General features: G+C 54.8%; 217 protein-coding genes, 10 tRNA genes and 1 riboswitch (1 of these 228 only partly in view). Of the genes, 97 read left to right on the forward strand and 130 right to left on the reverse strand.

The genetic code is table 11. The features are described 5' to 3' along the window. The first annotated feature begins 307 nt into the window (after positions 1-307). Complete coding sequence (purH, locus tag SK50_RS00005; RefSeq protein ID WP_017384075.1) at positions 308-1,897, forward strand: bifunctional phosphoribosylaminoimidazolecarboxamide formyltransferase/IMP cyclohydrolase; 1,590 nt, start codon at positions 308-310, stop codon at positions 1,895-1,897. Between the two features lie 15 nt (positions 1,898-1,912). Next, complete coding sequence (purD, locus tag SK50_RS00010) at positions 1,913-3,205, forward strand: phosphoribosylamine--glycine ligase (protein WP_045328870.1); 1,293 nt, start codon at positions 1,913-1,915, stop codon at positions 3,203-3,205. A gap of 48 nt (positions 3,206-3,253) precedes the next feature. On the opposite strand, the gene SK50_RS00015 is transcribed toward purD, so the two are convergent. The 6 genes from SK50_RS00015 to nudC form a co-directional block, all read right to left on the reverse strand. After that, positions 3,254-3,946: a DUF1481 domain-containing protein gene (locus SK50_RS00015; RefSeq protein WP_017384076.1), complete on the reverse strand. Its 693-nt coding sequence runs from the start codon at positions 3,944-3,946 to the stop codon at positions 3,254-3,256. An 11-nt stretch (positions 3,947-3,957) separates the two neighbouring features. Continuing rightward, positions 3,958-4,230, reverse strand: a complete 273-nt coding sequence (gene hupA / locus SK50_RS00020) for a nucleoid-associated protein HU-alpha (protein ID WP_002445246.1) — start codon at positions 4,228-4,230, stop codon at positions 3,958-3,960. 186 nt (positions 4,231-4,416) lie between these two features. Beyond that, complete coding sequence (locus tag SK50_RS00025; RefSeq protein WP_003862310.1) at positions 4,417-5,007, reverse strand: YjaG family protein; 591 nt, start codon at positions 5,005-5,007, stop codon at positions 4,417-4,419. A 41-nt stretch (positions 5,008-5,048) separates the two neighbouring features. Further along, positions 5,049-5,720, reverse strand: a complete 672-nt coding sequence (gene nfi / locus SK50_RS00030) for a deoxyribonuclease V (protein WP_003862312.1) — start codon at positions 5,718-5,720, stop codon at positions 5,049-5,051. 9 nt (positions 5,721-5,729) lie between these two features. Next, positions 5,730-6,794, reverse strand: coding sequence for a uroporphyrinogen decarboxylase (gene hemE, locus SK50_RS00035; protein ID WP_045328868.1), 1,065 nt, complete (start codon positions 6,792-6,794; stop codon positions 5,730-5,732). 38 nt (positions 6,795-6,832) lie between these two features. Then, positions 6,833-7,606: an NAD(+) diphosphatase gene (gene nudC / locus SK50_RS00040; protein ID WP_045328866.1), complete on the reverse strand. Its 774-nt coding sequence runs from the start codon at positions 7,604-7,606 to the stop codon at positions 6,833-6,835. A gap of 95 nt (positions 7,607-7,701) precedes the next feature. Between nudC and SK50_RS00045 the strand changes: the two genes are divergently transcribed. The 10 genes from SK50_RS00045 to SK50_RS00090 all read left to right on the forward strand — a co-directional run bounded on the left by SK50_RS00045 (position 7,702) and on the right by SK50_RS00090 (position 16,487). Then, positions 7,702-8,199: an Rsd/AlgQ family anti-sigma factor gene (locus tag SK50_RS00045; protein ID WP_017384077.1), complete on the forward strand. Its 498-nt coding sequence runs from the start codon at positions 7,702-7,704 to the stop codon at positions 8,197-8,199. Between the two features lie 54 nt (positions 8,200-8,253). Then, positions 8,254-8,363, forward strand: a riboswitch (TPP riboswitch). Positions 8,364-8,442: 79 nt separating this feature from the next. Further along, complete coding sequence (thiC, locus tag SK50_RS00050; protein WP_048228946.1) at positions 8,443-10,338, forward strand: phosphomethylpyrimidine synthase ThiC; 1,896 nt, start codon at positions 8,443-8,445, stop codon at positions 10,336-10,338. Then, entirely contained in the window at positions 10,338-10,979 is a 642-nt protein-coding gene (gene thiE, locus SK50_RS00055; protein ID WP_048228949.1) for a thiamine phosphate synthase, read from the forward strand. The genes thiC and thiE overlap by 1 nt, the downstream gene beginning before the upstream one ends. After that, positions 10,966-11,721 (forward strand): thiazole biosynthesis adenylyltransferase ThiF, encoded by a 756-nt coding sequence (gene thiF, locus SK50_RS00060; RefSeq protein WP_048228951.1) that lies wholly within the window; start codon positions 10,966-10,968, stop codon positions 11,719-11,721. Before thiE ends, thiF begins: the two co-directional genes overlap by 14 nt. Further along, positions 11,705-11,905, forward strand: a complete 201-nt coding sequence (gene thiS / locus SK50_RS00065) for a sulfur carrier protein ThiS (RefSeq protein WP_003862324.1) — start codon at positions 11,705-11,707, stop codon at positions 11,903-11,905. The genes thiF and thiS overlap by 17 nt, the downstream gene beginning before the upstream one ends. A gap of 1 nt (position 11,906) precedes the next feature. Next, a complete protein-coding gene (gene thiG / locus SK50_RS00070; protein ID WP_015569972.1) occupies positions 11,907-12,674 on the forward strand; it encodes a thiazole synthase in 768 nt (255 codons plus the stop codon). Further along, positions 12,674-13,801: a 2-iminoacetate synthase ThiH gene (gene thiH / locus SK50_RS00075; RefSeq protein WP_015569973.1), complete on the forward strand. Its 1,128-nt coding sequence runs from the start codon at positions 12,674-12,676 to the stop codon at positions 13,799-13,801. Before thiG ends, thiH begins: the two co-directional genes overlap by 1 nt. Positions 13,802-14,139: 338 nt before the next feature. After that, positions 14,140-15,681 carry a sensor domain-containing diguanylate cyclase gene (locus tag SK50_RS00080; protein ID WP_023302916.1) on the forward strand — a complete coding sequence of 514 codons (1,542 nt, stop codon included), beginning with the start codon at positions 14,140-14,142 and terminating at the stop codon, positions 15,679-15,681. 180 nt (positions 15,682-15,861) lie between these two features. Then, on the forward strand, positions 15,862-16,170 hold the full coding sequence (locus tag SK50_RS00085; RefSeq protein ID WP_010425948.1) for a PTS sugar transporter subunit IIB: 309 nt from the start codon (positions 15,862-15,864) through the stop codon (positions 16,168-16,170). Continuing rightward, positions 16,170-16,487 (forward strand): PTS lactose/cellobiose transporter subunit IIA, encoded by a 318-nt coding sequence (locus SK50_RS00090; protein WP_003862327.1) that lies wholly within the window; start codon positions 16,170-16,172, stop codon positions 16,485-16,487. Before SK50_RS00085 ends, SK50_RS00090 begins: the two co-directional genes overlap by 1 nt. A gap of 115 nt (positions 16,488-16,602) precedes the next feature. Here the strand turns inward: SK50_RS00090 and rpoC are convergent, their stop codons facing one another. From rpoC to SK50_RS00155, 13 genes are all read right to left on the reverse strand, one after another. Then, on the reverse strand, positions 16,603-20,826 hold the full coding sequence (gene rpoC, locus SK50_RS00095; RefSeq protein ID WP_017384083.1) for a DNA-directed RNA polymerase subunit beta': 4,224 nt from the start codon (positions 20,824-20,826) through the stop codon (positions 16,603-16,605). A gap of 76 nt (positions 20,827-20,902) precedes the next feature. Further along, the gene (gene rpoB, locus SK50_RS00100; protein ID WP_015569976.1) at positions 20,903-24,931 is read right to left on the reverse strand and encodes a DNA-directed RNA polymerase subunit beta; all 4,029 of its coding nucleotides are present in this window, start codon (positions 24,929-24,931) and stop codon (positions 20,903-20,905) included. Between the two features lie 319 nt (positions 24,932-25,250). Continuing rightward, complete coding sequence (gene rplL / locus SK50_RS00105) at positions 25,251-25,616, reverse strand: 50S ribosomal protein L7/L12 (protein WP_002445276.1); 366 nt, start codon at positions 25,614-25,616, stop codon at positions 25,251-25,253. 66 nt (positions 25,617-25,682) lie between these two features. Then, positions 25,683-26,180, reverse strand: coding sequence for a 50S ribosomal protein L10 (gene rplJ / locus SK50_RS00110; protein WP_003862338.1), 498 nt, complete (start codon positions 26,178-26,180; stop codon positions 25,683-25,685). A 289-nt stretch (positions 26,181-26,469) separates the two neighbouring features. After that, positions 26,470-27,174: a 50S ribosomal protein L1 gene (gene rplA / locus SK50_RS00115; RefSeq protein WP_006810530.1), complete on the reverse strand. Its 705-nt coding sequence runs from the start codon at positions 27,172-27,174 to the stop codon at positions 26,470-26,472. Positions 27,175-27,177: 3 nt separating this feature from the next. After that, positions 27,178-27,606, reverse strand: coding sequence for a 50S ribosomal protein L11 (gene rplK, locus SK50_RS00120; protein WP_003862340.1), 429 nt, complete (start codon positions 27,604-27,606; stop codon positions 27,178-27,180). Positions 27,607-27,762: 156 nt separating this feature from the next. After that, the gene (gene nusG, locus SK50_RS00125; RefSeq protein ID WP_003862341.1) at positions 27,763-28,308 is read right to left on the reverse strand and encodes a transcription termination/antitermination protein NusG; all 546 of its coding nucleotides are present in this window, start codon (positions 28,306-28,308) and stop codon (positions 27,763-27,765) included. Position 28,309: 1 nt separating this feature from the next. Next, positions 28,310-28,693 (reverse strand): preprotein translocase subunit SecE, encoded by a 384-nt coding sequence (secE, locus tag SK50_RS00130; RefSeq protein ID WP_003862342.1) that lies wholly within the window; start codon positions 28,691-28,693, stop codon positions 28,310-28,312. Between the two features lie 227 nt (positions 28,694-28,920). Then, positions 28,921-30,105 (reverse strand): elongation factor Tu, encoded by a 1,185-nt coding sequence (gene tuf / locus SK50_RS00135; RefSeq protein WP_022651945.1) that lies wholly within the window; start codon positions 30,103-30,105, stop codon positions 28,921-28,923. Positions 30,106-30,223: 118 nt separating this feature from the next. Beyond that, positions 30,224-30,299: transfer RNA gene (locus tag SK50_RS00140), tRNA-Thr, on the reverse strand. A 6-nt stretch (positions 30,300-30,305) separates the two neighbouring features. Further along, positions 30,306-30,380 (reverse strand) — tRNA-Gly (locus tag SK50_RS00145). A gap of 116 nt (positions 30,381-30,496) precedes the next feature. Further along, positions 30,497-30,581: transfer RNA gene (locus tag SK50_RS00150), tRNA-Tyr, on the reverse strand. Positions 30,582-30,589: 8 nt separating this feature from the next. Beyond that, positions 30,590-30,665 (reverse strand) — tRNA-Thr (locus SK50_RS00155). Between the two features lie 317 nt (positions 30,666-30,982). Between SK50_RS00155 and coaA the strand changes: the two genes are divergently transcribed. Continuing rightward, a complete protein-coding gene (gene coaA, locus SK50_RS00160; RefSeq protein WP_015569977.1) occupies positions 30,983-31,933 on the forward strand; it encodes a type I pantothenate kinase in 951 nt (316 codons plus the stop codon). A gap of 43 nt (positions 31,934-31,976) precedes the next feature. Here the strand turns inward: coaA and dppF are convergent, their stop codons facing one another. From dppF to SK50_RS00205, 9 genes are all read right to left on the reverse strand, one after another. Continuing rightward, on the reverse strand, positions 31,977-32,990 hold the full coding sequence (gene dppF / locus SK50_RS00165) for a dipeptide ABC transporter ATP-binding subunit DppF (RefSeq protein ID WP_017383568.1): 1,014 nt from the start codon (positions 32,988-32,990) through the stop codon (positions 31,977-31,979). Then, positions 32,987-33,970 (reverse strand): dipeptide ABC transporter ATP-binding protein, encoded by a 984-nt coding sequence (gene dppD, locus SK50_RS00170; protein WP_045333501.1) that lies wholly within the window; start codon positions 33,968-33,970, stop codon positions 32,987-32,989. The genes dppF and dppD overlap by 4 nt, the downstream gene beginning before the upstream one ends. Before the next feature lie 10 nt (positions 33,971-33,980). Then, a complete protein-coding gene (gene dppC / locus SK50_RS00175; protein WP_045338310.1) occupies positions 33,981-34,883 on the reverse strand; it encodes a dipeptide ABC transporter permease DppC in 903 nt (300 codons plus the stop codon). A gap of 9 nt (positions 34,884-34,892) precedes the next feature. Further along, entirely contained in the window at positions 34,893-35,912 is a 1,020-nt protein-coding gene (dppB, locus tag SK50_RS00180; protein ID WP_006810536.1) for a dipeptide ABC transporter permease DppB, read from the reverse strand. 161 nt (positions 35,913-36,073) lie between these two features. Further along, a complete protein-coding gene (dppA, locus tag SK50_RS00185; protein ID WP_048228954.1) occupies positions 36,074-37,681 on the reverse strand; it encodes a dipeptide ABC transporter periplasmic-binding protein DppA in 1,608 nt (535 codons plus the stop codon). Between the two features lie 621 nt (positions 37,682-38,302). Beyond that, positions 38,303-38,379, reverse strand: a tRNA-Pro gene (locus SK50_RS00190). Positions 38,380-38,470: 91 nt separating this feature from the next. Further along, positions 38,471-40,165 (reverse strand): kdo(2)-lipid A phosphoethanolamine 7''-transferase, encoded by a 1,695-nt coding sequence (gene eptB, locus SK50_RS00195; RefSeq protein ID WP_017383570.1) that lies wholly within the window; start codon positions 40,163-40,165, stop codon positions 38,471-38,473. A 238-nt stretch (positions 40,166-40,403) separates the two neighbouring features. Then, a complete protein-coding gene (locus tag SK50_RS00200) occupies positions 40,404-41,606 on the reverse strand; it encodes an L-lactate MFS transporter (protein WP_045329429.1) in 1,203 nt (400 codons plus the stop codon). A 238-nt stretch (positions 41,607-41,844) separates the two neighbouring features. Then, on the reverse strand, positions 41,845-42,387 hold the full coding sequence (locus tag SK50_RS00205) for a hypothetical protein (protein WP_015569983.1): 543 nt from the start codon (positions 42,385-42,387) through the stop codon (positions 41,845-41,847). 160 nt (positions 42,388-42,547) lie between these two features. Between SK50_RS00205 and tag the strand changes: the two genes are divergently transcribed. Both tag and SK50_RS00215 read left to right on the forward strand, forming a co-directional pair. Beyond that, positions 42,548-43,129: a DNA-3-methyladenine glycosylase I gene (gene tag / locus SK50_RS00210; protein ID WP_045343854.1), complete on the forward strand. Its 582-nt coding sequence runs from the start codon at positions 42,548-42,550 to the stop codon at positions 43,127-43,129. Continuing rightward, complete coding sequence (locus SK50_RS00215) at positions 43,107-43,547, forward strand: N-acetyltransferase (RefSeq protein WP_015569985.1); 441 nt, start codon at positions 43,107-43,109, stop codon at positions 43,545-43,547. The genes tag and SK50_RS00215 overlap by 23 nt, the downstream gene beginning before the upstream one ends. Here SK50_RS00215 and SK50_RS00220 read toward each other — a convergent pair. Further along, positions 43,516-45,885 (reverse strand): molybdopterin guanine dinucleotide-containing S/N-oxide reductase, encoded by a 2,370-nt coding sequence (locus SK50_RS00220; RefSeq protein ID WP_044488942.1) that lies wholly within the window; start codon positions 45,883-45,885, stop codon positions 43,516-43,518. The genes SK50_RS00215 and SK50_RS00220 overlap by 32 nt on opposite strands. A 122-nt stretch (positions 45,886-46,007) precedes the next feature. Between SK50_RS00220 and SK50_RS00225 the strand changes: the two genes are divergently transcribed. The 6 genes from SK50_RS00225 (at position 46,008) to ghrB (ending at position 52,060) form a co-directional block, all read left to right on the forward strand. Beyond that, a complete protein-coding gene (locus SK50_RS00225) occupies positions 46,008-46,670 on the forward strand; it encodes an OmpA family lipoprotein (protein ID WP_015569987.1) in 663 nt (220 codons plus the stop codon). A 179-nt stretch (positions 46,671-46,849) separates the two neighbouring features. Beyond that, positions 46,850-47,866 (forward strand): LacI family DNA-binding transcriptional regulator, encoded by a 1,017-nt coding sequence (locus tag SK50_RS00230; protein ID WP_015569988.1) that lies wholly within the window; start codon positions 46,850-46,852, stop codon positions 47,864-47,866. 102 nt (positions 47,867-47,968) lie between these two features. After that, positions 47,969-48,718, forward strand: a complete 750-nt coding sequence (locus tag SK50_RS00235; RefSeq protein WP_033486944.1) for a sugar phosphate isomerase/epimerase family protein — start codon at positions 47,969-47,971, stop codon at positions 48,716-48,718. A 3-nt stretch (positions 48,719-48,721) separates the two neighbouring features. Further along, the gene (locus SK50_RS00240) at positions 48,722-49,660 is read left to right on the forward strand and encodes a sugar kinase (protein ID WP_023315195.1); all 939 of its coding nucleotides are present in this window, start codon (positions 48,722-48,724) and stop codon (positions 49,658-49,660) included. A 117-nt stretch (positions 49,661-49,777) separates the two neighbouring features. Continuing rightward, positions 49,778-51,058: an MFS transporter gene (locus tag SK50_RS00245; RefSeq protein WP_017694735.1), complete on the forward strand. Its 1,281-nt coding sequence runs from the start codon at positions 49,778-49,780 to the stop codon at positions 51,056-51,058. A 27-nt stretch (positions 51,059-51,085) separates the two neighbouring features. Further along, entirely contained in the window at positions 51,086-52,060 is a 975-nt protein-coding gene (ghrB, locus tag SK50_RS00250) for a glyoxylate/hydroxypyruvate reductase GhrB (RefSeq protein WP_045343856.1), read from the forward strand. 58 nt (positions 52,061-52,118) lie between these two features. Here ghrB and cspA read toward each other — a convergent pair whose 3' ends face one another. Further along, positions 52,119-52,331: a transcription antiterminator/RNA stability regulator CspE gene (gene cspA, locus SK50_RS00255; protein WP_003860775.1), complete on the reverse strand. Its 213-nt coding sequence runs from the start codon at positions 52,329-52,331 to the stop codon at positions 52,119-52,121. Positions 52,332-52,575: 244 nt separating this feature from the next. Continuing rightward, positions 52,576-53,286: a DUF3053 domain-containing protein gene (locus SK50_RS00260; protein WP_017383576.1), complete on the reverse strand. Its 711-nt coding sequence runs from the start codon at positions 53,284-53,286 to the stop codon at positions 52,576-52,578. Positions 53,287-53,616: 330 nt separating this feature from the next. Between SK50_RS00260 and SK50_RS00270 the strand changes: the two genes are divergently transcribed. Beyond that, entirely contained in the window at positions 53,617-53,904 is a 288-nt protein-coding gene (locus SK50_RS00270) for an HTH-type transcriptional regulator (RefSeq protein WP_003860776.1), read from the forward strand. A gap of 38 nt (positions 53,905-53,942) precedes the next feature. Here SK50_RS00270 and SK50_RS00275 read toward each other — a convergent pair whose 3' ends face one another. The 3 genes from SK50_RS00275 to ubiD all read right to left on the reverse strand — a co-directional run bounded on the left by SK50_RS00275 (position 53,943) and on the right by ubiD (position 58,016). Next, positions 53,943-55,562 carry an ABC-F family ATP-binding cassette domain-containing protein gene (locus SK50_RS00275; protein WP_045343857.1) on the reverse strand — a complete coding sequence of 540 codons (1,620 nt, stop codon included), beginning with the start codon at positions 55,560-55,562 and terminating at the stop codon, positions 53,943-53,945. Positions 55,563-55,778: 216 nt separating this feature from the next. Further along, positions 55,779-56,480: an NAD(P)H-flavin reductase gene (fre, locus tag SK50_RS00280; protein WP_003860778.1), complete on the reverse strand. Its 702-nt coding sequence runs from the start codon at positions 56,478-56,480 to the stop codon at positions 55,779-55,781. 39 nt (positions 56,481-56,519) lie between these two features. After that, a complete protein-coding gene (gene ubiD, locus SK50_RS00285; RefSeq protein WP_033486949.1) occupies positions 56,520-58,016 on the reverse strand; it encodes a 4-hydroxy-3-polyprenylbenzoate decarboxylase in 1,497 nt (498 codons plus the stop codon). Between the two features lie 169 nt (positions 58,017-58,185). Between ubiD and rfaH the strand changes: the two genes are divergently transcribed. Continuing rightward, a complete protein-coding gene (rfaH, locus tag SK50_RS00290; RefSeq protein WP_003860779.1) occupies positions 58,186-58,677 on the forward strand; it encodes a transcription/translation regulatory transformer protein RfaH in 492 nt (163 codons plus the stop codon). Here the strand turns inward: rfaH and tatD are convergent. The 9 genes from tatD to udp form a co-directional block, all read right to left on the reverse strand. Then, the gene (gene tatD, locus SK50_RS00295) at positions 58,674-59,456 is read right to left on the reverse strand and encodes a 3'-5' ssDNA/RNA exonuclease TatD (RefSeq protein ID WP_017694739.1); all 783 of its coding nucleotides are present in this window, start codon (positions 59,454-59,456) and stop codon (positions 58,674-58,676) included. The genes rfaH and tatD overlap by 4 nt on opposite strands. 41 nt (positions 59,457-59,497) lie before the next feature. Further along, a complete protein-coding gene (gene tatC, locus SK50_RS00300; protein WP_015569997.1) occupies positions 59,498-60,268 on the reverse strand; it encodes a Sec-independent protein translocase subunit TatC in 771 nt (256 codons plus the stop codon). 2 nt (positions 60,269-60,270) lie between these two features. After that, positions 60,271-60,813: a Sec-independent protein translocase protein TatB gene (gene tatB / locus SK50_RS00305; protein ID WP_003860783.1), complete on the reverse strand. Its 543-nt coding sequence runs from the start codon at positions 60,811-60,813 to the stop codon at positions 60,271-60,273. A 3-nt stretch (positions 60,814-60,816) separates the two neighbouring features. Continuing rightward, a complete protein-coding gene (gene tatA / locus SK50_RS00310) occupies positions 60,817-61,071 on the reverse strand; it encodes a Sec-independent protein translocase subunit TatA (RefSeq protein WP_003860787.1) in 255 nt (84 codons plus the stop codon). Positions 61,072-61,147: 76 nt separating this feature from the next. Beyond that, positions 61,148-62,788, reverse strand: a complete 1,641-nt coding sequence (gene ubiB, locus SK50_RS00315; protein WP_015569998.1) for a ubiquinone biosynthesis regulatory protein kinase UbiB — start codon at positions 62,786-62,788, stop codon at positions 61,148-61,150. Further along, positions 62,785-63,390: a ubiquinone biosynthesis protein UbiJ gene (locus SK50_RS00320; RefSeq protein ID WP_048228957.1), complete on the reverse strand. Its 606-nt coding sequence runs from the start codon at positions 63,388-63,390 to the stop codon at positions 62,785-62,787. Before SK50_RS00320 ends, ubiB begins: the two co-directional genes overlap by 4 nt. A 13-nt stretch (positions 63,391-63,403) precedes the next feature. After that, positions 63,404-64,159 (reverse strand): bifunctional demethylmenaquinone methyltransferase/2-methoxy-6-polyprenyl-1,4-benzoquinol methylase UbiE, encoded by a 756-nt coding sequence (gene ubiE / locus SK50_RS00325; protein ID WP_003860790.1) that lies wholly within the window; start codon positions 64,157-64,159, stop codon positions 63,404-63,406. A 66-nt stretch (positions 64,160-64,225) separates the two neighbouring features. Continuing rightward, complete coding sequence (rmuC, locus tag SK50_RS00330) at positions 64,226-65,683, reverse strand: DNA recombination protein RmuC (RefSeq protein ID WP_048228959.1); 1,458 nt, start codon at positions 65,681-65,683, stop codon at positions 64,226-64,228. Between the two features lie 138 nt (positions 65,684-65,821). Further along, on the reverse strand, positions 65,822-66,583 hold the full coding sequence (gene udp / locus SK50_RS00335) for a uridine phosphorylase (protein WP_003860792.1): 762 nt from the start codon (positions 66,581-66,583) through the stop codon (positions 65,822-65,824). A gap of 259 nt (positions 66,584-66,842) precedes the next feature. Between udp and SK50_RS00340 the strand changes: the two genes are divergently transcribed. Further along, positions 66,843-67,649, forward strand: coding sequence for a dienelactone hydrolase family protein (locus SK50_RS00340; RefSeq protein ID WP_023302906.1), 807 nt, complete (start codon positions 66,843-66,845; stop codon positions 67,647-67,649). Positions 67,650-67,696: 47 nt separating this feature from the next. Here SK50_RS00340 and metE read toward each other — a convergent pair whose 3' ends face one another. Continuing rightward, positions 67,697-69,958 carry a 5-methyltetrahydropteroyltriglutamate--homocysteine S-methyltransferase gene (metE, locus tag SK50_RS00345; RefSeq protein WP_023302905.1) on the reverse strand — a complete coding sequence of 754 codons (2,262 nt, stop codon included), beginning with the start codon at positions 69,956-69,958 and terminating at the stop codon, positions 67,697-67,699. 116 nt (positions 69,959-70,074) lie between these two features. Between metE and metR the strand changes: the two genes are divergently transcribed. After that, complete coding sequence (gene metR / locus SK50_RS00350) at positions 70,075-71,028, forward strand: HTH-type transcriptional regulator MetR (RefSeq protein WP_015570000.1); 954 nt, start codon at positions 70,075-70,077, stop codon at positions 71,026-71,028. On the opposite strand, the gene SK50_RS00355 is transcribed toward metR, so the two are convergent. From SK50_RS00355 to pldB, 3 genes are all read right to left on the reverse strand, one after another. Then, on the reverse strand, positions 70,916-71,815 hold the full coding sequence (locus SK50_RS00355) for a carboxylate/amino acid/amine transporter (protein WP_023295736.1): 900 nt from the start codon (positions 71,813-71,815) through the stop codon (positions 70,916-70,918). The genes metR and SK50_RS00355 overlap by 113 nt on opposite strands. A gap of 82 nt (positions 71,816-71,897) precedes the next feature. After that, entirely contained in the window at positions 71,898-72,698 is an 801-nt protein-coding gene (yigL, locus tag SK50_RS00360) for a sugar/pyridoxal phosphate phosphatase YigL (RefSeq protein WP_015570001.1), read from the reverse strand. Between the two features lie 31 nt (positions 72,699-72,729). Continuing rightward, the gene (gene pldB / locus SK50_RS00365) at positions 72,730-73,722 is read right to left on the reverse strand and encodes a lysophospholipase L2 (RefSeq protein WP_045343862.1); all 993 of its coding nucleotides are present in this window, start codon (positions 73,720-73,722) and stop codon (positions 72,730-72,732) included. 111 nt (positions 73,723-73,833) lie between these two features. On the opposite strand from pldB, the gene rhtB reads away from it, so the two are divergent. After that, positions 73,834-74,454 carry a homoserine/homoserine lactone efflux protein gene (rhtB, locus tag SK50_RS00370; protein ID WP_006812363.1) on the forward strand — a complete coding sequence of 207 codons (621 nt, stop codon included), beginning with the start codon at positions 73,834-73,836 and terminating at the stop codon, positions 74,452-74,454. Here the strand turns inward: rhtB and rhtC are convergent. The 3 genes from rhtC to pldA all read right to left on the reverse strand — a co-directional run bounded on the left by rhtC (position 74,451) and on the right by pldA (position 77,922). Further along, a complete protein-coding gene (gene rhtC, locus SK50_RS00375; RefSeq protein WP_006179256.1) occupies positions 74,451-75,071 on the reverse strand; it encodes a threonine export protein RhtC in 621 nt (206 codons plus the stop codon). The two genes, rhtB and rhtC, sit on opposite strands and share 4 nt — an antisense overlap. Positions 75,072-75,132: 61 nt before the next feature. Next, the gene (recQ, locus tag SK50_RS00380) at positions 75,133-76,962 is read right to left on the reverse strand and encodes an ATP-dependent DNA helicase RecQ (RefSeq protein WP_017694743.1); all 1,830 of its coding nucleotides are present in this window, start codon (positions 76,960-76,962) and stop codon (positions 75,133-75,135) included. Between the two features lie 90 nt (positions 76,963-77,052). Beyond that, entirely contained in the window at positions 77,053-77,922 is an 870-nt protein-coding gene (gene pldA / locus SK50_RS00385; protein WP_048228961.1) for a phospholipase A, read from the reverse strand. 160 nt (positions 77,923-78,082) lie between these two features. Between pldA and yigI the strand changes: the two genes are divergently transcribed. Both yigI and rarD read left to right on the forward strand, forming a co-directional pair. After that, positions 78,083-78,550, forward strand: coding sequence for an acyl-CoA thioesterase YigI (gene yigI / locus SK50_RS00390; protein WP_006812366.1), 468 nt, complete (start codon positions 78,083-78,085; stop codon positions 78,548-78,550). A 51-nt stretch (positions 78,551-78,601) separates the two neighbouring features. Then, positions 78,602-79,498: an EamA family transporter RarD gene (rarD, locus tag SK50_RS00395; RefSeq protein ID WP_017694744.1), complete on the forward strand. Its 897-nt coding sequence runs from the start codon at positions 78,602-78,604 to the stop codon at positions 79,496-79,498. 83 nt (positions 79,499-79,581) lie between these two features. Here the strand turns inward: rarD and corA are convergent, their stop codons facing one another. The 8 genes from corA to SK50_RS00430 form a co-directional block, all read right to left on the reverse strand. Continuing rightward, complete coding sequence (gene corA / locus SK50_RS00400) at positions 79,582-80,532, reverse strand: magnesium/cobalt transporter CorA (protein WP_003860807.1); 951 nt, start codon at positions 80,530-80,532, stop codon at positions 79,582-79,584. Positions 80,533-80,682: 150 nt separating this feature from the next. Next, positions 80,683-80,739: a YsgD/CorL family protein gene (gene ysgD / locus SK50_RS24070; protein WP_212743980.1), complete on the reverse strand. Its 57-nt coding sequence runs from the start codon at positions 80,737-80,739 to the stop codon at positions 80,683-80,685. A 149-nt stretch (positions 80,740-80,888) separates the two neighbouring features. Further along, entirely contained in the window at positions 80,889-83,051 is a 2,163-nt protein-coding gene (uvrD, locus tag SK50_RS00405) for a DNA helicase II (RefSeq protein ID WP_017383586.1), read from the reverse strand. Positions 83,052-83,130: 79 nt separating this feature from the next. Then, a complete protein-coding gene (gene yigB / locus SK50_RS00410; RefSeq protein ID WP_015570005.1) occupies positions 83,131-83,847 on the reverse strand; it encodes a 5-amino-6-(5-phospho-D-ribitylamino)uracil phosphatase YigB in 717 nt (238 codons plus the stop codon). Then, positions 83,847-84,749: a tyrosine recombinase XerC gene (xerC, locus tag SK50_RS00415; RefSeq protein WP_015570006.1), complete on the reverse strand. Its 903-nt coding sequence runs from the start codon at positions 84,747-84,749 to the stop codon at positions 83,847-83,849. Before xerC ends, yigB begins: the two co-directional genes overlap by 1 nt. After that, on the reverse strand, positions 84,746-85,453 hold the full coding sequence (locus tag SK50_RS00420) for a DUF484 domain-containing protein (protein WP_045343864.1): 708 nt from the start codon (positions 85,451-85,453) through the stop codon (positions 84,746-84,748). Before SK50_RS00420 ends, xerC begins: the two co-directional genes overlap by 4 nt. Beyond that, the gene (gene dapF, locus SK50_RS00425) at positions 85,450-86,274 is read right to left on the reverse strand and encodes a diaminopimelate epimerase (protein WP_017383590.1); all 825 of its coding nucleotides are present in this window, start codon (positions 86,272-86,274) and stop codon (positions 85,450-85,452) included. The genes SK50_RS00420 and dapF overlap by 4 nt, the downstream gene beginning before the upstream one ends. Positions 86,275-86,309: 35 nt before the next feature. Next, complete coding sequence (locus SK50_RS00430; protein ID WP_003860815.1) at positions 86,310-86,513, reverse strand: LPS translocon maturation chaperone LptM; 204 nt, start codon at positions 86,511-86,513, stop codon at positions 86,310-86,312. 135 nt (positions 86,514-86,648) lie between these two features. Between SK50_RS00430 and cyaY the strand changes: the two genes are divergently transcribed. After that, positions 86,649-86,969 carry an iron donor protein CyaY gene (gene cyaY / locus SK50_RS00435; protein WP_017694788.1) on the forward strand — a complete coding sequence of 107 codons (321 nt, stop codon included), beginning with the start codon at positions 86,649-86,651 and terminating at the stop codon, positions 86,967-86,969. A gap of 232 nt (positions 86,970-87,201) precedes the next feature. Here cyaY and cyaA read toward each other — a convergent pair whose 3' ends face one another. Beyond that, positions 87,202-89,745: a class I adenylate cyclase gene (cyaA, locus tag SK50_RS00440; RefSeq protein ID WP_017383591.1), complete on the reverse strand. Its 2,544-nt coding sequence runs from the start codon at positions 89,743-89,745 to the stop codon at positions 87,202-87,204. Between the two features lie 350 nt (positions 89,746-90,095). Here cyaA and hemC point away from each other — a divergent pair, with 350 nt between their 5' ends. The 4 genes from hemC to hemY are packed head-to-tail and all read left to right on the forward strand — an operon-like array spanning position 90,096 to position 94,190. Beyond that, positions 90,096-91,037, forward strand: a complete 942-nt coding sequence (gene hemC, locus SK50_RS00445; protein WP_048228966.1) for a hydroxymethylbilane synthase — start codon at positions 90,096-90,098, stop codon at positions 91,035-91,037. Further along, positions 91,034-91,774 (forward strand): uroporphyrinogen-III synthase, encoded by a 741-nt coding sequence (hemD, locus tag SK50_RS00450; RefSeq protein ID WP_048228967.1) that lies wholly within the window; start codon positions 91,034-91,036, stop codon positions 91,772-91,774. The genes hemC and hemD overlap by 4 nt, the downstream gene beginning before the upstream one ends. A 20-nt stretch (positions 91,775-91,794) precedes the next feature. Continuing rightward, positions 91,795-92,988, forward strand: a complete 1,194-nt coding sequence (gene hemX / locus SK50_RS00455; protein ID WP_015570012.1) for a uroporphyrinogen-III C-methyltransferase — start codon at positions 91,795-91,797, stop codon at positions 92,986-92,988. A gap of 2 nt (positions 92,989-92,990) precedes the next feature. Further along, the gene (gene hemY, locus SK50_RS00460) at positions 92,991-94,190 is read left to right on the forward strand and encodes a protoheme IX biogenesis protein HemY (protein ID WP_026080629.1); all 1,200 of its coding nucleotides are present in this window, start codon (positions 92,991-92,993) and stop codon (positions 94,188-94,190) included. Positions 94,191-94,727: 537 nt separating this feature from the next. Here the strand turns inward: hemY and SK50_RS00465 are convergent. The 17 genes from SK50_RS00465 to trxA form a co-directional block, all read right to left on the reverse strand. Further along, positions 94,728-94,804: transfer RNA gene (locus tag SK50_RS00465), tRNA-Pro, on the reverse strand. A 44-nt stretch (positions 94,805-94,848) separates the two neighbouring features. After that, positions 94,849-94,935: transfer RNA gene (locus SK50_RS00470), tRNA-Leu, on the reverse strand. A 21-nt stretch (positions 94,936-94,956) separates the two neighbouring features. Further along, positions 94,957-95,032: transfer RNA gene (locus tag SK50_RS00475), tRNA-His, on the reverse strand. Between the two features lie 67 nt (positions 95,033-95,099). Continuing rightward, positions 95,100-95,176, reverse strand: a tRNA-Arg gene (locus SK50_RS00480). Positions 95,177-95,278: 102 nt separating this feature from the next. Continuing rightward, the gene (locus SK50_RS00485; RefSeq protein WP_017693946.1) at positions 95,279-96,664 is read right to left on the reverse strand and encodes a bifunctional threonine/serine APC transporter ThrP; all 1,386 of its coding nucleotides are present in this window, start codon (positions 96,662-96,664) and stop codon (positions 95,279-95,281) included. Positions 96,665-96,861: 197 nt separating this feature from the next. Continuing rightward, positions 96,862-97,602 (reverse strand): lipopolysaccharide N-acetylmannosaminouronosyltransferase, encoded by a 741-nt coding sequence (gene wecG, locus SK50_RS00490; RefSeq protein WP_015570015.1) that lies wholly within the window; start codon positions 97,600-97,602, stop codon positions 96,862-96,864. A gap of 12 nt (positions 97,603-97,614) precedes the next feature. Next, complete coding sequence (wzyE, locus tag SK50_RS00495) at positions 97,615-98,967, reverse strand: ECA oligosaccharide polymerase (RefSeq protein ID WP_017693948.1); 1,353 nt, start codon at positions 98,965-98,967, stop codon at positions 97,615-97,617. Continuing rightward, complete coding sequence (locus tag SK50_RS00500; protein ID WP_017383596.1) at positions 98,964-100,043, reverse strand: TDP-N-acetylfucosamine:lipid II N-acetylfucosaminyltransferase; 1,080 nt, start codon at positions 100,041-100,043, stop codon at positions 98,964-98,966. The genes wzyE and SK50_RS00500 overlap by 4 nt, the downstream gene beginning before the upstream one ends. Beyond that, complete coding sequence (gene wzxE, locus SK50_RS00505; RefSeq protein ID WP_017383597.1) at positions 100,040-101,290, reverse strand: lipid III flippase WzxE; 1,251 nt, start codon at positions 101,288-101,290, stop codon at positions 100,040-100,042. The genes SK50_RS00500 and wzxE overlap by 4 nt, the downstream gene beginning before the upstream one ends. A gap of 1 nt (position 101,291) precedes the next feature. Further along, positions 101,292-102,422 (reverse strand): dTDP-4-amino-4,6-dideoxygalactose transaminase, encoded by a 1,131-nt coding sequence (gene rffA / locus SK50_RS00510; RefSeq protein ID WP_015570019.1) that lies wholly within the window; start codon positions 102,420-102,422, stop codon positions 101,292-101,294. A gap of 4 nt (positions 102,423-102,426) precedes the next feature. After that, positions 102,427-103,104, reverse strand: a complete 678-nt coding sequence (gene rffC / locus SK50_RS00515) for a dTDP-4-amino-4,6-dideoxy-D-galactose acyltransferase (RefSeq protein ID WP_032620667.1) — start codon at positions 103,102-103,104, stop codon at positions 102,427-102,429. Then, positions 103,101-104,363: a UDP-N-acetyl-D-mannosamine dehydrogenase gene (wecC, locus tag SK50_RS00520; protein ID WP_015570020.1), complete on the reverse strand. Its 1,263-nt coding sequence runs from the start codon at positions 104,361-104,363 to the stop codon at positions 103,101-103,103. The genes rffC and wecC overlap by 4 nt, the downstream gene beginning before the upstream one ends. After that, a complete protein-coding gene (gene wecB, locus SK50_RS00525; protein ID WP_045343866.1) occupies positions 104,360-105,490 on the reverse strand; it encodes a non-hydrolyzing UDP-N-acetylglucosamine 2-epimerase in 1,131 nt (376 codons plus the stop codon). Before wecB ends, wecC begins: the two co-directional genes overlap by 4 nt. 56 nt (positions 105,491-105,546) lie before the next feature. Then, entirely contained in the window at positions 105,547-106,593 is a 1,047-nt protein-coding gene (gene wzzE, locus SK50_RS00530) for an ECA polysaccharide chain length modulation protein (protein WP_017693953.1), read from the reverse strand. 13 nt (positions 106,594-106,606) lie between these two features. Continuing rightward, on the reverse strand, positions 106,607-107,710 hold the full coding sequence (gene wecA, locus SK50_RS00535; RefSeq protein ID WP_048228971.1) for a UDP-N-acetylglucosamine--undecaprenyl-phosphate N-acetylglucosaminephosphotransferase: 1,104 nt from the start codon (positions 107,708-107,710) through the stop codon (positions 106,607-106,609). A gap of 242 nt (positions 107,711-107,952) precedes the next feature. Continuing rightward, entirely contained in the window at positions 107,953-109,212 is a 1,260-nt protein-coding gene (rho, locus tag SK50_RS00540; RefSeq protein WP_001054528.1) for a transcription termination factor Rho, read from the reverse strand. Between the two features lie 341 nt (positions 109,213-109,553). Beyond that, positions 109,554-109,883, reverse strand: a complete 330-nt coding sequence (gene trxA / locus SK50_RS00545) for a thioredoxin TrxA (RefSeq protein ID WP_006812392.1) — start codon at positions 109,881-109,883, stop codon at positions 109,554-109,556. Between the two features lie 144 nt (positions 109,884-110,027). On the opposite strand from trxA, the gene rhlB reads away from it, so the two are divergent. Further along, on the forward strand, positions 110,028-111,296 hold the full coding sequence (gene rhlB / locus SK50_RS00550; RefSeq protein ID WP_006812393.1) for an ATP-dependent RNA helicase RhlB: 1,269 nt from the start codon (positions 110,028-110,030) through the stop codon (positions 111,294-111,296). Between the two features lie 5 nt (positions 111,297-111,301). After that, positions 111,302-112,786 (forward strand): guanosine-5'-triphosphate,3'-diphosphate diphosphatase, encoded by a 1,485-nt coding sequence (gene gppA, locus SK50_RS00555; protein WP_017383602.1) that lies wholly within the window; start codon positions 111,302-111,304, stop codon positions 112,784-112,786. Positions 112,787-112,837: 51 nt separating this feature from the next. On the opposite strand, the gene rep is transcribed toward gppA, so the two are convergent. Then, entirely contained in the window at positions 112,838-114,862 is a 2,025-nt protein-coding gene (gene rep, locus SK50_RS00560; protein ID WP_015570023.1) for a DNA helicase Rep, read from the reverse strand. A gap of 85 nt (positions 114,863-114,947) precedes the next feature. Here rep and ppiC point away from each other — a divergent pair, with 85 nt between their 5' ends. Next, on the forward strand, positions 114,948-115,229 hold the full coding sequence (ppiC, locus tag SK50_RS00565) for a peptidylprolyl isomerase PpiC (RefSeq protein WP_006812396.1): 282 nt from the start codon (positions 114,948-114,950) through the stop codon (positions 115,227-115,229). Between the two features lie 54 nt (positions 115,230-115,283). On the opposite strand, the gene cysE is transcribed toward ppiC, so the two are convergent. From cysE to SK50_RS00590, 5 genes are all read right to left on the reverse strand, one after another. After that, complete coding sequence (cysE, locus tag SK50_RS00570; protein WP_022646641.1) at positions 115,284-116,105, reverse strand: serine O-acetyltransferase; 822 nt, start codon at positions 116,103-116,105, stop codon at positions 115,284-115,286. 75 nt (positions 116,106-116,180) lie between these two features. Continuing rightward, on the reverse strand, positions 116,181-117,200 hold the full coding sequence (gene gpsA / locus SK50_RS00575) for an NAD(P)H-dependent glycerol-3-phosphate dehydrogenase (protein WP_006812398.1): 1,020 nt from the start codon (positions 117,198-117,200) through the stop codon (positions 116,181-116,183). Then, positions 117,200-117,667 carry a protein-export chaperone SecB gene (gene secB / locus SK50_RS00580; RefSeq protein WP_014168079.1) on the reverse strand — a complete coding sequence of 156 codons (468 nt, stop codon included), beginning with the start codon at positions 117,665-117,667 and terminating at the stop codon, positions 117,200-117,202. Before secB ends, gpsA begins: the two co-directional genes overlap by 1 nt. Positions 117,668-117,698: 31 nt before the next feature. After that, positions 117,699-117,950 carry a glutaredoxin 3 gene (gene grxC / locus SK50_RS00585; protein ID WP_003860837.1) on the reverse strand — a complete coding sequence of 84 codons (252 nt, stop codon included), beginning with the start codon at positions 117,948-117,950 and terminating at the stop codon, positions 117,699-117,701. Between the two features lie 11 nt (positions 117,951-117,961). Next, entirely contained in the window at positions 117,962-118,393 is a 432-nt protein-coding gene (locus SK50_RS00590) for a rhodanese-like domain-containing protein (RefSeq protein ID WP_017383604.1), read from the reverse strand. Positions 118,394-118,641: 248 nt separating this feature from the next. On the opposite strand from SK50_RS00590, the gene gpmM reads away from it, so the two are divergent. Genes gpmM through SK50_RS00605 form a run of 3 tightly spaced genes read left to right on the forward strand, consistent with a single transcriptional unit; the run spans position 118,642 to position 122,415 of the window. Next, entirely contained in the window at positions 118,642-120,186 is a 1,545-nt protein-coding gene (gene gpmM, locus SK50_RS00595; protein ID WP_040117060.1) for a 2,3-bisphosphoglycerate-independent phosphoglycerate mutase, read from the forward strand. Between the two features lie 33 nt (positions 120,187-120,219). Continuing rightward, positions 120,220-121,479, forward strand: a complete 1,260-nt coding sequence (gene envC, locus SK50_RS00600; RefSeq protein WP_026094345.1) for a murein hydrolase activator EnvC — start codon at positions 120,220-120,222, stop codon at positions 121,477-121,479. Positions 121,480-121,482: 3 nt separating this feature from the next. Then, positions 121,483-122,415, forward strand: a complete 933-nt coding sequence (locus SK50_RS00605; protein ID WP_017693955.1) for a divergent polysaccharide deacetylase family protein — start codon at positions 121,483-121,485, stop codon at positions 122,413-122,415. Between the two features lie 11 nt (positions 122,416-122,426). Here the strand turns inward: SK50_RS00605 and SK50_RS00610 are convergent, their stop codons facing one another. After that, entirely contained in the window at positions 122,427-123,227 is an 801-nt protein-coding gene (locus SK50_RS00610) for a glycosyltransferase family 2 protein (RefSeq protein ID WP_023295721.1), read from the reverse strand. A gap of 206 nt (positions 123,228-123,433) precedes the next feature. Between SK50_RS00610 and SK50_RS00615 the strand changes: the two genes are divergently transcribed. Together SK50_RS00615 and SK50_RS00620 are read left to right on the forward strand one after the other, a co-directional pair. Then, a complete protein-coding gene (locus SK50_RS00615) occupies positions 123,434-124,639 on the forward strand; it encodes a glycosyltransferase (RefSeq protein WP_017693957.1) in 1,206 nt (401 codons plus the stop codon). A gap of 15 nt (positions 124,640-124,654) precedes the next feature. Then, entirely contained in the window at positions 124,655-125,569 is a 915-nt protein-coding gene (locus tag SK50_RS00620) for a hypothetical protein (RefSeq protein WP_015570028.1), read from the forward strand. A 28-nt stretch (positions 125,570-125,597) separates the two neighbouring features. Here SK50_RS00620 and tdh read toward each other — a convergent pair whose 3' ends face one another. Together tdh and kbl are read right to left on the reverse strand one after the other, a co-directional pair. After that, positions 125,598-126,626: an L-threonine 3-dehydrogenase gene (tdh, locus tag SK50_RS00625; protein ID WP_017383610.1), complete on the reverse strand. Its 1,029-nt coding sequence runs from the start codon at positions 126,624-126,626 to the stop codon at positions 125,598-125,600. Positions 126,627-126,635: 9 nt separating this feature from the next. After that, entirely contained in the window at positions 126,636-127,832 is a 1,197-nt protein-coding gene (gene kbl, locus SK50_RS00630; RefSeq protein WP_015570030.1) for a glycine C-acetyltransferase, read from the reverse strand. 213 nt (positions 127,833-128,045) lie between these two features. Between kbl and rfaD the strand changes: the two genes are divergently transcribed. The 6 genes from rfaD to SK50_RS00660 are packed head-to-tail and all read left to right on the forward strand — an operon-like array spanning position 128,046 to position 134,231. Next, positions 128,046-128,978, forward strand: coding sequence for an ADP-glyceromanno-heptose 6-epimerase (gene rfaD / locus SK50_RS00635; RefSeq protein WP_003860858.1), 933 nt, complete (start codon positions 128,046-128,048; stop codon positions 128,976-128,978). A 2-nt stretch (positions 128,979-128,980) separates the two neighbouring features. After that, on the forward strand, positions 128,981-130,027 hold the full coding sequence (rfaF, locus tag SK50_RS00640; protein ID WP_015570031.1) for an ADP-heptose--LPS heptosyltransferase RfaF: 1,047 nt from the start codon (positions 128,981-128,983) through the stop codon (positions 130,025-130,027). A gap of 3 nt (positions 130,028-130,030) precedes the next feature. Then, entirely contained in the window at positions 130,031-131,014 is a 984-nt protein-coding gene (gene rfaC / locus SK50_RS00645) for a lipopolysaccharide heptosyltransferase RfaC (RefSeq protein WP_017383611.1), read from the forward strand. A gap of 3 nt (positions 131,015-131,017) precedes the next feature. Further along, on the forward strand, positions 131,018-132,127 hold the full coding sequence (locus SK50_RS00650) for a glycosyltransferase family 9 protein (protein ID WP_017693958.1): 1,110 nt from the start codon (positions 131,018-131,020) through the stop codon (positions 132,125-132,127). 5 nt (positions 132,128-132,132) lie between these two features. Next, positions 132,133-133,032 (forward strand): glycosyltransferase family 2 protein, encoded by a 900-nt coding sequence (locus SK50_RS00655; protein ID WP_045343869.1) that lies wholly within the window; start codon positions 132,133-132,135, stop codon positions 133,030-133,032. Next, on the forward strand, positions 133,020-134,231 hold the full coding sequence (locus SK50_RS00660; RefSeq protein ID WP_015570034.1) for an O-antigen ligase family protein: 1,212 nt from the start codon (positions 133,020-133,022) through the stop codon (positions 134,229-134,231). Before SK50_RS00655 ends, SK50_RS00660 begins: the two co-directional genes overlap by 13 nt. Positions 134,232-134,257: 26 nt before the next feature. Here SK50_RS00660 and SK50_RS00665 read toward each other — a convergent pair whose 3' ends face one another. Then, positions 134,258-135,211, reverse strand: a complete 954-nt coding sequence (locus tag SK50_RS00665; protein WP_017693960.1) for a polysaccharide deacetylase family protein — start codon at positions 135,209-135,211, stop codon at positions 134,258-134,260. 150 nt (positions 135,212-135,361) lie between these two features. On the opposite strand from SK50_RS00665, the gene rfaQ reads away from it, so the two are divergent. The 7 genes from rfaQ (at position 135,362) to coaD (ending at position 142,254) form a co-directional block, all read left to right on the forward strand. Continuing rightward, complete coding sequence (rfaQ, locus tag SK50_RS00670; protein WP_017693961.1) at positions 135,362-136,432, forward strand: putative lipopolysaccharide heptosyltransferase III; 1,071 nt, start codon at positions 135,362-135,364, stop codon at positions 136,430-136,432. Further along, entirely contained in the window at positions 136,429-137,556 is a 1,128-nt protein-coding gene (locus SK50_RS00675; RefSeq protein ID WP_015570036.1) for a glycosyltransferase family 4 protein, read from the forward strand. Before rfaQ ends, SK50_RS00675 begins: the two co-directional genes overlap by 4 nt. Before the next feature lie 2 nt (positions 137,557-137,558). Continuing rightward, positions 137,559-138,659 (forward strand): glycosyltransferase, encoded by a 1,101-nt coding sequence (locus SK50_RS00680; RefSeq protein WP_048228974.1) that lies wholly within the window; start codon positions 137,559-137,561, stop codon positions 138,657-138,659. Between the two features lie 11 nt (positions 138,660-138,670). Further along, positions 138,671-139,660: a glycosyltransferase gene (locus SK50_RS00685; RefSeq protein WP_017693964.1), complete on the forward strand. Its 990-nt coding sequence runs from the start codon at positions 138,671-138,673 to the stop codon at positions 139,658-139,660. Positions 139,661-139,726: 66 nt separating this feature from the next. Further along, positions 139,727-141,001 (forward strand): lipid IV(A) 3-deoxy-D-manno-octulosonic acid transferase, encoded by a 1,275-nt coding sequence (gene waaA, locus SK50_RS00690; RefSeq protein WP_003860874.1) that lies wholly within the window; start codon positions 139,727-139,729, stop codon positions 140,999-141,001. Then, positions 141,001-141,771: a glycosyltransferase family 2 protein gene (locus SK50_RS00695; RefSeq protein WP_017693965.1), complete on the forward strand. Its 771-nt coding sequence runs from the start codon at positions 141,001-141,003 to the stop codon at positions 141,769-141,771. The genes waaA and SK50_RS00695 overlap by 1 nt, the downstream gene beginning before the upstream one ends. Positions 141,772-141,774: 3 nt before the next feature. Next, complete coding sequence (gene coaD / locus SK50_RS00700; protein WP_015570040.1) at positions 141,775-142,254, forward strand: pantetheine-phosphate adenylyltransferase; 480 nt, start codon at positions 141,775-141,777, stop codon at positions 142,252-142,254. A 2-nt stretch (positions 142,255-142,256) separates the two neighbouring features. Here the strand turns inward: coaD and mutM are convergent, their stop codons facing one another. From mutM to radC, 4 genes are all read right to left on the reverse strand, one after another. Then, the gene (mutM, locus tag SK50_RS00705) at positions 142,257-143,066 is read right to left on the reverse strand and encodes a bifunctional DNA-formamidopyrimidine glycosylase/DNA-(apurinic or apyrimidinic site) lyase (RefSeq protein ID WP_003860879.1); all 810 of its coding nucleotides are present in this window, start codon (positions 143,064-143,066) and stop codon (positions 142,257-142,259) included. 72 nt (positions 143,067-143,138) lie between these two features. Further along, complete coding sequence (gene rpmG, locus SK50_RS00710) at positions 143,139-143,306, reverse strand: 50S ribosomal protein L33 (protein ID WP_003024094.1); 168 nt, start codon at positions 143,304-143,306, stop codon at positions 143,139-143,141. A gap of 22 nt (positions 143,307-143,328) precedes the next feature. Continuing rightward, complete coding sequence (gene rpmB, locus SK50_RS00715; RefSeq protein WP_002436699.1) at positions 143,329-143,565, reverse strand: 50S ribosomal protein L28; 237 nt, start codon at positions 143,563-143,565, stop codon at positions 143,329-143,331. 217 nt (positions 143,566-143,782) lie between these two features. Then, entirely contained in the window at positions 143,783-144,448 is a 666-nt protein-coding gene (gene radC / locus SK50_RS00720) for a RadC family protein (protein ID WP_006812419.1), read from the reverse strand. A gap of 173 nt (positions 144,449-144,621) precedes the next feature. Between radC and coaBC the strand changes: the two genes are divergently transcribed. From coaBC to slmA, 3 genes are all read left to right on the forward strand, one after another. Beyond that, the gene (coaBC, locus tag SK50_RS00725; protein ID WP_026094347.1) at positions 144,622-145,833 is read left to right on the forward strand and encodes a bifunctional phosphopantothenoylcysteine decarboxylase/phosphopantothenate--cysteine ligase CoaBC; all 1,212 of its coding nucleotides are present in this window, start codon (positions 144,622-144,624) and stop codon (positions 145,831-145,833) included. Beyond that, on the forward strand, positions 145,811-146,269 hold the full coding sequence (gene dut, locus SK50_RS00730; RefSeq protein WP_015570042.1) for a dUTP diphosphatase: 459 nt from the start codon (positions 145,811-145,813) through the stop codon (positions 146,267-146,269). The genes coaBC and dut overlap by 23 nt, the downstream gene beginning before the upstream one ends. A 121-nt stretch (positions 146,270-146,390) precedes the next feature. Continuing rightward, positions 146,391-146,987 carry a nucleoid occlusion factor SlmA gene (slmA, locus tag SK50_RS00735; RefSeq protein WP_003860901.1) on the forward strand — a complete coding sequence of 199 codons (597 nt, stop codon included), beginning with the start codon at positions 146,391-146,393 and terminating at the stop codon, positions 146,985-146,987. An 82-nt stretch (positions 146,988-147,069) separates the two neighbouring features. Here slmA and pyrE read toward each other — a convergent pair whose 3' ends face one another. Together pyrE and rph are read right to left on the reverse strand one after the other, a co-directional pair. Continuing rightward, positions 147,070-147,711 carry an orotate phosphoribosyltransferase gene (pyrE, locus tag SK50_RS00740; RefSeq protein ID WP_015570043.1) on the reverse strand — a complete coding sequence of 214 codons (642 nt, stop codon included), beginning with the start codon at positions 147,709-147,711 and terminating at the stop codon, positions 147,070-147,072. 66 nt (positions 147,712-147,777) lie between these two features. After that, positions 147,778-148,494, reverse strand: a complete 717-nt coding sequence (gene rph, locus SK50_RS00745; RefSeq protein ID WP_015570044.1) for a ribonuclease PH — start codon at positions 148,492-148,494, stop codon at positions 147,778-147,780. A gap of 125 nt (positions 148,495-148,619) precedes the next feature. On the opposite strand from rph, the gene SK50_RS00750 reads away from it, so the two are divergent. Both SK50_RS00750 and SK50_RS00755 read left to right on the forward strand, forming a co-directional pair. Continuing rightward, the gene (locus tag SK50_RS00750; protein ID WP_003860907.1) at positions 148,620-149,483 is read left to right on the forward strand and encodes a YicC/YloC family endoribonuclease; all 864 of its coding nucleotides are present in this window, start codon (positions 148,620-148,622) and stop codon (positions 149,481-149,483) included. A 208-nt stretch (positions 149,484-149,691) separates the two neighbouring features. Beyond that, the gene (locus SK50_RS00755; protein ID WP_015570045.1) at positions 149,692-150,309 is read left to right on the forward strand and encodes a trimeric intracellular cation channel family protein; all 618 of its coding nucleotides are present in this window, start codon (positions 149,692-149,694) and stop codon (positions 150,307-150,309) included. A 26-nt stretch (positions 150,310-150,335) separates the two neighbouring features. Here SK50_RS00755 and etk read toward each other — a convergent pair whose 3' ends face one another. From etk to ligB, 8 genes are all read right to left on the reverse strand, one after another. Continuing rightward, a complete protein-coding gene (etk, locus tag SK50_RS00760) occupies positions 150,336-152,513 on the reverse strand; it encodes a tyrosine-protein kinase (RefSeq protein WP_048228982.1) in 2,178 nt (725 codons plus the stop codon). A gap of 22 nt (positions 152,514-152,535) precedes the next feature. Beyond that, on the reverse strand, positions 152,536-152,979 hold the full coding sequence (locus SK50_RS00765) for an arsenate reductase/protein-tyrosine-phosphatase family protein (protein ID WP_045343871.1): 444 nt from the start codon (positions 152,977-152,979) through the stop codon (positions 152,536-152,538). Further along, positions 152,967-154,100 carry a polysaccharide export protein gene (locus SK50_RS00770; RefSeq protein ID WP_032646765.1) on the reverse strand — a complete coding sequence of 378 codons (1,134 nt, stop codon included), beginning with the start codon at positions 154,098-154,100 and terminating at the stop codon, positions 152,967-152,969. The genes SK50_RS00765 and SK50_RS00770 overlap by 13 nt, the downstream gene beginning before the upstream one ends. 43 nt (positions 154,101-154,143) lie before the next feature. Continuing rightward, positions 154,144-156,237, reverse strand: coding sequence for a YjbH domain-containing protein (locus SK50_RS00775; RefSeq protein WP_074172743.1), 2,094 nt, complete (start codon positions 156,235-156,237; stop codon positions 154,144-154,146). Further along, complete coding sequence (locus SK50_RS00780) at positions 156,237-156,980, reverse strand: capsule biosynthesis GfcC family protein (RefSeq protein WP_048228984.1); 744 nt, start codon at positions 156,978-156,980, stop codon at positions 156,237-156,239. The genes SK50_RS00775 and SK50_RS00780 overlap by 1 nt, the downstream gene beginning before the upstream one ends. Next, the gene (locus tag SK50_RS00785; RefSeq protein ID WP_017383627.1) at positions 156,977-157,621 is read right to left on the reverse strand and encodes a YjbF family lipoprotein; all 645 of its coding nucleotides are present in this window, start codon (positions 157,619-157,621) and stop codon (positions 156,977-156,979) included. Before SK50_RS00785 ends, SK50_RS00780 begins: the two co-directional genes overlap by 4 nt. A 115-nt stretch (positions 157,622-157,736) precedes the next feature. Next, positions 157,737-158,033: a hypothetical protein gene (locus tag SK50_RS00790; protein ID WP_017693971.1), complete on the reverse strand. Its 297-nt coding sequence runs from the start codon at positions 158,031-158,033 to the stop codon at positions 157,737-157,739. A gap of 703 nt (positions 158,034-158,736) precedes the next feature. After that, positions 158,737-160,407 (reverse strand): NAD-dependent DNA ligase LigB, encoded by a 1,671-nt coding sequence (gene ligB / locus SK50_RS00795; protein WP_048228987.1) that lies wholly within the window; start codon positions 160,405-160,407, stop codon positions 158,737-158,739. A gap of 250 nt (positions 160,408-160,657) precedes the next feature. Here ligB and gmk point away from each other — a divergent pair, with 250 nt between their 5' ends. From gmk to recG, 5 genes are read left to right on the forward strand one after another with little or no spacing between them, the layout of a single operon-like run. After that, positions 160,658-161,281 (forward strand): guanylate kinase, encoded by a 624-nt coding sequence (gene gmk / locus SK50_RS00800; protein WP_006177710.1) that lies wholly within the window; start codon positions 160,658-160,660, stop codon positions 161,279-161,281. 54 nt (positions 161,282-161,335) lie between these two features. After that, positions 161,336-161,611, forward strand: coding sequence for a DNA-directed RNA polymerase subunit omega (rpoZ, locus tag SK50_RS00805; protein WP_000135058.1), 276 nt, complete (start codon positions 161,336-161,338; stop codon positions 161,609-161,611). 19 nt (positions 161,612-161,630) lie between these two features. Continuing rightward, positions 161,631-163,745 (forward strand): bifunctional GTP diphosphokinase/guanosine-3',5'-bis pyrophosphate 3'-pyrophosphohydrolase, encoded by a 2,115-nt coding sequence (spoT, locus tag SK50_RS00810; protein ID WP_048228990.1) that lies wholly within the window; start codon positions 161,631-161,633, stop codon positions 163,743-163,745. Between the two features lie 4 nt (positions 163,746-163,749). Beyond that, positions 163,750-164,439 (forward strand): tRNA (guanosine(18)-2'-O)-methyltransferase TrmH, encoded by a 690-nt coding sequence (gene trmH / locus SK50_RS00815; RefSeq protein ID WP_003860922.1) that lies wholly within the window; start codon positions 163,750-163,752, stop codon positions 164,437-164,439. A gap of 3 nt (positions 164,440-164,442) precedes the next feature. After that, positions 164,443-166,524: an ATP-dependent DNA helicase RecG gene (gene recG / locus SK50_RS00820; RefSeq protein ID WP_015570052.1), complete on the forward strand. Its 2,082-nt coding sequence runs from the start codon at positions 164,443-164,445 to the stop codon at positions 166,522-166,524. A 3-nt stretch (positions 166,525-166,527) separates the two neighbouring features. Here recG and gltS read toward each other — a convergent pair whose 3' ends face one another. After that, positions 166,528-167,730 carry a sodium/glutamate symporter gene (gene gltS / locus SK50_RS00825; protein ID WP_006812438.1) on the reverse strand — a complete coding sequence of 401 codons (1,203 nt, stop codon included), beginning with the start codon at positions 167,728-167,730 and terminating at the stop codon, positions 166,528-166,530. A 225-nt stretch (positions 167,731-167,955) separates the two neighbouring features. On the opposite strand from gltS, the gene xanP reads away from it, so the two are divergent. Together xanP and SK50_RS00835 are read left to right on the forward strand one after the other, a co-directional pair. Next, positions 167,956-169,347, forward strand: a complete 1,392-nt coding sequence (gene xanP, locus SK50_RS00830; RefSeq protein ID WP_015570053.1) for a xanthine/proton symporter XanP — start codon at positions 167,956-167,958, stop codon at positions 169,345-169,347. Positions 169,348-169,465: 118 nt separating this feature from the next. After that, on the forward strand, positions 169,466-171,160 hold the full coding sequence (locus tag SK50_RS00835; RefSeq protein ID WP_045343878.1) for an AsmA family protein: 1,695 nt from the start codon (positions 169,466-169,468) through the stop codon (positions 171,158-171,160). 128 nt (positions 171,161-171,288) lie between these two features. Here the strand turns inward: SK50_RS00835 and yicI are convergent, their stop codons facing one another. Together yicI and SK50_RS00845 are read right to left on the reverse strand one after the other, a co-directional pair. Then, positions 171,289-173,607, reverse strand: coding sequence for an alpha-xylosidase (gene yicI, locus SK50_RS00840; RefSeq protein WP_045338674.1), 2,319 nt, complete (start codon positions 173,605-173,607; stop codon positions 171,289-171,291). 12 nt (positions 173,608-173,619) lie between these two features. After that, on the reverse strand, positions 173,620-175,011 hold the full coding sequence (locus tag SK50_RS00845; RefSeq protein ID WP_032646751.1) for a glycoside-pentoside-hexuronide family transporter: 1,392 nt from the start codon (positions 175,009-175,011) through the stop codon (positions 173,620-173,622). Positions 175,012-175,298: 287 nt separating this feature from the next. On the opposite strand from SK50_RS00845, the gene SK50_RS00850 reads away from it, so the two are divergent. From SK50_RS00850 to SK50_RS00860, 3 genes are all read left to right on the forward strand, one after another. Further along, positions 175,299-175,393, forward strand: a tRNA-Sec gene (locus SK50_RS00850). Positions 175,394-175,554: 161 nt separating this feature from the next. Continuing rightward, positions 175,555-176,730, forward strand: a complete 1,176-nt coding sequence (locus SK50_RS00855; protein ID WP_015570056.1) for a tyrosine-type recombinase/integrase — start codon at positions 175,555-175,557, stop codon at positions 176,728-176,730. Between the two features lie 5 nt (positions 176,731-176,735). Further along, on the forward strand, positions 176,736-178,112 hold the full coding sequence (locus SK50_RS00860) for a HEPN domain-containing protein (RefSeq protein WP_048228993.1): 1,377 nt from the start codon (positions 176,736-176,738) through the stop codon (positions 178,110-178,112). 212 nt (positions 178,113-178,324) lie between these two features. Here SK50_RS00860 and SK50_RS00865 read toward each other — a convergent pair whose 3' ends face one another. Genes SK50_RS00865 through SK50_RS00875 form a run of 3 tightly spaced genes read right to left on the reverse strand, consistent with a single transcriptional unit; the run spans position 178,325 to position 179,881 of the window. Next, positions 178,325-178,888, reverse strand: a complete 564-nt coding sequence (locus tag SK50_RS00865; RefSeq protein WP_048228996.1) for a phage polarity suppression protein — start codon at positions 178,886-178,888, stop codon at positions 178,325-178,327. A gap of 28 nt (positions 178,889-178,916) precedes the next feature. After that, positions 178,917-179,135, reverse strand: coding sequence for an ogr/Delta-like zinc finger family protein (locus SK50_RS00870; protein ID WP_015570058.1), 219 nt, complete (start codon positions 179,133-179,135; stop codon positions 178,917-178,919). A gap of 2 nt (positions 179,136-179,137) precedes the next feature. After that, positions 179,138-179,881 carry a hypothetical protein gene (locus SK50_RS00875; RefSeq protein ID WP_015570059.1) on the reverse strand — a complete coding sequence of 248 codons (744 nt, stop codon included), beginning with the start codon at positions 179,879-179,881 and terminating at the stop codon, positions 179,138-179,140. A gap of 537 nt (positions 179,882-180,418) precedes the next feature. On the opposite strand from SK50_RS00875, the gene SK50_RS00885 reads away from it, so the two are divergent. The 6 genes from SK50_RS00885 to SK50_RS00910 all read left to right on the forward strand — a co-directional run bounded on the left by SK50_RS00885 (position 180,419) and on the right by SK50_RS00910 (position 185,313). Beyond that, on the forward strand, positions 180,419-180,685 hold the full coding sequence (locus SK50_RS00885; RefSeq protein WP_023323954.1) for a helix-turn-helix transcriptional regulator: 267 nt from the start codon (positions 180,419-180,421) through the stop codon (positions 180,683-180,685). Then, complete coding sequence (locus SK50_RS00890) at positions 180,682-181,233, forward strand: host cell division inhibitor Icd-like protein (protein WP_048228998.1); 552 nt, start codon at positions 180,682-180,684, stop codon at positions 181,231-181,233. Before SK50_RS00885 ends, SK50_RS00890 begins: the two co-directional genes overlap by 4 nt. Further along, entirely contained in the window at positions 181,230-181,457 is a 228-nt protein-coding gene (locus SK50_RS00895) for a hypothetical protein (RefSeq protein ID WP_017692848.1), read from the forward strand. Before SK50_RS00890 ends, SK50_RS00895 begins: the two co-directional genes overlap by 4 nt. Beyond that, positions 181,454-181,774 carry a DUF5375 domain-containing protein gene (locus SK50_RS00900; protein ID WP_047721534.1) on the forward strand — a complete coding sequence of 107 codons (321 nt, stop codon included), beginning with the start codon at positions 181,454-181,456 and terminating at the stop codon, positions 181,772-181,774. Before SK50_RS00895 ends, SK50_RS00900 begins: the two co-directional genes overlap by 4 nt. A gap of 14 nt (positions 181,775-181,788) precedes the next feature. Next, the gene (locus SK50_RS00905) at positions 181,789-184,122 is read left to right on the forward strand and encodes a primase-helicase zinc-binding domain-containing protein (protein WP_048229000.1); all 2,334 of its coding nucleotides are present in this window, start codon (positions 181,789-181,791) and stop codon (positions 184,120-184,122) included. A 507-nt stretch (positions 184,123-184,629) separates the two neighbouring features. Beyond that, positions 184,630-185,313, forward strand: coding sequence for an HAD family hydrolase (locus tag SK50_RS00910; protein WP_048229002.1), 684 nt, complete (start codon positions 184,630-184,632; stop codon positions 185,311-185,313). On the opposite strand, the gene SK50_RS00915 is transcribed toward SK50_RS00910, so the two are convergent. After that, positions 185,281-186,117: a dCTP deaminase/dUTPase family protein gene (locus tag SK50_RS00915; protein ID WP_032634227.1), complete on the reverse strand. Its 837-nt coding sequence runs from the start codon at positions 186,115-186,117 to the stop codon at positions 185,281-185,283. The two genes, SK50_RS00910 and SK50_RS00915, sit on opposite strands and share 33 nt — an antisense overlap. 324 nt (positions 186,118-186,441) lie before the next feature. Here SK50_RS00915 and SK50_RS00920 point away from each other — a divergent pair, with 324 nt between their 5' ends. Further along, positions 186,442-187,581, forward strand: coding sequence for a hypothetical protein (locus tag SK50_RS00920; RefSeq protein WP_053070540.1), 1,140 nt, complete (start codon positions 186,442-186,444; stop codon positions 187,579-187,581). 266 nt (positions 187,582-187,847) lie between these two features. Here SK50_RS00920 and SK50_RS00925 read toward each other — a convergent pair whose 3' ends face one another. Beyond that, positions 187,848-188,039, reverse strand: coding sequence for a toxin-antitoxin system HicB family antitoxin (locus tag SK50_RS00925; protein WP_032610148.1), 192 nt, complete (start codon positions 188,037-188,039; stop codon positions 187,848-187,850). 125 nt (positions 188,040-188,164) lie between these two features. Here SK50_RS00925 and SK50_RS00930 point away from each other — a divergent pair, with 125 nt between their 5' ends. The 5 genes from SK50_RS00930 (at position 188,165) to SK50_RS00945 (ending at position 191,302) form a co-directional block, all read left to right on the forward strand. Further along, positions 188,165-188,506, forward strand: a complete 342-nt coding sequence (locus tag SK50_RS00930) for a SymE family type I addiction module toxin (RefSeq protein WP_045343881.1) — start codon at positions 188,165-188,167, stop codon at positions 188,504-188,506. Between the two features lie 50 nt (positions 188,507-188,556). After that, a complete protein-coding gene (locus SK50_RS00935; protein ID WP_045343882.1) occupies positions 188,557-189,594 on the forward strand; it encodes a virulence RhuM family protein in 1,038 nt (345 codons plus the stop codon). Between the two features lie 263 nt (positions 189,595-189,857). Further along, the gene (gene tssD / locus SK50_RS00940; RefSeq protein ID WP_045343883.1) at positions 189,858-190,343 is read left to right on the forward strand and encodes a type VI secretion system tube protein TssD; all 486 of its coding nucleotides are present in this window, start codon (positions 189,858-189,860) and stop codon (positions 190,341-190,343) included. A 9-nt stretch (positions 190,344-190,352) separates the two neighbouring features. Continuing rightward, a complete protein-coding gene (locus SK50_RS22940) occupies positions 190,353-190,718 on the forward strand; it encodes a tlde1 domain-containing protein (protein WP_071591749.1) in 366 nt (121 codons plus the stop codon). After that, positions 190,715-191,302 carry a hypothetical protein gene (locus tag SK50_RS00945; RefSeq protein ID WP_023295690.1) on the forward strand — a complete coding sequence of 196 codons (588 nt, stop codon included), beginning with the start codon at positions 190,715-190,717 and terminating at the stop codon, positions 191,300-191,302. The genes SK50_RS22940 and SK50_RS00945 overlap by 4 nt, the downstream gene beginning before the upstream one ends. 32 nt (positions 191,303-191,334) lie before the next feature. Here SK50_RS00945 and SK50_RS00950 read toward each other — a convergent pair whose 3' ends face one another. The 4 genes from SK50_RS00950 to SK50_RS00965 all read right to left on the reverse strand — a co-directional run bounded on the left by SK50_RS00950 (position 191,335) and on the right by SK50_RS00965 (position 194,220). Next, on the reverse strand, positions 191,335-191,778 hold the full coding sequence (locus tag SK50_RS00950; protein ID WP_017383639.1) for a GNAT family N-acetyltransferase: 444 nt from the start codon (positions 191,776-191,778) through the stop codon (positions 191,335-191,337). A gap of 48 nt (positions 191,779-191,826) precedes the next feature. After that, entirely contained in the window at positions 191,827-192,597 is a 771-nt protein-coding gene (locus tag SK50_RS00955) for a GlxA family transcriptional regulator (RefSeq protein WP_223230145.1), read from the reverse strand. Positions 192,598-192,950: 353 nt separating this feature from the next. Next, a complete protein-coding gene (locus SK50_RS00960) occupies positions 192,951-193,430 on the reverse strand; it encodes a hypothetical protein (RefSeq protein WP_045343884.1) in 480 nt (159 codons plus the stop codon). A 1-nt stretch (position 193,431) separates the two neighbouring features. Further along, positions 193,432-194,220, reverse strand: a complete 789-nt coding sequence (locus tag SK50_RS00965; protein ID WP_023295687.1) for a winged helix-turn-helix domain-containing protein — start codon at positions 194,218-194,220, stop codon at positions 193,432-193,434. An 834-nt stretch (positions 194,221-195,054) separates the two neighbouring features. On the opposite strand from SK50_RS00965, the gene SK50_RS00970 reads away from it, so the two are divergent. From SK50_RS00970 to SK50_RS00995, 6 genes are read left to right on the forward strand one after another with little or no spacing between them, the layout of a single operon-like run. Then, complete coding sequence (locus SK50_RS00970; protein ID WP_015570068.1) at positions 195,055-195,657, forward strand: helix-turn-helix domain-containing protein; 603 nt, start codon at positions 195,055-195,057, stop codon at positions 195,655-195,657. A 52-nt stretch (positions 195,658-195,709) separates the two neighbouring features. After that, on the forward strand, positions 195,710-196,294 hold the full coding sequence (locus SK50_RS00975) for a fimbrial protein (RefSeq protein ID WP_015570069.1): 585 nt from the start codon (positions 195,710-195,712) through the stop codon (positions 196,292-196,294). 53 nt (positions 196,295-196,347) lie between these two features. Beyond that, positions 196,348-197,025 (forward strand): fimbrial biogenesis chaperone, encoded by a 678-nt coding sequence (locus SK50_RS00980; protein WP_045343885.1) that lies wholly within the window; start codon positions 196,348-196,350, stop codon positions 197,023-197,025. A 23-nt stretch (positions 197,026-197,048) separates the two neighbouring features. Beyond that, positions 197,049-199,574: a fimbria/pilus outer membrane usher protein gene (locus SK50_RS00985; protein WP_045343886.1), complete on the forward strand. Its 2,526-nt coding sequence runs from the start codon at positions 197,049-197,051 to the stop codon at positions 199,572-199,574. After that, the gene (locus tag SK50_RS00990; RefSeq protein WP_015570071.1) at positions 199,565-200,083 is read left to right on the forward strand and encodes a fimbrial protein; all 519 of its coding nucleotides are present in this window, start codon (positions 199,565-199,567) and stop codon (positions 200,081-200,083) included. Before SK50_RS00985 ends, SK50_RS00990 begins: the two co-directional genes overlap by 10 nt. After that, positions 200,083-201,090, forward strand: coding sequence for a fimbrial protein (locus tag SK50_RS00995; RefSeq protein ID WP_017383645.1), 1,008 nt, complete (start codon positions 200,083-200,085; stop codon positions 201,088-201,090). The genes SK50_RS00990 and SK50_RS00995 overlap by 1 nt, the downstream gene beginning before the upstream one ends. A 1-nt stretch (position 201,091) precedes the next feature. Here the strand turns inward: SK50_RS00995 and SK50_RS01000 are convergent, their stop codons facing one another. After that, entirely contained in the window at positions 201,092-201,616 is a 525-nt protein-coding gene (locus tag SK50_RS01000; protein ID WP_015570073.1) for a lipocalin family protein, read from the reverse strand. 117 nt (positions 201,617-201,733) lie between these two features. Between SK50_RS01000 and SK50_RS01005 the strand changes: the two genes are divergently transcribed. The 4 genes from SK50_RS01005 to SK50_RS01020 all read left to right on the forward strand — a co-directional run bounded on the left by SK50_RS01005 (position 201,734) and on the right by SK50_RS01020 (position 205,266). Then, a complete protein-coding gene (locus SK50_RS01005) occupies positions 201,734-202,459 on the forward strand; it encodes a MerR family transcriptional regulator (protein WP_015570074.1) in 726 nt (241 codons plus the stop codon). A gap of 99 nt (positions 202,460-202,558) precedes the next feature. Continuing rightward, positions 202,559-202,969: a hydroxyisourate hydrolase gene (gene uraH, locus SK50_RS01010; RefSeq protein ID WP_017383647.1), complete on the forward strand. Its 411-nt coding sequence runs from the start codon at positions 202,559-202,561 to the stop codon at positions 202,967-202,969. 102 nt (positions 202,970-203,071) lie between these two features. Then, positions 203,072-204,031: a YbgA family protein gene (locus SK50_RS01015; protein ID WP_045343888.1), complete on the forward strand. Its 960-nt coding sequence runs from the start codon at positions 203,072-203,074 to the stop codon at positions 204,029-204,031. Positions 204,032-204,177: 146 nt separating this feature from the next. Further along, a complete protein-coding gene (locus tag SK50_RS01020) occupies positions 204,178-205,266 on the forward strand; it encodes an AAA family ATPase (RefSeq protein ID WP_045343890.1) in 1,089 nt (362 codons plus the stop codon). 28 nt (positions 205,267-205,294) lie between these two features. Here the strand turns inward: SK50_RS01020 and SK50_RS01025 are convergent, their stop codons facing one another. The 14 genes from SK50_RS01025 to SK50_RS01090 form a co-directional block, all read right to left on the reverse strand. After that, complete coding sequence (locus SK50_RS01025; protein ID WP_017383650.1) at positions 205,295-206,248, reverse strand: GlxA family transcriptional regulator; 954 nt, start codon at positions 206,246-206,248, stop codon at positions 205,295-205,297. Between the two features lie 25 nt (positions 206,249-206,273). Continuing rightward, on the reverse strand, positions 206,274-207,053 hold the full coding sequence (locus tag SK50_RS01030) for an MBL fold metallo-hydrolase (protein WP_017693987.1): 780 nt from the start codon (positions 207,051-207,053) through the stop codon (positions 206,274-206,276). An 89-nt stretch (positions 207,054-207,142) separates the two neighbouring features. Beyond that, positions 207,143-208,393 carry an HlyD family secretion protein gene (locus SK50_RS01035; RefSeq protein WP_017693988.1) on the reverse strand — a complete coding sequence of 417 codons (1,251 nt, stop codon included), beginning with the start codon at positions 208,391-208,393 and terminating at the stop codon, positions 207,143-207,145. 6 nt (positions 208,394-208,399) lie between these two features. Then, positions 208,400-209,149, reverse strand: coding sequence for a hypothetical protein (locus SK50_RS01040; protein WP_017383653.1), 750 nt, complete (start codon positions 209,147-209,149; stop codon positions 208,400-208,402). Further along, positions 209,146-211,242, reverse strand: coding sequence for a peptidase domain-containing ABC transporter (locus tag SK50_RS01045; RefSeq protein ID WP_017383654.1), 2,097 nt, complete (start codon positions 211,240-211,242; stop codon positions 209,146-209,148). The genes SK50_RS01040 and SK50_RS01045 overlap by 4 nt, the downstream gene beginning before the upstream one ends. Positions 211,243-211,309: 67 nt before the next feature. Next, the gene (locus SK50_RS01050; protein WP_001196016.1) at positions 211,310-211,495 is read right to left on the reverse strand and encodes a hypothetical protein; all 186 of its coding nucleotides are present in this window, start codon (positions 211,493-211,495) and stop codon (positions 211,310-211,312) included. A gap of 23 nt (positions 211,496-211,518) precedes the next feature. Further along, positions 211,519-211,713 (reverse strand): hypothetical protein, encoded by a 195-nt coding sequence (locus SK50_RS01055; protein ID WP_013094846.1) that lies wholly within the window; start codon positions 211,711-211,713, stop codon positions 211,519-211,521. A gap of 73 nt (positions 211,714-211,786) precedes the next feature. Continuing rightward, on the reverse strand, positions 211,787-212,440 hold the full coding sequence (locus SK50_RS01060) for a hypothetical protein (RefSeq protein WP_006812468.1): 654 nt from the start codon (positions 212,438-212,440) through the stop codon (positions 211,787-211,789). 6 nt (positions 212,441-212,446) lie between these two features. After that, on the reverse strand, positions 212,447-214,045 hold the full coding sequence (locus SK50_RS01065) for a hypothetical protein (RefSeq protein ID WP_023302845.1): 1,599 nt from the start codon (positions 214,043-214,045) through the stop codon (positions 212,447-212,449). Then, the gene (locus SK50_RS01070) at positions 214,023-216,617 is read right to left on the reverse strand and encodes a CS1-pili formation C-terminal domain-containing protein (protein WP_048229008.1); all 2,595 of its coding nucleotides are present in this window, start codon (positions 216,615-216,617) and stop codon (positions 214,023-214,025) included. Before SK50_RS01070 ends, SK50_RS01065 begins: the two co-directional genes overlap by 23 nt. Before the next feature lie 6 nt (positions 216,618-216,623). After that, positions 216,624-217,301, reverse strand: coding sequence for an EcpB family pilus assembly chaperone (locus tag SK50_RS01075; protein WP_015570085.1), 678 nt, complete (start codon positions 217,299-217,301; stop codon positions 216,624-216,626). A 45-nt stretch (positions 217,302-217,346) separates the two neighbouring features. Further along, positions 217,347-217,970 carry a common pilus major fimbrillin subunit EcpA gene (locus SK50_RS01080; protein ID WP_003860995.1) on the reverse strand — a complete coding sequence of 208 codons (624 nt, stop codon included), beginning with the start codon at positions 217,968-217,970 and terminating at the stop codon, positions 217,347-217,349. A gap of 227 nt (positions 217,971-218,197) precedes the next feature. Then, the gene (locus SK50_RS01085) at positions 218,198-218,668 is read right to left on the reverse strand and encodes a hypothetical protein (protein WP_017383656.1); all 471 of its coding nucleotides are present in this window, start codon (positions 218,666-218,668) and stop codon (positions 218,198-218,200) included. An 18-nt stretch (positions 218,669-218,686) separates the two neighbouring features. After that, the gene (locus tag SK50_RS01090) at positions 218,687-219,499 is read right to left on the reverse strand and encodes a winged helix-turn-helix domain-containing protein (protein ID WP_015570087.1); all 813 of its coding nucleotides are present in this window, start codon (positions 219,497-219,499) and stop codon (positions 218,687-218,689) included. Between the two features lie 374 nt (positions 219,500-219,873). Between SK50_RS01090 and SK50_RS01095 the strand changes: the two genes are divergently transcribed. From SK50_RS01095 to SK50_RS01110, 4 genes are read left to right on the forward strand one after another with little or no spacing between them, the layout of a single operon-like run. After that, positions 219,874-220,458 carry a fimbrial protein gene (locus SK50_RS01095; protein ID WP_017383657.1) on the forward strand — a complete coding sequence of 195 codons (585 nt, stop codon included), beginning with the start codon at positions 219,874-219,876 and terminating at the stop codon, positions 220,456-220,458. A 52-nt stretch (positions 220,459-220,510) separates the two neighbouring features. Continuing rightward, positions 220,511-221,203: a fimbrial biogenesis chaperone gene (locus tag SK50_RS01100; RefSeq protein WP_015570089.1), complete on the forward strand. Its 693-nt coding sequence runs from the start codon at positions 220,511-220,513 to the stop codon at positions 221,201-221,203. Between the two features lie 15 nt (positions 221,204-221,218). Further along, on the forward strand, positions 221,219-223,711 hold the full coding sequence (locus tag SK50_RS01105; RefSeq protein ID WP_032103779.1) for a fimbria/pilus outer membrane usher protein: 2,493 nt from the start codon (positions 221,219-221,221) through the stop codon (positions 223,709-223,711). Positions 223,712-223,726: 15 nt separating this feature from the next. Next, positions 223,727-224,791, forward strand: coding sequence for a fimbrial protein (locus SK50_RS01110; RefSeq protein ID WP_048229009.1), 1,065 nt, complete (start codon positions 223,727-223,729; stop codon positions 224,789-224,791). Positions 224,792-224,797: 6 nt separating this feature from the next. On the opposite strand, the gene SK50_RS01115 is transcribed toward SK50_RS01110, so the two are convergent. Beyond that, positions 224,798-225,433: a LuxR C-terminal-related transcriptional regulator gene (locus tag SK50_RS01115; protein WP_015570092.1), complete on the reverse strand. Its 636-nt coding sequence runs from the start codon at positions 225,431-225,433 to the stop codon at positions 224,798-224,800. A gap of 569 nt (positions 225,434-226,002) precedes the next feature. On the opposite strand from SK50_RS01115, the gene SK50_RS01120 reads away from it, so the two are divergent. Together SK50_RS01120 and SK50_RS01125 are read left to right on the forward strand one after the other, a co-directional pair. Continuing rightward, positions 226,003-226,623 carry a LuxR C-terminal-related transcriptional regulator gene (locus tag SK50_RS01120; RefSeq protein WP_015570093.1) on the forward strand — a complete coding sequence of 207 codons (621 nt, stop codon included), beginning with the start codon at positions 226,003-226,005 and terminating at the stop codon, positions 226,621-226,623. Positions 226,624-226,698: 75 nt separating this feature from the next. Beyond that, positions 226,699-227,379, forward strand: a complete 681-nt coding sequence (locus SK50_RS01125) for an EAL domain-containing protein (protein ID WP_015570094.1) — start codon at positions 226,699-226,701, stop codon at positions 227,377-227,379. A gap of 33 nt (positions 227,380-227,412) precedes the next feature. On the opposite strand, the gene nlpA is transcribed toward SK50_RS01125, so the two are convergent. Both nlpA and SK50_RS01135 read right to left on the reverse strand, forming a co-directional pair. Beyond that, positions 227,413-228,213, reverse strand: coding sequence for a lipoprotein NlpA (gene nlpA, locus SK50_RS01130; RefSeq protein WP_045343903.1), 801 nt, complete (start codon positions 228,211-228,213; stop codon positions 227,413-227,415). A gap of 229 nt (positions 228,214-228,442) precedes the next feature. After that, positions 228,443-229,311 carry the 3' portion of an MDR family MFS transporter gene (locus tag SK50_RS01135; protein WP_015570095.1) on the reverse strand. The gene runs 631 nt beyond the window's last position, so 869 of the gene's 1,500 nt are visible here — the last part of the coding sequence; the start codon falls outside the window, past its right edge; it ends in the stop codon at positions 228,443-228,445.

Consider the following 229,311-nt stretch of genomic DNA (forward strand, 5'->3'; position numbering starts at 1 on the left):
TGTGAAGTGATTCACATCCGCCGTGTCGATGGAGGCGCATTATAGGGAGTTCTCCGCAGGCCGCAACCGCTAAATGACAGAAAAATGACTGACTGCTGCATTCCACAGCAAAACCCCGCCTTATACCTTTTTACGCACAGACTTATCCACAATGATACGAAAAAGTAAAAATATGCGAGCGTTGCGCAAACGTTTTCGTTAAAATGCTCGCGCTTCACAAGGATGCCTCGTCAGGTGTGTTAGATGAGTTTTTCGCTGGAAAATTCATCTAACGCTCTCTGTAATCGTGAAATCCAGGGGATTTACCATGCAACAACGTCGTCCAGTCCGCCGCGCTCTGCTCAGTGTTTCTGATAAAGCCGGTATCGTCGAATTCGCTCAGGCACTTTCCGCACGCGGTGTGGAGCTGCTTTCTACAGGTGGCACCGCGCGCCTGTTAGCAGAGAAAGGTCTGCCGGTAACCGAAGTGTCCGATTACACCGGTTTCCCGGAAATGATGGATGGACGCGTCAAAACCCTGCATCCGAAAGTGCACGGCGGTATTCTGGGCCGTCGCGGTCAGGACGACAGCATTATGGAGCAGCACAATATTGCCCCCATCGACATGGTGGTCGTTAACCTCTACCCGTTCGCCCAGACCGTTGCCCGCGAAGGCTGTTCTCTGGAAGACGCTGTTGAGAATATCGACATCGGCGGCCCGACCATGGTGCGCTCCGCAGCCAAGAACCATAAAGATGTGGCCATCGTGGTAAAGAGTAGTGACTACAACGCCATTATTAATGAGATGGATGCCAACGAAGGGTCCCTGACGCTTGAAACGCGTTTCGATCTCGCCATCAAAGCCTTCGAGCATACCGCCGCCTACGACAGCATGATCGCCAACTACTTCGGTAGCCTGGTACCTGCCTACCACGGTGAAAGCAAAGATCCTTCTGGCCGCTTCCCGCGCACCCTGAATCTGAACTTCATTAAGAAGCAGGATATGCGTTACGGCGAGAACAGCCACCAGCAGGCTGCCTTCTATATAGAAGAAGAGGTAAAAGAAGCCTCTGTAGCGACTGCCCAGCAGGTACAGGGCAAAGCCCTCTCCTATAACAACATTGCCGATACCGACGCCGCGCTGGAATGCGTGAAAGAGTTCAGCGAGCCAGCCTGCGTTATCGTCAAGCACGCCAACCCATGCGGCGTTGCGGTAAGTGCGTCTATTCTGGAAGCTTACGATCGCGCCTACAAAACCGACCCGACCTCCGCGTTCGGCGGCATTATCGCCTTCAACCGCGAGCTGGATGCGGAAACCGCGCAGGCCATCATCTCCCGTCAGTTTGTCGAAGTGATCATCGCGCCATCAGCATCCGAAGAGGCGCTGAAAATCACCGCGGCGAAACAGAACGTGCGCGTACTGGTTTGCGGCCAGTGGGCAGAACGCGTCCCGGGCCTGGACTTCAAGCGCGTGAACGGCGGGCTGCTGGTTCAGGACCGCGATCTGGGTATGGTGGGCGAAGCCGATCTGCGTGTCGTCACCAAACGTCAGCCAACCGAGCAGGAACTGCGTGACGCGCTGTTCTGCTGGAAAGTGGCGAAGTTTGTGAAATCCAACGCCATCGTCTACGCCAAAGAGAACATGACCATCGGAATAGGCGCAGGCCAGATGAGCCGCGTTTACTCTGCGAAAATCGCGGGTATTAAAGCAGGTGACGAAGGTCTGGAAGTCAAAGGTTCCGCCATGGCCTCTGACGCCTTCTTCCCGTTCCGCGACGGTATCGATGCGGCCGCTGCTGTGGGCATCACCTGTGTGATCCAGCCTGGCGGTTCAATCCGTGATGACGAAGTGATTGCCGCTGCCGACGAGCATGGCATCGCAATGATCTTCACCGACATGCGCCACTTCCGCCATTAATTCCCGGAGCAGAAAATGAAAGTATTAGTGATTGGTAACGGCGGGCGCGAGCACGCCCTGGCGTGGAAAGCAGCGCAGTCTCCGCAGGTTGAAACCGTCTTTGTGGCACCGGGTAACGCCGGGACCGCGCTGGAGCCCGCGCTACAGAACGTCGCCATCGGCGTAACCGACATCCCGGCGCTGCTGAGCTTTGCCCAAAACGAGAATATCGATCTGACGATTGTTGGCCCGGAAGCACCGCTGGTGATCGGCGTTGTAGATGCCTTCCGCGCCGCGGGCCTGAAAATTTTCGGCCCAACGGAAGGGGCTGCGCAGCTGGAAGGCTCAAAAGCCTTCACCAAAGATTTTCTCGCGCGTCATAACATCCCGACGGCGGAATATCAGAACTTCACCGAGGTAGAGCCTGCTCTGGCTTACCTGCGTGAAAAAGGCGCGCCGATTGTGATCAAAGCCGACGGCCTGGCTGCCGGGAAAGGCGTTATCGTGGCGATGACCCTCGAAGAAGCGGAAGCCGCCGTGCAGGATATGCTGGCGGGTAACGCCTTTGGCGACGCGGGCCACCGCATCGTGATTGAAGAGTTCCTCGACGGCGAAGAAGCGAGTTTTATCGTGATGGTTGACGGCGAGCACGTTCTGCCGATGGCGACCAGCCAGGATCACAAGCGCGTAGGCAATGCCGACACGGGGCCAAACACCGGCGGGATGGGAGCTTACTCCCCTGCTCCGGTGGTCACTGACGAAGTACACCAGCGCACCATGGACCGCATCATCTGGCCAACCGTGAAGGGGATGGCTGCGGAAGGCAATACCTACACCGGTTTCCTTTACGCAGGCCTGATGATCGACAAGGAGGGTAACCCGAAGGTGATTGAATTCAACTGCCGCTTCGGCGATCCGGAAACCCAGCCGATCATGCTGCGCATGAAGTCCGATCTGGTTGATCTGTGTCTGGCGGCGTGCGAAGGCAAGCTGGACGAGAAAACTTCCGAGTGGGACGAGCGAGCCTCTTTAGGTGTGGTGATTGCTGCGGGTGGCTATCCGGGTAGCTACAACACCGGAGATGAGATCCACGGCCTGCCGCTGGAAGAGATTGACGGTGCGAAGGTGTTCCACGCCGGTACAAAGCTCTCTGACGACGACCGCGTGCTCACCAACGGCGGTCGCGTGCTGTGTGCGACCGCGCTGGGCCAGACCGTGGCAGAGGCGCAGAAGCGCGCCTATGCGCTGATGGCGGATATTCACTGGAATGGCAGCTTCAGCCGCCAGGATATCGGCTATCGTGCCATTGCGCGGGAGCAGGGAGAGTAATTTCACACCCTCACCCTAACCCTCTCCCACAGGGAGAGGGGATTTACGTCAGAAACTCTTCTCTGTCGGCTGCCAGGTGCAGAAATCTTCATTCGCCACCAGCAACAGCTGAGAGCCTTCCGGCGCTTCCAGCCATGCCACACTCACCTCCACAGATGAATGCCGCTGACGACGCTGAATGTGTTCGGTTGCCCAGGATTCAAGCTCAGGCTTCACTGTCTGCCCTTCGCAGGTGGTCACCGTGCCGTCGGCATGCCAGCGCCCCTGGCGCAGCACCACGCGGCCCTGACGCAGCGCATCGCTGGTCTGGCGGAGTTGTTCAGCACGGTAGCGGTAGAGAGCGACCTGATCGCTGGAAAGCTGCTGTTTCAGTCCACTGACCTCATGCTGCATAAAGCTCAGCTCGCCGTGGTCGTCGAAACGCACCTTCACGTGTTCGGGAGTCTTACTGTAGATATTCAGTTCAATGAGCGACAGCGCATCGCCCTGCCAGCGGTATTCTGCGGTCGAGGTGTTGCCGTTATGCCACGGGCTGAATGCGGTGAGCATATGGACTTCATCGCTGGAATCTTTGCGCCAGATCCTGACCGCACCCTGGTTGTCAGCATAGCCGCTGGCGGTAAACGGGGGGAGTGAGGAATCATGGCTACAGGCAGACAGCAACAGTACGCCTGCCAGCGCGAGCGTTCCACGCCAGAATGACAAAAGGGGCGTTGCCGCCCCTTCGTTAAAACTGTTCACTGCCACGCGTCTTACTTAACTGCGTCTTTCAGTGCTTTACCAGAAACAAATGCCGGCACGTTAGCTGCGGCGATTTTGATTTCTTTACCGGTCTGCGGGTTGCGGCCAGTACGCTCAGCGCGGTGGTTCACTTTGAAGGTACCGAAACCAACCAGTTGTACAGCATCGCCTTCTTTCAGAGACTCAGTAATAGCAGCCAGGGTAGATTCCAGAGCAGCTTTAGCCTGCACTTTAGACAGATCAGCCTTGTCCGCAATTACATCAATCAGTTGAGTCTTGTTCATAAGTTATCCTTTCAATGTGTTTATCGCTTGCTAAGCATCGAGTGCGACGAAAATGCCAAAAAAGCACTCTCCTGCATACACGCACCGATAGCCACTTTTTTTCGCCCCCCAAATGTAGACCAGACGGGGGGCGAAAGGGAAGAGTCGAGGAGTGACAAAACAGGCGTTAAATCACGTTTTGTTGTCTCATTGGTTAAAAATTATACCAATATTGCTCTCGCCGGCCTCGCGAAGGTCCGCGCGAAGCCCTTTGATCAGCTCAATATCACGTTCTTCACACTCCGCCAGCAGACGGAAAATTTCCCACTGAATATCCCATTCCTGTTCAACCGCCGGGTTAGCACGCAGCTCCTCGTCGGTCATTTCACGGCCTTCCTGGGTCATTTCCAGCATCGCAACGGTGGTAATGGATGCCTTACTGACTTCAATGGCGTGTTCCAGGGTTTCACCGCTCAGACGGGAGTGGATCAGCTCGCTCAACGCCACACAGGCATCAATGGCCGGGTAGACGCCATACAGGTCGAAATCATCCGCAGCCGGAATAGCCTCTTCCAGCTTTTCGAGCTGAGAGTCAAAATTTACCTTCGCATCTTTGACCGTCAGCGTCTCCCAGATTAAATCCAGGATACGACGATAAATCTGGCCTTCGCCAAACGCCGTCTGCTTGCAGAACGCGGCATAGTTGGGATACATGCGCTCGCATAGGCAAGCCATAAACGTCACGTGCTGCCAGCTTTCCAGCTTCTCAAGGCGCAGATGAATCGGGTTTTGTAACATGATGATGTCTCGAATCGAAAATTAGCCGCAGTTTACCTGAATCACGGCTGAATTTCCTGCCAACGAATGAATGCCGGACGTGAAGAGGCCACGGCGTCGGCCCAGCGGGTTGGCTCCGGTAAACGGTAGCCCTTCATACAGCGTTGCACCCACGCCAGGGCGCTATCCATGCTGACCCGATGCCCGGTGGCGATAAACAACGGGTTGCAGCGCGCTTTACTGCGCCAGACCCACGCCAGCTGCTCGCCTTTATGGATAAGCGGCGCCAGCGCGCCCGGTTCGGCAGAGAGCGGCTCAAACGCGCCGCACAGGCGTTTTTTCGCTACGCCGATGGTCGGCACGTCCACCAGCAGACCAAAGTGGCTGGCGACGCCTAAGCGACGCGGATGGGAGATACCATGCCCATCAACAAACAGTAGATCGGGTTTTTGCGAGAGTTGCTCCCACGCGGCCAGCAGCGCGGGATATTCGCGGAAGGAGAGAAAGCCGGGGATATAGGGCATGGTGGTGGCGATACGCGCCACCTTGTACTCCACCAGCTCCAGCGAAGGGTATTTCAGCACCACCATCGCCGCTCGCGTCACTTCACCGCCCTGCTCAAACCCGACGTCCGCCCCGCCAATGTACCGCGGAGGGTCCGTATCCAGACGATCCTCGCGGATCACTGATGAAGCCAGTTCGATTTGCTGAGCGCGTAGCGACGCGAGATCCATAACCACTCCTTACTTATGATACTGGGCAGAAAGCCGATGCACCGCCTCCACAAATACGCCAGCGTGTTCTGGCGGTACATCCTGATGAATACCGTGACCGAGGTTGAAGACGTGGCCTTCGCCCTGGCCGAAACCAGACAGTATAGTCGACACTTCTTCTTCAATGCGGGCAGGCTGCGCATAGAGCATGGACGGATCCATGTTGCCCTGGAGCGCCACTTTGTCCCCCACGCGACGGCGAGCATCGGCAATATCGGTGGTCCAGTCGAGGCCCAGCGCGTCGCAGCCGGTGGCCGCCATCGCTTCCAGCCACTGACCGCCGCCTTTGGTAAACAGCGTCACCGGCACGCGACGGCCTTCGTTTTCACGCAGCAGGCCATCGACAATTTTGTGCATGTAGTACAGGGAGAACTGCTGATAATCACGTCCGGTCAGCACGCCGCCCCAGGTGTCGAAAATCATCACCGACTGCACGCCCGCTTTAATCTGCGCGTTGAGATAGAGCGTGACGCTCTTCGCCAGCTTGTCGAGCAGGGCATGCAGGGCCAGCGGCTCGGCGTACATCATCTTTTTGATGACGGTAAAGGCTTTGCTGCTGCCGCCTTCCACCATGTAGGTGGCCAGCGTCCACGGACTACCGGAGAAGCCTATCAGCGGCACGTCGCCTTTCAGTTCGCGGCGAATGGTGCGCACGGCGTTCATCACATAGCCCAGCTCGCCTTCAGGATCGGGGATCGGCAGCTTATCAACGTCAGCTTTGCTTTTGATCGGAGAGGTAAAACGCGGGCCTTCTCCGGTTTCGAAATAGAGCCCAAGGCCCATCGCATCCGGAATGGTGAGAATGTCCGAAAAAAGAATGGCGGCATCGAGCGGGAAGCGGCGCAGCGGCTGGAGCGTCACTTCACAGGCCAGCTCGGCGTTTTTGCACAGCGACATAAAATCGCCTGCCTGCGCGCGCGTGGCTTTGTACTCTGGCAGATAGCGTCCCGCCTGGCGCATCATCCACACCGGGGTGACATCAACGGGCTGGCGCAGCAGCGCACGCAGATAACGATCGTTCTTCAGTTCGGTCATTTTGCAGTTCCTTATTGCGTCAGTCCGTCAGTGTAACACTACTCATACTCGGCCCGACACATTGCCACGGTATCTTCTATCAGGCGACGCGCCACCGTTCCCGGCGGGGGCAGCAGCGGTAAATCGTCGTAGCGATACCAGTTCGCCTCCAGCAGCTCTTTCTGATCGATAACAATCTCGCCGCTGTCGTATTCCGCCATAAACGCGGTCATCAGGGACATCGGGAACGGCCACGGCTGCGACGTCACATAGCGCAGGTTTTTCACCTTAATGCCGCTCTCCTCCATCACCTCGCGCGCCACCGCCTGTTCCAGCGTTTCGCCGACTTCCACGAACCCGGCGAGGACGGTGTGAATGCCGTTGCGATGGCGGGTATGCTGCGCCAGCAGGATGGAATCATCACGGCGGATGGCGACAATGATGCACGGTGCGATTTGCGGGTAGTAGCGTTCACGGCAGTGGCCGCAGAGCATTGCCCACTCGGTTTTGCTCGGGTGCATGGTGTGGCCGCAGTAGCCGCAGTATTTGTGCGAGCGGTAAAACTCCGCCAGCTGCACGCCGCGCCCCGCCAGCTGGAACAGGCCGACATCCCGATCCAACACCTGACGAACGGATCCCATATCCTGACGACGAGCCAGTTGGATCAACCATACCGGATCGCCCTGCCACTCGCCGATCCGCAGCGCCGGTTGGCCGACGAGATCGAAGATGTCTGCCGCACCGTAGGGTATCTCCCCACCGGGCAGCCATAATTTTTGTTCGTGACTGACGATCCACCAACCCAGATCTGATTTTTCAATAATACGATCCATATCTATTGCACTACCTTCGCTTCACTGACATGTTGTTAGCATTATGGTTACATTTTGGATAAGCAGATCCCATTCTAAACCTTATGGAGTCGACCATGTTAAACCAGCTGGAAAGCCTGACTGAGCGCGTTGGAGGAAGTAACACCCTGGTGGATCGCTGGCTACATGTGCGCAAGCATCTACTCGTGGCGTATTACAATCTGGTTGGTCTTAAGCCTGGCAAAGAATCCTTTATGCGGCTGAATGAAAAAGCGCTGGACGACTTCTGTCAGAGCCTGGTCGACTACCTTTCCGACGGCCATTTCAACCTTTATGAACGCATTATCCGCGAAATGGAAGGGACAACGCCGTATTTAGCGGCCAGCAAACTCTGTCCGCTGCTGGAAGCCAACACCCAGCAGATCATGGACTACTACGATTCCACGCTAGAGAACGCTATCGATCACGATAACTATCTTGAGTTTCAGCAGGCGCTTTCCGATCTTGGCGAAGCGCTGGAAGAGCGATTCACGCTGGAAGACAAGCTCATCGCCCTCGTGCTGGACAACAACCTGAATATCAGCACCAGCGATAACGTTGCGCGCCCTGCTTGAGTTCTTAATCGTTAACGAGTAATTTACAACCATTCGCCCCTCTCACGAGGGGGATTTTTCTTGTCGGAGTGCCCAGTGTGAAAGCACGGGCTGAGACCGTTAATTCGGGATCCGCGGAACCTGATCAGGTTAATACCTGCGAAGGGAACAAGAGTCACACTGCTGTTGTATCGCCCCTGAGGCGATCTTCTCTTGCTTCATCCGTCGTCTGACAAGCCATGTCCTTCACATCTGGAATGAGCTATGTCTACAACAAAACTGACCCGCCGCGAACAGCGCGAACACGCACAACGCTTCATCGACACCCTGGAAGGCACCGCTTTCCCGAACTCAACGCGCATCTACATCACCGGTTCACAGGCTGATATCCGCGTGCCGATGCGCGAAATCCAGCTCAGCCCGACGCTTATCGGCGGCAGCAAAGAAAACCCGCAGTTTGAAGACAACGAAGCCGTGCCGGTGTATGACACCTCCGGCCCGTACGGCGACCCTTCTGTTGCTATCAACGTACAGCAGGGTCTGGCAAAACTGCGCCAGCCGTGGATTGACGCCCGTAACGACTGCGAAGAACTGAGCGTGCGCAGCTCGGCGTATACCAACGCGCGCCTGGCCGACGACGGTCTGGACGCGCTGCGCTTTACCGGCCTGCTGACGCCGAAACGCGCTAAAGCGGGCAAATGCGTCACCCAGCTGCACTACGCGCGCCAGGGTATCGTCACGCCGGAGATGGAGTTCATCGCCATCCGCGAAAACATGGGCCGCGAGCGCATCCGCAGCGAAGTGCTGCGCCACCAGCATCCTGGTGAAGGGTTTGGCGCTCGCCTGCCGGAAAACATCACGCCGGAATTTGTGCGTGACGAAGTGGCCGCCGGGCGCGCCATTATCCCCGCCAACATCAACCACCCGGAATCCGAGCCGATGATTATCGGCCGCAACTTCCTGGTGAAGGTCAACGCCAACATCGGCAACTCAGCGGTGACGTCATCCATCGAAGAAGAGGTGGAAAAGCTGGTCTGGTCGACGCGCTGGGGCGCGGACACGGTGATGGACCTTTCCACTGGCCGCTATATTCATGAGACCCGCGAGTGGATCCTGCGTAACAGCCCGGTGCCGATTGGCACCGTCCCGATTTATCAGGCGCTGGAGAAGGTCAACGGCATCGCCGAAAACCTCACCTGGGAAGCGTTCCGCGACACGCTGCTGGAGCAGGCCGAGCAGGGCGTGGACTACTTCACCATCCACGCGGGCGTGCTGCTGCGCTACGTGCCGATGACGGCGAAACGTCTGACCGGTATCGTCTCACGCGGCGGTTCGATTATGGCGAAATGGTGCCTTTCCCATCATCAGGAAAACTTCCTCTACGAACACTTCCGCGAAATCTGCGAAATTTGCGCCGCGTACGACGTCTCCCTGTCGCTGGGCGACGGCCTGCGTCCTGGCTCCATCCGCGATGCTAACGACGAGGCGCAGTTTGCCGAGCTGCACACGCTGGGCGAGCTGACCAAAATCGCCTGGGAGTACGACGTGCAGGTGATGACTGAAGGCCCGGGCCATGTGCCGATGCAGATGATCCGTCGCAACATGACCGAGGAGCTGGAGCACTGCCACGAAGCACCGTTCTACACCCTGGGGCCGTTGACCACCGATATTGCGCCGGGCTACGACCACTTCACGTCAGGCATTGGCGCGGCGATGATCGGCTGGTTCGGCTGCGCCATGCTCTGCTACGTGACGCCGAAAGAGCACCTCGGGCTGCCAAACAAAGAGGACGTGAAGCAGGGGCTGATCACCTACAAGATTGCCGCCCACGCGGCGGATCTGGCGAAAGGCCATCCGGGCGCGCAAATTCGCGACAACGCCATGTCCAAAGCGCGCTTTGAATTCCGCTGGGAAGACCAGTTTAACCTGGCCCTCGATCCGTTCACCGCCCGCGCCTATCACGACGAAACCCTGCCGCAGGAATCGGGCAAAGTTGCGCACTTCTGCTCCATGTGCGGACCTAAATTCTGCTCGATGAAAATCAGCCAGGAAGTACGCGATTACGCCGCCGCGCAGACCATTGAAGTCGGCATGGCGGACATGTCGGAAACCTTCCGCGCGAAAGGCGGCGAAATCTACCTCAAAAAGGAGGAGGCGTAATGTACCAGCCCGATTTCCCCTCCGTGCCCTTCCGCTTAGGGATTTACCCGGTGGTGGACAGCGTGGCGTGGATCGCTCGCCTACTGGAGGCAGGCGTTCGCACGATCCAGCTACGCATCAAGGATAAACGCGATGAAGAGGTGGAGGCCGACGTGATCGCCGCTATCGCGCTGGGACGTCGCTACCACGCCCGCCTGTTTATCAACGACTACTGGCGGCTGGCGGTTAAACACCAGGCGTACGGCGTGCATCTGGGACAGGAAGATCTGGAAACGACCGATCTCAACGCGATCCGTGACGCCGGTCTGCGGCTGGGCGTCTCCACCCACGACGATATGGAGATCGACGTGGCGCTGGCGGCCCGCCCCTCTTACATCGCGCTCGGGCACGTTTTCCCAACGCAAACCAAACAGATGCCGTCCGCTCCACAGGGTTTGACGCAGCTGGCGGCCCACGTTAAGCGCCTTGCCGATTACCCCACCGTTGCCATCGGCGGGATCAGCCTTGAACGTGCGCCCGCGGTGCTGGAGACCGGCGTCGGCAGTATCGCCGTCGTCAGCGCTATCACCCAGGCGGCAGACTGGCAGGCCGCCACCGCGCAGCTTTTACAACTGGCAGGAGCAGGTGATGAAAGATCGTGATTTTATGCGTTACAGCCGCCAGATCCTGCTGGAGGATATCGCCATCGAGGGGCAGCAAAAGCTGCTCGCCAGCCGGGTACTGATTGTCGGTCTGGGCGGATTAGGCACCCCCGCCGCGCTGTATCTGGCCGGCGCGGGCGTGGGCACGCTGGTGCTGGCCGATGACGACGAGGTACATCTCAGCAATCTGCAACGGCAAATTCTCTTTACGACAGAAGATATCAACCAGCCTAAAGCGCACGTTACGCGCCAGCGGCTGAACCAGCTTAACCCCGATATCGAACTGGTCGCACTCCAGACGCGGCTGAGCGGGGAAGATCTGCAACGCGAAGTGGCCCTTGCCGACGTGGTGCTGGACTGTACGGACAATATGGCGACACGTCAGGCCATCAACGCGGCCTGTGTTGCGCAGAACACGCCGCTGATCACCGCCAGCGCGGTCGGTTTCGGTGGGCAAATAATGGTGCTTACGCCGCCTTGGGCACAGGGCTGCTACCGCTGCCTGTGGCCTGACGAGGCTGAACCGGAGCGTAACTGCCGCACGGCAGGCATTCTGGGCCCGGTGGTGGGCGTGATGGGTTCTCTTCAGGCGCTGGAGGCCATCAAGTTACTCAGCGGCATGGAGACAGAACGCAACACGCTTCGGCTGTTCGATGCCCGCTCCAGCGGCTGGCGTCATCTGGCGTTAAACCGCGCCAGCCACTGCCCGGTATGCGGAGGCCGCAATGCGCATTCTGTTTAACGATGAGCCGATGACGTGCGACGACGATCTCACCGTTGCCGCCCTGCTCGACACGCTGCGCCAACTGAAGCCGGGAACGGCGCTGGCGCTCAATCAACAGATCCTGCCGCGCGAGCGGTGGGAACATCAGCAGGTCAATGAGGGCGACCAGATCCTGCTGTTTCAGGTTATCGCAGGGGGATGAGATGTTACGTATTGCCGACAAAGTCTTTGATTCACATCTGTTTACCGGAACCGGCAAATTCGCCTCCCCGCAACTGATGGTGGATGCCATTCGTGAAAGCGGCAGCCAGCTGGTGACGCTGGCGATGAAGCGCGTGGATTTGCGTCAGCACAACGATGCCATACTTGCGCCGTTACTGGAGGCAGGCGTGACGCTCTTACCGAATACCTCCGGTGCAAAAACGGCCGAGGAAGCAATTTTCGCTGCGCAACTGGCGCGAGAAGCGCTCGGCACCCGCTGGCTGAAGCTGGAAATTCATCCGGACGCCCGCTGGCTGTTGCCCGATCCGATCGAAACCCTGAAAGCGGCAGAGAAGCTGGTGCAGCAGGGATTCACCGTTCTGCCCTACTGTGGTGCCGACCCCGTTTTGTGCAAGCGTCTGGAAGAGGTCGGCTGCGCGGCCGTAATGCCGCTGGGCGCCCCCATTGGCTCCAACCAGGGGCTGGAGACCCGCGCGATGCTGGAAATCATTATTGAGCAGGCGACCGTGCCGGTGGTGGTGGATGCGGGCATCGGCGTACCCAGTCACGCCGCGCAGGCGCTGGAGATAGGGGCCGATGCGGTGCTGGTCAATACCGCGATTGCGGTGGCCGACGACCCGGTGATGATGGCGCGTGCGTTCCGCCTTGCCGTGGAGTCCGGTCTGCTGGCTCGGCAGTCCGGCCCCGGCTCGCGCAGTGTTCAGGCGCAGGCCACCAGCCCGCTGACCGATTTTCTGGAGGCGCTCTGATGGCTACCTTTACCGATCGCTGGCGTCAGCTTAACTGGGACGATATTGCCTTACGCATCAACAGTAAAACCTCTGCGGACGTAGAGCGGGCATTAACAGCCAAACATTTGACGCGCGAGGATTTGATGGCCCTGCTTTCTCCGGCAGCCAGCGCGTACCTTGAACCGATGGCCCAGCGCGCGCAACGCCTCACCCGCCAGCGTTTTGGCAACACGGTGAGCTTTTACGTGCCGCTCTATCTTTCTAATCTGTGCGCCAATGACTGCACCTACTGTGGTTTCTCCATGAGCAACCGTATTAAGCGTAAAACGCTGGATGAGCATGAGATCGCCCGCGAGTGTGCGGCTATTCGTGAGATGGGTTTTGAACATCTCCTGCTGGTGACGGGTGAACATCAGGGCAAAGTGGGGATGGACTATTTTCGCCAGCATCTTCCGGCCATCCGCCGCGAATTTGCCTCGTTGCAAATGGAAGTGCAGCCTCTGTCGCAGGAGGAATATGCGGAGCTGAAAACCCTCGGGCTGGACGGCGTAATGGTTTATCAGGAAACCTACCATGAGGCGACCTATGCCCGGCATCACCTGAAAGGGAAGAAGCAGGATTTCATCTTCCGGCTGGAAACGCCGGACAGGCTGGGGCGCGCCGGTATCGATAAAATTGGGCTGGGCGCGCTTATCGGTCTGTCCGACAGCTGGCGGGTGGACTGCTATATGGTGGCGGAGCATCTGCTGTGGCTACAGCAGCAGTACTGGCAAAGCCGCTATTCCATCTCTTTCCCGCGGCTGCGTCCCTGTACGGGAGGCGTTGAACCCGCCTCGCTGATGGATGAGCGCCAGCTGGTGCAAACCCTGTGTGCATTTCGCCTGTTCGCGCCGGAAGTGGAATTGTCGCTCTCCACGCGTGAATCCCCCGCGTTTCGCGATCGCGCGATCCCGCTGGCGATCAATAACGTCAGCGCCTTTTCCAAAACGCAGCCGGGCGGTTACGCGGACGATCACCCGGAACTGGAACAGTTTGCACCGCACGACGGCCGACGGCCCGAAGCGGTGGCGGAAGCCCTGACTGCGCAGGGGCTACAGCCGGTGTGGAAAGACTGGGATAGCTGGCTGGGAAGAGCCTCGCATTAGCGCTGAAACTGTCTGCAAAAATGCGAAAAGGTTACGAGGCGGCTCGTAAGATCATAACCGGGCGATTGAGGCGATCTGCCCGGTTTTCTTATGCTTAACCACGTCAGCAACGGACGCTGACCAGGGTGAAAATGCTTCTTCCTCGTTTCGCCCTGCCCTCCGCCTCTTAAACAAAATTCAATTGATACAATAAATACGTCGTTTCTTATCTACGCTTAAGATAAATCATCTCGTCGGTAATCGCCTTCTGTATAATTTACTACCAGCAACCGGACAGCGACTATGCTGAGGGTATCGACAGACGCAACGCGTCTACCATCTGGATTGATGTACAACTCATGGCACTCCACAGTAAAAAGCTCTCTTTTACCCGGCCAATTATGGTCAGCTTCGCGGGGATCCTGTTCAGTTTCGCGCTGATCGCCATCCTGGTCATCCTTTCACAGAGAAAGGATTTTCTTGAGGATTATCATAAAATTAATGGTAATTTCACCCATAATCTGGCGGTGAACTATACCGAATCCATCCTGCGAGAAAATGACTATATTCTTGGTCGCGCTGCGATGTACTTCGCCCGTAACGACAGAGTAAATCAGACAATAAATATCGATCCGACACACGGTTTGCAGATGTTGATGCATTTGCAGAACCTGATGCCGACGGTGTCGTCTATCTCTCTGGCGGACACAGAAGGGCGCCATCTGCGCGCGCCGGAAGTGCTGCCAACGGAGAAAAGTAAGTCGTTCGACGCCAGAACCCGCCCATGGTTTGTCGGGCAAGCGGAAGCCAGCAACTTTCCTCACTACACCCGCCCCTATCTGGACTATTTCACCCAACATCCTACTGTCACCCTCTATAAGCCGGTCATTTCACCGGAAGGCCGTCTGAAGGGCACGCTCGCTTTCCATCTTGATTTAACGTCCATGGGGTATACCCTGCGCCAGATGGTGGCGCCGGTTCAGGGTGAGTTTTTTGTCGTGGAGCGTGACGGCGCCGTTGTGCTGCATCCGGACACGGGGGCGCTCTTTAAGCAGTACGTAAGCGAAGCGCTGATGGACAAAATGACCAGCGGCGAAGGCCATCTTTTCGACCCCAAAAGTAAAACCTGGTATTACTACTACTCTTTCACCAATCCGGACTGGTTTGTGATTTATCGGGTCTCCGATGCCACGCTTAACGTCATCACCCGGCATGAAACCACCGTCGTCGGCTGGGGATTTGCGCTGGCGGCAATCATCATCATTTTGTTCGGGCTTTACCTTCGTCATGCCTCGCGTTCTGTGCTGATGAACATTATCAACGCCATCAAAACCGGCGACGTCAACCAGGCGCCACGCCTTGAGGCGATGCTCAGCCATACCATTCGAACCAATAAAGAACGCGAGCTGGCCTATGTCCGTCAGGCCACCCATGATGCGCTGACAGGCTGCAAAAATCGCCGTGCGTTCGATAACGATGTGGATGAGCTGCTGACCGCTCATCAACCCTTCGTTCTGGCGCTGATCGACATCGATAACTTCAAATCCATTAACGACACCTGGGGCCACCTGAGCGGGGATATTGTGCTGCGCAACGTGGCGCGGGAAGGTATTCAGATCATGCAGCCGCACCACGTTTCCGTTTACCGCTACGGTGGAGAAGAGTTCGGCGTGATATTCCCGGCCGAGCTGATGAACTCCGCGCACGCGCTACTGGAAGCCTGGCGCACCGCCGTTGAAAAGCGGACCTGGCGGGAAGAGAACCTGCGAGTGACCTTCAGCGCCGGGATGGGAGAGTGGCACTTCGAACCGCTGGAACAATTTATCGGTAGCGTAGATGAAGCGCTGTATACCGCTAAACAACAGGGTAAAAACCGCATCGTAAGCACGGCCTGCCGATAATACCCTTCCTCAAATTCTGCCCGATCTGACGGGCAGAATGCTCTCCGCTGTAAAATTGTAACCGGTTTCAGAAAAATGCCGATTTCTTTGTGATGCCTGACACACAATCGCGGTAAAGCGGTTGTTGAAGCGGTCTGCACGGGATAATTATCAATAAACACATGTAGATCGAGGCTGACTATGAAGAACATCGTTTTATGCTGTGCAGCGGGAATGTCAACCAGCATGCTGGTTCAACGTATGAAAGATGCCGCGCAGAAAAAAGGAGTCGAAGTAACCATTAAAGCCGTTCCGGTCGCGGAGTTTAAAGATAACATCGCGACGGCTGATATCGTATTACTGGGGCCACAGGTTAAATACGAACAGGCAAAACTCCAGGCGCAGGCCGATCCGCTCGGAAAAAAGGTTGCGGTCATCGACATGATGGATTACGGCATGATGAAAGGTGATGCCGTACTGGAAAAAGCGCTCAAACTTCTGGAGTCATAATGGAAGACTTAGAAACCACGATTATGGAACTGCTTGTCAACGCAGGCGCAGCGCGCAGCGCGGCCCTGACGGCGTTGCAGATGGCGCGAAAAGGCGACTTTGATGAAGCCGAGAAAGCGATGGAAGAATCGCGTGAATATGTGAAACATGCGCATACGATCCAGACGCAGCTTATCGGTCTTGATGAAGGGACCGGGAAACTTCCGGTTAACCTGATCACCGTTCACTCTCAGGATCACCTGATGAACGCGATGGTTATTCAGGATCTGGCGGGCGATATGATTGAGCTTTATCGACGTATCCCGTTAGTGAACTGAAGACATACAGATGTAAAAAAACCCGCCGAGGCGGGTTTTTTATTGTCGGGTGGCGCTACGCTTACCCGACCTGTGATTCATATGCCCGGTAATTTTACCTACCGGGCATCAACGATTACTCGTTGTCGGAACCGCCCAGACCTGCGTTCAGCAGTTCTGCAAGGCTCGCGGATGCATCTTCGGCAGTCACCTGCGGTGCAGCTGGCAGTTCGCCCGCTGCGCGACGACGCATACGATCCTGGTGGTACGCATAACCGGTACCGGCCGGGATCAGACGACCCACGATAACGTTCTCTTTCAGACCGCGCAGTTCATCACGTTTACCTGCAACAGCCGCTTCGGTCAGGACACGAGTGGTTTCCTGGAACGATGCAGCAGAGATGAAGGACTCGGTTGCCAGAGACGCTTTGGTGATACCCAGCAGATCGCGTGCGAAGGTCGCACCGATTTTGCCGTTCGCTTCCAGATCGCGGTTAGCGATCTTAACGCGTGAGTATTCAACCTGCTCGCCTTCCAGGAAGTCGGAGCTGCCCGCGTTTTCGATGGTTGCTTTACGCAGCATCTGACGAACGATAACTTCAATGTGTTTATCGTTAATCTTAACGCCTTGCAGACGGTATACGTCCTGTACTTCGTTAACAATGTAACGGGTAACAGCATGCACACCACGCAGACGCAGGATGTCGTGCGGCGCTTCTGGACCATCGGAAACCACGTCACCACGTTCTACGCGTTCACCTTCGAACACGTTGAGCTGACGCCACTTAGGAATCATCTCTTCGTACGGCTCGCTGCCATCTACTGGCGTAATAACCAGGCGGCGCTTACCTTTGGTCTCTTTACCGAAGGAGATGATACCGCTGATTTCAGCCAGGATCGCAGGCTCTTTCGGACGACGTGCTTCGAACAGGTCCGCAACGCGTGGCAGACCACCGGTGATGTCCTTGGTACCGCCGGATTCCTGAGGAATACGCGCCAGGGTGTCACCAGAGCTGATCTGTACGCCATCTTCCAGCTGTACAATCGCTTTACCCGGCAGGAAGTACTGCGCAGGCATATCGGTACCAGGGATCAGAACGTCGTTGCCCTGAGCATCAACGATTTTCAGTGCAGGACGCAGATCTTTACCGCCGGTAGTACGTTCAGCAGAATCCAGAACCACCAGAGAAGACAGACCGGTCAGCTCGTCGGTCTGACGAGTAATGGTCTGGCCGTCGATCATGTCAGTGAAGCGGATGAAACCACTTACTTCGGTGATAACCGGCATGGTGTGTGGATCCCAGTTTGCAACGGTTTCACCGCCAGCAACCTGCTCGCCATCACCTTTCGCCATAACCGCACCGTAAGGCACTTTATAGCTCTCTTTGGTACGACCGAATTCGTCGATCAGCTTCAGCTCGGTGTTACGGGAAGTGATAACCAGTTTACCGCTGGAGTTCACAACCGACTTCGCGTTGCTGAGCTTGATGCTACCTTTGTTTTTCACCTGGATGCTGGATTCAGCAGCCGCACGAGATGCCGCACCACCGATGTGGAACGTACGCATCGTCAGCTGTGTACCCGGCTCACCGATGGACTGTGCCGCGATAACGCCGATAGCCTCACCTTTGTTGATGATGTGGCCACGCGCCAGGTCACGACCGTAGCAGTGCGCACACACACCAAAGTCGGTGTCACAGGATACAACGGAACGCACTTTCACGGAGTCAACAGAGTTCGCTTCCAGCAGGTCACACCACTGTTCGTGCAGCAGGGTGTTGCGTGGAACCAGAATGTCTGCGGTGCCCGGCTTCAGAATGTCTTCCGCGGTCACACGACCCAGTACGCGATCGCGCAGCGGCTCTTTAACATCACCACCCTCGATAACCGGGGTCATGGTGATACCTTCGAGGGTGCCACAATCGTCTTCGGTGACGACCAGATCCTGCGCAACGTCAACCAGACGACGCGTCAGATAACCGGAGTTCGCCGTTTTCAGTGCGGTATCCGCCAGACCTTTACGCGCACCGTGCGTGGAGATGAAGTACTGGAGTACGTTCAGACCTTCACGGAAGTTCGCGGTGATTGGCGTTTCGATGATGGAGCCATCTGGCTTCGCCATCAGACCACGCATACCTGCCAGCTGACGAATCTGTGCCGCAGAACCACGCGCACCGGAGTCGGCCATCATGTAGATGCTGTTGAAGGAGACCTGCTGCTCTTCTACGCCGTCACGGTTAATCACGGTTTCGGTTTGCAGGTTATCCATCATCGCTTTAGATACACGATCGTTCGCCGCAGCCCAGATATCGATAACTTTGTTGTAACGTTCGCCTGCGGTTACCAGACCAGACTGGAACTGCTCCTGGATCTCAGCAACTTCAGCTTCCGCTTCAGAGATGATCTCGTGTTTCTTCTCTGGGATGACCATGTCATCGATACCAACAGATGCACCTGAACGCGCTGCATAAGCAAAGCCGGTGTACATTGTCTGGTCAGCGAAGATAACGGTCGGCTTCAGACCCAGAATGCGGTAACAGGTGTTCAGCATTTTGGAGATCGCTTTCTTGCCCAGCGCCTGGTTGACGATGGAGAAAGGCAGACCTTTCGGTACGATCATCCACAGAATGGCACGGCCAACGGTCGTGTCTTTCAGGCTGGTGTGCGCAACGAACTCGCCGTTTTCATCTTTTTCGTATTCGGTGATACGCACTTTAACGCGCGCATGCAGAGAGGCCAGGCCAGCGCGATAAATACGCTCAGCTTCTTTCGGGCCAGTCAGCACCATGCCTTCGCCTTTGGCGTTAACACAGTCACGGGTCATGTAGTACAGACCCAGTACAACGTCCTGAGAAGGAACGATGATAGGTTCACCGTTCGCTGGAGACAGGATGTTGTTGGTAGACATCATCAGCGCACGCGCTTCGAGCTGGGCTTCCAGCGTCAGCGGTACGTGAACAGCCATCTGGTCACCATCGAAGTCGGCGTTATAGGCCGCACAAACCAGCGGGTGCAGCTGGATCGCTTTACCTTCGATCAGGACTGGCTCAAAGGCCTGGATACCCAGACGGTGCAGAGTTGGTGCACGGTTCAGCAGTACCGGGTGTTCGCGGATCACTTCGTCCAGGATATCCCAAACGACAGCTTCTTCACGCTCAACCATTTTCTTCGCGGCTTTGATGGTGGTGGCGAGGCCACGCAGTTCCAGCTTGCCGTAGATGAACGGTTTGAACAGCTCCAGTGCCATTTTCTTCGGCAGACCGCACTGATGCAGACGCAGGTATGGACCTACGGTGATTACAGAACGACCGGAGTAGTCAACACGCTTACCGAGCAGGTTCTGACGGAAACGACCCTGCTTACCTTTGATCATGTCGGCCAAAGATTTCAGAGGACGTTTGTTAGAACCGGTGATCGCACGACCACGACGACCGTTATCCAACAGGGCATCGACTGCTTCCTGAAGCATACGTTTTTCGTTGCGTACGATGATGTCCGGCGCAGCCAGATCCAGCAGACGTTTCAGACGGTTGTTACGGTTGATCACGCGACGGTACAGATCGTTCAGATCCGACGTTGCGAAACGACCGCCATCCAGCGGAACCAGCGGACGCAGATCTGGCGGCAGAACCGGCAGAACGGTCAGGATCATCCACTCTGGTTTGTTACCAGACTGAACGAACGCTTCCAGCAGTTTGATACGCTTGGTCAGCTTTTTACGCTTGGTTTCGGAGTTGGTTTCGTTCAGCTCTTCGCGCAGAGTTTCACACTCTTGCTCCAGATCCATGCTCTTCAGCAGGGCCTGGATAGCTTCCGCACCCATCTTCGCGTCGAATTCGTCACCGAACTCTTCCAGCGCGTCCAGATACTGTTCTTCGGTCAGGATCTGGTTACGTTCCAGATTGGTCATCCCGCCTTCGATAACCACATAAGATTCGAAGTACAGAACACGTTCGATATCGCGCAGCGGCATATCCAGCAGCAGACCGATACGGGACGGCAGAGATTTCAGGAACCAGATGTGAGCGGTCGGAGACGCCAGCTCGATGTGGCCCATACGCTCACGGCGTACTTTGGTCTGGGTCACTTCAACGCCGCACTTCTCACAGATCACACCACGGTGTTTCAGGCGCTTGTACTTACCGCACAGGCACTCGTAATCTTTTACTGGCCCGAAAATACGCGCACAGAAAAGGCCGTCACGCTCAGGTTTGAACGTACGGTAGTTAATGGTTTCCGGCTTTTTAACTTCACCGAAAGACCATGAACGGATCATGTCTGGCGAAGCCAGAGCAATTTTGATCGCATCAAACTCTTCGGTTTTAGTTTGCGCTTTCAGAAACTTTAATAAGTCTTTCACGGATTTGCTCCCGTCGGAGTTAGCACACTCTGCTGTCGGGCGTTAACCCGACAGCAGTGACCTGTTTGAGCGAGAATTACTCGTCTTCCAGTTCGATGTTGATACCCAGCGAACGAATCTCTTTCAACAGTACGTTGAAGGATTCTGGCATGCCCGGTTCCATCTGATGGTTGCCGTCTACGATGTTCTTATACATCTTAGTACGACCGTTCACGTCATCAGACTTAACGGTGAGCATTTCCTGCAAGGTGTATGCTGCGCCGTATGCTTCCAGCGCCCACACTTCCATCTCCCCGAAGCGCTGACCACCGAACTGAGCCTTACCACCCAGCGGCTGCTGAGTAACCAGGCTGTAAGAACCGGTAGAACGAGCGTGCATCTTGTCGTCGACCAGGTGGTTCAGTTTCAGCATGTACATGTAACCTACGGTTACCGGACGCTCGAACTGTTCACCGGTACGGCCGTCAAACAGCGTAATCTGGCCAGACGTTGGCAGACCACCCAGTTGCAGCAGCTCTTTAATTTCAGCTTCTTTTGCACCGTCGAATACCGGCGTTGCAATTGGCATACCTTTGCGCAGGTTCTCTGCCAGACGCAGCACTTCTTCATCGCTGAAGGTGTTCAGGTCGACTTTCTGACGAACGTCGGTACCCAGATCGTAGGCACGCTGGATGAACTCGCGCAGTTTCGCGACTTCCTGCTGCTGTTTCAGCATGGCGTTGATCTTATCGCCGATACCTTTCGCAGCCATACCCAGGTGGGTTTCCAGAATCTGACCGATGTTCATACGAGACGGTACGCCCAGTGGGTTCAGTACGATATCTACCGGCGTACCGTTAGCATCGTGCGGCATATCTTCGATCGGGTTGATCTTAGAGATAACACCCTTGTTACCGTGACGACCTGCCATCTTATCACCAGGCTGGATCTGACGTTTAACAGCCAGATACACCTTAACAATCTTCAGCACGCCTGGTGCCAGATCGTCGCCCTGAGTGATTTTGCGGCGTTTCGCTTCGAGTTTTTTCTCGAACTCGTGTTTCAGTTCGTCATACTGCTCAGCCAGCTGTTCCAGCTGATTCTGTTTCTCTTCGTCGGTCAGGCCCAGTTCCAGCCAGCGATCGCGTGGCAGTTTGTCGAGCTTCTCAGCTTCAACGCCACCGGCAACCAGCACCGCATAGATACGGCTGAACAGACCTGCTTCGAGGATTTGCAGTTCTTCAGACAGGTCTTTCTTAGCCTGTTTGAGCTGCATCTCTTCGATTTCCAGCGCACGCTTATCTTTCTCAACGCCGTCACGGGTGAAGACCTGAACGTCGATAACCGTACCGGAAACACCGTTTGGTACGCGCAGAGAAGAGTCTTTAACGTCAGACGCTTTCTCACCGAAGATAGCACGCAGCAGTTTCTCTTCTGGCGTCAGCTGGGTTTCGCCTTTCGGCGTGACCTTACCAACCAGAATGTCACCGCCGGTCACTTCCGCGCCGATGTAAACAATACCGGATTCATCCAGTTTAGAGAGCGCAGCTTCACCCACGTTCGGGATGTCAGCGGTGATCTCTTCTGGCCCCAGCTTGGTGTCACGGGACACACATGCCAGTTCCTGAATGTGGATGGTGGTGAAACGATCTTCCTGAACCACACGCTCGGAGACGAGGATGGAGTCTTCGAAGTTGTAACCGTTCCACGGCATGAACGCTACGCGCATGTTCTGACCGAGCGCCAGTTCACCGAGATCGGTGGACGGACCGTCTGCCAGCACGTCGCCGCGCTCAACTGGCTCACCCAGAGATACACATGGCATCTGGTTGATACAGGTGTTCTGGTTAGAACGGGTGTATTTGGTCAGGTTGTAGATGTCGATACCCGCTTCGCCCGGATACATCTCGTCTTCGTTAACTTTGATAACGATACGGGATGCGTCAACGTACTGAACGGTACCGCCACGCTTAGCAACTGCTGTAACACCAGAGTCAACGGCAACAGCACGTTCCATACCGGTACCAACCAGCGGCTTATCAGCACGCAGAGTTGGAACGGCCTGACGTTGCATGTTCGCACCCATCAATGCACGGTTGGCGTCATCGTGTTCCAGGAACGGGATCAGGGACGCACCGACGGATACCACCTGCTGGGTGGATACGTCCATGTAGTCAACCTGGTCGCGGCTGAACAAGCTGGATTCGCCTTTGCTACGGCAGGTAACCAGATCTTCTACAAAGTGGCCTTCGTCATCCAGGTTGGAGTTCGCCTGAGCAATAACGTAGTTGCCTTCTTCGATAGCAGACAGGTAATGAATTTCGTCAGTAACAACACCGTCGGTCACTTTACGATACGGGGTCTCGAGGAAACCGTATTCGTTCGTCTGTGCGTACACGGACAGGGAGTTGATCAGACCGATGTTTGGACCTTCAGGCGTTTCGATTGGACATACGCGACCGTAGTGAGTCGGGTGTACGTCTCGAACTTCAAAGCCTGCGCGTTCACGGGTCAGACCGCCTGGGCCGAGTGCGGAGATACGACGTTTGTGCGTGATCTCAGACAGCGGGTTGTTCTGGTCCATGAACTGAGACAGCTGGCTGGAACCGAAGAACTCTTTCACTGCCGCAGAAATCGGCTTCGCGTTAATCATATCCTGAGGCATCAGGGTATCCAGATCGCCCAGAGACAGACGCTCTTTCACCGCACGCTCTACACGTACCAGGCCAACGCGGAACTGGTTTTCCGCCATTTCGCCTACGGAACGGATACGACGGTTGCCGAGGTGGTCGATATCGTCCACTTCGCCTTTACCGTTACGGATATCGATGAGCTTCTTCATCACTTCAATGATGTCGTCTTTGCTCAGGATACCGGAACCTTCGATCTCGTCGCGCAGCAGAGAACGGTTGAACTTCATACGACCAACCGCGGACAGATCGTAGCGGTCTTCGGAGAAGAACAGGTTCTCGAACAGGCTTTCAGCCGCTTCGCGAGTTGGTGGCTCACCAGGACGCATCATGCGGTAGATTTCGACCAGCGCGCTCAGACGATCGTTGGTTGGGTCGACGCGTACAGTCTCAGAGATGTACGGACCGTGGTCCAGATCGTTGGTGAACAGCGTTTCGATACGTTTGTGGCCAGACTGGCTCAGCTTAGCCAGCAGATCCAGGCTCAGCTCCATGTTCGCCGGGCAGATCAGCTCGCCAGTTGATTCATCAACGTAATCTTTCGCGGCTACTTTTCCTGCAATGTATTCAACCGGAACTTCGATGTGTTTGATATCATCTTTTTCCAGCTGGCGGATGTGGCGCGCGGTGATACGGCGACCTTTTTCCACATACACTTTGCCGTCGGCTTCGATGTCGAACGACGCGGTCTCACCACGCAGACGTTCCGGCACCAACTCCATCTGCAACTTGTTGTCGCGGATTTCAAAGATCACTTTCTCAAAGAACAGGTCCAGGATCTGCTCAGTGGTATAGTTCAGTGCACGCAGAATGATGGTTGCAGGCAGCTTACGACGACGGTCGATACGGACAAACAGGTTGTCTTTTGGATCGAATTCGAAGTCCAGCCATGAACCACGGTAAGGAATGATGCGTGCGTTATACAGTACTTTACCGGAAGAGTGCGTTTTACCTTTATCGCTGTCGAAGAAGACGCCCGGGCTACGGTGCAGCTGGGAAACGATAACACGCTCAGTACCGTTGATAACGAAAGTACCGTTGTCCGTCATGAGTGGAATTTCACCCATGTAGACTTCTTGTTCTTTAATGTCTTTTACGGTGCCTTCCGGCGCTTCGCGCTCGTAGATCACCAGACGCAGTTTTACGCGCAGCGGTGCGGAATAGGTCACGCCACGGATCTGACATTCCTGAACGTCAAACACCGGTTCGCCAAGGCGGTAGCTGACGTACTGCAGCTCGGAATTACCGCTGTAGCTCTGAATCGGGAACACGGAACGGAAGGCTGCTTCCAGGCCGTACTGCCCTTCAGGATCTTGCTCGATAAACTTCTGGAACGAGTCAAGCTGGATAGAAAGGAGATATGGAATGTCCAGAACTTGTGGACGTTTACCAAAATCCTTACGAATACGTTTTTTCTCGGTATAGGAGTAAACCATAGGGTTCCTCAGCTCGCTGACAAGTCGACCCATCTGCCCGACGAAGGGACAGTTTGTGCAACACCATTTTGTGGACCGGAAAATTGAATACTTTCCGCAATACCTGTTGCTATCACGCTTAAACCATTTCATTGCGATTTACACAGAGCGAGCACCCTGTCGCAGTATATTAAGTCGTCGATAGAAACAAGCATTGTCAGGACAACCAGCAGTCAAACAGTGTGAAATGCTGCTGATGCCTTACAGCGCAAAAAGGCTGGTGACTAAAAAGTCACCAGCCATCAGCCTAATTGCTTAGGCTGCAACCAGAAAAGTTGGCTTATTTAACTTCAACTTCAGCGCCAGCTTCTTCCAGAGATTTTTTCAGTGCTTCTGCGTCGTCTTTGCTCACGCCTTCTTTCAGCGCAGCTGGAGCAGATTCTACCAGGTCTTTAGCTTCTTTCAGACCCAGGCCAGTTGCGCCACGTACTGCTTTGATTACAGCAACTTTGTTCGCGCCAGCAGCTTTCAGAATTACGTCGAATTCAGTTTTTTCTTCAGCAGCTTCAGCCGGGCCCGCAGCTACAGCTACAGCAGCAGCAGCAGAAACACCGAATTTTTCTTCCATTGCAGAAACCAGCTCTACAACGTCCATTACGGACATAGCTGCTACTGCTTCAATGATTTGATCTTTAGTGATAGACATTTAAATTGTTCCTGAAAATCAGAATAAGTTTATACGTAAGCAAATGCTTTATAAAGATAACTGCGATTAAGCAGCTTCTTTCGCATCGCGTACAGCAGCCAGAGTGCGAACCAGTTTGCCAGCCGCAGCTTCTTTCATGGTTGCCATCAGGCGTGCAATTGCTTCTTCGTAGGTCGGCAGGGTTGCCAGGCGATCGATTTGCGATGCCGGGATCAACTCACCTTCAAAGGCTGCAGCTTTGACCTCAAATTTTGCATTCGCTTTCGCGAACTCTTTGAACAGACGAGCAGCAGCGCCCGGGTGTTCCATAGAGTATGCAATCAGGGTCGGACCAACAAACGTGTCTTTCAGGCACTCGAACTGAGTACCTTCAACTACGCGACGCAGCAGGGTGTTACGAACAACACGCATGTATACGCCAGCTTCACGACCTGCTTTACGCAGTTCAGTCATTTTGTCTACAGTAACGCCACGGGAATCCGCAACTACTGCAGACAGCGCGCCTTTGGCTACTTCGCTGACTTCAGCAACAATCGCTTGTTTGTCTTGAAGATTTAAAGCCATTAGCTTTGCTCCTGGATGTTTGCCGGAACTCATGTTCCGGAACTCACTTCACTCGACCCAACGGGAAGAGCGTCTTAATACGGTGAGCAGAAACAAGCCAGAGTATTTAAAATAATCTTAGCGTTCTGTCACCGTCTACGCAGGGGATTAAGTTTCTTGCGAAACACCTGCGGTCTTCGACGGAGGCCTGGATAGGCCAGGCTCCAACGAACAATTCTTTTAGCCGCTAACTTTTGTTAGCAAACGTGGGGGTAAGATTGTAGACAAAATCACCGCCCACGTAAAGGCATTAGTTTGCAGCAGCGCTCAGGCCAGCCTGGTCAACTGCAACACCTGCACCCATGGTGGTGGAGATGCTAACTTTCTTGATGTACACGCCTTTCGCCTGAGTTGGTTTTGCTTTTTTCAGCGCAACCAGCAGAGCTTCCAGGTTTTCTTTCAGTTTGTCAGCGTCAAAGTCCACTTTACCGATGGTGGTGTGGATGATGCCGTTTTTGTCGTTACGGTAACGAACCTGACCTGCTTTAGCGTTCTTAACCGCTTCAGCAACGTTAGGCGTTACAGTACCCACTTTCGGGTTTGGCATCAGGCCGCGTGGACCCAGAACCTGGCCCAGCTGGCCAACAACGCGCATTGCATCTGGAGAAGCAATAACAACGTCAAAGTTCATTTCGCCTTTCTTGATCTGATCAGCCAGATCTTCCATACCTACCAGTTCAGCGCCGGCAGCTTTAGCAGCTTCAGCGTTTGCACCCTGAGCAAATACAGCTACGCGTACGGAACGGCCAGTACCGTGTGGCAGTACAGTTGCGCCACGAACGTTCTGATCGGATTTACGAGCGTCGATGCCCAGGTTAACGGCAACGTCAACGCTTTCAACGAACTTAGCAGTTGCCAGTTCTTTCAGCAGAGCGATAGCTTCGTTGATGTCGTACTGTTTGGTCGCATCAACTTTGTCACGGATCACGGACATGCGCTTGGTCAGTTTAGCCATTTCTTAGTCCTCCACTACCAGGCCCATGGAACGTGCAGTACCTTCGATGGAGCGAGTCATCGCTTCAATGTCGGAACCAGTCATGTCGGCAGCTTTGGTCTGCGCGATTTCCTGCAACTGAGCGCGGGAAATTTTACCCACTTTGTCTTTGTTCGGCTTACCGGAACCAGACTTGATGCCCGCTGCTTTCTTCAGCAGAACTGCTGCTGGAGGGGTTTTGGTAACGAAAGTGAAAGAACGGTCAGCGTAAACAGTGATTACAACTGGGATTGGCAGACCTTTTTCCATGGATTCAGTTTTGGCGTTGAACGCTTTACAGAATTCCATGATGTTCACACCCTGCTGACCCAGAGCTGGACCAACTGGTGGACTTGGGTTCGCCATACCTGCTGCAACCTGCAGCTTGACGTAGGCTTGTACTTTCTTAGCCATTCTAAAATCCTCTGATTGGGTAATAACGCCTCGGAGAGGCTCCCCGTGAATAAAATTCGTTTTACGGGCCGGGGCCCATAAAAACAAAAGGCGCGAAATTGTATTCCAATCTCGCGCCCTGTGCAACGATTAAATCGTCGCTTTTTTGATCGCTGCTTAGGCTTTTTCTACCTGAGCAAAGTCCAGCTCTACCGGGGTCGCACGACCAAAGATAGAAACGGAAACTTTCAGGCGGGACTTCTCGTAGTCCACTTCTTCGACGACGCCATTGAAGTCAGCAAACGGACCGTCGTTAACACGAACCATCTCACCCGGTTCAAACAGCGTTTTCGGACGCGGTTTATCACCAACCTGCTGGAGGCGGTTCATAATCGCATCAACTTCTTTGTCGCTGATTGGCGCCGGACGGTCAGATGTGCCGCCGATAAAGCCCATCACGCGTGGTACGCTGCGCACCAGGTGCCAGCTCGCGTCGTTCATCACCATCTGAACCAGCACGTAACCCGGGAAGAATTTACGCTCGCTTTTGCGACGTTGGCCGCCACGGATCTCAACCACTTCTTCGGTCGGAACCATAACTTCGCCAAATAACTCTTCCATATTGTGTAATTTGATATGCTCACGCAGCGACGTAGCTACGCGGCCTTCAAAACCGGAAAACGCCTGAACGACGTACCAGCGCTTTTTAGGGGCTTCAGACATCTCAGAACCTCAGGCCAGTGATAAAGGATACCAGGCGAACCAGAATACCATCCAGTCCCCACAGGATCAGTGACATTACAGCGGTTACCGCCGCTACAATCAGCGTGGTGTGCAATGTTTCCTGGCGAGTCGGCCAAATGACCTTGCGGACTTCGGTACGCGCTTCGCGGGCAAACGCAACGGTCGCTTTGCCTTTCGTCGTCAACAGCGCGACACCACCCGCCGCAGCAATCAGAATTACCACTGCAAGCGCGCGTAGCGGCAGCATCATGTCACGATAAAGATAGTTGCCGACAATCGCCACAATCAGCAGCACGGCTACAACTACCCATTTCATCGCTTCCAGGCCGCGCCCGCTCCCTTGAGCTTCGGTATTCGCACTCATAAACCAACCTGTCAGAAGTATTCTACAAACATTTTCACCCCGCGTGTGCGAGGCAAACCAATCGAAATGCTATTCGCTTTTCGTATTATACGCTCTCCGCAGAGCCTGTCTCAGCAATGATTATGACAAAATTAATCACTGATGAGCCAGGTTCTGATGTGAAAGCGTGCAAAAAGGGCATCAAATGATGCCCTTTTATTGCGCATTGCGTCAAATGTTATCAGCGATTAGCCGAGAACTTTAGCAACAACGCCCGCGCCAACGGTACGGCCGCCTTCACGGATTGCGAAACGCAGACCGTCGTCCATCGCGATTGGGTGGATCAGCGTCACAACCATCTTGATGTTGTCGCCTGGCATTACCATCTCTACGCCTTCTGGCAGTTCGATGGTACCGGTCACGTCAGTTGTACGGAAGTAGAACTGTGGACGGTAGCCTTTGAAGAACGGAGTATGACGGCCGCCTTCGTCTTTGGACAGAATGTACACTTCAGATTCGAACTTGGTGTGTGGCTTGATTGAGCCTGGCTTCGCCAGAACCTGACCACGTTCGATTTCTTCACGTTTGATACCACGCAGCAGAACACCAACGTTCTCACCAGCACGGCCTTCGTCCAGCAGTTTGCGGAACATTTCAACGCCAGTACAGGTAGACTTCGCAGTCTCTTTGATACCAACGATTTCAACTTCTTCACCAACTTTGATGATACCGCGCTCTACACGACCGGTAACAACGGTACCACGACCGGAGATGGAGAATACGTCTTCGATTGGCAGCAGGAATGGCTTGTCAATCGCACGCTCTGGTTCTGGGATGTAAGAATCCAGGTAGCCAGCCAGTTCGATGATTTTCTCTTCCCACTCTGCTTCGCCTTCCAGCGCTTTCAGCGCGGAACCACGAACGATTGGAGTGTCGTCGCCTGGGAAATCGTACTGAGACAGCAGTTCACGAACTTCCATCTCTACCAGTTCCAGCAGCTCTTCGTCATCAACCATGTCGCATTTGTTCAGGAACACGATGATGTAAGGAACGCCTACCTGACGACCCAGCAGGATGTGCTCACGGGTCTGAGGCATAGGGCCGTCAGTCGCAGCAACAACCAGGATCGCGCCGTCCATCTGCGCAGCACCGGTGATCATGTTTTTAACATAGTCGGCGTGGCCTGGGCAGTCTACGTGTGCGTAGTGGCGAGTCGGGGTGTCATACTCAACGTGAGAGGTGTTGATGGTGATACCACGAGCTTTTTCTTCTGGTGCGTTATCGATCTGGTCGAAAGCACGAGCAGCACCGCCGTAGGTTTTAGCCAGTACGGTAGTGATTGCAGCGGTCAGCGTTGTTTTACCATGGTCAACGTGGCCGATAGTACCGACGTTAACGTGCGGTTTTGTACGTTCAAACTTTTCTTTAGACATCGATTGTCCCTCTAAGACACGGATAAATCGGTGATATCACCACATCAACCAGGCGAAAATGCCTGAACTGTTGAATACATTTACATTGAAACAGAGAGAAAGGGAGGGAGAAGTGAAGTGGTGCTGATACCCAGAGTCGAACTGGGGACCTCACCCTTACCAAGGGTGCGCTCTACCAACTGAGCCATATCAGCACGTATTGGAGCGGGCAGCGGGAATCGAACCCGCATCATCAGCTTGGAAGGCTGAGGTAATAGCCATTATACGATGCCCGCATCCTGAAACTCGGCTACCCAGTTCTTTCTGTAACAAAAAAAGAGATTTCTCTCTTTTCTGTTCGAGCTGGTCAATTTTTCCAACCAGCTCCGGCGGCGTTGTCGCTGCCAGAAAGTGGTGGTGGGGGAAGGATTCGAACCTTCGAAGTCTGTGACGGCAGATTTACAGTCTGCTCCCTTTGGCCGCTCGGGAACCCCACCGGACTTGATGGTGCCGACTACCGGAATCGAACTGGTGACCTACTGATTACAAGTCAGTTGCTCTACCTACTGAGCTAAGTCGGCATCAAGTAGCGCGCATTCTATGGAGACCTGCGCAGTCATGCAACTAAAAAATTGCATAAAACGTTCTTTCGCTCACATTTTATTCGAAACCAGGGCTAACCGCTGTAAATTCATCCGCTCACGGTTAAAAATTCAACATGAACGCCTGATTTCGGCACGCTATAGCCCCAGGTGATGCCTGCCCGGTTAAGCATCGCTTTCCCATATTTTTTCTTATTATTCCTCTCATCTGGTGTTAACCTCCTGCCCATTGTCCAAAATTAACTATGTGATGAGCCCGCACCCGCCGTTTCGTGATGGTTCACAGAAGCATGCTTATGAGCAAAAAAGAGCAAACGTTAATGACGCCCTATCTTCAGTTTAACCGTAGCCAGTGGGCAGCCCTGCGTGACTCCGTCCCTATGACACTGACGGAAGGTGAAATCGCACGGCTAAAAGGGATAAACGAAGATCTCTCCCTGGAAGAGGTGGCAGAAATCTATCTCCCCCTTTCTCGCTTGCTTAACTTCTATATCAGCTCCAATTTGCGCCGTCAGGCCGTACTGGAACAGTTCCTCGGCACGAACGGTCAACGTATTCCTTATATCATCAGTATTGCGGGCAGCGTGGCAGTGGGTAAAAGTACCACCGCGCGCGTGCTACAGGCGCTGCTGAGCCGCTGGCCGGAACACCGCAGCGTGGAGCTGATCACCACCGACGGCTTCCTGCATCCCAACGAGGTGTTGAAAGAACGCGGCCTGATGAAAAAGAAGGGCTTCCCGCTCTCTTATGATATGCACCGCCTGGTAAAGTTTGTTTCAGATCTAAAATCGGGTGTACCTCACGTTACCGCGCCGGTTTACTCGCATCTGATCTACGACCGCATCCCGGATGGCGACAAAACGGTTGTGCAGCCCGACATCCTGATTCTGGAAGGCTTAAACGTCCTGCAAAGCGGGATGGATTATCCTCACGATCCGCATCATGTGTTTGTCTCTGACTTTGTCGATTTCTCAATTTATGTCGATGCGCCGGAAGATTTGCTGCAACGCTGGTATATCAACCGCTTCCTGAAGTTCCGCGAAGGCGCGTTCACCGACCCGGATTCCTACTTCCACAACTACGCCCAGCTCTCTGAAGAAGAGGCTATCAGCGTGGCGACCGGGCTGTGGAATGAGATCAACTACGTCAACCTCAAAGAGAACATCCTGCCGACGCGCGAACGCGCAAGCCTGATCCTCACCAAGAGTGAGAAACACGCCGTCGACCAGATTCGTTTACGGAAGTAGACCTCAGACGTAAAAAAAACCGGCTTAACGCCGGTTTTTTTATTTATGCCTGCGGCTTTTCGCCGTTTTCATCCTGATCGACCGCGAAGCAGGCCACCAGCTGTCCGCCATAATCCTTCAGCTGTGGCTGCAACTGCGTGCACGGGCCGAAGCGGCGACGGCAACGGGCGTTGAACGCACATCCCGGCGGTGGGTTCAGCGGGCTTGGCAACTCGCCGGTCAGCTTAATGCGCTCCCGGCGGTCATCCGGGTTCAGTCTCGGCGTTGCAGACAGCAGCGCCTGGGTATACGGATGACGCGGGTTAGTAAAGATCTGATCTTTCGTCCCCTTCTCCACGCAGCGTCCCAGATACATCACCATCACCTCATCGGCAATGTGCTCAACCACGGACAGGTCATGGGAGATGAAGACGTACGACAGCCCAAGATCCTGCTGTAAATCCATCATCAGGTTAAGCACCTGCGCACGAACGGACACGTCAAGCGCTGAGACCGGCTCATCGGCAATCACCACGTCCGGGTCAAGCATCAGCCCACGGGCGATGGCAATACGCTGACGCTGACCGCCAGAGAACATATGCGGATAGCGATCGTAATGCTCGGTTTTAAGCCCCACCTTCGCCATCATCGCCAGCGCTTTTTCACGACGCTGCTCTTTGCTCAGATTGCTGTTAATCAGCAGCGGCTCTTCCAGAATTTGCCCAACTTTCTTCCGCGGATTCAGAGAGCCGTACGGGTTCTGGAATACGATCTGGATTTTCTGGCGGCGCAGCTTCTGCGCCTGCGGATCGTGCTTGAGCAGATCCTGGCCCTGATAGTAAAGCTCGCCGCCGGTTGGCGTTTCAATCATCGTCAGCAGACGGCCCAGCGTGGATTTTCCACAGCCCGACTCCCCGACGACCGCCAGCGTTTTACCGCGTTCAAGACTGAAGGAGACGCCGTCCAGCGCTTTTACCAGGCGCTCGGGGGCAAAAATCCCTTTCTTCACCGGGTAATGTTTTTTCAGGTCGATAGCCTGCAACAGCGGCTGTTGCGTGGTGGCCTCGTGCGTACTCATAGTGTTGGCCTCCCGGCATCATCGAGTGGGTAGTGGCATTTTGACTGCCGACCATCGGCCAGCAGATTCAGCTCTGGCTCCTCGGCGCGGCATTTGTCCGTCGCATACGGGCAGCGCGGATTCAGCAGGCAGCCCTGCGGACGGTCATATTTACCCGGAACCACACCCGGCAGTGACGCCAGACGCGCTTTGTCCTGGGCAAACTCCGGCAGCGCGCGCAGTAACGCCTGCGTATACGGGTGACGCGGCGCGCGGAAGATATCGTGCGAACTTCCGGTCTCCACCACCTGACCCGCGTACATCACGATGATTTTGTGTGCCGCTTCCGCCACCAGCGCCAGGTCGTGCGTAATCAGCACCAGCGCCATATTCTCTTTCTGCTGCAACTCCAGCAGCAGCTCGATGATTTGCGCCTGGATGGTCACGTCCAGCGCGGTAGTTGGTTCATCCGCAATCAGCAGTTTTGGTCGACAGGCAATCGCCATGGCGATCATCACGCGCTGGCTCATCCCGCCGGAAAGCTGGTGCGGGTAAACGTCCAGACGCGATGCCGGGTCAGGTATCCCCACCTGGTTCAGCAGATCGATAGCACGCTGGCGACGGGTTTTCTTATTCCCGCCCTGATGCACCTTAATGGCTTCCATAATCTGGAAACCGACGGTGTAGCATGGGTTCAGGCTGGTCATGGGGTCCTGGAAGATCATCGCCACTTCCGCGCCCACCAGCTGGCGGCGCTGTTTTTCGGAAATGCGCTTCAGATCCTGACCGTTGAACTCCAGATTTTCCGCCATCACGCGGCCGGGGTAGTCAATCAGCCCCATAATCGCCAGCGAACTCACTGACTTACCGGAGCCCGACTCTCCTACAATCCCGACCACTTCGCCCTGATTAACGCTGTAGCTGATGCGGTCCACGGCGCGAAACGGTGTGCCTTCGTCGCCAAAGTGCACGGATAATTTATCTACATTTAATAACGCCATCTCGTGCCTCTTACTGCTTCAGTTTGGGATCAAGTGCATCACGCAGACCGTCACCCATCAGGTTAAATGCCAGCACCGTCAGCAGAATCGCCAGACCCGGGAAGGTGACGACCCACCAGGCGCTTTGCGCGAACTGCAACACGTCGGAGAGCATGGTGCCCCACTCCGGTGTTGGCGGCTGCGCACCCATGCCAAGGAAGCCAAGAGCGGCCATATCAAGAATGGCGTTAGAGAAACCGAGCGACGCCTGAACAATCAGCGGCGCAAGGCAGTTTGGGAAGATATTGATAAACATCTGACGCATAGCACCGGCACCCGCCACGCGAGAGGCGGTAACGTAGTCGCGGTTCACTTCCACCAGCACCGCCGCACGGGTCAGACGCACGTAATGCGGTAGCGCAACAAACGTCAGCGCAAGCGCGGCGTTACCAATCGACGGACCAAAGATCGCCACCAGCACCAGCGCCAGCAGCAGGCTTGGCAATGCCAGCATAATGTCGACGACGCGCATGATGATGTTATCAACAATGCCGCCGAAGTAGCCCGCCACGAGGCCGAGTACGATCCCCATGATCAGCGACAGTACGACAACGAGGCAGCCAACCAGCAGCGACAGGCGTGCGCCGTACATCAGGCGCGACAGCACATCGCGGCCCACGTCGTCGGTGCCCAGCAGGTGCGCCAGGCTTCCGCCGTCCTGCCATGCGGGAGGTGCCAGCAGCGCATCGCGGAACTGATCAGCCGGGTTATACGGCGCAAGGAAGTTCGCAAACACCGCAATCAGGATCATGATGGAAACATACACCAGCCCGACGACCGCGCCTTTGTTGCGCTTGAAGTAGTGCCAGAACTCCTGCATCGGCGTCATTGGCACCGGTGCGGTGACCACTTTATTTTGAGTAACTTGTGACATGATGGCCCCTTACTTCTTATGACGAATACGCGGGTTCACCACGCCGTACAGCAAATCGACCAGCAGGTTGACGAGGATAATCATCGTCGCGACCAGCAGTACACCGCCCTGCACAACCGGATAGTCACGGCGTTGCAGCGCATCAATCAGCCAGCGTCCAAGACCCGGCCAGGAGAAGATGGTTTCGGTCAGGATCGCCCCCGCCAGCAGCGTACCGACCTGCAAACCGATAACGGTTACCACCGGCAGCATAGCGTTACGCAGGGCATGAATGATGATGACGCGCATACGGGTCAGGCCTTTAGCGCGGGCAGTACGAATATAATCCTCGCCCAGCACTTCCAGCATGGAGGAACGGGTCATACGCACGATCACCGCCAGAGGGATGGTGCCCAGCACCATTGCAGGCAGGATCATGTGCGCAACCGCATCAATGAAGTTGCCCTCTTCGCCCCAGATCGCCGTATCAATCAGCATAAAGCCGGTTAACGGGTTGGTGTCGTCAAGGAAAACCATGTCGCTGACGCGTCCGGAGACCGGCGTCAGGTTCCACTGCACCGAGACCAGCATGATCAGCATCATGCCCCACCAGAAGATAGGCATGGAGTAGCCGGTCAGTGCCAGGCCAACAGCGGTGTGGTCGAAAATAGAGCCACGCTTAACGGCAGCCAGTACGCCAACGGGGATCCCTACCGCGGTCGCGAAGATCATGGCGCAGATACCGAGTTCCAGCGTCGCTTTAAAGCGCGGCACGAACTCGTCCCACACCGGAAGACGGCTTTTCAGTGAAATCCCTAAATCGCCGTGCAACACGCCCCAGATATAGTGGAGATACTGCTGCCACATCGGCTTATCAAGGCCGAGTTCAGCCAGCAGTTGCGCATGACGTTCAGGGGAGATACCACGCTCGCCCGCCATAATCATTACCGGGTCACCCGGGATCATATGGACGAAGGCAAAAGTGAGAAGGGTGATACCGATAAACGTCGGGATAACCAGTCCCAGACGTCGGAGGATGAACTGCAACATAACCCGGATTCTCTCTGATGACGCACGCCCAGTGGCGTGACGTCTGTATTGCTCACAAATGTAAATTCCCTCTCCCTGTGGGAGAGGGTTAGGATGAGGGGATGCATGCACGCCCCTCACCCCTGCCCTCTCCCACAGGGAGAGGGAGAACACCCTACTTATTATTCAACAGATACGTTTTCGAAGTGGTGTTTGCCCAGTGGATCAACCACGTAGCCCTTCACTTCTTTACGCACTGGCTCGTACACGGTGGAGTGAGCAACAATCAGCGCCGGGGCCTGATCGTGCATAACAACCTGCGCTTGCTTGTACAGTTCAATACGTTTGTTGTGATCGTCGGTCGCACGCGCCGGCTGGATCAGGTCTTCAAACGGCTTGTAGCACCAGCGAGAGTAGTTAGAACCGTCTTTCGCTGCCGCACAGCTGAACAGGGTCGCGAAGAAGTTGTCCGGATCCCCGTTGTCGCCGGTCCAGCCCATCATGACCGCCTGGTGTTCGCCCGCTTTGGCGCGCTTCAGGTACTCGCCCCACTCGTAGGTCACAATCTTGGCCTGTACGCCAATCTTCGCCCAGTCAGCCTGAACCATTTCCGCCATACGACGTGCGTTCGGGTTGTAAGGACGCTGTACCGGCATCGCCCACAGCTCGACGGTGAAGCCTTTGTCCTGGCCCGCTTCTTTCAGCAGCGCTTTCGCTTTCTCAGGATCGTAGGTGTAGTCCTTAATGTCGTCGTTATAGCCCCACATGGTTGGTGGGATCAGGTTCTTGGCCGCAACGCCCGCGCCCTGGTAAACGGCTTTGATGATCGCTTCTTTGTTCACCGCGTAAGTCAGCGCCTGGCGCACTTTCACGTCATCGAACGGTTTCTTCTCGGTGTTGAAGGAGAGATAACCCACGTTCAGGCCCGCCTGCTCCAGCAGGTTGATATTTTTGTCCTGCTTCATGCGCGCGATGTCAGCCGGGTTTGGATACGGCATCACCTGACATTCGTTTTTCTGCAATTTTGCGTAACGCACGGATGCGTCAGGCGTGATGGAGAAGACCAGACGGTCGATCTGCGGCTTGGCGCCCCAGTAGCCCGGGAAGGCTTTATACAGAATACGGGAATCTTTCTGGTACTGAAGCAGCTGGAACGGGCCGGTACCGATTGGGTTCAGGTCCACTTTTTCCGGCGTGCCGGCTTTCAGCATGTTGTCCGCGTACTCTTTAGAGAGAATCGAGGCGAAGTCCATCGCCAGGTCAGCCAGGAATGGCGCTTCCGGACGCGTCAGCACAAACTGAACGGTTTTATCGTCCACTTTTTTCACTTCAGCGATCAGGTCTGGCAGACCCATCCCTTCGAAGTATTCATAGCTGCCGCCAGACACTTTATGGTACGGGTTCTGGGCATTTTTCTGACGGTCGAAGGAGAACACAACGTCGTCGGCGTTAAAGTCGCGCGTAGGTTTAAATTCTTTGCTGTCCTGCCACTTCACGCCCTGGCGCAGGTGGAAGGTATAGGTTTTACCGTCTTCGCTGACATCCCACTTTTCAGCCAGGCCAGGAATTACTTCCGTGGTGCCGGTTTTAAATTCAACCAGACGGTTATAGATCGGTACAGAGCTTGCGTCGTAAGTCGTACCAGAGGTAAAGAGCTGTGGGTTAAAGCCTTCCGGAGAGCCTTCAGAACAGTAAACCAGGGTTTTTGCCTGTACGCTTGCTGCAACGGTCATGGCCACCAGGCTCAGACCAAGCTTCAGCATCCCTGACTTCTTCAAGGAAATACTCATTATTGTGCTCCAATGTGATGTTTTGCTTTGTTGTGTTACGCCGCCTGACCTTTATTTATTTTTTACCCGGTCCGGTCGGTGATGCCCGAAGGCGTTAAAAGGGATAGAGAATCCTTTCAGAAGAGCGTTTGAGTTGCAGCGCAGATCCTCCCTGAAATGCCCCTCGTGCCCTACAATCTGTCAACAGAATGTGAAAACGTCAATACAGGTGGCGGGGATTTACGTGGAGTGTGAGAAACCGCAAACAAAGATTAAAAAAACCCTGACTGTGAGTTTTCAGCAGAGAAATTTATGCTACTCGCCATGATGCAGCACAATTATCTTCATATTTCGCAACACTCAGTGATTAAGTTTTATTCAGAATGGGTAAATTTTCTTACAGAATGATGATTATCTGAGCACTAAATACCGCGAACGTTAAAACGCACAGCGAAAAATGCTGAGGTTATCCATAAGCAACGCGAAAAAAGATCAAACTATATATAAAAAAATACAATGGATTATGTCACAAAACCGCAAGCAGGCAGGGGGAAGCAGGGCTAAGGGGTATTTTGAGGACTCGTGCGGGGTAACGCGTTAATGCAAAAAGGGCTAACCTTGCGGTTAGCCCTTTTTAGAATGTGGTCGGCGAGAGAGGATTCGAACCTCCGACCCACTGGTCCCAAACCAGTTGCGCTACCAAGCTGCGCTACTCGCCGAATGCGGAGCGCATCTTACTGCTGAGGTGCGCCCCCGTCAATCCCTTATTTTCAAAAAGCCATTCAACTGGCGATATTCTCGCCAGACCAGCTACTGCGCGGCTTTTGTGGTGTTATCAGGGAGTTTACACCAGTTGTTGTTTTCGTTAATCCCACCGTTCGGTGAGGTATAGCCGAGACAACCCATAATGGTGTCGTACAGCTCAACGTGACGGCGCGGTACCTTGATCTCTGCCTGCTGTTTCAGATGGGCAAACATTTTGGCTTTGTCCGGGTTTTCCAGGTACTTATCCGACATCCACATGATCATCGGCACGCGGAACTGCTCAGGCGGGGCCAGCTTACGCGGCGTGCCGTGTAAATGCTCTTTCTCGTTGATGGACTCGCCGTGGTCGGCCGCGTAAATCACAATCGCTTTCTTATCGCGAAGCTGGTCGATCACCCGGCTGAGGAAGGTATCCACATACAGAATCGAGTTATCATAGGCATTGATCAGCTCCTGCTTGCTACAGTTCTTGTTAATGCCGACGCACTCAGGCGTCCATTTGGCGAAATCGCGCGTGTAACGCTGATAGTAGCTGTAGTGTGAACCTTTGGTATGCAGAACAATAAGGTGCTTACCCTGCGGATGGTTTTTCAGCGACTGTTCCATCTCAGAGAGCAGCAGCATATCATCAACGTTCTTTCCGCGGTTACGCGGCTCGGCGCCAATCTGCTCGCGGTAGGCGATGTTATCCGCCATGGTGTTGGTGTAGAACCACATCTCACTTTGCATGGCGAACAGATCGGAGCTAAATCCAAGCTGCTTCAGAACAGCAAACACGTTTTGCTCTTTGAGAGTGCGCTGAGGATTATCACTCGCACCGCCCTCACGAACAAACATACAGCGCAACGAAAGCTTCGTGGCGGTATCGCAGGAGTAGCCGCGGTATGCCACCAGGTTCTTTTCCTGCGCCAGTTTCGGGGTGGTATCGCGGTCATAACCGAGAATACCCATATGATCCCAGCGCGTCGTTTCTCCGATAACGAAGACCACGTAAGTATCATCCAGTCCGTCAGCCGGAGCCTGGTAGGTGAACTTTTTGGTCGGGTTAATCAGCGATTTCACATCGCTGGATTCGTCCGCCTGAGCCCAGGCATAGAGACCTAACGCCGACAGCCAGTTAGACGGCAGATACGAATTAGCCACCACGCCGCCGTAGCTTGGCATATCTACGCCTGTCGCTTTTTCGATCCGCTTTTGCTGTTTTTCCATCAGGCGAATAGGCGCCCATACCAGCAGACCCGCCAGAAGAACGACGGCGACGTTGCGGATGCGTTGCCCACGGGTACGCAGCTGGCGTAACAGGGTATAGCGACAGGTATTACTCCAGATAAAGAAGAGCGGGATCAGGCAGGTCAAAATCGTCCACATGATGAACCCTTGCCCCACCACCTCTTTCGAGAGGTCGATGTCCGTGGTCATCACCGAGGCCACAATACCGTAGCCAATGACCACATTCATGAATGTCATGTAATAGCTTGCGGCGGCAGAGATAATCACCACCAGCGAGGCCAGAACCTGCCATGTACGTCTGCCAAAAAGCGAGAGCAGACGTAGCAGGAAGAAGGTTGCCAGAATTGAGCCAAACACTTCAATCGCGGCGAAAATCCCGTTTCTTACGGTGAGGTGTTCAAAATAACCTTCCACTCTTCTGAACAGCACCGCGCCATTCAGAAACAAACCGATATAGACAGCCAGCATCAGACACAATCTTTGCTGGGTAAGAGACCTGATATATTTCATGCAAACAACCCTGGGGGAAGGGGTATAAAGACCCGCCGAATCTCATTGAGAAAGCAGACAGAGTAAGTAGATGCGAGATAAACCGTTATCAGAAACGTCTACAAGCGCGATAAGTAGACCACAGCGAGGAAGAAAAGTGGCAGCAGAGAATGTGAATCGATGAAAATTTTTACAAAATAACAAGTCCGGAAGTGATATTGCGATAAAAAAAGAGGCCCTGCGGCCCCTTTTTATCGAATCATGCATGCGCTTCTTTATAGACCTCGCGCTGCGGCTGACGAATCGTGGTGGACAGCGCCAGTGAAATAATCAGCAAGGCAAATATCACGCAGAATGTCACGTAGAAGCCACCAAACAGCGAGGCAATCAGCGATCCGCAAATACTGCCGATACCGAAGCCGAGATAAATCACACCGTAGTTTTTCGCCAGATTGTTCAGCCCGAAGAACTCGCTCACCAGCGACGGGAAGACGGTAATGGTACCGCCAAAGTTAAAGGCTACGCAGGCTATCGCCGCAAAGAATGTCGCTTCGTTCAGCGGTGCAAACAGCAGCGCCGCCATGCCCACCAGAGAGATGACCTGCCCCAGCGTAATCACGCGGATGCGGGCGATTTTGTCAGACAGGATACCCAGTACCAGACGACCCGAGAGGTTAGCGATGGAGATGACCGTTACCGCGTTCGCCGCCGTCGCCGCGTCCAGTTTCACCATTCCCTGCGCGATATCTTTCGCCACGCCGATGACATACAGACCGCTCATGCAGGCCGTCAGGAACATCACCGCCAGCATCCAGTACTGCGGTTTACGCATGGACTGTGCAAGGGTGAAATCATTCTCCACCACACCGTTAACGGTTTTCACTTCCTGCTGCGGCGCGTCTTTCATCAGCGTTGCGCCGAAGAGGATCATCACCAGCACAATCACGCCCCAGATCATAAAGGTTTTCTCAAGCCCCACCGAGGTCAGCAGATGCGCATCGATGAATTTGAAGCCAAGGCTGCCCAGGCCATATGAACCAATGGCAAACGCGGAGATAAGCCCTTTACGCTCCGGGAACCACTTCACGCAGTTAGACAGCGTCAGCAGGTAACCTGCGCCGTCCGCCAGCCCCACCAGCACCCCGGCGCTCAGCCACAGCATCATCAGGTTGTCGGAATATGCCGTCAGGAAGAAGCCCACGCCCAGCAAGATCCCGGAGGCCATGGTTACACGCTTCACGCCGAAGCGCTCCTGAAGTTTGCCCGCCACGGAAGAGGAAATTGCTAACCCAAGACTCAGCAAGCCGAAGGAGAACGCCACCTGGCTTATCGGCGCGCCGATCTTATCAGACAGGGCGCTGTTAAACAGGCTCCAGGTATAGACCGATCCCAGTGCGAACTGGGTAACGATGGTGCCGAATAGCGTCAGCCAACGCGTGCGGTTATAAGTTGATGTGTTCATGGCAGTGTCCTGCAAGATAAATTAAGGAAATTCGCTGAGGACACGATAAACAAAACCCCATAACACCAGGGGTAAAACGGCATGAAATGCAGGAGAAACGGAATGAAATGCCTGGAAGCGGGAATGAATGACCTTGCCGGAGAAGAAAAAGCTCAAAGGTGAGCGATCACTATCGCTACAGTCCCTGCCGTTATTGTATTAAATATGTTACCGCAGCGTTTAAAAAAGTGACAACCCTTTAAAATTTGGCGCTCAATCCCAGCGTATATAAATATTCTTCTTCAGTTTGCTGGTTATAGCTGATCTTCGCCCAGGGGTGTAAATCACCATACTGCGTATCGACACGCCACCCCAATGAGTTCACGCTGGCATGCCAGAGTGGATCGGTAAGCGACTGCGTGGTGGTTGTATCCTCAAACGCATTCACTGGTGCGGAGGGAGCGCCATCAGTGCGCCACGCCATTACGGGCCCGGTGGTGAAATGTCCCGCCACGGGAAAATTCCAGCCAACGCTCAGAACGGTTTCCGCATCTGAACCGGATGGGTCGTTCAGGGTAAACCCCGCAGCATTCTGCGTGCGGTTAATACGCTCCGCGAGAATATCTTCATAACGAGGTTGGTGATCGGCGTCCCATGTATAGCGTTCCATCGTATTACTTTGAGCATCTGAAACGATATATTCCTGTTGCCACGCAAAAGCGGTGTTACAAAAAAGCAGGCAGACTGAAACACCCACCAGGCCAGAAGCAGCATGGCGACCACTGATTTTTTTTATCATCATCAAAGCGACTCCAGAAAGAGCCGAGTTCGGCGATATATGTCATTGTTCGAAGAGGTATTAGGGCGTATAGCCCTGTATTAACTATTGTCTCTTTAGCAGACACGTCAAGCCGGGCAGATTGAAATTTTTGCGTTTACCGTATCAGGAAGGGAGATGACCTATGCAACGTTGCGGCTGGGTAAGCCAGGATCAGCTTTATATCGATTATCACGACAAGGAATGGGGCGTACCGGAAACCGACGGTAAAAAACTGTTTGAAATGATTTGCCTTGAAGGCCAGCAGGCCGGACTGTCGTGGATCACCGTTCTGAAAAAGCGTGAGAACTATCGCAAAGCCTTCCACCAGTTCGATCCGGCTGCGGTTGCCGCCATGACCGACGACGACGTGGAAAGGCTGGTTCTGGATACCGGTATCATCCGCCATCGCGGTAAAATTCAGGCCATTATTGGTAACGCGCGTGCTTATCTGGCGATGGAGCAAAACGGCGAACCCTTCTCAGCATTCGTCTGGTCGTTTGTGGATAACGAGCCGAAGGTGACGCAGGCCGCCACGCTTGCAGAGATCCCAACGTCGACCCCCGCCTCAGATGCCCTGTCGAAAGCGCTGAAAAAACGCGGCTTTAAGTTTGTGGGCACCACCATCTGTTACTCCTTTATGCAGGCCTGCGGGCTGATCAATGACCACATTACGGGCTGCTTCTGCCATCCGGAGGGCCACCATGATCCGCAAATGGCAAAGTGAGGACACTGCTCCGCTTTTGAGTCTGTGGCTGGAGAGCACCACCGAGGCGCATCCGTTTATCGACGCAAGTTACTGGCAAGCGAATGAAGCGGTAGTGCGGGATGAATACCTTCCCGCCGCCGAGACCTGGGTCTGGGAAGAAAACGGTACCCTGTGCGGTTTTATCAGCGTCATGCAGTTCCAGTTCGTGGGGGCGTTGTTTATCGCCCCGGCGTTCATCGGAAAGGGGATCGGGCGTGCGCTGCTGAACCACGTTCAGCAGCACTATCCGTATTTAACTCTGGAGGTGTATCAGAAAAACGTGCGGGCGGTGAATTTCTATCATGCTCAGGGTTTTCGCATCGAAGACAGCGCCTGGCAGGATGATACCCAACACCCGACGTGGATCATGAGCTGGCAGGCGGATCAAACGCCGTAAGGGTAAGCGCCGGCCCCTCATATTTCTCCACCCATGCCAGCGCCGTATTCCCCGCGCAGCCATTCCCCAGCTTCGAGCTGGGGAGATCTTTGGTCAGCACGTTTACGGCGCCGTTCTTACAAATACCGCCCTCGTCCAGCGCCAGATCCGGCCATGCGCCCTGATGAATGCAGAAAACGCCAGGGCGGATCCCGTCACTCACCACGGCGCCTGCCAGCACCTGCCCGCGCGCGTTCCAGACCCGAACGAGGTCGCCGTGGTTAATCCCCCGCGCCTTTGCGTCATCGCTGTTCAGCGCAATCGGCTCACGACCCGCCACCGCATACTGCTCGCGCAAAGCCGAATAGTTGAGCTGGCTGTGCAGACGATGGGCGGGATGGGCAGACAGCAGCTGAAGCTGCCCCGGCTGCGCATTGCCATGCCATTCGTCCGGCTCCAGCCACGCCGGATGTGGCGGACAGTCCGCGTAGCCAAAGCTGGCGATGCGTTCGCTGTAGATCACAATCTTCCCGCTTTCGGTTTTTAGCGGGTGATTCTCCGGATCGCGACGGAAGTCAGCAAAGCGCACAAACCGCGCGTTCTGCTCGCTTTCCGGCATTTCGAAGAGTTGATTCGCCTCCCAGAACTCAGCGAATGGCGGCAGCGTCACGCCCTGCGCAGCCCCGCGCTGGCTGGCAATCTGGTAAAACGTTTCCAGCCATTGCAGATCGGTTTTGCCCTCGGTGAAACGCTCCCGACCGCCTGCTTCCCACATTTCACTCAGGTCGGCAAAGACATCAAAATCATCCCGCGCTTCATCCCGGGGAGCCACGACGCGCTTCATCGGCACCATATGCTGATTACTGTAATCCCCCGTCATGGTGAGATCGTTACGCTCGAACGAGGTCGTGGCGGGCAAAACGATATCGGCATGTTTCGCTGACGCGGTCCAGAAGCACTCCGAGATCACCACCAGCTCCGGTTTCTGCCAGGCGCGGATCAGGCGGTTAGTATCCTGGTGATGGGTGAAGTTGGCCCCACCCGCCCACCAGACAAACTTAATATCCGGGAAATGCCGATCCTGGCCGTTGTGCTGATAAAACCCGCCTGGGTTCTCCAGGGCTTCAACAATGCGTGCCACCGGAATTTTATCTACCGCGTCCACGCCACCCTGCACTGAGCCCTGCATGGAGGCCAGCACCGCGGCTTTTCGCGTCGGGTTGCCGCCGTTAGCAAAGTGATAGGAAAGCCCAAAACCGCCGCCGGGTGTGCCAATCTGCCCGAGCATCGCGGCGAGCGTCACCAGCATCCAGTGCTTCTGCTCGCCAAACTGCTGGCGCTGCATCCCCCAGCCGGACATGAGCATCGTGACACGGCTATGGAATAACGTCGCCAGTTCGCGGATTTTAACGGCATCAACGCCACAAATCGCCGCAGCCCACTCTGCGGTTTTGGCGATACCGTCGGTTTGTCCCGTCAGGTAGTCGGCAAATTTATCGAAGCCCGTGGTGCAGCGCGCCAGAAATTCCGTATCGTGCCAGCCGTTCTCCACCAGGGTGTGGGCGATGCCCAGCATCATCGCCACGTCGGTGCCCATATGCGGCGCGATCCACTCGGCGCTGTCGCCGAAGAAATCCAGCGTTTCAGAACGCATCGGATCGATACAGATGATGCGCTTGCCGCTTTTGCGCAGCGCATCAAAGTAGGAAACGCCCTGCTCGTCGGACGCATTCCAGGCAATTTTCAGGGTATTGAGCGGGTTGGCGCTCCAGAGCACCACCACCTCCGCATGCTCCAGCACCAGCGGCCAGCTGGTCTGCTGCTGATAAACCTCATTCCCGCCCACGACATACGGCATGATTGCCTGCGCCGCGCCGGTCGAGTAATCGCCCAGATGGCCGGTGTATCCTCCGGCCAGGCTCATATAGCGTTGCAGCAGGGTTGCGGCCTTATGCAGCACGCCGTTCGAGCGCCAGCCATAGGAGCCGGCAAAAATGGACGACGGGCCATAGCTGTCGCGAATGCGTTTATGCTGGGTATGGATCAGCGCCAGCGCGTCGTCCCAGCTCACGCGTACGAACTCATCCTGCCCACGAATACCCTGCGGCTTATCCGGTGACGCCAGAAAGCCTTTACGCACCATCGGCCAGCGGACGCGGGTTTTACTGTGTACCTGATCGCGAACGACGGTCTGTAAAGAGTTGAGATGGCGCGAAGGCAAAGCCCCGCGAGACGACAGCACAGTGTCGCCATCGGTTTCGACCAGCATCGGCCCCCAGTGGGCGGCGGTCAGAATGGTTTTTGTTGAGGTGCTCAAAGCGTGCGCTCCTGGTTGCGTGCAGGTGTTTCGGCCTTTCATTGAGGCAGTTTATCGTTTGTGACAAATTTCAGAGTTATACACTGAATTTTCTCCGTATCCGGACGTCATAATCCACTGCCACGTCCATCGTGGCAAAGAATAAAAAGGATTAAGGAAATAAGATGAAAAAACGCGTACTCGTTATTGCCGCTCTGGTGAGCGGCGCACTGGCTGTTTCTGGCTGCACAACCAACCCTTACACCGGTGAACGCGAAGCGGGCAAATCCGGCATTGGCGCGGGTATTGGTTCCCTGGTGGGCGCTGGCGTTGGCGCACTCTCCTCCTCCAAGAAAGATCGCGGCAAAGGTGCGCTGATTGGCGCAGCGGCAGGCGCAGCCCTGGGCGGCGGCGTGGGTTATTACATGGACGTGCAGGAAGCAAAACTGCGTGACAAAATGAAAGGTACGGGCGTGAGCGTGACGCGCAGCGGTGACAACATCATCCTGAACATGCCAAACAACGTGACCTTTGACAGCAGCAGCGCGACGCTGAAACCCGCAGGCGCAAACACCCTGACCGGCGTGGCCGCAGTGCTGAAAGAGTACAATAAAACTGCCGTGAACGTGATTGGCTACACCGACAGCACCGGCAGCCAGGATCTGAACATGCGTCTGTCCCAGCAGCGCGCCGATTCCGTGGCCAGCTCGCTGATCGCCCAGGGCGTAGAAGCGAACCGCATCCGCACCAGCGGCATGGGTCCGGCTAACCCGATCGCCAGCAACAGCACGGCGGAAGGCAAAGCGCAGAACCGCCGCGTTGAGATTACGTTAAGCCCGGTGCAGTAGTTAAAAGCAAAACGGCAACCCCGTTGCCGTTTTTAGTGTTTGCGCCCTCTCCCGTGGGAGAGGGTTGGGGTGAGGACATCAGACCGCAACCTCCGGTAAGCGCAGCGCCACCCGGTAAATTGCTTGATTCGCCAGATTTTCCCGCTAAGGTATTCTCACTAAATTCAGGGAAATCAGCGATGATCAAACCAACCCGGGCCACCATCAGCGACGTGGCGAAAGCCGCCAAAACCGGTAAAACCAGCATTTCACGCTACCTCAACGGCGAGAAACACCTGCTTTCCGATGCGCTGCTGGCACGAATCGAACAGGCCATTGCCGATCTCGACTACCGTCCCAGCCTGATGGCGCGCGGCCTCAAGCGGGGCCGCACCCGTCTGATTGGCCTCATCATCGCCGATATCACCAACCCCTACTCCGTAAACGTCCTCAGCGGCATCGAAGCGGCGTGCCGTGAGAAAGGCTTTACCCCGCTGGTCTGTAACACCAATAACGAGGTTGATCAGGAGCTGCATTACCTCGATCTGCTGCGCAGCTATCAGGTGGAAGGGATTGTGGTGAATGCCGTCGGGATGCGAGAAGAGGGGCTAAATCGTCTGCAACAATCGTCTCTGCCAATGGTGCTTATTGACCGAAAAATCCCGGAATTTGCCTGCGATGTAGTCGGGCTGGATAACACCCAGGCGGCTACCACCGCCACTGAGCACCTGATTGAACAGGGCTTCGAAGCCATTTTATTCCTGAGCGAACCGCTGGGCATGGTTAACACCCGCCGCGACCGCCTGGCTGCATTTCGTGCCACACTGGCGCGATATCCCGGCGTGATCGCCGAGAATGCCGAAATCCCCCTGCATGAAGCCGGGCAGCTGGATAATACCCTGCGCCAGTTCCATACCCGCCATCGGGGTATGCGCAAGGCGGTGATCTCCGCGAACGGGGCGCTGACGCTTCAGGTTGCCCGCTCGCTTAAACGCATTGGCCTGCACTGGGGCAGCGACATCGGCTTACTTGGCTTTGATGAACTGGAGTGGGCAGAACTGGCTGGCGTAGGCATCACCACCCTCAAACAACCCACCTGGCAGATCGGCTATGCCGCGGTTGAACAAGTGGTTCGCCGCATTGAAGGCACCCGCGACGCCGTACGCGAGCAGGTTTTTTCCGGCGAACTGATCGTTCGCGGCTCTACTGCCCGTTAATTTCCCCTTCGTGACAGCGATCATAAATTCAGCATCCCGATCTTTTCTTTGGAACCGGTTCCATCTAGCGTAATACTATCGATTACGCTCTGGAGTCAGGAAATGAGCAGGAAAATTATGGTGGTCACCGCCGCGTATGGTGCGGATCAGGTGCGACAGGCAGGCGGTCAACGGGCAATGCTTCCCGTTATTGCCGGCGCAGGAGCTGATGGCGTTGAAATCCGCCGCGAGCTCTTCAGCAACGACGAGTTAATGGCCCTGCCTGCGCTCGGCGAGTCCATTGAACTGCTGGGTTTACTGGCGTGCTACTCCGCCCCGGCCCCCCTGTTTATGCCCGATGGCACCCTCAACACGGATCTCCCGCGCTACCTTAGCGAAGCCAGCGCCCTGAACGCGCTGTGGCTTAAAGTCTCGCTGGGTCATTTCAGCGACAAACAGCCGCTTGAAGCCCTGCGCGCACTGCTGGATGAAAGCGGCATGACGCTGGTGGTGGAAAACGACCAGACCGACTGCGGGCAGCTCGCGCCGATGCAGCGCTTCAAAGCCGCCTGCCGGGTAATGGCGCTGCCGGTCACGCTGACGTTCGATATGGGCAACTGGCTGTGGGTTGGCGACTCCCCGGAAGAGGCTGCACGTCAACTGGCTCCCGCCGTGAGCTATATTCATGTGAAGTCCGCAGTCCCGCATAAGGCGCAGTTCCGCGCCGTCGCGCCGGATCAGACCGATTCTCGCTGGCGGGATCTGCTTAATCAGCTCCCTGCCGATGCGCCACGCGGTATCGAATTTCCGCTGGAAGGGACGGATCTCACCGCCGTCACCCGCCATTACGTCAACCTGCTGCGCGAGGAGTAAACCATGCACAAGACGCTGGATGTCATCACCATTGGCGAGGCCATGGCGATGTTTGTCGCCACCGAAACGGGCGAGCTGAGCGCAGTGGAGCACTTCATTAAACGCGTGGCAGGTGCCGAGCTGAATGTTGCTACCGGCCTTGCGCGGCTGGGGCTGAATGTCGGCTGGGTAAGCCGCGTGGGAAATGACAGCTTTGGCCATTTTGTTCTCGACTCGCTGAAAAAAGAGGGCATTGATGCCGCAGGCGTGACCCTCGACGGACGCTTCCCGACGGGCTTTCAGCTGAAATCTAAAGTTGAAAATGGAACCGATCCCATCGTGGAGTATTTCCGCAAAGGCTCAGCGGCAAGCCATCTCTCCGTGGATGATTATCACGCCGCGTATTTCTCCTCCGCGCGCCACCTGCACCTGAGCGGCGTGGCGGCGGCGCTCTCGGCCAGCTCGTACGATTTACTGGATCACGCGGCTTCGGCAATGAAAGCACAGGGCAAAACGATCTCTTTCGATCCTAACCTGCGCCCGGTGCTGTGGAAAAGCGAAGCGGAGATGGCTGAGAAACTAAACCGACTGGCGTTTCAGGCGGACTGGGTTCTGCCTGGCATAAAAGAGGGAATGATCCTCACTGGCGAAAGCACGCCCGAAGGCATTGCTGATTTTTACCTCAACAGAGGGGTAAAAGCCGTGGTGCTGAAAACCGGTGCCGACGGCGCATGGTTCAAAACTGCCGACGGTGAGCAAGGCGCTGTCGCTGCGGTAAAAGTCGACAACGTGGTCGATACCGTGGGCGCGGGCGATGGGTTTGCCGTCGGAGTCATCAGCGCCCTGCTGGAGGGCAAACCACTGTCGCAGGCCGTGGCGCGAGGCAACAAAATTGGTTCGCTGGCGATTCAGGTGCAGGGCGACAGCGAAGGATTACCAACACGAGCAGAGCTCGGCGTCTAAATTCCCTCTCCCTGTGGGAGAGGACCAGGGTGAGGGCAGCAATCCGCACCAGATAATTAAGCCACCGTGTACCCTACAGACAACGGCGGCAACAACCTCAACAACAGAGGCAAGCCTATGAACAGTTCGACCAATGCAGTAAAACGCTGGTGGTACATCATGCCAATCGTGTTTATCACGTACAGCCTGGCGTACCTGGATCGTGCCAACTTCAGTTTCGCATCCGCCGCCGGGATCAACGAAGACCTCGGGATCACCAAAGGGGTCTCCTCCCTGCTGGGTGCCCTCTTCTTCCTGGGTTATTTCTTCTTCCAGATCCCCGGCGCGATTTACGCTGAACGCCGCAGCGTGCGAAAGCTCATTTTCATCTGCCTGATCTTATGGGGTGCCTGTGCGTCGCTTACTGGCGTGGTGAATAACATTCCTGCTCTGGCGGCTATTCGCTTTATTCTCGGCGTGGTTGAGGCGGCCGTCATGCCAGCAATGCTGATTTATATCAGCAACTGGTTCACAAAATCTGAGCGTTCACGTGCCAATACGTTCCTGATACTCGGTAACCCGGTCACCGTGCTGTGGATGTCGGTGGTTTCCGGCTACCTGATCCAGTCCTTCGGCTGGCGCGAGATGTTCATCATCGAAGGGGTTCCCGCGATTATCTGGGCCTTCTGCTGGTGGGTGCTGGTGAAAGATAAGCCAGCCCAGGCAAAATGGCTTTCTGAGGACGAAAAAGCCGCACTCCAGGCGCAGCTGGATAAAGAGCAGCAGGGGCTGAAAGCGGTGCGTAACTACGGCGAAGCCTTCCGCTCCCGGAACGTTATTCTGCTGTGCGCACAGTATTTTACCTGGAGTATTGGCGTGTACGGCTTTGTGCTGTGGCTGCCGTCGATTATCCGCAGCGGCGGTGAAAACCTTGGCATGGTGGAAGTGGGCTGGCTGTCATCCGTGCCTTACCTGGCTGCGACCATCGCGATGATTATCGTCTCCTGGGCATCGGACAAGCTGCAAAACCGTAAGCTGTTCGTCTGGCCGCTGCTGCTGATCGCTGCTTTTGCCTTCATTGGCTCCTGGGCCGTAGGCGCAAACCACTTCTGGGTCTCGTACACTCTGCTGGTGATTGCGGGTGCGGCCATGTATGCCCCGTATGGTCCGTTCTTTGCCATCATCCCGGAAATGCTGCCGCGTAACGTCGCAGGGGGCGCGATGGCGTTGATCAACAGTATGGGTGCGCTGGGTTCGTTCTTTGGCTCGTGGTTTGTGGGCTATCTGAACGGCGCCACCGGCAGCCCGTCGGCCTCTTACATCTTTATGGGGGTGGCGCTTTTTGCCTCGGTATGGCTTACTCTGATTGTTAAGCCTGCTAATAATCAACAGCTACCCGTCGGCGCACGCCACGCCTGAATCCTTTTAAAATCAACGGAGATTAGCATGAAGCCGTCCGTCATTTTGTACAAAGCACTGCCTGAAGACCTGCAAAAACGCCTGGAGGAACACTTTACCGTTACCCGGGTAAAGAACCTCAGCCCGGAAACCGTGGCACAGCACGCCGACGCGTTTGCCAGCGCCGAGGGCCTGCTGGGTTCGAGCGAAAAGGTGGATGCAGCGCTGCTGGAGAAAATGCCGAAGCTTCGTGCTACCTCAACCGTTTCGGTGGGATACGACAATTTCGACGTGGATGCGCTAAACGCGCGCAACATCCTGCTGATGCACACGCCGCATGCCCTGACGGAAACCGTCGCCGACACGCTGATGGCGCTGGTGCTCAGCACCGCCCGTCGCGTGGTGGAAGTGGCCGAGCGCGTGAAAGCGGGCGAATGGACGAAAAGCATTGGCCCGGACTGGTTCGGCGTGGACGTTCATGGCAAAACGCTGGGGATTGTTGGGATGGGCCGTATCGGACTGGCGCTGGCACAGCGCGCGCATTTTGGCTTCAACATGCCCATCCTGTATAACGCACGCCGTCACCACAGTGAAGCTGAAGAACGTTTCAATGCCCGCTACTGCGAGCTTGATACGCTGTTGCGGGAAGCCGACTTTGTCTGCCTGATTCTGCCGCTGACGGATGAAACGCGTCATCTCATCGGCAAATCGGCGTTTGAAAAGATGAAGAAATCGGCCATTTTCATCAACGCGGGTCGTGGTCCGGTGGTCGATGAGAAGGCGCTGATTGAGGCACTGCAAAACGGTGAGATCCACGCAGCCGGTCTGGACGTGTTTGAACAGGAGCCGCTGCCGGTGGATTCTCCGCTACTGACCATGCCGAACGTCGTCGCCCTGCCCCACATCGGCTCTGCCACTCATGAAACACGCTACAATATGGCGGCGACCGCCGTGGATAATCTGATTGCCGCGCTCGGCGGTAAAGTGGATAAGAACTGCGTTAACCCACAGATACAACAGTAGAAACGAAAAAACCCGCCAGAAGGCGGGTTTTTGAATTTTGTGCTACTGGGCTGGAAGCTTACAGGCTTACAACGTTACCAGCTGCTGGGCCTTTAGCGCCGCTTTCGATGGTGAAGGAAACTTTCTGACCTTCATCCAGAGATTTGTAGCCATCGTTCTGGATAGCAGAGAAGTGTACGAACACGTCTTTAGAGCCATCGTCAGGAGTGATGAAGCCGAAACCTTTATCAGCGTTGAACCATTTTACCAGACCAGTCATTTTAGCAGACATAGAAATTACCTTATTAACAAATATATTGTGCCTTCCGGCTTGATGGATTGCGTTACAGATTTTTAAGCGATGAAGGAAGGGTCACTACGAAGGGTATCTATGGATAACAATCTGGACTGCTTTACTAAACTGCTTTAGGTCTGTGTAACAAACCGACGAACATAGTTATACCGATGTGGTAGATGAATGACAAGCGTTATTTTCATCAAGCATAAAAAAAACCCCGCCGAAGCGGGGGTTTTTCTTATTCCGTAGCAGCGACCGCTGCGCTCCAGGCCTGGCTAAAGGCCTGATGCTGGGACGCGAGCGGCCCGATCAGCGCGTTGTACTGGCTCGCCTGCTGGGAGGTCGGGAACTGGATACCGTTAGAGACGAAGCTCACCTGCGTACCTTGTTCACTAATAAAGTCACCCACCTGAACCAGCTGCTGAGTAAAGACCTGCGCCGCCGGTATCAGCGGTTGCAAGGCGTTTGACGGCTTGGTCACGACTTTCTCATACACCTGGTCATAGACCGGTTTGAGATCCTCGCCCTGCTTCAACGCGGAACGCGACGCATCAGCCTGCATTTTGGCATTTTGCAGCTGCTGGCTCAGTACCCCAAGCGCGCCATTTGACTGGCGCAGCGGTTCGCGCTGGGTCATATAATCCTGTGGAACGCGGATGGCATTCACGCTATCCACTACCGGGCGAATACCGGAATCCATCGCCTGGCTTACCTGCTGTGAATAGCCATACAGAATGGCGTAATCCGACACGAATGGACCAAACTGTTTTTTCTGATCCGCAGTCAGCGTTGGTAAACGCTCGCCGCTACGCATCACTGTATTCTGTAGAAAATCGATAAACGCTTTGCGCTGATCGCCTTCTTTATCGAAACACCCACTCAGGCTAACAACCATCAACAACGCCGCAATAGGCGCAAACCAGCGAGAGCAGGACTTTCCTGTCGCCATTTTATTACTCCTTTCACCTAAAAAGCGCACACCGGCACACGCGTGCCCAACGCTGACAAGGATAGTCCAGGTCAGCCTTGCAAGATAGAGTTTTCATGCAAAACGGGTATTCCCGTTTTTGTACTGACTATTTACAAAAAAATACCTGTGCATCCCTACATATGACTAATCAGGTAATTAGCATAACTATCCATATAGCTGAAACGCGTAAAGCGATCGTTATCGCACAATTAATCACAGCCGTGACGATCCTGTGTCTGGTTTAGGGACTATTCTTAACAGGCTCTCTGATGTTCATGATCCCGATGTGTGATTTATGAGGAGTTCTCAATGGAATTAAAAGATCCTGAGTTTGAGCTGCTGAGCAGCCTGGAACAGATTATTTTTAAAGATGTACCGCCGACGGTTACCCTGAATCAAAAGTCCAATCCTTTTAGTGAATTTGAGCGTTTACGCAAAGGATCGGGCCTGAAAACAGATGAATTCGCAAGAGCGATGGGTGTCAGCGTAGCGATGGTGCTGGAGTGGGAGTCAAAACGTGAAAAACCTACCCCAGCCGAGCTAAAGCTGATGCGCCTGATCCAGGCAAACCCTGACCTTCGCAAGCAGTTAGCCTGATAAAGTTTGTTTGCCCCCGCCCTTGCGGGGGCTTGTGTTTACAGACTTTCACATCGCCATCCCGTCTCTTCCCACACCAGTTCATGCGTCAGCTTCAGCCCTGCCAGAAAGGCTTCATCATGCGACACCACCAGCAGCGCGCCGGGGTAATCGGCTAAGGCCGCTTCTATGGCCTGAACAGAGGCCAGATCAAGATGGTTGGTCGGCTCATCCAGAAGCAGCAGTTGCGTTGCCGCTTCACGCCACAATACGCAGGCCAGCGCGGCCTTCAGGCGCTCGCCGCCACTCAGTTCGGCCAGTGGAAGGGTCACTTTCTCTGCGCCCAGCTGAAGCTGCGCTAAACGGGTACGCAGCGCCCCCTCTTCGAGCGGCGTATTGCCCAGGCTAAGGTGTGTCATCACCGACTGCGACAGATCCAGCCGGGACAGATGCTGATCGAGATACGCACACCTGACGGAGACCTTACAGGTTCCCGTAACAGGGGCGGTTTCGCCCAACATCACTTTCAACAGCGTGGATTTTCCACAGCCGTTCGGCCCGCGTAGCGCCACGCGCATCGGGCCATCCATTCGCCAGTTTATCGGGGAGACAGGCACGTACGGAACCACCAGTTCTTCCAGCACCAGCACCTGTTTTCCTTCCGGGATTTCACTGCCCGGCAGGGTAAACATCACCGCGTTATCCTCTTCAACCCGCTCGCGTGCCTGGTTGACCGCAGCGTTCAGAGCATGATTTTGATCGCTATGCTGTTTTTTCCAGGAACCAATACGCTCTTTCGCCGCCCCTTTGTATTTGACCCGTTCAAACGAGGCGATGTTAAGGCTGTCGACCGTGCGAAGCGTTTTGGCTGAACGCCGCAGGCTGTCGTCATGCTCTTTATGCATACGGGCGCGGGTACGCTTGCGTTCGGTGGCAGCATGCTCCAGCGCGGCGCGGGCAGCCAGCTGCTCAGCATCACGCTGGGTTCGATAGCCAGCATAATTCCCACCGTAGCTGCGCAAGCCCAATGCGCTCAGTTCAAGGATACGCGATACCAGGGCCAGCAACTCACGGTCGTGGGAGGCCACCAGCACCCCGCCCTGATACCGGGAAAGCTGCTCGTAGAACCACACGCGGCCTTGCCTGTCGAGGTGGTTGGTCGGTTCGTCCAGCAGCAGGTAATCAGCATCTGCGGTGAATGCGCTGCACAGCAAAGCACGAATGCGCTCGCCGCCGCTCAGTTCTGCCGCGCGTTTATTCGGGTCAAAAGGGGGAAGTTTTGCAGCGATAAAAGCCTGGCTCAGCCGTTCAGCCAGATCCCAGTAACCGTCGAGCGTGTCGAGATCGTCGGGTTCATAATGACCGCTGTCGATGCGCGTGCGCGCCGCAAAGATCGCGTCGTAACCAAGCAGTCCGGCAAGCGTGGTATCCGCAGAAATATCCTGCTGTTGCGCCACATAGACGTGTGTACCAAAGCGCTCAATATGACCGCTGGCGGGTTCATCAACCCCTGCCAGCAGCCGCAGCAGCCGTGTTTTGCCGCTGCCGTTGCGGCCAACCAGCGCGCACACTGACGCATCCAGAGAAAGATTCAGCGGACCAAAAAGGATATCGCCCGTCGCAAACTGACAGGTGACCTGATGCAAAATAAAAGAGGGGGACTGCGCAAAATGAGCCATAAGCACTCCTGAATGAAATCAAAACATCCCCTGCCGACGCGGTGCGTTGAGCAAGGATCGAAATTCATCAGTCGTGTTTGTTCATTTTTGGGGGGGGCTCCTGAGGGCGAAATTTAACGGGAACAAGAATAACGGCAATGCGCCGCCCATTTCAAGGTTAAATTTTCACCAGGCTAATGCCCGAGCGTAAAAAACCCGCCGAAGCGGGTCTCTCAATCAGATAAACGCAAACGCATCGCCAAACAGACGATCTTCCCGCGCGTCACGCTCGTTGCAGAACAGGTCGCGGGCAATTTTTGCCATTTCAAAGCGACCGGCAATATAGATATCGTGCCCGGCCAGCGTCCCATGATCCTGCAATACCGCAGTCAGCACCGTACCGCTGCGCCCGCGCCAGCCCTCTTCAGGCTGCTCGACAACCGGCTCGATGCGCAGGTTTGGATGATTTACGCTCAGCGCTTCCAGCTCAGACAGATCGTAAAGATGCTTCTCTTCACGGCCGCCCCAGTAGATGGTGATATCGCGATTCGGGTTGCGCGCCAGCGCGGTCAGCAGAATAGAGCGGACATAAGAGAAGCCCGTGCCACCGGCAATCAGGATCAGCGGACGGTCTTCGTCTTCACGCAGCCAGGCCTCGCCATGAGGAATATCGACCACGATTTCACGCTCTTTCAGGATGCGGTCCATCACGGCCATCGCGTACAGGTTAAGCTCAGACGCACCAATATGCAGCTCAATAAATTCCTTCTCTGCTGGCGTTGAGGCCATAGAGAAAGGACGCTTATCACGCTCGTCCATCACGACCATCAGGTACTGACCGGCACGGAATGAGAAGGCCGCTTCAGGAACCAAACGGACGCGATATACGGTGTCGGTAATAGCATCTACCGACGTCACTTTACAGCTTAAGGTTGTCATTCGCTCTCTCTGTCGGGAAGTCTATAGGGCTAAACGGTCTTATTCTGCCTTACCGTTATTCATTATGGCCAGCTCGTCCCAGATCGCGTCAATTCGCGCGGTCACGGCAGGATCTTTTTTGATCGGGCGACCCCATTCACGGTCGGTTTCGCCAGGCCATTTGTTCGTGGCATCCAGTCCCATTTTTGAGCCAAGGCCGGAAACCGGCGAGGCAAAGTCCAGGTAATCAATCGGCGTGTTTTCCACTAACACCGTATCACGCGCCGGATCCATACGCGTGGTGATGGCCCAGATGACGTCATTCCAGTCGCGGGCATTGACGTCATCATCGCAGACAATCACAAACTTGGTATACATAAACTGGCGCAGGAAAGACCATACGCCCATCATCACGCGCTTAGCGTGACCGGCATACTGCTTCTTCATCGTCACCACCGCCAGGCGATACGAACACCCTTCCGGCGGCAGATAAAAATCAACGATTTCCGGGAACTGCTTTTGCAGGATCGGCACAAACACTTCGTTCAGCGCCACGCCAAGCACCGCCGGTTCGTCGGGTGGACGGCCGGTATAGGTGGAGTGATAGATGGCATCTTCACGCTGGGTAATGTGGGTGACGGTGAACACCGGGAAGTTATCCACTTCGTTGTAATAGCCGGTGTGGTCGCCGTACGGCCCTTCGGGCGCCAGCTCGCCCTGTTCAATGTAACCTTCCAGCACAATCTCTGCGCTGGCCGGTACTTCCAGGTCACTGGAGATGCACTTCACCACTTCGGTTTTGGTGCCGCGCAGCAGCCCTGCAAAGGCATATTCAGACAGCGTATCAGGAACAGGCGTCACCGCGCCCAGAATGGTTGCCGGATCGGCACCCAGCGCGACTGAAACCGGGAAGCGTTCGCCCGGATGGGCCGCGCACCACTCCTGGAAATCCAGCGCCCCGCCGCGATGGGACAACCAGCGCATGATGAGCTTGTTTTTGCCAATCAGCTGCTGGCGGTAAATGCCGAGGTTTTGACGCTCTTTATGCGGCCCACGCGTCACGGTGAGGCCCCAGGTGATCAGCGGTGCGGCATCGTCAGGCCAGCACTGCATGATGGGAATTTTGGTCAGATCCACCGCATCGCCTTCCAGCACTTTTTGCTGGCACGGCGCACCGCGCAGGCGTTTGGTGGGCATGTTCAGCACCTGCTTAAACTGCGGCAGCTTGTCGAACAGGTCGCGGAACCCTTTTGGCGGCTCCGGCTCTTTAAGAAAGGCCAGCAGTTTGCCCACTTCACGTAACGCCGTGACATCTTCCTGCCCCATCCCCAGCGCCACGCGGCGAGGTGTGCCAAACAGATTGCACAGCACCGGCATGGCGTAGCCTTTTGGGTTTTCAAACAGCAACGCCGGGCCGCCCGCGCGCAGGGTGCGGTCAGCGATTTCTGTCATTTCCAGATACGGATCAACAGGAAGCGTAATGCGTTTGAGTTCGCCCTGCTTTTCCAGCAGCGCCAGGAAGTCGCGTAGATCGTGGTATTTCATGCAGTTAATCATGGCCTCTCTGTAAGCGCTTCATTATACGGCGTAAGACCGCGTGATGCTGTAATTTTGTTAAATTAGCGTGAACTTCCACGACTTACTCTCTTTTTCGCCATTATAATCACCTTAGCGATCCCGCCAGGGTTTTGGTATGCTTGCGCCCCGAACAATGGGAAGAGTGATTATGCAGGCCTGGTATTTACTGTATTGCAAACGCGGGCAACTTCAGCGCGCGCAGGAACATCTTGAACGTCAGTCTGTTAACTGCCTGACACCCGTGATCACGCTTGAAAAAATGCAGCGTGGAAGACGCACGACCGTCAGTGAGCCTCTGTTCCCGAACTATCTGTTCGTCGAGTTCGACCCCGAAGTGATCCACACCACGACGATCAGCGCCACGCGCGGCGTCAGCCATTTTGTGCGTTTTGGCGCCCATCCGGCAAGAGTACCGTCATCGGTTATTCATCAGCTTTCTGTCTACCAGCAGCCTGAAGATATTACCGATCCGGAAACCCCTTATGCCGGCGACAGCGTGGTGATCACCGAAGGCGCCTTTGAAGGGTTACAGGCCATCTTCGCTGAGCCGGACGGTGAAGCGCGCTCCATGCTGCTGCTCAACCTGCTGAACAAAGAGGTGTTGCAGAGCGTTAAAAACACCGATTTCCGCAAAGTTTAGAACTGCACGCCGAACAGACGACGCACGTTATCATCGGTTTGTGCTGCCAGCCACTGGGCATCTTCTCCGCGCCAGTGCGCCACTCGCTCAGCAATATGCCCCAGGTAGGCCGGTTCATTACGTCGTGATGGCGGTTTGGGCTGCATATCCCGGGGCAACAGATACGGCGCATCCGTTTCCAGCAGCAAACGATCGGCCGGGATAACGGGTAACAGCTCACGCAGTTCCAGCCCACGACGCTCATCGCAGACCCAGCCAGTGATACCCAAATACAGCCCGCGGTTCAGGCAATCCAGCGCTTCCTGACGGGAGCCCGTAAAGCAGTGCAACACCGCGCCCGGCAGTTTCTCCAGCCAGGGTTCCAGTAGCGCCATAAAACGTTCATGCGCATCGCGACAGTGCATAAACACCGGCATCTCCAGCTCTGCTGCCAGCGCGAGCTGGGCGGTAAATGCCTTCTCCTGCTCTTCAGGCGTCGAGAAGTTACGGTTGAAATCAAGCCCGCATTCGCCAATGGCAACCACTTCTGGCGTTTGTGCCAGACGATGAAGCGCCTCAGCGCTTTCATGCGTCCACTGGCTGCTGTCATGAGGATGCACGCCTGCGGTGGACCAGCAGTGTTGATAGCGTTGCGCCAGCTGCCGTGCCTGCTCACTCTCATGCAGATTCGTTCCCGTCAGTAGCAGCCCACCCACGCCGGCGGCAAAGGCGCGCGCCACCACCTCATCGTGGTCTTTCGCAAACTGGGCGCTGGTGAGGTTAAGCCCGATATCAAACATACGTATCCCCATATGACAACCGCCCTGACGGGCGGTTGGTTTTATTCTTTAGTAGTCTCTTCAGACGGCTCGTCTTCTTCGTCCCGGGTACGCCCCTTTCCGACGTAGAAACGAGCGAAGAACACGCCGACTTCAAACAGGCAGTACATAGGTATCGCCAGTAAGGTTTGCGAGAAGACGTCCGGTGGCGTTAACAGCATACCTACGACAAATGCCCCCACCAGGATGTACGGGCGCTTCTTACGCAGATCGTCAGGCGTGGTCACCCCCACCCAGCAGAGCAGGACAATTGCTACGGGCACCTCGAAGGCGACACCAAAGGCCATAAACAGCGCCATCACGAAGCTGAGGTAGCTGGCGATGTCCGTCGACACCTGTACCCCTTCCGGTGCGGTATGCGTCAGGAAGCCGAAGGCCAGCGGGAAGACAACGAAGTAGGCGAACGCCATGCCGATATAAAACAGCAGCGAACTGGACACCAGCAGCGGAATAACCAGCTTGCGTTCATGCTTGTACAGCGCGGGCGCCACAAATGCCCAGACCTGATACAGAATGACCGGCGCAGAGGCAATCAACGACACCCAGAAGGTCAGTTTGATCGGGGTAAAGAACGGTGAAGCAACGTCTGTTGCAATCATCGTCGCGCCCAGAGGCATCTGTTTAATCAGCGGCGCGGAAACCACCTGATAGATATCGTTGGCAAAATAGACCAGACATAAAAAAATGAGGAAAACCGCAATAATGCAGTTTAACAGGCGCTTACGCAGCTCAATGAGGTGCGTAATAAGCGGTTGAGTATCATCTACTGCCATGTTTACGCTTTATCACTCGACGAGGGGGATGATTCGGAAACGGGCGCGGCGGGTTTTACCTCAGCCGTTTTGACCACGGGCTCTTCCGGCGGCACCTGCTTTTTCACTTCGGGCTCCTGCGGCGATTGCTCTGGCGAAGCAGCCTGATGCTCCGCGCTGGAAGGCGTTACACCCTCGCGCTGCTCTTCGCTACCCTTCACCACCGGATTGTGGATGGTGTTTGCTTCATCGCTCGCCTTCTCAGGATCGTTAATACTGTAAGAACGCTTCATGGATTCCGCCGCTTCGCGCAACTCATCCATTGATGCTTTCAGCTCCGGCGTCAGGTTGTCCATACTCGCCTTTTCAACCTTTTTCAGGCTGTCCTGAAATTCCTGAAGCTTCAGCTCCTGCGCCAGTTCGTTCTGCACGGTAGTTGCCAGCGAGCGAAGCGCCCGCACCCAGCCCACGACGGTTTTCACCGCAACGGGTAAACGCTGCGGCCCCAACACAATCAGACCAATCACAAAGACCAGCAGTAACTCACCAAAACCAATGTCGAACACGAATTACACCTGCTCTTTATCGTGACGTTTAGCCTCTTCCTTTTTGGCTTCGTCCTGCTTATCGGCGATGGATTTAGCGGTAAAATCAGCATCCTGACTGGTTTTTTCCTGCTTATTCTCATCATCGCTCATGGCTTTCTTGAAACCTTTGATTGACGCGCCCAGGTCGGAACCAATCGATCCGAGTTTTTTCGTGCCAAACAGCAGCACAACGATGACGGCAATGATCACTAACTGCCAGATACTGATACCACCCATGCGTGTTCCCCAGTGATAGATGATTAATTAGTCAGATCGCATTATACGTATGCAATCTCTCGATAGCGACGCTAATTCAGCGCGTTTTTCGCCAGCCAGCAAGCCAGACAACCACACCGGCAGCCATAATCCAGGCTGGCATCATTTCCCAGTCCGGACGATTGATCAACAGCAACGTGCCGCTTATCAGCAGCGTCGCGCCAATTCCGAAGAGATAGCGGGACTGCCCCTGACGCACGCGACTGGATTGAAGCTCGTGCGCGATTTTATCCATGCTGTGCTGAAGGTTCTTGCTCTGACGCAAACTGTCGTAAACCAGTTCAGGAATTTCAGGCATTTTTTCAATCCAGAACGGGCCTTTCTCTTTAAGCGAGCGAACCAGGGCTGGAATACCGACCTGATCCTTAATCCAGGATTCGAGGAACGGTTTCGCGGTTTTCCACAAGTCTAACTGAGGATAGAGCTGGCGGCCTACGCCCTCAACGTAAAGTAATGTTTTCTGAAGTAAAACTAATTGTGGCTGCACTTCCATATTGAAACGGCGTGCGGTGTTGAACAGGTTGAGCAGGACGTGTCCGAAAGAGATCTCCGAGAGCGGCTTTTCAAAAATCGGCTCACAGACGGTGCGGATCGCAAATTCAAACTCTTCCACGTTGGTATCTGGCGGAACCCAGCCTGAATCCACGTGCAGCTCGGCCACCTTACGGTAGTCGCGATTGAAGAAAGCGATAAAGTTCTCTGCGAGGTAGCGCTTATCCTCTTTATTCAGCGAGCCGACAATACCGCAGTCGATGCCGATGTATTTCGGATCTTCCGGGTGCTCATAGCTGACGAAAATGTTGCCCGGATGCATGTCTGCATGGAAGAAGCTGTCGCGGAAAACCTGAGTAAAGAAGACCTGCACGCCACGCTCGGCCAGCAGCTTCATGTTGGTGCCCTGCTTTTCCAGCGCAACAACATCCGAGACCGGAATACCGTAGATACGTTCCATCACCATCATGTTCTGACTGCAATAGTCAGAATAGACTTCAGGAACATACAGCATCGGGCTGTCTTCAAAGTTTCGACGCAGCTGAATGGCGTTCGCCGATTCACGCAGCAGGTTAAGCTCGTCAATCAGCGTTTTTTCGTATTCCCGAACCACTTCCAGCGGACGCAGACGGCGACCATCCGGCAACAGACGCGGCACCCAGCGAGCCAGGCGATAAATCAGCTTCATGTCTGCTTTGATAACCGGCAGGATATCCGGACGAATCACTTTGATGACCACCTCTTTGCCATTTTCCTTCAGGCGCGCGGTGTGAACCTGCGCAATAGAGGCAGAGGCCAGGGGCTGAATATCGAAATCATCAAACCAGGTCTCGATGGGGATATTGCCCATCGCTTCTTCGATTTGTTTCTTCGCTCTCTCTCCGTCAAACGGAGCAACGCGGTCCTGCAATAGCGCGAGCTGATCGGCAATCTGCGGTGGGAAAAGGTCGCGACGTGTTGAGAGCATCTGCCCAAACTTGATCCAGACCGGGCCCAGCTCCTGTAACGCAAGACGCAGGCGTGCGCCCAGCTCCTGATCCTTATGGCGATTCGGCATCCAGAATAGCGTGCGACGCCAAAGCCGAAGCGGCAGGGTGATACGCATTCTGGGGATAAGCTCGTCGAGCCCGTAGCTCAAAAAGGTGCGAACGATAAAATAGAGGCGCCGAATTTCACCAGGCGTCATTTGCCCTCCAGTTTTTCCAGCCGTTTGGTTAACGCATCAACTGCGCGCTCAACTGCCGCGGTCTCTTCTGCAAACCAGGCGACTTCTAAAGGCCCCGGCGCCATACGCCACTCTTCGGTCAGCACCTCGGCAGCGTAGCGCTGTTGACGGAGCAGACCTTTACGCAGGAAAGCGGAACCCGTGCGCAGCGTTTTGCTTATACCTTCAGCCGCGATGTCGCCGATATAGGGCGCCAGCAGTTCCGCCGGGTCGAATTCAGCCTGATCGCTGAATGCAACGAAGTTCTGTACCACCTGAATATCGCCTTCGACCTCCAGCTCACCGCTGCGAATAAGCGCCGTCATCTGCTGACGGTCACGCAGTTTTGGCAATACGCTCATGTGCGTAATCACCGAGCAGTCAGCCTCGCCTTCCCACTCACCCAGAACGTCAAGCTGGCGTTCGCTGAAGACCAACACAAGCGGCGTCGAGAACTCCTTTAAAACGATGCGCAGCACCTTTCCGTTAAGCCGCTGACGTGCGGTTTTCAGCGCCGGAGCGCGATACAGAAAGGCATTCAGCACATTCTCGATGCCAGCGGTGACTAAGGGTTTAATGGGCACGGGAAACCTCCACTCAGAACTTGTAACCACGATGCAGCGCGACGACACCCGCCGTCATATTGAAGTATTCCACGTTTTCAAACTCCGCATCCTGCATCATCGCTTTCAGCGTGTCCTGATCCGGGTGCATTCGGATGGACTCGGCCAGATAACGGTAACTTTCTGCATCGTTTGCCACCAGCTCGCCGATGCGCGGCAGAACGTGGAAGGAATAGGCATCATAAGCTTTGCTCAGCGGGTCGATAATCGGTTTAGAAAACTCGAGAACCAGCAGTCGGCCGCCCGGCTTCAGCACGCGGTACATGGAGCGCAGCGCTTTATCTTTATCGGTCACGTTACGCAGACCGAAAGAGATGGTGATACAGTCGAACGTATTATCCGGGAACGGCAGCGCTTCGGCGTTGGCCTGAACATATTCAACGTTGCCTACCACGCCGATGTTACGCAACTTTTCGCGTCCCATTTTCAGCATGGAGTCGTTGATATCCGCCAGCACCACGCGGCCGGTTTCGCCAACCAGACGGGAGAATTTAGCGGTCAGATCCCCTGTGCCTCCGGCTAAATCCAGCACCGTTTGTCCACGGCGCACGCCGCTGCAATCAATAGTGAAGCGCTTCCACAAGCGATGAATGCCAAATGACATCAAATCATTCATCACATCGTACTTCGCCGCCACGGAATGAAATACGTGGGCCACCATGTCAGCTTTCTGCGCTTTGGCGACAGTCTGAAAGCCAAAGTGCGTTGTGTCTTGTGAATCGTCAACCATCTCAGAGCCTGCTAATCAGTCAAATGTTCGTGAAGTGTAACAGATTGGGCGCATTTGCCCTACGTTTCAACCACCGTGAAAGAAACGCGCCGGCTGTGCTTCGGGGGATAAATTTGCCGCTAAATCGTTGTCTTCATTGCGGCTATTTTGCTCACCGTCGCCTTCACGCAGACGAAACTCTTCGTCCTGAGCCGTAGCCTGCTCCACCAGTTCCGGATTAATCTCGCGTTTAACTTCCACCCCCAGGCTGCGAAACGCCTCCGCCTGCGCCAGCAAATTGCCACGCCCGGAGGAGAGTTTTTTCATCGCCTGGCGGTAGTTATCCTGCGCGCGATCGAGGCTTTGCCCCACCGAGGACATATCGTCCACAAACAGCCGCATTTTGTCGTACAGCTTGCTGGCGCGATCGGCAATCTGCTGCGCGTTACGGCTTTGGTGCTCATAGCGCCACAGGTTGGCAATGGTACGTAACGCCACCAGCAGCGTGGTGGGGCTGACCAGCATAATGTTATTTTTCAGCGCTTCGGTGATCAGTTCGGGCTGTCTGTCGAGCGCCAGCAGGAAGGCAGGCTCGACCGGAATGAACATCAGCACATAATCCAGCGATCGCAGCCCCGGCAACTGCTGATAATCTTTTCTGCCAAGCAGACGGATATGGTTACGCACGGAGGCGATGTGCTCCTGCAACGCTGTTTCGCGGGTGTAGTCATCTTCCGCGTTGAAGTAGCGCTCATAGGCCACCAGCGTCATTTTGGCGTCGATAACCACATCTTTGCCCTGAGGCAGACGAACAATGACATCCGGCTGCATCCGCGATCGCGCATCGTTCTCAATGCTGACCTGCGTTTCGTATTCGTATCCTTCGCGCAGGCCAGAGGCCTCCAGCACGCGCGTCATGACCACTTCGCCCCAGTTTCCCTGCGCTTTGTTATCACCTTTCAGTGCGCGCGTCAGGTTAACCGCCTCCTGCGCCATCTGCGCATTCAGCTGCTGGAGATTACGAATTTCATGCGCCAGCGTGTGGCGTTCGCGGGCTTCCTGACCAAAGCTGTCCTGTACCTGACGGCGAAAGCCGTCCAGCTGTTCACGCAGCGGCGTCAGCAGGCTGTTCAGGCTCTGGCGGTTCTGCTCATCCACGCGGCGATTGCTGTGCTCAAAAATGCGGTTCGCGAGGTTCTCAAACTGCTCGCTAAGACGCTGCTCGCTGTTGATCATCTGACGGATTTTGTCTTCGGCGTGCAGTTGGGTGGACTCAAGACGGGTGGTCACTTCACGGAGATCGGCCTCCAGCGAGGTATTGATATCACGCAGATTGCGCAGTTCGTTATTGAGCAGTTCGCATTCGTCGCGCCAGTAGTCACTCAGCGCAAGCTGTTGTTTCGTCGCGCTAAGTTCAGCGACGATCTCCTCGCGCTCTGCCAGCTGTTCGGCTTTCTGCTGCGCATGCTGGTAGCCGGAAATGAGCCAGCCAATTCCCACGCTCACCAGCGCAATCACTGCATAAATCAGGATTGAGATATCCACAATGCCCCCTGCATCAACGTATTACCGCACAAAATAGAATTGTGCTGTATGAACGTCCAGTTTGAAAGGGTTTTCCTGCGAGGCGTTACGCAAAAAGAAAAGGCCGAGCATGTCGGCCTTTCAGCACTGAAGAGAGAATTAGATCAGGCGGCGCGCCGCTTCAACCACGATTTTCACCGCATGGCTTTCAGTCTGCTTCATGGTTTCAGCGTTCGGGATCTCCTGCTGAGTACGGTTGACGATAACGCCCGCCACCATACCGGCACGCAGACCCTGGCTTGCGCACATGGTCAGCAGCGTCGCAGATTCCATTTCGTAGTTCATGACGCCCATCGACTGCCACTCTTCCATGGAGCCTTTGAAACGGCTCACCACGCGACCAGAGAAGGTGTCGTAACGCTCCTGGCCCGGGTAGAAGGTATCGGAAGAGGCAGTTACGCCCACGTGGGTGGTGGCGCCCACGGACTTCGCGGCTTCAACCAGCGCGGTGGTGCATTCGAAATCGGCCACTGCCGGGAATTCCATCGGTGCAAAGTGCAGGCTTGCCCCGTCCAGACGCACGGATGCGGTGGTAACCAGCACGTCGCCCACGTTGATGTGCGGCTGAATGGCGCCTGTGGTGCCGATGCGCAGGAAAGTACGAATGCCCAGCTGCGCCAGCTCTTCAACGGCGATAGAGGTAGACGGGCCACCAATACCGGTAGAGCACACGATCACCGCTTTACCGTCCAGCTCTGCGCGCCAGGTGGTGAATTCGCGATGCGCTGCCAGCTTAACCGGCTTATCCATCAGCGCGGCGATCTTTTCCACACGCTCAGGATCGCCAGGGACGATAGCAAGCGTAGCCCCTTGTAAATCGTTTTTAGTGAGGCCGAGATGAAAAACATCAGACTTAGACATAGGTGACTCCTCTGTGGGTCGGTTTGTCAGAAGAAGTAAAACGGTACTTTACAGAAGCAATGTGCATTATTTCGTGATACACCTCACCATGAATGAAAATGATTGCAGTTAATTTCCATAAAATAGTGATTCACATCACATTAACAAGTTATATCGCCGGGTGCTGCACAAAAGATAGACGCTATAAGGCACTGTGGATTGTTAACCTGGTGTCTATATTTATCTTTGCGCTAATCCATTCATTGGTACGGAGAATGCCATGACTGAAAAAATCGGTTTTGCACCTGCTGCGGCCCCGCATGCTTCAACCATCGTCTCAACCCCTGAAGAGGCCATTACCGCAGGCGAGACCTCCATTCCCTCCCAGGGAGAGAACATGCCAGCGTACCACGCGCGGCCAAAATCCGCCGATGGCCCGCTGCCCATCGTGATCGTGGTGCAGGAAATATTTGGCGTTCATGAACATATTCGCGACCTCTGCCGCCGTCTGGCGCTGGAAGGTTACCTGGCCGTTGCGCCGGAACTCTATTTCCGTCAGGGCGATCCGAATGATTACAGCGACATCCCGACGCTGTTCAGCAACCTGGTCAGCAAAGTGCCGGACGCGCAGGTGCTGGCCGATCTCGACCACGTTGCCAGCTGGGCGGCGCGCAACGGTGGCGACCCGCACCGTCTGATGGTGACCGGCTTTTGCTGGGGCGGACGCATTAGCTGGCTGTATGCCGCGCACAATCCGCAGCTGAAAGCCGCTGTGGCCTGGTACGGTAAACTGGTGGGTGAAAAGACCCTGAACTCGCCGAAACATCCGGTTGATATCGCCACCGATTTAAATGCCCCGGTGCTAGGGCTGTATGGCGGCCAGGATACCGGCATTCCGCTTGATACCGTCGAGACCATGCGCCACGCGCTGCGGGCGGCAAACGCGAAGGCCGAAATCGTGGTGTACCCGGATGCGGGACACGCGTTTAATGCCGATTATCGTCCGAGCTATCACGCAGAATCGGCGAAAGATGGCTGGCAGAGAATGCTGGCGTGGTTCAGCCAGTACGGCGGGAAGAAAGCGTAATACAAAAAGCCCGGTGGCGGCTGCGCCAACCGGGCAATCCAGCCCCACTACGCCTGACGCAAATTCTGCGCCGCCTGCACCATGTTCGCCAGCGCCGCGCGGGTTTCAGGCCAGCCGCGAGTTTTCAGGCCGCAGTCCGGGTTTACCCACAGGCGTTCCGCCGGAATGCGCCGGGCGGCTTTTTGCAGCAGCGTTTCAATCCACTCCACGCTCGGCACGTTAGGGGAGTGAATGTCATACACACCCGGCCCGATTTCGTTCGGGTAGTCGAACTCTTCGAACGACTCCAGCAGCTCCATGTCTGAACGCGAGGTCTCGATGGTGATCACATCGGCGTCGAGCGCGGCAATGGAGTCCATGATGTCGTTAAATTCGCAGTAACACATGTGGGTGTGGATCTGCGTGTCGTCCTTCGCGACGGCCGCGTTGAGGCGGAACGCCTCCACGCCCCACGTCAGATAAGCATCCCAGTCGCTGCGACGCAGCGGCAAGCCTTCACGCAGCGCCGGTTCGTCGATCTGAATGATGCCAATCCCCGCCGCTTCCAGATCCGCCACTTCATCACGCAGCGCCAGGGCGATCTGTTTGGCGATGGTTTCCCGGGATACATCTTCACGCGGGAACGACCAGCAGAGAATGGTCACCGGCCCCGTAAGCATGCCTTTTACCGGTTTGTCGGTCAGAGACTGGGCATACTTCGCCCACTCCACGGTGATCGCTTCCGGGCGGCTGACGTCACCGATCACCACCGGCGGCTTCACGCAGCGGGAGCCGTAGCTTTGCACCCAGCCGTTCTGGGTAAAGACAAAGCCGTCCAGGTGTTCACCGAAGTATTCCACCATATCGTTACGCTCGGCCTCGCCGTGCACCAGCACGTCCAGACCCAGACGTTCCTGCTCGACGATCGCCTGTTTGATGTGCTCCGCAATGCCGGTGCGGTAGTGATTCGCATCCAGATTGCCCTTTTTGAAGTCCAGGCGCAGGCCGCGGATCTCGGTAGTCTGCGGGAAGGAGCCGATGGTTGTGGTCGGCCATGCGGGCAGGTTAAAGCGCGCACGCTGGGCTTCGGCGCGCACTTCATACGGGCTCTGGCGCTGGCTGTCCCGGGCAGTGATGGCCGCCAGACGTTTTTCCACCGCCGGGTTATGCACGCGCGTCGAGTGACGGCGCGCCTGGATCGGGGCGCTCCAGTCGGTAATCGCTGCCGTGTCGCCGCTGTTCAACGCGTCGCGCAGCAGAGCCAGCTCCTCACACTTTTGCAGGGCAAAGGCAAACCAGCTTTTCACCTCAGGGTCGAGTCGGGTCTCCACGCTCAGGTCGATCGGGCTGTGCAGCAGGGAACAGGAAGAGGCTACCCACAATTCACGTTTACCGACAATGTCCTTGATTTGTGCATATTTCCCGGTGAGATCGGCACGCCAGACGTTACGACCATTCACCAGACCGGCAGAGAGCAGCCACTCCGCAGGCAGACGCTTGTGCAACTCTGCCACATCGTCTTTGCCGTGAACGAGATCAACGTGCAGACCCTGAACCGGCAGCGCGGTAATGGTGTCGAGGTTCGGCGTTACGCCCTCGAAATAGGTGGTCAGCAGCAGCTTCACCTGGCCCGTGAGCGCGTCATACGCCGGTTTGAAGGCATCCAGCCACGCCTGTGGCAGCTCAAGCACCAGCGCCGGTTCATCGATTTGCACCCACTGAATACCGCGCTTACCCAGCTCAATCAGCACCTGCTTATAAACCGGCAGAATATCGTTCAGCAGGCTGAGGCGGTCGAACTGCTCGCCTTTCACTTTGCCCAGCCACAGGTAGGTGACCGGCCCCAGCAGCACGGGTTTCACCTGGTGACCCAGCGCCAGCGCTTCGTCCACTTCATCCAGAAGCTGGGTCCAGGTCAGTTTGAACTGCTGGCCCTTAACGAACTCCGGCACCATATAGTGATAGTTAGTGTTAAACCACTTGGTCATTTCCGCCGCTGCCGCTGGCTCACCCGTTGGCGCGCGGCCACGGCCGATGCGGAACAGGGTATCGATATCCACCGATCCATCGTTGTTCTGATGACGAGCCGGCACGTTGCCAAGCAGCAGGCTGGTGGTCAGAACATGGTCGTACCAGGCGAAATCGCCCACCGGCAGCAGGTCTACGCCCGCCTGTTTTTGCTGATCCCAGTGACGCGCGCGCAGCTCGCGCCCCACCGCCAGCAGTTCTTCGCGGGTGGCGTTACCCGCCCAGTAGCTTTCTTGCGCTTTTTTCAGCTCGCGACGCAGACCAACGCGAGGGAAACCGAGAGTGTGAGTGCGGATTGTCATGGCATACCCCTTGTAGAAATTCGTTATTTAGACGTCCAGATGTTTACACTTCTATAATTGGCAGGTACTGTATATTCCTCAAGCGCAAAATGTTCATGGCGAAGTGAAGGACTTTCATGATCGAGATTAAACACCTGAAAACGCTACAAGCGTTGCGGAACTGCGGTTCTCTTGCGGCGGCAGCGGCCACGCTGCACCAGACTCAGTCTGCCCTTTCTCACCAGTTCAGCGATCTGGAACAACGCCTCGGCTTCCGTCTTTTTGTGCGCAAGAGCCAGCCTTTGCGCTTTACGCCGCAGGGCGAAATTTTGCTTCAGCTGGCGAACCAGGTGCTGCCGCAGATTGCCAGCGCGTTGCAGTCCTGCAACGAGCCGCAGCAGACCACCCTGCGCATCGCCATTGAGTGTCACAGCTGTATTCAGTGGCTGACCCCCGCGCTTGAGAACTTCCGCCAGAAGTGGCCGCAGGTGGAGATGGACTTCAAATCCGGCGTCACGTTTGATCCGCAGCCGTCGCTTCAGCAGGGTGAGCTGGATCTGGTGATGACCTCAGATATTCTGCCGCGCAGCGGTCTGCACTATTCGCCAATGTTTGATTTTGAGGTGCGTCTGGTGCTGGCCCCGGACCATCCGCTGGCCGCTAAAACGCGTATCACGCCGGAAGATCTGGCAACGGAGACGCTGCTGATTTACCCGGTACAGCGCAGTCGTCTGGATATCTGGCGCCATTTCCTGCAACCCGCGGGCATCAGCCCACAGCTGAAAAGCGTGGATAACACGCTGCTGTTAATTCAGATGGTGGCGGCCAGAATGGGGATTGCGGCGCTGCCGCACTGGGTGGTCGAGACGGTTGAACGCCAGGGTCTGGTGGTCACCAAAACCCTGGGTGAAGGACTGTGGAGCCGGCTGTACGCCGCCGTGCGCGACGGCGAGCAGCGTCAGCCGATTACGGAAGCGTTTATTCGCTCAGCGCGGAACCACGCGTGCGACCATCTTCCGTTTGTGCGGAGCGCGGAGCGACCCAGCGGCGATGTACCCACAGCGAAGCCAGGATCACCGTTCCCCCAATAAGGAAACTCGGCCAGTGCGGCTGCTCCTGCCAGATGGCGAGGTTCACCAGTAGCCCCGCCGGCACGTGCACGTTGTTCATGATCCCCAGCGTTCCGGCGTCTACCTGCGTAGCGCCGTAGTTCCACATAAAATAGCCCAGCCCCGACGCCACCACGCCCAGCCAGACCAGAACGCTCCACTGCACGGAGGTGGTCGGCAGCTTTTGCGGATTGCCGAGCAGAAACCACGCCGCTACCGCGACAATCGCCGCGCCCATATAGAACCACGCAAACGCGTTATGCTGCGGCATAGGGCGGGTCTCCATCAGGCGTTTGTAGCCCACCATGCCGATGGCGAAACTAATGTTGGCGAGCTGGACGAACATCAGCCCGGTCCAGAAGTGATCGCTTACCTTGTCATAGCGAATAATCGCCGCGCCAATGACTGCCAGCGCAGCGCTCAGCAGATATCCCCAGCGCAAACGGCGCCTGCTGAGCAAGTCATAAATCAGCGTGATGTAGAGCGGCGTCAGCACGGTGAAGAGCAGAAATTCCGAGACGGACAGGTAAACGTAGGCCCGGAAGCTGAACAGGTACATGATGCCGAGCTGCATCGCGCCTACCAGCATGTACAGCAGTATCGTTTTTAGCGACTGCCCGCGGGTACGCAGGAACGGCAGGAACACCAGCGCCGCCAGCCCCACGCGCATCAGTACCGAGAAGTAGCTGTCGACCGATCCGGCAAGGTATTCGCCAATCAGACTAAAGGAGAAGGCCCACAGGATAGTGGTGATAATGAGTAGCGCCACAATGCTTGTCTCTCAGAAAGAAGGAGAGGCATTGTAGCGAACTCTTTAGTTGACATCTGAACAATAAACAATCAATTGAAGATTATTCAAGGAACAGTTTGCGCAGATACTTAGGCACAGCGTTATCGCCGTTGGTGCCGATCACTTCCAGCTCCGGGTGCAGATCTTTCAGGCGCTGGTGCGCGTTCTGCATGATGCAGCCTTTACCCGCCATGGAGAGCATCTCGGCATCGTTCATGCCATCGCCAAAGGCGATACAGTCTTTCAGATCAAAGCCCAGCCGTTTCGCTACCGCTTCCAGCGCGTGACCTTTGGACACCCCGCCCGCCATCACTTCCAGACAGGTCAGCGTGGAGAAGCTCACGTTCACGCGGTCGCCCCAGCGGGCGTTGATCGCCTGCTCCAGCGGCAGCAACTCCTCATGATTTACACAGGTGAAGAATACCTTGCTGATCCCTTCCGGCTCCAGCAGACCCGGCTCGTACAGTGAGTACTGGAATACGGCTTCCTTGAAAAAGCGCATCTCTTCCGGGCGGTGGCGGTTCATAAACCACTCGTCGTCGCGGTAAACGTTAGTGACGATATCCGGGTTGTTATGCACAATGCCGAACAAATCGGTGGCGATGTCGCGATCGAGATTGTGGGTAAAAATCAGGTTGCCGTCCGTGTCATGTACGCGCGCACCGTTGGAGGTGATCATGTACGACTTGATCTCCAGGTTATCGCGGATCTGCCCCACGTCCACGTGGTGGCGGCCAGTGGCGAAGACAAAGTTCACGCCACGGGCAGTCAGGAGTTTTAAGGTCTCTTTCGCATAAGGCGACAGGGTGTGGTCGGGGGAAAGCAGCGTGCCATCTAAATCAGATGCAACAACCTGGTACATAGGGATTTCAACCTCTGGTGGAAAACAATAATCAGTTATGCCTGTTGAAAAATTCAACAATGGCGTTGAGCGCGACTGAGCGCATAGCGTCCTTTTCAAAAAGGATCTCATGGTACGCACCGTTGATGACCAGCGGTTTACCCCCTTCACAGGGATGGCCCGCAGCGGCGCGAAGTTCACAATAGCGGTCATGCATGCGGTTATCCACCACACGCTCTTCTTCCGCCTGGATCAGGAGCGTCGGCGTGTCATCATCGCCTACGCCCGCCAGCACCTGCTCACCGGCATGAATACCTTCCCGCACCCAGTGCCAGGTAGGGCCGCCGACCCGCAGACGCGGTTCATCGGCATAAAAACGCAGGTTGCGGCGATAACGCTGCCGACTATGGGTTAAGACGTTGATGGCAAACGGCAATGCCCGCCAGCGTCCTGTTCCGATGGCATAGCCTTCTCGAATGCGCTGATGGCCCTCAGCCCAGTCGAGAAGATGGCGCACCATCCAGTCAGGAAAACGTATCACAATGCCGTACATCGGCGCGGTCAGCGCAATGGCGTCACACTGGTGCTTATGGCGCTGCAAAAACAACGTCGAGATCGCGCCCCCCATGGAGTGGGCAAGAATATAACGCTTGCGCCACGGTCCGGGCTCCACTTCCTGCTGCCAGAACGCGGCCAGATCGTCGACGTAATCGCTGAAGTTATCCACGTGGCCGCGATGGGTATCCGGCAACATCCGGCCGGAAAGCCCCTGCCCGCGATGGTCGATAATTAACACATCAAAGCCCAGATGGAACAGGTCATACGCCAGCTCGGCATATTTGATATAGCTTTCGATGCGCCCGGGGCAGACCACAATCACCCGGTCATTTTTTTCATCACGGAAACGAACGAAGCGTACCGGGATTTCCCCGACGCCCATAAACTCATCTTCCTCACGCTGGCGCCAGAAATCGGTCAGCGGCCCCATGGAGAAAGCAGCAAATGCGTTTTCTCGTGTTTCCCAGTCCTTTTTCTGCTGAAACATTGGGTTTCCACCCCCCGTAATTCAGGGAATATCGTTTTTTTCGTCACCGGTCACAAAATGACTCAACAATAGCGTATTGTGGCATAAAAACAGACGATCCGGGAGTTTCAAATGACCTTCGAATGGTGGTTCGCCTACCTGCTGACATCCATCATCCTCAGCCTTTCACCTGGCTCGGGCGCAATCAACACCATGACCACTTCCATTAATCACGGCTATCGCGGCGCGGCGGCGTCAATCGCCGGTTTACAGACCGGGCTTGGCATTCATATTGTGCTGGTGGGGATTGGTCTGGGCACGCTGTTCTCCCGTTCGGTGCTGGCCTTCGAGGTGCTGAAATGGGCTGGCGCAGCGTATCTTATCTGGCTGGGTATTCAGCAGTGGCGCGCCGCAGGCTCGATTGATCTGCATACGCTCTCCCGGACGCAAACACGCGGCCACCTGTTTAAACGCGCGGTGTTCGTTAACCTGACCAACCCGAAAAGCATCGTGTTCCTCGCCGCCCTGTTCCCGCAGTTTATCGTGCCGCATCAGCCACAGGTGATGCAGTACGTGGTGCTGGGCGCGACCACCATTATTGTCGATATCATTGTGATGATTGGTTACGCGACGCTGGCGCAGCGAATTGCGGCGTGGATCAAAGGGCCTAAACAGATGAAGGCCCTGAACAAAGTCTTTGGTTCGCTGTTTATGCTGGTTGGCGCGCTGCTTGCGTCAGCGCGTCATGCTTAGCGAGAAATGATGAGATGAATGCCGAAGCCGGCGAACAGCGCGCCGGCAAAGCCGTCGATCCACTTCGCGATGCGCTGGTAGCCGCGACGCATCGCCGGTAAGGCAAACAGGCTTGCCACAACGGTAAACCAGGCGAACGTCTCAACAACGATCAGCAGGAAGATCCCCCAGCGCGCGCCCGCGCCGACGTTATCCCCTACAAACAGCGAGAACACAGAGCCGAAGTAGATAATCGCTTTCGGGTTCGCCAGGTTGGTCAGCAGCCCTTTCACAAAGCTACGGCCGCCCGTTGCCAGCTCAACCTTTGGCTCTTCCGGCTTTTTCTCTTCTTTCTTCAGCGCCCCGCGCAGCATCTGGTAGCCCATCCAGCACAGGTACAGACCGCCGCCGACCATGATGATGTTATGCAGCCACGCCATTTTCGCCAGGATCAGGTTCAGACCGAGCAGCGCAACCGCCGCCCAGACCATGACGCCCATGGTAATACCGAGCACACCCATCATTGCCTCTTTGCGGGAGCGGCTGACGGCCGTTTGTGACACGAAGAAAAAGTCAGGGCCAGGGCTCATCAGCGCCACGATGTGCACTAACGCCACGGTGAGAAATAGCATTAACATAATTAGCTCGCGGGGAAATAATGTAGTGAGTCACCATCCTGGCACTTTTTCGCCCGGCTGACTACTCCTCATCATCACCATCAGCGTGGGAACGGATGAGCGCCATAAACTCTTTACCGAAGCGCTCCAGCTTACGCGTGCCAACGCCGTTGACGCTGAGCATCTCGCTGGCGCTGAGCGGCATTTGCTCGGCCATCTCGATAAGCGTCGCGTCGTTGAACACCACGTATGGCGGGATGTTCTCTTCATCCGCAATGGCTTTACGCAGCTTACGCAGCTTGGCGAACAGCTTGCGATCGTAGTTACCGCCGTAGGATTTCTGCATCACGCGCGGCTTCAGGGCGACGACGCGCGGAACGGCGAGCTTCAGTTCAACCTCGCCACGCAGGACCGGTCGCGCCGCTTCGGTCAGCTGAAGCGCAGAGTGCTGGGCAATGTTCTGCGTGGCAAAGCCGAGATGGATCAGCTGGCGGATGATACTCACCCAGTGCTCATGGCTCTGGTCTTTCCCGATGCCGTAAACCGGCAGCTTGTCGTGACCCATATCGCGGATACGCTGGTTGTTAGCCCCGCGCAGCACTTCAACGACGTAGCCCATCCCAAAGCGCTGGTTCACGCGTCCGATAGTCGAGAGCGCCTTACGCGCGTCCATCAGGCCATCGTACTGCTTCGGCGGGTCGAGGCAGATATCGCAGTTGCCGCACGGCGCCTGACGCCCTTCACCAAAGTAGTTGAGCAGCACCAGACGGCGGCAGGTTTGCGCTTCGGCGAAGGCCCCCATCGCGTTAAGCTTGTGGCGTTCGATATCCTGCAACTGCCCCTGCGGTTTCTCCTCGAGACAGCGGCGCAGCCACGCCATATCCGCCGGATCGTAAAACAGCATCGCTTCCGCAGGCAGGCCGTCACGCCCGGCGCGGCCGGTTTCCTGATAGTAGGATTCGATATTGCGCGGAATGTCGAAATGCACCACAAAGCGCACGTTGGGCTTGTTGATCCCCATCCCGAACGCCACCGTTGCGACCACGATTTGCAGGTCGTCGCGCTGGAATTTCTCCTGCACGTCGGCGCGGATATGGTTCTCCAGCCCGGCGTGATAGGCCGCGGCGCTAAAGCCACGGTTTTGCAGACGGGCGGCGGTGTCTTCCACCTTCGCACGGCTGTTGCAGTAGATGATGCCGGACTTACCGCGCTGCTCCTGCACGTAGCGTAAGAGCTGATCCAGCGGCTTGAACTTCTCCATCAGCATATAGCGGATGTTGGGGCGGTCGAAGCTGCTGACCTGAATATACGGGTCGTTTAGCCCCAGCAGGCGAACGATGTCCTGACGCGTGGTGTCGTCCGCCGTGGCGGTAAGCGCCATAAACGGCAGCTCGGGGAAGCGCTGACGAAGCTGGCCAAGAGCGGCGTATTCCGGGCGGAAATCGTGCCCCCACTGGGAGATACAGTGCGCTTCATCCACCGCCAGCAGCACCGGATTCCAGTGCGCCAGATGATCGAGGAAGTTGTCCAGCATCAGGCGTTCTGGCGCGATATACAGCAGGCGGATCTGCCCGGTGCGGCACCCGGTCATTACCTCTTGCTGTTGCTCGCGGGTCTGCGTCGAGTTCAGGCAGGCCGCCGCCACGCCGTTGGCAATCAGCTGGTCGACCTGGTCTTTCATCAGGGAAATAAGGGGCGATACCACGACCGTCAGGCCATTAAGCACCAGCGCGGGCACCTGATAGCAGAGCGATTTTCCGCCGCCGGTCGGCATGACCACCAGGCAATCGCGGCCTTCCAGCACGGTTTCAATGATGGTTTCCTGGCCAGGGCGGAACTGCTGGTAGCCAAAGGTTTCCTGCAAAACCTGTTTAGCCAGCGATTCCTGATTCAATACTTCCGCCTGCGCCACGTTAACCCCATATGCCAGAAATGAAACAGGCGCTATTTTCAGCGCCTGAGAGAGAAACTTCAACGTTTAACGCAAAAACATTCGAGCAGCTTAGAAAATATCGTTCAGCATGACACCCACACCGACGCGGGTCTGATTGAAATTGTAGTCGATCAGCGATTCGCCATACCCGCTATACACCTGAGTATAAAGACGAACGTGTTTCGTTACCGGGTAACTCAGGCCCAGCTCTGCACCGCCGTAGCCGGTATTCCAGTTGTACTGGCCTTTGGCGCTCAGCACCGCGTCACCCAGCTGATAGCCCACTTTAAGCTGATAGTAGCCCATATATTTGGTGATATCCGGGTTGTCATCGGTGCTGCCCACCACGTACCACGGCTTCACTTCCACCATGAAATTGCCGTTCTGCGCCATCAGACGCGTATAGATGCGGTTCCAGCTGCGTGAGGTTGGGTCGGAACGACCGTTGGAATCGTGGTTATAGCCCACCTCCACGTCTCGCAGCGTCCAGCCTGCAAACTCATAATCGGTGGCGAAACCGAGGAACAGCTGCGGTTCATAGTTGGTTTCGCGGAACGGTGAAGATTCCCCGCTGTTGGAGAGCTGCCACCATGACTTCTGCGTGTAAGACGCGCCAAGCACCGAGTTCGGCCCCAGGATGCCGCGCCAGAACGGGAAGGCGAGGCTGAGCTGGAACTTCACCTCATCTTTACGCGCATTATCAGACCAGTTATTGGAGCTTATCGCCTCTTTGTTGAGATCGCTGGTCTGGGTGTAGATCACGTAGTTTGTATCATAAGGGTACAGCGTGAACGGATTGTCATGCTCCTGAAGCATATTGGCGATGATGCTGCCCTTAACGGCAGGTTTATCATGCACCTCTTTGATCGTCGCTTCCTGCGCATATGCTGTGAGGGGCAGCGCAACCGCCGCCAGTAACCAACCCAGATACGTCCGCATCGGTGGTGTTCTCCTGAAATGGTGACATTTAATGAATAGTTTTGTCCGGGCATTCTACAGACTTCTGCGATAACTTCCGCTTCCTCGTTTCTTAAAGTGGCATTCCTTTATCCTGAAGCATAAAATCAACATTTTGTTAACAACAAGGATGCCACGTCAGATGTCAGCCACACTCACCGCCGAAGAAACCTTAAAGCTCGTGGGCGAGATTTTTGTGTACCACATGCCGTTCAACCGTGCACTGGGTCTTGAGCTGGAGCGATACGAAAAAGACTTCGCTCAGCTGAGTTTCAATAATCAGCCAATGATGGTCGGTAACTGGGCGCAAAGCATTTTGCACGGCGGGGTCATTGCCTCCGCGCTGGACGTGGCGGCCGGTCTGGTGTGCGTGGGTAGCACGCTGACGCGCCATGACACCATCAACGAAGATGAGTTACGCCAGCGCCTGTCGCGCATGGGCACCATCGATTTACGCGTCGACTATCTGCGGCCGGGACGCGGAAACCGCTTCACCTGCACCAGCAGCCTGCTGCGCGCCGGGAATAAAGTTGCTGTCGCCCGCGTTGAGCTGCATAACGAAGAACAGGTTTATATCGCCAGCGCAACCGCCACTTATATGGTGGGTTGAGACGGCAAATTCGGGTAAAATTACTTCACTTTTTTGTAACGGATTTTCCCGATGGATGCTAAACAGACGCGGCAGGGCGTTTTACTCGCCCTTGCCGCTTATTTTATTTGGGGTATCGCACCGGCGTACTTCAAACTTATCGCCTATGTCCCGGCGGACGAGATCCTCACTCACCGCGTCATCTGGTCCTTTTTCTTCATGATTGCGCTGATGAGTATCAGCCGTCAGTGGTCAGGCGTCAAAACGCTGCTGAAAACCCCGAAGAAGGTCTTCCTGCTCGCTCTCTCTGCGGTGCTGATTGGCGGAAACTGGCTGCTGTTTATCTGGGCGGTGAATAACCATCACATGCTCGAAGCCAGCCTGGGCTACTTTATTAACCCGCTGGTCAATATTTTGCTGGGGATGATTTTCCTTGGTGAGCGCTTTCGCCGGATGCAGTGGGTGGCGGTGATTCTGGCCTTCTGCGGCGTGCTGGTACAGCTGTGGACCTTCGGCTCACTGCCGGTTATCGCCCTGGGGCTGGCGTTCAGCTTTGCGTTTTACGGCCTGGTGCGTAAGAAGATTGCGGTGGAAGCGCAGACGGGAATGCTATTTGAAACCCTGTGGCTGCTGCCTGTCGCCGCGATCTACCTGTTCGGTATTGCCGACAGCGCTACCAGCCACATGGGCAGCAACCCATGGTCGCTGAACCTGATGCTGATGGCCGCGGGCGTGGTCACGACGATCCCCCTGCTGTGCTTTACCGGCGCGGCAACGCGTCTGCGCCTCTCCACGCTGGGCTTCTTCCAGTACATTGGCCCCACGCTGATGTTCCTGCTGGCGGTGGTGTTTTACGGCGAGGTGCCGGGTGCGGATAAGATGGTGACGTTCGCCTTTATCTGGGTGGCGCTGGCCATCTTTGTTGCGGATGCGATTTATACCCAGCGCAGGGTGCGCAAAGGGCTGTGATGTTGCCCTCACCCTAACCCTCTCCCTTTGGGAGAGGGAATTCGATCGTAGGGCGAGTAAGCGCAGCGCCACCCGCCAGATTTTTACAGCCAGTTCTTCCGCTTGAAGTACAGATACGGCGCCAGCCCGGCGAGGATCATAAAGATAATCGCCCCCGGGTAGCCAAAGCTCCACTTCAGCTCCGGCATAAACTCGAAGTTCATCCCGTAGCTGGACGCCACCAGCGTCGGCGGCAGGAACACCACGGACACCACCGAAAAGATCTTGATGATGCGGTTCTGCTCGATGTTGATAAAGCCCATCGCCGCCTGCATCAGGAAGTTGACTTTCTGGAACAGGGATTCGTTGTGCGGCAGCAGGGATTCGATATCGCGTAAGATCTCACGCGCCTGCTCCAGCTGACCGCCCGGCAGACGCGCCTTGCGCACCAGGAAGTTCAGCGCGCGCTGGGTATCCATCAGACACAAACGCACCTTCCAGCCGATATCTTCCAGCTCAGCCAGCGTGGACAACGCTTCGTCGTACTCATCGCCCTGATGGCCTTCCATGATCACGCGGCTCAGCTTTTCCAGGTCGCTGTAGATGTTTTCGATTTCATCCGCCAGCTGTTCGATTTTGGTTTCGAACAGATCCAGCAGCAGCTCATAAGCGTTGCCGTCCATCATCGCCTGGCTGCGGGCACGCATACGGTAGAGACGAAACGCAGGCAGTTCGCGCTCGCGCAGGGTGAACAGGCGGCCATCGCGGATGGTAAACGCCACGGTGGAGTTCCCCGCGTGGTCTTCGGCATCTTCGAAAAAGAAGAAGGAGTGAATGTGCAGGCCGTCTTCGTCTTCAAAAAAACGGGCGGATGCTTCGATGTCTTCCAGTTCCGGGCGTGTCGCCAGGCTTTGCCCCAGTTCAGATTGTACGCGAAGGCGCTCATCGTCGTCCGGCTCGACCAGATCCACCCATACGGCATCAATGAGGGGCTGTGACTCTTCGGCTTCAAGCCGAGTCAGTCGGTTATTTTCGAGTTGAAATGCGCTCAACATGACCGGGACTCCCAATGCAAAAAATATCGGACAGTTCGGTGGGCACACAGAAACAAATTGGGTTTCAGACCATTAAACAGCCTGACTCAGCGCGACGGAAATGATGCAGTCGCTGACAACCACTAAGGCCATCAGCAAGAGGAGATAGCCTTAGGAGTTGTTCCTGGATGACAGGGAATTGAGCCAGTATCTACTGGGTGTGTCCAAGGCGAATGTCCTCTTAGCGTAATCGTGCGCGCATGTTACGCCAGCAATAACTGTGGCGTCAACACGCAACGGAACGCTGAAGGGCATTAATTGACCTTCAACGTATAAGGCTAGCAGATTATTACAAAATAGTGATATTTTTCTGAAAGTTACACACTTTCCAGCTTGGCATAGGCTGCCACCAGCCATTTGATCCCCTGCCCCTGGAACGCTACCTGCAAACGGCTGTGCTCGCCGCTGCCTTCCAGGTTGACGATGGTGCCTTCGCCAAACTTCGAGTGGCGCACGCGCTGGCCCAGCTTGTAACCGGTGTCGGTTTCAGAGATCGGCGAGCCCATACGCTGATGGCTGACCGGACGGCTGATGCTGGCGCGCAGGCGCACCTCTTCCACACACTCTTCCGGCAGTTCGCCGATAAAGCGCGACGGACGGTGATACACCTCTTTCCCGTACAGGCGGCGGGTTTCCGCGTAGGTCAGGGTCAGTTTCTGCATCGCACGGGTCACGCCCACGTAGGCCAGACGACGCTCCTCTTCCAGACGCCCGCCTTCATCCAGCGACATCTGGCTCGGGAACATCCCCTCTTCCATCCCGACGATGAACACCTGCGGGAACTCCAGACCTTTTGCGGAGTGCAGGGTCATCAGCTGAACCGCATCCTGCCAGGTATCGGCCTGCCCTTCACCCGCCTCCAGCGCGGCGTGAGAGAGGAATGCCTGCAACGGCATCAGGTCTTCGTCTTCTTCGTTGTAGCTGAACTGGCGCGTTGCCGTCACCAGTTCCTCTAAGTTCTCAATACGGGTCTGGCCCTTCTCGCCTTTTTCCTGCTCGTACATGGTGCGCAAGCCGGAATCTTTGATCACCCGGTCGGTCTGGACGTGCAGCGGCATGTCGGCCGTTTCCTGCGCCAGCGCGTCGATTAACTCCAGGAAGCGCTGCAATGCGCTGGCGGCGCGCCCGGCAAGGGCTTTTTCCTGTAACAGCTCGCGGCACGCCTGCCACAATGTGAGCTGACGATCGCGCGAGGCCTGACGCACCACGTCCAGCGTACGATCGCCGATGCCGCGCGTCGGCGTGTTCACCACGCGCTCAAACGCCGCATCGTCGTTACGGTTGGCAATCAGACGCAAATACGAGAGCGCATCTTTGATCTCCTGACGTTCGAAGAAGCGCATACCGCCATAAATGCGGTACGGCATGCTCACCTGCAACAGCGCCTCTTCCAGCACGCGCGACTGGGCGTTGCTGCGATAGAGAATGGCACACTGCTCCAGCGCGCCGCCGTTCTCCTGCCAGGTTTTAATGCGGTTCACCACGAAGCGGGCTTCGTCGAGCTCGTTGAAGGCGCAGTAAATCGAAATCGGTTCGCCGTCGACGCCATCGGTCCACAGCTTTTTACCCAGGCGCCCGTTGTTGTTCTCAATCAGGGCGTTGGCCGCGCTCAGAATGTTGCTGGTAGAACGGTAGTTCTGCTCCAGACGGATGGTTTGCGCGCCGGGGAAATCGTTGAGGAAGCGCTGGATGTTCTCCACCTGCGCGCCGCGCCAGCCGTAGATAGACTGATCGTCATCGCCTACGATCATCACCTTGCCGGTATCCCCGGCCAGCAGGCGGATCCAGGCGTACTGGATGTTGTTGGTATCCTGGAATTCGTCCACCAGGATGTTGGTAAAGCGTTCACGGTAGTGTTGCAGGATATGCGGTTTGTTCAGCCACAGCTCGTGGGCGCGCAGCAGCAGCTCGGCGAAATCCACCAGACCGGCGCGATCGCACGCTTCCTGATAGGCCTTGTATACGTTCTGCCAGGTCTGCTCGACCGGGTTACCGAAGCTCTGAATATGATGCGGACGCAGCCCTTCGTCTTTCTGACCGTTGATGTACCACATCGCCTGACGCGGCGGCCACTGCTTCTCGTCGAGGTTCATCGCCTTGATCAGGCGTTTCAGCAAGCGCAGCTGATCTTCGCTGTCGAGGATCTGGAAATCCTGCGGCAGGTTAGCGTCCATATGGTGCGCGCGCAGCAGACGGTGCGCCAGGCCGTGGAAGGTGCCAACCCACATGCCGCCCTGGCTGGTGCCCATCAGCTGCGCGATACGGTGGCGCATCTCCGCCGCCGCCTTGTTGGTGAACGTCACGGCCATAATCGAGTACGGCGAACAGTTCTCCACGCTCTGTAGCCAGGCGATACGGTGAACCAGCACGCGCGTCTTACCACTGCCCGCTCCAGCCAGTACCAGCAGGTTTGTACGCGAGGCGGCAACCGCGTCACGCTGTTTATCATTAAGGCTGTCGAGCAGGTAAGAAACGTCCATTGGCACCGTCACGTCATGTCGGGCAGGCAAATGTTTCCATTCGCCAAAACCCTGTTAATTTATACAGAACAATTTATGATTATATCAGCGTCGTGAGGGATGCCAACCGTGAAATTTCCACGTGCGGCAGAAGACGGCTATCCGGGGTAGTCATCAGATCGGCATTTTCCGGCTTGATCCAGCAGGCCTGCATGCCGCAGCGGATCGCCCCGGCGACGTCCGTGGTCAGGTCGTCGCCCACGTGCAGGATCTCACCGAGCGGCAAATCCAGTTTTTCCGCTGCCAGATGATACATATCGTTGAACGGCTTCGAGCGTCCGTGCGGGCCCGCGCGCAGCACGAACTGAAAATAGTTCCCCAGACCAAACAGTTCAGGCTGAGCGTTGCCGTTGGTGATGGCCACCAGCGGCCACTTTTCGGCGAGCTTCGCCAGCGTGTCGTGGGTCTCCTGCGGCACGTCGATCCGACTGCGCCATTTGGCGAAGTTTTCCATGGCCGCTTCGGCCCCCGTGGCCGCATCCTGCGCGCTCAGGCCGGCGTTGAGCATCGCCTGCTCAACCGCACGGCGGCGCCATTCGGTCACGTCGTGGTAAATCTCCGGTTCGGTTTCCCGCAGGGACTGACGCAGCTTCTGGAAGTCTTTGTTCTGCATCGCTTTCAGCGCAGGATGGTAGTTCTGCACAAACGCCAGCGACTCCTGCTCAGTACGCAGGATCACCGGACGATTGTCGTAAAGGGTGTCATCAAGATCAAACGTCAGGGCTGAGATCTGACCGAGTGGGCGGTAAAAACGCATTATTTCCCCCGTTTGGCGCGTGGATGCGCCGCGTCATACACCGAGGCAAGGTGTTGGAAGTCTAAGTGGGTATAGATTTGGGTGGTCGACAGATTCGCGTGACCAAGCAGCTCCTGTACGCCGCGCAGGTCGCCGCTTGATTCCAGCATGTGCGTCGCAAAGGAGTGGCGCAGCTTGTGGGGGTGAACGTGGCTGTTCAGCCCCTGCTTAATGCCCCACTCCGCAAAGCGCTTCTGCACGTTACGCGCCGAGATCCGCTTGCCGAGTTTCGACAGGAACAGCGCATCTTCGTCGGCGCCAAACAGCCCGCGAAGGTCCAGCCAGTGCTCAATCCAGGAGACCGCATTGCGGCCGATCGGCAGGCGGCGCTCTTTGCTGCCCTTGCCCATTACCCACACCTCGCCGGACTCCAGATCGAGGTGCTTTAAGTCGAGGTTCACCAGCTCAGAGAGACGCAGGCCCGCGCCGTACATCACCTCCAGCATCGCGCGGTCGCGCACGGCCAGCGGATCGTTAAGATCGATATCCAGCAGGCGGTTTACGTCGTCGACGTCGATATTTTTCGGCAGATGACGCGGGGCTTTCGGCGTGGCGATCCCTTTTGCCGGGTTGGCTTTCAGACCGCCCTGACTGACCAGCCAGTCGAAGAAACTGCGCAGGGCAGAGAGCCGGAGCGCCAGGCTCGCCGGGCTGAGATTTTTTTTACGGCTACGCACGACGAACCCGCGTACCGTGGCGGCGTCACATTGTTGCCAGCTTTTCAGGCCGATTTCATCGGCAATCTGCATGATGGCATCAAGCTGACGCTGATAGTTGAGCAGCGTAATAGGGCTGAGCTGGCGTTCTACGCCCAGATAGCGCAGAAAGCGGTTGACGTCAGTGGCGAGCAATCCGTCCGTCATACGCGCTCAATCCAGCGCTCCAGCAGCTCAGGCAGCATCAGGGCGATCTCCTGCAACAGTTGCGTGCCCTGCCCCTGTTCATAATGATGCGCGTCGCGGCTGGTAAATAACATCACGCCCAGGTCACCATCGCGCCCCATCAGCGACATCGCCACCGAGCCGATAGCTTTGGCTTCCGGCAGCACCACCAGCAGTTCTGGCCCGTTCAGCGGCCCCAGATAGTGGTGCTCATGGCCCAGACGCTGAATGCGCAGCGGCTCAAACGCCTGGCGGCTCAGCGCCAGATGGGTAAACCCGGACGGCGCGCCAATGCGCCAGCGGTCAGGGAAGAGACGGATCGTCGCGCCTGCCAGCCCCAGATCGCGCGCCCAGCGGTGGAAGCGGTTGAGGAACTCTTCGAGACTGTGCGCGGAAGCCAGACGCGCCTGAAGGTGCAGAAGACGGTAGAACAGGCTTTCGTTATTGCTGGCCTGCTCCATCAGCAGCGTCATGTTCTCTTCGAGCTGATTGATGTGGTTGCGCGAGCGCGCCATGTGCCATTCAACCAGCGACACGGTCTCGCGAACCGGATGCGGCACGCGCATCTGTTCGACGACGCGTGCATTGCGGATAAAAAACTCAGGATTGTGCAGCAGGTAATCCACAACAGCGCTGTCGTCCAGCTCCGTTACAGGTTCCCGCAGTTCTTCCCCTGGTTGCTTCATAGATGGATAAACCCGTCATAAACATGTGTCGCCGGGCCAGTCATGTACAGTGGATGACCCGCTCCTTTCCAGGCGATATCAAGACGTCCGCCCGGTAATTCCACGCGAACCTCTTCTGCCAGTAACCCCTGTGAGATACCGACGGCCACCGCCGCACAGGCACCGCTTCCGCAGGCCTGGGTTTCGCCCGCGCCGCGCTCGTAAACCCGCAGGCGAATGTGTTCACGCTTCACCACCTGCATGAAACCGATGTTCGCCCGCTCCGGGAAGCGCTCGTGGCTTTCCAGCACCGGGCCGAGCGTTTCAACCGCCGCGGTTTGCACATCATCCACCTGAATCACGCAGTGCGGGTTACCCATTGAGACGACGCCGCACAATACTGTCTGCTCGGCGGCACGCATAATATAGGTCTTTTCCGCTTTGTTGGCGCGAAACGGCACGGCAGAGGGGTCGAAGTTCGGCTCGCCCATGTTCACGCGCACCAGTTCGTCGTCGGTGACGCTGAGCACCATCCGGCCGTTGGCGGTGCTGACGCGGATATCGCGCTTGTTGGTCAGCCCTTTCAGCCGAACAAAGCGGGCAAAACAGCGCGCGCCGTTGCCGCACTGGGAAACTTCGCTGCCGTCGGCGTTAAAAATGCGGTAGTGAAAATCCAGGTCAGGATCGTAAGGCGGCTCCACCACCAGCAGCTGGTCAAACCCCACGCCCACGTGTCGATCCGCCAGGCGACGGATCAATTCCGGGGAGAAAAAGACATTCTGCGTTACCGCGTCGACGACCATAAAGTCGTTGCCAAGGCCATGCATTTTAGAGAACTGCATCATTTGCTCCATTGCGCGGGTACAGAACGTAATTGTCAGAGATTGACCTGAGTCGGGCCGCCGTTATTGCCGCGATCGTTGGTATCCGGCGTAGATGACTCGATACCACTTTGCACCGGTTTTGTCGGCGGTGGTGCGTTTTTATCCTCTGGCGGGAAGTACAGTGGTCCCTTCAGTCCACAGCCGGTCAGGCTAAACAGAGTGACAAGAACGACAAGCGTTCGGAAGACGTTTTTCATGTAGAGGTTGCCCGTAAGTTCAAATCTGTTTCTATCATCGCAGGAGAAGACACAAAAGCAAGAGTTTGCCGCTTTCCTGCAACGGGAATTATTTAGCGTTATACTGCCGCCATCACGAAAAACAGGAATAAAACCATGAACGACAGTGAATTTCATCGCCTTGCCGATACCCTGTGGATGACCATCGAAGAGCGTATCGACGACTGGGACGGCGACAGCGATATCGATTGTGAAATCAACGGCGGGATCCTGACCTTAAGCTTCGAAAACGGCAGCAAGATTATTATTAACCGTCAGGAGCCGCTTCACCAGGTGTGGCTGGCGGCGAAACAGGGCGGCTATCACTTTGATCTGAAAGGTGACGAGTGGGTCTGCGATCGCAGCGGCGAAACGTTCTGGGATAGGCTGGAGCAGGCGGCGACGGCGCAGGCAGGCGAGGCAGTGAGTTTCAGGTAGTTGCGTTGCCCGGTGACGGCTACGCCTTACCGGGCCTACAACGACTCGAACCGTAGGCCGGGTAAGCGTCAGCGCCACCCGGCAACAGCGGCTCGGACCGTAGGCCGGGTAAGCGTCAGCGCCACCCGGCAACAGCGGCTCAAACCGTAGGCCGGATAAGCGTTAGCGCCACCCGGCAACAGCGGCTCGGACCGTAGGCCGGGTAAGCGTTAGCGCCACCCGGCGAAAAGCCTCAGGAAAAATACTGCTGCAACAGCGGCGCAGTTTCCTGGTTAGCGGGCGCCGCCGGGGTAATCGCCTGCGTACGGAACGGGATCACCTGCGCTCGCCCATCCACATTCACAATCTGGTAGAACTGCGGCAGGTTGAAGTTGATAAAGCTTGAGCCGTAGGTAAAGCGATCGTGCGAGGACGAATAGAAGCGGCTGACGTCGCGCACCAGCTCCTCTTTGCTGCCTTCGCAGTGGTGATACACCTCGGCACGGTTGGTTTCATCCAGAATGTAGATGTTAAACCCGGCGTTATCGCCCGACTCTTCGAAGAAGAACTGAATAATCCCTTCACTCGCAAAGCCATCCACCACCTGCGGCAGCTTAACGTGATTGGTTTCCACCTGGACCGACAGGCCATGCAGTTTGTTGTGTGAAATCGCGCCGTAGAATTCAATGGCGTTTTCCAGCTTCTGCACCGACACGTTCAGGCGCTCAAAGAACAGCCCCCAGGTCTGGCCGGAGACGCGCAAGGCTTTAAAGCGCCCGGTTTCCTGTCGGGTGCTGGAGAGACGCAGTTCGATGCACTCAGACACCAGCTGCTGAACGCGGGTACGAATCAGGCCGCGCAGGTGCTGGCTGTAGCAGAACACCTCCACGCTGTCCGGCGGCGCGGCGTCCTGGTGCATCTTGCCGAGGATCGTTTTCAGCGCCTCGATCATCGCCTGCTCGCCGTTAAAGTGCAGGGTACGCACTTCGTTCCACGAGTTGCGGTACAGCAGATCCACGCTGCCCACCAGGCAGTTTTGCTGCTCGCCAAAGCTAAAGACGTCCAGCTTGCGGAAGTCAAAGTGAACCACCTGATTGCGGAAGGCCGCCGTCGGGTCGTATTCCAGGTTGACGATGATCGCCAGATGGCGAATCTCACACGGGCTGTAGAGCGCTTTTGGCGTCGGCGCAGGCAGACGCAGCGGGAAGTGGTGCGAGACATCCGCCACCATCTCCTGCAACTTGGCTAAATCGACCACCTCGTTGCCTTTGATAAACAACCGGGTACGTGAAGTGAGAAGGCCGTTAAACCAGGCCCAGGCCACCAGCTTGTTCAGGTAGCGGTTATACTCCAGCGGCTGATGGCTGATGATCGAATCCATGCTTGGCGCACGGTTGTACAGATACCACCCGGTGCGGTTCGCGCGGCCCGGCGGTACGTAGATAAAGGTCAGATTCGGTTCAGACAGGTCAGGCGAAATCTGTGGGTTAACCAGCGTTACCTTGCCCGGCAACGCTTCAAACGCGGCGTACAGTTTGCGGGTCAGCACCCCGATATCCTGTGGGCTGGCAGAAACGCTAAGGTTGTTACGGCGGGCAAAGCGGATCAGGTTGCGGTAGCTCTGCATCATCGCATCAAGCAGTTCGTTGTGCGCCTCACGCACCTGATCGATCTTCCAGTTGGCGCGGTTGTCGAGCATGGCGAGACGCTCTTCGTCCCATCCCCACTCTTTGACTAACTGGCTGACGACTTCACGACGCCAGCCCACGCAGGCGCGTTCGCGGCTCAGTTTTTCACAGACTTTGAGATAGAAACATCGACGCACCAGGTCAAGACGCGTGGCGTCCTCAATGGCTGTCAGGTATTCGGTGACGCGTTCCAGCATCATGCAGTAGGCATCAAGCCCGTAGGAGACGATCTCCCCGTCGTGCAGACGCTGTTTAATATCTTTCGCCAGCAGGCGCGGCGTGGGGTACTCCCAGGAGTAGGCTTCCAGCAGCAGGGTTTTCAGCACCGCTTTGTACGGTGAATCAATGCTCTTATAAAGCTGCCAGAGGCTTGCGCCAAAGTACTCTTCGGCGGACAGGGAGCTCAGGCCGCCCAGATCCAGCCACTCGTTTGGCGTCAGAACGCCCTGCGAGTAAAGCGACATGACGTAGTCGTCATAATTCTCTTCTTCATCGCACGGCACCATATTCCACAGAATACGTTTCCCGGCCAGGCGAACGGCAGTACGGTAAAACTCATCCAGCAACAGGATGTGCTGAGTCGAGCCGCAGTCTTCACCACCCAGACTGCCGCTTTCGTTATGGCGGAAACGATTTTCATCAATCAGGAAGAAGCTCACTTCCACGCCGAGCGACGCCGCCCAGCTCTCCAGCAGGCTGCATTTACGCTGCAACAGCTGGCGCTCTTCATTGTCGAGCCAGGACTGATGGCAGACCCAGATATCCAGGTCAGAAGAGCAACTTTGCCCAACCGATGACGTGCTGCCCATGGAGTAAACCCCGGTAATCGGCAGCTCGCCTTTCGGCGAATCCTGCGGCGGCATACCACGGTAGAGTTCAAGTTCAGTCAGGTAATGCTGTTGGGTTTCATCAGGCGTGAAGAGGCAAATGCCCTGGGGAACGTTACCATCAAGGTAACCCGGCATCAGCGGATGGTGATAGTGCAACAATGTTGGCAGTAGACTGTATACCTGCTGGAAAGCAGGGCCCATGGCAGCAAGCGCGCGATCCACACGCAATTGATTGATGGCATCCAGTCTCTGTTTCAGAGTCTCAATATAGAGGTACAAGACGTATCGCCTGATGTTTCCGGGTGTCGCACGCCAGTCAGAACACAAAAAGCAGCGGACCCGCAGTATTTCAAAAAATAACCGTTACCCTTTTTTCGCCTTTTGCTTTTCTGGTGGTACAGACGAAAAAATGGTCTAAAACGTGATCAATTTAACACCTTGCCGGTTGACCGTAAAGAAAGATGCGCTACATACAAGTGTAGCACCGTTCTTGACGTGTAAATTCCTGAATACGGCGATGGCTGACGAGTACGCCGCCCTGTCCCTCTCACTCTTCATCAACCGTAAAACTGCCATCCGAGTGTCAACAATGTTAGGATGGTTAGCGATTGATAATGACGGTAACAAGCATGTTAGACAATGTTTTGAGAATTGCCACACGCCAAAGTCCTCTTGCACTCTGGCAGGCACATTATGTTAAGCAGCGCCTTGAAGCCTGCCACACCGGGTTACGCGTTGAGCTGGTGCCAATGGTCACACGTGGCGATGTCATTCTGGATACGCCGCTGGCCAAAGTGGGCGGAAAAGGTCTGTTTGTCAAAGAGCTGGAGCTGGCATTGCTTGAGAACCGCGCCGATATCGCCGTGCATTCGATGAAGGATGTGCCCGTTGAGTTCCCGGAAGGGCTGGGGCTGGTGACCATCTGCGAGCGCGAGGATCCGCGCGATGCGTTTGTCTCTAATCGCTATGACTCGCTCGATGCGTTGCCGGCAGGCAGCGTGGTCGGCACGTCAAGTTTACGCCGCCAGTGTCAGCTGGCTGAACGTCGCCCGGATCTGGTGATCCGTTCGCTGCGCGGGAACGTCGGCACACGCCTTGGCAAGCTGGATAACGGCGACTACGATGCCATTATTCTTGCGGTTGCGGGCCTGAAACGCCTGGGGCTGGAAGAACGCATTCGCGTCGCGTTGCCGCCGGAGCTGTCGCTGCCCGCCGTCGGCCAGGGTGCCGTCGGCATTGAGTGTCGTCTGGTTGATGCGCGCACTCAGGCACTGCTCGCGCCGCTGAATGATGACGATACCGCCGTTCGCGTAAAAGCCGAGCGCGCGATGAATACTCGCCTCGAAGGAGGCTGTCAGGTGCCAATTGGCAGCTATGCTGAATTAACTGACGGTGAGCTGTGGTTGCGTGCGCTGGTTGGCGCGCCGGACGGCTCACAGATGGTTCGCGGTGAACGTCGCGGCAAGCCGCAAGATGCCGAGGCACTTGGCGTATCGCTGGCGGAAGAGCTGCTGAATAACGGCGCGCGTGAAATTCTGGCTGAGGTCTATAACGGAGAGCCCCCTGCATGAGCATACTTGTCACCCGCCCTTCTCCCGCAGGAGAGCAGTTAGTGAGCCGTCTGCGCGCACTGGGGCAGGTGGCCTGGAGTTTTCCGCTGATTGAATTCTCCCCCGGTCGCGAGCTGCCTGAGCTCGCTGACCAGATGCGTCTCTTGCAGGAAGGCGATCTGCTCTTTGCGCTGTCGCAGCATGCCGTGGAGTTTGCCCATGCGCAGCTGCAACAGCATGCCGTTAGCTGGCCTCACGCCCCCCGCTATTTCGCCATCGGGCGCACCACGGCGCTGGCCTTTCATACCGCGAGCGGAATCGATGTTCGTTACCCGTTAGATCGGGAAATCAGCGAAGTCTTGCTACAATTACCTGAATTACAAACCATTGCCGGAAAGCGCGCGCTCATTTTGCGCGGCAACGGTGGCCGCGAACTGCTGGGCGAAACGCTGCGCGAACGCGGCGCAGACGTGACGTTTGTGGAGTGCTATCAGCGCTGTGCGAAACACTATGATGGCGCGGAAGAAGCAATGCGCTGGCACGCCCGCGGTATTAATACGCTGGTGGTCACCAGCGGTGAAATGTTACAACAGCTTTGGTCGCTGATTCCGCTTTGGTATCGCGAAAACTGGTTACTCCGCTGTCGGCTTCTGGTCGTCAGTGAGCGTCTGGCGAACCACGCCCGGGAACTGGGCTGGCAGGATATTCGGATCGCTGAAAACGCCGACAACGATGCGCTGCTGCGCGCATTACAATAACTCTCAAATGGGAAGCCATAATGACGGAACACGAAAAATCCTCCGCCGTGGTTGAAGAGACCAGGGAGACTGTGGACACCACGTCACAGCCAGAGACGACAGACACAACCGTTGAGAAGAAAAACGGCAGCAACAAAACCAGCCTCACGCTGAGCGTGATTGCCATCGCGATTGCGCTGGCCGCAGGCGTGGGACTCTACGGACTGGTGAAGAAACAAGGCACCAACCAGACGGCCACCAGCGACGCGCTGGTTAACCAAATCACTGCCCTACAGAAAGCGCAGGAGACGCAAAAAGCTGAGCTGGAAGGCGTGATCAAACAGCAGGCTGCCGCCCTCGCCGACGCGAACAGCAAACGTGAAGAGTTGACCAAACAGCTGAGCGAAGTGCAGGAAAAAGTCGCCACAATTTCGGGAACCGATGCCAAAACCTGGCTACTTTCACAGGCCGATTTTCTGGTGAAACTGGCCGGGCGCAAGCTCTGGAGCGATCAGGATGTCACCACCGCCGCCGCGCTGCTGAAAAGCGCCGACGCAAGCCTGGCGGACATGAACGATCCGAGCCTCATCAACGCTCGCCGCGCTATTACGGAAGATATCGCCAGCCTGTCCGCGGTTTCTCAGGTCGATTACGACGGTATCATCCTTAAGGTAAATCAGCTCTCCAACCAGATTGATAACCTTCAGCTGGCCGATAACAACGACGATGACTCCCCGATGGATTCTGACGGCACCGAGCTGTCCAGCTCCCTGAGCGAATGGCGTATCAACCTGCAAAAGAGCTGGCAGAACTTTATGGACAGCTTTATTACCATTCGCCGCCGCGATGAAACTGCCGTGCCGCTGCTGGCGCCGAACCAGGACGTCTATCTGCGCGAAAACATTCGTTCCCGCCTGCTGGTGGCTGCCCAGGCCGTACCGCGTCACCAGGAAGAGACCTACAAACAGGCGCTGGATAACGTTTCAACCTGGGTACGTGCTTACTACGATACCAATGACGCAACCACGACCGCGTTCCTTGAGGATATCGACAAGCTGAGCCAGCAAAACATCACCATGAACGTGCCGGACAAGCTGGAAAGCCAGCCGATTCTGGAGAAGCTCATGCAGACGCGCGTGCGTAACCTGCTGGCCCAGCCGGGCGTTCCGGCAGAACGTCCGGCTGAAGCACCTGCCGCCGCGCCAGCGCCTGAAAGCGCGCCGCAAGGAGAGTAATGATGCTAAAAGTCTTCTTACTCTTCATCCTGCTGATCGCCGGGATTGTACTGGGGCCGATGCTCGCGGGTCACCAGGGTTATGTATTGATCCAGACCGATAACTACAATATCGAAACCAGCGTAACAGGGCTGGTAATTATTCTGATCCTGGGTGTGGTCGTTCTGCTGGCAGTGGAGTGGCTCCTGCGTCGTATTTTCCGTACCGGCGTACATACGCGCGGCTGGTTCGTTGGCCGTAAGCGCCGTCGCGCCCGCAAGCAGACCGAGCAAGCGTTGCTGAAGCTGGCCGAAGGCGACTATCAGCAGGTTGAAAAGCTGATGTCGAAAAATGCCGACCATGCAGAACAGCCGGTTGTTAACTATCTGCTGGCCGCTGAGGCGGCGCAACAGCGAGGCGATGAGGCCCGCGCCAATCAGCATCTTGAACGCGCGTCTGAGCTCTCTACTAAAGATCCGATTCCGGTTGAGATCACCCGCGTTCGTCTGCAACTGGCGCGCAATGAAAACCATGCCGCCCGTCACGGCGTTGACCGTCTGCTGGAAATTACCCCTCGTCACCCGGAAGTGCTGCGTCTGGCTGAGCAGGCATATATTCGGACCGGTGCCTGGGGCTCGCTGCTGGACATTATCCCTTCCATGGCGAAAGCCGACGTGGGCGATGATGAACATCGTGATGAACTTCAGCGTCTGGCCTGGATTGGCCTGATGGATCAGGCGCGCGCCGATCTCGGCAGCGACGGCCTGAAAACCTGGTGGAAAAACCAGAGCCGCAAAACGCGCCAGCAGGTTCCTCTTCAGGTGGCGATGGCAGAACATCTGATTGAGTGTGACGACCATGACACCGCGCAGGAGATCCTCCTCGACGGTCTCAAGCGACAGTATGATGACCGCCTGGTGATGGTCATCCCGCGTCTGAAAACCAACAATCCGGAACAAATTGAAAAAGCACTGCGCCAGCAGATCAAAACCGTGGGCGATCGTCCGCTGCTGTGGAGTACGCTGGGCCAGTCTCTGATGAAACACGGCGAGTGGCAGGAGGCGAGTCTCGCCTTCCGCGCCGCGCTGAAGCAACGTCCGGACGCATTTGATTACGCCTGGCTTGCTGATTCGCTGGACAAGCAGCATAAGCCGGAAGAGGCCGCAGCTATGCGCCGTGATGGGCTGTTATTAACGTTGCAAAATAACGGAACGCAGCAGTAATTAACAGGAGGCCAGATGGCCTCCTTTTTTACGCCCATAAAAAAACGCCTGCTATAAAAGCAGGCGTTAAAACAGGTCTGTAAGACAACATATTTGGTGCTTCACTCAACGTTGTGTCCATGGTGTCTGATGAGGCCGAAGCGACATCTGTCAGTGGACGATAAGCACCGTAAACGGCTCTGCGTCATTCCTGAGTTTATGAGGCCTTAAGGCGAACATAAGAGATGGAATGAGCATCTACACGCATATTATTGCATGTAATGTGCCAGGTTTACACGCAGAACTTTTACATCGCGCAACATTTTAAGATAAAAGGAAATTATGCTGTTAAGAACCGCCTGAAGCCATACAACATCGCGCTGAAGGCGGCGATATGTCGTCACCAGGAGACAGGTTAAGAGGTAAAATAATAAATTCTTTAATATTAACGGGTTATATGTCGCTGAATCGCGACAAGGATATAGAGTGTTGTCGGGGAAAGGCTACAGGATAAAAAACGCAGAAAACAAAAAACCCCGCCGAAGCGGGGTTCAAAATTGGTCGGCGAGAGAGGATTCGAACCTCCGACCCACTGGTCCCAAACCAGTTGCGCTACCAAGCTGCGCTACTCGCCGATGTACTGCTTTTTTGAATTTTTAGTTCAACTCATTAAAAGTCGTGGTGCGAGGGGGGGGACTTGAACCCCCACGTCCGTAAGAACACTAACACCTGAAGCTAGCGCGTCTACCAATTCCGCCACCTTCGCAATTCACAACTCTTTCAATAATGGGGTGGCTAATGGGATTCGAACCCACGACAACTGGAATCACAATCCAGGGCTCTACCAACTGAGCTATAGCCACCACTGTATTCTTTCACGCGGTTCTGACTACTTCTCAGACCACCGCAGCTCTAGCGCCGGGACTAAAATGGCGCGCCCGACAGGATTCGAACCTGAGACCTCTGCCTCCGGAGGGCAGCGCTCTATCCAGCTGAGCTACGGGCGCTTAGCGCCGTTGCGGGGCTGGATATTACGTACCTCCGTCCCCGCTGTCTAGTGCTTTTTTGAAAAAAATGCGCGTTTGGTTATGGTTTGCACATTTTGCCGCTTATTCCTCCACTTTATGGGCGGAGCCACGGCGACCCAGGCCAAAAAGTTTATATGCAGCTGTGACGGCAGCCAGGAAGATCATCCCGACAAACAGCGACATGCGGGTATCTTCATTAAAGTACATTCCAATTAATACGCAAATCAGGAACGCCATCGTCAAATAGTTCGCATACGGGAACAGAATGGAGCGGAACGGATGGCTGGCGATCGCTTTTTTGTGCGCCTGTCGGAAACGCAGCTGGCTAATCAAAATGACAAACCACGGTACCATTCCCGGCAGCACGCTGGCGCTATAGACGTAAACAAACACGCGCTGCGGATTCGGGATGATGTAGTTCAGGCAAGAGCCAATCAGCAGAATCACAATCGACACCGCTACGCCCGCCACCGGTACACCCACGCGGGAGACTTTACCCATCACCGCCGGCAGCTGTTTGTTTTGCGAGAGCGCGTAAAGCATACGCCCGCAGCTGTACATCCCGCTGTTACAGCCGGAGAGCGCCGCCGTCAGCACCACAAAGTTGATAATGGCGGCCGCCGCCGTGATGCCAATCTTAGCGAAGGTTAAGACAAACGGGCTGCCGGTGGTGCCGATCTCGTTCCATGGGAAAATGGTCACGATAACGAAGATCGCGCCCACATAGAAAATCAGGATACGCCACAGCACCTTGCCTACCGCGCTACGCAGCGTGACCTGCGGGTTTTTCGCCTCACCTGCGGTAATGCCGATCAGCTCAACGCCCTGATAAGAGGCGACAACGATACAGAGTGCGGTCAGGAAGCCTTTCCAGCCGCCGGCAAAGAAGCCGCCGTGTCCGGTCAGGTTACCGAAACCAATCGCGTGCCCGCCGTTACCGAAACCAAAGAAGATGACACCCAGACCCACAACAATCATCACGATAATGGTGGTGACTTTGATCATCGCAAACCAGAACTCGATTTCACCGTAAAGGCGAACGGCGGCAAGGTTCGCCAGCGCCACCAGCCCTACGGCGATGAGCGCGGGTATCCACTGGGCCATCTCCGGGAACCAGAACTGCACGTAGACCCCGATGGCGGTGATCTCCGAAATCCCGACGGCCATCCACATAAACCAGTACGACCAGGCCGTGAGATAGCCAAAGAACGGGCTCATATAACGGTGGGCGTAAACGGCGAAAGAGCCCGTTACCGGCTCCAGAAACAACATTTCGCCCATTGAGCGCATGATGAAGAAGACGAACAGCCCGGCAATAATATACGCCAGCAGGACGGAAGGCCCCGCCCATTTCAGCGTGCTTGCCGAGCCCATAAACAGGCCAACGCCGATAGTGCCGCCCAGCGCGATCAATTCAATATGTCGAGCTTCCAGCCCACGCTGAAGCTCCGGTTTTTTCTCTGCCATAAATCCTCGGTTGTGTTTGCTGTTTCCCGACTTATTGCCGGGTATTGTTTTGAGGGGTACTGAAATACGGAGCGAATGGTTTCTTAAATTCTGGCAAATGGCAAACAATGCATTAAAAAAATGAATGCATTGTACAGAAATCCAGCAGTTTTACAGGGGGGGTTGCAGCGCGAACAGCAGATCGCGCTGCATATTGATTACATTTTCCCGGTGTAGTGCCAGGCGAGGTAGCGCAGCAGACGAATCTGTCGTTTGATACGCGTCGGTTGAGAGAGCAGGCGGTAGAGCCACTCCAGCCCCAGGTTTTGCCAGACTTTGGGAGCCCGCTTAACGTGGCCGGTAAAGACGTCGTAGGTGCCGCCAACGCCCATATAGAGCGCATCCGGGCTGACCAGACGGCAATCGCGCATCAGAATTTCCTGCCGCGGCGACCCCATGGCGACAGTGACAATTTTCGCCCCGCTGTCGCGCACGCGCTCATATAACGCCTGGCGATCTTCCGGCCTGAAATAGCCATCCTGGCTGCCCACGATGTTAACATTCCACTGGCTACGCAGCTTTTGTTCGGTCTGCGCCAGCACCTCTGGTTTGCCGCCAATCAAAAATACCGGCGTGCCTTCAGCGCCTGCGCGTTCCATAAGTCGCTCCCAAAGGTCAGCACCCGCCACGCGAGACACATTAGCGTCAGGAAACTTTTTACGAATTGAACGCACCACGCTAATACCGTCGGCATATTTAAACTCCGCGGCTTCAATCAGGCTTTTCACTTCCGCATTATCTTCAACCGCCAGCATTTTTTCTGCGTTGATGGCCACCAGCGTGCCCGATTTCATCTGCCCGTCCGCGAACAGGAAATCCAGCGCGTGTTGCATGTCACGCCAGCCAATAAGCTGTAGCCCACGCAGCGCATAACGCGGGGCTGAAGTTGTATCCGTCATGATAATCCCTACTCAGACTTGCGACAGCGTTGTGCTGCCCTGTGGCTCACGTCTGTGCACAAGCCCTGCACTGTCAAACAACCAGTACAGCAGTTTTGCCAGCAGCAGACAGAGACCGAAAACGACCATAAAAAACACCACGCGTGAGACGAACGAATCCAGTCCCTCGCGCGCCAGAACGATCATATTGAAAATGGCACCGAAACAGAAACTGTGCAAAACAGCGGCTTTGTAGCGGTTGGTCTCTTCATTACCCAGCGTATATAGCCAGTCGAACCATTTTATTATCAGCCCGACCGCGATCGCGCCCGGCAGGATAAACCACGTTCCGCCCATCACTACCAGCGAGCCAATCAGGGTTGGGGAAATCGCCAGGCCCGAATGGTTGTTCAGCACTTCCCAGGTAAAGTAGTTCGCCGTGTTCAGGACAATACCGGGACGGTCAGGCCACAGCCACGTCGGTATAAAGACATAGAAATCGCGAACAATCGGCGCCAGCCCCTGGAATTCGATTTTGTCGTAGTTTTGCAGCAACAATGCCAGGTTTTCCCAGGGCGAGAAGGTGTCGCGCGTCAGATACAGGAAGGTATAAAACGCTTCGTCGCCCGCCACGTTCAGTCCGTAGCGCTTCAGCGCCAGCCAGAACATCCCCACAATGCCAAAGACGCCTGCCGCCGCCAGCATCCACAGCGAGATCCAACCGCGAATAATGCCGATAAACAGGAAAATCGCGAAGGCGATAATGATGTTGGCGCGGGTGCCGCCGACGATCATGTAGGTCAGAATGCCAAATGCGACGGTGCTGACCAGGAAGAACAGCCAGGCTTTGCTGTCCTGACGCAGGAAAAAGACCACCAGCATCGCCGGAATGAAGAAATAGAAGAAACGCTTGAGCGCGACGCCGGAGACTTCGGCGGAGAAAATCTGGCTATAGGACTGCAACTTAAACAGTAAAAAGCCGTTATGCATGAAGAAAATCGCCACGCTGACGAGGGCGATGGTCATCAGCATAACCCACGTCAGATGGGTTTCTACCCGGTTCATTGTAAACAGCGGACGACGGGGTGTGGTGTCTTTCGCCGCGCGCAGGCGCGTTTTATAGGTGACGTAATACACCGCGTAGAAGCAGGTCGCAGAGAGCAGCGCCTGCAACAAAATTTCCGGCGGAGCGACGCCAACATCAAAGCGGAACACGAGGATGCTGGTCAGCGGGAAGCCAAAGAAAAAGGTCAGCAAAAACAGCAGCGAGAAGAATACGTTGAAGTTAAAACGTACGCGCCGGAATTCAAACCAGGTGAGCGTGGCGATAAACAGCGTGCTCAGCAGCCAGACCACCAGCAAGCCGCTAAATTGCAACTGGCTCATGCGTTGTCTCCTGAAGCAATACGCAGCGCGCGGTGCCACGGCGTGAGATAGTTCGGGCTGAAAAAGTCGATGCTATTTTTATCCACCAGCGTGAGCTGACGCTGCGCTTCCCGTACCACCTCGACATTAAGCGTGTCAGAGGTAAACAGCACCGGAATATGCTGTTCGGCCATGTCCTGCCAGAACGGGTTTTCGCGGTTGAGCACGCACGGTACGCCCGCCTGAATCAGCAGACACAGCGTACCAATCCCCTGCTGTCGGGCAAAGATGAAATAGCCCAGATCGCATTTTCGCAGCAGCGCGAGATAGTCATCAAATTCCAGCTTATCGCTGAGAATGTGCAGATTTTCCGCGCTAAACAGCGCAAGCCCCTGCTGGCGAACTTCATCGATGTAGGCGTCGTTATTGGCGGGATAGCCCATCGGCACCACCACGTTCACCGTATCGCCAAACTGCTGATGCACCGCCCGCAGCGCCGCGACATGCTCGTTACTGCGATCGCCGGAATTTCCCACCAGGATAGTCAGTTTGCCCTCACGAACCGCGTCATTCGCCATGGTATTCAGTGCCGGATCCATACGGGTCGGAAAATAGAGCAGTTCCCCGCGAACCTTCGGGTGCTGTTTAGCAAAATAGTTGAGGTCGCCACGGGTAGCAAAAACGCAGCCCACGCGCGCCTGCGCCAGACGACGCAGCGGATAGAAAAGACGGAACTTCCAGCCGTGGGAGACTTCGTAGAGATCCGCTCCCCAGATATGCCAGCTGAACTGGGAAGGTTTTATCCCGCCGCTTAACAGCGCCAGCCACAGCCCGGTATTGAATTGTCCGTGGAAGAAGAAACGCTGGCTTCGGTCCGCTTTGGCTTTCGCGACAACGGCTTTGGTCAGCGCCGCTTTGTCTGGCCAGAAGGTGATGTGCAATGCCGGACACGCCGCGCTCAGGCCGTTATCGCGTCCAACAACCATAAACTCGCGCGCATCGGGCGTGCCGGATGCCAGTTCATCGTTGAAGAACCGCAGAACGGTCTGGTTGTGATGCGGGATATCCGATCCCAGTATGTGTATCAGTGCAGTCATGCGCGTTTACGCCAAAGTAAAAATACGCCGCAACAGGCAGCGAAATAAACGATATAAGTTGCCATATAGGCCTGAGCCGCCCCCAGCGCACCGTGGGTGGGGATCAGCCAGTGAGAAAATGCCGTCAGCAGCGCAAACTGGCCGATCTCTGCCAGGATATACAACCGCAGCGAAGCCTTCGCAATCACCAGATAGCCGAAAACGTATGCCCCCACTTTCAGCACATCGCCGACCAGTTGCCAGGCAAACAGATCGCGCATGGCGGTAAACTTCGCCGAAAACAGCAGCCAGATGGCGAAATCACGCAGTAACCAGACGGTAAAGCTGGCGATCGCAACCGCCGGCAATACAAAACGCAGGGAGCGAAAAATCTCGCGGGTAATATCCTGCCTGGAAGTCAGGCGCGATAAGGTTGGCAGTAAATAGACGCTAAAGGAAGCCGTAATAAATTGGAGGTAAGCATCTGAAATGCTGCTCACGCCCTGCCAGATCCCCACTTCATCCCAGCTGTAATGCGCTGCCAGCAGGTTTCGCATCATCACGTAGGCAACGGGAAGCGTTACCGAAGTGATGAGCGCCATCAGGGTAAACTTTCCTAGCTGCCCCGCCAGCATCTTGTCCCACTGCGGTTTCAGGTAATTCAGCGGGACATTGCCTCTGCGCATCAGCATAAACGCTGCCGGAATGACAACGAGCGCAGGCACCAGCGCCAGCCCCAGCAGCGCGCCTTCATAGCCGCCCAGCCGATAGCAAAAGTAGTAGGCGATAACGCCGATGATGCTGCCGAGGATCAGCGCCAGCGCATTCCCGGCGGCATCACGGAAGCCTTTCATCAGCGCCAGCAGCAGGTTTGCCCAGGCGATCCCCATCTGAACGAGCGCCACCAGGCGCACCAGCCCCTGATAGTGCGTGTGTCCGAACAGTCCCTGGCTGATGGGTGCCGCCGCCAGCAAAAAGACGACGGCCAGCAACGTAGAAAAGCCCAGCACCATTGCAGAGGAGGTGCCCACCACCGTGCGGAGCTTTTCGGCATCGTCATGATGCTGCGCGACGTATTTGGTGACGCCATTGAATATCCCGGCTCCCGCCAGCACGCCAAGCACCGTGACCAGCTGGCGGAAGTTCCCTGCCAGCCCAACGCCTGACGGACCAAATGAGACGGCCAGCAGCTTGACGACCAGTAACCCGGCGCCAATTTTTACAAGCGTGGACGCTGCCGTCCACACCGACGCTTTTGCCAGAGACATATCAGGCGAAATAACTCAGAAGCGAATTGATCACCGTACGCTGGTTCACCGGCGCGAGGTTGTAGAACAGGGGCAGGCGGAGCAGACGTTCGCTCTCTTTGGTGGTGTAGCGGTCTTCACCGGCAAACATCCCGAAGGCTTCGCCAGCCGGGCTGGAGTGCAGCGGAATATAGTGGAATACCGCCATAATTTCCGCCTCTTTCAGCCAGGCAATCAGCTTGCTGCGATCGTCGTTATCGCGCAGCTTGATGTAGAACATGTGAGCGTTGTGGATGCAGTCTGCCGGAATAGTCGGCAGTTCAATACGTCCGGCTTTTGCCAGCGGCTCCAGCGCGTCGTAGTAGGTTTGCCACAGGGAGAGGCGTTGCAGATTGATTCGCTCTGCCGCTTCCAGCTGCGCCCAGAGATACGCGGCCTGCAAATCCGCCATCAGGTAGCTTGAGCCGATATCGCGCCAGGTGTACTTATCCACCTGACCGCGGAAGAACTGGCTGCGGTTGGTCCCTTTTTCACGGATCACTTCCGCACGCTCCACCAGGGCACGATCGTTAATCAGCGTCGCGCCGCCTTCGCCGCCTGCGGTGTAGTTTTTGGTTTCGTGGAAGCTAAAGCAGCCGATATGACCAATGGTGCCCAGCGCGCGCCCTTTGTAGGTGGACATCACGCCCTGCGCGGCGTCTTCCACCACAAACAGGTTGTGCTTTTTAGCGATGGCCATGATGGTGTCCATCTCACAGGCCACGCCCGCGTAATGCACCGGCACAATCGCCCGCGTTTTATCGGTGACCGCCGCTTCAATCAGCGTTTCGTCGATGTTCATAGTATCCGGACGGATATCCACAAACACGATTTTCGCCCCGCGCAGGACAAACGCGTTCGCCGTGGAGACGAAGGTGTAGCTCGGCATGATCACTTCATCGCCGGGCTGGATATCCAGCAACAGCGCCGCCATCTCAAGCGATGCGGTACAGGACGGCGTCAGCAGTACCTTGGCACTGTGAAAACGTTGCTCCATCCACTGCTGGCAGCGGCGGGTAAAACCGCCGTCACCACAGAGCTTGCCGCTGCCCATAGCAGACTGCATGTAATCAAGTTCAGTGCCCACAACGGGAGGCGCGTTAAATGGAATCATCTTGTCACCTGTATAACCAGTAGGCGGTGGCGTCGATGCTGGCACCACTCGCAATATAACGTTTAAGCGCAGCGGTGTTGCCCATCTGGGTTGCGACCCGCAGCGTCGATACCTGTTGTTGCTCCGCCCAGTGCAGCGCCGCCTGCATGAGTTTCTCGCCCATGCCGCGCCCGGCTAACAATCCGATGCGCGCCTCGTGCTCGTTGAGCCTGCGAAGCGAAACAAAACCCTGAATCTGCCCCCCGGCAGTACGGAACACCAGACAGACGTGGTCAAACGTGCCTTTGACCGCATTCTCTATCCACTGGGCATAAAAGCGGCCGCTGTCATCGGGCGCATACCAGGGCGCCCGGAAACGGCTCTGAGCGAAGGCCAGCGCCGCCATCTTACGCAGCGCGGGGATATCCTGCTCCGTTGCAATTTCCGCGCCCGGTGAGGCGTGGAGAGCCACGGTAACAGAGAGATCAACCTCACCCTCGACCAGCCGGAATCCGTGCTGCTGGAGGGCGTCCAGCAGATCGGCGCGGTCCGCCGGGATCTTAGCCTGTACGCGCTGCCAGGCGCTGAAGTCTGCTTCCTGCAACGCAGGGGCATTGTCGCGCAGACGCACTATCGCTGAGGGACGCGCAAAGAATGCGCTTTCCCACTCAAGGGCCTCCAGCACGCCGTTGAGGATACTCAACGCCACACGCCTTTGGTATCAACAACATACTGCTGACGTACGGCATCACCGGAAACCGCTTTGAACGCATTGTGATCCACCAGCAGCACCAGCACATCCGCCGTCGCCAGCGCGTCATCCAGGGCGGTAAGGGTGCAGTGACCGGCAAGTTTTGCCGGCAGCGCATGAATATTCGGCTCAACCACCAGCGTTTCACCGCTGTGCCAGGCAGCGATCATTTCGGCAATTTCCATCGCCGGGCTTTCGCGCAGATCGTCAATATTCGGTTTGAATGCCAGACCAAAGCAGGCAATTTTCAGCTCACTGGCGCGTTTGCCGCTGTCGGCCAGGCAATCCGCGACCGTGGCTTTGACCTGGTTGATAACCCAGTGCGGTTTGTGGTCGTTTACTTCGCGCGCGGTGCGAATCAGGCGTGCCTGTTCCGGGTTCTGCGCCACGATAAACCACGGATCGACCGCGATGCAGTGCCCACCCACGCCCGGCCCCGGCTGAAGGATGTTCACGCGGGGGTGACGGTTGGCAAGACGAATAAGTTCCCAGACGTTAATCCCCTGATCGGCGCAAATCAACGACAGTTCATTCGCAAACGCGATGTTAACGTCGCGGAAGCTATTTTCGGTCAGTTTGCACATCTCGGCGGTGCGGGAGTTGGTCACCACACATTCGCCTTCAAGGAAAATTTTATACAGCTCGCTGGCGCGCGCGGAGCAGACTGGCGTCATGCCGCCAATCACGCGGTCGTTTTTAATCAGTTCCACCATCACCTGGCCTGGCAGTACGCGCTCAGGGCAGTAGGCGATATTGATATCGGCCTGGTCGCCCGCCTGCTGCGGGAAGCTGAGATCGGGACGCGCCTCGGCCAGCCACTGCGCCATCTGCTCGGTAGCCCCAACAGGTGAAGTGGACTCAAGAATAACCAGCGCCCCTTTCTTCAGCACAGGCGCAATGGATTTTGCTGCCGCCTCGACGTAAACCATGTCAGGCTCATGATCGCCTTTAAAGGGCGTTGGAACCGCAATCAGGTACGCATCGGCTTCTACCGGCGTGGTGCTGGCGCGCAGGAAGCCACCGTCCACCGCCTTTTTCACCACACGATCGAGATCGGGCTCCACGATATGAATTTCGCCACGGTTGATGGTTTCCACCGCGTGCGCGTTGATATCTACGCCAACGACCTGCTTTTGACGAGAGGCAAAGGCCGCCGCAGTAGGCAGCCCGATATAGCCAAGACCAACAACAGAGATGGTAGAAAAACTCATAGCGTTACCCGATTGTGTTTAAGTGCGTGCAAAATACGACCACAAGCCTGCCCGTCACCGTACGGATTGTGGGCCCGGCTCATCGCCTGATACTCTTCATCGTCATGCAGTAAGCGCGTGACCTCTTCGACAATACGACGCGGATCCGTTCCCACCAGACGCACGGTACCGGCAGTAACCGCTTCCGGGCGTTCGGTGGTTTCACGCATCACCAGTACCGGCTTACCGAGGGAGGGCGCCTCTTCCTGAATGCCGCCAGAATCGGTCAGGATCAGCCAGGCGTGGTTCATCAGCCAGACAAATGGCAAATAGTCCTGCGGCTCGATCAGAAGCACGTTTTCCACGTGGCCCAGGATACGGTTGACCGGTTCGCTGACGTTCGGGTTGAGGTGCACCGGATAGACAATCTGCACATCATCGTTCTGCGCGGCGATTTCAGCCAGCGCGTGGCAAATTTGCTCAAAGCCACGGCCAAAGCTTTCGCGGCGGTGGCCCGTCACCAGAATCGTTTTCTTGCCGTTGTTCAGGAACGGATAGCGCGCAGCAAGTTCTGCCTGAAGCTCGCTGTTAGCCAGCACGCGGTCACGCACCCAAATCAGCGCATCAATGACCGTATTGCCGGTGACGAAGATCTTGCTGTCGCTGATATTTTCGCGCAGCAGGTTCTGACGTGAGTTCTCGGTTGGCGCAAAATGGTACATCGCCAGGTGACCGGTGAGCGTACGGTTGGCCTCTTCCGGCCACGGGGAATAGAGATTGCCGGTACGCAGACCCGCTTCAATATGACCAACGGGGATACGCTGATAGAACGCGGCCAGGCTGGTCGCCACGGTGGTGGTGGTGTCGCCGTGCACCAGCACCACATCCGGCTTGAACGACTCCAGAATAGGCTTTAATTCTTGCAGAATACGGCAGGTGATTTCCGTCAGTCCCTGTCCCGGTTTCATTATATTGAGATCGTAATCCGGGACGATAGAAAAGAGGGTTAAGACCTGATCGAGCATCTCACGGTGCTGGGCAGTCACGCACACTTTCGCTTCAATATCAGGATCTCTGGCCAGCGCATGAACCAGAGGCGCCATCTTGATGGCCTCCGGCCTGGTGCCAAATACGGTTAGTACTTTCACATCGATTCTCTTCGATTAGACGATGAAGGCCGCAGCCTTCATCGTAGACGGCGTTCTTAGTTTGTGCGGCGACGCAATAACGCTACGCCAGCGCCAGTCAGTGCGCCCACAATCCCCCACATGATCATCAGGAATGCGCGACGCGGACTATCGCGTTTTACAGGCTCTTCAGGCGTTCTTAAATAACGATAGGTCTGAAAACGCGGGTCCAGCGTTGGACCGACGTTGAGCGTATTGAGCATGGCGCGGTTTTGGTCGTAATCAAGGTCAAAGTCAGGGCCAACGGCCTGGATATTTTCCAGACGTGCCTGAAGCATTGGGCGACCAAGAAGGAACATTTCTGAATCCGGGAGTTCGTCAGCCGGAACATCCGTTTCGCTACGGGAAATATTGTGCTGTTCCGCAATCTTCAGCGCCTGCTCAATATTATGTACGCGACGGGCGAAGATAGCCTTAGCGACCTCTTCCTGACGTTTGACCTGCGCTTTCATCTGAATAGTACGCGCAGCCCAGGCGCCTTTCAGCTCGTCATTCAGATGACTGGCCGCGCGCTGGCTGGCAAAAGCAACGTACTGACGCAACAGGTTATTGGCGTCCGGCGCCGTTTCCGCAATCAGCTTCACGCTGTCGCTAACGTTACGGAGCACATCGCCAGGCATAAACTGAATGTTATTAATCAGGTCATCCAGCAGCGCGGCATCCGCTTTGCTGTTACCGACCATGCGCTGCTTGTAGTAGTCCGTCTGGGACCAGAAATCGCGACGTGTATCCCACGACGCCAGCTGCATCACAAACTCTTTGTAGGATTCATCCATCACCGAAGCCTGATCCGGGGTCGCCAGATTGGCCTTGATATCAAGATTACGCAGGAATTGCTGCTGGGAGTAGTAGCCTCCAAGCATATTCACCGTTGGTCGGTCTGTGATCGCCGTGGCGCTCCACTCTTGTTTTGCAAAGAAGGTGTAGGCAAGCGCTAACAGCGCGAACCCCAGGGCAATCCCCACAATCCACAGTTTGCCCTGCCATAACACGCGAAACAAACCACGAATATCCAGCTCGTTCTCAGTGCCCACTGATTTCGCTCCCGCCAACGGTTGAGTCATCATAGTCCCGGTTTTACTTAGTTAATGTTGTGTTTTTGCCACTGTTCCGACGCATCCTGCGTTTTAAACGTTTAATAAAACGCGCGACTTTCCATGCACGCTTGATGCAGTAACCGTACATGAAAAATGCTAGCAAGAATAATACCAACATTACCCATTCAGGAATGAAATGTGCGTATTCCGCGGCTACGCCAATCGCAGCCAGAATAGCAGCCGCAAGCGTAATCAACACAAATGCCTGACGAGACGTGAAGCCGGCGCGCATAATCAGGTGATGAATATGCTGCCGATCGGGAGAAAACGGGCTCATCCCTTTACGCAGACGGCGGTACATTATAGCGACCATGTCCATCAGCGGGATGGCGATAATCCAGAGAGCCGTTACCGGGCTGATAGGGTGCGTTTTACCCTGCGTGGTCTCCAGCAGGACCCAGATAACCGTAAAGCCAATCAGGGTACTGCCCGCATCGCCCATAAAGACTTTATAGCGACGCCCTAACACACCCAGGTTCAGGCAGATGTAAGGCAGGATGGCGGCAATCATGGCAAAGCACCACATTGACAGGCTGTACTGGCCGTCAAACCATAAGATGATGCCGATAGCGCCAAACGAAACAGAGGACAGCCCACCGAGCAGACCGTCTATACCGTCAACCATGTTAAAGGCGTTGATAGCCGCCCACACGGCAAACAGCGTCAGGAAGAAGCCGAATGGCCCAAGCACCAGCTCCCAGGGACCAAACACGTAGCCCAGGCTTCTTAGATAGAGGCCGCCTACCACCATCATAATGATGCCAATGGCCGCCTGTACCGTCGCGCGGAACTTCACGCTGATATCAAAACGATCATCAAGGGCGCCGACCAGTACCAGCACACCGGCACATGCCAGGTAGAGTGCGGCATGGGGGATATAGTAATCCGCGATCCCGAATGTGAAACAGATGCCTGCGTATACCGAAATGCCGCCCACCAGTGGAATAAGCCCCTGATGACGTTTACGGAAGTTCGGTTTGTCCACTAACCCAATTCTTTTTGCTACCTTGCACGCAATGAACAAAAAACAGGTTGTGAATAAAAAAATACTGATCAGCTCAGTTACAGCAGTGAGTAGATTCACAATGGATTGCTCTCAACAAATGTTAGTCCCGGAAGTATAACCATGAAGCCTCTGCCTCAGAAGGATTAAAGATGGCTCATCACAACTCCCTTTGTATGTTTTTCAATCAATTATTTCTTTGACTGTGCAAACCTTCTTATTGTCGCACCGACAGGTCTAAATTGGGAGTGTGTGGTAATAGCGTATAGTCCATAAATAAAAAACGCCACGTAAAAACGTGGCGTTTACTGGGATTATTTGCGTTACGAGCGTTTCATCATGTCGAAGAAATCGTCGTTCGTTTTGGTCATCGCCAGTTTATTAATGAGGAATTCCATTGCGTCGATTTCGCCCATTGGATGGATGATTTTACGCAGGATCCACATTTTCTGAAGCTCTTCCTGAGTGGTAAGCAGCTCTTCTTTACGGGTACCGGAACGGTTGTAGTCGATCGCCGGGAAGACGCGTTTTTCTGCGATTTTACGAGAAAGGTGCAGTTCCATGTTGCCTGTACCTTTGAACTCTTCGTAGATAACCTCGTCCATTTTGGAGCCGGTATCGATCAGCGCCGTCGCGATAATGGTCAGGCTACCGCCCTCTTCCACGTTACGCGCCGCACCGAAGAAACGCTTCGGACGATGCAGGGCGTTAGCATCCACACCACCGGTCAGTACTTTACCGGAAGCCGGCACCACGGTGTTGTAGGCACGCGCCAGACGGGTAATGGAGTCGAGCAGGATGATCACGTCTTTCTTGTGCTCAACCAGGCGTTTCGCCTTCTCGATGACCATTTCCGCAACCTGAACGTGGCGAGAAGCAGGCTCGTCGAAGGTAGACGCAACCACTTCCCCTTTCACCAGACGCTGCATCTCGGTCACTTCTTCCGGACGTTCGTCAATCAGCAGCACCATCAGCACACAGTCTGGATGGTTGTAAGCAATGCTCTGCGCGATGTTTTGCAGCAGCATGGTTTTACCGGCTTTTGGCGGCGCCACAATCAGACCACGCTGGCCACGACCAATTGGCGATGCCAGATCCAGCACACGAGCGGTTAAGTCTTCAGTAGACCCGTTACCACGCTCCATGCGCAGACGAGAGTTAGCGTGCAGCGGCGTTAAGTTCTCGAACAGGATCTTATTGCGGGAGTTTTCCGGTTTGTCGTAGTTAACTTCGTTAACCTTCAACAGCGCAAAGTAGCGTTCACCCTCTTTTGGAGGACGAATCTTACCTGAAATGGTGTCACCAGTGCGGAGGTTGAAACGGCGGATTTGGCTAGGGGATACGTAGATGTCGTCAGGGCCGGCGAGGTAGGAGCTGTCTGCGGAGCGGAGGAAACCAAATCCGTCTTGCAGTATCTCCAGCACACCGTCGCCAAAGATATCTTCGCCACTCTTAGCGTGCTGCTTCAGGATGGCGAAAATGATGTCCTGCTTGCGCATACGAGCCTGGTTTTCCAGTCCCATATTTTCGCCGAGAGTGATCAGCTCAGAAACCGGCGTATTCTTTAATTCGGTAAGATTCATAATGGTGTGGGTTCTTAAACTCGGGGTGATTCTCGAACTTAATGTTGTGAATGGTATGGCAGGGTCATCCATGCCTGTTTAGCGGCCATCACCTCATGTCTGTTCGCTGTCTGGTCACAGGGAAAGAACGCAGAACTGAAACGACAAGACGGATTGAGTGACAAGCCCGGAATCTAGCAACTTCACGCACTGTTTAAGTTAACAACGGGAAGTATCGGGTAAAACAAGATTCAAACAACAAGATATGTTTAAAACGTAGTCATAGCTAACTTAGCACGACTAAAGCCGGGCGTCCAGATCTCGCCGTTAATTAGGCGCTCTGGACGCTCAGCTGAGAAACCTTACGCCAGGTTAGCGTCCAGGAACTCTTTCAGTTGACCTTTGGACAGTGCGCCCACTTTGGTCGCCGCCACGTCACCGTTCTTGAACAGCAGCAGGGTCGGGATGCCACGGATACCGTATTTTGGCGCGGTGCCCGGGTTCTGGTCGATGTTCAGCTTGGCAACGGTCAGTTTGCCCTGATATTCGTCAGCGATTTCATCCAGAATCGGAGCGATCATTTTGCAAGGACCACACCATTCAGCCCAGAAATCAACGAGGATCAGCCCGTCAGCTTTAAGTACGTCCGTGTCAAAACTGTCGTCAGTCAGGTGAATAATTTTATCGCTCATATATAACTCCACAGGAATAAGCCTGGTACGTTGGTTTTGTCTCCACCAACGACGTGTTGATGTCGCATTAACCAACTAAAGGTTGACTTTATTTCACCGGATACGCTTTCGTAAAGCAATAGTAAGCTGATATTCTACCACACTATGAGCAAAACACATTTAACAGAACAGAAGTTTTCCGACTTCGCCCTGCACCCAAAGGTGATCGAAGCCCTTGAAACTAAAGGGTTTCATAACTGCACGCCCATTCAGGCTCTCGCCCTGCCGCTGACGCTGGCCGGTCGCGACGTTGCAGGGCAGGCGCAAACCGGTACTGGCAAAACGATGGCGTTTTTAACGTCAACGTTTCATTATTTACTTTCTCACCCGGCGATTGCAGACCGCAAAGTTAACCAGCCGCGCGCGCTAATTATGGCCCCGACGCGAGAACTGGCGGTACAGATCCACGCAGACGCTGAGCCCCTGGCGCAAGCCACCGGCCTGAAACTTGGCCTGGCCTATGGCGGCGACGGCTACGATAAACAGCTGAAAGTGCTGGAAAGCGGCGTCGATATCCTGATTGGGACCACCGGCCGTCTTATCGACTACGCCAAACAGAACCATATCAACCTCGGCGCAATCCAGGTCGTGGTGCTGGATGAAGCAGACCGTATGTACGATCTGGGCTTCATTAAAGACATCCGCTGGCTGTTCCGCCGTATGCCTGCGGCAAACCAGCGTCTGAACATGCTGTTCTCCGCAACCCTGTCATACCGCGTACGTGAACTCGCATTCGAGCAGATGAACAATGCGGAATATGTGGAAGTAGAACCGGAGCAGAAAACCGGGCACCGCATTAAAGAAGAGCTTTTCTATCCTTCTAATGAAGAGAAAATGCGCCTGCTGCAAACCCTGATCGAAGAAGAGTGGCCGGATCGCGCGATTATCTTCGCGAACACCAAACACCGCTGTGAAGATATCTGGGGTCACCTGGCGGCAGATGGTCACCGTGTGGGCCTGCTGACCGGCGACGTAGCGCAGAAAAAACGCCTGCGCATTCTCGACGAATTTACTCGTGGCGACCTTGATATTCTGGTCGCGACCGACGTGGCGGCCCGTGGCCTGCACATTCCAGCCGTGACGCACGTCTTTAACTATGACCTGCCAGATGACTGTGAAGACTATGTACACCGTATCGGTCGTACCGGTCGTGCCGGCGCAAGCGGTCACTCCATCAGCCTTGCGTGTGAAGAGTATGCGCTGAATCTTCCGGCCATTGAGACCTACATCGGTCACTCTATTCCACAGAGCAAATACAATCCGGACGCGCTGTTGAGCGAGCTGCCGCCACCTAAGCGCCTTACCCGTCCACGCTCCGGCAATGGTCCGCGTCGTTCCGGCGGTGCACCGCGTAATCGTCGTCGTTCAGGTTAAAAAATATGCTCAGCTCCACCTCGCTTTATGCGGCAATTGATCTCGGTTCGAATAGTTTTCATATGCTGGTTGTGCGCGAGGTGGCGGGAAGCATACAAACGCTGACGCGCATTAAGCGCAAGGTCCGCCTCGCGGCGGGCCTGAGCAGCGATAATCACCTCTCCCCGGAAGCCATGGAACGTGGCTGGCAGTGTCTGCGTCTGTTTGCAGAACGTTTGCAGGATATCCCGCTCAGTCAAATTCGCGTTGTTGCCACGGCGACCCTTCGTCTGGCGGTTAACGCTGGCGATTTCATTGCCAGAGCACAGGAAATTCTGGGCTGCCCGGTGCAGGTCATCAGCGGTGAAGAAGAAGCGCGTCTGATTTATCAGGGTGTGGCGCATACGACCGGCGGCGACGATCGTCGTCTGGTGGTCGATATCGGTGGCGCCAGTACTGAACTGGTCACGGGCACAGGCGCGCAGGCGACGTCACTGTTCAGCCTGTCGATGGGCTGTGTGACCTGGCTGGAACGATACTTTACCGATCGAAACCTTGCCAAAGAGAATTTTGACGAGGCGGAAAACGCGGCGCGTGCGGTCCTGCGCCCGGTCATGGACGAACTGCGCTATCACGGCTGGAAAGTGTGTGTCGGCGCGTCCGGAACCGTTCAGGCGTTGCAGGAAATCATGATGGCACAGGGAATGGACGAGCGGATCACGCTTGCCAAACTCCAGCAGCTTAAACAGCGCGCCATCCAGTGTGGTCGTCTGGAAGAGCTTGAAATAGAAGGGCTGACGCTCGAACGCGCGCTGGTTTTCCCCAGTGGGCTCGCCATTCTGATCGCCATTTTTACTGAACTCAATATCCAGTGTATGACCCTGGCAGGCGGTGCGCTGCGCGAAGGTCTGGTCTACGGAATGCTGCACCAGTCGGTCGATCAGGACATCCGTAGCCGTACGCTGCGTAACGTTCAGCGCCGCTTTATTGTTGATATCGACCAGGCACACAGAGTGAGTCAACTGGCGTCACTGTTTGCCGATCAGGTGAAAAAAAGCTGGGATATTGAACCGTTAAGCCGCGATCTGCTGCTAAGCGCCTGTGCGCTACATGAAATTGGTCTCAGCGTGGAGTACAAGCAGGCACCGCTGCACGCGGCCTGGCTGGTGCGTAATCTCGATTTACCGGGCTATACGCCCGCCCAGAAGAAGCTGCTGGCCACCCTGCTGCTAAATCAGACTAACGCCGTCGATCTCTCTTCCCTTCACCAGCAGAACGCTGTACCGCCGCGCGTGGCGGAGCATCTGTGTCGTCTGCTTCGCCTGGCGATCCTGTTTGCCAGTCGGCGTCGTGATGATTTGCTGCCAGCCATTACGCTGGCGGCAGACGATGAGAAACTGACGCTGACGCTACCGGAAAACTGGCTTGAGGATCATCCGCTTGGGGCGGAACTGATTGAGCAGGAGTACCAGTGGCAGAGCTATGTGCACTGGGCGCTTGATGTGAAGTGACCCTTTGAAGCGTGCCGGGTGGCGGCTTCGCCTTACCCGGCCTGCAAATAGTTATCCCTTCTCTTTGGCTTTTGCCAGCATCGCGCGAATGTTTGCCACGTTTGCCTGCCCTTTGTGCATACGCTCTTCAGCGGTAATGACTTTACGCTCCTGCTCCCAGATAAGATCGTCCTGAGGCAACTCCAGCAGAAAACGGCTCGGCTCCGGGCGCACCAGCTCACCATACTGGCGGCGCTCTTTGCACAGCGTAAACGTCAGCTCTTTCTGCGCACGTGTGATCCCCACGTAGGCCAGACGGCGCTCTTCGTCGACGTTATCTTCATCAATGCTGCTCTGGTGCGGCAATAAGCCCTCTTCCATCCCCACCAGATAGACATAGGGGAACTCCAGCCCTTTCGAGGCATGTAACGTCATTAGCTGAACCTGATCGGCCTCTTCTTCGCTTTCGCCGCGCTCCATCATATCGCGCAGCGTGAAGCGGGTGACCACCTGCGTCAGGGTCATGGGCTCGTCAATCTCAGATCCTTCAAGCATTTCGGTCATCCAGCTGAAGAGCTGGTTAACGTTTTTCATCCGCATCTCGGCTGCTTTCGGGCTGGCAGAGGTTTCATACAACCAGGATTCGTAATCAATGCCGTGGATCAGATCGCGTACTGCCGCCACAGGCTCGCGCTCTGCCAGACGCTGCACCTCACCCAGCCAGTGGGTAAAGCGGGTTAAGGCGTCATAGCCGCGCCCGGTCAGGGTCTGGCTCAGCCCCATATCGAAGCTGGCGGTGAACAGGCTTTTGTTGCGGGTCATCGCCCATTCACCCAGTTTTTGCAGCGTCGCAGAGCCAATCTCGCGTTTCGGCGTATTCACGATGCGCAGGAAAGCGCTGTCGTCATCCGGGTTGGTCAGCACGCGCAGATAGGCCAGCAGATCCTTGATTTCCGGACGCGAAAAGAACGACGTACCGCCAGAAATTTTGTAGGGAATGCGGTTCTGCATCAGCATCTTTTCAAAGACGCGCGACTGGTGGTTTCCGCGATAGAGGATCGCGTAATCCTTGTATTCAGTTTTGTTGACGAAGTGATGGGCAATCAGCTCGCCCGTTACGCGCTCCGCTTCGTGCTCTTCGTTGTTGGCGCTGAGCACTTTCAGCTCGGTGCCGTAACCCAGTTCGGAGAACAGGCGCTTCTCAAAGACGTGCGGGTTATTGGCAATCAGGATGTTCGCCGCCTTCAGGATACGCCCGGAAGAACGGTAGTTCTGCTCCAGTTTAATCACCTGCAACGCCGGGAAGTCTTTGCTCAGTAGCACCAGGTTTTGCGGACGCGCGCCGCGCCAGGAGTAAATCGACTGATCGTCATCGCCTACGACGGTAAAGCGCGCACGCTGCCCTACCAGCAGCTTCACCAGCTCGTACTGGCTGGTGTTGGTATCCTGGTATTCATCCACCAGCAGGTAACGGATTTTGTTCTGCCAGCGCTCGCGCACCTCTTCATTCCGCTGAAGCAGCAGCGTCGGCAACAGGATCAGATCGTCGAAATCCAGGACGTTACAGGCTTTCATATGCGCGTCGTACAGACCGTAGCAGTGGGCAAAGATGCGGTCGCGCTCGCCTTTGGCGCTTGCCGCTGCCTGGGCCGGCGTCATCAGATCGTTTTTCCAGTTCGAGATCGTCGAGATCAGCTGTTGCAACAGCACTTTGTCATCTTCGATCAGCCCTTCCGTCAGCTCTTTAAGCAGCGCCACCTGGTCGGTGTCATCGAAGAGAGAAAAGTTGGACTTCATGCCCAGCGCCGCGTATTCGCGCTTGATAATATCCAGACCCAGCGTGTGGAAGGTGGAGATCATCAGCCCGCGCGCCTCTTTACGGCCCAGCGTCTGGCCGACGCGCTCTTTCATCTCACGCGCCGCTTTGTTGGTAAAGGTGACCGCCGCGATATGGCGCGCCTGGTATCCACAACCCCGAATTAAGTGGGCGATTTTGTTGGTGATCACGCGTGTTTTACCGGATCCCGCTCCCGCCAGCACCAGGCAGGGTCCGGTGACGAATTCGACAGCTTGTTGTTGTCCGGGGTTTAAACGCATAAATGATCACTCAATGAAAGTCGGGAGAGGAGGAAAAACGCGTGGTAGTATACCGATCGTAAACTAGTCGACTCAAGGCACGATCATGGCAAAAACAGCAGCAGCACTGCATATCCTTGTTAAAGAAGAGAAACTGGCACAGGATCTGCTCGAACAGATTAAAAACGGCGCCGACTTCGGCAAACTGGCGAAGAAACACTCGATTTGCCCGTCAGGCAAACGCGGTGGTGACTTAGGCGAGTTCCGCCAGGGCCAGATGGTTCCGGCGTTTGATAAAGTGGTCTTCTCCTGCCCGGTGCTGGAGCCAACCGGCCCACTGCATACGCAGTTCGGCTATCACATTATCAAAGTGTTATACCGCAACTAATCAAAAGCCCGGTGCATTGACTCACCGGGCTTTTTTATTTGGCTGTTCCGGGGTTCAGATGCCGTCGCCGTATTCGAAGGTGTGATGAATACCGTTGAAGTGCTGATCCATATCCATCGACGGCTTATCGCTGTCTGGCTTACCGACGATGCGCGCCGGGACGCCAGCGGCGGTGGTGTGCGGCGGTACAGGCTGGAGCACAACCGACCCCGCGCCAATCTTCGCGCCGCGTCCGACTTCAATATTGCCGAGGATTTTAGCGCCCGCGCCAATCATCACCCCTTCACGAATTTTCGGATGGCGATCGCCGCTGGTTTTACCGGTACCGCCCAGCGTAACGGATTGCAGGATCGACACGTCATCTTCGATCACCGCCGTTTCACCAACAACAATGCCGGTGGCGTGATCGAGCATGATCCCGCGGCCAATTTTCGCCGCCGGGTGAATATCGACCTGGAAGGTCACGGAAACCTGGTTTTGCAGGAAGATGGCCAGCGCGCGGCGTCCCTCATTCCATAACCAGTGGCCGATGCGGTACGCCTGTAAGGCATGGAAGCCTTTGAGATACAGCAGCGGCGTGGAGTATTTATCCACCGCCGGGTCTCGCGTGCGCACAGCCTGGATGTCGCAGGCGGCAGAAGCAATCATCTCCGGATCTGCGGCGTAGGCCTCTTCCACCACTTCGCGAATCGCGATAGCAGGCATGATAGGGGAAGCCAATTTATTGGCGAGCATATAGCTCAGGGCGCTGCCGAGATTTTCGTGCTTAAGTAGCGTCGCGTGATAGAAACTGGCCAGCATGGGCTCACAGTCGGCCAACGCTCGGGCTTCGGCTTTAATATTATTCCAGACGATATCCAGTTCTTCACACGGCATTGCTTGCTCCAGACGATAGTTAATGACCAGCCAGTTCTGCGCTGGCTGGGTCATTCAGGTGACGATACTTCCCGGCTAATTGCTGCTGCGCTCGTCCTTGCGCGCACGACCTAATAAGGTCAATGCTGCCTCGCGCGCATTTTTTCCGCAATACAATACCTGATAAATTTCCTCGGTTATTGGCATTTCGACACCGAAACGGTGCGCCAGTTCGCGAACTTCTTTGGTATTGCGATAGCCTTCAACCACCTGACCAATCTTCTCCTGCGCGCTTTTTACATCGCTGCCCTGTCCGAGCATCATGCCAAAGCGGCGGTTACGCGACTGGTTATCGGTGCAGGTCAGCACCAGGTCGCCCAGCCCTGCCATTCCCATAAAGGTGGCCGGATCGGCACCCAGCGCTTCGCCCAGGCGGGACATTTCGGTCAGGCCACGGGTGATCAGCGCAGTACGCGCATTCGCGCCGAAACCGATGCCGTCAGACATCCCGGCCCCGATGGCAATGACGTTCTTCACCGCGCCGCCCAGCTGCACGCCGATAAAATCGGGGTTGCTGTACACGCGGAAGCTTTTGCCGCAGTGCAGCAGTTGCTGAAGATCGTCGGAAAATGCCTGGTCGGTGGACGCCAGCGAAATCGCCGTCGGCAAGCCCGCAGCCAGCTCTTTGGCAAACGTCGGCCCGGAGATCACCGCCAGCGGGATCGCTGTTCCCAGCGCTTCGCGGGCAACGTCCTGCAACAGACGTCCGGTTTCCGCTTCCAGCCCCTTCGTCGCCCACACAATACGCGCATCCGCACGCATCAGCGGCTTAATCTGACGCAGGACTTCGCCAAACACATGGCTTGGCACCACAATCAAAATATTGCGGCTGGCCGCCAGCGCGGTCGCGAGGTCGCTTTCCAGATACAGGGAGTCAGGGAACGGAACGTCCGGGAGAAACGCCACATTGCAGCGGTCGTGTTGCAACGTCGCGATATGTTTTGGATCGTGGCCCCACAGGACCACGTCGTGACCATTTCTTGCCAGGGTGATGGCAAGAGCGGTGCCGTAAGAGCCGGCACCGATCACAGTCATTGACGCATTAACAGTGCTCATCAGGCATCCTGATGTTGTTCGGTACCTTCGCCAGCCTGCTGCTGTAGATAGTTCATGAACAGCGCATCAAAGTTTACTGGCGCAAGGTTCAGTTGCGGGAATGTACCGCGAGAAACCAGGCTGGTGATGCATTCACGGGCATACGGGAACAGGATGTTCGGGCAGTATGCACCCAGGCAATGCGCCATCTGGTTGCCTTCGATGCCGCCGATGGAGAAGATACCGCCCTGCTGAACTTCGCACAGGAATGCGGTTTCTTCGCCCAGAGAGGCGGTCACGGTGACACGCAGTACGACTTCATACACATCATCCGCCAGCTGGGTGGATGCGGTATCCAGATCAAGTTTAACCTCTGGCTGCCAGTCTTTCTGGAAAACGTGCGGCGCATTTGGCGCTTCGAAAGAGACATCCTTGGTGTAGATGCGCTGGATCTGGAAAGTCATCTCGGTGTTGTTTTGTTCTGACATGGAAAAACCCTTTTTAATTGTCCTAAAGTCTCTAGCTCAGCAGCGGATCGAGTCCACCACGGGCGTCGAGCGCATACAAGTCATCACAGCCGCCAATGTGCTGCGCATCAATAAAAATCTGTGGAACCGTTGTGCGACCACTGCGTTGGATCATCTCTTCGCGTTTAATCGCGTCACCATCGATCGGCAGTTCCTTGAACGTTACGCCTTTGCTGGACAGCAGCGCTTTCGCTCGGTGGCAGAACGGGCACGTTGCTTTGGTGTAGATCTCAATATTGGCCATCACTTAACTCCTTATTTACCGCGCACTAAAGGAAGATTCTCCCCGCTCCAGCCGGAGATGCCTTCTTTCAGCACCGTTACGTTTTCAAAGCCTGCTTTATGCAGTGCGCTGGCAGATTCCTGCGCCTGCATGCCAGTGCCGTCAACAACAATAATCGGCTGGGCTTTATGCTTCTCCAGCTCACCAATGTTGTTCGCTTTAATTTCCGCGGGCAGCAGGTTGATAGCACCTGCGATGTGGCCCTTGCGGAAATCGTCGCGCTGACGCAGATCGACAACCACGGCGTCCTCTTTGTTGATCAGACGTGTCGCTTCACCGCGGGTGATCACCTTAATTTTAGACGTCAGTCCCTTAAATGTGGTGAACAGTACAGCGACCAGCAGGCCAATCCACGCGATGCTCAGAACCGGGTGGCGGCTAACGAATTGCATAATTTCTTGCATGGGGGGTAACAACTCCCGACTAAGTGATTAAAAAAACCAGGACAGGAGTATACCTGTGCGCTGTGGCAAATACAGCCAGCGACATAAAGCTAATCTATTTTCTGCGGCATGCCACGTAAAAAAAGCCTCAAAATGGCCTGAGAACAGCCTTGCCCCCGCGCTTTCTTTGATCTTCTGCGGCTATTTTATCGATTCAGCTGTAGTAAAATTACGCAAATTTTTTGTCTCTTGAGCATGAGGTTGTCGCAATGTCGGTTTCTAAAAAACCTATGGTACTGGTGATTCTGGATGGCTATGGCTACCGTGAAGATCAACAGGATAACGCCATTTTCAACGCCAAAACCCCGGTTATGGATGCGCTATGGGCAAAACGTCCCCACACCCTGATTGATGCGTCTGGCCTGGAAGTGGGTCTGCCGGATCGTCAGATGGGCAACTCTGAAGTGGGTCACGTTAACCTGGGTGCGGGCCGTATCGTTTATCAGGACCTGACGCGCCTGGACGTTGAAATCAAAGAACGTACATTCTTTGCCAACCCAACGCTCACCGGAGCGGTTGATAAAGCCGTTGCCGCAGGCAAGGCCGTTCACATTATGGGTCTGCTCTCTGCGGGCGGCGTTCACAGCCACGAAGATCACATCATGGCGATGGTAGAACTGGCCGCCGAGCGCGGTGCGGAAAAAATCTATCTGCACGCCTTCCTGGATGGTCGCGATACGCCGCCACGCAGCGCAAAAGGTTCTCTTAAAGCGTTTGAAAATAAATTTGCCGCACTGGGCAAAGGCCGCGTGGCGTCCATCGTTGGCCGTTACTATGCCATGGACCGTGACAACCGCTGGGACCGCGTTGAGCAAGCCTATGATCTGCTGACCCTGGCAAAAGGTGAGTTCCAGTTCCCGACCGCCGTTGAAGGCCTGGAAGCGGCTTACGCGCGTGATGAAAACGACGAATTTGTGAAGGCAACCGTGATCCGCGCTGAAGGCCAGGCCGATGCCGCCATGGAAGATGGCGATGCGCTGATCTTCATGAACTTCCGTGCTGACCGCGCGCGCGAAATCACCCGCGCCTTCGTCAACAGCGATTTCGACGGTTTCGCCCGTAAGAAAGTGGCGAAGATCGATTTCATCCAGTTGACTGAGTATGCAGCGGATATCAAAGCCCCATGCGCGTATCCACCCGCTTCCCTGGAAAATACCTTCGGCGAGTGGATGGCGAAAAACGATAAAACGCAGTTGCGCATCTCCGAAACTGAGAAGTATGCGCACGTGACCTTCTTCTTTAACGGCGGCGTAGAAGAGCCGTTTAAAGGCGAAGACCGCATCCTGATTAACTCGCCGAAAGTCGCCACTTACGATCTCCAGCCAGAAATGAGCTCTGCGGAGCTGACCGAAAAACTGGTGGCCGCGATCGAAAGCGGTAAATACGACACCATCATCTGTAACTATCCGAATGGCGACATGGTGGGCCACACCGGCGTGATGGAAGCAGCCGTTAAAGCTGTTGAAGCGCTGGACCACTGCGTTGAGCAGGTCGCAAAAGCGGTTGAATCCGTGGGCGGCCAGCTGCTGATCACCGCTGACCACGGTAACGCAGAACAGATGCGTGATCCGGCAACCGGTCAGGCGCATACCGCCCATACCAACCTGCCTGTTCCACTGATTTATGTAGGTGATAAATCAGTGAAAGCTGTGGAAGGCGGCAAGCTTTCCGACATCGCGCCAACCATGTTGTCGCTGATGGGTATGGAAATCCCTGAAGAGATGACTGGCAAGCCGCTGTTCATCGTGGAATAATCGCTCCCCATGAGGGGAAAGGCGATTTTTTCAATCACATGGGTCGTGAAGCCGCTTCGGTTATCAGTCAGACCTCTGCTTTGCGCCAGCGCACTCAGCGCTGGCGTATTGCTGTGCGCCGCATCCGCCCACGCGGATGACCGCGATCAGCTTAAATCCATTCAGGCCGATATCGCCGCCAAAGAGCGTGCGGTACGTCAGCAGCAACAGCAGCGCGCCACCCTGCTCGCCCAGCTTAAAAAGCAGGAAGAGGCCATTTCCGCCGCCGCGCGTAAGCTGCGTGAAACACAAAACACCCTTGCCCAGCTCAATAAGCAAATCGATGAAATGAACGCGTCGATTGCGAAACTGGAGCGTCAGCGCGATGCCCAGGAGCGGAACCTTGCTGCACAGCTTGATGCTGCTTTCCGTCAGGGTGAGCACACAGGCCTTCAGCTGATCCTCAGCGGTGAAGAGAGCCAGCGTGGTCAGCGTTTACAGGCCTATTTCGGCTATCTAAACCAGGCGCGTCAGGAGACCATTGCGCAGCTGAAACAGACGCGCGAAGAAGTCACCACGCAAAAAGCCGAGCTGGAAGAGAAGCAGAGCCAGCAGCAAACGCTGCTCTACGATCAGCAGGCGCAGCAGGAGAAGCTTGAGCAGGCGCGCAATGAGCGTAAGAAGACGCTCGCCGGGCTGGAGTCCTCTATCCAGGCAGGACAAAGCCAACTGAGCGAAATGCGCGCCAACGAATCCAGACTGCGTAACAGCATTGCCCGGGCAGAAGCCGCGGCCAAAGCGCGCGCCGAAAAAGAAGCGCGTGAAGCGCAGGCGGTGCGTAATAAGCAGCAGGAAGCCTCCCGGAAAGGCACCACCTACAAACCGACTGAAAATGAACGTTCCCTGATGTCGCGTACCGGCGGCCTCGGCTCCCCGCGTGGTCAGGCTTACTGGCCCGTTCGCGGTACGATCCTGCATCGCTATGGCGAACAGTTGCAGGGTGAGCTACGTTGGAAGGGGATCGTTATCGGTGCGTCTGAAGGTAGCGAAGTGAAAGCCATCGCCGATGGCCGCGTGATCCTGGCCGACTGGCTACAGGGTTATGGGCTCGTGGTGGTGGTTGAACACGGTAAAGGCGATATGAGTCTTTACGGCTACAACCAGAGCGCGCTGGTCAGCGTTGGCACTCAGGTGCGCGCGGGTCAACCCATTGCCCTTGTGGGCAGCAGTGGCGGTCAGGGCCGCCCGTCACTCTATTTCGAAATTCGTCGTCAGGGTCAGGCGGTCAATCCACAGCCGTGGTTGGGAAGATAGGTTTTGCTTCAATTTCGTCGAATTGTTGTTTCCGTAGTCAGCGCACTGGCGCTGGCTGCACCGGTTTATGCAGGCAAACTCGCGATTGTGATTGATGACTTCGGTTATCGACCACACTATGAAAATCAGGTGCTGGCGATGCCGCCAGCCATCTCTGTCGCCGTCCTGCCTAATGCGCCTCACGCGCATGAAATGGCGACCAAAGCGCACAATGGCGGCCATCAGGTCCTCATCCATCTGCCGATGGCCCCCCTCAGCAAGCAGCCGTTGGAAAAAGATACCCTGCGCCCGGACATGAGCAGCGACGAGATCGATCGCATCATCCGCGATGCGTACAATAAAGTGCCGTATGCCGTGGGTCTGAATAACCATATGGGCAGCGCGATGACCTCCAGCCTGTACGGTATGCTGAAAGTGATGCAGGCGCTGGAGCGTTACAATCTCTATTTCCTCGACAGCATGACCATCGGCAACAGCCAGGCGATGCGTGCCGCTCAGGGGACGGGTGTAAAAGTCATCAAGCGCAAAGTATTCCTGGACGACTCCCAGAACGAAGCGGATATCCGCGTGCAGTTCAACCGCGCGGTACAGCTGGCGCGCCGTAACGGTTCGGCGATTGCCATTGGGCATCCGCATCCGTCTACTGTTCGCGTTTTGCAGCAAATGTTGCCGGGCTTACCCGCCGATATTACGCTGGTGCGTCCGAGCGATCTGCTCAATGAACCTCAGGTGGATACTTCTCGTCCGGGTAGCGCGCAACCACCCGCAACGCAGCCGCGTAATCCATTCCGCGGCGTGAAGAACTGCACGCTGAAACAGCCGCCTGAACCGGTCTATGCAACCCGCTTCTTCTCGGTGATTGGCGAAAGCATCAGCAGCAGTACACTGGTTAAATACGTCCAGCAACAGTGGCAGGGTTGGGGAAAAAAAGCCTGATCGGCTAACGCCTATTCTGCCAGATAAGAGTCCGACTGCTCTTTTGCAACGGACTCTCTCTTTTCCCGATCCTGATACCAGGCCTTGAAATACTTCAAAAAACTGTACGCCGTGGCATAAAACCCTGTCACCACACCTACTTTGCCCTGACGCCACGCACCGCTAAACAGATACCATTTGAAAAATGCGCCAATAGCGCTGATCGCGCCGCGACCAAGAGAGGGACGTATCGTCTGATATTGAACCAGGCGAGTGGTATATCCGTTTAATTTATTAAAAAGTTCATGCAGCGAATAAAACGTATCATGTCTGACATAACCTGGAATACGTTCAGAACGGAGAAAACCTTCAACCTGATCGTCTACTGGCCGGTTATTAAATCGCGACTGCGTACGGTTAAAAAGACGCACCGGATAATCCGGTGATGAGACGGGATAAATCGTTCGGACATTTTCTCCCAAAACAAACCAGTGACGACATATCCGCCACGCCATATCCGGTTCGGGTTCATCGCCCATTTTTAATTTTAAAATAGCATCAACGGTTTCTTGATCGAGTATTTCGTCACTGTCCATGCACAGCACCCAGTCGTTGTGCGCATGGGATACGGCATGGTTCATCTGCTCGCCGTGCCAGCTATATTTTTTGAATATGGGCGACAATCCATAACTCTGGCAAATATATATCGTCGAGTCTGTACTTCCGGAATCCACTATAACGAATTCATCTGCTATTTTTAAAAGAGGAGGAATAACATCGTGCAACGTTCTTTCGGAGTTAAACGTTAATAAGCAGACCGTTATTTTAAACATATTTTCACTCTCTCAATAACAACATAAAATTTTTGCACTCATACTATCGAATTGAGAAGAGGCGATTAAAGTCTTAAATCGCACTTTTAAAATAAGCGTGTTTAAAACCTTTGCTTATAAAAAGGCAAATGAATACAAAAAATCTATTTTATTTCAGTAAATTCTTTATAATGCGGTCAGATGAAGGGTAGCATACGGATTCAGACATGCCGCAAAAACGTAAAATCCTCCTCCTGGACACGGGCAAAGAATGGGGGGGAGGTACCAACAGTATGCTTGAGCTTCTGAAGCGAATCAACCGCGACAAATTCGACATTACTTGTTGTTTTTACAGTGATTATAGTCGTGCTGAAGGTCAAACGATTGGCCAGGTGCTCAATAGCATTGGGATCCCGCTACTCGTTATCCCTCAACGTAAGCAACCGGCATGGGCAAAACTACTGAAAGAAGCGGGACGTGGTCTGCTGTTTTTCTCGCGTTCAGCGCGCAAAGCATTTACGCGGCATATCGATACCCTGTGGCGCATTCGCCCCAACGTCAGCAAGATTGAGACCATTTTCAGGGAAGGTGGATTCGATACGCTGTATATGAACAACCAGCCAGGCTCTAACGAAGAAGGGTATCTGGCGGGCGCAAACCTGCATGCGCGGATAATCCAGCACTGCCGGATTGAACCGGTGCTGACCCCGCCGCTGGTGAAGCTGGTCAATGCCCATGCCACAAAAATCATCGCCGTCTCGCACGGCGTTGAACGCGTGTTGCTTCAGCATGGCGTCCGGCCAGCGCTGTGTACCACGGTCAACAATGCTATCGACATCCACCAGCCTTTGCCCGACCGACGCGCGATGCGCCAGCGCCTGAACATTGATGACGACACGTTTGTGTTCGGCAGCATTGGCTCGCTAATCCCTCGCAAAGCCAACCACCATACGCTGGAGGCGCTGGCACAGTTCAGCCAGAGGCACCCGCAGGCAAAATGGAAGATGGTGCTGGTCGGTGAAGGGGCGGAGCGCGGCGCACTGGCGGCACAGGCTGACGCGCTGGGTATTGCTGAGCACGTCATTTTTACCGGTTTCCAGAACACGCCTTTTGACTATCTCGCCACCTTTGACGCATTTATTCTGGCCTCGAAGAGCGAAGGCCTGCCGCGCGTCGTGCTGGAGGCAATGCTGCTGAATATTCCCGTGATTGGTTCAAAGGTGACCGGCACGGCAGAATTGATCGATCATGAGTCGACCGGCCTGCTGTTTCCCTGGAGCGACGTGTCGCAACTTGCTCAACATCTGGATAATATCTGGCAGGATCCTGCTCTGCGCGCCCGGCTCGCCGCTGCCGCACACCAGAATGTCTGCAACATGTATGCCATTGAAAGCTATGTTAACGGTGTCGAGGCCGTTCTTGGCGCGCAATAACCAAACGAGAAGAACATGTTTAAATTCCTGAATGCTCGCTACCGCCACATTACCGGGCGTCATAACATTCCTTACGCTTCCCTTCCGGTCACGCGCGATCTCGTTGCGGTGGATTCCATTGTGATCCCGTGTACGGGCGCGGATTTCGTCGAAGAGGCGTTATTGTCAGCGACCTTTGCAGAGCGTTATGCCACCGACGTCAGCGAGATTGTTATCGTCAGCGATCAGCCTGAATCCGCTTTCGGCGAGCTGCCGCCAAAAACCCGCGTTGTTACCCTCACGCTTCCAAAACGTGAAGAAGGTTACCGCTATAAGCAGATCTACCTCAGTCGTCTGGTGAAGCTTAACGCTCCGTTGCAGGCGCGCGGTGAAGGTGTGCTGATGATCGACTCCGATCTCAACCTGCTTAAAATGCCAGAGATCAACATGGCGGATATGCACATCTACTCCAGCTTCCGTCAGGGCAAAATGATTGCCAAGCTGGACGGCGCGCCAGCGGAGAAAGTGCCGGCATATTACAAAGAAACGGTGCGTCCGTATCTGGTCGATCACGTTAACGGCGCGTTTCTTGCCGCCACCAAAAAGACCTGGCGCCGTATCTGCCCGCTGTGGCTGACGCTGTTCCAGGATACCTGGGAGCTGATGGACGACACGCAGCCGCCGACCGATCAGCTGCCGCTCGCTGCGCTGCTGGACATGCTGGATGTAAAAACGGTTAACCTCGGTGACTGGATGAACTGGCCGGTCTCCAAGAAGATCGGCGGTCAGGAAGCCGTTGTGCCGAAAGAGGTGATTGGCGCGCACGGTGGTTTCCCGCTTTCCGAATGGCAGAAGTATCTGGAATCTCCGGATAACAAACTGCTGTTCAAAGGCCAGGATTACACCCGCAAGGTGCGTTACCTGACGGACGAAGAGAAAAAGAATCAGTAAAAAAAAGGGGCCGCTAGCCCCTTTTTAATTACTTATCCCAGCTCAGGATCACTTTCCCTGACTGGCCGGACCGCATTGCGTCAAAGCCCTGCTGGAACTCATCGATGGAGAAACGGTGAGTGATAATCGGGGACAGATCCAGACCGGACTGGATCAGCGCGGCCATCTTGTACCAGGTTTCGAACATCTCACGGCCATAGATGCCCTTAATGAACAGCCCCTTGAAGATGACTTTGTTCCAGTCAATGGACATATCTGACGGCGGAATACCCAGCATCGCGATACGGCCACCGTGGTTCATGGTGTCGAGCATGGTGCGGAACGCCGGTGGCGCGCCGGACATCTCCAGACCCACGTCAAAGCCTTCGGTCATGCCCAGCTCTTCCATCACATCGGTCAGGCTCTCTTTCGAGACATCCACCGCGCGGGTGACGCCCATTTTGCGCGCCAGCGACAGGCGGTATTCGTTCACGTCGGTGATCACCACGTTGCGCGCACCCACATGCTTCGCCACGGCTGCCGCCATAATGCCGATGGGGCCCGCGCCGGAAACCAGCACGTCTTCACCCACCAGGTCGAAGGAGAGCGCCGTGTGTACCGCGTTGCCGAACGGGTCGAAAATGGAGGCCAGATCGTCAGAGATATTGTCCGGGATTTTGAACGCGTTAAACGCCGGGATCACCAGGTATTCCGCGAAGCAGCCCGGACGGTTCACGCCCACGCCGACGGTGTTGCGGCACAGGTGGGTACGCCCACCGCGACAGTTACGGCAGTGACCGCAGGTAATGTGGCCTTCACCGGAGACGCGATCGCCAATGTTGAAGCCTTTTACTTCCTGGCCGATACCCACCACTTCGCCGACATATTCGTGACCGACAACCATCGGTACCGGAATGGTTTTCTGCGACCACTGGTCCCAGTTGTAGATGTGAACGTCAGTACCGCAGATGGCGGTTTTACGAATTTTGATCAGCAGATCGTTATGACCGACTTCCGGCTCCGGCACGTCGGTCATCCAAATCCCTTCTTCCGCTTTCAGTTTGGATAACGCTTTCATCATACGTCCTCAGGCAATGACGCCCAGCTGTTTGCCGATGCGGGTAAAGGCTTCCACCGCACGTTCAATTTGTTCAGGCGAGTGCGCCGCAGACATCTGGGTGCGGATACGCGCCTGACCTTTTGGTACCACCGGGAAGAAGAACCCGGTCACGTAAATCCCTTCTTTCTGAAGCTCACGAGCAAATTTCTGCGCGACAACCGCGTCGCCCAGCATCACCGGAATGATCGCGTGATCGGCACCGGCCAGGGTGAATCCTGCGGCACTCATTTTTTCACGGAACAGGCGGGCGTTAGCCCACAGGCGGTCGCGCAGCTCAGCCCCGGATTCCACCATCTCCAGCACTTTAATGGAGGCAGCCACAATCGCCGGCGCCAGGGAGTTGGAGAACAAATACGGGCGGGAGCGCTGGCGCAGCCACTCGACCACCTCTTTACGCGCGGCAGTGTAGCCGCCAGACGCGCCGCCGAGCGCTTTGCCCAGCGTACCGGTGATGATATCCACGCGGCCCATTACGTCGCAGTATTCGTGGGAGCCACGACCGTTTTCGCCGACAAAACCGACCGCGTGAGAGTCATCCACCATCACCAGCGCGTCGTATTTATCCGCCAGATCGCACACGCCTTTCAGGTTGGCAATCACACCGTCCATGGAGAACACGCCGTCGGTGGCGATCAGGACGTGGCGAGCCCCTGCTTCACGGGCCTCTTTCAGGCGCGCTTCCAGCTCCACCATGTCGTTGTTGGCGTAGCGGAAACGCTTCGCTTTGCACAGGCGTACGCCGTCGATGATGGAGGCGTGGTTCAGGGCGTCGGAGATAATCGCGTCTTCTGCGCCGAGCAGGGTCTCAAACAGACCGCCGTTGGCGTCGAAGCAGGAGGAGTACAGAATCGCGTCTTCCATTCCGAGGAAGTTCGCCAGCTTTTGCTCAAGCTGCTTGTGGCTGTCCTGCGTACCGCAGATAAAGCGAACGGAGGCCATACCGAAACCGTGGGTGTCCATGCCGTTTTTCGCCGCGGCAATTAGCTCAGGGTGATTCGCAAGACCTAAATAGTTGTTCGCGCAAAAGTTGATCACATGGCTGCCGTCGGCAACGGTGATGTCCGCCTGCTGGGCAGACGTGATAATACGCTCTTCTTTGAACAACCCTTCCGCACGTGCGGTGTCGAGGTCGCTGTTTAACTGTTTGTAAAAATCACCACGCATTGCAATTCTCCAGACTCGGCAAATTTTGGCACATATTACCCAAACCAATAGTTCATGACGAGATGACGCAGTATCTCTTCTCGTTTTTGCAGCATAAATCACGCGTACCCCTGCTGCATATCGGTGAATGGCTGAAGCCTGAGCATTGTGATGATATGATAAAGAGATTAGCGTTCGGGATATTCCCCGACTCATACTTCAAAGGTTACAGTTATGATCATCGTTACTGGCGGCGCGGGCTTTATCGGCAGCAATATTGTTAAGGCCCTCAATGACAAAGGCATCACCGACATTCTGGTGGTGGACAACCTGAAAGACGGCACCAAGTTCGTTAACCTGGTGGATCTGAACATCGCTGACTACATGGATAAAGAAGACTTCCTTATCCAGATTATGGCGGGTGAAGAGTTCGGCGAGATCGAAGCCATCTTTCACGAAGGTGCTTGCTCCTCCACCACCGAGTGGGACGGCAAGTACATGATGGATAACAACTATCAGTACTCCAAAGAGCTCCTGCACTACTGCCTGGAGCGTGAAATTCCGTTCCTGTACGCCTCTTCCGCGGCAACTTACGGTGGGCGCACTTCAGATTTCATCGAATCCCGCGAATATGAGCAGCCGCTGAACGTTTACGGTTACTCCAAATTCCTGTTTGATGAGTACGTACGTCAGATCCTGCCAGAAGCGAACTCGCAGATTGTCGGCTTCCGCTACTTCAACGTCTACGGGCCGCGCGAAGGCCACAAAGGCAGCATGGCGAGCGTGGCGTTCCACCTGAACACCCAATTAAATAACGGCGAAAGCCCGAAACTGTTCGAAGGCAGCGACGGCTTCAAGCGTGACTTCGTCTACGTGGGCGATGTGGCGGCAGTAAACCTGTGGTTCCTGGAAAATGGCGTGTCCGGCATTTTCAACCTGGGCACCGGCCGCGCGGAATCCTTCCAGGCGGTGGCAGACGCGACGCTGGCGTACCATAAGAAAGGCAGCATCGAGTACATTCCGTTCCCGGATAAGCTGAAAGGCCGCTACCAGGCATTCACCCAGGCGGACCTGACTAACCTGCGCGCCGCAGGTTACGACAAGCCGTTCAAGACCGTTGCCGAGGGCGTAACGGAATATATGGCCTGGCTGAACCGCGACGCATAAGTATGAAGATTCTGGTGATCGGCCCGTCATGGGTGGGCGACATGATGATGTCGCAAAGTCTCTATCGCACGCTCAAGGCGCGTTATCCCCAGGCGATAATCGACGTGATGGCACCCGCATGGTGCCGTCCGCTGTTATCGCGTATGCCGGAAGTGAACGAGGCGATCCCGATGCCGCTCGGCCACGGGGCGCTGGAAATCGGTGAACGCCGCAAACTCGGCCACAGCCTGCGTGAGAAGCGCTATGACCGCGCGTACGTGCTGCCAAACTCTTTTAAATCCGCCCTTGTGCCCTTCTTTGCGGGCATCCCGCACCGTACCGGCTGGCGCGGTGAAATGCGCTACGGCCTGCTGAACGACGCCCGGGTGCTGGATAAAGAGGCCTGGCCGCTGATGGTGGAGCGCTACGTGGCGCTGGCCTACGACAAAGGCGTGATGCGCAGCGCGAAAGATCTGCCGCAGCCGCTGCTGTGGCCGCAGCTCCAGGTAAGCGACGGGGAGAAATCCCACACCTGCAACGCATTTGGCATTTCGTCCGAACGCCCGATGATTGGGTTCTGCCCTGGCGCAGAATTCGGTCCGGCAAAACGCTGGCCGCACTATCACTATGCAGAGCTGGCGAAACAGCTTATCGATGAAGGCTATCAGATTGTGCTGTTTGGCTCGGCGAAAGATCATGAGGCGGGCAATGAAATTCTCGCCACGCTGAGCACCGAGCAACAGGCATGGTGCCGAAACCTGGCCGGGGAAACGCAGCTCGAGCAGGCGGTTATCCTGATTGCCGCCTGTAAGGCCGTGGTCAGTAACGACTCTGGCCTGATGCACGTCGCCGCCGCGCTGGACCGCCCGCTGGTCGCGCTGTATGGCCCAAGCAGCCCGGACTTCACGCCACCGCTGTCGCACAAGGCGCGCGTGATCCGTTTGATCACCGGCTACCACAAGGTGCGTAAAGGCGATGCCGCAGAAGGCTATCATCAGAGCCTGATCGACATCACGCCGCAGCGCGTCCTTGAAGAACTCAACGCACTGCTGTTGAGCGAAGAAGGATAACGGATGCGGGTATTGATCGTTAAAACCTCCTCAATGGGTGATGTTCTGCATACGCTGCCGTCGCTGACGGACGCCATGCGGGCCATTCCCGGCATCCGTTTTGACTGGGTGGTGGAAGAAGGCTTCGCGCAGATCCCCACCTGGCATGAAGCGGTTGATCGCGTTATCCCGGTGGCCATTCGCCGCTGGCGCAAAGCGTGGTTCTCCGCACCGATTAAAGCCGAACGCAAAGCCTTCCGCGAAGCGGTGCAGGCCCGGCGTTACGACGCGATCGTCGACGCCCAGGGGCTGGTGAAAAGCGCCGCGCTGGTCACGCGTCTGGCGCACGGCGTAAAGCACGGCATGGACTGGCAAACCGCCCGCGAACCGCTGGCGAGCCTGTTCTATAACCGTCGCCACCATATTGCGAAGCAGCAGCACGCCGTGGAACGTACCCGCGAGCTGTTCGCTAAGAGTCTCGGCTATGCAAAACCCGACCTCCAGGGCGACTACGCCATCGCACAGCATTTTCTGCGCGAAACGGACAGTGATATCGCGCCGTATCTGGTCTTCCTGCATGCCACAACGCGCGATGATAAGCACTGGCCGGAAACGCACTGGAGAAGGCTGATTGAACTAATGCAACCTTGCGGTATCCATATTAAACTCCCGTGGGGCGCTGAACATGAGCGGCAGCGAGCGGAACGTCTGGCAGCAGGTTTTTCCCACGTCGAGGTGTTACCCAAACTCACGCTGGCGCAGGTTGCCGCACAGCTGGCGGGCGCTAACGCCGTCGTTTCTGTGGATACAGGGTTAAGCCATTTAACCGCCGCACTGGATCGTCCTAATATCACGATTTTCGGCCCGACCGATCCGGGGTTGATCGGGGGTTACGGTAAAAACCAGCATCAGATGGTTAGCCCTACGCAACAAACGAAGGATATTAGCGCAGATGCTATTTTTTCATTTTTACAGGGCAGCCATCGGCTTTCCAACAGGGATATTTAACCCATGAGTTATGTATTTCTGCTGATTTTACTCTTTCCGGTGAAACTCATCCGGAAGCTGTTTCGAAAGGACACGGGCAAGAACCTTGTCATTCAGACAGCCAAAATCGGTGACTTTATTAATGCGACGCCTCTTCTGGCATATCTGCAAAAAAGCGATGTGTTGATCAGTCGCAGCGTTGGCGCGCTGGCGAAGCATGATGAGACTATTGAGCAGATCTATTTTATTGAGCAGCATAAGCGCAACCTGTGGCGTAAACTGTGCTTCGCGTGCAGGATCATGAACCGCTACGACAACGTCTACCTGCTACAGCCCAACAGCGTGAACCTCTTTTTTGCCGCCGTCTGCAATGCCAAAAACAAACAATTTTTAAGCATTTACACGCGCAGGTGGTATCACGGGATTTTCTATCTCGCGGCCGACGGTACCGTTGAGCATGGCAAAAAAACGCTTTCGGTGACGAACTACCTGAAACTGGCCGACCGCTCGCTCACGTGGCAAGACTCTCCCAAGCACGCCACAAAGCCACTCTTCAAGCCGACGACCTGGCCGGCCATACTTGATAAACCTGGCGTTATCCGCATCGGCATCAGTATTGCGGCGGGCAATAAAGCCAAAACCGTCCCTCCGGTTATCTGGAAGCGGATTGTTGATCAACTTGCTGATTTACCCTGCGAGTTTTATGTCTTCGGCGCGCCAAACGAACAGTCGTGGATGGACGATATCACCCGTCTTTACGGTGACATCCCCAATTTTATCAATCTTATTGGCAAAATTTCGCTGGAAGAGCTTCCCTGGGCCATTTCTAAGATGGACTGCTATATCGCGTCTGACTCGGGGAATGTCTACATCGCAGACGCCGTCGGCGTGCCGGTGGTCCTGCTGTTTGGACCGTGTTGTCACTATGAACAGCGTCCGCTTGGCAATGTGATGCTGATCGGGAATGACGATAACATTTGTTCTTATGTGTTTGAAACGCGCTATTACTTCCCGCAAGAACGGGAAGCGCTATTCTCTGTCACTGACTCCGCGTTACACGATCTTCAGCAGTTTATCCGTACATTACCAAAAGCCCGCTCACTGGCTAGCGCTACCGACGCTCAAGGAAACTAATTTTTATGGCTTTTTTAAGCGTCATTATTGCTGCGCATAACGCTGAAGCTACGCTGCACGCCACGCTTTCAAGCCTGCTGGCAGCAACCGATCAGGATACTGAAGTCATTATTTTCAATGACAGTTCTGAGGATGCCACGCAGGCAATAATTGAAGAGTGGTCGCCGAAATTTCCTCAGATCATAACGCGCACCGTGAACTTTCGTAACGTTGGCCGGGTAAGAAACAGCGCTGTCGCGCTGGCATCGGGTGAGTATATTACGATGCTCGACAGTGATGATTGCTTAAAGCCGGGCAGCCTCAGGGACGCAATAGCCTTCCTGAAAGCGCAACGTCCGGACATGTTACTGACTCGTTTGCTTGAGATTCGCGATCCCCGGAGAATGACTTCAGACTGGCAGGGATTTAATCCTGTGCCATTGTCACAACATGAAGCAATTGCTCGTTTCTTACTTCATAAAGACTTTCAGGCACATCTCATTGGCCAGTTTATTCATCGTAGTCTTTACGAGAAAAACCCCATACCTCCGATGTTATGTTATGAGGATTTCGCTGTCTTCCCGGGAATGTTGATGCAATCGAGCAAAATAGCCTATCAACGCCAGGGGCATTATTATTACATCAAGCGTCGCGACAGTTTGTCGAGCAGTCTGGACGCCAGTAAAATTTCAACGCTTGTCGAATGCACGTTACAGATGGAAAGAACATTTCCGTCACGCTACAAACATCTCGTCAATTGCCACTGGTTTGATATTTACAGCAACCATCGGTCCTGTCTGACAGACCAACAATTGCAGCTCGTGAAACAACGCGTAAAGACCATGTATACATTGTCTTTTTTCATGTCCACCGATGTTCGTTTTAGCTACAAAAAAAGGGTTATTGAGGCGTTATGGAAAAAATAAAACCACGGCTATATCAACTGACGATCGCTTTAAGCCTCATCTCCTTGATACTGGCCTTAGTCAGTTCTGGGAAGCAAAGAGAGTTTTTCTATATCGCTATTTACGTCAGTATTATTGGCCTGGCTTTCGAATATAAAAAAATCACTTTGCGACCTTTTACTATAGCGCTGCCCATTCTGCTGATTGGGTTACTTAACCTCGGCTGGTACTTACTCTATGAGTATCATAACGAGGGCCTCAACCTTTACAGCGACTACCTCGGTGCCAGCAAAAAGTTAATTTTAGCGAGTGTCCTGATTTTCTATATCGACCGCTTTAAGTTTTATATCGATAAGGATACCTTCAGGAAATTCTTCTTCTTCGCAACGGCCCTGGGGTTTGTGCTCGCCACAGGGTATGGCTTGTGGCAGGCCTCGCAAGGTATGACTCGCGTTGAGATGGCAATTAACCGTGCCACCGTTTCAGCTTATGTTTATTCTGTCCTGTCACTGGCTTTTGTATACAGTCTTTACCTTCAACAGAACGTGAAGCTGTATGTTGTTGCGGGCTTCACTATATTAATCTCTTACTTCGTCATACTGTTGACGGGGACCCGCGCTGCGATGGGTTTATATCTGCTTCTGGCGATTGTGCTCACGCTTTATCATTTCAGAAAGATTCATCTTAAATCAGCCCTCATCTTTTTATGCATTGTTGCAGGCGTTGTAATCGTTAGCTACAAGCCATTGATTTCGCCAAAAATACAACAAACCCAACGTGAGGTTGAACGTTATCAACAAGGTTTTGACCGCACCTCACTCGGCGCACGTTTTTCGATGTGGACTATCGGGATCGAGAATGGTCTTGCCCATCCGTTAGGGCAATCGCTGGAAGAGCGTGAAGCGTGGACCCGACACTACATTAAAGACGGCCATCCTCACCTTGGCAGTGCACTCGAATACATCAAAGTCCACCTGCATAATGAATTTATTGAGAAATACTCTTTGCAGGGGATCCCCGGCGTAGCGGTAATGCTCTTTTTCTTCGTTTCGATGATTGTGTATGCCCTACGAAACAGAAATGCACTGCTGCTGACGTCGATGCTTCTTTTGCTTTTGTATGGACTGACAGATGTCATACTGCTCAGTTCAGAAGCCTTAATCTTCTTTATGATTTTGTTTGCGCTAAGTACACCTTTCTCACAAACAAAACAGCAATAACAAATATGCCCGCCTGGCGGGCATAACTATTTTTTGTACTGGTAAAACTCCGCCAGCGTCATCCCCACGGTCTTATCTGATAACCAGGTAAAGAGCTGCTCCAGATCCTGATACAGCCCCTCAATCGCGACCTCGTCTTTAAAAGTAGGGCTCCCGCCAGGCATAAATTCCGACGAATGCAGCATGAATTCCACGTAGTCATTCCCCTGAGCCAGGCACTGCTGCGCAACCTTAATCATCTCCGCCGCATTTCCTCCGGACGGACGTAACCAGTTAACTGACGGAGAACGGTATTTACCGCGCAGACGATCATAACCCTGCTTCAGGGAATTCAGCCATGCCGGGTGTTTATACTGGATGCTCATCGGCACTTCGAGGAGAGGGCTGTTTCCCGGCCGGGAAATGTCGTCTACGTCCAAAAAGTAGGCACGATCGGGAAAATGCTGGTAATTCGTTCCGCCCTTACCCTGCGGGGCACCTTTCGCGTTGCGCCAGTTCACGCGCGGCGTAACGGAACAATCTACCTGATACCCCAGCTCAATCAGCAACTGGGCGTAACGGCTGTCGAATGCCCAGCGCCCGGCGCGATGGCTGAGCATTTTTGTCTGGAAAGTCTCTTCCAGTAAGCGGGTCATGAAGAGCACTTTCTCACGCATGACCTCGTCTGAAAACTCAATCAGATAAGGCTGCCAGCGCCAGTCATCACCGGTCAGATCGTGCTCCGGAGGGCTATTCCAGGCATGGAGATGCATTCCCACCTCACCCTGGCCGCGGGCTATGACCTCTTTCGCGAACTCAATGAATACCGGTTCGACTGCCATCTCGTAGTTGGTCAGCCAGACGGGCTTAAAGCCGAAGCGTTCACAAAGCGCCTGAAACCGCGCCAAATAGCGCGCGTTTTCCGTTTTGATCACCCGGTGGTTCTGCCAGAGATTATCCCCTTCGGTATCGATCGTGATGATAAACGCTGGTTTTTTCATAATGAGCCCGCAAGACAAAATAGTTAGCGCTATGTTACGCACGCCCGAAAGCAGGAGTAAACCCTTCCAGGGAAATTCCTGACATTATGGAGAAAGAGTGCAAGTCGTTACCAGGTCTATTAGAATTGCCAATAGTACAACGCCGATAAGATGATGATGAATAACTTACCTGACACGCCTGATTTGCGCATTTTACTGATCAAACTTCGCCATCATGGTGACATGTTACTCACCACCCCCGTCATCAATTCATTACGCCAGAAATGGCCTGAAGCCCAAATCGACGTGCTTCTCTATGAAGAGACGCGAGACATGCTCGCCGCGCACCCGGCAATCGGGACGATCTATGGTATCGATCGTAAATGGAAGCAGCTGGGGACGCTGAAGCACCTGCAAAAAGAGTGGCAGTTGCTTCGTGCTTTACGCGCTCAGCATTATCATCTGGTGATCAATCTTGCCGATCAGTGGCGCAGCGCGATTGTTACCCGCTTCACCGGCGCACCGGTTCGGCTCGGGTTCGCTTTTAACAAGCGCAATAATGCCTTCTGGCGTTTTTGTCACAGTGAACTGGTCTCGGTCGCCAGCCATCAGTCGTTGCACACCGTTGAACAAAATCTCTCCATACTGTCAGCGCTGCCGGTAATGGCCAACCCTACCGTGACCATGGCTTACAGCGTGGATGACTGGCGCCATGCTCACCAAAAGCTGTCGCAAAAGGGCGTGGGAGACCGCTACATCGTTATTCAACCCACTTCACGCTGGTTCTTTAAGTGCTGGGATGAAGGCAAAATGGCGCAAACTATCGCCGCGTTGCAGCAGGACGGCCACACTATCGTCCTCACGGCGGGACCGGATAAGAAAGAGCTGGCGATGATTGACCGCATTCTTGCCGCCTCCCCGCAGACGGGTGTTGTATCGCTGGCAGGGCAGTTAACCCTGCGCCAGCTGGCCTCGCTAATCGATCACGCGATCCTGTTCATTGGCGTTGACTCCGTACCCATGCACATGGCCGCCGCTCTTCAGACGCCCTGCGTGGCGCTGTTTGGCCCGTCAAAATTGACGTTCTGGTCGCCATGGCAGGTTAACGGAGAGGTCATCTGGGCAGGTAACTACGGCCCGCTTCCCAACCCTGACGCCATTGATACAAAAACGACGGAACGTTATCTCGACGCCATCCCCGTTGATGCTGTCGTCTCCGCCGCAAGGAGATACCTGCAATGAAGCTTCATCGTCTGGCCATTGTGCGCCAAAAATATCGCCCGGATGGGGGAGCAGAACGTTTTGTCTCCAGGGCACTTACCGCGCTGAGCAATCAAAATCTTGAGCTCAACGTCATCACCCGCGAGTGGCAGGGCGAAAAGCAGGACGACTGGCATATTCATATTTGCGATCCCCGAAAGTGGGGCCGCATCAGCCGTGAGCGCGGCTTTGCACACGCCGCGCGCGCGCTGTGGCAGCAACAGCAGTTTGATATTGTCCAGAGCCACGAACGTATTCCGGGCTGCGATATTTACCGCGCCGGGGATGGTGTACATCGACGCTGGCTGCTACAGCGTACGCGTATTCTCCCCGCCTGGCGCGCGAAGCTGCTTATGCACGATCGCTATCACCGCTACGTGATGCACGCAGAACGTGAAATGTACCAGGCTCCCGAGTTGAAAGCCGTTATCTGTAATGCGGAGATGATCAAGCGCGAAATCGTCGAAGACTTTGATATTGACGCAAAAAAGATACATGTGATTTATAATTCAATAGATTCCAGCCGCTTCGTTCCGGCAGAAGAGAGGCAACGCGCTGTACTGCGTCAGCAATTTGGCTTACCCGCTGATGCCGTCATTTTCTGCTTCGTGGGTTCAGGGTTTGAACGTAAGGGGCTGGCAAGCGCTATTCGGGCTATAGCAGGAACCTCGGCGTGGCTGGTTGTGGTCGGTCAGGATAAAGCGGAAAGCCGTTATCGCGACCTCGCCCGTTCATTAGGCTGTGAGGGGCAAATCCGTTTCCTGGGGATGCAAAAAGAGACGCTGCCGTTTTATCAGCTTTCTGATGGTTTACTGCTGCCGACGCTGTATGATCCTTTCCCTAACGTCATACTTGAAGCAATGGCCTGTGGATTGCCCGTCATTACGTCAGAGAGTTGCGGTGGTTCAGAATTTATTGAGCAAGGCCAGAACGGGTTTTACTGTGATGCACTTGATATCCACACATTGAAGGAGGCCGTCATGTCCATCCCTTCACTGGAAAAAAATAACAATATGGGGCTTGCGGCGCGTGAACGCGTCAGAGAAGCAACCCCTGAAAAACTATCAAGTCAGCTTATTTCGCTTTATCAAAAATTACTGGATTAATAATGCGCATCCTAATGATTATTGATGGTTTACCCGGTGGAGGAGCCGAAAAAACGGTTCTCACCCTCTCCAGCGGACTGACAGAACTGGGGCATCAGGTCACCCTTTTCTCATTACGGAAGGTGTGCGACTACGCCATTCCGGAAGGCATCGATTTTCAGGTTGTGCAGGATACCTGTAAAAAACCCTGGCGGAAGCTGACCGAGATCCCGCGTCGCGCCCGTTTGCTGGATCGCGCCATCGAGCAGGCAGAACGCAGCGGTAAATTTGACGTCGTGTTCTCACATCTGCATAAAACCGACCGTATCGTGGCGCACAGCCGCGTGCTGGATCGGGATAAGGTCTGGTTCTGCGTACACGGGATGTTCTCCTTCTCCTATTTGCGCCATCGCAGCGGGCTTTCTCGCTGGTTTAAGCATTATAAAATTCGTCATACCTATGAAAACCGCAACGTGGTGGCGGTTTCTGGCGCCGTGCTGCACGATCTGTCTGAAGTACTCGCGATCCCCCTGCGGCGCAAAGCGGTTATCCATAACCCCTTTGATATCCCTGAAATTCAGCGTCTGGCGGAAGCGCCCTTTAAGATGCAGGGGCAGGATTACATTATCCATGTTGGCCGTTTTCATGAACACAAACGTCACGACAGGCTGCTGCGGGCGTTCGCGCTGAGCAAGATCGACGCATCGCTGGTGTTGATGGGCAAAGGTTCTGACGCGAAAATAAATCAGCTCAAACAGCTTGCCGCTAAGCTGGGAATTGAAAACAAGATCGTCTTCCGCCCGTTCGAAACCAACCCCTACCCGTGGATCAAAGGGGCACGCCTTTTAGTGTTAAGTTCCGACTGCGAAGGTTTTGGTAATGTACTGGTAGAGTCCATTATCTGTCAGACCCCACCGGTGAGTACAAACTGCCCTGGCGGCCCTGCTGAGATCCTTACTGGCCCCCTGGCGCGTGGTCTGACAGCGTTAACCGACGAATCACTGGCGAAAACACTGGCAGAACTGTATGCCTCTCCGCCGGTTGTTGATCGCGAAACGATCGCATCGTTCGGTATCAACGCCATTTGCCAGCAATACATTGCTTTGGTCGACAACCAAAAATAATCAGGTTTCATATGCAAAATTCAGCGCCTTTATTAAGCGTGGTGGTGGCCGTTTATAACGGTGAAGCTTTTCTCGATCAGTTCTTTACCTGCCTTGTAAATCAACACATCGACAGTATGGAAGTCATCATCGTGAATGACGGTTCCACTGACCGCTCGATGCAGATTGTCGAAAAATGGCGCGAAAAGCTGCCACAGATGCAGGTTATTGAACAACCTAATCAGGGCGTGTCCATCGCGCGTAATACTGGCCTGGCCGTTGCGACCGGGCAGTATCTCTCTTTCCCGGATATTGATGATGTCTTCAAACCCGGCATGTACCAGCGTCTGCTGGATATGGCCGTCACGCAGAACCTGGATGTCGCCACCTGCAATGGCAACTACGTCTGGGAAAATAACAAAAAACCGTCTCGCCCTATCTTCCCTGAAGATAAGCTCGCCTCAACGGGCGTCATGAATGGCGCGGCATGGTTAAAAAAGGCGCTGGATTCACGTAAGTTCCTGCATGTGACCTGGCTGAATATCTATCGTCACGATTTTATTCGTCAGCACGGCTTCCGTTTCGAGCCAAGCCTGCGCCATCAGGATATCCCGTGGACGACTGAGGTGCTGCTTGCCGCGGAACGCGTTCAGTACACCAGCGAACGCTTTTACGACTACTACATTCACTCCGCCTCGGTATCGCACACCCCGGATAATGACGACACGCTGATTCGCTCTGCGCGCCATTATATGAAGATCCTGAAGATGCTTGATGCCATTAACCAGCGCTACCCGGATAAAGTGAAAAATATCCCGGCCTGTTACTGGCAAATCGCTAAAGAGGGTCTGGGAATTATTCATACCTTCGACAACATGAAGGATGAGGCGAAGAAATCAATGATAATCAAAGAGTTCTTCGACACCGGGATCTGGAAGCTCATCTGGAAAAGTGCCAAAAGCCCGCGTTTGCGCTGGCGCCTGGGCCGGCGCTACTTCCGTTTAAAACGGTATCTGGCATAAGAGATAGCTTTAGCACGCTTAAATGCTTAGAATTTCCCGGCCGAAACTAAAAAAACGGATAATCGCTTGGAATTGTTGTATACCGCCCTGCTCTACATCATTCAGCCACTGGTGTGGCTGCGACTGTTGCTTCGTAGCCGTAAAGCGCCTGCGTACCGTAAACGCTGGGCCGAACGTTATGGCTACTGCCGCAATAAAGTGGCGCCGGACGGTATTCTGCTGCATTCCGTGTCAGTCGGGGAAACGCTGGCCGCCATTCCACTGGTGCGTGCCCTGCGCCACCGTTATCCGTCACTGCCCATCACCGTCACCACGATGACGCCAACCGGCTCAGAGCGCGTGATGTCTGCCTTCGGTAAAGACGTGCATCACGTCTACCTGCCGTACGATCTCCCCTGCGCCATGAACCGTTTCCTGAATACCGTGCGCCCTAAACTGGTGATCGTCATGGAAACCGAACTGTGGCCGAATATGATTTCCGCCCTGCATGCCCGTAAAATTCCTTTGGTTATCGCCAACGCGCGTCTGTCGGAACGCTCGGCGAAAGGGTACGGCAAGCTGGGTAAATTTATGCGTCGCCTGCTCAGCAAAATCACGCTGATCGCCGCGCAGAACGAAGAAGATGCCGCGCGCTTTATCGCCCTCGGCCTGAAGCGCAACCAGCTTGCGGTCACGGGTAGCCTGAAGTTCGATATTTCCGTCACCCCTGAACTCGCCGCCCGTGCGGTAACACTGCGTCGTCAGTGGGCGCCGCGTCGCCAGGTCTGGATTGCCACCAGCACCCATGATGGCGAAGAAGCCATTATTCTTCAGGCTCACCGCCAGCTGCTGGAAAAATTCCCTGATTTACTTCTGATTCTGGTTCCTCGCCATCCTGAGCGTTTTAAAGATGCCCGCGAGATGGTGCAAAAAGGCGGTTTCAGCTTCACCCTGCGCAGCAGCGGCGAAATCCCCTCTGGCAGCACGCAGGTGGTGATTGGCGATACGATGGGCGAACTGATGCTGCTGTACGGGATCGCCGATCTTGCATTCGTTGGCGGAAGCCTGGTGGAGCGCGGTGGTCATAACCCGCTGGAGCCAGCAGCCCACGCCATCCCCGTACTGATGGGGCCACACACGTTTAACTTCAAAGATATCTGCGCGAAATTGCAGCAAGCCGATGGCTTAATCACCGTGACCGACGCGGATTCGGTGGTCAAAGAGGTCTCTACCCTTCTGACTGACGAAGATTACCGCCTGTGGTACGGTCGTCACGCCGTTGAAGTCCTGCATCAGAACCAGGGCGCACTGACCCGTCTGCTGCAACTTCTGCAACCTTACCTGCCGCAGCGGAGCCACTAATGTCAACGCGTCTGTCGGTCGTGATGATCGCCAAAAACGCCGCCGACCTGCTTCCGGATTGCCTGGCCTCTGTTGCCTGGGCTGACGAAATCGTCATTCTCGACTCCGGAAGTACGGACAACACGGCGGACGTTGCCCGTGCAGCCGGGGCAAAAGTCTTTACCGACACCGACTGGCAGGGCTACGGTATTCAGCGCCAGCGTGCGCAGGGTTACGCCACGGGCGATTACGTGTTGATGATCGATACCGATGAGCGCGTCACCCCGGAACTCCGACAGGCCATTCAAACGGTGCTTGCCGCGCCACAGCCCGGCGCGGTCTACAGTATCGCGCGTCGTAACTATTTCCTGGGCCGCTTTATGCGCCACAGCGGCTGGTACCCCGACCGCGTGATGCGCCTCTATGCGCGCGAGCGTTATCAGTACAACGACAACCTGGTCCATGAATCTCTGGCCTGCGATGGCGCTCAGGTCATCCCCCTGACGGGCGATCTGCTTCATCTGACCTGCCGCGATTTCGCCAGCTTCCAGCGTAAACAGCTGAACTATGCCACCGCCTGGGCGCAGGAGCGGCATACGCGCGGCAAGAAGGCCACGCTGACCGGCATCTTCACCCACACGCTGGGCGCGTTTCTGAAAACGCTGCTGCTGCGTGGCGGCGTGCTGGACGGCAAACAGGGCTGGTTACTGGCCGTAGTGAATGCCCAGTATACTTTCAACAAATACACCGAGCTGTGGGCGCTGAACCGCGGCTACTCAGAGAAAACGTGAGCCATGAGCACAAAAGCGATTTATCCGGGTACCTTCGATCCGATCACTAACGGTCATCTTGATATCATCACCCGTGCGGCGTGTATGTTCGACAAGGTGATTCTGGCCATTGCCGCCAGCCCGAGCAAAAAGCCGATGTTCGACCTGAACGAACGCGTGCAGCTTGCCACCGATGCGATTTCGCATCTGTCGAATGTTGAGGTCGTCGGATTCAGCGACTTGATGGCAAACTTTGCCCGTGACCGGCAGGCCAATATCCTGATCCGCGGTCTTCGCGCGGTAGCAGACTTCGAATATGAGATGCAGCTGGCACACATGAACCGCCATCTGATGCCGGAGCTGGAGAGCGTATTCCTGATGCCCTCCAAAGAGTGGTCCTTCATCTCTTCCTCACTGGTGAAAGAGGTGGCGCGCCATCACGGGGACGTTACCCACTTCCTGCCGGTTAACGTCCACCAGGCGTTGATGGAAAAGCTAAAGTAACCCTACTTCTGGCACTGACGGCAGTAAAACGTGGCGCGCTGAGCGTGCTTCGTGGCAATAATCGGCGTCCCGCAGGCTCTGCACGGCTCACCCTTACGGCCATAAACCTGCAACTCCTGCGCAAAATAGCCCGGCTTCCCGTCGCTTTGCAGGAAATCCTTCAGCGTCGTCCCGCCCTGCTCAATTGAGCGCAGCAGTACCGCTTTAATTACTCTGACCAGCAGCTCGCACTCCTGCGCCGACAGCGAGGAGGCCAGCCGATCGGGATGGATCCCGGCGGCAAACAACGATTCGCTGGCATAGATATTTCCCACGCCCACCACCAGCTTGTTATCCATCAGCCAGGGTTTAATCGGGGTTTTCTTTTTCGCGCACTTCTCTTTGAGATAATCCGCGTTAAACGCCTCTGACAGCGGCTCAGGTCCGAGATGCGCCAGCACGTTGTGTCCTTCCAGCTCTTTGGTCCACAGCCATGCGCCAAAGCGACGCGGGTCGGTGTAACGCAGTACTTTGCCGTTACTCATCACCAGATCAACGTGGTCGTGCTTTTCCGCAGGCAACTCTTCGGTGAGGATGCGCAGGCTTCCCGACATGCCCAGATGGATAATGATCCAGCCGTCAGGCAGCTCCAGCAGCAGGTATTTCGCGCGGCGCTGCACGCTCAGGACGGGTTTGTCGCTTAACGCGTGGATCTCATCGGACACCGGCCAGCGCAGACGCCCGTTGCGAACGACAGCATGAAGAATAGTCGCGCCAACCAGATGGGGCTCAATGCCGCGGCGGCTGGTCTCTACCTCAGGTAATTCAGGCATGGTTCCTCCGTTGAGATGCAGAATGCAAAAAACCCCGCAGTTGCGGGGTTTTTCAATACAAGGAGACTAAAATTATTTGATTTTAGCTTCTTTGTACAGTACGTGCTGGCGTACAACTGGATCGAATTTTTTCAGTTCCAGTTTTTCCGGCTTAGTACGTTTGTTCTTCGTGGTGGTGTAGAAGTGACCTGTACCAGCAGAAGAAACCAGCTTGATTTTCTCGCGAATACCTTTAGCCATGATTTATTTCCTCTTTAAGTACTTAGTACTTTTCGCCACGGGCACGCAGTTCGGACAGAACTGTATCGATGCCTTTCTTATCGATTACACGCATACCTTTAGCAGATACGCGCAGGGTGACAAAACGCTTCTCGCTCTCAACCCAGAAACGGTGAGAGTGCAGGTTCGGCAGGAAACGGCGTTTAGTCGCGTTCAGTGCGTGGGAACGGTTGTTACCGGTCACCGGACGCTTGCCAGTAACTTGGCAGACTCGGGACATGTCTATTCTCCAAAAATCAAATTAGCTCGAGCTTCGTATGGGGTATCGGCGCCTCGTCAGGCTTTACAGCCCGGTCATCGCATAGTTCTATTGAACTCTCGATTGCCAGGCCCAAATGCCAAACCCGAGATTCTCAAAGGTGGCGTAGTATACGCTGACTCGGCGGTGTGCTCAAGTCCCGAACAGACAAAGATCCCGATGGATCGCGAGAAAAGGCCTAAATCCAGCCACGTTCGGCAAAAGAAATGTACTCTCCGCGGCCAATTATCAGATGGTCCAGCACACGAATGTCCATGAATTGACAGCATTTGATAATACGTTCGGTAATTGCTTTGTCAGCTCTGCTTGGTTCTGCACAGCCAGAGGGGTGATTATGCGCGAGGATCACGCCGGCTGCATTCACTTTTATCGCTTCCCGCACAATTTCACGCGGATGCACCTCAACGTGGCTCAATGTTCCCGAAAAAAGGCGGGTATGTTTCAGTACCCGGTTTTTGTTGTCGAGAAAGATCACCATAAAGATCTCCCGCTCCAGATCGGAGAGCTGGCTTTGCAGAAATTCGCGGGTCATGTCGGGGGTGAGGATCGGGTCTTCTTCCTCCATACGCACGTTGTAAAATCGCCGGGCCAGCTCGGCAATGCCCCGTAACTGGGCATATTTCGCCACGCCAATGCCCTCAACGTGCGTAAACGCCTCCAGCTCAGCAGTCAGCAATCCATACAGTGAACCGAAATGGTCTATCAGTTCTTTTGCCAGCGTAAATACCGTTTTCCCCGGCGTGCCTGTGCGTAAAAAGAGCGCCAGCAGCTCGTCGTCCTTTAACAACGTGACGCCATGACGCAGCATTTTTTCACGCGGTAGCAGCAGTTCAGTCTCTTCCATGCCCGGCCTCCTTCTGTTTGCCATTATGCTGCCACAGGCAAATTCGGGGTTCGACGCTGGCATTTCGTTCTTGCGTAACGCCTCGCAAAGTGAATTAAGGACATCATCACCCCGTTTTAGGGATTGTGATAAAATGCCCGCTCTCTGGTGAAACCCAACAGGAAAGAATCATGATGAGCCTGGCCGGTAAAAAAATCGTTCTTGGCGTCAGCGGCGGTATTGCTGCCTATAAAACGCCAGACCTGGTGCGCCGTTTGCGCGAGCGCGGGGCCGACGTACGGGTCGCGATCACCGAAGGCGGCAAAGCCTTTATCACCCCGCTGAGCCTGCAAGCCGTCTCGGGATACCCGGTATCCGACAGCCTGCTCGACCCGGCAGCCGAAGCCGCAATGGGCCACATTGAGCTGGGGAAATGGGCCGATCTGGTTATCCTTGCCCCCGCCACGGCAGATTTAATTGCCCGCGTGGCAGCCGGTATGGCGAACGATCTGGTAACGACCATTTGCCTCGCCACGCCTGCGCCCGTCGCGGTTGTGCCCGCAATGAACCAGCAGATGTACCGCAACGCCGCTACCCAGCATAATCTGGACACGCTGGCCTCGCGCGGCCTGCTGATTTGGGGACCGGACAGTGGCAGCCAGGCCTGCGGCGACGTTGGGCCAGGGCGTATGCTCGACCCATTGACGATTGTTGATATGGCCGCCGCCCATTTCTCGCCTGTCAACGATCTGCAACATCTCAACATCATGATTACCGCGGGCCCCACGCGCGAGCCGCTGGATCCGGTGCGTTACATCACCAACCACAGCTCAGGCAAAATGGGCTTTGCGATTGCTGCCGCGGCAGCCAAACGCGGCGCGAACGTCACGCTGGTGAGCGGCCCGGTGTCGCTTACCACCCCTGCGTTTGTGCAGCGTATTGATGTAACGACCGCGCTGGAAATGGAAGCCGCCGTACAGGCACATGCTCAACAGCAGCATATTTTTATCGGCTGTGCGGCCGTCGCTGATTACCGCGCCGAAACCATTGCCGACGCCAAAATTAAAAAGCAAGGTGATGAATTAACAATAAAAATGGTGAAGAACCCGGATATCGTTGCCGGTGTCGCCGCATTGAAAACTCATCGACCTTACGTTGTTGGGTTTGCCGCAGAAACGAATAATGTGGAAGAATATGCCCGGCAAAAACGTACCCGCAAAAACCTCGATTTGATTTGCGCGAACGACGTATCGCTGTCCACGCAAGGATTTAACAGCGACAGCAACGCATTGCACCTTTTCTGGCAGGAGGGAGATAAAGTCTTACCGCTTGAGCGCAAAGAACTCCTGGGCCAACACTTACTGGACGAGATCGTTACCCGTTATGATGAAAAAAATCGACGTTAAGATTCTGGACCCGCGCGTTGGCGAGCAATTTCCGCTGCCAACGTATGCCACCTCCGGCTCTGCCGGTCTTGACCTGCGCGCCTGTCTTGATGACGCCGTAGAACTGGCGCCGGGTGCAACGACCCTGATCCCGACCGGGCTGGCGATTCACATTGCTGACCCGTCACTGGCAGCGGTGATCCTGCCGCGCTCTGGCCTGGGCCACAAGCATGGCGTCGTGCTGGGTAATCTGGTCGGCCTGATCGATTCTGACTATCAGGGTCAGCTGATGGTATCCGTCTGGAACCGTGGCCAGGACAGCTTCACCATTGAGCCGGGCGAGCGTATCGCGCAGATGGTGTTTGTACCGGTGGTGCAGGCAGAATTTAACCTGGTGGCAGACTTCGACGCTACCGACCGTGGCGAAGGCGGCTTCGGCCATTCCGGGCGCAAATAACCGCCCGACAAACACGCATCTCACAGCGCCATAATGCAATAACAAACCGCAAACGTCAGTTTGCGGGTCGCTGTGTGGTTGCCAGCCTGACAAGTGCTTATTTTCAGGGGTATTTTGTAACATGGCAGAAAAACAAACCGCGAAAAGGAATCGTCGCGAAGAAATACTTCAATCTCTGGCTCTGATGCTTGAATCCAGCGACGGCAGTCAACGCATCACCACCGCAAAACTGGCGGCCTCTGTGGGCGTGTCAGAGGCGGCGCTGTATCGTCATTTCCCGAGCAAAACCCGGATGTTTGACAGCCTGATCGAGTTTATCGAAGACAGCCTGATCACGCGCATCAACCTGATTCTGAAGGATGAAAAAGACACCAGCACGCGTCTGCGTCTGATTGTGCTGCTGATTCTGGGCTTTGGTGAACGTAACCCGGGTCTGACCCGTATTCTGACCGGCCACGCGCTGATGTTTGAACAGGATCGTCTGCAAGGCCGTATAAACCAGCTTTTTGAGCGTATCGAAGCCCAGCTGCGTCAGGTTCTGCGCGAGAAGAAAATGCGGGAAGGCGAGGGATATAATACGGATGAGACCCTGCTGGCAAGCCAGATCCTGGCTTTTTGCGAAGGGATGCTCTCCCGGTTTGTGCGCAGCGAGTTTAAATATCGACCAACGGACGATTTTGACGCCCGCTGGCCGTTAGTGGCTGCTCAGTTACAGTAACGCCATCGCCGGATGGCGGCTTTGCCTTATCCGGCCTACGAACGGGTAGGCCCGGTAAGCGTAGCGCCACCGGGCAATTGAATTATACGCCAAACTCTTCGCGGTATTGACGCACCGCCGCCAGATGATCAGCCATCTCAGGCTTCTCTTCCAGATACGCAATCAGGTCTTTCAGCGTGATAATCGACGTGACCTTGCAGCCATAATCGCGCTCCACTTCCTGAATAGCAGAGATGTCGCCGCGCCCGCGCTCCTGACGATCGAGCGAAATCAGCACACCCGCAAGCGTTGCGCCGTTAGCCTGGATAATCTCCATCGATTCACGGATCGCGGTACCTGCGGTGATCACGTCATCCACCAGCATCACGCGCCCCTGCAACGCACTGCCTACCAGATTGCCGCCTTCACCGTGGGTTTTGGCCTCTTTACGGTTAAAGCAGTACGGTACGTCGCGGTCATGGTGCTCCGCCAGCGCTACCGCCGTGGTGGTTGCAATTGGAATGCCTTTGTACGCGGGGCCAAACAGCAGGTCAAAATCAATCCCGGAATCCACCAGCGCTTCGGCATAGAAGCGGCCTAACAGTGCCAGGTCGCGCCCGGTATTAAACAGCCCGGCGTTGAAGAAATACGGGCTTTTACGCCCGGATTTCAGCGTGAACTCGCCAAACTTAAGTACCTGCTTGTTAAGCGCAAACTCAATAAACTGGCGCTGATACGATTTCATGGATTTGCTCCTTTGTCTTTTCAGTCTTACAGGCAAAAAAAAGGCGACTCATTGGTCGCCTTAAAATCAATTTTCTAACGCCGCTTTCTGCGTCGCTACAATAGATTCGATTCCCCCTCGGGCCAACGCCAGCAAGGTGAGCAGTTCTTCGTGAGTGAATGGCTCGCCTTCTGCCGTACCCTGCACTTCAATGATGCGACCATCTTCGGTCATCACCACGTTCATGTCGGTTTCTGCGGCAGAATCTTCAACGTATTCCAGATCGCAAAGCGCCTCGCCGTTAACGATACCAACGGAGACAGCAGCAACCATCCCTTTCATTGGGTTGGTTTTCAGCTTACCGGCGGCAACCAGCTTGTTCAGGGCATCTGCCAGCGCCACACAGGCACCGGTAATAGAGGCCGTACGCGTGCCACCATCGGCCTGGATCACGTCGCAGTCCAGCGTGATGGTGAACTCACCCAGCGTTTTCAGGTCAACCGCGGCGCGGAGCGCACGCGCGATCAGGCGCTGGATCTCCATAGTACGGCCGCCCTGCTTACCTTTTGCCGCTTCACGGGCATTACGGGTATGGGTTGCGCGCGGCAACATACCGTATTCGGCGGTGATCCACCCCTGGCCCTGACCTTTCAGGAAGCGAGGCACGCCCTCTTCAATGGACGCGGTGCAAAGCACCTTGGTGTCACCAAACTCAACCAGCACGGAGCCTTCAGCGTGTTTTGTATAGTTACGGGTCAGGGTGACGGGACGCACCTGGTTGGCGCTACGACCTGCTGGACGCATGATGGATTCTCCGGCTTGAAACGAATGTGGCTGCGCATTATACGGATAAAGGACGCTTATTCCTATCCTGAGAAGCCCCTGAAAGCTATAATCCCCCCATCTCTCCTTTAAAAACGGGAATGTCTATGATCCGCAGTATGACCGCCTACGCCCGGCGTGAAATCAAGGGTAGCTGGGGTAGCGCTACCTGGGAAATGCGCTCGGTAAACCAGCGCTATCTGGAAACGTATTTCCGTATGCCGGAACAGTTCCGCAGCCTGGAGCCTGTGGTGCGTGAGCGTATCCGTACGCGTCTGACCCGCGGGAAAGTGGAATGTAACCTGCGTTTTGAGCCCGACGCCAGCGCGCAGGGTGAACTGATCCTGAACGAAAAGCTGGCAAAACAGCTGGTTAATGCGGCGAACTGGGTCAAAATGCAAAGCGATGAAGGCGAGATCAACCCGGTTGATATTCTGCGCTGGCCTGGCGTGATGGCCGCCGGAGAGCAGGATCTGGACGCGATTACCGCTGAGATCCTGGCTGCACTCGACGGCACGCTGGATGACTTTATCGTTGCCCGTGAAACCGAAGGCCAGGCGCTGAAAGCGATGATTGAGCAACGCCTTGAAGGCGTGAGCGCCGAAGTCGCTAAAGTGCGCGCTCATATGCCAGAAGTGCTGCAATGGCAGCGTGAGCGTCTTGTCGCCAAACTGGAAGAGGCGGAAGTTCAGCTGGAAAACAACCGTCTGGAACAAGAGCTGGTGCTGATGGCGCAGCGTGTGGACGTGGCTGAAGAGCTGGATCGTCTGGAAGCGCACGTTAAAGAGACCTACAACATTCTGAAGAAGAAAGAAGCGGTAGGCCGCCGTCTCGACTTTATGATGCAGGAGTTCAACCGCGAGTCGAACACGCTGGCGTCTAAGTCTATCAATGCAGAGGTAACCAATTCAGCGATTGAGCTGAAGGTCCTGATTGAGCAGATGCGCGAGCAGATCCAGAATATCGAGTAATTCCTTTCAGGGTGGTGTTGCCTCGCACACCACCCATTACTTTTTCTAATCCTTATTTAGCCTTACTTTCTTTTCCTCCCGCCTTATCACAAGCCCGCCAGGCATGCGTTGATAAATTTCTGTAGGGCAAACCCCCTCGCCTTAGAAAATCTCAGTCGTGATCTTCCGCACAAATCGCTAATCTCCTCCTCTTCATTCCGGAGGGTTTATGCTGCTTCACATTCTCTATCTTATTGGCATTACCGCAGAAGCCATGACCGGCGCGCTCGCTGCCGGACGTCGCCGTATGGACACCTTCGGCGTGATTATTATTGCCACGGCCACCGCGCTCGGCGGCGGGTCCGTGCGCGATATCCTGCTTGGCCATTATCCGCTCGGCTGGGTAAAAAACCCTGAGTACGTCATTATCGTGGCAACGGCAGCCGTGCTAACCACGATTGTGGCCCCGGTGATGCCTCATCTGCGCCGCGTGTTCCTGGTGCTGGATGCGCTTGGGCTGATTGTTTTTTCCATCATTGGCGCACAAATCGCTCTCGATATGGGTGAAGGCCCGGTTATCGCCACCATTGCTGCCGTGATCACGGGCGTGTTTGGCGGGGTGCTGCGGGATATGTTCTGCAAACGTATCCCGCTGGTTTTCCAGAAGGAACTGTATGCCGGCATCTCCTTTGCCGCGGCAGTGCTTTATGTCGCCTTGCAGCACTATGTCACCAGCCACGATGTGGTGGTTATCTCCACCCTGCTGTTTGGCTTCACCGCGCGTATGCTGGCATTGCGCCTTAAGCTGGGCCTGCCCGTTTTTCATTACAAACACAATGCGCATTAATGTCAGAACGGGCAGGCGCCGGATAATCAATTACTCGAATAGTTGTAACCGTAGTGATGATAGCCGTAGCCGTAAGCGTTGCTTGCCCGCTTAACGACGCCGTTGAGAATCACCCCTTTGGTATTGACGCCACTCTGCTCCAGACGCTGTACACAGACCAGCATCTCCTTCACGCTGTTCATCCCGAAGCGGGCGACCAGCAGCGTGTTGCCTGCGCGACGACCGACAACAGCCGCGTCGGTGACCGCCAGGATCGGTGGCGTATCGATAATCACCAGATCGTAGCGTTCATTCGCCCAGTCCAGCAGCTGCTGGAAACGCGTATGCATCAGAAGCTCCGCCGGATTAGGGGGGATCTGCCCGCGCACGATGGTATCGAACCCGCCTTTATCGAAGGTCTGAACGCCCTGGGTATACTCCGCCTTACCGGACAACATCTCCGATAAGCCGCAGGTATTGTCGAGCTTAAACAGATCATGGGCATACCCGCGACGCATATCCGCATCAATATAGAGCACTTTCTGGCCCGCCTGCGCCACGACGGCCGCCAGGGTACTGCTGACAAAGGTTTTACCGCTGTCAGGCGTGGCGCCAGAGATCATCAGTATATTGTTCGCTGACTCCATCATCGCAAAATGCAGACTGGTGCGCAGGCCGCGAATCGCCTCCACGGAGAGATCGACCGGGTTATCCGCCGCCAGGAAGGGGATATGTTTGGTCTTATGGCGCAGCCCTGAGGACATAAAGTCTTTTTTGCGCAAACGCATCTTTTTAGCCAGCCATTCCGACAGCGGTACGGTGGCATAGACGTTAATCCCATGCTCCTCCAGCTGCTCCGGCGTTTCAATGCCCATACGCAGCATACTGCGCGCCAGGATCCAGCCCACAGAGACGAACAGACCCAGGAGAACCCCCAGAACGACGACCAGCGCTTTTTTCGGCTTGACTGGCTGCGGCCGGGTCACGGCCGGATCGATAATGCGGACGTTACCAATTGCGCTCGACCGGGCGATGCTCAGCTCCTGTTCGCGGTTAAGCAGCTGCTGGTAGATAACGCGTCCCGACTCCACATCACGGCTCAGGCGCAACACCTCCTGCTGGGTCGACGGCATGGACGATACCCGTTTATTCAGGCGGTTTTTTTCCTGCTCCAGCGTCTGGCGTTTCTCAATCAGCGCCCGGTAGGTGGGGTGATCTTTTTTGTAGAGCTGCGAAATTTCCGCTTCCCGGAAGGTCAGTTCATTGAGCTGATTGTCCGCATTTACAATCTGCTCCAGCACCGCTTTTGCCTCCAGGTTCAGGTCAACGGAGTCATTTTGCTGGCGATAGCGGTTGAGCTTCTCCTCGGCCTGGTCCAGCTCGCTGCGCACCTGCGGAAGCTGCTGCTTCAAAAATTGCAGGCTTTTCGCATCCTGCGCCGCCTGGCGAGCCACGTTCTGTTGTAAATAGTTATCGGCGATGCAGTTAAGCACGCGCGCCATCTCATCGGGATCTTCCCCCGTGATGGTCAGGCCAAGCATCCCGCTGTCCTTGCTGCGCTCGCTCACGGAAAAACGCAGCTGTAGCGCGTCAATGGCCTCCAGCTCGCTCAGCTGTGTAATCGTAAATTGCGTACCCGGCTTCGCCTGGATAGCGGCAATGGTAATGGCGATATTCGCCGCGCTCAGCGGCTGTCCCACGACGCCCTGTAACGTCACGTTATCGCCTTCCAGCTGATAGTGGCCCTTCTCGCCGACGGTCAGCGTCAGCTTTTGCGCCCGGCCCGCGACAGGGGGAAGATTGAGCATACTGACATCGACGATGCCAGGCTGTTGCCCGGTGAGTCGCGCCCAGCCGCGTCCGACAAGGGGAAAATAGTTTTCACTCACCTGCGTGCGCAGGTTCAGGTCATCAATCGTTTTACCGAGGATCATGCGCGACTGGAGAAGCTGAAGCTCCGGCGCCGACTCTGGCGAGGAGTCAGGGATGAACTCGCTAAGGTTACTGAGTAGCGCGTTGCCCTGCTTCTGCTCCACCTGTATCAGCGCATCGGCCTGATAAACCGGTGTGGCAAAGAGCGCATAAAGCAGTGCCGCCAGCGTGAACAGCGCGGTAAGGATGAGAATAAATTTTCGGTGGTCGAGCAGCTCACCCAACAGGCGCACCAGATCGATCTCGTTATTCGCGGCAGACGCATCATGGGCGTGAAGGTTATTTGTTGACATAAAACGTAACTATCCCGTGTGATTAACTGAGCCGTTTCGCCCATTCCAGACTGGCCTGCTCCAGCAGCCCATAAACATATTCAAATGCGTCCCGGTTTTTACGGTAGGGGTCCGGGATCTCTTTTCTGCCCGTCCAGTGACCAAAGAGCATCATTTTGCCCCGCGCCTCCGGTGCGATAGCCGTGACCTGCTCGATATGTTCCAGCTCCATCGCCAGAATCAGATCGTAGTCGCGCACCATGGCGGGGGTGAGCCTGCGCGCCACGTGGCCCTCAAGCAGGGTGCCGCGTTCGGCGGCGATCTCTGTCGCCTGTGAATCGGCGGTGCGCCCTTCCAGGCCATACGTTCCCGCTGAATCGACCCGGGCGGCGGGAAGCAGCCGGCGCAGCAGCCGTTCCCCAATGGGAGAGCGGCAGATATTGCCGGTACAGATCACCAGGATGGCGTTAAACGTTAGTTTGGCCATGTTCTGATATATCTCCCTGTTTCAGTCAGGTCATGTACGCCGGTAATGGTCGGCACAAGCTGAGAGATCACGCGGTTCCAGCGCACCAGCGGCGCGGTGGTGACATAGACGATGTCGTAAGGCTCAAGCTGAAATTCGGTACTCAACACCATCGCGGTGGCATCCCGGGCGTTAAGCTGGTAGACGTTGGCGATTTTGCCGTTCTGCTTGCCCTGCAACGGACGAATCACAAAGATCCCTGTGGCGTCGGCCATATCCTGATTTACGCCCTGCGCATTACCCAGCGCTTCCGCCAGCGTCATGCCGCTACGGTCCATCTTCAGGGTGCTCTGTTTACCCACCTCGCCCATGACAAACACTTTCAGGTCGTCATTACGGGGAATGAAGAGAATATCGCCCGGATAGAGGAGTTTGTTCTGGGTGAGATCGCCGCGCTGCATCAGCGCGTAGAGAGAAATGTGCGTGTCCTGGCCGTTATGGGTCAGCACCACGTGGCGCCAGTCCGCCTCCGACGTCAGGCCGCCTGCCGCATTGATCGCATCCATTATGGTCAGCGGAATGTTGGTGATGGGCTGCTGGCCAGACTTAGCCACTTCGCCCGTCACGTAGGCTTTTTGCGAGCGGAACGCCGCGACGCTGACATCCACCTGCGGGCTCTCAATCACCGAGTCCAGCCGGGCGGCGATCTCATCGCGCACCTGGGCCAGCGTTTTGCCGACGACGCGGATTTTGCCGATATAGGGGTAGAAGATCGTGCCATCGGCATTCACCCAGTTGCCCGTATCGCTGGCGCTACGGTACTGACCTGCGGGGGTGGTCAGCTCCGGGTGGTCCCAGACGGTAACCATCAGTACGTCGCCGACGCCGATGCGATATTGGTAGTTCTGAAGCTGGCGATCCAGTTCAGGATTCGCGCGGGAGTCGACTTTGCCAGGCAGCAACTGCTCCACCAGCCCCGGCGTGAGCGGATAGACGTTGACCATCTTATTCAGATCGTAATTGCTGTCAGGCAGATCGATAATATCTTTGCCCTGGGTGCTAAGTCCCTGGCCCGGTACGATAGTACAACCGCTTAACGCCATCATAGCCAACGCAAGCACGGAAAATTTAACGTTTTTCATTCAGGAAAATCATCTGGTTAAGTAATGCCTGTTTCATCCGGTACTACTGCCCTACCGGGGTTTCGCGTTCTGACGTCATGTCATAGAGCTGATATTTACGGCCTAACGTCTGGCCGCCATCACGCGTGAGAGGCGTCCACGAGACCACCGCCCGGTTGCGATTTGGGCCGATCGTCATCAGATCAAGCGGGATCGAGATGTAGAAGCCTTTGCTAAAGCCACCTTCGCCATAATCCTCTTTCGAGACGTTGGTCAGCGCCGCCCAGACGCCTACCGTCACGCCGCTGTCGAATCGCTTCGCGACGTCGAGGGTGGCGCCTTTATCCTTCGCCAGGTACTGCCCGACGCTCAGCTTCATCAGCACGCTGTTGAGCTTCGCCGGGTTCCAGTAGGCGGTGATAAATCCGGTTGGCGCGCTGTAGTCGGTGAAGCGCATCATGTCGTCCCAGTCGCGCTGCTTGACGTAGTTCGCATCCACGCCCAGCGCCCAGTCGCTATCAAGCGGGCGCCAGAGCGCCTCTGCTCCCACGCCGCCGTACATGGTTTCGAGGTAGCCGCCATAAATCTGGGCATAGAAGCCGTGCCCCAGCGCATCGACATAGTTGGCCTGTAAGTTGTTGATGTAGACGTCATTGCTGACATAATCGCGAATATGGGTTCTGACGCGCGGCAGGCTGGAGTCAGCGGGAAGCAGCGAGGATTTGAACTTGTCGTAGTTGTTATAGAGGTTGGCGAACACGCCGCCGTCGAGCAGCAGACGATCGGTCAGCCAGTAGCTGGCGCTGGCCATCACCCCCACCTGGAACATATAGAAATCTTCCGGACCGCCCAGCGACTGCGCCAGCGTCGGTTTGACGCTGTAGCTGAAGCGATCGGCGCGAATACGGTAGCCGCGCCCGAACGCTGTGGTATCCACAGGCTCGACGCGCTGCTGCCTGAGCGCCTCCTCCTGGCCGAGCGGCTGTCCCGCCAGCTGTTTGCGCAGGCTGGTGACATCGGTTTGCGTCGTGACCAGCGGCAGATGGTCACGCCGCTGGGTGATAGCGATCGTGTCGACCCCGTCGGGCAGGTTATTGATCAGAATACGGTTGGCGCGATCCACCGCTTCGCGCGGATCGCGATAGCGATACTGTTCGCCGGTCATGTATAAGGTATTGCCGTGCTGAAGGATCTCCGGCGCATCGAAGCCTGCGTTGTACTTAAGCGCGGTGAGCTGGTTTGCCGCCGAGGTATAGTCCAGCGTCTCGCCTGCCGGTGCCGGTTGCCAGGCCGGTTTCGGGTTATCACGCAGCGCGGGGCGCAGATCGTTAAAGTTGGTCCGCAGGGTGAAGCCAAACATCAGCGTATTGCCGCGCTCGTAGCTGAGGTTGAGATCGGCCCAGTCGGCAACGCGATAGACTGCCCCCACGTTGATATGGCTCGACTGCTTAATGGAGCCGGCAAAATCATCGGCATAATTGTTGCCGTCATACTCGAGCTTCAGGCGCAGGGGCTGCCAGGGCGTCTGATACTGGAGGCCGCCAAACAGCGACGCCGGACCACGAAACATATCGCTAAAGCTGATATCCCCGGCATCATGTGATTCGCCGCGGGTGCAATACTTATTGTTGTCGTGGCACAGCGGGTTACCCACGTTGTCGCTATTACCGGGATATCCCCAGGCTATTCCAAAGGTAAAATCGACCGGTCCGGCCATTTTACTGGCAACCAGATATTCACCGTCGAACAGGCCGGTGCCCGCAATATCGCGCTTGCCGAGCGCCACCTGCGGCAGGCTATAGTCCTCTTCCCACAGACGAACCTTAAAATCGAACGACTTATCCTTGTAGCTTTGATCGCCGCTGAAATCCTCGTCGCTGCTGTATTTGCGGGTGCGGACGTCGGTATAACGAATCGTCCCTTCCAGCCACGGAAAGAGCACGACCGAAGAGGAGTAAAAACGATACTGGTTGTTATCGCGGTAGTTGACGCTGAATTCCCCTTCCCGGCCAAAGCGCGCGTCGGGCATTTGCATCAGGCCGGTGCCGCCAAAGTCGGACTGTGAAGGTCCGGTCGGATCGGGCCAGGTACGCAGCTCCGCGTGGCAGGCAGAAGAGATCGCCAGAGCAAGGCCGCTCAGTAAAAAAAGTTTGTTCATCAGTCAGGTATCCGCCGCGTCAGGAGCGCAACGATTTGCTCATTCAGACCGGTAAAATCGTCCGGCACCGCCCGGGGATCAAACCCCACCCACAGAACAGCGCCCGGCTCTGCTTCAATATGGCGTGCGTTCCAGTACGCCACCGGCGCAACAGCAACAACCCTACTGCCGTCAGGATCGATAACGGTCACGTTATTCCTGTCGGCGCCAGCCAGCCGCAGCTGCCCCTGTAAGTAATCCCTGATGCTTGCGCCCGGTCGCCAGGCCAGTTTCCCCGGTGTGGCGACCGCCCCCATCAGCGTGACGGTGCGGGGCGCAGGCGAGAGCCACAGATCGTAACGGCCCTCAAGGGAACGATCGCCGCGGGCGTCGGTACGCACGGCGTCTGGATCGAGGCTGACAAACTGCCGCCCGACGATCCGCAGGGAGCGGATCTGTGTACCGACAGTGCGAATGGTCGCGATCCGCTCGTCATCGGCGCGATTCTGCCAGGCTGAAAGCGACGCCAGCACCTGCTGTTGCGTCTGTTGCGCTCGCCGCGTGGCGGAAGGGGTTGCGATGACAGCGCCCTGCCACCAGACGTTGTTCAGCTGCGGCTGGGTGACCAGCCGGGAGAGCGTATCGGCCTGTCCAGCAGACCACGTTTTGCCCGGCTGATGCACGGTAACGACGCTTGCACATAAGGCGGGCAGGCTGAAGAGAGATAGCCCTACGCCAGGTAACCATTTTCGGAGTCTGTTCATGGGGCGGGCTTCAACATCGTCATGGCGACAGGGAATACGCCCGCGCCGAGCATCTGTTCGCTCTGGCGTACCTGGCCGGTGGCGGAATCAATCCAGAAGGTGTTATGCCAGCGACGATCGAGGCCGTCGGCCTGCACCGTCTCCTGCCAGACCTGACAACGTAGCGTGTTTCCGGCAAGGGTCAGGTTTTCCGTCCCGCTCAGGGAGAAGCGCGAGGTCAGGTGTGCGGAGCGATACCGCCCCTCTTCCTGCCAGCGCACATCGCGCGACCACTGGCTGCCGTCGCGGAGCTGCGGCGTGTGGCGCAGCGGATCGTGCTCAAGGTTGGTTACCTCAAGCAGGTTATAAGGGAGCTTGAGCGTGTGGATAAGGCGACCGTTATGCGTGACGATCATCGCATTATCCTGCGATAACCACTTACTGTTTCCCTGTTCGATGTATCCGAGAACCACCAGGATCCTCGGGCCATTATCCAGACGCAGGTACATGGTTGAGTATGGGAGCACCTGAATCTGCCCGTCCGTTACCGTCACATCCTGGCGCCCGTCCAGGCTGGCGTTAAAGGTCTCAATAATGCTCTGCTGGCTCGGCGTACATCCCTGGATCAGCAGAGTCATGATGAGCAGAATAAACAGTCTCACCAGAAATCCTTGATTAAATAACATTGAAATCAATTAAATACCCGGCTTTGATATCGCCACCGGGTCAAGTCGTTGCGCTGTTCAGCGCAAGGCTATATCGCCTTGCGCACCAGCCTTAGCGGGTAACTGTCGTCGTGGAAGTACCATTGCCTGAGTCATCGCCACTGTCGCTTACCGCGACAACGGCTAACGTCGCTACGCCGGCAATCGCAGCGGTGGTGACAACAGCGGTTGTCCCAATCGCGCCTGCCGCCAGTCCCCCCGTAGTGCCAGCAGTAGTTCCCACCGTTGCTCCGGTTGTTGTACCGGTTGTTGCTGCGCTGGTACTACCTGCTTCGGTGGTAGCGCCTATAGCAGGCAGGGCAGTCGCCAGCGTGAGTGCCGTCAGCACTGTACAAAGCGTCCTTTTCATTTTTGGTCCTCATTCAAATGAAGGAAAATATGAGCACCTGGAAACCAGGTCCCGGTTAACGGGCATAAAGCCCGGGGCTGAATTCCGGCCCGACAGGGACGGAAAATCATCCATGTAAAAGCCCTGGGCTCTGAACACCAGCGCATATAAACCGCCAGGATATATTTCGGTACCCTTAATTGCTTCAATTGGAGTTCAGATAGTTAACCCCCTCACGGGGCGCAAAAAGAAAGGAAAACGCAGAGTGATGCGAAATGCACCCCAGCGGTAACTACCTTAAAAATTTTGGATAAGATAATTCTTATAATAATTTGACGCAATGATTTCCGGCAGAATAAATATGACTAATTGTTAACCAGAAAACACTCAACATATTATTAATAAAATAGTTAAACAACTGAAATTAAAAGCAAAAATACGAACAATACTCAGGCTGCATTGCCTATAACTCCTTCATTCCCGGCTATTGCTCTCGATTAATAGTGATTGAGATCAATTAAGCCGTTCTCTCAAAGAAAATAAAAACGCAAGCAGAGCAAATTCTGAAATTGGGTTCAGGGATAATATTTCCTCAAAATATATTTACCATGAATAATTCATTTATATTCATAATTATTGCGTATATAAACCGCGTCTCATAAATACGCTATTCACGGCAGCGGAAGTGTGCCCCCTCGCCAGTCTGTTCAGGAGCGCACGCAGATTAAAATCCACCGATGTGCTCTGCGGCCAGCCATTTTGCCAGGGCATCAATCTGAGGCTGATGCAGCCAGTTTACGATCTGGCGGGCCTTCTCCTGCCCGACACCCGGCAGCATCCGCCACTCCGCTTCGCTTCGCTGAATCAGCTCCTGCCAGGTGCGATCCCCTGCCGCCTTGAGCGTCGACCGGGCCAGCGGTATTCCCATCGCGGTGATCCAGCGGATAAAAGGTCGCTCCCGCGCCAGGTTAAACTGATGCCACAGCGCAGCGCCATGCGATGCCGATATCCCCGCCGTCGCGGTGAGCTGCGCCTGCGTGAGCTGTAGCCAGGAGAAGAGGTGCTCAAACCGATGCGCCTGATAGAGGGTCCGCCATCCTGATTCGCCCATTCCTTCGATATCTAACGCCTGCCTGGAACTTAGCCACTTCAGCCGGGCAAAAAATTGCTCCATGCACTCCGGGGAGGCATAGAAACAGGTTAAGCCGTTATAGCGCGATGAGGGCGGCTGCGGTTTACGGCGATCCACATTGCGCCACACCACGTTATCCAGCCGGGGAATACCTTGTCCCGCCAGTCTTACCAGCACCTGATCGCCGGGGGCAATATCCAGCCTCTGCCAGCGGTTAACCGACCCTAAGCTGACGCGCTGTACGCGTTTATCGTCGAGCATCAGCGGCTCAAGCTGCGCAATCGCGGTGATCCGCCCGGTACGGCCAACGGTAAAGTGAATCGCTTTGACTTCCGTCACCTGGGCCACAGGAAGGTATTTCCATGCGACGATCCAACTCCCTTCCCCCGGCAGCCACTCCTCGCCCGGCGGCTCTGCCGAGGCGCGAACCACAATGCCATCCGTGGCGAAGGGCAACGAAGCCTTAAACCAGGCCGTCCGTTGCGCTTCCACATCAGCCGCGTTTTTAACCGGCAGGGTATAGCGGGCCGTCAGGGTAAAACCTGCCTCCGCCAGCGCGGAAAGGCGTGCTTTCATCGCTTTTGGGCCGTCCGGCCAGGCCCAGATAAAAATGCCTGTCTGCTTCAGCGCTGCGCGATCGGTCGCGCGCATCATTGCCCCCGCTACCTTCGCACGCGCGTTCATCCCCCCCATCCGCTGCTGGATATGCCCGTCGCGCAGCAGAAAAAGTTCACCCTGCAACACGCTGTTGGCAAGCGGCCCGGCCAGCGTTTGCGGAATAGCGGGGATCATTCGCGCCTGTGCCGTCCACTCTTCCCCCTGTAAGCCGTCGCCCCGGCTAATCGCCTGCACCAGCTTGCCGTTTTTGTAGACCAGGGTGACCGCAACACCATCCACCTTTGGCTGTACCCAGAGATCCTGCTGCGTCGCCATCCAGCGGCTAAGCGCCTGCTTGCTTTCTACCTTATGCACGCCGGTATGGGCGAAGGGATGTTTCACCGTCCCACTGGCGGCTGGAAGATCGTCGTGCAGCGGTTCATCGTGAAAACAGCGCTGCCACTGTTTTAAGCGGGCGTTAAGCCTGTCGTAAACGTCGTCGCTCACCTCGCTGCGGCCCTGCTTCCAGTAATCTTCATTCCAGCGGGTCAGCTGCGCCTTCAGGGCCGCGATCTCCTGCCCGGCTTTAGCCGGTGACCAGACCGGGCAAATAGCCATCGCCCCGCTGCTTAAGAAGATCATCAGTATGCTTATCCATTTCACCATTATTACCCCTCCCTGTTTTGCGAAGGGTATACCCTGCCCGTGAGCCGCAGACCAGCTACAAAATTGCATTTTACGAGCGCGCTTCAGCGCATTGTTTTTATTGCAGCAAAAAGAAGGTAAAAGCTGAAAACGGCACGCAAAATTTAATCATCCAGGGGAAAAAGTGTGACAAAGGCTACGTCACACAGCGGCGACGTGTATAATAAGCCCGTATGTAGGACTTCTTCGTTAACACATACAAAAGACTCTCATGGCTCAAGGCACGCTTTATATTGTTTCTGCCCCTAGTGGCGCGGGTAAATCCAGCCTTATTCAGGCACTGTTAAAAACCCAACCGTTGTACGATACGCAGGTTTCTGTTTCTCACACCACGCGAGCACCGCGTCCGGGTGAAGTGCACGGTGAACACTATTTCTTTGTGAATCACGACGAATTCAGAGCGATGATTGGCAGAGACGCGTTTCTTGAACACGCAGAAGTTTTCGGTAACTACTACGGTACTTCGCGTGAAACCATTGAGCAGGTACTGGCGACCGGCGTGAACGTGTTCCTGGATATCGACTGGCAGGGCGCGCAGCAAATTCGTAAGAAAATGCCTGATTCGCGCAGTATCTTTATTTTACCGCCATCGAAAGATGAACTGGATCGCCGCCTGCGTGGTCGCGGCCAGGACAGCGAAGAAGTTATCGCGAAGCGTATGGCGCAGGCAGTTGCAGAAATGAGCCATTACGCGGAATATGATTACCTTATTGTGAATGATGATTTTGATGCCGCGCTGAGCGATCTCAAAACTATCCTTCGCGCAGAACGTCTGCGTATGAGCCGCCAGAAGCAGCGACATGACGCATTAATCACCAAACTGTTGGCAGACTGAACCCACTTTCAGTATCATGCCCAGTCATTTCTTCACCTGTGGAGCATTTTAAGTATGGCACGCGTAACTGTTCAGGACGCTGTAGAGAAAATTGGTAACCGTTTTGACCTGGTGCTGGTCGCCGCGCGTCGCGCTCGTCAGATGCAGGTAGGCGGTAAAGATCCGCTGGTACCGGAAGAAAACGATAAAACCACCGTTATTGCACTTCGCGAAATCGAAGAAGGTCTGATCAACAACCAGATCCTCGACGTGCGTGAGCGCCAGGAGCAGCAAGAGCAGGAAGCCGCTGAATTACAAGCTGTTACCGCTATTGCTGAAGGTCGTCGTTAATTAAACCTGCGGGTCGCCCTTGTATCTGTTTGAAAGCCTGAATCAACTGATTCAAACCTACCTGCCTGAAGACCAGATTAAGCGTCTTCAGCAGGCGTATCTCGTTGCACGTGACGCTCACGAGGGCCAGACACGTTCAAGCGGTGAACCCTATATCACGCACCCGGTAGCGGTGGCCTGTATTCTGGCCGAGATGAAACTCGACTACGAAACGCTGATGGCCGCCCTGCTGCACGACGTGATCGAAGATACCCCTGCCACCTACCAGGACATGGAACAGCTGTTTGGCAAAAGCGTTGCCGAGCTGGTGGAAGGGGTCTCTAAGCTTGATAAGCTGAAATTCCGCGACAAGAAAGAGGCGCAGGCCGAAAACTTCCGCAAGATGATCATGGCGATGGTGCAGGATATCCGCGTCATTCTCATCAAACTGGCTGACCGCACCCACAATATGCGCACACTGGGCTCACTTCGCCCGGATAAACGTCGCCGCATCGCCCGTGAAACCCTCGAAATTTACAGTCCGCTGGCGCACCGTTTAGGTATTCATCACATTAAAACCGAGCTGGAAGAGCTGGGTTTTGAGGCGTTGTACCCGAACCGCTATCGCGTGATTAAAGAGGTGGTGAAAGCCGCTCGCGGTAACCGTAAAGAGATGATTCAAAAGATCCTCTCTGAAATCGAAGGGCGTTTGCAGGAAGCGGGCATTCCGTGCCGCGTGAGCGGTCGCGAAAAGCATTTGTACTCTATCTACTGCAAAATGGTGCTCAAAGAGCAGCGTTTTCACTCGATTATGGATATCTACGCGTTCCGCGTCATCGTCCACGATTCAGACACCTGTTATCGCGTGCTGGGGCAGATGCACAGCCTGTACAAGCCGCGTCCGGGGCGCGTCAAAGATTACATCGCCATTCCAAAAGCGAACGGATACCAGTCTTTGCACACCTCCATGATTGGCCCGCACGGTGTCCCTGTTGAGGTGCAGATTCGTACCGAAGATATGGATCAAATGGCTGAGATGGGTGTCGCGGCGCACTGGGCTTACAAAGAGCACGGCGGCGAAAGCAGCACCACCGCGCAAATCCGCGCCCAGCGCTGGATGCAGAGCCTGCTGGAGCTGCAACAGAGCGCAGGTAGCTCGTTTGAATTTATCGAGAGCGTTAAATCCGATCTCTTCCCGGATGAGATTTACGTTTTCACGCCGGAAGGGCGCATTGTCGAACTGCCTGCGGGCGCGACACCGGTCGACTTCGCTTACGCCGTGCATACCGATATCGGCCATGCCTGCGTAGGTGCCCGCGTCGACAGGCAGCCTTATCCGCTGTCGCAGCCGCTCTTCAGCGGACAGACGGTGGAGATCATTACCGCGCCGGGGGCACGTCCTAACGCCGCCTGGCTGAACTTTGTCGTGAGCTCAAAAGCGCGCGCAAAAATCCGCCAGCTGCTGAAAAACCTCAAGCGCGACGACTCCGTTAGCCTGGGGCGTCGTCTGCTCAATCACGCGCTGGGTGGCAGCCGCAAACTGGCAGAGATCCCGCCAGAAAACATTCAGCATGAGCTGGAGCGTATGAAGCTCGCCTCGCTGGAAGACCTGCTGGCAGAGATTGGTCTCGGCAACGCCATGAGCGTGGTCGTGGCGAAGAACCTGCAACAAGGCGAAACGACAGCCGTTCCTGCCACCACGCAAAATCATGGTCACCTGCCGATCAAAGGCGCTGACGGGGTGCTCATCACCTTCGCCAAATGCTGCCGTCCTATCCCGGGCGACCCGATTATTGCGCACGTCAGCCCGGGTAAAGGGCTGGTGATCCACCATGAATCCTGCCGTAACATCCGTGGCTATCAGAAAGAGCCTGAGAAGTTCATGGCGGTCGAGTGGGATAAAGAGACGGCGCAGGAATTTATCACTGAAATCAAGGTGGATATGTTCAACCACCAGGGTGCCCTGGCGAACCTGACGGCAGCGATCAACACCGCCTCATCCAACATTCAAAGCCTGAATACGGAAGAAAAAGATGGCCGCGTTTATAGCGCCTTTATTCGCCTGACCGCCCGTGACCGTGTGCATCTGGCCAATATTATGCGCAAGATCCGCGTGATGCCGGACGTCATTAAAGTCACCCGTAACCGAAACTAGCATTATGAATTCAAAACGTTACGAGCGAATCTGCGAAATGCTCGCCAGGCGTCAGCCTGATCTGACGGTCTGCATGGAGCAGGTCCATAAACCTCATAACGTCTCTGCTATCGTCCGCACCGCAGATGCCGTCGGCGTGCATGAAGTCCACGCCGTCTGGCCTGGCGCACGTATGCGTACCATGGCCTCCACCGCCGCAGGCAGCAACAGCTGGGTATCCGTGAAAACTCACCAGACTATTGGTGAAGCGGTCTCGCACCTGAAAGGGCGTGGCATGCAGGTTCTGGCAACCAACCTCTCTGCTAAAGCCGTGGATTTCCGTGAGATCGACTACACTCGTCCGACCTGTATTTTAATGGGCCAGGAGAAAACGGGGATCACGCAGGAAGCACTGGATTTGGCCGATCGGGACATCATCATTCCAATGATCGGCATGGTCCAGTCACTCAACGTGTCGGTCGCCTCGGCGCTGATCCTGTATGAAGCGCAGCGCCAGCGTCAGAATGCCGGAATGTACGAGCGCAGCAACAGCATGCTGCCGGAAGAGGAGCAGCAGCGCCTGCTGTTTGAAGGTGGCTATCCGGTGCTGGCTCGCGTTGCGAAGCAGAAGAAATTGCCTTACCCCCACGTCAACGCGCAGGGCGAAATTGAAGCCGATGCCGAGTGGTGGTCCACCATGCAGTACGCGGGGTAAATCATGAAAGGCCGCCTGCTGGACGCCATACCGCTCAACAGCCTGACGGGCGTGGGCGCGGCACAAAGCAGTAAACTGGCGAAGATAGGCCTGCACACCGTGCAGGATCTCCTGCTCCACCTCCCCCTGCGCTACGAAGACCGTACTCAGCTTTATAAGATTGGCGATCTGCTGCCCGCTATTTACGCCACCGTTGAAGGGGAAGTGCTGAACTGCAACATCACCTTTGGCGGACGCAGGATGATGACCTGCCAGATCAGCGACGGCACCGGCATTCTCACCATGCGCTTTTTCAACTTCAATGCGGCAATGAAAAACAGCCTTGCCACTGGACGACGCGTACTTGCGTACGGTGAAGCCAAACGGGGCAAATACGGCGCGGAGATGATCCACCCGGAATACCGCGTGCAGGGTGATCTCAGCTCACCTGAGCTACAGGAGACGCTCACGCCGGTCTATCCAACCACTGAAGGCATTAAGCAGGCTACGCTGCGCAAGCTCACCGATCAGGCGCTGGAGCTGCTCGATACCTGCGCCATTAACGAGCTGCTTCCGCCGGAGCTGGCGCAGGGCATGATGAGCCTGCCGGAGGCGTTGCGCACCCTGCATCGTCCACCGCCAACGCTTCAGCTTGTTGATTTAGAGAGCGGTAAACACCCCGCCCAACGGCGTCTTATCCTTGAGGAATTACTGGCTCACAACCTGAGCATGCTGGCCCTGCGCGCAGGTGCGCAGCGTTTCCACGCGCAGCCATTAAGCCAGCGTGATGAGCTCAAAGATAAGCTGCTGGCCTCACTGCCGTTTAAACCCACCGGCGCCCAGGCGCGGGTGACTGCCGAGATCGAACGCGATATGGCGCTGGATGTGCCAATGATGCGCCTGGTGCAGGGCGACGTGGGTTCCGGTAAAACGCTGGTCGCCGCGCTGGCCGCTTTGCGCGCCATCGCCCACGGTAAGCAGGTGGCGCTGATGGCACCGACTGAACTGCTGGCCGAGCAGCACGCCAACAATTTCCGGAACTGGTTCGCCCCGCTGGGAATTGAAGTGGGCTGGCTGGCCGGGAAGCAGAAGGGCAAAGCGCGCCTTGCGCAGCAGGAAGCCATTGCCAGCGGGCAGGTGCAGATGATTGTCGGCACGCACGCCATTTTCCAGGAACAGGTGCAGTTTAACGGCCTGGCGCTGGTCATTATCGACGAACAGCACCGCTTTGGTGTTCATCAGCGTCTGGCGCTGTGGGAGAAAGGTCTGCAACAGGGCTTCCACCCGCATCAGCTGATCATGACCGCCACGCCGATTCCGCGCACCCTGGCGATGACGGCCTATGCCGATCTGGATACCTCCACCATCGACGAACTCCCCCCGGGTCGTACGCCGGTGACAACGGTCGCCATTCCGGACACGCGCCGCAGCGACATCATTGACCGCGTGCGCAACGCCTGCACCCACGAAGGACGTCAGGCTTACTGGGTCTGTACCCTGATTGAAGAGTCTGAGCTGCTGGAAGCTCAGGCTGCCGAAGCCACGTGGGAAGAGTTAAAACTCGCCCTGCCGGAGCTGAACGTAGGTCTGGTTCACGGGCGCATGAAGCCTGCCGAGAAGCAGGCGGTGATGCAGTCGTTCAAACAGGGCGAGCTGCATTTGCTGGTCGCGACCACGGTCATCGAAGTGGGCGTGGACGTGCCGAACTCCAGCCTGATGATTATTGAGAACCCGGAGCGCCTGGGCCTGGCGCAGCTCCACCAGCTACGAGGCCGCGTGGGCCGTGGCGCGATCGCCTCTCACTGCGTGCTGCTCTACAAAGCCCCTCTGTCGAAAACCGCGCAGATGCGTTTGCAGGTATTACGCGACAGCAATGACGGCTTCGTCATTGCGCAAAAAGATCTGGAGATCCGCGGCCCGGGCGAACTGCTGGGCACGCGTCAGACGGGTAACGCCGAGTTTAAAGTAGCGGATTTATTGCGCGATCAGGCCATGATCCCCGAAGTACAACGCCTTGCGCGTCATATTCATGAACGCTACCCCGAACAGGCGGCAGCGTTAATTGAACGCTGGATGCCGGAAACCGAGCGGTATTCCAACGCCTGACGGTCAGCCAAACATCGGCAGCATCAGGTAGAGCTTAATGACCAGCGCGTTGACGATATCAATGAAGAATGCGCCCACCATCGGCACCACCAGAAACGCCATGTGCGACGGGCCGAACCGTTCGGTGATCGCCTGCATATTCGCGATGGCCGTTGGCGTCGCTCCCAGACCAAACCCACAGTGGCCCGCAGCCAGTACCGCCGCATCATAGTTTTTGCCCATCATGCGCCAGGTAACAAAGATGGCATACAGCGCCATGAACACAGCCTGCACCGCCAGGATCGCCACCATCGGCAGCGCCAGCGAGGCCAGTTCCCACAGCTTGAGGCTCATCAGCGCCATCGCCAGGAACAGCGACAGGCTGACGTTCCCCAGCACGGACACTGCGCGCTCAAAGACGCGGTAGAAGCCCATCTGCGCCAGACCGTTGCTCAGGATCACCCCGATAAACAGCACGCAGACAAAGGTTGGCAGTTCGAAAGCCGTTCCCGCCAGCCATTGCGCAACGATTTTGCCCACGGTAAGGCAGATGGCAATCATGGCGATGGTTTCAATCATCACCAGCGAGGTGATGCTGCGGCCAACGTCCGGTTTTTCAAATGCGGTCGGCACCATTTCATCGTCTGGCCTGCCTTCCGGCGTGGTGGAGTGTTTCACCAGATAGCGCGCTACCGGGCCGCCAATCAGCCCGCCAAGCACCAGGCCAAAGGTCGCGCAGGCCATTGCCACTTCCGTTGCGTTTTCAAAGCCATAGCGTTCGATGAACAGCTTGCTCCACGCCGCGCCCGTTCCGTGGCCACCTGACAGGGTAATCGACCCCGCCAGCAGACCCATCAGCGGATCCAGCCCCAGCAGCGACGCCATACCGATGCCGATGGCGTTTTGCATCAGCAGCAGGCCCACCACAACAATCAGAAACACGCCCAGCACCTTGCCGCCCGAACGCAGGCTTGCGAGGTTAGCGTTCAGGCCGATAGTAGCAAAGAAGGCCAGCATCAACGGATCTTTCAGGGACATATCAAAATCGATTTCCCAGCCCATGCTTTTTTTCAGCACCAGCAGGGCCAGCGCCACCAGCAATCCACCGGCGACAGGTTCAGGAATGGTGTACTTTTTCAGAAAGGAAACACTGTGTACCAGCTTGCGACCAAGCAGAAGAACCAGCGTTGCGGCAACAAGGGTCGACAACGTATCGAGATGAATCATAAAAGGCTCCTGTTATGCGCGTGTTCCATACACACGCGGCGTTATCCTGGGCCGGGTGATGCTCGTCATGAGCCGCCGGCGCGAAAAGTGTAATTTTTTTTTCCTGTTCGTTGTAGAAAACCTGCTCACACCGGCAGATTTTCTCTCTTTTTTTTGCTGGCAATCGTTTGCTTTTACCAGGTGGTCAGCTAAAATGCCCGCTTTTCCACCGTGGGATTGCCGCCGATGTCTGTTAACACTCTGGAGTCTGCTGATGCGCAACCGATTGCGCAGAAGCAAAACAGCGAACTGATTTACCGCCTTGAAGATCGTCCCCCGCTGCCTCAAACCCTGTTTGCCGCCTGCCAGCACCTGCTGGCGATGTTCGTTGCGGTCATCACGCCGGCTCTGCTGATTTGCCAGGCGCTGGGGTTACCGGCGCAGGATACGCAACACATCATCAGTATGTCTCTGTTCGCTTCCGGCGTGGCCTCCATCATTCAAATTAAAGCCTGGGGTCCGGTGGGCTCGGGTTTGCTGTCGATTCAGGGCACCAGCTTTAACTTTGTGGCGCCGCTGATCATGGGCGGTACGGCACTGAAAACCGGCGGCGCAGATGTCCCGACGATGATGGCGGCGCTTTTCGGCACCCTGATGCTGGCAAGCTGCACAGAGATGATCATTTCCCGCGTTCTGCACCTGGCGCGCCGGGTGATCACCCCGCTGGTCTCCGGCGTGGTGGTGATGATTATCGGCCTGTCACTGATCCAGGTGGGTCTGACCTCCATCGGGGGCGGCTACGCGGCAATGAGCGACCATACCTTCGGCGCGCCGAAAAACCTGCTGCTGGCAGGCGTCGTGCTGGCGATCATTATTCTGCTTAACCGCCAGCGTAACCCGTACCTGCGCGTGGCATCGCTGGTGATCGCCATGGCGGCCGGTTACCTGCTGGCGTGGGCGCTGGGCATGCTGCCGGAAAACACCACCCCAACCAACAGCGCGTTGATTACCGTGCCAACGCCGCTCTACTACGGCCTGGGCATTGACTGGAGTCTGCTCCTGCCGCTGATGCTGGTCTTTATGATCACTTCGCTGGAAACCATTGGCGATATCACCGCCACCTCCGACGTGTCCGAGCAGCCGGTCTCCGGCCCACTGTACATGAAACGTCTGAAAGGCGGCGTGCTGGCGAACGGACTGAACTCGTTTGTCTCGGCGGTGTTCAACACCTTCCCGAACTCCTGCTTCGGCCAGAACAACGGCGTGATCCAGCTGACCGGCGTGGCCAGCCGCTACGTGGGCTTCGTGGTGGCGCTGATGCTGGTGGTCCTCGGCCTGTTCCCGGCGGTGAGCGGGTTTGTGCAGCACATCCCTGAGCCGGTGCTGGGCGGCGCGACGCTGGTCATGTTCGGTACCATCGCGGCCTCTGGCGTGCGTATCGTCTCCCGCGAGCCGCTGAACCGCCGCGCAATCATGATTATTGCGCTGTCTCTCGCCGTAGGGCTTGGCGTCTCCCAGCAGCCGATGATTTTGCAGTTTGCCCCTGACTGGGTGAAAAACCTGCTCTCTTCCGGCATCGCCGCGGGCGGTATTACCGCTATTGTGCTGAATCTCATTTTCCCGCCTGAAAAGAACTGATCCCCACACGGCAGGCTGTCAATGCCTGCCGTGACATCTCTTTACACCATTCCCGCCTTGAGCATTGCGCATAAATCGTGCATAACACCCTTATGTGCGTTTCGCGGGAAGGAAGACCATGAAATTTATTGGAAAGCTGCTTATCTATCTTCTGGTAGCCCTGCTCATTGTAGTGCTCGCCTTTTATTTTCTGCTCCAGACCCGCTGGGGCGCATCGCAGGTCAGCAGCTGGATCACGGTGAATACCGATTACGAGCTCAACTTTGACCTGATGGATCACCGCTTTTCATCCCCTTCTCACATCCTTCTGGAAAACGTTACCTTCGGACGAGATGGCAAACCGGCCACGCTGGTCGCTAAAAAAGTGGATATTGGCTTAAGCAGCCGCCAGATCACCGACCCGCTGCATATGGATGCCATCACCCTGTTCGATGGCACGCTGAATTTATCGCCGCAGACGGCGCCGCTGCCGTTCCAGGCCGACCGTCTGCAACTGAATAACATGGCCTTTAACAGCCCGAATACGGAGTGGGATCTCAGTGCGCAAAAGGTGACCGGCGGCGTCAGCCCGTGGCAGCCCGAGGCGGGGAACGTACTGGGAAAAAATGCGCAAATCCAGATGAGCGCCGGGTCGCTCACGCTCAACGGCATACCGGCCAACAACGTGCTGATTCAGGGACAACTCAACGGCAAAGAGGTGGTGCTGAATACCATCGGTGCCGATATGGCGCGCGGCTCGCTGACGGGCTCGGCTCTGCGTAATGCCGACGGTGGCTGGGTTATCAACACCCTGCGTCTGAATGAGATCCGCCTGCAAAGCGACAAATCGCTGCTGGATTTCTTCGCCCCTCTCTCCACCCTGCCTTCGTTACAGATTGGGCGGCTGGAAGTGACCGATGCCCGTCTACAGGGGCCAGACTGGGCGGTAACCGACCTCGATCTCAGCCTGCGTAACCTCACCCTGAGTAAAGGTGACTGGCAAAGCCAGGAGGGACGGTTATCCATGAACGCCAGCGAATTTATCTACGGCTCGCTGCATCTGTTTGACCCTATCCTGAATGCGGAATTCTCCCCGCAGGGCATTGCGCTGCGTCAGTTCACCTCCCGCTGGGAAGGAGGCATGGTGCGCACCTCCGGCAACTGGCTGCGCGAGGGTCAGGCGCTGGTGCTGGACGACGTTGCCATTGCCGGGCTGGAATATACGCTTCCGGAAAACTGGAAAACGCTGTGGATGGACCCGCTTCCGGCATGGCTGAACAGCGTGACGCTAAAAAAATTCGGCCTGAGCCGCAACCTGGTGATCGACATCGATCCGGCGTTCCCGTGGCAGATCACCTCCCTCGACGGTTATGCCGCTAATCTGCGGCTGGCGCAGGATCACAAGTGGGGCGTGTGGGGCGGTAACGCAACCCTCAACGGGGCGGCAGCAACCTTTAACCGCGTCGACGTGCGTCGCCCGTCGCTGGCGCTGAATGCCAACGCCGCAACGGTAAATATTACCGATCTGAGCGCCTTTACCGAGAAAGGGATCCTGGAAGCGACCGCCACCGTGTCACAGCTGCCACAGCGACAAACCACCGTGAGCCTGAACGGGCGCGGTGTACCGCTCAACGTTTTGCAGCAGTGGGGCTGGCCAGCGCTGCCGATTGCGGGCGACGGCAATATTCAGCTCACCGCCAGCGGCAGTGTGCAGGCGAATGCGCCGCTGAAGCCGACGGTGAACGGGAAGCTGAGCGCGGTGAATATGGATAAACAGCAGGTGCAACAGACCATGACGGGTGGTGTGGTGTCGACGGTGGCTCCGGCACAGTAAAAAGCCGGGTGGCGGCTTCGCCTTACCCGGCCTACGAGGTTTTGGTTCCTTCTACCGTGGGTGAGGGCATCAGACCGCATAATTACCGTAGGCCCGGTAAGCGAAGCGCCACCGGGCATTTTTCCAGCTCAGAGGTGAACCACCACCTCATCCCCCTCGGCTTTCACCACCACACCCCATTCGCTGCCCGCATGTGAACCGCCTTTTACGCCGCCGACCTTCTGCACGTTGCGCAAGCACACCGACCAGTTTTGCGCATCTCCCGCGCCGGTAAAGGTCACGACGTCGCCCTGACGTGACGCCTTCAGCGCAAACACTACAGAACCGTCCGCCGCAGGCACTTCACTCACCGCCGTTGCGCCATCGCTCAGGTAGAAGAGCTGGAAGGCCGTCCCCTCGTGCCACGTATAGTCTGGCTTCTGATTATTGTTACCCAGCGCCAGCAGCGTGTTGTCGCGCACATAGACCGGCAGGCTCAGGAAATCGTGCTGCTGCTTATGCCAGCGGCTACCCTCGATTTCATCGTTGTGCCACAGGTGCGTCCAGCGCCCTTCCGGCAGGTAGAACTGCACATCGCCCGCCTCGGAGAACACCGGCGCCACCATCATTGAATCCCCCAACATGTACTGGCGGTCGAGGTAATCGCACGCCGGATCGTCCGGGAACTCCAGCATCATCGCCCGCAGCATCGGCGTGCCGAACTCGTGCGCCAGCGCCGCCTGACGATACAGGTACGGCATCAGCTGGCATTTCAGCTGCGTGAAGTGGCGCACCACATCGCAGGACTCGTCATCGTACGCCCATGGCACGCGGTAGGATTTGCTGCCGTGCAGGCGGCTGTGGCTGGAGAACAGCCCGAACGCGCACCAGCGTTTGTAGACGTGCGCCGGAGCGGTGTTTTCGAACCCGCCGATATCGTGGCTCCAGAACCCGAAGCCGGACAGGCCAATCGACAGCCCGCCGCGCAGGCTTTCGGCCATCGACTCATAGTTGGCGTAGCAGTCGCCACCCCAGTGTACCGGGAACTGTTGCGCACCCACGGAGGCAGAACGGGCAAACAGCACCGCCTCTTCTTCTCCCACCGTCTCTTTCAGCACGTTCCACACCAGTTCGTTGTAGATGTAGGCGTAATGGTTATGCATCTTCTGCGGATCGGAACCGTCAAACCACTGGACCTCCGTCGGGATACGCTCGCCGAAGTCGGTCTTGAAGCAGTCGACGCCGATCTCCACCAGGCCTTTCAGCTTGTCCGCATACCACCTGCACGCGTCCGGGTTGGTGAAGTCGTAGATCGCCAGCCCCGGCTGCCATTTGTCCCACTGCCACAGGGAGCCGTCCGGGCGCTTGAGCAGGTAGCCCTTCTCTTTCAACTCCCGGAAGATCGGCGATTTCTGGCCGATGTACGGGTTGATCCACACGCAGACCTTCAGCCCTTTCTCTTTCAGGCGGCGGATCATGCCTTCCGGATCGGGGAAGGTCACCGGGTCCCACTCGAAGTCGCACCACTGGAAGGCCTTCATCCAGAAGCAGTCGAAGTGGAACACGTGCAGCGGCAGGTCGCGCTCGGCCATGCCGTCGATAAAGCTGTTAACCGTCGCTTCGTCGTAGTTGGTGGTGAACGAGGTGGTCAGCCACAGGCCGAACGACCACGCAGGCGGCAGCGCCGGACTGCCGGTGAAGCGGGTATAGCGGTTCAGCACTTCTTTCGGCGTCGGGCCGTCGATCACGAAGTACTCCAGATACTCCCCTTCCACGCTGAACTGCACTTTGGAGACTTTTTCGGAGCCGACCTCAAACGAGACGTTCTCGGGGTGATTCACCAGCACGCCGTAGCCGCGGTTGGTCAGGTAGAACGGGATGTTTTTGTAGGACTGCTCGGTGCTGGTGCCGCCGTCGCGGTTCCAGGTTTCGACCGTCTGGCCGTTGCGTACCAGGGCGGTAAAGCGCTCGCCCAGGCCGTAGACCGTTTCCCCCACGCCCAGATCCAGACGTTCAAACACATAGTTGCGATCGGTATTGCTGTCCTGCACGTAGCCGTTGTTTTTCAGCTGGCTGCCGGTAATGCGCTGGCCGTTGCGCAGGAAATCCAGCGCCCAGAACTCGCCTTTGGTAACGCGCACGCTAACGCTGCCGCTTTTCAGCTCGGCAAATTCGGCGTTGTTTTCAATCTCTACCTTCACGTCTTTCAGAACGTTCAGCGGATAGTGCGGGCCGTTATTCAGCGCACCCTGGAAGTGTTCGATGCGCACCCCGACAATTCCTTCCTGCGGGGCAAACAGGCGCACCGTGAACATCAATGTGTCGAGCTGCCAGGTGCGTTCGCGCACGTCACGCGGCGCCACATACACCACCAGGTCACTGCCCTGCTGCTCCACGTCGAACACCTGCACCGGATAGGTCACGTTCAGACCCGGTTGAATAAGCCAGTTTCCATCACTGATTTTCATGCTTACGTCCTCTTAGTTCTGCAATTCTTTGCTGACCGGCAGGTTTTCAAATTCCTGCTGATTACGGCGCGCGCCCTGCGCCAGCTCGCCCAGGATTTTGGTCAGGAAGGGGGTTTTCAGCGTGTAGTAGCGTTTGGCGATGATGGCGCTCAGCACGTAACAGATCGCCGGTGCCAGGGTAAACAGGCCGATGATGATGCTGATGGTCGCGCTGTTCTGGGTTTTGGCTGCCGCGTCGTAGCCGCCGCCTGCCAGCATCCAGCCGATCATCGCCCCGCCCAGCGCCAGGCCGAGCTTCAGCACGAACAGCGTGCCCGCAAAGCTGATGCCGGTCAGCCGTTTGCCGTTGGTCCATTCGCCGTAGTCGACGGTATCGGACATCATAACCCACTGAATCGGCGTCACCAGCTGGTGCAGCACGCCGATAACGAAGATGAAGCCGAACATCAGCACAGTGGCATGCATCGGCACGAAGAACATCGCCACGCTGACCACCGCCAGCGCGGCGTTGGTCCACCAGAAAATGCTGACCTTGCACTTCCAGTCGGTGAGCGGTTTTGCCAGCGCGGAGCCAATCAGGTTACCGACGCAGTAGGTCGTCAGGAACGCGACGAACACCTCCGGCGAGCCCATGATCCAGGTGCAGTAGTACATCATCGCGCCGCCGCGCACGCAGACGGCGAGGATGTTGAGGATGGTCAGCACGCCGACGATGCGCCACTGGTCGTTTTGCCAGATGTCGCGCAGGTCTTCCCGCATGGAGGTGGTGCTCGGCGGCACCTGGATGCGCTCTTTGGTGGTGAAGAAGCAGAACGCCAGCATCAGGAACGCGACCACCGACAGCACGGCGATCCCGCCCTGGAAGCCGAATGCCTTATCGTCGCCGCCAATCAGGTTCACCAGCGGCATCATCAGCACCGTGGAGAGCATGCCGCCCGCCGTCGCCAGCACAAAGCGCCAGGACTGGAGGGAGATACGCTGCGTCGGGTCGTTGGTGATCACGCCGCCCAGCGCGCAGTACGGGATATTGACCACGGTATAGAGCAGGGTCAGCAGCGTGTATGTGATGGCGGCGTAAACCATTTTTCCGTTAAGGCTGAGGTCCGGCGTGGTGTAGGCCAGCACGCAGACGATGCCGAACGGAATGGCGCCGAACAAAATCCACGGACGGAACTTGCCCCAGCGGCTGCGGGTGCGGTCGGCAATCAGGCCCATGCACGGGTCGGAGATCGCATCCAGCGCGCGGGCCAGCAGGAACATGGTGCCGACAAACCCGGCGGGAATACCAAAAATATCGGTGTAGAAAAACATCATATAAAGCATGACGTTATCAAAAATGATATGGCTGGCGGCGTCTCCCATGCCGTAGCCAATCTTCTCTTTTACTGACAGGACTTCGCTCATATTTTTATCCTTCACGCTGTAGGGGGCGCTGAGACCGGTTACCGTTTTTTAAACCATTGTTTCAGGAGCGGGTATTGCGTTTTCTGGTTAAGAGATTACGTTTCTTGTTTTTTGTGATCGGGATAAAAGTTGATGAGCACGAAATGCTAACCTGAGGATTTTCTTAAGAATTAGCTGAAACAGGGGGGTTAAGGTCAAAAGAGAGGTGAAAAAAGTGGTGTGGGGTATGTGGTAAATGCCTGAAAGTAGCTATAATGCGCCCCGCCTCCATGTAGCAATGCAGGCGCGGAAGATCGTCATCTCCGGTGAGGTGGCTGGACTTCAAATCCAGTTGGGGACGCCAGCGTTCCCGGGCAGGTTCGACTCCTGTGATCTTCCGCCAAAGTTCCTCCGCTGTCATCCGAGAATGTCTAAAAACTCTTTATTTTCAATATACATAATTGACCACTCATCCGTAGCCGTCCGACAAGTTCTCCCTGAATCCATGAAAAATATGTATAGTGATGTGTATAGATTTTTTATACACATTTTTGGCTTATACACATGGCACTTACAGACATACAAATCAAACGAGCAAAGCCCCAAGACAAGCCGTACACATTGAACGACGGGCAAGGTCTGTCAATGCTTATCAATCCCGATGGTTCAAAGGGCTGGCGTTTCCGTTTCCGCCTTGCTGGGAAAGCGCGGTTAATGTCATTCGGTAGCTACGATTTGGTAAGCCTTGCAGAAGCACGTGAGAAGCGTGACACCGCCCGTAAGCAAGTTGCTAATGGCATTGACCCGGTAGAGGAACGCAAAGCATTAAAACTCGCTCAAAAGCTATCAACAGAAAACTCTTTCGAATCAGTAAGCCGTGAGTGGCATTCAACTAAAGCCGATCGTTGGACAGTTGCTTACCGAGAGGAAATCATCAAAACATTTGAGCAGGATGTTTTCCCTTTTATTGGTAAACGACCTATAGGTGAGATTAAGCCATTAGAGTTGCTTGAGGTGCTGCGACGCATTGAAAAACGTGGAGCTTTAGAGAAAACCCGAAAGGTGCGACAAAGATGTGGAGAAGTGTTTCGCTATGCGATCATAACAGGTCGTGCTGAGTATAATCCTGCCCCTGACTTAGCTATAGCGCTGGCCGTTCACAAGCAAAAACACCACCCGTTTTTATCTTCCGAAGAATTACCACATTTTATTCGCGATTTAGAAGCGTATACAGGTAGCATTATTACTAAAAATGCTACAAAAATAATCATGTTAACAGGTGTACGAACTCAGGAGATGCGTTTTGCTACTTGGGATGAAGTTGATTTAGATAAAGGGGTATGGCAAATTCCAGCAGAACGTATGAAGATGCGTAGACCTCACCTTGTTCCTTTATCTACTCAAGTTATTGACCTCTTTAAGCAGCTTAAACCAATAACTGGCCATTATCCTTATATATTTATTGGAAGAAATAACCGTAGCAAACCTATTTCTAAAGAAACTGTGTCACAAGTAATTGAATTATTAGGTTATAAAGGACGTGCTACTGGCCACGGTTTCAGGCATACAATGTCCACTATCTTGCACGAACAAGGTTTTGAAAGTGCATGGATTGAAATGCAATTAGCGCATGCGGATAAAAATAAAATACGCGGCATATATAATCATGCTCAATATTTAGAAGAACGAAAGAAAATGCTGCAATGGTATAGTAATCTTCTTATTAATACAACGTGGTGAAAATCATGAGCGCAAGTTTACAAGATGTTACGGATTTTGATTTTATTATTTCTGAAGCATATAGAATAAATAAAGAATTAGCTTCATCTAATTTTAAAGATTTCTATCGAAAAGAATATGATCGTCCCCTTGGTTCAATAGGAATGACTATAGACACTCCGTGTGAGCTTATAGAGAAAAACAATGACACCCCAAGACGGCAAATCCATCTTTCATACCTTTCAAATGAAAGGCTATATTCCATAGCAGCAAGATATATCAAATCCAATAGATTAGAGATGTTGGTTGCTGTGGACGAATTAGTGGCAAAAATAAAGGACAGTCTATATATTCACATATTCATCGATGATGGTGAAGATGGAATTAAAGGATGCACAAGAATCCTTAACAATGCATTTAAAATGATAAAAAGGGAAATGGTAGAAGAAGAGTTCTATTTCCCTGTGTTAGCTCACGGCCTAATCAAAGATAAAATTTCAATTGGTCGCGCTGAAATAATCTCATCAAAGAAAATGTATTCAATAATTGGTGATGCATTGACTGAAGACCAGCTTGCATTGTCAACGAGATATTGCCTTTCTCATAAATACCCCTATGAGCATTTCCTAAAAATCCCAATAAGTAAACGCTCTAAAAAGAGTAGGGAGCGAATCGCTAAAAATATAGCAGGCTTTGTAGTAGGGATACTACATTTATTTAGCGAGCACTATAAAATATCGCCACACTTTTTAAGTTTATCAACTAGCCCCTATCCTAACTACGAAGGTTTTTATTTCACAAAGAAATCTAATAGTAATTTCAACTATAATCATTCATCTATAGGTCGGGTTGTATGGAGTGATAAGTTCTGGGATAAATTTGAGGAAGATTACTGTTCCGATTTAGGAGAGGTGTTATCTCAGCTAATTGACTTAGCCATCGAGCCTAATGAAAGATCTATCATTTCTGACCGATTAATTGATGCCATCTATTTATTTAGTAGCGCGCAACAAGATAAGGATGAAAGTTCACGCATAGTGAAATTAGCAACAGCCCTCGAAAGACTTGTGAGTCTACCAAGTGAGAAAAAAGATTCTTCAACTACAAAGAACTTCACTAGACGCATTTCATCATTAGTTTCAATTTATTATCCAAATGAAAAGGACTGGGATAAGGTTGCTAAAGAAATGTATGAAATTAGATCTGACATAGCTCATGGAGCCTGGTCTCTATATCGAGGAGTTGAACCTTTGTATTCATCCCGATATAGCGAATTAACTAGCAGGGCAATTTTTTCTGCATGCATGGGATTTTACAAGCGAGGCTTTACTGAAAATAACAATGATAAATTAGTGAAGGAATTCTTTGATTTTCTAGAAAACGCCATAGACAAAAATAAATGACAAGTGTACGTGTGCGCGCAATGCTCTCCCCGCCCCGCCTGCCCGCTTAAGAGTGCGCTTTTAATGCAGGTGCATGACCGGCCTCAGGGCACGCCAGTGCTGGCGCTGGCGGGGGATTCAGTGTCGGTAAAACGCATGCAAAACCATGCACCTTATGCATGCATGGCTTTTATACGTAAAAATGGAGGGATTTTCGGGGATTTTTAAGCGAACTACTGCACGGCCAGTTCTGCACGGCGGCGGGTGTAATTCAGGTTCTGTGCGGGTGTGAATTTTTCACGGCTATCATCGCGCGAAGCCGCGTCAGGCCTGAATCCGATGGCCGTTAAAATGTCATTGTCCTGCGCCGAATAATTAATTTTTTCACCGGCGGCCAGCCAGACCTGTAGCGCCTCACGCAGACAGTCGAGTGAGTGCTGTATGGCGCAGCGCTGAATGGCGGGGTGTTGCCCGGGATAATTCATCAGCTCCGGGGCGAGGGCGGCGGCCAGCTCCGCGCCGTGCGCCTGCATAAAATCATTTAATCGGTCGCGGATGCTGATGCGCTGCACCTCCTCATGCGAGCGGATATAGCGACCGGCAGCCTGATTAATTTCCCACTTTTTCACGTCGATAATCTCGCGCAGCGTTTGCAGGCTCCGGCCGCTGTGGCCGCTGCCGGCAAGCTGTTCGCGGTATGCCTGCTCGGCCTGCGTCAGTTCTTCCCTGCGTTGCAGCCAGGCGGATTTGTTTGCCTGACAGGCCTCAAAGGCTTTCTGTAGCGTCAGTGTTGTCACGTATGTTTCTCCTGATGACTGGCCGTGCTTACGCACCGGCACGGTTAACGGTGGCCGCCGGTGCGGGTACAGGGATAACCGGCTCTGTCACCGGTGAACGAATAACCCCGTCGATGGATTCAAGCGTACGGAACGTGGCCGAGCATTCGATGTTCATGCACTGGTGATAGCGCTGTTTGACGTTATCGGACAGATAACGACTGGTGCGGGAATGCGCGCTGGTTTTGCAGAACGGGCAGTGAAACATGCTTACCCCTCCGCTTCTGTCTCGCCATTTTCAGCCAGCTTTCTGGCGAGCATCATTCTCTTCGCAGGGCTGCGTAACAGCTCCGTATCCACGCCTGTAATCTGCGGTCGGTGCATGCCCGTCACGGACAACACCGGCTCCTGCGTCATATCGAAGTGATACAGGCTGCCCTGACGGCTCAGCGCATCGCGTAGCTCACTGATGGCCACGGACTGCGGGGCACTTTCTCCCTTCATTTCGAGGGCACGAACACGCAGCAGGAAAGCGCGGATAAGGGCGACAGGAACCGCATTGACAGCCTGAGTCCATTCAGCATCGGCGTAAGCGGTAAAGGCATCGTCATGCGCTGAAAGGTATTTATTGCCGGTGGAGCAGGCATTCAGCATGGCGCGTGTCCGGTCGTTCTCCAGCTCCGCTATCAGACCGATGAACTCGTCGGCCAGCTCGCGACTGGCGATACGCCTGCTGTGCTCAGCTTTCATTTCAGGGGTGAGACTGCCGCGCAGGGTGCGAAAGCGGCTGCGCCAGTCCTGCTCAGCCTCTGCGCTCTCATTGAGGGCGGTCTGTCGCTCCTGCTTACAGCGTTCAATGGACTTATTAATCTCTTTCAGTACCTGCATGCTGGCCGCGTGGGTGTCTCTGGCCGCAGTGAATGCGCTCAGCTTGTCGGTGATGTGCTGGCTGTTCTCTGCGGACTGCTTGGCGGCAACATCTTGCAGGACGGTGATGAGTGTTTCGGGTTTCATGTTCAGGCTCTCCGTTTATTCAACCTGAAATGATTCTGCCCTTCATCACACAACATCTCGATTCATTGCAGTTGTGGCAGTTCTGGCACAAACACCACTCAAAACCCGGCTTGCCAGAGAAAGGTCTCAGCAAAACCTTACCCATCGTTTGTTTTTTTACTTATAACTATTCACCACTGTTCACCTTAAATAAAAATATAAGTAATACAGTAAGATAAAGGGTGAACAGTTGAGGGCATGACTGTTCACCCTCTGTTCACCACTGTTCACCCTCCTGTTTTGCTCTGTCCAAACCACTTAGATTTTATTTCGATTAAAAATGAAAAATGTATAACTAAAAGCAATAGAAATTGCTGCATTGTAATGCAGTGATTTGCATATCTTTGCCAGCGTTTGCCTTTGTTTGCCAGAGCGAAAAGTCAATGTTTGTTTCCCCGAAAATCTCACATGACCTGAGGAAAAATATAGACATAATAAGGAGCTACCCGAAGCCGGACGGACATGACCGGCACTGTATGGACTTTATGAGGTAGCCCGATGCACACCGCTTTTTCTTCCCCGTCTTCTGCCCCTGCCACCCCACTGATGCCGGTTTCTGATGCCGTTCAGGAACGCTTTCTCCGCCTGCCCGAAGTGATGCATCTGTGCGGCCTGTCCCGGTCAACCATTTACGACCTCATCAGCCGCGAGGCCTTCCCGAAACAAATCAGCCTGGGCGGCAAAAACGTGGCGTGGGCGCAGTCTGAAATCACCGCATGGATGGCAGATCGCATTGCCGAACGCAACCGGGGCTATGACGCATGATGATGACCGTTCAGCGTTCAGCCCCTTTTTCTGGCTTGCTTCCTGTCGTCGTTTCCAGGTATAGTTTTCACGCTGTCGCAAAATCGGCAGCCGGGCGTAGGAACCCGAGTTACTCAATGGCGACACCAGACGCGCCATGCGTCTTTTTTTACGTCGTTGCTCAGGCACACCCATTTTTCGGGCTGTGGTGCTTATACCTTAGCCCCTGTCAGATAATGGTGATCCGGGCGGGGCAGCCTTCGGGCTGGCCGGTATTCATTGAGGCCGGTATTCCTACCCCCGTCCGGGTCACCACCCATGAGCGTAGGAACTCCGGTGGTGGCAATAACCGCTACTCAATGGAGGTTGCCATCATGGCTACTACCCTAACCCCGTCACACCCGCAGTTTGTCTTTGTGTTTGCCGCCGTTCGTCGCGCAGACCGTAAACCCCGTATCTGTATGCTCCGCACCGTTGCCAGTGATGAACACGCTGCACGTCGTTCCCTCGTTCGCGATTACGTCCTCTCGTTTGCCGGCCGTCTGCCGGTTGCGGAGGTGCGCGCATGAGACACACCACCATTACCGCCCGTGACCTCGAATGCCTTGAGCACATGCGCAATGTCGGCCAGCTCGTCAATGAGCTGATGCAGGTACAGGATTGCGCCACCGTTCGTCGTGATCCTGCGCAGCAGTCGCAACTCACCTCCGTGATTTACCTTATGACCGCCCAGCTCGACGGCGTGGTAGAGCGCTGCAATCAGCGCTGGCTGACCGGGGAGGGCAACGTATGAAAAAGCCATTACCGCCCGTATTACGCGCCGCGCTGTATCGTCGCGCCGTGGCCTGTGCATGGCTGACGGTATGCGAACGCCAGCGCCGCTACCCAAACCTCACCCTCGATGCGCTGGAAAGTGCGATTGCCGACGAGCTGGAGGGCTTCTACCTGCGCCAGCACGGCGAGGAAAAAGGGCGTCAGATTGCCTGTGCACTGCTGGAAGATTTAATGGAAGCCGGACCACTCAAGGCCGCGCCCTCACTGTCCTTTCTCGGGCTGGCCGTGATGGATGAACTCTGCGCCCGTCACATTCAATCGCCTGTTGTGCACTGAGGGAGAAAATAACGATGAAAATGAACGTAACGGAAACCGTAAAACAGGCGTGCGGCCACTGGCCGCGCATTCTCCCGGCGCTGGGCGTGAAGGTGATTAAAAACCGGCATCAGGCCTGTCCGGTATGCGGTGGCTCTGACCGTTTCCGCTTTGACGATAAAGAGGGGCGAGGCACATGGTTCTGCAACCAGTGCGGTGCGGGTGACGGTCTTAAGCTGGTCGAGAAAGTGTTCGGCGTGACCGCATCAGAGGCCGCCGGAAAGGTGGATGCCGTGACCGGCAACCTGCCACCGGTTGCCCCCGAAGTGATTGTGGCCGCAGAGGCTGAAACCGAAGCAGACCGCAAAGCGGCGGCCGCGCTGGCCGTCAGACTGATGGAGAAAACCCGCACGGCCAGCGGCAACGCCTATCTGACCCGCAAGGGATTTCCCGGTCATGAATGTGTCATGCTGACGGCCACACATAAAACCGGCGGCGTGATGTTCCGCGCCGATGATGTGGTTGTCCCGCTGTATGACGATACCGGCGCACTGGTTAACCTTCAGCTTATCAATTCTGAGGGGCTCAAACGCACCCTGAAAGGCGGGGCGGTAAAAGGAGCGAGCCATACCATCGAAGGGAAAAAACAGGCTGGAAAACGCCTGTGGATTGCAGAAGGCTATGCGACCGCACTCACCGTGCATCACCTGACCGGCGAAACCGTTATGGTGGCGCTGTCGTCCGTGAACCTCCTTTCTCTGGCGAGCCTTGCCCGTCAGAAACACCCGGCCTGTCAGATTGTCCTCGCTGCTGACCGTGACCTTAACGGCGATGGTCAGACAAAAGCCGCCGCGGCCGCAGAAACCTGTGAGGGCGTTGTTGCCCTGCCGCCGGTGTTTGGTGACTGGAATGATGCGTTTATGCAGAATGGCGGGGAGGCCACGCGAAAAGCGATTTATGACGCCATCCGGCCACCGGCACAAAGCCCGTTCGACACCATGAGCGAGGCGGAATTTACCGCCATGAGCGCCAGCGACAAGGCTCTGCGGGTGCATGAGCATTACGGCGAAGCGCTGGCGGTGGATGCGAACGGCCAGCTCCTGTCCCGTTATGAAGCAGGGATATGGAAAGTCGTTCAGCCGTCCAGTTTCGAACGCGACGTAGCCGGGCTTTTCCAGCGCCTGCGCGCCCCGTTCTCGTCGGGGAGAATCACCTCAGTGGTGGAGACGCTGAAGCTGATTATTCCTCAGCAGGCCGCACCGGCACGCCGTCTGATTGGTTTTCGCAACGGGGTACTCGATACCCGGAGCGGCCTGTTCAGCCCGCACAGCAAATCGTACTGGCTGCGCACGCTCTGCGACGTGGATTTTACTCCGCCGGTCGAGGGGGAAACGCTGGAAACCCATGCCCCTAATTTCTGGCGCTGGCTCGACCGTGCTGCCGGTAGCAGACCAGAAAAACGCGACGTGATTCTGGCCGCGCTGTTTATGGTGCTGGCAAACCGCTACGACTGGCAGCTCTTTCTCGAAGTCACCGGTCCGGGTGGGAGTGGCAAAAGCATTCTCGCCGAAATTGCGACCCTGCTCGCCGGAGAGGATAACGCCACGTCGGCCGACATCGACACGCTGGAAGACCCGCGCAAGCGTGCCTCCCTGATTGGCTTCTCGCTGATACGTCTGCCTGACCAGGAAAAATGGAGCGGTGACGGCGCAGGGCTGAAGGCCATCACCGGCGGTGATGCGGTCTCGGTTGACCCGAAATACCAGAACCCGTATTCAACACATATTCCGGCGGTGATTCTGGCCGTCAACAATAACCCGATGCGCTTCACCGACCGCAGCGGCGGCGTCTCCCGTCGCCGGGTGATTATTCATTTCCCGGAGCAGATTGCCCCGGAAGAACGCGACCCGCAGCTCAGGGATAAAATTGCGCGCGAGCTGGCCGTTATCGTGCGTCAGCTTATGCAGCAGTTCAGCAACCCGATGACCGCCCGCGCACTGCTCCAGTCGCAGCAGAACTCCGACGAGGCACTCAGCATCAAGCGCGATGCTGACCCGACGTTTGATTTTTGCGGCTATCTGGAAATGCTGCCGCAGACCAACGGGATGTTTATGGGTAATGCCAGCATCGTCCCGCGTAATTACCGTAAATATCTTTATCACGCGTATCTGGCCTATATGGAGGCTAACGGGTACAGGAACGTGCTCAGCCTGAAAATGTTCGGGCTGGGGTTGCCCATGATGCTGAAAGAGTACGGCCTGAATTATGAAAAGCGGCACACGAAGCAGGGGATACAGACCAACCTGTCACTGAAAGAGGAAAGCTACGGCGACTGGCTGCCGAAATGCGACGAACCCGCAGCGACATAACCTTACTCAGACCGGCAACAGCCGGTCTTTTCCTTTCTGACCGTTGCCACAAGGTGAACAATCCACTGTTCACCCTTCACCGTATATTCACCCTGTATCACCATGAAATTACTGATAAAAAACCAGAGGTGAACAGTGTGAACAGTAAAACCTAAAAAAACTTTTTACCCCACCACCTTCGCATTTCCGCAATCTATGTTCAGGGCAGGACATCGACTAGCAGAGAGTAGTTTAATATAAAAACAATTCTTAAACCGGATTTCTTAGTTTTCATCAAATACGTCAAGTACTTAATAAATAGACTTTATGGGGATATTTAAAAATTAATTTTCAAAAAATAATTGAATTGTATTCAAACCATCACCACAAAATGCAATATTTAAAAACCACCATAATAATCTGAGCATATTCCTGCATAATATATTAAAAAAGAACCACCTTTATTACAATATACTTGGTGATATTTATATGCTATGATTAAGAATGAGAATAATTTTTGGGGGCATTATGAAAATTTGTTTTTTCGATATGGAGGGAACTTTACTCAAAAAGAATTTATCTTTAGATAATGGGAAGGTGGCGCCAAGTGCATGGACAGTTCTTGCAAAAGAAATCAGCGAAGCCTGTTATATTGAAGAAGAAAAAACAAAAGATTTATGGCTAACAAATAAATACATCAGTTATACGCAATGGATGAAGGAGACAGTAGAAATACAAATTAAGCACGGAATGAATAAAACTCATCTACAAACAGTTTTATCTCAAGCAGAATTACAAAAAGGTGCTGTGGAGCTTATTCAGTTTTTGAAAAAAAAAGGATATTTAACAGTATTGATATCAGGTGGATTTAAAGAACTAGCAGACCTAACTCAACGTAAGCTTAAAATAGACCATGCGTATAGTGCTTGTGAGTACTTCTTCGATAAAAATGGTAGTGTTGAGCATTTTAATCTATTACCAACGGATGAGGAAGGTAAATTAGTTTTTATGAAACACCTTGCATCAGAATATAATTCAGAGCTTGAAAATTGCATTTTTATTGGTGATGGTAAAAATGATGTATTTATTGCCAAAAATGTAGGTACATCTATAGCCTTTAATGCACAAAAGGAATTAAAAGATGTAGCTACATTTATTGTTGACCAAGAAAGTCCAGATCTATCTGCGATTATTAACATTATTAGTTATTAATGGCTTTTCATTGGCATCGACTTTAGCCTGGAGAGTCTTTAATTGATCTTCTAGGCTACTTATCTTTTCTTCTGATTTAATCTTGTATTCATGAAAATCTTTTAAATCATAACTATAAGCAAAAAACATGTCCCTACCAATCGGAAGAAGTGACAAAACCAGCCCAACTACTGCAATTACCACTCCAATTTTAGTTATTGAAATGCTATTTAATTTTTCAGTCAACTCCTTACTAATTTGCTCTTTAAGAACTACTGGCTCTAAAAATGTTTTAGGGAATTTGGCTATATCCGAGGAACAGTAAGATTTATATTTTTTATACTCTTTTTTAACATTATAAGCATTGGAGTCAGGAGGTGTTGGGTTATAGTTCGTATTTTTATCTATTTCATGAAAGACAACTCTAAAGAAGGATTTATCCACTTCATTATTAGTAATCGGTAGATATTCCTCAACTGCCGAAAAATTAATCAGCAAGGTAGAAATAGGACCATTGTAATTTGAATCAATTATCCCAGTATTAAGGGCGAGGAACCCCCTCTTTGATAAAGTGTTTTTCAAAAAAACATACGCAACAAAACCTTCCGGAACGTGTAATATTTCCTCCGATATTACAAAGACTGAATCCTGTGGTTTCAAAATAACCCGCCCAAGAGACTGAACATTATTTTTATCGTCCTTATAAAGAACCTCTCTAATTGTGAGATCCACACTTGATTTATTAGAATAATCCTTTGTTATCCTTTTATTTTTCCTGTTACAGACAAAACCAAGTTCTATTGCCTTTTGAGCACTGATTTGCATCTTTCACCTAACCTAAATTATTATTAATTCTCTATATGATTAAACTAGTTATAAGATATCAATTAGATATTTCCAATAGTTTTTGTAAATTAATGCTAAAAATCACCTGGTCAACAGGTCAACACTGTGTATAGAAAAGTGTATAAAGACATTGGAGATACAAGATAAATAACTTATAGATCATATAATTACACCTCAGATAAGACTCCTGTGATCTTCCGCCAAAATTTTAAATTCCCCCCATAAAATTCATTAGAAATTTAACTATCCTTCCTAAATATATTATTATAACACCCACTATCATTGAAATTAAGAATTAATAAAATGAGAATTACTAAAGCCAGAATTAACACAATTCGTTTTATTATCTCTGAATCCATGAGAATTGACGATGAGATTTTAAAAGCATTGAAAAATAAAAATTACAATGAATTTCATCAAAAAGAGTATGGGGAAGGGTTGGCTGGATTAGGCATGTCTATAAGCTCACCGAATGATTTCACAGAAGAATATAAACATGACCCAAGAAGAGAAATAAAACTTTCTAACAAATCTAAATCTGCCATACTTCATATGCTAAATGAACTCATTAAAGAAGTAAACTTAGAGATGAACTCAACAACCAATGAGTTTTATATTGAATTTAAAAAGATATTTTATAATCATTTCTTTCTTGGTGATGGAAATATAGATCATGATGGTTGTCTTAAAATACTTAATGAAGTGGTCAATAGAATAAAAGACAGTCTACTCGACGAAGATTTTTATTTCCCGATACTAGCCAACGGTCTAGAAAAAGATGAGATAAATTTAGGTATCGCTTCGATCATTCCCAAAGAAAACATCTTCTCGGATATCCAACCCAATTTTACAACCGACGTAATTGAACTAGCCGAAGAGTTTTGTAATTCACAATTACATCCTTATAAACACTTCCTTAAAATAACCATAAAAAACTGCTCTAAAGAGAGAAGGAAGTATTTATCTAAGCAAATCGCCAACTTTATCGTTGGAATAATACAATTATTTAGTGAACATTTTCACATAGATTCAGACGTGGTTGCTTTATCATTAAACCCGTATCCTAACTACGAGTCCTTTTACATTACAAATAATGATGATGGATACAATTATTGTTTTTCGAGCAAAGGAACAATTGTTCATAGCGCAGTGTTTTGGCAAAAATTCAAACAAGAGAATGCATCAGAACTTGGTAGCATAATAAAACAGATTATAATTCATGCAACAACCCCAAAATCGAATCCCATTTTAGTGGATAGGCTTATAGATGCAATATTTATTTTTAGAAGTGCAATGCAAGATAATGATGACTCATCAAAAATCGTAAAACTAACTACAGCACTTGAACGCCTTGTAAACACACAAAAAGATAACATCACTTCCACATTTATAAATAGAGTTACACTTCTGCTGAATATGTACCATAAAGACAACAGCGACTGAAGTAGCATAGCAAAAGAAATGTATAACTATCGCTCAGAAATCGTACATGGTTCGTGGTCACTTTATCGTCAAACAAAACCGTTATATGCCGGCCGATATAGTGAACTTACCAGCAAAGCTCTTATATCAGCATGTATAGGTTTCTTTCACGTTGGCTTAAAAAGAGAGGATGACATAAAGTTAATTAATTCTTTTTATGATTATCTTTCCAAAAATAACCAATCCTAACTTACATACCTAACCTTCAATCAGTAATTAAATCACATTCACCCTCTTGGTTCTTTTCCTTTCTTCCTTAGCGCTTCCCTCGCTAGTTCTTTCAACCAACTAGCAAGACTCACCCCTTCCTCAGCCGCTACCGCATCCAACTGTTCCTTCAATGCCGGATCAATACGCATCTTAAACTGCGGAGATTGTCCGCCGCCTTTTGGTTTTTTTTCGCGCGATATGATTGACATGAGGCCACCTATCCACCTACTCTGACACACATAGGAGGCCACCTAATCCTCCTGTATTAGCAACGCTCCGAAGTGCGGGAACACAACCGGAGCGTCTAACCTCACCAACTATCAAGGAGTTGATTATGGCTGATTCGCATTCTACCCCAGACACCGACCAATCCGGAACCGAGCGTTCGTTAATTGTGGGTTACCGCCCGAATGTTTACGACAAATCTACACCAAAAATCATCCTTTCCGGCAAGTGGCTGCGCGCGGCTGGGTTTGATACCGGACAGCAGGTCACGGTAAAGGTCATGAAAGGATGCATCGTTCTGGTGGCGTATAACGAGCAGGAGCAGAAGTTGCTAGATGATTATAAAAGGACGAAGGCCAAGCTCACTGAGATAGAGGACGCACTTGCAGCGATCCAAATTCCACATGCTGGAAAGCGCCTCGCAAAATCAAATACAAACCACCTGGCTTAGCGGCTGTTTCTGGCATACTACCTGCCTGGTGCATTAGATGTGGAGGCGACATGGCAGATAAAGACGTAATCCAATCCCCGGCAGGCGAATTTGTTATGTTTGCCAGTGATGATGGAACGGTTCGCATCACATGTCGCTTTGAACATGAAACACTCTGGCTGTCGCAAGCAGCCATTGCGTCTCTTTACCAGGTCACCCCTCAAGCTATTACTCAGCATATTAAAGCTATTTACGAAGAAGGTGAGCTTGAACAAAAAGCAACTTGTAAGGCTTACTTACAAGTTCAGCAAGAAGGTCAGCGCAAGGTCAATCGCAACACACTTCACTATAGCCTGCCCGTCATTCTCGCCATCGGCTATCGCGTCCGATCCACGCGAGGTACACAGTTCCGCCAGTGGGCCACCCAAACGCTCCAGGAGTACCTGGTTAAAGGCTTCGTTATGGACGACGAGCGCCTGAAAAATCCGCCTGTAGGATCTTCCGCCGTCCCTGACTATTTCGATGAAATGCTGGAACGCATTCGCGATATACGTGCCAGCGAACGCCGGGTCTACCTTCGCGTGAGGGAGATTTTCGCATTAGCTGCTGACTATCAGCCGTCGCTCAAAGAAACCACGCAATTCTTTCAGACCATCCAGAATAAACTGCATTTTGCCTGCACTGGGCACACCGCTGCTGAGTTGATTCACCAACGTGCGGACGCCACTCAACCGCATATGGGGCTGACCAGCTATAAATGCGAAGAAGTCCGTAAAAGCGATGTCACCACCGCAAAAAATTATCTGTCTCAGGATGAGGTGAGCGAGCTTAATCGCGTCGTTAATATGTGGCTCGATTTTGCCGAAGATCAGGCCAAACGCCGCAAGCAGGTATTTTTACGAGACTGGCAAACCAAGCTCGATCAGTTTCTGCAATTTAATGACCGGGACGTTTTAGAAGGAGCAGGCAAAATCAGCAAGAAAACGGCTGATGAAAAGGCGTGCTCAGAATACCTCGAGTTTGAAAAAAAGCAGCGCCTGCTGAAAGAAGCCGAAGGTAAGAAAGATATCGCCGGCTTATTAAAATGGGATAAGCAGGCTAAGCGCTAATCCCGGCATAGGTTCATTATTTAATGATATTCATCATTTCAATATTTGATGCTTTTTTTAGTGACTATTATTCTTGCGATGGAAGAATAGTCATAAATCAACCTTATAAATTTTTAAACATCAATTGATACCATCCATATCTCGCAACTACAACTTTCTATTAAACCAACCAAAATTCTTTAACATTCCTGTTTTGAAATGAAAGTCACAATTTAAATCCATAATGAAGAGTAGTTTCCCTCAGTCTATAAAAGGAGATTGAGATGGCTATACCTGTTTACTTATGGCTCGAGGATGATTCAGGCCGGAGGATTAATGGTTCTGTCGATATAAAAGATCGCGAAGGTTCAATAGAAGTGATTGAATTTATGCATTCTATAGAACAACCTATAGATAAATTCTCCGGTAAAATCACTGCAAAACGCATTTGTAGTACCTATGCATTCATGAAAGAGATTGATTCATCATCCTCTTATCTATACAAAGCCTTATGCACTGGGCAAACACTTAAAAAAGCAGAGTTCATATTTTACAGAATCAACTATAACGGACTTGAAGAGGCTTACTTTAAGACAACTTTAGAAAATGCAAGAGTAGTTCAAATTGAACCACTCATGTTTGACATTAAACTACCACAAAACGAACGCTATACACATTGTGAATATGTAGATCTAACATATGAAAAAAAAACATGGCATTACATAGATGGAAACATCATTCATTCTGATACCTGGAAGGAACGCGCTTAAGGAGAAAGTATGTCCTGGGAATATAATATAAAAGAGCACAAATTTTATCTTGATGGTGTTTATCAGTTCGATGCAGATTATGCAGGAGCAAGTGGTTACAAAAACGATCCATCTCAAGAATGTGTAAAAAACAGTGGGCCTCTACCTCGAGGGAAATACACAATTGGTTCCCCTCATAATTCTGCCCACACAGGAAAATATACCCTCAGCCTCACGCCCTACCCGACAAATGATATGTGTGGCAGAGACTCATTTAAAATTCATGGTAAAAGCAGTTTGCACCCTGATGACTCTTCAGAGGGCTGCATTATTGTTCCTTTGAGTGCGAGAAGAAGCATCTGGAAAAGCAACGATACGGTGTTGATTGTCAAATGAAGCGTTTAATTTGTTCATTGCCATTACTCGTTGCAGTCAGTTCGCATGTCTCAGCATCTGAAATGACCGGCTTCGCAACACAGTATTACGATGAAGACGGCTCGCTGACGGAAATTTCAACCATAGTGCCCCTTTCCCCGACCATCACGATCGGCAAGAAAACGGTTCAGATGGAAGTTACTCATCTGTCTCAGATTTTCAGTACATACGTGGAGAAAGACAGCTCCGCGCACTGGATCTGCCTTCATGACGACGATGGCACCAATTATTGGTTCATTTCAGATAACGAAATGGGTGCAGGGCTGTTAACTGCGCTAGCCATATCCAGGGATGGCATCCATAAAGAATGTGTGAATACAACGGAACGAGTCAGTGTCTCAGTCTCTGGCGTTCCATTGTTAAATGCCACTCACGGGGATTTAGTTGAATTGTTCGGCAAAAAAGCAATCGGCAACAGAAAAAAGATCCTGCTTTATCAGGAGACACCTGTACAGGATGGATTTGTTCAGAACAATACCGTCTCTTATTACTTTGATGGCGAAAAATTGCGCGGCGTAATTATCGGGCAAATAACCAGTAACTAGCTTGCAGGCTCCCTCTTTTACAGAAGAGGGCGTTAAGCCTGTCCACTCAACCGCATATGCAACAGCGGAAACGGATTCCCCTGCCCATCCAGTTCCGAGCGCCCGACCTGCTCAAACCCCATATGACGATAAAACGCCACCCCCTGCGGATTCTGCTCGTTCACATCCACTTCATTTACGCCGAATTCTGCAATGGCATATTGCAGCAGCATTTTCCCGATACCCTTCCCCCGGCTCGCATCATCCACAAACAGCATTTCAATGCGATTTTTATCCACGCCCAAAAAGCCGTGAATAATACCCACGTCATCCCGGGCAATCACAACCCTGAGATTAGGCAAATATGCGTTGAGCAATAACGGACGCAGCGCCGCGATATCGCTTTCCTGCAAAAAGCGGTGCGTGGCGCGAACGGACGACTCCCAGACTGCGACGAGGCGTTCAAATTGTGAGGGGTGTGCGGCTTCTATTTTCATGATGATATTCCGGTTGAGTAAAGTTTCAGGGCAGCAATGTAATGATATTCAGCTCTGCGACGTGCGCCACACGCCAGGCGTACAACCATACTCCGTCTGAAAATGACGAATAAAGTGCGCGCAGTCGCTGAACCCCATCCGCTGCGCAATATCCGTCACGCTTTGCTGTGAGTTCTTCAGCAGCCAGCAAGCATAGCGCAGTCTGGCGCTGCGGATAAATTCGCGGGCCGTTTTGCCGAATTCTGCGTGGAACAGTCGGTTGAGCTGGCGTTCACTCAATGCCACTTCTCGCGCAAGCCCGGCGGTGGTGAGCGGCCGGGTCAGGAACTGTTCTATCAGCATGACGGCGCGGCGCAACCGCGAGTCAGGGATAAGCGCAAAATTCGCCGGACGCGGGGTGGCAATTTCATGCGGAACGAGCGACAAACGCTGACAGGTGGTGCTGGCGATATCATCCCCGGCATGGGCGCGGATAAGCTCAGTTGCCAGCGTCAGGGTGGAAATACCGCCCGGGCAGGTCAGCACATCGCCATCGTCGATGAAATCATACCCTTGCTCAGCATAAACCAGCGGGAAAGCCTGCCGAAATGCATCAAGGTGGAAAGGATGGATGGACGCTCGTCGTTCATTCAGCAATCCTTCCTGTGCGAGGACAAAACTGCCGGTGCCAATGCCAATGAGCGGAACCCCGGCATGGTGGGCATGTGCCAGATACGCTTTATCCCCCTGATACCCTAAGTCCAGATACTGCAATTCACCGCCGATAACAGCAAGGTAGTTAAAACTGTCCGGCGGCGCATGGGGGGAATCAGGTCTCATGATAATCCCCGCATTGCTGATAATCGGGATATCAGGAAATTCACTTATCAGGCTGATTTTAAATGCTAATTTATCCTGCGCTTTCGCTGCATAACGCAGCGCCTCCAGCAACCCGGAGACGGCCAGAAGTGAATAACGGGGCCATAATATCAACCCAATATGCAGACACTTTTCCGGTACTGATTTCCCCCCATCGGAGGAGTCAAATACACTTTTCATTTACTTGCCAAATTTAAAATTAATTACATTATCGCAACATGATCTGTCGCACTTTATATTTCTAAGATAATCCTGATATTTTAAATCAAGCATAAATGAGACGGGAGGAAAATATAATGTTTTTCTCGTTTATATCATTCTTTTTTTGAACCACGACACACATATGTCGGTAATGTTCCTAAGGTAAAGATATAGTTACCATTATGTTGTTCATTGATCCGCATATAAATACTCTTGCCCGGATAGACAAAAAATTGCGGTTCATATTTTTCCAGCCAGCTGTCGTCGACATTATCGTCCGGGAACGTCATATTTTTTTCTGACGTCAGCAAATAGAGATGATCTTGTCTCTCCACCCGAAAGGAAATTTTCCTGTCGATGGTTTTACCCGGATCGCTCTTTGCCCGGCCATTCATGCTCAGGGTGCCGAATTTCCCGTCGAAGGTGTAATTCAGCCAGACCGCCAGCGTCTCATCCGGATGGTGCTGTACCAGATTAGCCTGGCATGAAAAAGGCTGAACGTAAGTTCGGTGCCACAGGTAATAGCCCGTCAGCACGCCTGCCGTGACGAGGCCCGTCACGATGATATACAGCATCTGCCGAAAACGAGTCATGCTAGCTATCCTTCAGGAAATAATCAGATATACAGCGGTTCGGTTCTTTCATTGGCCGGTCGCAGCGAATAACCGACGCACGAGGAAGCAGAGCGTACCAGCTGATGTAAACCCAGGGATATTGCGCGCATTCAGCCTTGAATTGTTCCACATAGGTCAGCGCGGAAGCGCGTTCAGCGTGGGTCTGAATGTCGTTCGCAAGATAAACGCGACAGGCTCCGACGGATGCCGCAAAACGGTAATCCTCAACAAAACGGTTTTCTGTGGCGTTCATATATCCCGTCACGCCTGCCCCGGCCAGGACGATCAATAGACCCATGACAACAGCCAGCCAGCGCGTGGGCTTCCTGGCAACGGGCGTTGCTGGCTCGGAGGGTGCAGAGACCTCCTCGATCGCTGGCGCCTCCACACATTGTCCCTCTGCGGGTTGAGGCGCGACGGGTGAAGACTCTCTGACGGTTATTTGCGTGTCGCTTGCCAGCGTCAACCCAATCCGCGGAATGGTAACGATAGGGTCAGTTTCAAAACCAATCTTTTTGAGCCCTTTGCGCAGGATGGAGATGTTCTGGTAATAGGTATTGGAGGAGACAAGCATGCCGCGGCTTTGCCAGACAATATCAAGGAACTCTTGCTGAGTGACAATCGACCCCGCTCTGTCGATTAATAACAACAGGCATCGGCCTGCTGGCGAATTTAACACAACCACACGGTCAGGATTGTTGATATCACGTAACGTGCTGGCCGCAGGATGAAATTCGACGATATTATTTATAATGTAATGCTTATGCATAGGGGCAGTATGAATTCTCCGGTTAACAGATGTTGAACCTGGGTCACCGCATGTATGGGATGACATTCACGTCGGGATTAATGTGACTGATTAACGTCATGCTGTATATCTTCGCCATTGGCGAAAAATCTTAATTTATATTTCATCCCTTAAGCTTCACTGAACCTGCATAAGAACTCAACCCTTGTAGAATGCGGCTTGCAGAGCCGCTTCATCCGCGATCATCCTCATTATGATGTTTTGTGAAGTGAATTTCCGCTCCACAGAAGTATCTGACTACAGGCAGCATCTCATTTATCAGGGCCTCATCTTTTGGCGCACTCCTCGCCTCTTGACATTGACAAATATCTACATAAAAAAACATTGTACGCCACGGACATGCGTGTCTGAAATATTCAGCATCCTTAAGCCTTAAGTTTTCTCAACCTGACCAATATCAATAACTTACATGGTTTTTGTATGCTTTTAAGCCACCTTTCTATCAGTTTTTATCGATGATACCATTCGTAAATTGTTATTCCCCGTCAGCAACTTCACACCCGCACTGACACCAGACGACAAACTCCTTACAAAACATTTATCAAAGCTAAATTTTCATTAAAAATAGCGGCTATCATAATTTACAGAAAGCGAAGCGGAATAAGACCAATCAGAGGGAAGCGTCGTAACCGGTCTCGATCTTAGTAATTAATACAATTTTAGATTAATTCAGATTACCTCTTTATTGGCCGACGTATAGTAGGCCTACAGTATGCAATACGTCATTGCTTCGAGAATACTGGCGATAACCTTATAAATAATTCGCCTGATTACTATTATAAATCGAGGAATAACATGACGAACAATAGCCAAATAACACAGCATATAACTGTTGCACTGATGGGCGGCGATCATTATGCAAGAAACGGCATTAAAACGTTATTAAGCAGCATCCGCGACGACCTTCACATCATTATCATCGAAGGAGGTTATCAGGAACTGGATAAGGCGCTGTCGTCGATTCGTATCGATATCTTATTTATATCCGGCGCAGAGAAATACCATACAGGGTATGACTCACTGAAATATTTAAAAAAAATCAAAGTCACGCAGCCTGAAGTGATTATCTGCCTGTACTCAACCTCTGCCCATTCCCTGTTATGGGTCCGGGAAGATATTGATGCCTATATCTCGCTACAGAACACGGTTTATCAGTGGCGGATAAAGCTAGCAAAAATGGTCGATAGCCATTATCGGCCCCAAAAGCAGCCAGCGGCGTTATCGCTGACGCCTGGAGAAAGGAGGGTATTAAAGGAACTCAGGAACGGACTGGATATACGTTACATCGCAGAACTGGAGAAACTTTCTTATCGCCGCGTGAGCGCCTTAAAAAGCTCAGCGATAAGGAAACTCGGGCTCAGGAATAAGACAGATTTGCTGGTCTTTTTAACCAGTTAGACCTGCCGCTTTCAGAGCAAATCTCGTAATAAAAAAATCAAGGAACTATGAAATGAAAGCACGCCTTACTTGCCATTCTCTGCTGGCATTAAGCATTGCCGCCCTGCTGCCAGCGGGCTCAGCACTGGCCGCCACCACCAGCGGCGGCACGGTTAACTTCAGCGGTAAAGTGGTGACCTCCGCCTGTGCCATCAGCGCCGGTAGCGCCAATATCGACGTCGACATGGGTGAAGTGCGTACCGCCACGCTGGCTGCCGCAGGCAGTGAAGCCAGTACCGCAAAAGCCTTCTCCATCACCCTGGAAGATTGCGAAATCGCCGATACCTCGGCGTCCACGGAAGATAACCCTATTGCCGCAACGACCGTGGCTATCACCTTCACCGGTACACCGGACAGTACCGATGTGAATAGCCTGGCCGCGGGAGTAAACGGCGGCGCGGGCTCGGCGCAGCATGTCGCTATCCGTCTTTATGACGAACAGGGCAACGTCGTCAGGCTGGGTGAGCCGGCAGCAGCGATCCCCCTGCGTGCGGGGGCGAACATCCTGAACTTCAGCGCGAAATATTACTCCCCACTGGGCAACGCCACGGCGGGTGATGCCAGCGCGGTCGCCACCTACACCGTGACCTATTCGTAATCTTCAGGCCCGGTCTGCTGGCCGGGTCTGACTCAGCTTTCAGGAGACGCACTATGCGCGTAAACACATGGATTTGTCTGGCTGGCACGTTATGTTCATCCGCCGTGTACGCAGGCGGCGTGGGGTTAGGCGCAACGCGGCTGATCTACACCGGCGCGGCTACGCAGACGATGATGCAGGTAAGAAATACCCACCCTGATGCCACGTTTCTGATCCAGTCCTGGATGGAAGACGAGAAAGGGAGCCGTACCAACGACTTCGTCATCACGCCGCCGCTGTACGTCATGAAGCCCGCCAGCGAAAGCGCGGTGAAAATCATGTTCAGCGGCGACGCCCTGCCAGCCGATCGCGAGACGCTGTACTGGATGACGGTCAAAGCTATCCCACAGCAGGTTAAAAACGGTTCCGGCAATTCGCTGCAATTCGCCTCTGCCAACCGCATCAAGGTCTTTTATCGCCCGGAGCGGCTCAGGGAAGGTGCAGGGGAGGCATGGAAAAACCTTGCCGGCGCCTACCGCGCGGGCAAGGTCACGCTGACCAACCCAACGCCGTATTACCTCACCACCATTAACGTGAAAATTGATGGCAGGCCGGTGTCGCCCGTCATGGTGCCGCCGAAATCCAGCGTGACGCTGGCAGACACCTTCAGCCATGCGAGCAGCTTAAGCTACCAGACGATTAACGATTATGGCGCCTGGACGCCCATTACCCGCACGTCATTGTCCCAATAATAAAAACAGTAAGGCGTGACCACATGAAAATTAAAATCCTGTGCGCCACGGCGATCGCCCTGGTGATTCGGCAAGCCGTGGCTGCCGAAAGCGAGCTGCAATTTAATCCTGCGTTTCTCAACGGCGAGCGCGCCAACAGCGCCGATCTCGCCTGGGTCAACGCCGGGAGCGCGTTGCCGCCGGGCGAGTACAATCTTAACGTGTATATCAACACCCAGTTCGCGTTCACAGGTAACGTCACGTTTCGCGTCGCTGAAAACACCGCCGGTGAAGCCCTGCCGTGCCTTACGCCTGCGCAATTCGCCGCACTTGGCATCGACAGCCGTCAGGCTAAAGGGGGTGAGCTGCCGCCTGCGCAACGCTGCATTTTTTTAACCCAGTCATTCGCCGATACCCGGTTTGATTTTGACCAGAGGACGCTTACCCTCAACTTCACCGTACCGCAAAGCGCGATGCGCGCTCTGCCGCGCGGGTACGTCAGCCCGGAGAGCTGGGAGTCCGGCATCCCTGCCGCTTGGCTGAACTATGTGGTCAATGGCGCGAATAATGACTACCGGGGCGAGACGCGCACGCGGGAACAACAGCTGTTTGTGAGCCTCAACAGCGGCGCCAACCTGGGCGCATGGCGGCTGCGTGATTTCACCACGTGGACCAAAGAGAGTAACGAGCTCACCCACGTCCAGACCTGGCTACAGCGGGATATCCGCGCCCTGCGTGCCCAGGTTTATGCCGGTGAAACGTTCACCTCATCGCAGGTGTTTGACGCCGTTGGCCTGCGTGGGGTTGCCCTGAAGACCGATGACAATATGTTGCCCGCCAGCCTGAGCGGTTACGCGCCCGAAGTGCGCGGCATCGCGCGCAGCAATGCCACGGTGACGGTTCGCCAGAACGGTAACGTCATCTATCAAACCTCCGTTCCGCCGGGGGCGTTTGTGCTGAAAGATCTCTATCCGACCTCTTCCGGCGGCGATCTCGCGGTCACCATTCAGGAGAGCGACGGTAGCCAGACGCAATACACCCTGCCCTTTGCCAGCGTGCCGAATCTGGTGCGTAACGGTCAGGTCAAATATGCTCTGGGTGCGGGGAAATACCGCCCTGCGGGCAATCAGATCTCGCCCTCCTTCGCGCAGGGCGAGCTGTTCCTGGGCTGGCGATACGGCCTCACGTTTTATGGCGGGGCGCAGTTTTCCGATCGCTACAACGGCCTGGCCTTCGGTATCGGGCAGAATCTCGGCCGCTTTGGCGCCTACTCCCTCGATTTCACCCATGCCCGCAGCCAGCTGGCTGATAACCAGCACTACACCGGTGATTCGGTGCGCCTGCGGTACAGCAAACTGCTGAACGATATCGGTACGCGAGTCAATTTCTTCTCGCTGCGTTACTCAACGGCAGGGTTTTATACCCTCAGCGATACCACTTACAAAGGCATGGCGGGCGGAGCGCCAAAACAGACCGTGGAAGACGATGGCACCGTCACCACTCACTACGACACGGTTTACAACCTGCATATGTCGCGTAAGGCAAAAAATCAGCTGCTGTTGTCGCAGCCGATGGGCGAATACGGCGCGCTGTCGCTGTCCTGGGATCAACAAACCTACTGGAATACGTCAAAAACCACGCAAAGTTTGCAGTTCGCGTGGAACGCGACGTTTCGTAACCTGTCGCTTGGCATCAGCGCCCAGCGTAGCTCTGGCCTGTACGACAACAAGAAAGACAATATCCTCGCGTTGTCCCTGTCGGTGCCGCTGGGTAACCCGGCGCTGTCGACCCGTCTCCGTTTTACCGCTACCCATGCGGATCCCGCTGGCACCACCGCCAGTACCGGTGTCAGTGGTTATCTGCCGGGGCAGGAGAATCTTTTCTATAGCGTCAACCAGCGCTACAGCGCGCAGCAGCACTACGGCGGCGATGCCGCGCTGCAATACGAGGGCGCGTGGGGAGACTATAACCTGGGCTACAGCTACGCCGGTGACTCCCGCAACCTCAGTTACGGGATGAGCGGCGGTGCGGTGCTGCATGAGGATGGTCTGACGCTGAGCCAGCCGCTCGGGAACACCAATATTCTGGTGAAAGCCCCGGGCGCCAGCCATGTCGCCGTGCTCAACCACAAGGGCATCAAAACCGACAGCCGGGGCTATGCGGTGATCCCGTACGCCACGCCGTATCGCGTTAATCAGGTTGCGCTGGATGTCACCACCGTGGGCAATGACGTGGAACTTGAGAACGCCATCGCCAATAAAATCCCCACCGACGGGGCACTGGTTCGCGCCACCCTCACCACGCGTCAGGGGGCAAAAGCGATGTTTATCGTACGTCACGCTAAAGACGTGCTCCCCTTCGGCACGCTGGTCTCGTCAGAGGATGACAAAGCCAGCGGTATCGTCGGCGACGGCGGCAGCGTGTATCTGACCGGCCTGTCAGCGGAGGGAACATTGCATGCCGTATGGGGGCGCAACAGCGCCCAGCGCTGCACGATCCGCTATGCGTTGAACCCGCAGAATTATCACGCCCGCACCGGGCTTTATTCCCAGGAGGTCATATGTCAGTAACCATCCGGTTCCTCCCCCTGATCCTGCTGATGTTCATCACCGTTCCCGCGCGCGGCTATGACGTGCTGGTTTCCGTGACCGGCAACGTGATCGGCAATACCTGCATTGTCTCGGAAGATTCGAAGGAGCAAAACGTGCCGCTGGGCACCCTCGGCGTGAAGCAATTTAGCGAGGCGGGCGCGGTCAGCAATATCAAAACGCCCTTCACGCTCACCCTTGAAGCGTGCGGCCCCACCTTTGCTGGCGTGAAAATCCGCTTCAGCGGTACGCCGGATGACGAGAACCCGCAGCTTCTGAAAGTCGCTGACGGCGGCGCGACCGGCGTGGCGGTGCAGATTCTGGATAAAGACAGCGTACTTATCCCGCTGGACACCCAAACCGCTGCTTACGGCGCGGCGGGGGATGACAGCGTAAAAATGACCTTCTATGCGCGACTGGCCGCCACGGGTGCGCCGGTCAATGCCGGAGACGTTTCGGCAGTGGCGACCTGGACGACGGAGTATCAATAATGCGTTTACTGTTTTTAGCCCTGTTTTTCATGTCCTCTCAGGCACTTGCCCTCTCCTGGACATCGGATATCACCCTTTCGCCAACGCCCATGTCGTGGTCCGGCCCGGCAGACTCCATCGTGCCTGGAAAGACGATCGGCTCTGAATGGAGCGCCTCTGCGAGCGTCTCGGAAGTGTTCTGGTGCGGCCTGGTATTTACCTGCTCCAAAGGGACGCTGGAGCCGAGCAGCAGTATAACCGCCACCGGCATCACGGTTATTCTTGATGGCGCAAATTACATGGTATTTGAAACGGGCGTGCCCGGCATCGGCTTCATTCTTGGGCTTAAAGATTATAACGGCACCACCTATGTCCCGATGCAGACGGGCATTACGCAGAGCTATCCGGCCGATGGGACTAACGGTTACGCCACCGCACTGGGCTGGTCGGCAAAAGTGACGTTTATCAAGACCGGCGTTCCGCTGAAATCCGGCGTATATCAGACCCCGACCATTAACGCGGCGATCCTGACGGCCTATAACAACGAAGTGAAAACCGCGCAGGTGATCATCAACCCCACCACCATCACGGTGACGGCAAGCGGCTGCACGGTAGGCACGAAAAGCGCCAACGTCGACCTGGGCACCATTGATATTCACACGCTGCCCAGCGTAGGCAGCACCTCGCCGTCGGGGGAGTTTAACGTCAGCCTGACCTGCGATGAGAACGTGGCGGTTAACGCAGTGATGACCGATCAGACCACACCGTCAAATACCTCGTCAGTCGTGACGCTGACCGGGGACTCCACGGCCTCCGGCATTGGCGTACAGTTTTTCTATAACGGTACCGGGCCGCTGATGATGGGGCCGGACAGCTCGTCCGCAGGTACGACGGGACAGTTTTTCATCCAGACCACCAGCTCGGCACAAACGCTGTCCCTGCCGTTCCAGGCGCAGTACATCCGAACCGGTGAACTGGTCCCCGGCTCGGCCAACGCCCTGGCAAGCATCACCTTTTCGTATCAGTAGGTTAGTGCTTCACCCACACCAGCTGATCGACCCGGAAGCCCAGCTCGCGTGCGGTGTTCAGGTAGTCCTGTTTTACCGCATCCGGAATGGTCGGGGTGCGCGATAAAATCCACAGATAGTCGCGGTTCGGGCCGCTGACCAGCGCGTACTGGTACTTATCATCCAGCTTGATCACGTTATAGCCGCCGTAGAACGGGCCGAAGAACGATACCTTCAGCGCAGCCGTGGTCGGTTCGCCGGTAAAGTACGCCTTTCCTTCGCTCTCATTCCATTTTTTCTTCACCGGATCGTAGCCGCGGTTCAGTACGCTGATACCGCCATCGCTGCGCTTGCCGTACGTCGCGGTGACCTGTTCCAGACCGCGCTCGAAGCGATTTTCCAGTCGGGCGACTTCATACCATTTGCCGAGATAGCGGCTGGCATCAAAGCCGGTAATGGGCTGCACGCCTTTCGGCGGCGTGGGAGATTTACAGGCAACCAGCGTCAGCGCAATGGCGACACCGGTAACGACAGGCCATAGCCTCATGAGAACTCCTTTCATTTACGCGGTTGGACGTTAAGTGTAGCGCACCCGTGCGGCGCTTCATCCCGTCGGGGAATATTCGTAGTATATTGAGACAACTCCTTCTCTTCGGATGCAGACATGGCTTACTCCATCGGCGAATTCGCCAGACTCAGCGGCATCACCGCCACCACGCTGCGGGCGTGGCAGCGACGCTATGGCTTGCTCAAACCCGAGCGTACGGACGGCGGTCACCGCCTGTACAGCGATGAGGACGTTCAGCAGGCGCTGAAAATCCTCGACTGGGTAAAAAAAGGCGTACCCATCGGTCAGGTAAAATCACTGCTGGAACGCCCTGCGCCGCGCCGCGCCAATAACTGGCAAACCCTGCAACAGGCCATGCTGCAAAAGTTGCAGGAGGGGAAAATTGAGTCCCTGCGTCAGATAATTTACGACGCCGGACGCGAATACCCAAGGCCAGAGCTGGTCACTAACGTGCTGCGTCCGTTGCGCAGCCAGATATCGGCCAACGTCGCCGCCGCCATGACGCTGCGTGAGATCCTCGACGGCATCCTCATCGCCTATACCTCGTTTTGCCTTGAGGGCGATAAAAAAGCGCCGGGCGATAACATCCTCATCAGCGGCTGGCATCTGAACGACCCCTGTGAGATCTGGCTTGAAGCTCTGACGCGCACCGGCCAGGGCCACCGCATCGACATACTGCCGGTTCCCCCTGCCGCGCTGGCCCCGGAAATTTTCCCGGACCGCAAATGGCTGCTGGTCACCAGCGGTAAACTTACCGCCGTGCGGAAAAAGCAGGTTGCGCAGTGGCAGCAGCAGGTTTCCCTTGAGGTGATTATCCTCTGATTATTTTCTGCTGAGGCAATCTTCACGAAAAGTTGAATATTTTTTCGCACAGCGAGTGCTAACGTTTTCCTGTCACCGACAACTCAACAGGAAAACACGATGAAAAAGACACTCCCTCTGATGATGCTGGCTACAATGGCTTTCGCGCCTGCCGCGTTCAGCGCCCCGGCAGGCACCCTGAGCGTTCACGTTCTGGACCAGCAAACCGGTATGCCGCCAGCGGATGTGGCCGTCACGCTGGAGAAGCAGGAGCAGGACAAGTGGACCCCGATTGCCAGCGGTAAAACCGACCACGACGGGCGCATCAAATCGCTCTATCCGCAGGATCAGGATATGGCGCCTGGCGTGTATAAAGTGACCTTCAAAACCGCCGATTACTTCCACGGTAAAAAGCTGGACTCCTTCTTCCCGGAAGTGCCGGTGCTGTTCACCGTCACCCGCACCAATGAAAAACTGCACATCCCGCTTCTGCTCAGCCAGTACGGTTACTCAACCTACAAGGGCAGCTGATTGCTCTTGATTTTAAAGACGATTTAAAAATAATCCCGCCAATACTTGGACAAATACGCATTCTTGTGTAACTTTTAGGTATGAGATCGGGAGGTGCACACCATGACAACAAAACCTGTGCTGGGTATTAGCGGATGTTTGACCGGTTCCGCCGTTCGCTTTGACGGCGGGCATAAGCGTATGGGCTTTGTGATGGATGAGCTGGCGCAGTGGGTCGCTTTCCGTCCGGTATGCCCTGAAATGGCTATCGGCCTGCCCACGCCTCGTCCGGCGCTGCGTCTGGTGATGACCACCGGCGGCGAGACAGAAATGCGGTTCAGCAAAGCGCCGCACGATGACGTCACGCAGAAGATGGCCGCATTTACGGCAGATTATCTGCCGAAAATCGGCGATCTGGCGGGTTTTATCGTCTGTGCAAAATCCCCCAGCTGCGGCATGGAGCGCGTGCGGCTGTACGACGAAAACGGCAACCGGGGCCGCAAGGAGGGTGTCGGGCTGTTCACCGCCGCCCTCCTTGAAACTTTCCCCTGGCTGCCCGTCGAAGAAGACGGTCGCCTGCACGATCCGGTACTGCGGGAAAACTTTGTTGAGCGCGTTTTCGCTCTCCACGAACTGAACGTAATGCGTAAAAATGGCCTGACGCGCCGTGCCCTGCTGGACTTTCACAGCCGCTATAAGCTTCAGCTTCTGGCGCACCATCAGGCAGGCTACCGTGAAATTGGCCCGTTCGTGGCATCACTGCACGAGTGGGACGATTTGGACGCGTTTTTCGTGGCCTATCGCGACAAGCTGATGACCATCCTGAAAAAACCCGCTTCGCGGAAGAATCACACTAACGTGCTGATGCACATTCAGGGCTATTTCCGTAACCAGCTGAACAGCCGCCAGCGTGGAGAACTGCGGGATGTGATCCTGCATTACCGGGACGGGCTGCTGCCGATCCTCGCGCCGCTGACGCTGCTGAAGCATTATCTGGCTGAATACCCTGACCGGTATCTGATGACGCAAAACTACTTTGCTCCCTATCCTGATGATTTGGGTCTGCGTCTGGCCGTTACCTGATAAGAAAGAAGCGAAGGCCCTGTTGACCCACAGAGGCCCAAAGCAGTACCCCGTTTAGACGACACCCTCACTGTCGTCTTTTTTTTGCGCTCAGCGTAAAATACTGTAATTCTGTACAGGTTAAGCGTGCACAGCGGAGTACCCCGATGATCAAAAATTTGCATATTCAGAACTACCGCTCAATTCGCGATATGTCGCTTGAGCTGGAACAGCTCAATATCGTGTTCGGCCCCAACGGCACCGGAAAATCTAATATTTATAAAGCGATTTACCTGATGCACAGCGCGGCGCAGGGGCAATTCTCCCAGGCGCTGGCGAACGAGGGGGGAATTTTGAAAGTGTTCTGGGCGGGAAAAACCCGCAGCGACCAGCTGCGACGCATGAACCTGGCGGTGGAAACGGAAACCTATGAATATGAGCTTCAGGTCGGGTTCGTGGAAAAGCTGCCCTACCCCTCACAGTTTCAGCTCGATCCGGTGATCAAGGAGGAATCTATCTGGCTCGGCGGACAGCACCGTCGCCCGTCGTCACAGCTGATGAAGCGTAAGAATCAGGCGGTATTCCTGAACAACGTGCATCACGAAAAAGTGACCCACAGCGGTACGCTGTATGAGAACGAGTCGGTGTTCGGTCAGCTCGGCGAACCGCACCTCTACCCCGAAGTGTCGCAGATGCGCGAGTCCCTGCGTAACTGGCGATTTTATCACGAGTTTTCCGTCTCATCCGGCTCGGCGATCCGTGCCCCGCAGGTGGGCTTTCGTTCCCCGGTGCTGGCCAGCGACGGCGCGAACCTGGCCGCCGCGTTTCAGACCATTGTCGAAATTGGCGACGAGCTGCTGCTGATGCGCATTCTCGACCAGGCCTTTCCCGGCTGTGTGTTTTACAGCGACAACACCGGCGGGCGCTTCCGCATGATGATGCAGCGCGAGGGGCTGAGCAGGCCGCTGGAACCGGCAGAGTTCTCCGACGGCACGCTGCGTTTTTTGTGCCTGGCGGTGGCGCTGTTAAGCCCGCGCCCTCCCGCATTCATCGTCCTCAACGAACCGGAAAACAGCCTGCATCCGCAGATGCTGCCCGCCCTGGCAAGCCTCATTGCCGAGGCCAGCCGCTATTCGCAGATCTGGCTCACCAGCCACTCGCCGGAGCTGGCGCATTTGATTGAGAAGCACCGATCGTTTTCGCTGTATCAGCTGTCGATGGCGGAGGGGGAGACGAGGATGGAGAGGCTGGGGTAATTGCCAGGTGGCGCTACGCTTACCTGGCCTACTGGCGAGTACGAAACGTCTTGCGCCACTCCGCCGGGCTGACGCCAAAGCGCGCCTTAAACTGCTGCCGATACGTCACCGCTGATAAAAACCCCACCTGCCCGGCGACGTTTTCGATTGGCAGGTTGCCGGACTCCAGCAGGATCTGGCTGCGCCGCAGGCGCTCGGCGGTAAGCCAGTCGGCAACGCTCATGCCCGTCGCCTTGATAAAATGGCGGGTCAGCGTGCGCCGGCTCATCGACACCACTTCCGCAAGAGAGTCCAGGTTATGCGGTTCGGAAATATGCTGCTGAAGGTAGTCAATCAGACAGTTAATCCGCCCATCACGGGTATCTTTCGGCACAGGTTGCGCAATAAACTGCGCCTGCCCGCCCTCTCGGTGCGGCGGGACGATCATCCGGCGGGCAATCTGATTGGCGACGACGCTGCCAAAGCGCTGACGGATGATGTACAAACAGCAGTCGAGCGCGGCGGCGGTACCCGCCGAGGTAATCATATTGCCGTCATCCACGTAGAGGGCGTTGATATCCAGTCGGACGTCCGGAAATAGCGACTGGAACTGGCGTTCAAACTCCCAGTGTGTGGCGGCCCGTTTGCCGCTGAGTATGCCCGCATAGCCCAGCACAAATGATCCCAGACACAGCCCAACAATTTCCGCCCCGTTGTCTCTGGCCTGAACCAGGCTGTCGAGCAGCGTCTGAGGCGGGCGCTCCAGAACGTGCTGCCAGTAGGGTACAACCACAATTTCAGCCGATGCGATCGCGGAAAAATCCTGCGTCGCATGCAGGGCAAAACCGTCTTTCGAGTTCAGGAATCCCGGTTTTTCAGCGCAGATCGTGACGTTAAAGCGCTTTTCCCCGGATACCGTGTCGCCAAACAGGATGCAGGGGACGGAGTAGTGGAACGGGCTAAACCCGTCCACCGCGACAATGGCAACGTTAATAAGCGGCATCTGTCTCTCCTGTCCCCTTTAACAGTCAGAATATAACGGTTTCGCCGTCCTGGGGAATGCTCACCGCGTCACCTGCCTCGTTGGCATCAACATACTCGCGCAGCGCGCGGCGGGTCAGCAGGCAGTGGTTGAGAGCTTCCATATGGGTCGCCACGATTTTCGCCTGCGGCAGCAGGAAATGCACGTTAAGCAGATCTTCTTCCCCCATGATAATCGGCCCAAACCCAATGACATGAGCGTAACCGGCGTTGAGCACGACGATATCCGGCTGGTGCTTTTGCAGATCGGCCGCCACCGCATCGCGCCAGATGGTATCCCCTGCGATATAAAGCGTCTTCTCATCGGGATGACGGAACACCACGCCGCAGGCTTCCCCCAGAAACTCTGCCAGCTCCGGCACGGCGTAAGCGCGGTCAGTACCGTGCTGGCCGCCGTGGGTTTTCACTATCCGGATATCGCCGTACGTTGTTTCCCCGGTCATGATCGTCAGGTTGGTAAATCCCTGGCTGCGCAGCAGCGCGGCATCACTATCATTTTGCACGTAGATCGGCTTGCCTTTGGCGATCAGCTCAACGGCGTACTGATCCCAGTGATCGGCATGGGTATGGGTGACGATCACCGCGTCAGCATCCAGAAGCGTTTGAACGTCAACGGGAAGATCGACCATCGGGTTGCGAATATCAGCCCGCGCCGTGCCGGGAAAACCCGGATAAGTGCCTTTTGGCGCCAGCATTGGGTCGATTAAAAAGCGTTTTCCCGCGTAAGTGATCAGCTGGGTGGCATTGCGAATTTGCGTAATGTTCATGGGCTATCCTCCGGTTGGTATGAGAAGGAGAATAGCCCCAGGGTGCCGTTAAGAATGTGGGCTAAAGGGCGATGATCGATGAAATCGGGTCAATCGATAAACCGCTTGCGTACCCTTTCCAGCGGCGCAATCAGCAGATTGATAAGCGGCTTACGATCGATAACGATATCGGCGTTCACCGTCATTCCGCCCATCAGCATGCGCTTTTTCTTGTCCGGGTCGGTAAACCAGGAGGGGACGCGCACTTTAGCCAGGTAGTAGTTCTGCCCCTCCTGGAGCGGGATCAGCGCCGAATGGGCATCAATGTTTACCTCATAGAAATCGGACAACGTCGCTTCCACGGAACCGTATTTGTCTACGGGCCAGGAGTCGAAGCGCAGCTTGACCTTATCGCCTTTCGCCACGCGCCCCACCCCCGTTGCCGGAACATACAGGTACCCCTCCATCGTCGCCGCGGTATTTTTACGGATCACCACTACCACCTCGCTATTTTGCGTAATGGCCCGGCCAGGCGGGAAGTTAATCGCCACCACGTAACCATCGGAAGGGGCCAGCATCGCCATGGTGGAACTTCCCCGGCTGGACAGGTTGCGGTCAATTTCGCTGATGCGGTTTTTCACATACAGCTGCTCTTCGCTCAGAGAGTCAATTTGCGACTGGGTGCTGTCGGTCAGGCTGGTTTTTCGTGCCTCAAGCTCAAGAATAGTGCTCTCCTCCAGCGTCAGGTTGAGCTGCGCATTGAGCACATCGTTGTGGCTTTTATCGAGATCCACTTTGGAGACATAGCCCTTCCCGGAGACGGATTTCCACGCCTCGTAGGTGTCGGTGCTGTTTTTTAACAGCGCGCGCAGCTTCTTCACCTTATCGCGGGAAACGGCGATCTGCTTGTCGGTGAGAGCCAGCTGCTGCGCCAGATTTTTGCGATACGACGCAATCGAGTCCTCAATGGCCTGGATGCGCTGCTCGCTGCGCTTCTTCTCCGCTTCCATCTGCTGGCGGTCAAACTGCACCACCGAGCCCTGCTTGCCGCCATAGTCCTGCGACACGGTGAACAGCGGATCGTTTTCCTTCACGTACTGACCTGGCCGTACGGCAAAATCCACAAGCGTACCGGACTCCCGGGCGCGGACTTCCACATCGCCCTGCGCCGGGATCAGCACCCCACGTGCCAGCGTGGTTTCCGAAAAATTAAAGACGATGGCAAAAACCAGCAGGCAGAGAAAAAAGGTGATGAACAAGGTCAGCACGGCTTTCAGCCGTGGCGCGTTGATGTGATAGCTTTTTGAGAAATGATGCGGGATCAGCGCCCGCCGCTGTCGGCTTCGGTTTTTTAATTTCACGATATGTCATCCATGATAAATCACTGAAAGATCGTCCCATGCACTCCAGAGCGTGGGGGTTTTGCGCAGCGCGTTCAGCGTGTCGGCGGCGGCCTGACGGTAATCCTCTGGCGCATACGCCTGACTCTCCAGCCCAAACTCCACCGCATGCAGCGAACAGATCGGCAGCAGCGTTCGGACGCTGTAGCCATAGCGCGATAAAAACCGCGTTGAGACATCCGTTAACCACGCCTTTTGATCCCCTGCCTGGGTGGAGAACAGCGGCGCATCCGGCAGGCGTTCGTCCATCAGCAGCACCGTCACCAGGCGGTGAGGGGCGAAAAACGAGCTGGCGCGTCGGCCTTCGTGCGCGGCCATTAGCTTATGCAGCGCAGGGTGACGGGTAATAAACTGAAAGCGCACATCGGCTGGCGCGGTGGCGAGCAGCGCATCCACGATCAGACCAAAGCCCGCCCAGCGCATTCCCAGAAGCAGGGTGCGAGATGAACTGTAAAACGCCTGCTCCTGCGTCCACTGCGCCACGTACGCGTGCAGATCGAAGCGGACGTTGCGCGCCCAAAGCGCGGGCGGGAAGATCTGCTCCACGAAGTTAAACCCGCTCAGCTCATGGGCGTTCTGATGCAGAAAATCAGCCGGGACATCGGTCTCCGGGCAGCGCATAAACTGGCTGTAGTTTTGCGTGATCCGGTTTGCCAGCAGCGTGCGCCCGGCCTGGCGCGCGCAGAGTCGCGCATAGAGACGCGGCAGAAACATCATTGCTCACTCTCCCGCAGGGTGCCGTTTTCCATGGTATAGAGACGCCCCTGGCAGCCCACCACGTCCGGCGAGTGGGTGACAAACACCAGGCCAATCCCCAGGCTACGCAGGTTCGCCAGCACTTTCTGCGCGGTCGTTTTATCCAGGTTCGCCGTCACTTCGTCACAGAGCAGAAGCTTAGGCTGGCTGTACAGGGCGCGCGCCAGAACCAGACGCTGCATCTCCCCGGCAGAGAAAAAGGTGTTCCCCGGCAGCATCTCCGTTTCGTAGCCGTGCGGCAGCCTGGCGACGACGTGGTCCACCTCCGCCAGCCGACACGCGGCAATGACCTGCTCTTTATCCGGTGCGCTGTCAAAGCAGGCGATGTTGTCCAGAATCGAGCCGGTAAAGAGAATATCGTCCGCATGGACGATGCGGATGTGCTGACGCAGCGAGGAAAGATCGCACTCCTCAATGGGGATCTTATTGATCCGCAGCGTGCCAGACGATGCCAGCAGCATGCCGGAGATCAGACGCAGCAGCGTGGTTTTTCCCGACCCGCTCTGGCCCACAATCACCGCTTCTTCGCCCTGCTTCAGGGTCATATTGATATGCTGTAGCGTGGCCTCCCGGCCAGGATAGGCAAATGAGACATCCTCAAATTGCAGACAGACCGGCGAGGTGACAATCCGCTTCCCAAACTGGCTGGTTTCAGAGGGGGCAAACAGCAGGTCGCCCACGCGATCCAGCGGCCCCTTGAGGGCATTTTTGTCCAGCAGCTTCTGCGCCACCTGCACCATGGCATCGGAAAAATAGCGCTTATAGCTGATATAGGCGTAAAGCATCCCGATGCTCATCTGCCCTTCCAGGATCAACCACGCGCCAAAGCAGACCACCAGCAGCTGCTCGGCATTGATCACCAGCAGCGAAGCCACGTCAAAGCGGGCCAGCAGCCGCTCTTTACGCATCAGCCCGGCGATGTGTTCGCGCTGGGATTTATCCATCACCGCATCCCGGGCCTGCTCCATATTGTTCGCTTTGAGCGTAATGATCCCTTTCTGCGTCTCCACCAGCAGGGATTCATACTGGGCGGTGCGCTCGATGGAGTCATCCACCGCGCGTTGATAGGGGCCGATCAGCGAAAAGCGGATCAGGAAAAACACGCCCATCAGCAGCATCGTCAGCAGCGCAATTTTGACGTTATACAGCAGCATAAACAGCAGGCTGGTGACGGCGATCAGGCTGGAAAAGAGAATTTGCACGTAACCATTGCTGATGAACTCCGCGCAGGCGTGGAGCGATTTTTCAATGGCCAGCACGATGCCCGGCGGGCGCGAGCGGAACCAGCTGGTCTGGGTGCGCAGCATGTAGTGGCGCACGGACTGGCTTAAATCGTCATAGGCAATGTTACGCATCAGGATCTCAAGCAGCTGCTTGAGGAATTTACCGATGACTTCAAAGATAAAGACAATAGCGAAGATCGCGGTGAGCAGGATCACCAGATCGCTGTCGCTGCGGGAAATGGCCTCATCCATAATCAGCTGCACGTAGGTGGGGCTTGCCAGCATGGTGATGAGGGTAAAAATACAGAGCACAAACAGCAGCAGCTGGCGCTGGAACAGGCTCGGGGATTTATTGGCTAACCGGCCAAGCGTGAGCTTTTCATCCGGGGATTTCTTTTCGAAGCACGGCGTGGGCTTAAGCTCAAGAACATAGCCGGAAAAGAGTTTTTCCGCCTCTTTCAGACGGTAACGACGCACGCCGCTGGCCGGGTCGTGAACGGTCACGCTGCGGCTGTCGATCTTCACGATGACCACGAAATGGTTGCCGCGCCAGAAGGCGATGAGCGGCAGCTCAGACGTTTCTATTTCAGTGATTTCGCCTTTAAGCACCCGGCCAGACATATTTTTATCGCTGGCAAGGGTCATCAATTCCGCCATTGAGGTTCCCGCATCGGCGGAAACGGAAATCTCCCGGCGCAGCTGGCTGACAGAGACATGGTGGTCGTAGTGCCCCAACACCATCGCCAGGCAGGCCAGTCCACATTCGGTAAATTCATGCTGGCGAATAACAGGGGTCTTACCCTGTTTTTTATACTGAAAGAGCGAAAACATAATGATCCGTGGCTGAAATAAAAAAATGGCCCGGCAATGCGGGCCATGCGTACAACGTGCTTCTCGCTTAGGCGCTGAAGAAACCGCCGATGAAGCCGCCCACCAGGCCGAACACGCCGCCGATGGTGCCGCCCAGCGCGCCTAACATCTGGCTGCCCGCGTTATAGCCCGCGCTTGCGCCCTGAATAGCGGCAGCAAACGGATCCCAACCACCGATGATGGCCTGTGCTTTTTTGAAATCAATAACTTGCATGAGTCTTTTCCTGTTAACGTGAATTAGTTGTAGCTACCAACCAGCGCACCCAGGAAGCCCATTGCGCCACCCAGAATTCCGCCAACCACACCGCCAACCATGCCCATGATGCTTGCGCCGGTGTCGTAACCCAGCTGTGCACCTTTAACCAGACCAGCGAACGGGTTTAACGCGCCACCGATAATGTCTTTCGCTTCTACGAATGAAATCGCTTTCATTTTTATCTCCTGTAGTGATGGATCTTTAGCATGATGCTAAAGGCTAATTTCCTTTTATGAAGGAAAGCGGTTGCTACGGGCAGGTGGTAAGCGGAATGATTTTATTGCCATAAATAATCATCCGCCTTGCAGCCTGCCCGGCATTATCTATTTCCAGCCGTTGCCCCGGCGGAATATATTTTGAATTGTTGTATTGCGTACTGCACCCGACCGAGGAAACATATTTAAAATAGGTATTCCCGGTATTACTCACCACCCCGTTGCTAAACGCATAATCAAAATGTCGTGTCCATGGACGGACAATCAAAATAGCCTCAAGCGAGACCACCACATCCGACTGGATGCGCTGGCCTTTGCGCGTGATAACCTTTGCCTGGAGCGGCGTCTCGGTGAATTTTACGCGATAGTATCGCTCTTTGTTGTCATGCGGGCCGGTATAATAAAATTTAAAACCCGCGCGTTCACCGCTCCCCAGCGTTAATTGCTTAGGCGAATACATGACTTCGCCGTCTTTTATTTCGGTTTCTTTTCCCTTCTCTTTAGGAACGTCTACCTGAATAAGCGAAACGGTATAATTCTGACGCTCGCTGGTGTCGTTTTTTATCGGCTGAAAAACAACTTCTCTTTCGGGAAGAAAATCAATATTCAGACTTTCGATAATTAAAGCATTTGCCCCTGTGGAAATGAAGCAATTTATTGCAAAAATAGCCAGGAATTTTCCAGTCATGGTTGATTAATTCCAGGATGCGCTAACATCTATTCTTCCCTGCGCGGTCACTTCGCCAAACCAGCTATTTCCGTCATAGGTGGTTTTCGATACCGGATTATCCATAACGAACTGGAGGATCAGCGGTGTTTTCCAGAGCCACATATCGGTCACGCCGGAACTCATTTTGTCCCACTCTTCCGCATGGGTGGCCGGCGCCGGGATCGACAGTACTTCGCCTTTACAGTTGTGCGCCATCAGCGTCTGGCTTTTCCCCACCAGCACGTTGCCCGGAATGGGAACCGTGAAACCGTTGCCGCTAAAGGCGCAGTAGTCCACCCCATTCAGGCTTTGGGTAGGCCCGGTTACTTTTACCGTGACCGCAATCGCCGCATCTTTTTGCGCCCCGCTGTAGGTGATGGTGTAGGGGATCTCAATGGGCGCTTCGCCGATAATACCTTTCCCGGAGCCGCCCAGACCGTCAGGATCGAGGGTGTAATCCGGGTTGTCTGGCACAATCTCCAGCCCGGGCTCGATAGGGTTAATCACCAGGCCGCCCCCCGGCTGGAAGCAGAAATCCGCCGCCAGCGAGCTGTTGCCGGGCGTCAGACACAGGCTGACGATATTGCCAATGTTGCTGCCGTCCCCCGCCTGCGCCACGCTCAGAATTAACGCTTTCGGCAAAAAGATTTTAAGGGACGCTTTGCCGCCGTTTTTCTGCGGCGCTGCAAGGAAGGTGTTCGCCAGGACACGCGTATCGCTCAGGATACCGCCGGAGATACTGTACCAGGTGTTTTCATCGAAGGTCAGCTCGGCGGCAAGCCCGGTGCCGCCGCTCATGTGCGATTGCAGCACGCTGTTGACGCGGGAAGAGGTGAGCGCCAGCCCCCCGTTGTAACCGGAGATGTCCTCCCCAACAAACGTGTATTCGAGCAGGTCGCACAGGACGCCAGAGACCGTGTTGCGGGTGTATTTGGTGCAGGTGGCCCCCGTTGATCCATCGACAATCGTCACCTCACCGCTGATCGGGTCAATCCCCAGGTTAAGCGCCCTGGCGTTGGTCATGGTCAGCGTGCCCACCTTGTGAAGCGTATTGGTGGTGGTCACTTTGTTGATGGAGCTGATTTGCGGCGTGGAGGTGATGGTCACTTCATCCCCTGGCGCGGCGTTGAGCAGATAGTTAAAGAACGGATCGCCCAGTACCCAGCGCCCGTATGACGTGCCGGGCTCCATCACCGGCGGCTTAACCACCATCGACGTGTCGGTATAGCTGGTCGTCGGGGTGTACCCCGTGTTGCCGCAGGACGAGGAACACGCCGTCCCTTTGAAGAACGGAGAGGCGCTGGAACCGGTCACCGAAAAGTCGATGGTCAGCGCGCTGCCTGCCGGACCGCTGTAGCTGTTGTCCGGGATGTAAGTGGCGATACCGTTATTCGTTTTCGCACTCAGGGTCGGCCACTCGCGCGAACCGTGTAAAAACGCGGTCGACGTGCTGTTCAGACTAAACAGCCCCGCGCTGTTTCCCGTCCCGTTATTGTCCGGGTTATTAATGGCGAAATAGGGCAGCTCCTGCGCCTGGGCCGCCGCGCTCATCAGCAGTAAATTAAGAGCGAATATCTTTTTCATCGTCACGTTCCTGCGTTCCTTTTGCTTCCTGCCAGACGAAATCGCCTTTGTCGCAGGAGATGTCTCCGAGCCACAGCGCACCGCGGTTAGACTCGATGTCCAGGCGCACTTCGCAGACGCTGTCGTCCGGCGTGGCGATACTCAGGACAGGGTTGTTCTTATCAACGTCGATCACGAAGCGTCCGTCGTTTTCCGTCCGGGTCAGCCCGACATGGTTTTTGATCTGCATGGCGCCAACCGGGGCCCCGTTTGCATCCACAAGACGACCAAACAGGGTGACGATTTTCTTCACCTGCGGCTTCATCACCACGGTATTACCCGGATAAACCGTGATATGGCGACGCGCATTCGCGCCAATCTCATAGCTTTCCGTACCGGTTTCACTGTTCATCACTTCCAGGTCATAAGCCTGGTATGCCGGCAGCGACAGCCAGGTCTTATCCCCTTTGATGCGTTCTGCCCGGCCGTTAAGCTTCAGGGTCAGCGCTTCATCAGATTTGAGACCGGTACTGACAATCACCCCTGCGCTTTCGGTGCCTTTCCCGGCGGCGATGGCCTCTTTGGACCAGCCCACGCTGCCGTCACTGGTCAGCGTGGAGTTCCAGCCTTTACTCATGCCGCTCTGGACGCTGAGGATGTTGCTGTTCCACGGCGTGTCGAAGTTCACGCTGCCGCCGCCGCTTACGCTGCGATCCTGGCGGCTGTTAAAGGCTTTCGAGACGTTGGCGGTGGCCGATTTCAGGTAATCGCCTTCAAACTGGCGGCTGGCGCTGACGTTCAGCGCTGTGCCGGTATCGCGATTGTGGGAAACGCCAACCGACACGGTATTGCCGAGCGGTATGGCGAAATCGAGCATCACGTAACGATCTTTCTCTTCGTAATACCCGTCGTATTTGTTGCGCGACATTCCCACCCGCAGGCGCGCCGTGCCGTAGCGACCGGCGTATAACCCCTGGGAGTAGTCCAGCTGATAGCGTTTGTAGTGATAGAGGTCGTCCTCCTGGCGCATCAGGCTCAGGTTGCCCGCCGAGGGCAGGCCGAATGACGGCAGGCTAAAGGAAGCGCCCCAGGTGTTGCCCTTGCTCTCATAGATATCCAGGAATTTGCCGCTGGAGAGCTGTTCATGGGAGTACCAAACCGAACCGATCTGCCACGGCAGGCTGAGATTCGCCCCATAGTTGGCGCGATACGTTCCGTCGGAGGCGGCCATGGTCTGGGTATTCACCGAGAAATAGCCCGTCAGGTTCAGGGAGGCCCACAGCTCGCTGACGATGTGTTCCCGCATCATGTATGTAGAGGCGTTCCAGTCGACCATCCCGCTGCGCTTGCTGAACGAGGCCCCCACCAGCGACATGGTGTCTTTATGTTTGGTGTCGTAATCGTAGTAGTAGGTGTTGTCCTGCTCGTTTTTGCGTTTCGCGTATTTTTTATAATTGACGACGGATTTATCGCGGCTATACATCCCGCCCCACATCTGCCAGCGCAGCGTTTCCGACACGTTGCTGGAGAACGGCTTATTCACGGTGTACATGCTGCGCGACACGGTGCGGCTTCCGCTCACCACTTCAACTTCGACGCTGTAGATCCCGTAGGGCAGGCTGCTGGTGTCAATTTCATGGTTGCCGACGTCAAAGCGCTGAATGCCGATAAGCTGCCCGTCACGGCGAATACGGGCCTCGCCCGCCGTGGGGAAATAGACCACCACCGGCGTCAGAGAGAGCGTGTTGTCGCGCTTGCGGGAGTTGGCCTGGTTGCCCATGGAAACGCCGTAGACTTCCCCGCCGGAAATCCCGCTGACGCTCGCCAGAGACTGCATCGCCCAGCCGTTCAGCATGCCCGCGGCGTAGCGCATCCCCTGATAGTCGCGCTCCCACATAACCGCGTTCATCTGGGTATCGCTGCTGCTCTCGTTGACGTAGCCAGAGCCGTCGATCAGCACATGATCGACGCCCATTGAGATCCAGTTTCTCGCGTTCAGATAGCCCGACGACCAGCTGTCACCGTAGCCGCTCTCGGTGTGATACGCCCCGAGGTTGTAGGAGAACGTGCCGCTCAGGTCGTCAGACTCCGGCGCATCAATATCCACCTCACGCGGGCGAATATTCACCCCGTAGTCGCTCTGCGACAGATTCAGCAACAGGCGCATTTTTTTCTGATCCAGTTCGAACGCCGAACCCGCGCTAACCGGAATACGCATCTGGCCATCAAACTGCTTATCGTTAATGCTTTGCAGTAACGCCCGCATCTCTTTTGACAGACGAATGCCGTTATCAGACTCCTGGACCTGAACATCCCTCAGCCCCAGCTTCAGATCTTTTGCAAAGAGCGTCACGTCACCGATACGAACATATTCGCTCGCCGTGCCTTCGTGGTTCCCTTGTTGTGCTGAGTGTGGACGCGTATTCACCAGATAGACGGGAATTTTGATCCCCTGCTCCAGCAGTGCATAAAGCGAGTCGGGAAAACGGTAATTAGCGATAACCACGGAGCTTGAGGCTGCATGCGCAAGCGCGGGCAGCGTGCCGGATGCGCAAGCCATCATCACCGGCAACACTAATTTATTTTTCACCATGCATCCTTACTTAACAGGAATGAACTGTTTCAGGTCCCATATTCCGAGATGAAAATGGTTATCCGTAACGTTGATATCCTCGATAGCGCGCGAGGTCTCTGGCATCAGGTAGAAGTTTTTGCTACACGGCGTGCCGGGGGATTCCGGATTCGGCTTCAGGCAGGTCCCGGTCGCATTGACGCGAAACGAGGTGTTCCCTTTATTGGTTATTTTTCCCGCCACATAGACGAAGTCGATCTTCTTATCCCGGGGCTGAACCACCAGAATGGTGCTCACCACCGCACGCGTCATCCCGGTGCCGTTTTTTGGCGAACCGCTGTCCACCTCTTCGCTTACCCCTTCATCCGTGAAGGTAATGCGGTAGTAACGCTCTTTGTTATCGGCGTTCCCGTGATAGTAAAATTTGACGATATTGCTGGTACCGGCGGGCATTACCATGCGCGTGGGCGTCAGCAACAGTTCGTCCACTTTCTCCGGATTAATGACGATCCCTTCATCCATTGGGCTGCTGATCCGCTGTGCGCGAACAGAAACAATACGCACGCTGTCTGCTTCGTTTTTTATTTCCTTGGCGGTGGAGTCAGCATCCGCAGAAATAATGGTGGTGACTTTTCCCACATTAATGGCCAGCGCGGAGGAAGAGATAAATAATAAAAATAAGAAGGTGGATTTGAGGTTAAACATGCTATTTCCCTAAACAGGGGCTTGCGCCCCTGGATCGATCAGGCCTTAGCCCCAGGTTGCGCGGAACGCAACAGACACGGTCCCTTCCCACAGGCTGTTGGTCAGGTCTTTGAACTCTTTCGCAGTACCCGCGTTGTCCTGAGCGGAGTCAACGTAGAAGACGAATTTGTCCTGGCCGGTAATTTCGGTATCTGCCGCCGCGCCTGCGCTGGTGGTCAGGTTCCACAGGCCAGAAGAGACGCCGGTGTTAGAAGAAGAATCAACCAGCGTGGTCCATGCGGTCGATTTCGCCCCCACGGTGCCACCGATAGAGCCCAGGTCGTTACCGCCCCAACGCGCACCCACTTTCAGCTTGGTCGCTTCACCACCCACGCTGAACAGCGTGTTGTTTGAATCGTCGAGGATAGCTTCGAGTTTGAAGCTGGTCGCCGTAGAGTGATCGCCACGGATAGCCACATCAAACAGACCGGTATCGGTGTTGAAAGATTTGGTATTGGCGCTGTAAACGAAGTTCAAAGCACGCGTTGGCGTAACAACCAGATCGGATTCGCTGTCTTTGGTCGCGGTTGCCTGCCAGGTGGCAGAAGCCGTCGTTTCAGCTGCATTAACTGCGCTCAGGGCAGAAACAGACAGCAGGGAGCCCAGAACGATAGCGTTCAGTTTGTTCATTTATTTAGTCCTTCAAAAAAGAATCCACGTGTATAAAAAGGGGAGCCCCTTTTTCGAGGCGGAGTATAGACAGCCGCAAAATAACGAGGCAATACAGAAAAATTCACTCGACGGAGAGCAACAATAAAAATATAAATAAATTTCTCGTATCTTATTGTTACGTATTGAGTAAATCACTCAATTTCCCGAGTAATAGATAAATATCGATTTTTCAATAAAGAGAAATATCAGGACGTCGGGACAGCTACACACATCATTACAGGCAACACCAGCCCCTTAATTAACCACGCATGTTTTTTTACACTGGTAATATAGAAGAAGTTGATATTATCAAGTAACATTTCGTTTACAACGCCATCCGGCGCCGCATCATCTTCAGATTTATTCAGCTTTTTATCCTTAATATAAAAGATATTGCTGCCGTCGACCTTTTCCACGCTGAGCGTGTAATTTCTGTCAATCAGGTAGCTTTTGCCCTCTTTCTTGAGTACGCCTTTATGAATAACCGTCACAACATCTTTGTTGTTAAACAGGAAAAGCGTGGTTAGCGACATATCGGTTGACTCACCCGTGGAATAGGTTTTCCAGGAAATGGTATCTGACTGGCAGCCAAACCCCTCATCCTGCGTTCTGGTAAAATAGACCCATAACAACGCGATGACAGACAGCGCCAGTACGATACTGAACAGTACACTCATTTTAGTCCTTGACATATTTTAACTCCCGGTCAGGCTTCTGTAAGAAATGCAGTTCTTATAATCGTCGATACTGTCCTGCTGATAACAGATGGCCAGGAAATAATTTTCTATCTGCGACTTTTTAAACCTGGAATAGTAAGCATCTGCAACCTGATGTTGACAGTCGATATGTTGACTGGCGATGACCTCTTTTACGTGATTAAAGTAGTGCTGTCGCGGCTGATACATATTCTTATCGATCAGGTATATCGTACACCTGTCCACTTTACCGAGCAGATGCATATCAGAATCTTTCAGGCTCTCGGCATAGGAATCCCGCTGGTGCAACAGTAAAACAGCGGTGCCGGTAACAATAATCAGTAATAACGTGCAGAGAGAAATAAAGAGTCTGTGCAGCGATATTATTTGTTTAGGCGGATCGGCATCTTTCTTATGCGCTAGCGTATCGAATGCTTCAGAGGCAGATTCTTCGCTAAGCGTTGAAATAACCGGCGGCCTGACCGTGTGGTGTTCAATATGCGCGGCAAGGCTAAATCCCTTGCCACGTATCGTTTTTATCAGTAAAGGGTCGCAGCCTAATGTACGAAATGCTTTTCTGATTTCACTTATGGCAACATTCAGACTCACCGAAGAACCAGAGAAACCATGATCCTCCCAGACCTTCTTTATCAGGTCGTCTCTGTCGAGTGTTTTACCATTATTGATGATAAGTTCATAAAGCAGACGACCCGCCTGGTTAGATAACTTAATGGATGACTCTTCCTCTCCATTAATCATGATCATACCGGTGTCGACTTCATAAAGCATTGTAAGATCAATGAGATACTTCATATTATTATTACGCCATTGTTAAATTTTTGTGCATTTGCCAGGCAATAATAAGTCTAAAGTTTGTGTGGTCAAGTCGCGTGATATTAATTGAGAGATGAATTCATAAAGCTTCATTAATTAACGATTATTAAAGCATTAATAAAAATCTTCGAACCAACGCATTTAGGTTAAAACATTAAAAAAAACATACTGACAAGATTATAATCTTAAACTTTAGAAGTTGTTGGAATAATGTTTTGTTATGTACTTTTTTATTGCAACATAATATCGTCAAAGCATTCTCCCGAGTCGCCATGCGTCTAGCCGGTACATCAGGGACATGTGTAGCCGATTAACATTCATTTTAAATAACACAAATCTTCATGGAGTTTATCATGTTCAAATCGATCATGACCGTATCACTGCTGGCCGCCGCTATTGCCTCTACCAGCGCAGTGGCCGCAGACAATTCGGCGGGTGGTATCATTAACTTTACCGGCGCTATTACCGATACAACCTGTACCATTAACGGCGGTAAAAGCGCGGACTTTACCGTTGCGCTTTCCCCTATTTCGGTAAAAGATGCGGGCACCACGGTTGGCCTGATCACCCGAAATAAAAAATCTATTGCGCTGACATTCTCTGGTTGCTCACCAGCAGCCGGAACGACCGGTACCCCGCTGAAAGTTTATTTCTCCAGCGCGGATAATATTTCCACTGACGGTAAATACCTGCTGAATAACAGCGTGAACGAAAGCGATGCCAGCGTGGCACGTAATGTCGGCTTTGCGTTAGTGGAGCCAGGTTCGTCTACGCCTATTACCCTGAACCAGCCTTACACGACAAATATTATGGGTACAGCGACCGCGCCAGATTCCGAAACGCTGACGCTGGACGTTTATTACTATAAAACAAACGCCGCTGCCGCCACCGTGGGCGAGTTAAGCTCCAACGTAACGTATACCATTTCCTACCTGTAATAGTGATTATTCAGGCTCTGTTTTCGCAGAGCCTGTATTTAAGGTTGCAATCATGCGCAAGGCAATTTTGCTGGCAGGCTTACTGCTAAGCACGGGTCACTCATGGGCCAATATTGTCATTAATGGCACCCGTGTCCTTTATCCTGAAAATAACAAAGAGGTGATCGTCCAGTTAATGAATACGGGCGATGCGCCGGCTCTGGTACAATCCTGGATAGATGACGGTGATATTAATTCCACGCCGGAAACAGCCAATGTGCCGTTTCTGTTGTCGCCGCCGGTGATAAAGGTTAACGAACATAATGGTCAACAGCTTCGTATTAAAAAGCTGCCGTCCAGCTTGCCTGCGGATCGCGAATCCGTCTTTTTCCTGAATGTCCTCGACATTCCGCCCAGACCTGAAAATCTGCAAAACCAGAATACCGTTCAGCTGGCGATTAAATCCCGTATCAAACTTTTTTATCGGCCCGCTGCGCTGAAAGGCACGCTGGATGACGCGGTGGCGAAACTGACGCTCGCCGCCGACGGCGATCGCTTTCGCATTACAAATAACAGTCCGTTCCATATTACGGTCGCCAATATTTCGCTGGGTAAAACGAAATTGCTCCAGGAGTCCCCGATGGTTTCCCCGTTTGGGCAGCTGACGGTCGCCGCCAAAAATACGGTTAAGCGCGGACAGACCTTCCAGCTGATGTATGTGGACGATCTTGGCGCGTATAAAACCCGGACTTTCACCAGTCAGTGATCGGAAAGACTCACCATGAAAATGAAACAAAACAGACTCTGTCTGCTGGCAGTCTGCACGCTTCTGCTTTCGCATAAATCAGGGGCCGTCTCGTTTGATCCCTCCCTGCTTGCTGGCGCATCCGGTGAGTCCGATCTGTCTCGCTTTTCCGAAAACAACGCCATGCCTGCCGGCAGTCAGGAGATGGATATCTACGTAAACGGCAGCTGGAAGGGACGTTATACCGTCATCTACGGCGAGCAGCGTGACGACATCCGCCTTGCCTGGAAAGATGCCCGGTCGCTGGGCATCAACACCACGTCCGTGCCTGCGCCCGCCATTGCGCACGGGCAGGTCCAGCTGCGCGATCTGGTTCAGGGCGGTGAAGTCAAAACCGATACCAGCACCCTGAGTCTGGCGCTTACCGTTCCGCAGGCGGCCGTGCAGCGTACTGAAGAAGGTTACATTGCCCCCCAGTTCTGGGACGAGGGGATCCCGGCGCTGATGCTCTCGTGGAACACGACCTGGTACAACACCCGCGCGAAAGGCACTGCGAAAGACACAAATGATGATTTTTATGCCGGGCTGGATTCCGGCGCCAACCTGTTCGGCTGGCAGTTTCGCGACAGCAGCGCCTGGCGGAAAACCGCCAGCGGAGAGAGTAGCTGGCAGAATAATACCCGCTACCTGCGCCGTCCCCTGGCCTCGCTGAAATCCAACCTTACGCTGGGTGACTTTTATATTCCTGGCGATCTGTTTGATTCCCTGCGCGTGCGCGGCGTGTCGCTGGCGTCGGATATGAAGATGCGCCCAAATTCACAGCAGGGTTTTTCACCGGTGGTTCACGGCGTGGCAAGGACGAACGCCCTGGTGAAAGTTATCCAGAATGGCAACGTGATCTATCAGGAGAACGTGCCGCCGGGCCAGTTTACCCTCGACAGCATTCAACCTACCGGGTCCGCGGGCGATTTGCTGGTGGTGGTGCGTGAAGCGGACGGTTCACAGCAGTCCTTCACGGTGCCGTTTTCCGCCGTGCCCGGGATGCTAAAAGAAGGGGTGAGCCAGTACAGCGTAGTGGCGGGTAAAGTGCATCAGAACACGCTCGATGCCGAACCCGCATTCATGCAGGCCACGCTGCGCTACGGGTTTAATAACCTCATCACCGGGTATACCGGGACGATTATTAGCGATAACTACCAGGCCGGGCTTGTCGGTACCGGGTGGAACCTTCCCTTTGGCGCGGTCTCGTTTGATGTCACCCACGCCAAAACCACCCTACAGGATCGCACCAGCAGCGGTCAGAGTTATCGCGTGTCGTACAGCAAATTTATCGATACCACCGCCACCAACTTCACCCTGGCGGCCTATCGCTATTCCACTAAAGGCTATTACAGCTTCAGCGACGCGCTCTATTCGCGCGAAGGGTATCAGCGCCTGAGAGCGCAGTACGACGACTATGAAGATCGGTTTGGCGTTGCGCCCGACATGTCGCTAAGCACCTGGGACGCCCTGCGCGCGGCGCAGCCCAAAAATACCTTTACGCTTAACCTTAATCAGCGCCTGCTCAATAACTGGGGCACGGTGTTTGTCTCCGGCACACAGCGCGATTACTGGAACTCACAGCAAACCACGCGCGAATATCAGATGGGCTATTCCAACGCCATCGGCCGCGCCAGCTATACCCTGTCGGCCAGCCGGGTACGGAACAGGGACAGTGAAGAAGAGACGCGCCTTTACCTCTCCCTCAGCCTGCCGTTCTCGCTGTTTGATAATAATGCGTGGATCACCTCCAGCCTGACGGCCAGCGATTCGCATTACGAACAGAGCAATATCAGCATGAGCGGGAACGCGCTGGCGTCGAACCGCCTGAGCTATACCCTCTCCGGCAGTAATGCGCGTGGGGGTAAAAATGCGGCAAGCGTTAACGCCGCGTACCGTTCGAACTTCGCGACACTCGGTGGCTCTTACAGCGAATCCTCCGACTACCGCCAGACCGGGCTCAGCGGGCGCGGAAGCCTGGTGGCCTACCCGTGGCACGTTCTCGCCTCAAACGAAACCGGCACAACCATGACTATCGTCGATGCGCCAAAGGCGGAGGGACTGATGGTGAACGGCGATGAAAGCATTATGACGAACCGCGATGGCGTGGCGCTGGTCCCTTACGCCACCCCGTATCGCAAAAACGCCATTACGTTAACCGAAACGGAAAACAGCGCTGGCGCGGAGGTGATCGGCAATATGGCTAACGTGGCTCCTTACGACGGGGCGGTGAGTTATATCCGCTTCGACACCGATAAGCGCCAGTCATGGGTACTTCATGCGACGCGCACCGACGGCAAACCGCTGCCCTTTGGCACTGAAGTGCTGGATGAACACGGTGGATCTGTCGGGTATGTCGGCCAGGCCAGCGTACTGTATATCCGTGCTGAACAGCCGCCACGCGCGCTCAACGTGCATCTCCGCAGCGGAAAGTGCGAAATCTCCTCCCCGGCCTGGGGGCTGAACAGCCCCTCATCGGTTTGCCATTAATTACGGATTATCAAAATGTTACGATCATTCATGTTCCTGCTCCTCACCAGCATTAGCGGGATGAGCTATGCCACCTGCTCCGGCAGCAGCATCGTTTATGGCACACCGATTACCATTGATTTATCGGATAAGCTGAGCCCGGCCACGCCCACATGGACCGGCAGCTTCAGCACCCAGTACAGCGGCTCGTTCAACTGTACGACGGGTAACAGTGAATTTTCTTACACGCCGATCCTCTCGACCGACAGCAAATACGCGACCATCCTCGGGTTCAGCAATAACAAGTATATGGTGCGGGCGGAGATCACCAATCCCCCGGCCAATAAAACCCTGTCTGCCAGCGGTAGCCATACGGCGTCTGAGCTGAACACACCGTTTACGGTTCGCTTCACCCTCGTTAACCAGAGCGGTACCACACTGACGGGGGATACGGCGAACATGAGCGACGTTCTGTTCGTCAGCGACATGAGCGGGTTATCCATCTGGGAAATCATCACCTGGCCAATCAATCAGGTCATCAAGATAGCGCAGTGGTTATTCAGCGGGTTCAAGTGGCCTTACGACAACCGCGATATGTTTGGTCAGCCGATGATCATCAAATACGCGCCGAAACTGACTACCTGTTCCTTTGATAATGCGGGGCTGACCGTGGCGCTGCCGACGCTCGGCATTCCCCAGCTCAGTGCATCCTCACAGCCGGGGCTGACGCCTTTTTCACTGAACATGAGCTGTCAGAACGTCGGGGTTAATGGCAATTCCGATCGGGCAATTGAGATGTTTCTGTCCAGCACGCAGCTGCTCTCAACCGACAGCTCGGTGCTGATCGACAGCAGCAGTAGCGCGGCGCAGGGCGTGGGGCTCCGCCTGATAAAACGTGACGCCCCGCCAACGCCGGTGACCTTCTCTACCTCAACCACCAGCCGTGGCAACGCCACGATGATTTTCAGCGTGGCGGCTGGCGCGGCGCTGGACGAACATTTCACCCTTCCGATGGCGGCGTACTATTACGTGTGGGCGCCCGCCCAGGTGAGCCAGGGTAAGATCAATACATCGGCTACGCTGAATATTATCTATCCCTGATGTGAACTATTCCTCCATCTTTCCAACCGCTTGCACATACTTAATCAGTTCGCTGTGGTTGGAAAGATTCAGCTTTTTCATTGCATTGTGTTTCTGTGTCGCAATGGTACTGACCGAACGGTTTCGATGACGGGCAATCTCCGTCGTTGAAAATCCTTCCACGATAAGATGAAGCACCTCCCACTCTCTGGCCGAGAGGATGGAACGCGCCCGGGAGCCGGACCGCATTACCCGCCTGAGCCACGAAGAGATCGACGGTTTTTGCCCGTCCGCCATGAGCAACGCGGGTAATTCCTTTTTCAGTTCAGTCAATTCATCCTGCTGACTGATGGTTAATTCAAATTTCATCTCCAGAACTTTTTTTAACAGCCCGTAAGGCAGCTCGGGCACCAACAGAACACGCCTGACGTGATGGGTTTTACATAAAGATGTAAAACGGCTGCTGACCTCCGCACTCCACTCTTTATGATTAAGCAGATAATTAAATTCAGTGAAGAAAACATCCACGTTATTATCCGCCACCGCCGCCAGCGCCTGTTCTGTGGAATCGACCTGAGTAATGTTCAGTACGTAATCGGGTAAAAGATCCTGGAGCGCCCGGAATATTATCTCTTTAAATATATTTATTTTGTAAAACACCATTACCCTTACGATACGTTCAGTATTATTCATGTCTTTTCTAAATTCTCGTGACCGGAGGAAAATGATAATAGTTTATGTACTCACCACTCACAACCTCTTCGCGCCAGGATTTTATCCTTCTCAGGATTAAAAATCTGAACAAGGACATTAAATTCATAGAAAAAATTCTATTTTATTCTGCACGCCGTTTCCCCTCGCAGATAAAGCCCTGTCGATAATCCTGCCACGATCACAATTTTTCTTACAGGAACAGCAGTAAATCACTGAAAAGGCGGTGGATTAACCCCATTAATCAACCTTCTGATGCTTATTATCCGCTCATTTACAGAATAAAAATCTGGCATGAATATTATTAGAAGATTAAAACAATTGCATATACCATTAAAACCATTTTTCAATTTTATCTTCCGCTAATAATTGGCTTCAGCTTTACTCGACGGTTTGTATTGGCTTACATTGATGCCATCGCATCGCGTTATTTAAAAAGTGCTCGCTATTCTTTTAATAAGAGAGTGCGAACCGCCATTTTCTCTTATATGGACTGTTTACTCAGCGAAAGGAGAATGCCAATGCAAAATAAAAAAACAATTCACGTTGCCGTTGTTGACAGCTGCGAATTCACGATGATTGGCCTGCAATCGCTTGGAAAGCGTGAGCCTGATGAAAAACACGACGTTATTTTCCATGGATTTACCCATATCGAAGAACTTGCTATGAGTGAACAACTCTTTGATATCATCATTTATGATCCGCTGAATACGCGTCATTTCCGGGTGACGACGAATGACGACATTCTCTGTATTAAACAGAAACAAGTGACGGCGAAGATCTATATCTATTCGTTATCCGCCGGCTATTTGAAATTCAAACATGTTGATGGAGTCATCAGCAAAAGAGTCTCCCTGGGGGATATCAAAGCGCTATGGCAAATACTGATGAGCCAGACGCCGCAAGAGTCTGGCCGTTACAACGTAGGCATGACGACCCGCTTACGCACCCCGGCGAGGTTGTCCAGCGAGGAGGCCAGCGTATTGCGCGGCTATTCCTGTAATCTCAAAACCAAGCAAATCGCCCGTCAGCTGGGGTGTAACGTCAGGCTGGTTTACTTTTATAAGAACAACGCCATGAACAAGCTTAAGGCCGTGCGTGGCCCCTCGTTTTACCAGAGCATTCGCTGGATCCTGAATTAAGAATTTGACCGTGTGTCGTTTGCCTTTTGTTCCCGTGTCCGCGGGAACCTTTTTTCATTTCCTGAAGGCTGTTCCATGTATACCGTTCTTCCCTCTCCCCTGTTGCAACGTATCTCAGGGCTGCGATTCCAGCCTCTTGTCGATCTTCATTCGGGCCAGGTGTTCGCGCATGAAGTTCTCGTGGAGATCCATAACGTCAATCTTGAGGTGCTGTTTGCCTCGCTGCCCTCGCGCAGCGCGCTGCAAATCTTCTTCTGGCAGGCCAACACCCTGTTACAGATACCCGCCCGGGACGCTTACTGGCTAAACCTTCCGGCAGAACACCTTCTCAACGAACGCGCTATCCGGTTGTTGCTGGCATTACGCCATCAGCAGCGGTTAACGATTGAAATTCAGGATCCCCTCACCATCACACGGCTGAGCGAGGATGAGCAACGTCGCCTTCATGCCACGCTTGTTCGGTTAAAAGAGGCGGGATGGCAAATCTGGCTGGACGATTTAACCCGGGAGTTGGCGGAGGCGTTCGCGCGGCTTGCGCTGCCGCTGGATGGGGTGAAAATTGACCGCTCAGCGCTGCGCGAGCGCGCGCCGCTTGCCCCGTTTGTACAGGAGGTCAGGGCAGGTATCGCGCAATCAATTCTTATAGAAGGCATCGAAAACTCGCGGGATCTGGCGCGCGCCCGCGCGTCCGGCGCACAGTCTGGTCAGGGTTTTCTGTGGCCCGAAAGCCGAACCGATGCCCGCGTAACGCTTTGACGGCCAGCGGAGCGCTGGCCTTTTTACCGGGGCTTACCAGCCCGGCACCGCGCCACCGTTAAAAAGGGTCTCCGCCGCTTTCGCCACTTCCGGCGACTGATAGGACTGGATAAATTCCTTCACGTTTTCGGCGTCTTTGTTCTCTTCACGCGTGACCACAATATTCACGTAGGGTGAGTTTTTGTCTTCGATAAAGACGCTGTCGTGTACCGGAGAAAGCCCCGTTTGCTGGAGATAGGTGGTACTGATGATGGCCACATCCACTTTCGGATCGTCCAGCACGCGCGGCAGCTGCGCCCCTTCCAGCTCCATAATCTGTAAGTTTTTCGGGTTCGCGGTAATATCCAGCGCCGTTGGCAGCAGGCCAACGTCTGGCTTGAGGGTAACCAGCTTCTCTTTTTGCAGCAGCAGCAGCGCGCGGCCGAGGTTGGTGGGATCGTTTGGAATCGCAATGGTTGCGCCGTCCTTCAGCTCAGACACCGCTTTAATCTTGCGGGAGTAGCCGGCCATAGGGAAAACGAAGGTGTTGGCAACTGCAACCAGCCTGTAGCCGTGCGCCTTGTTATCTTCTGCGAGGAACGGGCGATGCTGGAAGACGTTGGCGTCCAGTTCGCCCTGGTTGGTGGCATCGTTGGGTAGCAGCGAGCCGCTAAAGCCCACCAGCTCAACATCCAGACCGTATTTCTCCTTTGCCACCTTTTTGGCGACTTCCGCCACGTCCTGCTCAGCGCCATTAATCACGCCGACTTTAAGGTGTCTGGCATCATTGCCGCCCTGGTCACAGCCCGCGAGCAGCAGGCCAGTCAGGAGAAGCGCACCCAATCGAAGTTTCACGAGACAGTTCCTTTTGATAGACGTTTTCAAGACTATATCGACAACGAGACGGCAGGCTAAAAAACGAAAAGGAATCAGTAAGACGGTTAAGTTATATGCGGCCTGTTGCCGGGTGGCGCTGCGCTCACCCGGCCTACGTGACGGGCGAAGTGTAGGCCCGGTAAGCGTAGCGCCACCGGGCGATGGGCATCAGGCTACGGTAGTCCAGGCGCAAGCAGAACCGCTTCCCTCACGCCTGCCGACGCAGCGGCGCTTCGCGCAAAAACCACGACAGCACAAACGCCAGCACCATAATCCCCGCCGCCAGCATGAATACCGCATGGATCGCCGAGCCGAACGCATCCAGATAGTCCAGACGCAGGGCATCAGGCAGATGGTGTATGGCAACGGGATTAAGTTCGCGCGGCAGTTCCGCCCCTTCCGGCAGCCTGTCGATCAGGCCTGATTGCAGAATATGGGTGAACACCGCGCCAAACAGCGCAACGCCAATCGCCCCGCCAATGGAACGGAACAGCGTCACCCCAGACGTCGCGACGCCGTATTGATCGGCTGACACGCTGTTCTGCACCGCCAGCACCAGCACCTGCATCACCAGTCCCAGCCCCATGCCCAGCACGCCGGTAAACAGGTACAGCTGCCAGGTTGGGGAGGTGATTGAAATGCGCGTCAGTAACACCATCCCCACCACGCCGAGCAGCGTGCCGAGGATCGGGAACAGACGATATTTCCCGGTACGGCTGATGATGCGCCCGCTGATAATGGAGGTGAGCAACAGCCCCCCCATCAGGGGGATCAGCTGCAAACCGGCCTGCGTCGGCGTGGCGTCTTTTACCACCTGTAAATAGAGCGGCAGGAAAGTGACGGAGCCAAACAGCGACATGCCGATAATAAAACCGATCAGGCTACAGAGCAGGAAGCTGCGGTCGCGGAAGAGCGACAGCGGGATAATCGGCTCCCACGCCAGCCGCTCTTCGTAGATAAACCCGGCGATCCCCGTCAGGCCGAAGGCCAGAATGCACCACAGCTGCGGGTCGCTCCATTGGCGGATCGTCCCGCCCTCGGTGGTAAACAGAATGATGCACAGCAACGCCATGCTGA

It is taken from the genome of Enterobacter sp. BWH64 (assembly GCF_001037645.1).
In the GTDB taxonomy this organism is placed as follows: domain Bacteria; phylum Pseudomonadota; class Gammaproteobacteria; order Enterobacterales; family Enterobacteriaceae; genus Enterobacter; species Enterobacter hormaechei_C.

What these genes read in the sequence shown, in the direction of transcription:
- purH (WP_017384075.1), top strand. Translation starts at nt 308, where the DNA reads ATGCAACAACGTCGTCCAGTCCGCCGCGCTCTGCTCAGTGTTTCTGAT.
- purD (WP_045328870.1), top strand. Translation starts at nt 1,913, where the DNA reads ATGAAAGTATTAGTGATTGGTAACGGCGGGCGCGAGCACGCCCTGGCG.
- hupA (WP_002445246.1), bottom strand. Translation starts at nt 4,230, where the DNA reads ATGAACAAGACTCAACTGATTGATGTAATTGCGGACAAGGCTGATCTG.
- SK50_RS00025 (WP_003862310.1), bottom strand. Translation starts at nt 5,007, where the DNA reads ATGTTACAAAACCCGATTCATCTGCGCCTTGAGAAGCTGGAAAGCTGG.
- nfi (WP_003862312.1), bottom strand. Translation starts at nt 5,720, where the DNA reads ATGGATCTCGCGTCGCTACGCGCTCAGCAAATCGAACTGGCTTCATCA.
- hemE (WP_045328868.1), bottom strand. Translation starts at nt 6,794, where the DNA reads ATGACCGAACTGAAGAACGATCGTTATCTGCGTGCGCTGCTGCGCCAG.
- nudC (WP_045328866.1), bottom strand. Translation starts at nt 7,606, where the DNA reads ATGGATCGTATTATTGAAAAATCAGATCTGGGTTGGTGGATCGTCAGT.
- SK50_RS00045 (WP_017384077.1), top strand. Translation starts at nt 7,702, where the DNA reads ATGTTAAACCAGCTGGAAAGCCTGACTGAGCGCGTTGGAGGAAGTAAC.
- thiC (WP_048228946.1), top strand. Translation starts at nt 8,443, where the DNA reads ATGTCTACAACAAAACTGACCCGCCGCGAACAGCGCGAACACGCACAA.
- thiE (WP_048228949.1), top strand. Translation starts at nt 10,338, where the DNA reads ATGTACCAGCCCGATTTCCCCTCCGTGCCCTTCCGCTTAGGGATTTAC.
- thiF (WP_048228951.1), top strand. Translation starts at nt 10,966, where the DNA reads ATGAAAGATCGTGATTTTATGCGTTACAGCCGCCAGATCCTGCTGGAG.
- thiS (WP_003862324.1), top strand. Translation starts at nt 11,705, where the DNA reads ATGCGCATTCTGTTTAACGATGAGCCGATGACGTGCGACGACGATCTC.
- thiG (WP_015569972.1), top strand. Translation starts at nt 11,907, where the DNA reads ATGTTACGTATTGCCGACAAAGTCTTTGATTCACATCTGTTTACCGGA.
- thiH (WP_015569973.1), top strand. Translation starts at nt 12,674, where the DNA reads ATGGCTACCTTTACCGATCGCTGGCGTCAGCTTAACTGGGACGATATT.
- SK50_RS00080 (WP_023302916.1), top strand. Translation starts at nt 14,140, where the DNA reads ATGGCACTCCACAGTAAAAAGCTCTCTTTTACCCGGCCAATTATGGTC.
- SK50_RS00085 (WP_010425948.1), top strand. Translation starts at nt 15,862, where the DNA reads ATGAAGAACATCGTTTTATGCTGTGCAGCGGGAATGTCAACCAGCATG.
- SK50_RS00090 (WP_003862327.1), top strand. Translation starts at nt 16,170, where the DNA reads ATGGAAGACTTAGAAACCACGATTATGGAACTGCTTGTCAACGCAGGC.
- rpoB (WP_015569976.1), bottom strand. Translation starts at nt 24,931, where the DNA reads ATGGTTTACTCCTATACCGAGAAAAAACGTATTCGTAAGGATTTTGGT.
- rplL (WP_002445276.1), bottom strand. Translation starts at nt 25,616, where the DNA reads ATGTCTATCACTAAAGATCAAATCATTGAAGCAGTAGCAGCTATGTCC.
- rplJ (WP_003862338.1), bottom strand. Translation starts at nt 26,180, where the DNA reads ATGGCTTTAAATCTTCAAGACAAACAAGCGATTGTTGCTGAAGTCAGC.
- rplA (WP_006810530.1), bottom strand. Translation starts at nt 27,174, where the DNA reads ATGGCTAAACTGACCAAGCGCATGTCCGTGATCCGTGACAAAGTTGAT.
- rplK (WP_003862340.1), bottom strand. Translation starts at nt 27,606, where the DNA reads ATGGCTAAGAAAGTACAAGCCTACGTCAAGCTGCAGGTTGCAGCAGGT.
- nusG (WP_003862341.1), bottom strand. Translation starts at nt 28,308, where the DNA reads ATGTCTGAAGCCCCTAAAAAGCGCTGGTACGTCGTTCAGGCGTTTTCC.
- secE (WP_003862342.1), bottom strand. Translation starts at nt 28,693, where the DNA reads ATGAGTGCGAATACCGAAGCTCAAGGGAGCGGGCGCGGCCTGGAAGCG.
- tuf (WP_022651945.1), bottom strand. Translation starts at nt 30,105, where the DNA reads ATGTCTAAAGAAAAGTTTGAACGTACAAAACCGCACGTTAACGTCGGT.
- coaA (WP_015569977.1), top strand. Translation starts at nt 30,983, where the DNA reads ATGAGCAAAAAAGAGCAAACGTTAATGACGCCCTATCTTCAGTTTAAC.
- dppF (WP_017383568.1), bottom strand. Translation starts at nt 32,990, where the DNA reads ATGAGTACGCACGAGGCCACCACGCAACAGCCGCTGTTGCAGGCTATC.
- dppD (WP_045333501.1), bottom strand. Translation starts at nt 33,970, where the DNA reads ATGGCGTTATTAAATGTAGATAAATTATCCGTGCACTTTGGCGACGAA.
- dppC (WP_045338310.1), bottom strand. Translation starts at nt 34,883, where the DNA reads ATGTCACAAGTTACTCAAAATAAAGTGGTCACCGCACCGGTGCCAATG.
- dppB (WP_006810536.1), bottom strand. Translation starts at nt 35,912, where the DNA reads ATGTTGCAGTTCATCCTCCGACGTCTGGGACTGGTTATCCCGACGTTT.
- dppA (WP_048228954.1), bottom strand. Translation starts at nt 37,681, where the DNA reads ATGAGTATTTCCTTGAAGAAGTCAGGGATGCTGAAGCTTGGTCTGAGC.
- eptB (WP_017383570.1), bottom strand. Translation starts at nt 40,165, where the DNA reads ATGAAATATATCAGGTCTCTTACCCAGCAAAGATTGTGTCTGATGCTG.
- SK50_RS00200 (WP_045329429.1), bottom strand. Translation starts at nt 41,606, where the DNA reads ATGAACACATCAACTTATAACCGCACGCGTTGGCTGACGCTATTCGGC.
- SK50_RS00205 (WP_015569983.1), bottom strand. Translation starts at nt 42,387, where the DNA reads ATGATGATAAAAAAAATCAGTGGTCGCCATGCTGCTTCTGGCCTGGTG.
- tag (WP_045343854.1), top strand. Translation starts at nt 42,548, where the DNA reads ATGCAACGTTGCGGCTGGGTAAGCCAGGATCAGCTTTATATCGATTAT.
- SK50_RS00215 (WP_015569985.1), top strand. Translation starts at nt 43,107, where the DNA reads ATGATCCGCAAATGGCAAAGTGAGGACACTGCTCCGCTTTTGAGTCTG.
- SK50_RS00220 (WP_044488942.1), bottom strand. Translation starts at nt 45,885, where the DNA reads ATGAAAGGCCGAAACACCTGCACGCAACCAGGAGCGCACGCTTTGAGC.
- SK50_RS00225 (WP_015569987.1), top strand. Translation starts at nt 46,008, where the DNA reads ATGAAAAAACGCGTACTCGTTATTGCCGCTCTGGTGAGCGGCGCACTG.
- SK50_RS00230 (WP_015569988.1), top strand. Translation starts at nt 46,850, where the DNA reads ATGATCAAACCAACCCGGGCCACCATCAGCGACGTGGCGAAAGCCGCC.
- SK50_RS00235 (WP_033486944.1), top strand. Translation starts at nt 47,969, where the DNA reads ATGAGCAGGAAAATTATGGTGGTCACCGCCGCGTATGGTGCGGATCAG.
- SK50_RS00240 (WP_023315195.1), top strand. Translation starts at nt 48,722, where the DNA reads ATGCACAAGACGCTGGATGTCATCACCATTGGCGAGGCCATGGCGATG.
- SK50_RS00245 (WP_017694735.1), top strand. Translation starts at nt 49,778, where the DNA reads ATGAACAGTTCGACCAATGCAGTAAAACGCTGGTGGTACATCATGCCA.
- ghrB (WP_045343856.1), top strand. Translation starts at nt 51,086, where the DNA reads ATGAAGCCGTCCGTCATTTTGTACAAAGCACTGCCTGAAGACCTGCAA.
- cspA (WP_003860775.1), bottom strand. Translation starts at nt 52,331, where the DNA reads ATGTCTGCTAAAATGACTGGTCTGGTAAAATGGTTCAACGCTGATAAA.
- SK50_RS00260 (WP_017383576.1), bottom strand. Translation starts at nt 53,286, where the DNA reads ATGGCGACAGGAAAGTCCTGCTCTCGCTGGTTTGCGCCTATTGCGGCG.
- SK50_RS00270 (WP_003860776.1), top strand. Translation starts at nt 53,617, where the DNA reads ATGGAATTAAAAGATCCTGAGTTTGAGCTGCTGAGCAGCCTGGAACAG.
- SK50_RS00275 (WP_045343857.1), bottom strand. Translation starts at nt 55,562, where the DNA reads ATGGCTCATTTTGCGCAGTCCCCCTCTTTTATTTTGCATCAGGTCACC.
- fre (WP_003860778.1), bottom strand. Translation starts at nt 56,480, where the DNA reads ATGACAACCTTAAGCTGTAAAGTGACGTCGGTAGATGCTATTACCGAC.
- ubiD (WP_033486949.1), bottom strand. Translation starts at nt 58,016, where the DNA reads ATGATTAACTGCATGAAATACCACGATCTACGCGACTTCCTGGCGCTG.
- rfaH (WP_003860779.1), top strand. Translation starts at nt 58,186, where the DNA reads ATGCAGGCCTGGTATTTACTGTATTGCAAACGCGGGCAACTTCAGCGC.
- tatD (WP_017694739.1), bottom strand. Translation starts at nt 59,456, where the DNA reads ATGTTTGATATCGGGCTTAACCTCACCAGCGCCCAGTTTGCGAAAGAC.
- tatC (WP_015569997.1), bottom strand. Translation starts at nt 60,268, where the DNA reads ATGGCAGTAGATGATACTCAACCGCTTATTACGCACCTCATTGAGCTG.
- tatA (WP_003860787.1), bottom strand. Translation starts at nt 61,071, where the DNA reads ATGGGTGGTATCAGTATCTGGCAGTTAGTGATCATTGCCGTCATCGTT.
- ubiB (WP_015569998.1), bottom strand. Translation starts at nt 62,788, where the DNA reads ATGACGCCTGGTGAAATTCGGCGCCTCTATTTTATCGTTCGCACCTTT.
- ubiE (WP_003860790.1), bottom strand. Translation starts at nt 64,159, where the DNA reads ATGGTTGACGATTCACAAGACACAACGCACTTTGGCTTTCAGACTGTC.
- udp (WP_003860792.1), bottom strand. Translation starts at nt 66,583, where the DNA reads ATGTCTAAGTCTGATGTTTTTCATCTCGGCCTCACTAAAAACGATTTA.
- SK50_RS00340 (WP_023302906.1), top strand. Translation starts at nt 66,843, where the DNA reads ATGACTGAAAAAATCGGTTTTGCACCTGCTGCGGCCCCGCATGCTTCA.
- metE (WP_023302905.1), bottom strand. Translation starts at nt 69,958, where the DNA reads ATGACAATCCGCACTCACACTCTCGGTTTCCCTCGCGTTGGTCTGCGT.
- metR (WP_015570000.1), top strand. Translation starts at nt 70,075, where the DNA reads ATGATCGAGATTAAACACCTGAAAACGCTACAAGCGTTGCGGAACTGC.
- yigL (WP_015570001.1), bottom strand. Translation starts at nt 72,698, where the DNA reads ATGTACCAGGTTGTTGCATCTGATTTAGATGGCACGCTGCTTTCCCCC.
- pldB (WP_045343862.1), bottom strand. Translation starts at nt 73,722, where the DNA reads ATGTTTCAGCAGAAAAAGGACTGGGAAACACGAGAAAACGCATTTGCT.
- rhtB (WP_006812363.1), top strand. Translation starts at nt 73,834, where the DNA reads ATGACCTTCGAATGGTGGTTCGCCTACCTGCTGACATCCATCATCCTC.
- rhtC (WP_006179256.1), bottom strand. Translation starts at nt 75,071, where the DNA reads ATGTTAATGCTATTTCTCACCGTGGCGTTAGTGCACATCGTGGCGCTG.
- pldA (WP_048228961.1), bottom strand. Translation starts at nt 77,922, where the DNA reads ATGCGGACGTATCTGGGTTGGTTACTGGCGGCGGTTGCGCTGCCCCTC.
- yigI (WP_006812366.1), top strand. Translation starts at nt 78,083, where the DNA reads ATGTCAGCCACACTCACCGCCGAAGAAACCTTAAAGCTCGTGGGCGAG.
- rarD (WP_017694744.1), top strand. Translation starts at nt 78,602, where the DNA reads ATGGATGCTAAACAGACGCGGCAGGGCGTTTTACTCGCCCTTGCCGCT.
- corA (WP_003860807.1), bottom strand. Translation starts at nt 80,532, where the DNA reads ATGTTGAGCGCATTTCAACTCGAAAATAACCGACTGACTCGGCTTGAA.
- uvrD (WP_017383586.1), bottom strand. Translation starts at nt 83,051, where the DNA reads ATGGACGTTTCTTACCTGCTCGACAGCCTTAATGATAAACAGCGTGAC.
- yigB (WP_015570005.1), bottom strand. Translation starts at nt 83,847, where the DNA reads ATGCGTTTTTACCGCCCACTCGGTCAGATCTCAGCCCTGACGTTTGAT.
- xerC (WP_015570006.1), bottom strand. Translation starts at nt 84,749, where the DNA reads ATGACGGACGGATTGCTCGCCACTGACGTCAACCGCTTTCTGCGCTAT.
- SK50_RS00420 (WP_045343864.1), bottom strand. Translation starts at nt 85,453, where the DNA reads ATGAAGCAACCAGGGGAAGAACTGCGGGAACCTGTAACGGAGCTGGAC.
- dapF (WP_017383590.1), bottom strand. Translation starts at nt 86,274, where the DNA reads ATGCAGTTCTCTAAAATGCATGGCCTTGGCAACGACTTTATGGTCGTC.
- SK50_RS00430 (WP_003860815.1), bottom strand. Translation starts at nt 86,513, where the DNA reads ATGAAAAACGTCTTCCGAACGCTTGTCGTTCTTGTCACTCTGTTTAGC.
- cyaY (WP_017694788.1), top strand. Translation starts at nt 86,649, where the DNA reads ATGAACGACAGTGAATTTCATCGCCTTGCCGATACCCTGTGGATGACC.
- hemC (WP_048228966.1), top strand. Translation starts at nt 90,096, where the DNA reads ATGTTAGACAATGTTTTGAGAATTGCCACACGCCAAAGTCCTCTTGCA.
- hemD (WP_048228967.1), top strand. Translation starts at nt 91,034, where the DNA reads ATGAGCATACTTGTCACCCGCCCTTCTCCCGCAGGAGAGCAGTTAGTG.
- hemX (WP_015570012.1), top strand. Translation starts at nt 91,795, where the DNA reads ATGACGGAACACGAAAAATCCTCCGCCGTGGTTGAAGAGACCAGGGAG.
- hemY (WP_026080629.1), top strand. Translation starts at nt 92,991, where the DNA reads ATGCTAAAAGTCTTCTTACTCTTCATCCTGCTGATCGCCGGGATTGTA.
- SK50_RS00485 (WP_017693946.1), bottom strand. Translation starts at nt 96,664, where the DNA reads ATGGCAGAGAAAAAACCGGAGCTTCAGCGTGGGCTGGAAGCTCGACAT.
- wecG (WP_015570015.1), bottom strand. Translation starts at nt 97,602, where the DNA reads ATGACGGATACAACTTCAGCCCCGCGTTATGCGCTGCGTGGGCTACAG.
- wzyE (WP_017693948.1), bottom strand. Translation starts at nt 98,967, where the DNA reads ATGAGCCAGTTGCAATTTAGCGGCTTGCTGGTGGTCTGGCTGCTGAGC.
- SK50_RS00500 (WP_017383596.1), bottom strand. Translation starts at nt 100,043, where the DNA reads ATGACTGCACTGATACACATACTGGGATCGGATATCCCGCATCACAAC.
- wzxE (WP_017383597.1), bottom strand. Translation starts at nt 101,290, where the DNA reads ATGTCTCTGGCAAAAGCGTCGGTGTGGACGGCAGCGTCCACGCTTGTA.
- rffA (WP_015570019.1), bottom strand. Translation starts at nt 102,422, where the DNA reads ATGATTCCATTTAACGCGCCTCCCGTTGTGGGCACTGAACTTGATTAC.
- wecC (WP_015570020.1), bottom strand. Translation starts at nt 104,363, where the DNA reads ATGAGTTTTTCTACCATCTCTGTTGTTGGTCTTGGCTATATCGGGCTG.
- wzzE (WP_017693953.1), bottom strand. Translation starts at nt 106,593, where the DNA reads ATGACTCAACCGTTGGCGGGAGCGAAATCAGTGGGCACTGAGAACGAG.
- rho (WP_001054528.1), bottom strand. Translation starts at nt 109,212, where the DNA reads ATGAATCTTACCGAATTAAAGAATACGCCGGTTTCTGAGCTGATCACT.
- trxA (WP_006812392.1), bottom strand. Translation starts at nt 109,883, where the DNA reads ATGAGCGATAAAATTATTCACCTGACTGACGACAGTTTTGACACGGAC.
- rhlB (WP_006812393.1), top strand. Translation starts at nt 110,028, where the DNA reads ATGAGCAAAACACATTTAACAGAACAGAAGTTTTCCGACTTCGCCCTG.
- gppA (WP_017383602.1), top strand. Translation starts at nt 111,302, where the DNA reads ATGCTCAGCTCCACCTCGCTTTATGCGGCAATTGATCTCGGTTCGAAT.
- rep (WP_015570023.1), bottom strand. Translation starts at nt 114,862, where the DNA reads ATGCGTTTAAACCCCGGACAACAACAAGCTGTCGAATTCGTCACCGGA.
- ppiC (WP_006812396.1), top strand. Translation starts at nt 114,948, where the DNA reads ATGGCAAAAACAGCAGCAGCACTGCATATCCTTGTTAAAGAAGAGAAA.
- cysE (WP_022646641.1), bottom strand. Translation starts at nt 116,105, where the DNA reads ATGCCGTGTGAAGAACTGGATATCGTCTGGAATAATATTAAAGCCGAA.
- gpsA (WP_006812398.1), bottom strand. Translation starts at nt 117,200, where the DNA reads ATGAGCACTGTTAATGCGTCAATGACTGTGATCGGTGCCGGCTCTTAC.
- secB (WP_014168079.1), bottom strand. Translation starts at nt 117,667, where the DNA reads ATGTCAGAACAAAACAACACCGAGATGACTTTCCAGATCCAGCGCATC.
- grxC (WP_003860837.1), bottom strand. Translation starts at nt 117,950, where the DNA reads ATGGCCAATATTGAGATCTACACCAAAGCAACGTGCCCGTTCTGCCAC.
- SK50_RS00590 (WP_017383604.1), bottom strand. Translation starts at nt 118,393, where the DNA reads ATGCAAGAAATTATGCAATTCGTTAGCCGCCACCCGGTTCTGAGCATC.
- gpmM (WP_040117060.1), top strand. Translation starts at nt 118,642, where the DNA reads ATGTCGGTTTCTAAAAAACCTATGGTACTGGTGATTCTGGATGGCTAT.
- SK50_RS00610 (WP_023295721.1), bottom strand. Translation starts at nt 123,227, where the DNA reads ATGTTTAAAATAACGGTCTGCTTATTAACGTTTAACTCCGAAAGAACG.
- SK50_RS00615 (WP_017693957.1), top strand. Translation starts at nt 123,434, where the DNA reads ATGCCGCAAAAACGTAAAATCCTCCTCCTGGACACGGGCAAAGAATGG.
- SK50_RS00620 (WP_015570028.1), top strand. Translation starts at nt 124,655, where the DNA reads ATGTTTAAATTCCTGAATGCTCGCTACCGCCACATTACCGGGCGTCAT.
- tdh (WP_017383610.1), bottom strand. Translation starts at nt 126,626, where the DNA reads ATGAAAGCGTTATCCAAACTGAAAGCGGAAGAAGGGATTTGGATGACC.
- kbl (WP_015570030.1), bottom strand. Translation starts at nt 127,832, where the DNA reads ATGCGTGGTGATTTTTACAAACAGTTAAACAGCGACCTCGACACCGCA.
- rfaD (WP_003860858.1), top strand. Translation starts at nt 128,046, where the DNA reads ATGATCATCGTTACTGGCGGCGCGGGCTTTATCGGCAGCAATATTGTT.
- rfaF (WP_015570031.1), top strand. Translation starts at nt 128,981, where the DNA reads ATGAAGATTCTGGTGATCGGCCCGTCATGGGTGGGCGACATGATGATG.
- rfaC (WP_017383611.1), top strand. Translation starts at nt 130,031, where the DNA reads ATGCGGGTATTGATCGTTAAAACCTCCTCAATGGGTGATGTTCTGCAT.
- SK50_RS00650 (WP_017693958.1), top strand. Translation starts at nt 131,018, where the DNA reads ATGAGTTATGTATTTCTGCTGATTTTACTCTTTCCGGTGAAACTCATC.
- SK50_RS00655 (WP_045343869.1), top strand. Translation starts at nt 132,133, where the DNA reads ATGGCTTTTTTAAGCGTCATTATTGCTGCGCATAACGCTGAAGCTACG.
- SK50_RS00660 (WP_015570034.1), top strand. Translation starts at nt 133,020, where the DNA reads ATGGAAAAAATAAAACCACGGCTATATCAACTGACGATCGCTTTAAGC.
- SK50_RS00665 (WP_017693960.1), bottom strand. Translation starts at nt 135,211, where the DNA reads ATGAAAAAACCAGCGTTTATCATCACGATCGATACCGAAGGGGATAAT.
- rfaQ (WP_017693961.1), top strand. Translation starts at nt 135,362, where the DNA reads ATGATGATGAATAACTTACCTGACACGCCTGATTTGCGCATTTTACTG.
- SK50_RS00675 (WP_015570036.1), top strand. Translation starts at nt 136,429, where the DNA reads ATGAAGCTTCATCGTCTGGCCATTGTGCGCCAAAAATATCGCCCGGAT.
- SK50_RS00680 (WP_048228974.1), top strand. Translation starts at nt 137,559, where the DNA reads ATGCGCATCCTAATGATTATTGATGGTTTACCCGGTGGAGGAGCCGAA.
- SK50_RS00685 (WP_017693964.1), top strand. Translation starts at nt 138,671, where the DNA reads ATGCAAAATTCAGCGCCTTTATTAAGCGTGGTGGTGGCCGTTTATAAC.
- SK50_RS00695 (WP_017693965.1), top strand. Translation starts at nt 141,001, where the DNA reads ATGTCAACGCGTCTGTCGGTCGTGATGATCGCCAAAAACGCCGCCGAC.
- coaD (WP_015570040.1), top strand. Translation starts at nt 141,775, where the DNA reads ATGAGCACAAAAGCGATTTATCCGGGTACCTTCGATCCGATCACTAAC.
- mutM (WP_003860879.1), bottom strand. Translation starts at nt 143,066, where the DNA reads ATGCCTGAATTACCTGAGGTAGAGACCAGCCGCCGCGGCATTGAGCCC.
- rpmG (WP_003024094.1), bottom strand. Translation starts at nt 143,306, where the DNA reads ATGGCTAAAGGTATTCGCGAGAAAATCAAGCTGGTTTCTTCTGCTGGT.
- rpmB (WP_002436699.1), bottom strand. Translation starts at nt 143,565, where the DNA reads ATGTCCCGAGTCTGCCAAGTTACTGGCAAGCGTCCGGTGACCGGTAAC.
- radC (WP_006812419.1), bottom strand. Translation starts at nt 144,448, where the DNA reads ATGGAAGAGACTGAACTGCTGCTACCGCGTGAAAAAATGCTGCGTCAT.
- coaBC (WP_026094347.1), top strand. Translation starts at nt 144,622, where the DNA reads ATGAGCCTGGCCGGTAAAAAAATCGTTCTTGGCGTCAGCGGCGGTATT.
- dut (WP_015570042.1), top strand. Translation starts at nt 145,811, where the DNA reads ATGATGAAAAAAATCGACGTTAAGATTCTGGACCCGCGCGTTGGCGAG.
- slmA (WP_003860901.1), top strand. Translation starts at nt 146,391, where the DNA reads ATGGCAGAAAAACAAACCGCGAAAAGGAATCGTCGCGAAGAAATACTT.
- pyrE (WP_015570043.1), bottom strand. Translation starts at nt 147,711, where the DNA reads ATGAAATCGTATCAGCGCCAGTTTATTGAGTTTGCGCTTAACAAGCAG.
- rph (WP_015570044.1), bottom strand. Translation starts at nt 148,494, where the DNA reads ATGCGTCCAGCAGGTCGTAGCGCCAACCAGGTGCGTCCCGTCACCCTG.
- SK50_RS00750 (WP_003860907.1), top strand. Translation starts at nt 148,620, where the DNA reads ATGATCCGCAGTATGACCGCCTACGCCCGGCGTGAAATCAAGGGTAGC.
- SK50_RS00755 (WP_015570045.1), top strand. Translation starts at nt 149,692, where the DNA reads ATGCTGCTTCACATTCTCTATCTTATTGGCATTACCGCAGAAGCCATG.
- etk (WP_048228982.1), bottom strand. Translation starts at nt 152,513, where the DNA reads ATGTCAACAAATAACCTTCACGCCCATGATGCGTCTGCCGCGAATAAC.
- SK50_RS00765 (WP_045343871.1), bottom strand. Translation starts at nt 152,979, where the DNA reads ATGGCCAAACTAACGTTTAACGCCATCCTGGTGATCTGTACCGGCAAT.
- SK50_RS00770 (WP_032646765.1), bottom strand. Translation starts at nt 154,100, where the DNA reads ATGAAAAACGTTAAATTTTCCGTGCTTGCGTTGGCTATGATGGCGTTA.
- SK50_RS00775 (WP_074172743.1), bottom strand. Translation starts at nt 156,237, where the DNA reads ATGAACAAACTTTTTTTACTGAGCGGCCTTGCTCTGGCGATCTCTTCT.
- SK50_RS00780 (WP_048228984.1), bottom strand. Translation starts at nt 156,980, where the DNA reads ATGAACAGACTCCGAAAATGGTTACCTGGCGTAGGGCTATCTCTCTTC.
- SK50_RS00790 (WP_017693971.1), bottom strand. Translation starts at nt 158,033, where the DNA reads ATGAAAAGGACGCTTTGTACAGTGCTGACGGCACTCACGCTGGCGACT.
- ligB (WP_048228987.1), bottom strand. Translation starts at nt 160,407, where the DNA reads ATGGTGAAATGGATAAGCATACTGATGATCTTCTTAAGCAGCGGGGCG.
- gmk (WP_006177710.1), top strand. Translation starts at nt 160,658, where the DNA reads ATGGCTCAAGGCACGCTTTATATTGTTTCTGCCCCTAGTGGCGCGGGT.
- rpoZ (WP_000135058.1), top strand. Translation starts at nt 161,336, where the DNA reads ATGGCACGCGTAACTGTTCAGGACGCTGTAGAGAAAATTGGTAACCGT.
- trmH (WP_003860922.1), top strand. Translation starts at nt 163,750, where the DNA reads ATGAATTCAAAACGTTACGAGCGAATCTGCGAAATGCTCGCCAGGCGT.
- recG (WP_015570052.1), top strand. Translation starts at nt 164,443, where the DNA reads ATGAAAGGCCGCCTGCTGGACGCCATACCGCTCAACAGCCTGACGGGC.
- gltS (WP_006812438.1), bottom strand. Translation starts at nt 167,730, where the DNA reads ATGATTCATCTCGATACGTTGTCGACCCTTGTTGCCGCAACGCTGGTT.
- xanP (WP_015570053.1), top strand. Translation starts at nt 167,956, where the DNA reads ATGTCTGTTAACACTCTGGAGTCTGCTGATGCGCAACCGATTGCGCAG.
- SK50_RS00835 (WP_045343878.1), top strand. Translation starts at nt 169,466, where the DNA reads ATGAAATTTATTGGAAAGCTGCTTATCTATCTTCTGGTAGCCCTGCTC.
- yicI (WP_045338674.1), bottom strand. Translation starts at nt 173,607, where the DNA reads ATGAAAATCAGTGATGGAAACTGGCTTATTCAACCGGGTCTGAACGTG.
- SK50_RS00845 (WP_032646751.1), bottom strand. Translation starts at nt 175,011, where the DNA reads ATGAGCGAAGTCCTGTCAGTAAAAGAGAAGATTGGCTACGGCATGGGA.
- SK50_RS00855 (WP_015570056.1), top strand. Translation starts at nt 175,555, where the DNA reads ATGGCACTTACAGACATACAAATCAAACGAGCAAAGCCCCAAGACAAG.
- SK50_RS00860 (WP_048228993.1), top strand. Translation starts at nt 176,736, where the DNA reads ATGAGCGCAAGTTTACAAGATGTTACGGATTTTGATTTTATTATTTCT.
- SK50_RS00870 (WP_015570058.1), bottom strand. Translation starts at nt 179,135, where the DNA reads ATGTTTCACTGCCCGTTCTGCAAAACCAGCGCGCATTCCCGCACCAGT.
- SK50_RS00875 (WP_015570059.1), bottom strand. Translation starts at nt 179,881, where the DNA reads ATGAAACCCGAAACACTCATCACCGTCCTGCAAGATGTTGCCGCCAAG.
- SK50_RS00885 (WP_023323954.1), top strand. Translation starts at nt 180,419, where the DNA reads ATGCACACCGCTTTTTCTTCCCCGTCTTCTGCCCCTGCCACCCCACTG.
- SK50_RS00890 (WP_048228998.1), top strand. Translation starts at nt 180,682, where the DNA reads ATGATGATGACCGTTCAGCGTTCAGCCCCTTTTTCTGGCTTGCTTCCT.
- SK50_RS00895 (WP_017692848.1), top strand. Translation starts at nt 181,230, where the DNA reads ATGAGACACACCACCATTACCGCCCGTGACCTCGAATGCCTTGAGCAC.
- SK50_RS00900 (WP_047721534.1), top strand. Translation starts at nt 181,454, where the DNA reads ATGAAAAAGCCATTACCGCCCGTATTACGCGCCGCGCTGTATCGTCGC.
- SK50_RS00905 (WP_048229000.1), top strand. Translation starts at nt 181,789, where the DNA reads ATGAAAATGAACGTAACGGAAACCGTAAAACAGGCGTGCGGCCACTGG.
- SK50_RS00910 (WP_048229002.1), top strand. Translation starts at nt 184,630, where the DNA reads ATGAAAATTTGTTTTTTCGATATGGAGGGAACTTTACTCAAAAAGAAT.
- SK50_RS00915 (WP_032634227.1), bottom strand. Translation starts at nt 186,117, where the DNA reads ATGCAAATCAGTGCTCAAAAGGCAATAGAACTTGGTTTTGTCTGTAAC.
- SK50_RS00920 (WP_053070540.1), top strand. Translation starts at nt 186,442, where the DNA reads ATGAGAATTACTAAAGCCAGAATTAACACAATTCGTTTTATTATCTCT.
- SK50_RS00925 (WP_032610148.1), bottom strand. Translation starts at nt 188,039, where the DNA reads ATGTCAATCATATCGCGCGAAAAAAAACCAAAAGGCGGCGGACAATCT.
- SK50_RS00930 (WP_045343881.1), top strand. Translation starts at nt 188,165, where the DNA reads ATGGCTGATTCGCATTCTACCCCAGACACCGACCAATCCGGAACCGAG.
- SK50_RS00935 (WP_045343882.1), top strand. Translation starts at nt 188,557, where the DNA reads ATGGCAGATAAAGACGTAATCCAATCCCCGGCAGGCGAATTTGTTATG.
- tssD (WP_045343883.1), top strand. Translation starts at nt 189,858, where the DNA reads ATGGCTATACCTGTTTACTTATGGCTCGAGGATGATTCAGGCCGGAGG.
- SK50_RS22940 (WP_071591749.1), top strand. Translation starts at nt 190,353, where the DNA reads ATGTCCTGGGAATATAATATAAAAGAGCACAAATTTTATCTTGATGGT.
- SK50_RS00945 (WP_023295690.1), top strand. Translation starts at nt 190,715, where the DNA reads ATGAAGCGTTTAATTTGTTCATTGCCATTACTCGTTGCAGTCAGTTCG.
- SK50_RS00950 (WP_017383639.1), bottom strand. Translation starts at nt 191,778, where the DNA reads ATGAAAATAGAAGCCGCACACCCCTCACAATTTGAACGCCTCGTCGCA.
- SK50_RS00955 (WP_223230145.1), bottom strand. Translation starts at nt 192,597, where the DNA reads ATGAGACCTGATTCCCCCCATGCGCCGCCGGACAGTTTTAACTACCTT.
- SK50_RS00960 (WP_045343884.1), bottom strand. Translation starts at nt 193,430, where the DNA reads ATGACTCGTTTTCGGCAGATGCTGTATATCATCGTGACGGGCCTCGTC.
- SK50_RS00965 (WP_023295687.1), bottom strand. Translation starts at nt 194,220, where the DNA reads ATGCATAAGCATTACATTATAAATAATATCGTCGAATTTCATCCTGCG.
- SK50_RS00970 (WP_015570068.1), top strand. Translation starts at nt 195,055, where the DNA reads ATGACGAACAATAGCCAAATAACACAGCATATAACTGTTGCACTGATG.
- SK50_RS00975 (WP_015570069.1), top strand. Translation starts at nt 195,710, where the DNA reads ATGAAAGCACGCCTTACTTGCCATTCTCTGCTGGCATTAAGCATTGCC.
- SK50_RS00980 (WP_045343885.1), top strand. Translation starts at nt 196,348, where the DNA reads ATGCGCGTAAACACATGGATTTGTCTGGCTGGCACGTTATGTTCATCC.
- SK50_RS00985 (WP_045343886.1), top strand. Translation starts at nt 197,049, where the DNA reads ATGAAAATTAAAATCCTGTGCGCCACGGCGATCGCCCTGGTGATTCGG.
- SK50_RS00990 (WP_015570071.1), top strand. Translation starts at nt 199,565, where the DNA reads ATGTCAGTAACCATCCGGTTCCTCCCCCTGATCCTGCTGATGTTCATC.
- SK50_RS00995 (WP_017383645.1), top strand. Translation starts at nt 200,083, where the DNA reads ATGCGTTTACTGTTTTTAGCCCTGTTTTTCATGTCCTCTCAGGCACTT.
- SK50_RS01000 (WP_015570073.1), bottom strand. Translation starts at nt 201,616, where the DNA reads ATGAGGCTATGGCCTGTCGTTACCGGTGTCGCCATTGCGCTGACGCTG.
- SK50_RS01005 (WP_015570074.1), top strand. Translation starts at nt 201,734, where the DNA reads ATGGCTTACTCCATCGGCGAATTCGCCAGACTCAGCGGCATCACCGCC.
- uraH (WP_017383647.1), top strand. Translation starts at nt 202,559, where the DNA reads ATGAAAAAGACACTCCCTCTGATGATGCTGGCTACAATGGCTTTCGCG.
- SK50_RS01015 (WP_045343888.1), top strand. Translation starts at nt 203,072, where the DNA reads ATGACAACAAAACCTGTGCTGGGTATTAGCGGATGTTTGACCGGTTCC.
- SK50_RS01020 (WP_045343890.1), top strand. Translation starts at nt 204,178, where the DNA reads ATGATCAAAAATTTGCATATTCAGAACTACCGCTCAATTCGCGATATG.
- SK50_RS01025 (WP_017383650.1), bottom strand. Translation starts at nt 206,248, where the DNA reads ATGCCGCTTATTAACGTTGCCATTGTCGCGGTGGACGGGTTTAGCCCG.
- SK50_RS01030 (WP_017693987.1), bottom strand. Translation starts at nt 207,053, where the DNA reads ATGAACATTACGCAAATTCGCAATGCCACCCAGCTGATCACTTACGCG.
- SK50_RS01040 (WP_017383653.1), bottom strand. Translation starts at nt 209,149, where the DNA reads ATGATGTTTCTGCCGCGTCTCTATGCGCGACTCTGCGCGCGCCAGGCC.
- SK50_RS01045 (WP_017383654.1), bottom strand. Translation starts at nt 211,242, where the DNA reads ATGTTTTCGCTCTTTCAGTATAAAAAACAGGGTAAGACCCCTGTTATT.
- SK50_RS01050 (WP_001196016.1), bottom strand. Translation starts at nt 211,495, where the DNA reads ATGCAAGTTATTGATTTCAAAAAAGCACAGGCCATCATCGGTGGTTGG.
- SK50_RS01055 (WP_013094846.1), bottom strand. Translation starts at nt 211,713, where the DNA reads ATGAAAGCGATTTCATTCGTAGAAGCGAAAGACATTATCGGTGGCGCG.
- SK50_RS01060 (WP_006812468.1), bottom strand. Translation starts at nt 212,440, where the DNA reads ATGACTGGAAAATTCCTGGCTATTTTTGCAATAAATTGCTTCATTTCC.
- SK50_RS01065 (WP_023302845.1), bottom strand. Translation starts at nt 214,045, where the DNA reads ATGAAAAAGATATTCGCTCTTAATTTACTGCTGATGAGCGCGGCGGCC.
- SK50_RS01070 (WP_048229008.1), bottom strand. Translation starts at nt 216,617, where the DNA reads ATGGTGAAAAATAAATTAGTGTTGCCGGTGATGATGGCTTGCGCATCC.
- SK50_RS01075 (WP_015570085.1), bottom strand. Translation starts at nt 217,301, where the DNA reads ATGTTTAACCTCAAATCCACCTTCTTATTTTTATTATTTATCTCTTCC.
- SK50_RS01080 (WP_003860995.1), bottom strand. Translation starts at nt 217,970, where the DNA reads ATGAACAAACTGAACGCTATCGTTCTGGGCTCCCTGCTGTCTGTTTCT.
- SK50_RS01085 (WP_017383656.1), bottom strand. Translation starts at nt 218,668, where the DNA reads ATGAGTGTACTGTTCAGTATCGTACTGGCGCTGTCTGTCATCGCGTTG.
- SK50_RS01090 (WP_015570087.1), bottom strand. Translation starts at nt 219,499, where the DNA reads ATGAAGTATCTCATTGATCTTACAATGCTTTATGAAGTCGACACCGGT.
- SK50_RS01095 (WP_017383657.1), top strand. Translation starts at nt 219,874, where the DNA reads ATGTTCAAATCGATCATGACCGTATCACTGCTGGCCGCCGCTATTGCC.
- SK50_RS01100 (WP_015570089.1), top strand. Translation starts at nt 220,511, where the DNA reads ATGCGCAAGGCAATTTTGCTGGCAGGCTTACTGCTAAGCACGGGTCAC.
- SK50_RS01105 (WP_032103779.1), top strand. Translation starts at nt 221,219, where the DNA reads ATGAAAATGAAACAAAACAGACTCTGTCTGCTGGCAGTCTGCACGCTT.
- SK50_RS01110 (WP_048229009.1), top strand. Translation starts at nt 223,727, where the DNA reads ATGTTACGATCATTCATGTTCCTGCTCCTCACCAGCATTAGCGGGATG.
- SK50_RS01115 (WP_015570092.1), bottom strand. Translation starts at nt 225,433, where the DNA reads ATGGTGTTTTACAAAATAAATATATTTAAAGAGATAATATTCCGGGCG.
- SK50_RS01120 (WP_015570093.1), top strand. Translation starts at nt 226,003, where the DNA reads ATGCAAAATAAAAAAACAATTCACGTTGCCGTTGTTGACAGCTGCGAA.
- SK50_RS01125 (WP_015570094.1), top strand. Translation starts at nt 226,699, where the DNA reads ATGTATACCGTTCTTCCCTCTCCCCTGTTGCAACGTATCTCAGGGCTG.